Origin of the sequence: Tolypothrix tenuis PCC 7101 (assembly GCF_963874875.1) — a bacterium.
Classification (GTDB): domain Bacteria; phylum Cyanobacteriota; class Cyanobacteriia; order Cyanobacteriales; family Nostocaceae; genus Aulosira; species Aulosira tenue.
Window position 1 is genome coordinate 1013491 of sequence record NZ_CAWNJS010000001.1, and the last position, 230686, is coordinate 1244176.

At 41.5% G+C, this 230686-nt stretch carries 187 protein-coding genes and 2 pseudogenes (2 of these 189 running past the window's edge); 96 read left to right on the forward strand and 93 right to left on the reverse strand.

Translation table 11 applies throughout. The features are described 5' to 3' along the window. Together AACU25_RS04090 and AACU25_RS04095 are read left to right on the forward strand one after the other, a co-directional pair. Positions 1 to 831, forward strand: the end of a protein-coding gene (locus AACU25_RS04090) for a translocation/assembly module TamB domain-containing protein (protein WP_096574028.1). It extends 4410 nt beyond the left edge of the window; the window shows 831 of its 5241 coding nt (coding positions 4411-5241); its start codon lies beyond the left edge, outside the window; it ends in the stop codon at positions 829 to 831. Between the two features lie 64 nt (positions 832 to 895). Then, positions 896 to 1585: a Uma2 family endonuclease gene (locus AACU25_RS04095; protein WP_096574029.1), complete on the forward strand. Its 690-nt coding sequence runs from the start codon at positions 896 to 898 to the stop codon at positions 1583 to 1585. Between the two features lie 223 nt (positions 1586 to 1808). On the opposite strand, the gene AACU25_RS04100 is transcribed toward AACU25_RS04095, so the two are convergent. Next, the gene (locus AACU25_RS04100) at positions 1809 to 2927 is read right to left on the reverse strand and encodes a ferrochelatase (protein ID WP_096574030.1); all 1119 of its coding nucleotides are present in this window, start codon (positions 2925 to 2927) and stop codon (positions 1809 to 1811) included. A 549-nt stretch (positions 2928 to 3476) separates the two neighbouring features. Here AACU25_RS04100 and AACU25_RS04105 point away from each other — a divergent pair. The 7 genes from AACU25_RS04105 to AACU25_RS04135 all read left to right on the forward strand — a co-directional run bounded on the left by AACU25_RS04105 (position 3477) and on the right by AACU25_RS04135 (position 12872). Beyond that, positions 3477 to 4148: an HNH endonuclease gene (locus AACU25_RS04105; protein ID WP_096574031.1), complete on the forward strand. Its 672-nt coding sequence runs from the start codon at positions 3477 to 3479 to the stop codon at positions 4146 to 4148. Between the two features lie 236 nt (positions 4149 to 4384). Then, entirely contained in the window at positions 4385 to 4987 is a 603-nt protein-coding gene (locus AACU25_RS04110) for a hypothetical protein (protein WP_096574032.1), read from the forward strand. 203 nt (positions 4988 to 5190) lie between these two features. Next, positions 5191 to 6453: an MFS transporter gene (locus tag AACU25_RS04115; protein ID WP_096574033.1), complete on the forward strand. Its 1263-nt coding sequence runs from the start codon at positions 5191 to 5193 to the stop codon at positions 6451 to 6453. Positions 6454 to 6793: 340 nt separating this feature from the next. Beyond that, entirely contained in the window at positions 6794 to 8689 is a 1896-nt protein-coding gene (ilvB, locus tag AACU25_RS04120) for a biosynthetic-type acetolactate synthase large subunit (RefSeq protein ID WP_190445735.1), read from the forward strand. A 245-nt stretch (positions 8690 to 8934) separates the two neighbouring features. Beyond that, on the forward strand, positions 8935 to 9402 hold the full coding sequence (locus tag AACU25_RS04125) for a tellurite resistance TerB family protein (protein WP_096574035.1): 468 nt from the start codon (positions 8935 to 8937) through the stop codon (positions 9400 to 9402). 607 nt (positions 9403 to 10009) lie between these two features. Next, a complete protein-coding gene (gene dacB / locus AACU25_RS04130) occupies positions 10010 to 11473 on the forward strand; it encodes a D-alanyl-D-alanine carboxypeptidase/D-alanyl-D-alanine endopeptidase (protein ID WP_096574036.1) in 1464 nt (487 codons plus the stop codon). Between the two features lie 250 nt (positions 11474 to 11723). Then, positions 11724 to 12872 carry a cysteine desulfurase family protein gene (locus tag AACU25_RS04135; protein ID WP_096574037.1) on the forward strand — a complete coding sequence of 383 codons (1149 nt, stop codon included), beginning with the start codon at positions 11724 to 11726 and terminating at the stop codon, positions 12870 to 12872. A 428-nt stretch (positions 12873 to 13300) separates the two neighbouring features. On the opposite strand, the gene AACU25_RS04140 is transcribed toward AACU25_RS04135, so the two are convergent. From AACU25_RS04140 to AACU25_RS04165, 6 genes are all read right to left on the reverse strand, one after another. Then, positions 13301 to 14026, reverse strand: coding sequence for a phycobilisome rod-core linker polypeptide (locus tag AACU25_RS04140; RefSeq protein ID WP_096574038.1), 726 nt, complete (start codon positions 14024 to 14026; stop codon positions 13301 to 13303). 309 nt (positions 14027 to 14335) lie between these two features. Next, positions 14336 to 14947, reverse strand: a complete 612-nt coding sequence (locus AACU25_RS04145; protein ID WP_096574039.1) for a hypothetical protein — start codon at positions 14945 to 14947, stop codon at positions 14336 to 14338. Continuing rightward, positions 14904 to 15536 carry a phycobiliprotein lyase gene (locus AACU25_RS04150; RefSeq protein WP_096574040.1) on the reverse strand — a complete coding sequence of 211 codons (633 nt, stop codon included), beginning with the start codon at positions 15534 to 15536 and terminating at the stop codon, positions 14904 to 14906. Before AACU25_RS04150 ends, AACU25_RS04145 begins: the two co-directional genes overlap by 44 nt. 685 nt (positions 15537 to 16221) lie before the next feature. Then, on the reverse strand, positions 16222 to 16644 hold the full coding sequence (locus AACU25_RS04155; protein WP_096574041.1) for a thermonuclease family protein: 423 nt from the start codon (positions 16642 to 16644) through the stop codon (positions 16222 to 16224). A 290-nt stretch (positions 16645 to 16934) separates the two neighbouring features. After that, complete coding sequence (locus tag AACU25_RS04160; protein WP_096574042.1) at positions 16935 to 18146, reverse strand: chromate transporter; 1212 nt, start codon at positions 18144 to 18146, stop codon at positions 16935 to 16937. After that, positions 18139 to 18624 (reverse strand): TolB family protein, encoded by a 486-nt coding sequence (locus tag AACU25_RS04165; protein WP_096574043.1) that lies wholly within the window; start codon positions 18622 to 18624, stop codon positions 18139 to 18141. Before AACU25_RS04165 ends, AACU25_RS04160 begins: the two co-directional genes overlap by 8 nt. Positions 18625 to 19604: 980 nt before the next feature. Here AACU25_RS04165 and nifJ point away from each other — a divergent pair. Next, positions 19605 to 23204, forward strand: a complete 3600-nt coding sequence (nifJ, locus tag AACU25_RS04170) for a pyruvate:ferredoxin (flavodoxin) oxidoreductase (protein ID WP_096574044.1) — start codon at positions 19605 to 19607, stop codon at positions 23202 to 23204. A 315-nt stretch (positions 23205 to 23519) separates the two neighbouring features. Here the strand turns inward: nifJ and AACU25_RS04175 are convergent, their stop codons facing one another. From AACU25_RS04175 to AACU25_RS04185, 3 genes are all read right to left on the reverse strand, one after another. Then, positions 23520 to 24650: a CO2 hydration protein gene (locus AACU25_RS04175; protein ID WP_096574045.1), complete on the reverse strand. Its 1131-nt coding sequence runs from the start codon at positions 24648 to 24650 to the stop codon at positions 23520 to 23522. Positions 24651 to 24938: 288 nt separating this feature from the next. Then, entirely contained in the window at positions 24939 to 26438 is a 1500-nt protein-coding gene (locus tag AACU25_RS04180) for an NADH-quinone oxidoreductase subunit M (RefSeq protein WP_096574046.1), read from the reverse strand. Positions 26439 to 26526: 88 nt separating this feature from the next. Further along, on the reverse strand, positions 26527 to 28383 hold the full coding sequence (locus tag AACU25_RS04185) for an NAD(P)H-quinone oxidoreductase subunit F (RefSeq protein ID WP_096574047.1): 1857 nt from the start codon (positions 28381 to 28383) through the stop codon (positions 26527 to 26529). Between the two features lie 591 nt (positions 28384 to 28974). Between AACU25_RS04185 and AACU25_RS04190 the strand changes: the two genes are divergently transcribed. The 9 genes from AACU25_RS04190 (at position 28975) to AACU25_RS04230 (ending at position 37646) form a co-directional block, all read left to right on the forward strand. Next, entirely contained in the window at positions 28975 to 29283 is a 309-nt protein-coding gene (locus AACU25_RS04190; protein WP_009457333.1) for a carbon dioxide-concentrating mechanism protein CcmK, read from the forward strand. A gap of 89 nt (positions 29284 to 29372) precedes the next feature. Further along, positions 29373 to 29717 carry a carbon dioxide-concentrating mechanism protein CcmK gene (locus AACU25_RS04195; RefSeq protein WP_010995041.1) on the forward strand — a complete coding sequence of 115 codons (345 nt, stop codon included), beginning with the start codon at positions 29373 to 29375 and terminating at the stop codon, positions 29715 to 29717. Between the two features lie 6 nt (positions 29718 to 29723). Beyond that, positions 29724 to 30026: a beta-carboxysome shell vertex protein CcmL gene (locus tag AACU25_RS04200; RefSeq protein WP_045871876.1), complete on the forward strand. Its 303-nt coding sequence runs from the start codon at positions 29724 to 29726 to the stop codon at positions 30024 to 30026. A 333-nt stretch (positions 30027 to 30359) separates the two neighbouring features. Further along, positions 30360 to 32009 (forward strand): beta-carboxysome scaffolding protein CcmM, encoded by a 1650-nt coding sequence (locus AACU25_RS04205; RefSeq protein WP_096574048.1) that lies wholly within the window; start codon positions 30360 to 30362, stop codon positions 32007 to 32009. A 123-nt stretch (positions 32010 to 32132) separates the two neighbouring features. Then, positions 32133 to 32936: a beta-carboxysome scaffolding protein CcmN gene (locus AACU25_RS04210; RefSeq protein ID WP_096574049.1), complete on the forward strand. Its 804-nt coding sequence runs from the start codon at positions 32133 to 32135 to the stop codon at positions 32934 to 32936. 130 nt (positions 32937 to 33066) lie between these two features. Further along, positions 33067 to 33849 (forward strand): beta-carboxysome assembly protein CcmO, encoded by a 783-nt coding sequence (locus AACU25_RS04215; protein WP_096574050.1) that lies wholly within the window; start codon positions 33067 to 33069, stop codon positions 33847 to 33849. Between the two features lie 284 nt (positions 33850 to 34133). Continuing rightward, positions 34134 to 35093, forward strand: a complete 960-nt coding sequence (locus tag AACU25_RS04220; RefSeq protein ID WP_096574051.1) for a LysR family transcriptional regulator — start codon at positions 34134 to 34136, stop codon at positions 35091 to 35093. A gap of 177 nt (positions 35094 to 35270) precedes the next feature. Then, a complete protein-coding gene (locus AACU25_RS04225) occupies positions 35271 to 36899 on the forward strand; it encodes a mucoidy inhibitor MuiA family protein (protein ID WP_096574052.1) in 1629 nt (542 codons plus the stop codon). A 54-nt stretch (positions 36900 to 36953) separates the two neighbouring features. Continuing rightward, the gene (locus tag AACU25_RS04230; protein ID WP_096574053.1) at positions 36954 to 37646 is read left to right on the forward strand and encodes a Uma2 family endonuclease; all 693 of its coding nucleotides are present in this window, start codon (positions 36954 to 36956) and stop codon (positions 37644 to 37646) included. A gap of 14 nt (positions 37647 to 37660) precedes the next feature. Here the strand turns inward: AACU25_RS04230 and AACU25_RS04235 are convergent, their stop codons facing one another. Then, positions 37661 to 38641: an endonuclease/exonuclease/phosphatase family protein gene (locus tag AACU25_RS04235; RefSeq protein ID WP_096583471.1), complete on the reverse strand. Its 981-nt coding sequence runs from the start codon at positions 38639 to 38641 to the stop codon at positions 37661 to 37663. 310 nt (positions 38642 to 38951) lie between these two features. After that, positions 38952 to 39152 carry a hypothetical protein gene (locus AACU25_RS04240; RefSeq protein ID WP_045871869.1) on the reverse strand — a complete coding sequence of 67 codons (201 nt, stop codon included), beginning with the start codon at positions 39150 to 39152 and terminating at the stop codon, positions 38952 to 38954. A 385-nt stretch (positions 39153 to 39537) separates the two neighbouring features. Here AACU25_RS04240 and mnmE point away from each other — a divergent pair, with 385 nt between their 5' ends. Then, positions 39538 to 40932, forward strand: a complete 1395-nt coding sequence (gene mnmE / locus AACU25_RS04245) for a tRNA uridine-5-carboxymethylaminomethyl(34) synthesis GTPase MnmE (RefSeq protein WP_096574054.1) — start codon at positions 39538 to 39540, stop codon at positions 40930 to 40932. A 21-nt stretch (positions 40933 to 40953) separates the two neighbouring features. Continuing rightward, a complete protein-coding gene (locus AACU25_RS04250; protein ID WP_096574055.1) occupies positions 40954 to 41724 on the forward strand; it encodes an SDR family NAD(P)-dependent oxidoreductase in 771 nt (256 codons plus the stop codon). Between the two features lie 204 nt (positions 41725 to 41928). On the opposite strand, the gene AACU25_RS04255 is transcribed toward AACU25_RS04250, so the two are convergent. Together AACU25_RS04255 and AACU25_RS04260 are read right to left on the reverse strand one after the other, a co-directional pair. Beyond that, positions 41929 to 45225, reverse strand: coding sequence for an ATP-binding protein (locus AACU25_RS04255; RefSeq protein WP_096574056.1), 3297 nt, complete (start codon positions 45223 to 45225; stop codon positions 41929 to 41931). A 387-nt stretch (positions 45226 to 45612) separates the two neighbouring features. Continuing rightward, complete coding sequence (locus tag AACU25_RS04260; RefSeq protein ID WP_096574058.1) at positions 45613 to 46455, reverse strand: alpha/beta hydrolase; 843 nt, start codon at positions 46453 to 46455, stop codon at positions 45613 to 45615. Between the two features lie 200 nt (positions 46456 to 46655). Between AACU25_RS04260 and AACU25_RS04265 the strand changes: the two genes are divergently transcribed. Then, positions 46656 to 47645, forward strand: a complete 990-nt coding sequence (locus tag AACU25_RS04265) for a lysophospholipid acyltransferase family protein (RefSeq protein WP_422641096.1) — start codon at positions 46656 to 46658, stop codon at positions 47643 to 47645. Between the two features lie 301 nt (positions 47646 to 47946). On the opposite strand, the gene AACU25_RS04270 is transcribed toward AACU25_RS04265, so the two are convergent. Next, entirely contained in the window at positions 47947 to 48354 is a 408-nt protein-coding gene (locus AACU25_RS04270) for a DUF6335 family protein (protein WP_422641097.1), read from the reverse strand. Positions 48355 to 48698: 344 nt separating this feature from the next. Here AACU25_RS04270 and AACU25_RS04275 point away from each other — a divergent pair, with 344 nt between their 5' ends. The 7 genes from AACU25_RS04275 (at position 48699) to AACU25_RS04305 (ending at position 54936) form a co-directional block, all read left to right on the forward strand. Next, on the forward strand, positions 48699 to 49100 hold the full coding sequence (locus AACU25_RS04275; protein ID WP_096574059.1) for a DUF2267 domain-containing protein: 402 nt from the start codon (positions 48699 to 48701) through the stop codon (positions 49098 to 49100). Positions 49101 to 49187: 87 nt separating this feature from the next. Then, the gene (locus AACU25_RS04280; protein WP_096574060.1) at positions 49188 to 50285 is read left to right on the forward strand and encodes a DJ-1/PfpI/YhbO family deglycase/protease; all 1098 of its coding nucleotides are present in this window, start codon (positions 49188 to 49190) and stop codon (positions 50283 to 50285) included. A 221-nt stretch (positions 50286 to 50506) separates the two neighbouring features. Next, positions 50507 to 51208, forward strand: a complete 702-nt coding sequence (locus tag AACU25_RS04285) for an SRPBCC family protein (protein WP_096574061.1) — start codon at positions 50507 to 50509, stop codon at positions 51206 to 51208. A gap of 195 nt (positions 51209 to 51403) precedes the next feature. Beyond that, entirely contained in the window at positions 51404 to 52600 is a 1197-nt protein-coding gene (locus AACU25_RS04290; RefSeq protein ID WP_096574062.1) for a zinc-dependent alcohol dehydrogenase, read from the forward strand. Between the two features lie 53 nt (positions 52601 to 52653). Beyond that, on the forward strand, positions 52654 to 53211 hold the full coding sequence (locus AACU25_RS04295) for a hypothetical protein (protein WP_096574063.1): 558 nt from the start codon (positions 52654 to 52656) through the stop codon (positions 53209 to 53211). Between the two features lie 201 nt (positions 53212 to 53412). After that, positions 53413 to 54588, forward strand: coding sequence for a zinc-dependent alcohol dehydrogenase (locus AACU25_RS04300; protein ID WP_096574064.1), 1176 nt, complete (start codon positions 53413 to 53415; stop codon positions 54586 to 54588). Between the two features lie 6 nt (positions 54589 to 54594). Further along, complete coding sequence (locus tag AACU25_RS04305; protein WP_096574065.1) at positions 54595 to 54936, forward strand: cupin domain-containing protein; 342 nt, start codon at positions 54595 to 54597, stop codon at positions 54934 to 54936. A gap of 863 nt (positions 54937 to 55799) precedes the next feature. Here the strand turns inward: AACU25_RS04305 and AACU25_RS04310 are convergent. Both AACU25_RS04310 and AACU25_RS04315 read right to left on the reverse strand, forming a co-directional pair. Next, complete coding sequence (locus AACU25_RS04310; protein ID WP_096574066.1) at positions 55800 to 56057, reverse strand: hypothetical protein; 258 nt, start codon at positions 56055 to 56057, stop codon at positions 55800 to 55802. An 83-nt stretch (positions 56058 to 56140) separates the two neighbouring features. Beyond that, positions 56141 to 56290: a hypothetical protein gene (locus AACU25_RS04315; RefSeq protein WP_190445736.1), complete on the reverse strand. Its 150-nt coding sequence runs from the start codon at positions 56288 to 56290 to the stop codon at positions 56141 to 56143. A gap of 1219 nt (positions 56291 to 57509) precedes the next feature. Here AACU25_RS04315 and AACU25_RS04320 point away from each other — a divergent pair. The 3 genes from AACU25_RS04320 to AACU25_RS04330 all read left to right on the forward strand — a co-directional run bounded on the left by AACU25_RS04320 (position 57510) and on the right by AACU25_RS04330 (position 61221). Next, positions 57510 to 58928, forward strand: coding sequence for an HlyD family efflux transporter periplasmic adaptor subunit (locus AACU25_RS04320; RefSeq protein WP_096574067.1), 1419 nt, complete (start codon positions 57510 to 57512; stop codon positions 58926 to 58928). Positions 58929 to 59166: 238 nt separating this feature from the next. Continuing rightward, on the forward strand, positions 59167 to 60321 hold the full coding sequence (gene devC / locus AACU25_RS04325; protein ID WP_096583475.1) for an ABC transporter permease DevC: 1155 nt from the start codon (positions 59167 to 59169) through the stop codon (positions 60319 to 60321). 165 nt (positions 60322 to 60486) lie between these two features. Further along, on the forward strand, positions 60487 to 61221 hold the full coding sequence (locus AACU25_RS04330) for an ATP-binding cassette domain-containing protein (protein ID WP_096583477.1): 735 nt from the start codon (positions 60487 to 60489) through the stop codon (positions 61219 to 61221). Positions 61222 to 61248: 27 nt separating this feature from the next. Here AACU25_RS04330 and AACU25_RS04335 read toward each other — a convergent pair whose 3' ends face one another. Further along, entirely contained in the window at positions 61249 to 62082 is an 834-nt protein-coding gene (locus AACU25_RS04335) for a hypothetical protein (RefSeq protein WP_190445737.1), read from the reverse strand. Between the two features lie 104 nt (positions 62083 to 62186). On the opposite strand from AACU25_RS04335, the gene AACU25_RS04340 reads away from it, so the two are divergent. The 5 genes from AACU25_RS04340 to AACU25_RS04360 all read left to right on the forward strand — a co-directional run bounded on the left by AACU25_RS04340 (position 62187) and on the right by AACU25_RS04360 (position 65550). Next, positions 62187 to 63020 carry an HAD-IIB family hydrolase gene (locus tag AACU25_RS04340; protein ID WP_096574068.1) on the forward strand — a complete coding sequence of 278 codons (834 nt, stop codon included), beginning with the start codon at positions 62187 to 62189 and terminating at the stop codon, positions 63018 to 63020. Positions 63021 to 63173: 153 nt separating this feature from the next. Continuing rightward, positions 63174 to 64802 (forward strand): HEAT repeat domain-containing protein, encoded by a 1629-nt coding sequence (locus tag AACU25_RS04345; protein WP_096574069.1) that lies wholly within the window; start codon positions 63174 to 63176, stop codon positions 64800 to 64802. Next, positions 64802 to 65050: a hypothetical protein gene (locus tag AACU25_RS04350; RefSeq protein WP_096574070.1), complete on the forward strand. Its 249-nt coding sequence runs from the start codon at positions 64802 to 64804 to the stop codon at positions 65048 to 65050. The genes AACU25_RS04345 and AACU25_RS04350 overlap by 1 nt, the downstream gene beginning before the upstream one ends. Before the next feature lie 3 nt (positions 65051 to 65053). Next, on the forward strand, positions 65054 to 65383 hold the full coding sequence (locus AACU25_RS04355; RefSeq protein ID WP_096574071.1) for a hypothetical protein: 330 nt from the start codon (positions 65054 to 65056) through the stop codon (positions 65381 to 65383). Positions 65384 to 65409: 26 nt separating this feature from the next. Further along, positions 65410 to 65550 (forward strand): hypothetical protein, encoded by a 141-nt coding sequence (locus AACU25_RS04360; RefSeq protein WP_190445738.1) that lies wholly within the window; start codon positions 65410 to 65412, stop codon positions 65548 to 65550. Between the two features lie 173 nt (positions 65551 to 65723). On the opposite strand, the gene AACU25_RS04365 is transcribed toward AACU25_RS04360, so the two are convergent. After that, positions 65724 to 66527 carry a type 1 glutamine amidotransferase gene (locus tag AACU25_RS04365; RefSeq protein WP_096574072.1) on the reverse strand — a complete coding sequence of 268 codons (804 nt, stop codon included), beginning with the start codon at positions 66525 to 66527 and terminating at the stop codon, positions 65724 to 65726. Positions 66528 to 66624: 97 nt separating this feature from the next. Next, positions 66625 to 67965 carry a Mur ligase family protein gene (locus tag AACU25_RS04370; protein ID WP_096574073.1) on the reverse strand — a complete coding sequence of 447 codons (1341 nt, stop codon included), beginning with the start codon at positions 67963 to 67965 and terminating at the stop codon, positions 66625 to 66627. 307 nt (positions 67966 to 68272) lie between these two features. On the opposite strand from AACU25_RS04370, the gene AACU25_RS04375 reads away from it, so the two are divergent. The 3 genes from AACU25_RS04375 to AACU25_RS04385 all read left to right on the forward strand — a co-directional run bounded on the left by AACU25_RS04375 (position 68273) and on the right by AACU25_RS04385 (position 69949). Continuing rightward, a complete protein-coding gene (locus AACU25_RS04375; protein ID WP_096574074.1) occupies positions 68273 to 68857 on the forward strand; it encodes a thylakoid membrane photosystem I accumulation factor in 585 nt (194 codons plus the stop codon). A 249-nt stretch (positions 68858 to 69106) separates the two neighbouring features. After that, positions 69107 to 69715 (forward strand): hypothetical protein, encoded by a 609-nt coding sequence (locus tag AACU25_RS04380; RefSeq protein ID WP_096574075.1) that lies wholly within the window; start codon positions 69107 to 69109, stop codon positions 69713 to 69715. A 12-nt stretch (positions 69716 to 69727) separates the two neighbouring features. Then, the gene (locus AACU25_RS04385) at positions 69728 to 69949 is read left to right on the forward strand and encodes a type II toxin-antitoxin system HicB family antitoxin (RefSeq protein WP_096574076.1); all 222 of its coding nucleotides are present in this window, start codon (positions 69728 to 69730) and stop codon (positions 69947 to 69949) included. 87 nt (positions 69950 to 70036) lie between these two features. On the opposite strand, the gene AACU25_RS04390 is transcribed toward AACU25_RS04385, so the two are convergent. From AACU25_RS04390 to AACU25_RS04405, 4 genes are all read right to left on the reverse strand, one after another. Next, entirely contained in the window at positions 70037 to 71488 is a 1452-nt protein-coding gene (locus tag AACU25_RS04390; RefSeq protein WP_096574077.1) for a DUF3370 domain-containing protein, read from the reverse strand. Between the two features lie 206 nt (positions 71489 to 71694). Next, on the reverse strand, positions 71695 to 72816 hold the full coding sequence (locus AACU25_RS04395) for a geranylgeranyl reductase family protein (RefSeq protein ID WP_096574078.1): 1122 nt from the start codon (positions 72814 to 72816) through the stop codon (positions 71695 to 71697). Positions 72817 to 73272: 456 nt separating this feature from the next. Beyond that, complete coding sequence (locus AACU25_RS04400) at positions 73273 to 73494, reverse strand: hypothetical protein (protein WP_339382002.1); 222 nt, start codon at positions 73492 to 73494, stop codon at positions 73273 to 73275. A gap of 518 nt (positions 73495 to 74012) precedes the next feature. Further along, complete coding sequence (locus AACU25_RS04405; RefSeq protein WP_096574080.1) at positions 74013 to 75296, reverse strand: aspartate aminotransferase family protein; 1284 nt, start codon at positions 75294 to 75296, stop codon at positions 74013 to 74015. 295 nt (positions 75297 to 75591) lie between these two features. On the opposite strand from AACU25_RS04405, the gene AACU25_RS04410 reads away from it, so the two are divergent. Together AACU25_RS04410 and AACU25_RS04415 are read left to right on the forward strand one after the other, a co-directional pair. Beyond that, positions 75592 to 76656: a potassium channel family protein gene (locus AACU25_RS04410; protein ID WP_321206676.1), complete on the forward strand. Its 1065-nt coding sequence runs from the start codon at positions 75592 to 75594 to the stop codon at positions 76654 to 76656. 327 nt (positions 76657 to 76983) lie between these two features. Further along, positions 76984 to 77130: a hypothetical protein gene (locus AACU25_RS04415; RefSeq protein ID WP_190445739.1), complete on the forward strand. Its 147-nt coding sequence runs from the start codon at positions 76984 to 76986 to the stop codon at positions 77128 to 77130. Between the two features lie 171 nt (positions 77131 to 77301). Here AACU25_RS04415 and AACU25_RS04420 read toward each other — a convergent pair whose 3' ends face one another. Next, a complete protein-coding gene (locus tag AACU25_RS04420) occupies positions 77302 to 78249 on the reverse strand; it encodes an XDD3 family exosortase-dependent surface protein (RefSeq protein ID WP_096574081.1) in 948 nt (315 codons plus the stop codon). 587 nt (positions 78250 to 78836) lie between these two features. On the opposite strand from AACU25_RS04420, the gene AACU25_RS04425 reads away from it, so the two are divergent. Next, positions 78837 to 85430 carry a HAMP domain-containing protein gene (locus AACU25_RS04425; RefSeq protein WP_096574082.1) on the forward strand — a complete coding sequence of 2198 codons (6594 nt, stop codon included), beginning with the start codon at positions 78837 to 78839 and terminating at the stop codon, positions 85428 to 85430. Between the two features lie 215 nt (positions 85431 to 85645). Further along, the gene (locus AACU25_RS04430) at positions 85646 to 87742 is read left to right on the forward strand and encodes a hybrid sensor histidine kinase/response regulator (RefSeq protein ID WP_096574083.1); all 2097 of its coding nucleotides are present in this window, start codon (positions 85646 to 85648) and stop codon (positions 87740 to 87742) included. 189 nt (positions 87743 to 87931) lie between these two features. Here the strand turns inward: AACU25_RS04430 and AACU25_RS04435 are convergent, their stop codons facing one another. Then, positions 87932 to 89341 carry an O-antigen ligase family protein gene (locus AACU25_RS04435; RefSeq protein ID WP_096574084.1) on the reverse strand — a complete coding sequence of 470 codons (1410 nt, stop codon included), beginning with the start codon at positions 89339 to 89341 and terminating at the stop codon, positions 87932 to 87934. After that, positions 89323 to 90165, reverse strand: coding sequence for a YaaW family protein (locus AACU25_RS04440; protein WP_096574085.1), 843 nt, complete (start codon positions 90163 to 90165; stop codon positions 89323 to 89325). The genes AACU25_RS04435 and AACU25_RS04440 overlap by 19 nt, the downstream gene beginning before the upstream one ends. Before the next feature lie 133 nt (positions 90166 to 90298). On the opposite strand from AACU25_RS04440, the gene AACU25_RS04445 reads away from it, so the two are divergent. From AACU25_RS04445 to AACU25_RS04455, 3 genes are all read left to right on the forward strand, one after another. After that, on the forward strand, positions 90299 to 91357 hold the full coding sequence (locus AACU25_RS04445; RefSeq protein WP_096574086.1) for an NAD(P)/FAD-dependent oxidoreductase: 1059 nt from the start codon (positions 90299 to 90301) through the stop codon (positions 91355 to 91357). 554 nt (positions 91358 to 91911) lie between these two features. Next, positions 91912 to 92289 (forward strand): hypothetical protein, encoded by a 378-nt coding sequence (locus AACU25_RS04450; protein ID WP_096574087.1) that lies wholly within the window; start codon positions 91912 to 91914, stop codon positions 92287 to 92289. A 236-nt stretch (positions 92290 to 92525) separates the two neighbouring features. Continuing rightward, the gene (locus AACU25_RS04455) at positions 92526 to 92933 is read left to right on the forward strand and encodes an STAS/SEC14 domain-containing protein (RefSeq protein ID WP_190445740.1); all 408 of its coding nucleotides are present in this window, start codon (positions 92526 to 92528) and stop codon (positions 92931 to 92933) included. Positions 92934 to 93089: 156 nt separating this feature from the next. Here AACU25_RS04455 and AACU25_RS04460 read toward each other — a convergent pair whose 3' ends face one another. The 3 genes from AACU25_RS04460 to AACU25_RS04470 all read right to left on the reverse strand — a co-directional run bounded on the left by AACU25_RS04460 (position 93090) and on the right by AACU25_RS04470 (position 95453). Then, complete coding sequence (locus AACU25_RS04460) at positions 93090 to 93755, reverse strand: glutathione S-transferase family protein (protein WP_096574088.1); 666 nt, start codon at positions 93753 to 93755, stop codon at positions 93090 to 93092. A gap of 165 nt (positions 93756 to 93920) precedes the next feature. Then, positions 93921 to 94454 (reverse strand): peroxiredoxin family protein, encoded by a 534-nt coding sequence (locus AACU25_RS04465; protein WP_096574089.1) that lies wholly within the window; start codon positions 94452 to 94454, stop codon positions 93921 to 93923. Between the two features lie 387 nt (positions 94455 to 94841). After that, entirely contained in the window at positions 94842 to 95453 is a 612-nt protein-coding gene (locus tag AACU25_RS04470; protein WP_096574090.1) for a peroxiredoxin, read from the reverse strand. A gap of 138 nt (positions 95454 to 95591) precedes the next feature. Between AACU25_RS04470 and AACU25_RS04475 the strand changes: the two genes are divergently transcribed. Next, on the forward strand, positions 95592 to 97793 hold the full coding sequence (locus AACU25_RS04475) for an amylo-alpha-1,6-glucosidase (protein WP_096574091.1): 2202 nt from the start codon (positions 95592 to 95594) through the stop codon (positions 97791 to 97793). A 144-nt stretch (positions 97794 to 97937) separates the two neighbouring features. Here the strand turns inward: AACU25_RS04475 and map are convergent, their stop codons facing one another. The 5 genes from map to AACU25_RS04500 all read right to left on the reverse strand — a co-directional run bounded on the left by map (position 97938) and on the right by AACU25_RS04500 (position 103723). After that, entirely contained in the window at positions 97938 to 98762 is an 825-nt protein-coding gene (gene map / locus AACU25_RS04480) for a type I methionyl aminopeptidase (RefSeq protein ID WP_096574092.1), read from the reverse strand. Between the two features lie 333 nt (positions 98763 to 99095). Further along, the gene (locus AACU25_RS04485; protein WP_096574093.1) at positions 99096 to 99554 is read right to left on the reverse strand and encodes a cupredoxin domain-containing protein; all 459 of its coding nucleotides are present in this window, start codon (positions 99552 to 99554) and stop codon (positions 99096 to 99098) included. A gap of 126 nt (positions 99555 to 99680) precedes the next feature. Continuing rightward, entirely contained in the window at positions 99681 to 102503 is a 2823-nt protein-coding gene (locus AACU25_RS04490) for an insulinase family protein (protein WP_096574094.1), read from the reverse strand. 142 nt (positions 102504 to 102645) lie between these two features. Further along, positions 102646 to 103089, reverse strand: a complete 444-nt coding sequence (locus AACU25_RS04495; protein WP_096583485.1) for a VOC family protein — start codon at positions 103087 to 103089, stop codon at positions 102646 to 102648. Positions 103090 to 103213: 124 nt separating this feature from the next. Next, the gene (locus AACU25_RS04500; RefSeq protein ID WP_479688188.1) at positions 103214 to 103723 is read right to left on the reverse strand and encodes a TIGR02652 family protein; all 510 of its coding nucleotides are present in this window, start codon (positions 103721 to 103723) and stop codon (positions 103214 to 103216) included. Between the two features lie 243 nt (positions 103724 to 103966). Between AACU25_RS04500 and AACU25_RS04505 the strand changes: the two genes are divergently transcribed. The 3 genes from AACU25_RS04505 (at position 103967) to AACU25_RS04515 (ending at position 106304) form a co-directional block, all read left to right on the forward strand. Further along, positions 103967 to 104497 carry a gamma carbonic anhydrase family protein gene (locus AACU25_RS04505; protein ID WP_096574096.1) on the forward strand — a complete coding sequence of 177 codons (531 nt, stop codon included), beginning with the start codon at positions 103967 to 103969 and terminating at the stop codon, positions 104495 to 104497. A gap of 235 nt (positions 104498 to 104732) precedes the next feature. Then, entirely contained in the window at positions 104733 to 104858 is a 126-nt protein-coding gene (locus AACU25_RS04510) for a photosystem II protein Y (protein WP_096574097.1), read from the forward strand. 198 nt (positions 104859 to 105056) lie between these two features. After that, positions 105057 to 106304, forward strand: coding sequence for a bifunctional folylpolyglutamate synthase/dihydrofolate synthase (locus tag AACU25_RS04515; protein WP_096574098.1), 1248 nt, complete (start codon positions 105057 to 105059; stop codon positions 106302 to 106304). 193 nt (positions 106305 to 106497) lie between these two features. Here AACU25_RS04515 and AACU25_RS04520 read toward each other — a convergent pair whose 3' ends face one another. The 3 genes from AACU25_RS04520 to AACU25_RS04530 all read right to left on the reverse strand — a co-directional run bounded on the left by AACU25_RS04520 (position 106498) and on the right by AACU25_RS04530 (position 108637). Then, positions 106498 to 106893, reverse strand: coding sequence for a DUF309 domain-containing protein (locus AACU25_RS04520; protein WP_096574099.1), 396 nt, complete (start codon positions 106891 to 106893; stop codon positions 106498 to 106500). Continuing rightward, positions 106890 to 107255, reverse strand: a complete 366-nt coding sequence (locus tag AACU25_RS04525; protein WP_045870081.1) for a ferredoxin thioredoxin reductase catalytic beta subunit — start codon at positions 107253 to 107255, stop codon at positions 106890 to 106892. The genes AACU25_RS04520 and AACU25_RS04525 overlap by 4 nt, the downstream gene beginning before the upstream one ends. 221 nt (positions 107256 to 107476) lie before the next feature. After that, positions 107477 to 108637 carry a DUF58 domain-containing protein gene (locus AACU25_RS04530; protein WP_096583487.1) on the reverse strand — a complete coding sequence of 387 codons (1161 nt, stop codon included), beginning with the start codon at positions 108635 to 108637 and terminating at the stop codon, positions 107477 to 107479. 246 nt (positions 108638 to 108883) lie between these two features. Between AACU25_RS04530 and AACU25_RS04535 the strand changes: the two genes are divergently transcribed. Both AACU25_RS04535 and eno read left to right on the forward strand, forming a co-directional pair. Then, positions 108884 to 110098 (forward strand): type IV pilus twitching motility protein PilT, encoded by a 1215-nt coding sequence (locus AACU25_RS04535; RefSeq protein ID WP_096574100.1) that lies wholly within the window; start codon positions 108884 to 108886, stop codon positions 110096 to 110098. A 540-nt stretch (positions 110099 to 110638) separates the two neighbouring features. Continuing rightward, positions 110639 to 111928, forward strand: a complete 1290-nt coding sequence (eno, locus tag AACU25_RS04540; protein WP_096574101.1) for a phosphopyruvate hydratase — start codon at positions 110639 to 110641, stop codon at positions 111926 to 111928. A gap of 119 nt (positions 111929 to 112047) precedes the next feature. Here eno and argC read toward each other — a convergent pair whose 3' ends face one another. After that, entirely contained in the window at positions 112048 to 113106 is a 1059-nt protein-coding gene (gene argC, locus AACU25_RS04545; RefSeq protein WP_096574102.1) for an N-acetyl-gamma-glutamyl-phosphate reductase, read from the reverse strand. Positions 113107 to 113688: 582 nt separating this feature from the next. Here argC and ribBA point away from each other — a divergent pair. Further along, entirely contained in the window at positions 113689 to 115476 is a 1788-nt protein-coding gene (gene ribBA / locus AACU25_RS04550) for a bifunctional 3,4-dihydroxy-2-butanone-4-phosphate synthase/GTP cyclohydrolase II (protein ID WP_096583489.1), read from the forward strand. 432 nt (positions 115477 to 115908) lie between these two features. On the opposite strand, the gene AACU25_RS04555 is transcribed toward ribBA, so the two are convergent. From AACU25_RS04555 to AACU25_RS04565, 3 genes are all read right to left on the reverse strand, one after another. Next, a complete protein-coding gene (locus AACU25_RS04555; protein WP_422641098.1) occupies positions 115909 to 116730 on the reverse strand; it encodes an N-acetylmuramoyl-L-alanine amidase in 822 nt (273 codons plus the stop codon). Between the two features lie 256 nt (positions 116731 to 116986). Further along, a complete protein-coding gene (locus AACU25_RS04560) occupies positions 116987 to 117493 on the reverse strand; it encodes a hypothetical protein (protein ID WP_321206677.1) in 507 nt (168 codons plus the stop codon). Positions 117494 to 117995: 502 nt separating this feature from the next. Beyond that, positions 117996 to 118700: a phosphatidate cytidylyltransferase gene (locus AACU25_RS04565; protein ID WP_190445742.1), complete on the reverse strand. Its 705-nt coding sequence runs from the start codon at positions 118698 to 118700 to the stop codon at positions 117996 to 117998. Between the two features lie 57 nt (positions 118701 to 118757). On the opposite strand from AACU25_RS04565, the gene yidD reads away from it, so the two are divergent. The 3 genes from yidD (at position 118758) to AACU25_RS04580 (ending at position 120378) form a co-directional block, all read left to right on the forward strand. Next, the gene (yidD, locus tag AACU25_RS04570) at positions 118758 to 118994 is read left to right on the forward strand and encodes a membrane protein insertion efficiency factor YidD (protein WP_096574106.1); all 237 of its coding nucleotides are present in this window, start codon (positions 118758 to 118760) and stop codon (positions 118992 to 118994) included. A 43-nt stretch (positions 118995 to 119037) separates the two neighbouring features. Further along, positions 119038 to 119751: a M15 family metallopeptidase gene (locus AACU25_RS04575; RefSeq protein WP_096574107.1), complete on the forward strand. Its 714-nt coding sequence runs from the start codon at positions 119038 to 119040 to the stop codon at positions 119749 to 119751. Positions 119752 to 119928: 177 nt separating this feature from the next. Next, positions 119929 to 120378, forward strand: a complete 450-nt coding sequence (locus AACU25_RS04580; RefSeq protein WP_096574108.1) for a DUF2127 domain-containing protein — start codon at positions 119929 to 119931, stop codon at positions 120376 to 120378. 124 nt (positions 120379 to 120502) lie between these two features. Here the strand turns inward: AACU25_RS04580 and AACU25_RS04585 are convergent, their stop codons facing one another. Further along, complete coding sequence (locus AACU25_RS04585; protein ID WP_096574109.1) at positions 120503 to 120976, reverse strand: TspO/MBR family protein; 474 nt, start codon at positions 120974 to 120976, stop codon at positions 120503 to 120505. A gap of 226 nt (positions 120977 to 121202) precedes the next feature. Further along, positions 121203 to 121676: a TspO/MBR family protein gene (locus tag AACU25_RS04590; protein WP_045870064.1), complete on the reverse strand. Its 474-nt coding sequence runs from the start codon at positions 121674 to 121676 to the stop codon at positions 121203 to 121205. Positions 121677 to 122914: 1238 nt separating this feature from the next. On the opposite strand from AACU25_RS04590, the gene kdpA reads away from it, so the two are divergent. The 4 genes from kdpA to kdpC all read left to right on the forward strand — a co-directional run bounded on the left by kdpA (position 122915) and on the right by kdpC (position 127973). Further along, positions 122915 to 124615 carry a potassium-transporting ATPase subunit KdpA gene (gene kdpA, locus AACU25_RS04595; RefSeq protein ID WP_096574110.1) on the forward strand — a complete coding sequence of 567 codons (1701 nt, stop codon included), beginning with the start codon at positions 122915 to 122917 and terminating at the stop codon, positions 124613 to 124615. Between the two features lie 92 nt (positions 124616 to 124707). Continuing rightward, positions 124708 to 126813: a potassium-transporting ATPase subunit KdpB gene (gene kdpB / locus AACU25_RS04600; RefSeq protein WP_096574111.1), complete on the forward strand. Its 2106-nt coding sequence runs from the start codon at positions 124708 to 124710 to the stop codon at positions 126811 to 126813. 236 nt (positions 126814 to 127049) lie between these two features. Further along, positions 127050 to 127304 carry a potassium-transporting ATPase subunit F gene (locus AACU25_RS04605; RefSeq protein WP_096574112.1) on the forward strand — a complete coding sequence of 85 codons (255 nt, stop codon included), beginning with the start codon at positions 127050 to 127052 and terminating at the stop codon, positions 127302 to 127304. A gap of 57 nt (positions 127305 to 127361) precedes the next feature. After that, positions 127362 to 127973: a K(+)-transporting ATPase subunit C gene (gene kdpC, locus AACU25_RS04610; protein ID WP_096574113.1), complete on the forward strand. Its 612-nt coding sequence runs from the start codon at positions 127362 to 127364 to the stop codon at positions 127971 to 127973. A 195-nt stretch (positions 127974 to 128168) separates the two neighbouring features. Here kdpC and AACU25_RS04615 read toward each other — a convergent pair whose 3' ends face one another. After that, positions 128169 to 129941 carry a pentapeptide repeat-containing protein gene (locus AACU25_RS04615; RefSeq protein ID WP_096574114.1) on the reverse strand — a complete coding sequence of 591 codons (1773 nt, stop codon included), beginning with the start codon at positions 129939 to 129941 and terminating at the stop codon, positions 128169 to 128171. A 501-nt stretch (positions 129942 to 130442) separates the two neighbouring features. Here AACU25_RS04615 and AACU25_RS04620 point away from each other — a divergent pair. Further along, on the forward strand, positions 130443 to 133487 hold the full coding sequence (locus tag AACU25_RS04620; protein WP_096574115.1) for a zinc-dependent metalloprotease: 3045 nt from the start codon (positions 130443 to 130445) through the stop codon (positions 133485 to 133487). 183 nt (positions 133488 to 133670) lie between these two features. Here the strand turns inward: AACU25_RS04620 and AACU25_RS04625 are convergent, their stop codons facing one another. From AACU25_RS04625 to fabI, 6 genes are all read right to left on the reverse strand, one after another. Then, positions 133671 to 134402 carry a DUF1995 family protein gene (locus AACU25_RS04625; RefSeq protein WP_096574117.1) on the reverse strand — a complete coding sequence of 244 codons (732 nt, stop codon included), beginning with the start codon at positions 134400 to 134402 and terminating at the stop codon, positions 133671 to 133673. A 68-nt stretch (positions 134403 to 134470) separates the two neighbouring features. Next, positions 134471 to 136129, reverse strand: coding sequence for an alpha/beta hydrolase (locus AACU25_RS04630; protein ID WP_096583491.1), 1659 nt, complete (start codon positions 136127 to 136129; stop codon positions 134471 to 134473). 127 nt (positions 136130 to 136256) lie between these two features. Continuing rightward, the gene (locus tag AACU25_RS04635) at positions 136257 to 137762 is read right to left on the reverse strand and encodes an SLBB domain-containing protein (protein WP_096574118.1); all 1506 of its coding nucleotides are present in this window, start codon (positions 137760 to 137762) and stop codon (positions 136257 to 136259) included. A gap of 386 nt (positions 137763 to 138148) precedes the next feature. Then, positions 138149 to 139135 carry an ABC transporter ATP-binding protein gene (locus tag AACU25_RS04640; RefSeq protein ID WP_096574119.1) on the reverse strand — a complete coding sequence of 329 codons (987 nt, stop codon included), beginning with the start codon at positions 139133 to 139135 and terminating at the stop codon, positions 138149 to 138151. A 377-nt stretch (positions 139136 to 139512) separates the two neighbouring features. Further along, positions 139513 to 140154, reverse strand: coding sequence for an imidazoleglycerol-phosphate dehydratase HisB (gene hisB / locus AACU25_RS04645; protein WP_096574120.1), 642 nt, complete (start codon positions 140152 to 140154; stop codon positions 139513 to 139515). 184 nt (positions 140155 to 140338) lie between these two features. Then, positions 140339 to 141115, reverse strand: a complete 777-nt coding sequence (gene fabI, locus AACU25_RS04650; RefSeq protein ID WP_096574122.1) for an enoyl-ACP reductase FabI — start codon at positions 141113 to 141115, stop codon at positions 140339 to 140341. Positions 141116 to 141495: 380 nt separating this feature from the next. Between fabI and ntcA the strand changes: the two genes are divergently transcribed. From ntcA to AACU25_RS04665, 3 genes are all read left to right on the forward strand, one after another. Then, complete coding sequence (ntcA, locus tag AACU25_RS04655; RefSeq protein ID WP_010998529.1) at positions 141496 to 142167, forward strand: global nitrogen regulator NtcA; 672 nt, start codon at positions 141496 to 141498, stop codon at positions 142165 to 142167. Between the two features lie 167 nt (positions 142168 to 142334). Further along, positions 142335 to 143828: a DUF3084 domain-containing protein gene (locus AACU25_RS04660; protein ID WP_096574123.1), complete on the forward strand. Its 1494-nt coding sequence runs from the start codon at positions 142335 to 142337 to the stop codon at positions 143826 to 143828. 136 nt (positions 143829 to 143964) lie between these two features. Beyond that, positions 143965 to 144411, forward strand: coding sequence for a pre-16S rRNA-processing nuclease YqgF (locus tag AACU25_RS04665; protein ID WP_096583493.1), 447 nt, complete (start codon positions 143965 to 143967; stop codon positions 144409 to 144411). A gap of 155 nt (positions 144412 to 144566) precedes the next feature. On the opposite strand, the gene AACU25_RS04670 is transcribed toward AACU25_RS04665, so the two are convergent. From AACU25_RS04670 to AACU25_RS04680, 3 genes are all read right to left on the reverse strand, one after another. Next, a complete protein-coding gene (locus tag AACU25_RS04670) occupies positions 144567 to 144830 on the reverse strand; it encodes a DUF3146 family protein (protein ID WP_045872646.1) in 264 nt (87 codons plus the stop codon). A gap of 631 nt (positions 144831 to 145461) precedes the next feature. Continuing rightward, a complete protein-coding gene (locus AACU25_RS04675; RefSeq protein WP_096574124.1) occupies positions 145462 to 147618 on the reverse strand; it encodes a polyribonucleotide nucleotidyltransferase in 2157 nt (718 codons plus the stop codon). Between the two features lie 102 nt (positions 147619 to 147720). After that, positions 147721 to 148266: a GNAT family N-acetyltransferase gene (locus AACU25_RS04680; RefSeq protein ID WP_096574125.1), complete on the reverse strand. Its 546-nt coding sequence runs from the start codon at positions 148264 to 148266 to the stop codon at positions 147721 to 147723. Positions 148267 to 148641: 375 nt separating this feature from the next. Between AACU25_RS04680 and AACU25_RS04685 the strand changes: the two genes are divergently transcribed. The 3 genes from AACU25_RS04685 (at position 148642) to AACU25_RS04695 (ending at position 153577) form a co-directional block, all read left to right on the forward strand. Continuing rightward, a complete protein-coding gene (locus tag AACU25_RS04685) occupies positions 148642 to 151866 on the forward strand; it encodes a DEAD/DEAH box helicase (protein WP_096574126.1) in 3225 nt (1074 codons plus the stop codon). Positions 151867 to 151969: 103 nt separating this feature from the next. Further along, positions 151970 to 152806 (forward strand): SWIM zinc finger family protein, encoded by an 837-nt coding sequence (locus tag AACU25_RS04690; protein ID WP_096574127.1) that lies wholly within the window; start codon positions 151970 to 151972, stop codon positions 152804 to 152806. 402 nt (positions 152807 to 153208) lie between these two features. Continuing rightward, positions 153209 to 153577: a CU044_2847 family protein gene (locus AACU25_RS04695; RefSeq protein ID WP_321206678.1), complete on the forward strand. Its 369-nt coding sequence runs from the start codon at positions 153209 to 153211 to the stop codon at positions 153575 to 153577. Between the two features lie 96 nt (positions 153578 to 153673). Here the strand turns inward: AACU25_RS04695 and AACU25_RS04700 are convergent, their stop codons facing one another. Both AACU25_RS04700 and AACU25_RS04705 read right to left on the reverse strand, forming a co-directional pair. Next, entirely contained in the window at positions 153674 to 153859 is a 186-nt protein-coding gene (locus tag AACU25_RS04700; RefSeq protein WP_096574128.1) for a PCP reductase family protein, read from the reverse strand. 425 nt (positions 153860 to 154284) lie between these two features. Beyond that, positions 154285 to 154965 (reverse strand): tetratricopeptide repeat protein, encoded by a 681-nt coding sequence (locus AACU25_RS04705; protein ID WP_096574129.1) that lies wholly within the window; start codon positions 154963 to 154965, stop codon positions 154285 to 154287. Positions 154966 to 155676: 711 nt separating this feature from the next. Here AACU25_RS04705 and AACU25_RS04710 point away from each other — a divergent pair. The 5 genes from AACU25_RS04710 to AACU25_RS04730 all read left to right on the forward strand — a co-directional run bounded on the left by AACU25_RS04710 (position 155677) and on the right by AACU25_RS04730 (position 161055). Next, entirely contained in the window at positions 155677 to 156003 is a 327-nt protein-coding gene (locus AACU25_RS04710; RefSeq protein ID WP_045872638.1) for a YbjQ family protein, read from the forward strand. Between the two features lie 456 nt (positions 156004 to 156459). Then, positions 156460 to 157104, forward strand: a complete 645-nt coding sequence (locus tag AACU25_RS04715; protein ID WP_096574130.1) for a hypothetical protein — start codon at positions 156460 to 156462, stop codon at positions 157102 to 157104. A 243-nt stretch (positions 157105 to 157347) separates the two neighbouring features. Beyond that, complete coding sequence (gene bchI, locus AACU25_RS04720; RefSeq protein ID WP_096574131.1) at positions 157348 to 158472, forward strand: magnesium chelatase ATPase subunit I; 1125 nt, start codon at positions 157348 to 157350, stop codon at positions 158470 to 158472. 289 nt (positions 158473 to 158761) lie between these two features. Next, positions 158762 to 159061 (forward strand): hypothetical protein, encoded by a 300-nt coding sequence (locus AACU25_RS04725; RefSeq protein WP_045872635.1) that lies wholly within the window; start codon positions 158762 to 158764, stop codon positions 159059 to 159061. Positions 159062 to 159324: 263 nt separating this feature from the next. Continuing rightward, positions 159325 to 161055 (forward strand): serine/threonine-protein kinase, encoded by a 1731-nt coding sequence (locus AACU25_RS04730; RefSeq protein ID WP_096574132.1) that lies wholly within the window; start codon positions 159325 to 159327, stop codon positions 161053 to 161055. 395 nt (positions 161056 to 161450) lie between these two features. Here the strand turns inward: AACU25_RS04730 and clpB are convergent, their stop codons facing one another. The 10 genes and pseudogenes from clpB to typA all read right to left on the reverse strand — a co-directional run bounded on the left by clpB (position 161451) and on the right by typA (position 171173). Continuing rightward, positions 161451 to 164120, reverse strand: a complete 2670-nt coding sequence (gene clpB, locus AACU25_RS04735) for an ATP-dependent chaperone ClpB (RefSeq protein WP_096574133.1) — start codon at positions 164118 to 164120, stop codon at positions 161451 to 161453. Positions 164121 to 164812: 692 nt separating this feature from the next. After that, positions 164813 to 165244 (reverse strand): lactoylglutathione lyase, encoded by a 432-nt coding sequence (gene gloA / locus AACU25_RS04740; protein ID WP_096574134.1) that lies wholly within the window; start codon positions 165242 to 165244, stop codon positions 164813 to 164815. A gap of 331 nt (positions 165245 to 165575) precedes the next feature. Further along, positions 165576 to 166166, reverse strand: a complete 591-nt coding sequence (locus tag AACU25_RS04745; protein WP_096574135.1) for a Uma2 family endonuclease — start codon at positions 166164 to 166166, stop codon at positions 165576 to 165578. A gap of 97 nt (positions 166167 to 166263) precedes the next feature. Beyond that, the gene (locus tag AACU25_RS04750) at positions 166264 to 166905 is read right to left on the reverse strand and encodes a Uma2 family endonuclease (RefSeq protein ID WP_096574136.1); all 642 of its coding nucleotides are present in this window, start codon (positions 166903 to 166905) and stop codon (positions 166264 to 166266) included. Positions 166906 to 167155: 250 nt separating this feature from the next. Then, positions 167156 to 167440, reverse strand: a complete 285-nt coding sequence (locus AACU25_RS04755; RefSeq protein WP_096574137.1) for a hypothetical protein — start codon at positions 167438 to 167440, stop codon at positions 167156 to 167158. Positions 167441 to 167542: 102 nt separating this feature from the next. Then, positions 167543 to 167722, reverse strand: a pseudogene (locus AACU25_RS04760) (BrnT family toxin); the annotation flags it as partial. A gap of 97 nt (positions 167723 to 167819) precedes the next feature. After that, the gene (locus AACU25_RS04765; protein ID WP_199347130.1) at positions 167820 to 168092 is read right to left on the reverse strand and encodes a YgiT-type zinc finger protein; all 273 of its coding nucleotides are present in this window, start codon (positions 168090 to 168092) and stop codon (positions 167820 to 167822) included. After that, positions 168067 to 168399, reverse strand: a complete 333-nt coding sequence (locus tag AACU25_RS04770; RefSeq protein WP_339382003.1) for a DUF4258 domain-containing protein — start codon at positions 168397 to 168399, stop codon at positions 168067 to 168069. Before AACU25_RS04770 ends, AACU25_RS04765 begins: the two co-directional genes overlap by 26 nt. A gap of 66 nt (positions 168400 to 168465) precedes the next feature. Then, entirely contained in the window at positions 168466 to 169227 is a 762-nt protein-coding gene (locus tag AACU25_RS04775) for a DUF6585 family protein (protein ID WP_096574139.1), read from the reverse strand. Positions 169228 to 169382: 155 nt separating this feature from the next. Then, complete coding sequence (gene typA, locus AACU25_RS04780; protein ID WP_096583495.1) at positions 169383 to 171173, reverse strand: translational GTPase TypA; 1791 nt, start codon at positions 171171 to 171173, stop codon at positions 169383 to 169385. 501 nt (positions 171174 to 171674) lie between these two features. On the opposite strand from typA, the gene AACU25_RS04785 reads away from it, so the two are divergent. Together AACU25_RS04785 and AACU25_RS04790 are read left to right on the forward strand one after the other, a co-directional pair. Next, a complete protein-coding gene (locus AACU25_RS04785; RefSeq protein ID WP_321206553.1) occupies positions 171675 to 172298 on the forward strand; it encodes a serine/threonine protein kinase in 624 nt (207 codons plus the stop codon). A 105-nt stretch (positions 172299 to 172403) separates the two neighbouring features. Then, entirely contained in the window at positions 172404 to 172967 is a 564-nt protein-coding gene (locus AACU25_RS04790) for an HD domain-containing protein (RefSeq protein WP_096574140.1), read from the forward strand. Between the two features lie 98 nt (positions 172968 to 173065). Here AACU25_RS04790 and AACU25_RS04795 read toward each other — a convergent pair whose 3' ends face one another. Continuing rightward, a complete protein-coding gene (locus tag AACU25_RS04795) occupies positions 173066 to 174085 on the reverse strand; it encodes a ribose-phosphate pyrophosphokinase (protein WP_096574141.1) in 1020 nt (339 codons plus the stop codon). Positions 174086 to 174901: 816 nt separating this feature from the next. On the opposite strand from AACU25_RS04795, the gene AACU25_RS04800 reads away from it, so the two are divergent. The 3 genes from AACU25_RS04800 (at position 174902) to AACU25_RS04810 (ending at position 178951) form a co-directional block, all read left to right on the forward strand. Continuing rightward, the gene (locus AACU25_RS04800; RefSeq protein WP_096574142.1) at positions 174902 to 176626 is read left to right on the forward strand and encodes a serine/threonine-protein kinase; all 1725 of its coding nucleotides are present in this window, start codon (positions 174902 to 174904) and stop codon (positions 176624 to 176626) included. Positions 176627 to 176772: 146 nt separating this feature from the next. Continuing rightward, positions 176773 to 177450 (forward strand): dethiobiotin synthase, encoded by a 678-nt coding sequence (gene bioD / locus AACU25_RS04805; RefSeq protein ID WP_096583499.1) that lies wholly within the window; start codon positions 176773 to 176775, stop codon positions 177448 to 177450. Between the two features lie 283 nt (positions 177451 to 177733). Next, a complete protein-coding gene (locus tag AACU25_RS04810; RefSeq protein ID WP_096574143.1) occupies positions 177734 to 178951 on the forward strand; it encodes a M20 family metallopeptidase in 1218 nt (405 codons plus the stop codon). A 401-nt stretch (positions 178952 to 179352) separates the two neighbouring features. On the opposite strand, the gene AACU25_RS04815 is transcribed toward AACU25_RS04810, so the two are convergent. The 3 genes from AACU25_RS04815 to AACU25_RS04825 form a co-directional block, all read right to left on the reverse strand. Next, complete coding sequence (locus AACU25_RS04815; protein WP_321206554.1) at positions 179353 to 179883, reverse strand: Uma2 family endonuclease; 531 nt, start codon at positions 179881 to 179883, stop codon at positions 179353 to 179355. 176 nt (positions 179884 to 180059) lie between these two features. After that, the gene (locus AACU25_RS04820; protein ID WP_096574145.1) at positions 180060 to 180854 is read right to left on the reverse strand and encodes a Tab2/Atab2 family RNA-binding protein; all 795 of its coding nucleotides are present in this window, start codon (positions 180852 to 180854) and stop codon (positions 180060 to 180062) included. 194 nt (positions 180855 to 181048) lie between these two features. After that, a complete protein-coding gene (locus tag AACU25_RS04825; protein WP_096574146.1) occupies positions 181049 to 181846 on the reverse strand; it encodes a CBS domain-containing protein in 798 nt (265 codons plus the stop codon). Positions 181847 to 182255: 409 nt separating this feature from the next. On the opposite strand from AACU25_RS04825, the gene AACU25_RS04830 reads away from it, so the two are divergent. Together AACU25_RS04830 and AACU25_RS04835 are read left to right on the forward strand one after the other, a co-directional pair. Next, complete coding sequence (locus AACU25_RS04830; RefSeq protein WP_096574147.1) at positions 182256 to 182996, forward strand: phytochelatin synthase family protein; 741 nt, start codon at positions 182256 to 182258, stop codon at positions 182994 to 182996. An 892-nt stretch (positions 182997 to 183888) separates the two neighbouring features. Further along, positions 183889 to 185256, forward strand: coding sequence for a PrsW family glutamic-type intramembrane protease (locus AACU25_RS04835; RefSeq protein WP_096574149.1), 1368 nt, complete (start codon positions 183889 to 183891; stop codon positions 185254 to 185256). Positions 185257 to 185565: 309 nt separating this feature from the next. Here AACU25_RS04835 and AACU25_RS04840 read toward each other — a convergent pair whose 3' ends face one another. The 4 genes from AACU25_RS04840 to ndhM form a co-directional block, all read right to left on the reverse strand. Beyond that, entirely contained in the window at positions 185566 to 186204 is a 639-nt protein-coding gene (locus tag AACU25_RS04840; protein WP_096574150.1) for a hypothetical protein, read from the reverse strand. A gap of 258 nt (positions 186205 to 186462) precedes the next feature. Further along, entirely contained in the window at positions 186463 to 188043 is a 1581-nt protein-coding gene (locus AACU25_RS04845; RefSeq protein WP_096583501.1) for a CHAT domain-containing protein, read from the reverse strand. Positions 188044 to 188251: 208 nt separating this feature from the next. After that, a complete protein-coding gene (locus AACU25_RS04850) occupies positions 188252 to 190501 on the reverse strand; it encodes a PP2C family protein-serine/threonine phosphatase (RefSeq protein WP_096574151.1) in 2250 nt (749 codons plus the stop codon). 1018 nt (positions 190502 to 191519) lie between these two features. Further along, positions 191520 to 191879: an NAD(P)H-quinone oxidoreductase subunit M gene (gene ndhM / locus AACU25_RS04855; RefSeq protein WP_045872733.1), complete on the reverse strand. Its 360-nt coding sequence runs from the start codon at positions 191877 to 191879 to the stop codon at positions 191520 to 191522. Between the two features lie 1051 nt (positions 191880 to 192930). Between ndhM and AACU25_RS04860 the strand changes: the two genes are divergently transcribed. Then, a complete protein-coding gene (locus tag AACU25_RS04860; RefSeq protein ID WP_045872609.1) occupies positions 192931 to 193212 on the forward strand; it encodes an Npun_R1517 family heterocyst differentiation transcriptional regulator in 282 nt (93 codons plus the stop codon). Positions 193213 to 194005: 793 nt separating this feature from the next. Here AACU25_RS04860 and AACU25_RS04865 read toward each other — a convergent pair. The 3 genes from AACU25_RS04865 to ctpB all read right to left on the reverse strand — a co-directional run bounded on the left by AACU25_RS04865 (position 194006) and on the right by ctpB (position 197302). Beyond that, on the reverse strand, positions 194006 to 194701 hold the full coding sequence (locus AACU25_RS04865) for a response regulator transcription factor (RefSeq protein WP_096574152.1): 696 nt from the start codon (positions 194699 to 194701) through the stop codon (positions 194006 to 194008). 198 nt (positions 194702 to 194899) lie between these two features. After that, a complete protein-coding gene (locus AACU25_RS04870; protein ID WP_096574153.1) occupies positions 194900 to 195868 on the reverse strand; it encodes a glycosyltransferase family 2 protein in 969 nt (322 codons plus the stop codon). Positions 195869 to 195964: 96 nt separating this feature from the next. Continuing rightward, entirely contained in the window at positions 195965 to 197302 is a 1338-nt protein-coding gene (ctpB, locus tag AACU25_RS04875) for a carboxyl-terminal processing protease CtpB (RefSeq protein WP_096574154.1), read from the reverse strand. A gap of 312 nt (positions 197303 to 197614) precedes the next feature. Here ctpB and AACU25_RS04880 point away from each other — a divergent pair, with 312 nt between their 5' ends. From AACU25_RS04880 to AACU25_RS04900, 5 genes and pseudogenes are all read left to right on the forward strand, one after another. Beyond that, entirely contained in the window at positions 197615 to 198322 is a 708-nt protein-coding gene (locus AACU25_RS04880) for a YdcF family protein (protein WP_190445564.1), read from the forward strand. Between the two features lie 76 nt (positions 198323 to 198398). After that, positions 198399 to 198821, forward strand: a complete 423-nt coding sequence (locus AACU25_RS04885; RefSeq protein WP_321206555.1) for a hypothetical protein — start codon at positions 198399 to 198401, stop codon at positions 198819 to 198821. Between the two features lie 216 nt (positions 198822 to 199037). Next, positions 199038 to 200033: pseudogene (locus AACU25_RS04890) on the forward strand (CHAT domain-containing protein); the annotation flags it as partial. A 30-nt stretch (positions 200034 to 200063) separates the two neighbouring features. Further along, a complete protein-coding gene (locus AACU25_RS04895; RefSeq protein WP_479688189.1) occupies positions 200064 to 201869 on the forward strand; it encodes a tetratricopeptide repeat protein in 1806 nt (601 codons plus the stop codon). A gap of 833 nt (positions 201870 to 202702) precedes the next feature. After that, entirely contained in the window at positions 202703 to 203329 is a 627-nt protein-coding gene (locus tag AACU25_RS04900; RefSeq protein ID WP_096574158.1) for a transposase, read from the forward strand. Positions 203330 to 203383: 54 nt separating this feature from the next. Here AACU25_RS04900 and AACU25_RS04905 read toward each other — a convergent pair whose 3' ends face one another. The 4 genes from AACU25_RS04905 to AACU25_RS04920 form a co-directional block, all read right to left on the reverse strand. Then, positions 203384 to 205771: an adenylate/guanylate cyclase domain-containing protein gene (locus AACU25_RS04905; protein WP_096574159.1), complete on the reverse strand. Its 2388-nt coding sequence runs from the start codon at positions 205769 to 205771 to the stop codon at positions 203384 to 203386. A gap of 480 nt (positions 205772 to 206251) precedes the next feature. Beyond that, entirely contained in the window at positions 206252 to 208588 is a 2337-nt protein-coding gene (gene recJ, locus AACU25_RS04910; RefSeq protein ID WP_096574160.1) for a single-stranded-DNA-specific exonuclease RecJ, read from the reverse strand. Between the two features lie 138 nt (positions 208589 to 208726). Then, complete coding sequence (locus tag AACU25_RS04915; protein WP_096574161.1) at positions 208727 to 209371, reverse strand: GNAT family N-acetyltransferase; 645 nt, start codon at positions 209369 to 209371, stop codon at positions 208727 to 208729. A 141-nt stretch (positions 209372 to 209512) separates the two neighbouring features. Next, positions 209513 to 210316, reverse strand: coding sequence for a PD-(D/E)XK nuclease family protein (locus AACU25_RS04920; RefSeq protein WP_096574162.1), 804 nt, complete (start codon positions 210314 to 210316; stop codon positions 209513 to 209515). Between the two features lie 637 nt (positions 210317 to 210953). Between AACU25_RS04920 and AACU25_RS04925 the strand changes: the two genes are divergently transcribed. Beyond that, positions 210954 to 212744 (forward strand): putative bifunctional diguanylate cyclase/phosphodiesterase, encoded by a 1791-nt coding sequence (locus AACU25_RS04925; protein ID WP_096574163.1) that lies wholly within the window; start codon positions 210954 to 210956, stop codon positions 212742 to 212744. 115 nt (positions 212745 to 212859) lie between these two features. Here AACU25_RS04925 and AACU25_RS04930 read toward each other — a convergent pair whose 3' ends face one another. Both AACU25_RS04930 and def read right to left on the reverse strand, forming a co-directional pair. After that, positions 212860 to 213063 carry a hypothetical protein gene (locus tag AACU25_RS04930; RefSeq protein ID WP_045872596.1) on the reverse strand — a complete coding sequence of 68 codons (204 nt, stop codon included), beginning with the start codon at positions 213061 to 213063 and terminating at the stop codon, positions 212860 to 212862. Positions 213064 to 213075: 12 nt separating this feature from the next. Next, the gene (gene def, locus AACU25_RS04935; RefSeq protein ID WP_096574164.1) at positions 213076 to 213639 is read right to left on the reverse strand and encodes a peptide deformylase; all 564 of its coding nucleotides are present in this window, start codon (positions 213637 to 213639) and stop codon (positions 213076 to 213078) included. Positions 213640 to 213839: 200 nt separating this feature from the next. Here def and AACU25_RS04940 point away from each other — a divergent pair, with 200 nt between their 5' ends. Further along, on the forward strand, positions 213840 to 214742 hold the full coding sequence (locus AACU25_RS04940) for a permease-like cell division protein FtsX (protein WP_096574165.1): 903 nt from the start codon (positions 213840 to 213842) through the stop codon (positions 214740 to 214742). A gap of 176 nt (positions 214743 to 214918) precedes the next feature. Continuing rightward, positions 214919 to 215728 (forward strand): DUF3598 family protein, encoded by an 810-nt coding sequence (locus AACU25_RS04945; protein ID WP_096574166.1) that lies wholly within the window; start codon positions 214919 to 214921, stop codon positions 215726 to 215728. Positions 215729 to 215757: 29 nt separating this feature from the next. On the opposite strand, the gene AACU25_RS04950 is transcribed toward AACU25_RS04945, so the two are convergent. Further along, positions 215758 to 216300, reverse strand: a complete 543-nt coding sequence (locus AACU25_RS04950; RefSeq protein WP_096574167.1) for a GNAT family N-acetyltransferase — start codon at positions 216298 to 216300, stop codon at positions 215758 to 215760. 104 nt (positions 216301 to 216404) lie between these two features. After that, positions 216405 to 216980: a leucyl/phenylalanyl-tRNA--protein transferase gene (gene aat, locus AACU25_RS04955; protein WP_096574168.1), complete on the reverse strand. Its 576-nt coding sequence runs from the start codon at positions 216978 to 216980 to the stop codon at positions 216405 to 216407. 103 nt (positions 216981 to 217083) lie between these two features. Here aat and AACU25_RS04960 point away from each other — a divergent pair, with 103 nt between their 5' ends. After that, the gene (locus AACU25_RS04960; protein WP_045872727.1) at positions 217084 to 217413 is read left to right on the forward strand and encodes a hypothetical protein; all 330 of its coding nucleotides are present in this window, start codon (positions 217084 to 217086) and stop codon (positions 217411 to 217413) included. Between the two features lie 94 nt (positions 217414 to 217507). On the opposite strand, the gene rpsN is transcribed toward AACU25_RS04960, so the two are convergent. From rpsN to AACU25_RS04985, 5 genes are all read right to left on the reverse strand, one after another. Beyond that, positions 217508 to 217810 carry a 30S ribosomal protein S14 gene (gene rpsN / locus AACU25_RS04965; protein WP_096574169.1) on the reverse strand — a complete coding sequence of 101 codons (303 nt, stop codon included), beginning with the start codon at positions 217808 to 217810 and terminating at the stop codon, positions 217508 to 217510. A 90-nt stretch (positions 217811 to 217900) separates the two neighbouring features. Next, on the reverse strand, positions 217901 to 218590 hold the full coding sequence (gene nth, locus AACU25_RS04970; protein ID WP_096574170.1) for an endonuclease III: 690 nt from the start codon (positions 218588 to 218590) through the stop codon (positions 217901 to 217903). Continuing rightward, positions 218566 to 219663 (reverse strand): RIP metalloprotease RseP, encoded by a 1098-nt coding sequence (gene rseP / locus AACU25_RS04975; RefSeq protein WP_096574171.1) that lies wholly within the window; start codon positions 219661 to 219663, stop codon positions 218566 to 218568. Before rseP ends, nth begins: the two co-directional genes overlap by 25 nt. A gap of 303 nt (positions 219664 to 219966) precedes the next feature. Then, the gene (serS, locus tag AACU25_RS04980) at positions 219967 to 221247 is read right to left on the reverse strand and encodes a serine--tRNA ligase (protein ID WP_096583507.1); all 1281 of its coding nucleotides are present in this window, start codon (positions 221245 to 221247) and stop codon (positions 219967 to 219969) included. Positions 221248 to 221469: 222 nt separating this feature from the next. Next, positions 221470 to 222045, reverse strand: a complete 576-nt coding sequence (locus tag AACU25_RS04985) for a DUF3611 family protein (RefSeq protein WP_096574172.1) — start codon at positions 222043 to 222045, stop codon at positions 221470 to 221472. Between the two features lie 564 nt (positions 222046 to 222609). Between AACU25_RS04985 and AACU25_RS04990 the strand changes: the two genes are divergently transcribed. Then, the gene (locus AACU25_RS04990) at positions 222610 to 222957 is read left to right on the forward strand and encodes a PadR family transcriptional regulator (protein ID WP_096574173.1); all 348 of its coding nucleotides are present in this window, start codon (positions 222610 to 222612) and stop codon (positions 222955 to 222957) included. 65 nt (positions 222958 to 223022) lie between these two features. Continuing rightward, positions 223023 to 223553, forward strand: a complete 531-nt coding sequence (locus AACU25_RS04995) for a cofactor assembly of complex C subunit B (RefSeq protein ID WP_045872585.1) — start codon at positions 223023 to 223025, stop codon at positions 223551 to 223553. Positions 223554 to 223971: 418 nt separating this feature from the next. Here the strand turns inward: AACU25_RS04995 and AACU25_RS05000 are convergent, their stop codons facing one another. Next, positions 223972 to 224289 (reverse strand): DUF3155 domain-containing protein, encoded by a 318-nt coding sequence (locus AACU25_RS05000; RefSeq protein WP_045872584.1) that lies wholly within the window; start codon positions 224287 to 224289, stop codon positions 223972 to 223974. A 281-nt stretch (positions 224290 to 224570) separates the two neighbouring features. Here AACU25_RS05000 and AACU25_RS05005 point away from each other — a divergent pair, with 281 nt between their 5' ends. Beyond that, on the forward strand, positions 224571 to 225902 hold the full coding sequence (locus AACU25_RS05005; protein ID WP_096574174.1) for a GAF domain-containing sensor histidine kinase: 1332 nt from the start codon (positions 224571 to 224573) through the stop codon (positions 225900 to 225902). 80 nt (positions 225903 to 225982) lie between these two features. On the opposite strand, the gene AACU25_RS05010 is transcribed toward AACU25_RS05005, so the two are convergent. Next, the gene (locus tag AACU25_RS05010; RefSeq protein WP_096574175.1) at positions 225983 to 227224 is read right to left on the reverse strand and encodes an S-layer homology domain-containing protein; all 1242 of its coding nucleotides are present in this window, start codon (positions 227222 to 227224) and stop codon (positions 225983 to 225985) included. Positions 227225 to 227589: 365 nt separating this feature from the next. Then, positions 227590 to 228285 carry a conjugal transfer protein TrbI gene (locus AACU25_RS05015; RefSeq protein ID WP_096574176.1) on the reverse strand — a complete coding sequence of 232 codons (696 nt, stop codon included), beginning with the start codon at positions 228283 to 228285 and terminating at the stop codon, positions 227590 to 227592. A gap of 514 nt (positions 228286 to 228799) precedes the next feature. Between AACU25_RS05015 and AACU25_RS05020 the strand changes: the two genes are divergently transcribed. From AACU25_RS05020 to sbcC, 3 genes are all read left to right on the forward strand, one after another. Beyond that, positions 228800 to 229108: a hypothetical protein gene (locus AACU25_RS05020; RefSeq protein ID WP_096574177.1), complete on the forward strand. Its 309-nt coding sequence runs from the start codon at positions 228800 to 228802 to the stop codon at positions 229106 to 229108. A gap of 12 nt (positions 229109 to 229120) precedes the next feature. After that, positions 229121 to 229507 (forward strand): hypothetical protein, encoded by a 387-nt coding sequence (locus AACU25_RS05025; RefSeq protein ID WP_096574178.1) that lies wholly within the window; start codon positions 229121 to 229123, stop codon positions 229505 to 229507. A gap of 1050 nt (positions 229508 to 230557) precedes the next feature. Continuing rightward, positions 230558 to 230686, forward strand: partial view of an exonuclease subunit SbcC gene (sbcC, locus tag AACU25_RS05030; protein WP_096574179.1) — the 5' end (the start) only. Its footprint extends 2898 nt past the window's final position; 129 of the gene's 3027 nt are visible here — the first part of the coding sequence; it begins with the start codon at positions 230558 to 230560; its stop codon lies beyond the right edge, outside the window.

Genomic DNA, 230686 nt, shown 5'->3' on the forward strand with positions numbered 1-230686 from the left:
TTTGCCAACTTACAGCTAGTTTTAGCCGACGATGTGCGCGTCACCCGTCAACCCCTATTTAGCTTTGTGGCGCAGGGTGATATCACGCTCAACGGAACCCTTACTAAACCCCGTCCCCAAGGAGAAGTTCGCTTGCGGGGAGGACAGATAAATTTATTTACTACCCAATTTACCTTAGAGCGTGGTTACGAACAAACCGCACTATTTACACCCAGTCGTGGTTTCGATCCCACATTAGATGTGCGCTTACTCGCCATTGTCCCAGAAGCCACTCGCAGCTTAGGGCGAACCTCACCCATATCTAGCGAAATTCAAGATATTTCTGCCATCAACTTTGGCACATTAAACACAGTTCGTATTAGTGCGATCGCTAAAGGCCCAGCTAGCGAATTATCTGATAATTTGGTATTAACTAGCGAACCTCGCCGTAGTCGCTCTGAAATCGTGGCTTTACTGGGAGGTTCCATTCTCAACAATTTACAGCAAGGTGATGCAACCTTGGGACTAATTAATATCGCTGGTTCAGCAGTTTTCTCTAATTTGCAAGGTACTCTTAGCCAAATTGGACAAACTATCGGCTTAAGTGAATTGCGACTATTTCCTACCTTGGTAACTAATACTAATACCAATGTTTCTGTATTAGGTTTAGCCGCCGAAGGTGTATTTGATGTATCGAATGATTTTTCTGTGTCGTTATCGCGAGTTTTTGCTAGCAATGAACCCTTACGTTACAACGTAATTTATCGCCTCAATGATGAACTTCGCGTGCGCGCTTCTACTAATTTAGGTGATGAAGGTCGTGCTGTCGTTGAGTATGAAACGCGATTTTAATTTATACAGACACAAAGATGCAATTTTAACTAGAATAAACAAATAAATTCTTCAATGTGGCTATATGACCACCGCTATCTCTACATCAGAAATTATTTATCCCAGCAGCGATGGAGAACCCATAGCAGAAACTTACGACCATGTATATGCTATTTTCGCTACACTACAAATTCTCAAACAATATCTTCAAGGTCGTCGCGCCACAGTTTTAGCCAATCAATTTTTGTATTATGTACAAGGTTTCCCTAAATTAAGAGTTGCACCTGATGTCATGGTTATTTATGACGTTGAACCAGGAGGACGTGATAACTACAAAATTTGGGAAGAAAAACAGGTACCAAAGGTAATTTTTGAATTTACCTCTAAAGGAACTCAAGAAGAAGACAAAACCACTAAGAACAATCTTTATGAAGGCTTAGAAGTAGAAGAATATTGGTTATTTGATCCCAAAGGCGAATGGATTACACAACAGTTGCAAGGGTATCGCTTAAGAGGAGATATTTATGAGCCAATTACCGATAGTTGCAGCCAAGCATTACAACTACGTCTAGCTGTAGAAGGAAAATTGATTGGCTTTTATCGCCTAGATAATGGTGAAAAATTATTGGTAAATGATGAATTGATTGCAGCACTGAAACAAGAAACTAATAAACGTATAGAAGCAGAAACACAAGCTGAACAAGAACGCCAACGCGCCGCAGAACTCGAAGCGCTGCTTTCTCGTTATCGAGAACAGTTTGGCGATTTACCCTAAATTCTTACTGGTCAGCTTCTAGATATAAAAAAGAAGAACGCAAATAAACTGTACTCTTAATACTTGTCGGTTAAGGGGAAAAAGGGGAATGGGAAAAGGGAAAGAAAAAACCTTTAACTCTTAACCTTTAACTCTTAACCTTTAACCTTTTCCCCAAAACCAATAGTAGTATTTACTGTACTCTGCGTTCTTCTATCTGCCTTTAAAAACTTTCTCTGCTAATTTAATGATGGTGATGGTGGTGATGATGTCCATCTAGGTGAGGATTTACTGTAATTCCTTCCCCATTCCTCAACTCACTAATGTGATCGTCAGCCCATTGTGCAGCCATCGCCAAAAACTCTGGATGGTCATTTACACAAGCCATTTGCACATAATCCACACCGTGATGCTTTTTCTCTAAAGCATGGATAATGTGATGGACATCCAATAAAGTTTCGTGATTTTCCGTCGCAAAACCAATTGGCATAAATATTACAACTTTGGCACCCAATTGAATCAAGTTACTAGCTGCTTGCTCGGCATTAGGTAGCGTCCATTCAATTAGCGGTGTGTCATGGTTTAGCCAACCCACAGAAATTAAAGGATACTTATTAATCAGTTTGTCCCGTACCAAGTCATACAGCGCTTGGCTTTCGACAATCCCAGAGGTAAAGCCTTTCGCTTTGTGGGGACAGCCGTGATTCATCAGCACAATCCCAATTTGAGAAGGTAGATAGTTAGCTGCTAAATCAGCATTAATTTTTTCTTCTACCAAATGTGCCATCAAATCAATATAAGCTGGCTCGTTGTAGAAAGAAGGAATGTAACGCAGTCCTTTTACCCAATGTTCTTCACCCTCCGCCATCTCAGCTAAGGCGTTATTCACCTGCTCGATCGCAATCCCACTAGTAAAGATAGAATCAACCACTAGTAGGGGATAAATCAGAATTTTGTCGAAGCCCTGGTTTTTAATCTCTGCTAAAACTTGTTTAGGCAAAAAAGGCGCACAGAAGTTAAAAGCTTTGAAAACTTGAACGCCTTCACCCCACTTTTCTTGTAACCGCTTCTCAATTCCAGCCCGTTGCTGTTCAAAAATAGCGTTATGTGGGGAAATAAAATCGTGGTGCGTATGTCCCCACTCGTGACGGTCAAATAACGCCAAAAGCTTTGCTAAGGGTGGGTAAATCCAAGTAGGGACTGGTGCAAATTTTGCTGTCAGTAAATTTAAAGCCTGTTCGTTATAGTTAGCGAAATCTTCGTAGCTTTCGACTTCGCCGTAGCCCATGAGCAATACGGCTACTCTATCTTGACGTGATGATTGCTCGTGGGTATGTTGTACTTTTTCCGGCGTGGCTACCACAGTGAGTTCCTCAATATAACCAGAATGGAGAGAAGTATCAAAGAAATAATTGATTATTTCCCGACTGAGTAAAATAAAATCCCATCCGGGGGGATAGGATAGTTACGAATATCATAACGGAGCAACGCTTCTTATACCTCTACCGTTAGGATATAGACAAAAAAATTTACTTAACAATAAGAACGGATACTCAGCTTAGTGTAATTAATATCACAAAGCTTGTTTGAGTTCGATGCGTTGGCTGAGAGAACGATCTATAAGGTATAAAACTAGCCAATATATAGGAATCGTACTTGAATTTTGCTAAGTATTTTGAGAAAAAAACCTGTGTATAACACGCTTATAGCGAATTAGTTTTTTCAGAAATTAAATATGTGTCCTAATATTACTCCATAATACATTTTCATATATATGAAAATGTAGATTTATCAGTAGAAATCACATAGGCGATAACTATATTAATTATGTATAAAAAATAATAAATGTTTAGATTTTATAAAATTTACTGTCTGGAATATCACTAATTTAGTAGTGAAGGATTGTTTGCAAATGAGTAATCAATATTTTAATTATGATCAGATTATAGAAAAATGCCAGCAATCAAATAGTATTCCTACATATGAAGATTTACTTTTGGCTTTAGAATGGAGAAATAAAAGAGATGAGATTCTAAGAAGAGATAATCATTCTTGCGTATTATGCCAACAAAAAGAGTTTTTACATATACACCATACCTATTATCTAAAATTAACATTACCTTGGAACTACCCTAACGAATCGCTTATTACATTGTGTGAAAAATGTCATGATAAAATACATAAACAAATAAAAGTGCCAGTCTTTGAAATAGTTAAAGGCTATTACGTAGATACAAATTCTCAGCCATGTCACAGATGCAATGGAACAGGCAGATTCCCAGAATTTAAACATAGAGATAATGGTATTTGTTATCGCTGCCGTGGTGCAAGATATGAAGAACTAATAGGCGTAAGTACAGGAAAGAAAAATAATGAGATTCATCAGATCGCTGAAAATCTTTATCCAGAAGATAAAGATAACTATGATGAAGATGAGTATGATGAAAATGGATATTATAAATCTTTAACAAAAATTGAATATTATGGTTATGAAATTGAATATGAAAATCTTTGGGATAAAGCCGATAGACTTTATGGAGTGCCAGATCCTAGACTTTTAAGTGAGGATGACAAGTTTAGATAGAAGCTTGTATCTTAATTATAAATTAAGCAAAATATGTTTTAGAGAGTATCAATATTTTGTCACTATAAAATCTCTTCTCATTTCTAAGAAGAATTAAGCGATATTAGTCATTGCAAGAGCTTGGGTGTTCTTATTAATACGTTAAGTTTAATCATTCAGTCGAATAATAAAAACTAAGATGCATTAAATATTATATTTGTAACCAGTATGTGCTCTGAACCAGAGACTTAAGATAGATGGATATCATCATTTGCCCTGGAATCCATGAGCCGGAATTGACGGAAAGTTTTATTTCAGGGTGCTTCAATTTAAATTGCGATCGCGCAGCGCTGCACCCAAGGGGCGATCGCAAACTTGCTCAAAATCCAGCTCACAATATTCTGATTTTTCCGGAACAGGGTGTACTGACCGTATCGCCATTTAAAATTTTACAATTTTTACACAATTGCTTAAAGGATAGGTTACAATCGCCCGTGTTCTTCATTAGCTTTAGCGCTGGTGTAGTTGGAGCAATTATCGCAGCGCGGTTGTGGCAACTTTTAGGGGGTACAGTCACAGCTTTTATTGCTGTAGATGGATGGGGCGTGCCACTATGGGGTGATTTTCCCATTCACAGAATGAGCCATGATTATTTCACCCATTGGAGTTCGTCTTTATTGGGTAGTGGGCACAATAACTTCTACGCAGAACCAGCTGTAGACCATTTATCCCTTTGGCGATCGCCCCAAACTGTACAAGGGGTGTTAACAGACCAGTCCCTAGGATTGTACCAAAATAGCGATCGCTTGAGTGCCTCTGATTTTGTGCATCTGCTATTAAAGCGCTATGAAGAAAAATAGTCCGGAAAATAAACTGGGCAAAGGGGAGTGAGAAATAGGGAAAATTTTCCAAAGGAGCGATAAAAATAAGGAAGATAAGGGAAAAGGAAGACAATGAGAGCAAAGCTCATACACTATTCTCCCTGCTCCCTGCCCCCTTGCCCCTTGCCCTTGCTCCCCCTCCCCTAATCCCATCTACCCTAGTCCCCATTACTTAGTATCAAATGTTTCCAACGGAACCTGCTGCTGTTAATAACGGGTTTGGCGCACTGCTGAAAAACCGTGGTTTTATGCTCCTGTGGATTGGGCAACTGGTTTCCCAGTTGGCAGATAAGGTATTCTTCGTCTTGATGATTGCCCTACTGGAAAACTACCCACCGCCACCAGGATTGGCAGAAAATTCAATGTACTCAACATTGATGGTGTCCTTTACAGTACCAGCCATTTTGTTTGGTTCTGCAGGTGGCATTTTTGTTGACCGCTTTCCCAAAAAGCTAATCATGGTTGGCTCGGATGTGGTACGTGGGTTATTAACGTTGCTGATTCCGTTTTTACCACGAGAGTTTCTGATTCTTTTGATACTAACTTTTGCCATATCAACGGTGACGCAGTTTTTTGCCCCAGCGGAACAAGCTGCTATTCCCCTGTTGGTAAAGCGGGAGAATTTAATGGCAGCTAATGCCCTGTTTAGCAGCACAATGATGGGAGCCTTAATAGTTGGCTTTGCTATTGGCGAGCCGATGTTAAGTTGGGCGAAAGATATTCTGGGAGAGGAATACGGTCAAGAATTAATAGTGAGTGGGCTTTATTTGTTATCGGGTGCAATTATGCAACCGATTAATTTTAAAGAACATAAACCGACTCATGAGCATCAAGCTAAAACTCATCTGTGGTCAGAGTTTACAGAGAGTTTGCGTTATCTGAAGAAAAACCGCCTGGTGTTAAATGCCATGCTGCAACTTGTCACCTTATATTGCGTGTTTGCCGCTTTAACAGTGCTGACAATTAGATTAGCAGCCGACTTTGGCTTAAAAGAAAAGCAGTTTGGTTTTTTCTTAGCAGCAGCCGGGGTGGGTATGGTTTTAGGTGCAGGAATTTTGGGACACTGGGGTGTAAAATTGCACGGCAAGCCATTACCCTTAATCGGCTTTTTACTGATGGCGCTAGTCTTAGGTGTGTTTACTTTTACCCACAATCTTTTATTAGCGTTGATACTTTGTGCCTTATTAGGTGTAGGTGCTTCCTTAATAGGCGTACCGATGCAAACTTTAATCCAACAACAAGCGCCACCTACGATGCATGGTAAAGTATTCGGCTTCCAAAATCATGCAGTGAATATTGCCCTTTCTTTACCACTAGCAATTACTGGGCCGTTAACTGATATGCTTGGTTTGCGCGTTGTCTTAGTAGCCATGAGCGTGATAGTAGCGGCTGTAGGTGTATGGGCTTGGAAAAATACTCGCCGCGTATTGCAAGACGTGATTTAGTTGGGATTGGGGTTGGGGACTAGGGATTGGGGATTGGGGATTGGGAACTAGGATTTAGTACTTTCATTGAGCAATATTTTTAAGACAGTTAATTTTAAGAAAATACTATTATTTAGTGTTGAAAATCGTTTTTTACCATTTCCTATTTCTGATTACCCAGTCCCCAGTCACCAATACCTAATTCCCACTCCCTTTTGTCAACAATTCCAGACAAATTATCTTCCTATGTCCTAAGCTGATGGGAAAATTAGATATGAATATAAGGATTTTATTAAACTTTTCTATTAAAATGAAATCTTAATTACAGAATCCAAGCATTAACTTAGCTATTCTCAGAGGTTTGACAGTGCGATCGCCTTCCCGAATCAGTCCCCCCCAAACCGAGAATCACACCCAGCCTAATACAATCAAGACTGTGGTAACGCCGCAACGGGCATCCGGTGGGTTCGCCCTCTTGGACAGCCTCCAGCGTCACGGTGTTGAGTATATTTTTGGTTATCCCGGTGGCGCAATTTTGCCAATTTACGATGACCTTTACAAGGTGGAAGCAACAAGTGGCATTAAGCATATTCTTGTGCGCCACGAACAAGGTGCTTCCCATGCGGCTGATGGCTACGCCCGTGCTACAGGTAAGGTAGGAGTGTGTTTTGGTACTTCTGGCCCAGGGGCGACTAACTTGGTCACAGGTATCGCTACCGCCTACATGGACTCAATCCCCATGATTGTGGTTACAGGACAAGTACCACGGGCTTCAATTGGTACAGATGCATTTCAAGAAACTGATATTTATGGTATTACCTTACCAATTGTCAAACACTCTTATGTAGTGCGTGACCCGAAAGATATGGCTCGCATTGTGGCAGAAGCATTCCACATCGCTAGCACAGGACGACCGGGGCCAGTTTTAATTGATGTACCTAAAGATGTAGCCTTAGAAGAATTTGACTATGTACCAGTAGAACCTGGTTCTGTAAAATTACGCGGCTATCGTCCCACAGTTAAAGGCAATCCCCGTCAAATCAATGCTGCAATTCAGTTAATTAGTGAAAGCCGCCGACCGTTATTGTATGTCGGTGGTGGTGCGATCGCAGCTGGGGCACATGAAGAAGTTAAGGAACTAGCTGAGTTATTCAATATCCCCGTAACCACCACTTTGATGGGAATCGGGATTTTTGACGAACATCATCCCCTAGCTTTGGGAATGTTGGGGATGCATGGCACAGCTTACGCTAACTTTGCTGTGACTGATTGCGACTTGTTGATTTGCGTCGGTGCAAGATTTGATGACCGAGTAACTGGGAAGTTAGATGAATTTGCTTCCAAGGCGAAAGTCATTCACATCGACATCGACCCCGCCGAAGTTGGTAAAAACCGCGTTCCAGATGTGCCCATTGTTGGTGATGTGCGGAATGTCTTAAGTGACTTGCTGCGTCGCTGCAAACACACAGGTACAAAAGGTACACCCAACCAAAACCAAGAATGGTTGAACCTGGTTAACCGTTGGCGAGAAGATTATCCCCTCGTTGTACCGCATAATCCCGATAGCATCTCTCCCCAAGAGGTAATTGTGGAAGTCGGTCGCCAAGCACCCGATGCTTTCTACACCACAGATGTTGGTCAACATCAAATGTGGGCAGCACAATTCCTCAAGAATGGCCCCCGTCGCTGGATTTCTAGCGCTGGGTTGGGAACAATGGGCTTTGGTGTACCTGCAGCAATGGGAGCAAAAGCCGCATTCCCTGATGAAGAAGTTATCTGTATCAGTGGTGATGCGAGTTTCCAAATGTGTTTGCAAGAACTGGGTACACTTGCACAATATGGTTTAAATGTCAAGACTATCATTCTCAACAACGGTTGGCAGGGAATGGTACGCCAATGGCAGCAAGCCTTCTACGGTGAGCGTTATTCCTGCTCTAACATGGAAGTAGGGATGCCAGATGTTGAGTATTTAGCCAAAGCCTATGGTATTAAAGGCATGGTGATTCGCAAACGGGAAGAACTCCAAGATGCGATCGCCGAAATGCTGGCGTATGATGGCCCAGTGGTTGTAGATGTGCGCGTTACTAGAGATGAAAACTGCTATCCAATGGTAGCCCCAGGTAAAAACAACGCCCAAATGATTGGCTTACCAAAGCAATCACCAAAAACATCTACAGAACCTGTTTACTGTAGCAACTGCGGTTCTAAAAATCTACCCACACACAACTTCTGTTCTGAGTGTGGGACGAAACTGTAACAATTCGTAATTCGTAATTCGTAATTACCAAGCAGGGGATGATATCCTCTGCTTTTTTTTGTGAAAAAATTTTTAAACAAATTACTAAATTTGTTATTTTTGCGATTTTCGTGGGAACCATAGCTTTCAAGCAGCTGTGTGTAGCATTTCTGGTGTGAAATACAAAATTTTTGGTTTCCCAATATGCGCCATCAGCAATATAAAGATAAACTGCCCAGCAATCAGGGAATTTTGAAAGGTTAATTATGATTAAACCCAAATTGAGCAACCGCCGTACTAATAGTTCAGTAGTTTTAGAACCAGAAGTTGCGATCGCAGTCATTGGACTTTTGTCTGCAGCGTCAGATGGTGAGGGGATAACTATAGAAGAAGAGTATGCTTTAAGTGAAATGCTAAGTGGGATTTCCCAATTTGAAAATTACTCTGATGAAGACTACCGCAACTTAACAGACAAAGTTTATAGTTTACTAGAGTCAACAGAACCACAGGATTTATTAGCACAAGCGATTGATTCCTTACCCGATCAGGATTATTGCGAAGCTGCTTATATTACAGCGCTTTTGGTAGTGGGGATTGATGAAGAAGTACCCGATTCTGAGCAAGATTATATTTCTAGCCTGCAAGAAGATTTAAATATTTCTGATAAACGCGCAAAACAGATTATCGACGAAATTTTTGGCGAAGATGATGAAACTGAATATGACGATGAATAATAATTCTTTGGCTTTTTGATTATTCAGGATTTACCTAACTAATCAGTTAGTTCATTTGTTCAATTGCATATTACTCAAGTGTGTAGCTCATGATAGCGTTTAAATTGCTAATCATGAGCTTTTTATTTAAATGATGACGGTTGACTGTTAATATCAATTCCCGAAAATTATGCCCATATCCCAATACTGCTCGGTTAAGGATTTTCAACTCTTAATTTGGTTTGGGGAAAAGGCGAAAGGGTAAGGGTTAAAGGTTTTTTCTTGCCCCTTTTTCCCTTCCCCTTTAACCCTTAACCGACAAGTATTGGCCCATATCCTCATACGCTTGGGTTCAGCTTATTAGTGATTGATTTGTCACTGATTAAAAAAGCCAGATCAATTGGGGGATTCTCCCCCAAACCCCCGATTGGGTGACGGTTGCGTCCCCCAAACCCCCTCCAAAATTATTGTTCTGTTTTTTTGTTGAGTAACTAGTTTTTTGGTTTTGTTATCAATTAATTTTCTTAACCCAATCGTATTGGCCCATATCCTCACTAAGGAATACTTAAAAACTCGGATTTTTGAATTTTGAATTGTATTATTATCTAATAGTTTTTAGTACTATATGATGACTCAAAAAATTACTGTTGGTTTAATGTTACTGTTTCTAGGTACTCATATTAGTATTACTCAGCAAGCAGCTACAGCCCAAACCCCAACACCACCAGCATCTACCACTAAAGCCATTTGTCCCGCCCAGTTAGGAACATCTATAGATGCTGTAATTAATCGCCCTTCATTTAATCGAGTACGCTGGGGAATATTAGTACAATCAATATCATCTGGGCAAACACTTTACAGCCGGGATGCTCAAAAATATTTTACTCCTGCTTCTAATACAAAATTGCTAACAACCGCAGCGGCTTTGCAGCAATTAGGTGCAAATTTCCGAATTCGTACCTCTATTTATCAAAATGCTAATGGAGTTTTGCGTGTTGTTGGTAGAGGAGATCCAAGCTTAAGCGATACTCAATTGCAAACTTTAGCCCAACAGTTACAAAAAAAAGGTATTACTCAAATTAAGCAATTAATTGCCGATGATAGTTATATCCAAGGAGATATAGTTAACTCAACTTGGGAATTGGAAGATGTCCAGTCAGATTATGGTGCACCTATTGGCAGCTTTATATTGAATGAAAATATTTTTAGTATTAAACTTATTCCACAAACTATAGGTAAACCTTTACAAATTGCCTGGAATGATACTAATGAAGCAACAAGGTGGCGGATAGTTAATCAATCAACTACAGTCAACAAAAATCAAGAAAGTAATATTAATATTACCCGCGATTTAACCGGAACAGTATTACGCATACAAGGTCAATTATCACAAGATTCTCAACCTTATTTAGTGACATTACCTGTAGTTGACCCTAATTATTACTTTTTACGCAGTTTTCGGACTGTATTAGCAAAGCAGAACATTACTTTAGGACAAACATTAGTACTAAATGGTGGAAGTAATCAACAGGAAATCGCTGCAATAGATTCGCCACCTTTATCTGAATTAATCAAGGTAACTCTTGAGGATAGTAATAATCTTTATGCTGAGTCTTTACTAAGAGCATTAGCTATCAAACAGCCCAGAGTTCAAAATAAAAGTACTGCTGATATTGGCTTAGATGTTATTAAAACGAGTTTAACGCAATTAGGAGTTGACCCCACCACTTATTTTTTAGTAGATGGTTCTGGATTATCACGTCGCAACTTAATATCGCCGGAAGCTTTAGTACAAACTTTGCGTTTAATAGCTAAAACACCAAACTCAGCTATTTATCGTGCCGCATTACCAGTAGCGGGAAAAAGCGGTACTTTAAAAAATCGCTTTCGCAACACGCCTGCAGAAGGAATTGTACAAGCAAAAACAGGAACATTAACTGGTGCAGTTTCCCTCTCGGGATATGTCAATGGGGCTAAATATGAGCCTTTAGTTTTTAGTATTATGGTAAATCAAAGCGAACAACCAGTCAGGAATTTGCGACCAGCCATTGATGACATCGTGGTGTTGTTAACACAGTTGCAACGTTGTTAGGAAAAAAATAGTTGATACAAAGGAAATATTGCCCAAAGAATTTTAAACTTTATGGGGGTTGTGCAAATTCAGGGATACTAACTAGAGTGACAATATAGGTAGTCATGATTATGAACTGGGGAAAGTAGATGAATCATTTTTGTCATTAGTTATTGGTCAAGAGTTAAGAGTTATAAATTATTTTTCTCCTATCTTCTTTGTTCCAATTACCAATTACCCATTACCAATTACCCAGTCCCATTCCCTTAATATGCAAATATATCTAGATTACAGTGCCACAACTCCCACCCGCCCTGAAGCGATCGCAGTTATGCAAAAAGTTCTCGCTCAACAATGGGGTAATCCTTCCAGCTTACATGAGTGGGGAAATCGGGCGGCGACAATTTTGGAACAAGCTAGATTCCAAGTGGCGGGATTAATTAACGCCTCTGTTCCCGAATCAATTATCTTTACCTCTGGTGGCACTGAGGCGGATAATTTAGCAATTATGGGTGTGGCTCGATTGTATGCTGTGCCGCAACACATGATCATTTCTAGTGTGGAACATTCGGCAATTTCCGAAACAGCGCGGTTGCTGGAAATGTGGGGTTGGGAAGTTACTCGTTTACCTGTAGATGCAAAAGGTAGAGTCAACCCCCAAGATTTAACAGCCGCATTGCGTTCTAATACTGTTTTGGTATCGATAATTTATGGGCAAAGTGAAGTTGGTACAGTCCAAGCGATCGCAGAATTGGGAACTGTTACCCGTAATCATGGGGTATTATTCCATACGGATGCAGTACAGGTTGTAGGACGTTTACCAATTGATGTGGAAACCTTACCTGTAGATTTACTGAGTTTATCTAGTCATAAAATATATGGTCCACAAGGTGCGGGCGCTTTGTATGTGCGTCCAGGTGTAGAGTTAATACCCTTATTTGGTGGTGGTGGACAAGAGAGGGGACTACGTTCTGGAACACAAGCTGTACCCATAATTGCTGGTTTTGGTGTAGCGGCTGAACTCGCAACCCAAGAAATGCCACAAGAAACACCGCGATTAATTCAATTACGCGATCGCTTATTTACTCAATTAGCTGATATACCTGGTTTAATTCCCACAGGCGATAGTGAGCATCGTTTACCCCATCATCTAAGTTTTTGTTTAGAATCTGCCGATGGCGAAAAACTGAGCGGTAAAACTATAGTCAGGCAATTAAATTTAGCAGGAATTGGTATTAGTGCTGGTGCGGCTTGTCATAGTGGGAAACTTAGTCCTAGCCCAATACTTTTAGCAATGGGTTATTCAGAAAAAGCAGCTTTGGGCGGAATTCGTTTGACATTAGGACGAGAAACCACCGCCGCAGATGTAGATTGGGCTGCGATCGCTTTAAAGCAGGTTTTACAGAGATTGACAAAATAGGCAGGGGAGCAGGGTGCAGGGGGAAAGGGAGAAAGAGTTTAAAATTCCCTATCTCAATCCACACAGCGTAACTTTTTGGGTAAGCAAGCTACGCATTACATGGCGCAGCGAAGGGATATTTTTTCCGAAACTTTGAGTAAAATTGGATAATTTACTCAGATAATATTTTGCTTTTCTCCCCCTGCTCCCCAGGGCTGTTTCATTCCCTAAAAGCCTTGAAAAATCAAGGGTTCAGGAGATGAAAAATCAGCAAGGTATTCAATTGGCATTCAATCTTAGGCATCAATATGGTCAATAATTCATGACTTTTGCCCGAATATTTATCGCCAATCATATTGACAAAATACATACCTTATCGAATGAATCAGCCCTGCCCTGCTCCCTGCTCCCTGCCCCCTTGCCAAGAAATTTGTGTCAGTTACAAATCCCTAGTACGGGCCAATTTGTGGGAACAAGCCAAAATAAGTAAGTAAAGATAAGGTTGCTATTACAGCCAGTCCAGAACCGATGGTCAATAACACCAAATCTCTGTTACGACTACGTAGGAAAGTTTGTAAATTCATGGGTATATAACCTCTGCGTGGTAGTTGATCGCGGTAATCAGTGTCGTAGCGCGCCATACGTTCAAAGGGTAACTCGCCTCTAGAACGCTGGGGTAAAATCCGCCGCCGTTGGAAAGGAACTGTATGATCACCAAAGTTATCGAGATATTCCTCACTGTTGAGCAGCTCTGTAATGAAACCTGCTATACCTTTAGTAGCAAGAACAATTGACCAAGCAAATTTTTCGCGATCGCTATAAATTCTCCGCCCTAAAACCCTTTGTACACAGATTTCTACAAAGCGGTAATTGTTGTTAACATCGTAATTCAGCCTTCTAAAGGAATCGGATAGAACCAATCCGCGAATAAATTCCCTCACGGTGATCATTCCTGTTCTCAGTTGAGATTCTAGAATGATTTGGCGATTACTAGACAGCATTTGCTGTTCATGAAAAATTTGCCGATAAGCTGCCAAAATCAAAGCATCCATTTCAGTCGCTGATGGCAGGTTGTCGGTTGTGTAAATTCTGGGTTTTTCATCACCAGGAATTTCAAAGCTAACAACACGCTGATTTTGAGATGAAGGAGTGTACTCCAACAAAGGAATCGACATGATAAACACCTTTACACTATTCGCGGACATGAAAAAGCACAGCATTGGTCGATCGATTTGACTCACACTCGATAACCGCAGCTTTTAATTCGCAGCCAATTGGCTGCTATCCAAATTCGGAATTTCAAAATTCAGAATAATCTTGTTTGGTAAATTCACCCTGTGATTTGCGAGAGAAAGCAGTAATTCGTAACACTTTATGAGTAATTTTGCTTATCTCTATCCAAACCATAAATTATCCCAATCTCTGGACTGAGCAAGATTGTTCTTCCCCCTGCTCGCTGCCCCTGATTCAATAGTCATGGGATATTAGTCTTCGTTAGCAGTCCCTGATTCTCCTCGCCAAAATGCTAATGGGTTCTGAGTGGGACGGCAATCAGGATAAAATCGCAGGTAAGATTCCATACCAGGTTGTAAAGGAGGAGGCGCAATACCCAATCCCAGGCAGAGGTGAGAGAGCGATCGCGCAAATTGTTGGTGATGACCGGGAGAGCCTACATGAGCATGGGCATATTCATGGACTACTAATCGCAGCCAGTCTGCCGGCACAACTCGTCCCACATCTATCAGAATGGTAATAGGATTTGTCTGAAGATTGCACAAAGCATCAATCCCAAAGGATTGAGCAATGGGAGCAGCAAAAATTTGAATCGTCGGTTGCTCCCAAGGGTGAAAACAATCATGGCAAGCCTGAAGACACTCTTCCAGTTCTTGGTTCACCGCATCAATATGTTCACAGATCCAGACACACAGAGATTTACGATTTTCTAAATCATACACCACATCGATCATCTCTGCATCAAGGGCTAGACTTCTCACTCCATAGAGATAGTCTAACCCTCGTGTAAAGGGATCTGTGCTGGTGGTGAAGATTAATTTACCAACCGAAGAAGGAGAAGTGTTTTGTGGGTTCAGCCGCATTGTTTATCTGATCGGGAGTCTGATTTGAGAGGTTAGCTTCATCCTGGTTAGAAGGAACCTCTGAAGCATCTGCAACCCGGAATTCGGTACAGAATGTGGCGGTGCTAAAACCACCAAATCTTTTAACAGTACTGCTTCTCATCCGGATGCTAGGACTCACAAACCAGAATCTCTCAATCGAACTCATGGTTTCATATTCGGTGATCAAGACTAATGCGTCTTCATCATCCATCTGATAGCGTCCTGCAACTGGGACAATTTCCGCATAGCCTCGTTCTCGCAGCAGCGATCCTTGACGGGGATTATCAACATCAGGAATCAGAGAAAACACTGTAGAACCTTCATGGTTTTCATCTTCTTTATCCCATCCCATTGCACCCTGCCAAGATACAAAGGCACCACCAATAGCCAACTTGGGGTCAACCTCATGGAGTTGGCAAATCTCGATCACTTTTGGATCGTCGGCAGCAAGGGCTTGAACAATAATATTAGATTCTCCCGCTTCAGATCTCTTGAAGGCTAGGTGGTGTGTAGTGCGTTGCGATCGCCATTTACCAGTACTTAGTTCAAAAAACTCCATTGCATCCATAAGCTACAGCTAACTCCAAACAAAAAGTTGAGTATCCCAATTCCTTATTAATTATAAAACTGCAAGCGCAATCCTAATTTCAATTACGCCTAAAGCTGCGTGTCATATTCTTTTAGCAAAGATTGTCAAAAGTCAAGAGCCAAGGAGAAGTACTGCGTCTCTTGGCACTCAAGGTTAATATCTATTGCTGCTGTGTCAGCAGAGGCGGAAGACTACGATTATTGCCTTCGTTCTGAAAAATTGAAGAATTTAATTTCTGCAAGTCCCCTAGCTTCTGGCTATAGAAGGGAATCGCTGTAGTTTATAAAATGTAAAGATAAACTACAAAAAATTTACTTTACTGCGATCGCTGTGAATCTCCAAACTGACAAAGACAAGCAACAAACCAACACCAGTACAAATATCGTGATAGAAACAGAGAAAATTCTTTGTTCTCATTGCCAGCGCACAGCTACAAATGGCATCAAATGTAAGGGAATCTGTGTGGCTGACAGTGACTATTAATACCCTGAATTATGGAAAGCAAGAGGGAGCAAGGCCCCTTTCTTTTATCCTCCGCGCCTTCTATGTGCTCTGTGGGTGAAAGGGATAGTCGCTCCGTCGCCTGGGGCATTGATAACATCTTTCCCATGCCCCATCCCCGATTCCCCATGCCCAAAAACTCCTGGATGGAGTTTTTCATTTTTTACCTTCCCTGATGAAATTGCTGCCATAATCCCAGACGCTTATTTTTGGCATTGGCTTCTGCAATTAAAAATTGAGTTTTGGTTTCGTTGCAAAACTCTAAAGATTCCTGATCGACAACAGCATTACCCTCTTCCACCAAACGCAGATTTACTGAGCGATTATCTACATATACTTCACCCAATGTACGCTCACCGTTCTCTAGATTTAAGCTTCTGATGACGACTCGGCTACCAGATGGTAGTAATTGTTTAAGTTTTTTAGTGGTAGCGGTAACATACTGCTGTTGAGTTTCTTTGGGCGTATTAATACAAGCTAATTTAACTGTTTTGGTTTGCCCAGTTTCATCTTTAAACCGAATTGTATTGCTATCTGCTATGCCAATTACTGTAGCCAGCACTAACATTAACTCTATTAAAGGCATCAAGTGTTTAGTATTGTTTTATGCATGAATATTAATTTTATAACCGTAATATCTCATAGATTGTGATTTAACTCACTCTTAAGCGTATTGCTACAGATGGGAAAAGGTAAAAGGTTAAAGGGACTTCCAACTAAAAAAATATACTATCGCTTTCTTGGCAGGGGGCAGGGGCAGGGAGCAGGGGTGAGAATAAAAATATTCTCGGACTATATTTGGATAATTTGTTTTCTAGAAGTCCCAAAGGTTTTCCTTACCTTTTTCCCATTCCCCATTTTCCCCTTCCCCAGTATTCACCCCCATAATAAGCGTGAAGCCAATCCGATCGCGCCTCCTGCTAGAACTAACCAAGCAGAATTGATTTTGAAGCGGAAAACAGCGATCGCACTCAATATTGCCAAGATAATCGTTAACCAATCTACCAGTGCGGCTCGTCCTAATGTATAAGTTACTCCTGCCATTAACCCTAGAGAAGCAGCATTCACTCCATCGAGAAAGCCGCTAGCCCAAGGTGATTGGCGTAATTTAGCCACCCAGGGATTAACTAACCATACCAACACAAAAGCTGGTAAAAATATACCAATCGTAGCTGCGATCGCCCCAGTGTTTCCTGCTAGCAAATAGCCGATAAATGTGGCGGTGGTAAAAACCGGCCCCGGTGTAAACTGTCCGATGGCTACTGCATCTAAAAGCTGCTGTGATGTTAACCAGTGGTTGCGCTCGACTAAATCCCGTTGCAGAAATGCCAGCAACACATAACCGCTACCATAAAGAACGCAGCCAATTTTCAGAAAGAAGAAAAAGACGTTAACCCAACCGACTGATGTGATTGCTGCTGTACTACCAACCTGGGAGAACAAGCTAGAAAAAGGTAACAGCCATACTCCGGTTGTTTTTCCTCTGGTTTGCCAATTTTTTACTAGCATAACGGCAATACCCAGCAAAATCAGCACCAGAATTTCATTCAAGCCAGCAAAGTAGGCTGCGATCGCAATTACTCCAGCAATGCTTGTCGGTACATCTTTAGCTGCTTTTTTACCCAAATTCCACACAGCCAAAAGTACAATCGCAATAATTACAGGTTTAATTCCATATAACAGCCATTCCACTTGGGGAACTGTTTGATAACGAGCATAAATTGCAGCTAATACCCAAACTATTACCATCGCAGGCAAAATAAAGCAGCTACCTGCAACCAGCAAACCACGCCAGCCGCCTTGCTCATAGCCTATGTGAATTGCTAATTCCGTCGAGTTAGGGCCAGGAATCAAATTCGTAATTCCTAGTAAATCCAGCAGTTTCTCTCGACTCATCCATTGACGGCGATTAACTATTTCATTGTCCATCATGGCGATATGAGCAGCCGGGCCACCAAAGGCGATCGTTCCCAATCGCAAAAACACCATTGCTATTTCCCTTAATCGCTGCTGCTGTTGTTTGCGAGTCAGAGTATGAAAGGAAACCGCCGCTTGCTCTGACTGAATATTCTCAGTTTCCTCAGTCACTATAGTTTGCCTGATGATTTGATGATGTTGACAGCATCAATATATCGAAATTCGATAACGAAAATCTATAATATTTTTCAGTCATGAGTTCTGAGTGAGTTTCCTGCTTGCGATCGCGTCCAGATAAAAAGGCAATGTTCTTACCATCCAGTGACCATAATGGAGAACTATCCTTGATTTTATTTTTGGTGAGATTTTTTAATTTTGAACCATCAGCATTCATTACATAAATTTCTTCATTACCAGGATTATCCAAACTCATAAAAGCAATCTGCTTACCATCTGGTGACCATTGTGGTTCTTCTGCTAGTTGAATTTTTGGAGTTAAATCGATGACTTGGCACTGAACATTAGCAGATTTTTGGGTAGAAATTTCCGCTTTAGCTGCTGTAAAATTCTTGCTATTACAGCTAGTCAGGCTAATTAGCGTTCCTAATAATAAAGTACAAAGCAGAGGACGACTATAAAAATTCAACATGATTATTCGCTTTAAAATTACAGCAATGTATTTTGATGATAAGTTTATTGATTAACTCAATTATCTTGACTAGTTAGGATGAAATTTTGTTCGCGTTTTTTACAAAATTACTAATAGATATATGAATCCAATTTTATTTCTTAATAAATCTTAGGTGATGCGTTACGCTATCGCTAACGCATCCTACGTGAACTTAAAAAATCATCAGTATGGAAAGCTGACAATGCGTAAAACTTTACCTTGAATATTACAACTACAAACTGTGAGCCAGCGATTCCGCATTTTTATCAATAGTAATTTTTATTCTTGAAATCTATGTAGGATGCGTTAGCGCAGCGTAACGCATTTGACACTGTAAGTCAGAAACTTTCCCCAAAGGTGTTGATGTATTAAGCATAAGCTATAACACATCTTAGATAATCTGGATTTCTGTATTTATGGATTTAATCCTAAATTTGATGATTGAAGTTATGATTACAAAATCATAATTTATAATTGCTATAAAATCTACAAACGAATCCAATAAATTAGGTAATCTGCTTAAAATTATTGAATAATTAATTCCCGCACCTCTACCCCCAAAACATTAATGTTTCGCCTGAAATCCATAGTCTAGAGGTTGAGTTTATATTGAGTACAAAATTAATATATTTATATATATATAGAAACCTTGTGAGATAATCATAAGGAATTAGAGATAAATATAGAGCTAAAATCTGCCCATAAATTGTAATTTTAACTTGAGCAGAAGACAGTTCTTTAAAAAAGAATATTGAGAAATACTATTGCCTGGGATTGGCTAACTCTAATTCATCTATTCATACATTCCCTAATTTTTAGTAGCAGGCAGTTATAAATAAAACCTAGTTGGCAATGACTGGAAAAAAGAGTCCAAATTATGGACTCTTGATGTTTATTTATGCCCTTCTACTGAGCAATGTGGCTATTTTCGCATCTGGCTGACAAGGCAGGAGTAAATGATGAACAAAACCTTTGCTACTATTGACGGGAATGAGGCTGTTTCCCGGATTGCTTACAAATTAAATGAAGTAATTGCCATTTATCCCATCACCCCCTCCTCAACAATGGGTGAATGGGCGGATGCTTGGGCGGCGGAAAATCGCCCTAACCTCTGGGGTACGGTTCCCAGCGTGGTGCAAATGCAAAGTGAAGGTGGCGCGGCTGGTGCGGTACATGGGGCGTTGCAAACAGGTTCCCTGAGTACCACTTTCACTGCATCTCAGGGATTATTGTTAATGATTCCCAATCTCTACAAAATTGCTGGGGAATTAACAAGTACAACAATTCATGTTGCTGCACGTTCTTTGGCTACTCACGCTTTATCTATTTTCGGCGATCATAGTGATGTGATGGCAGCCCGGGCTACAGGCTTTGCGCTGCTATGTTCGGCTTCGGTGCAGGAGAATCTGGATTTTGCCCTCATCGCCTATGCTGCAACTTTAGAGGCGCGAGTACCGTTTATGCACTTCTTCGATGGTTTCCGCACCTCCCATGAAGTGCAGAAAGTAAAACTACTTGCTGATGATGATTTGCGATCGCTCATCAAAGACAACCTCATATTAGCTCACCGCGATCGCGCCCTCACCCCCGACCGTCCAGTATTGCGGGGTACAGCCCAAAACCCCGATATCTACTTCCAAGCACGTGAAGGTGCTAACCCTTACTACAGCGCTACTCCCGCCATTGTGCAGCGCTTGATGGATGAATTTGGCGATCGCACTGGCAGGTATTATCAAATCTATGAATATCATGGCGCACCGGATGCCGAACGGGTAATTTTAATTATGGGTTCCGGCTGTGAAACAGTCCATGAAACCGTAGATTACCTCAACAACCAAGGCGAAAAAGTCGGTGTCGTCAAAGTTAGACTATTCCGCCCCTTTGATGTCGAAAGATTTATCGCAGCCTTACCTAATACTGTACAAGCGATCGCAGTTCTCGACCGCACCAAAGAACCCGGTAGCGCCGGCGAACCACTTTATTTAGATGTAGTAACCGCCATCCATGAAGCCAATCCAAAATCTAAAATCCGAAATCTCAAATCGATAGTTGGTGGTCGCTACGGTTTATCCTCAAAAGAATTTACCCCGGCGATGGTGAAGGGTGTTTTTGATAACCTAGCTTTACCTACGCCTAAAAATCACTTTACTATTGGGATTAATGACGATGTTAGCCATACATCCCTAAGCTTTGACCCGAACTTCTCCACGGAACCCGATAATGTTGTCCGGGCAATGTTTTACGGCTTAGGCTCCGATGGTACAGTGGGGGCAAACAAAAACTCAATTAAAATTATTGGGGAAGAAACCGACAATTACGCCCAAGGCTACTTTGTCTACGACTCCAAAAAATCTGGTTCGATGACGGTTTCTCACCTGCGCTTTGGCCCCCAGCCGATTCGGTCAACTTACCTCATCGACAAAGCCAACTTTATTGGTTGTCACCACTGGGGATTTTTAGAAAATATTGACATTCTCAAAGCAGCTATTCCTGGGGCGACTATTTTAGTAAATAGTCCATATAATGCCGATACTGTTTGGCAACATTTACCTGTAAAGGTGCAGCAGCAAATTATCGACAAGCACCTGAAGCTATATGTAATAAATGCGAACCAAGTAGCCCGTAATAGCGGCATGGGTGGGAGAATTAACACCATTATGCAGGTGTGCTTCTTTGCCTTAGCCAATGTTTTACCACAAGAAGAAGCGATCGCTAAAATTAAGCAAGCAATTGAGAAAACCTACGGTAAAAAAGGTGCAGAAGTTGTGCGGATGAATCTGCAAGCCGTAGATAATACCCTAGCTAACTTGCATAAGGTAGACATCCCCCAAACAATTCACCATCCCCAATCCCCAAGCGAAAATTCCCCATTACTCGACCAAGCCCCAGAATTTGTACGGGAAGTTCTGGGTAAAATCATGGTTTGGGAAGGTGATGATTTACCTGTCAGCACCCTACCAGCTGATGGTACCTTCCCCACAGGTACAACTAAGTGGGAAAAGCGCAACGTTGCTCAAGAAATTCCGGTATGGGATGAGGATGTCTGCGTTCAATGTAGTAAATGTGTGATGGTTTGTCCTCACAGCGCCATCCGTGCTAAAGCTTATCAACCCAGTGAATTACTTAACGCACCCCCCAGCTTTAAGTCAGTTGATGCCAAAGATAGAGACTTTGCCAATCAAAAATTTACCATTCAGGTAGCCCCAGAAGATTGTACAGGCTGCGCTATTTGTGTGAATGTCTGTCCAGCCAAAAATAAAACTGAACCATTGAAAAAAGCCATTAATATGGCAAAGCAGCTACCTTTGCGGGAACAAGAACGCAAAAACTGGGATTTCTTCTTAAGTTTGCCCAACCCCGACCGCAGACAACTCAAACTCAACCAAATTCGCCAACAACAACTGCAAGAACCATTATTTGAATTTTCTGGTGCTTGTGCTGGTTGTGGTGAGACACCCTATTTAAAATTATTAACCCAACTGTTTGGCGATCGCTCCGTCATTGCCAATGCAACTGGTTGTTCTTCCATTTACGGTGGAAATTTACCCACAACTCCCTGGACAACCAACGCTGAAGGTAGAGGCCCAGCTTGGTCGAATAGCTTATTTGAAGATAACGCCGAGTTTGGTTATGGCTTCCGCCTTTCTTTAGATAAGCAAGCAGAATTCGCAGCCGAACTACTGCAACAATTGGGGCATGGGGAATTGAGAATTCCTAGTGATTTGGTAGACTCGATTCTCAATGCTAAACAAGATACTGAAGCTGACATTTGGGAACAACGGGAACGAGTAGAAATCCTCAAACAAAAGCTAGATGAATTGTTGCAAAAGCCGAATTTCTCAATGCCCAATGCCCAATGCCCAATGCCCAATGCCCAAATCCAAAATCTGAAAGCGATCGCAGATTACCTAGTCAGAAAAAGTGTTTGGATTGTTGGCGGTGATGGCTGGGCCTATGATATTGACTTTGGCGGTATCGACCATGTTTTAGCTAGTGGTCGCAATGTGAATATCCTGGTGATGGATACAGAAGTATATTCCAACACAGGCGGGCAATCATCAAAAGCCACCCCAAAAGCAGCCGTAGCGAAATTCGCCGCTAGTGGTAAGCCTGCACCGAAAAAAGATTTAGGCTTAATCGCCATGACCTACGGTAATGTCTACGTAGCGAGTGTAGCTTTAGGCGCTAGAGATGAACATACCCTAAGAGCATTTTTAGAAGCCGAAGCCTTTAACGGCCCATCGTTGATTATTGCTTACAGCCATTGCATCGCTCATGGCATCAACATGACCACAGGCATGAATCACCAAAAATCTTTGATAGAATCTGGAAGGTGGTTGCTGTATCGGTATAATCCTGAGTTGCAGAAACAAGGTAAGAATCCCTTGCAATTAGATATGAAAGCACCGAAGCAATCGGTAGAGCAATCAATGTATCAAGAAAATCGCTTCAAAATGCTCACCAAGAGTAAGCCGGAAGTTGCCAAACAATTGCTAGAACAAGCGCAAGCGGAAGTAGATGCGCGTTGGCTAATGTATCAATATTTGGCTAATAAGTAATAGGTAATTGGTAATGGGTAATGGGTAATGGGTAATTGGAATCTTATTACCATACCTCAATTATTGAAAGCGAGGAGAAACTTTATTTCCTTGTGGATGACGGTTCGGGTGATAATTTTTCGTCGTGATTTTGGAGTTTTAGAGACGCGATGAATCGCGTCTCTACAGGATTTAAAGGTCAATCGATTTGTCTTATCCGAACCGTATTCGATGAACAGGGATACTCACACCATCGCTTCGGGTTTGTGGCGGGACACAGTAACTTTTTCCTATGTCCTATGCCCAAAAACTCCACCCACAAGAGGGTGGAGTTTTTCATTTATTAACTTCTAACAAGCGAGAAGTTTGGAAACGTTCCATCCACTTTTCTAAATAGACTTGATTAGCTTGTTGTTCTGATGGATCTTCGCTATCTAATGAATAAGGCATTAATCCCAAAATCGTAGCTGTAGTTACACAGAACATTGACTTTTGGAAAGTAATACAAATTTGCACTAACAAATCATCTTCACCCCGACGACTGCGGCGATATACTTCATGCAAATACTCTGGCAAATAATGCCGCATATCCTGCATTAATAAAGTGGGAGGAATGCCCGCGCTACCAATAGGTAAAGGATCTGCATATAATGCACCATATTGAAAGCGCGATTGATCGGGGGGAATTTGATATGCTTGGGCATTATATGTAACTGTGCCAGAGAAAGGCGTTCCCCGGAAGAAAACAGCTTCTACATAAGGTATTGCTGTATCTGCTAAAAAGGTTAAACCAAGTTTCTTCGGCAGGAGTTCATAAACTTTGTTATCAATTTTGACTGCGTAAGTAATTGGCTTGCTGGCATCAGCAACTAAACCTGCTTTAATATGTTCTACAACTTGGGGAATGGTTGTGATTTTTCCTTGGTCATATAGGTCTGATAAAGTCAGGAAGATATCAGCCATTACCCGCCAAAATTGCCCCAAACCACTGTAATATGCAGAAACACGCAACTGTTCAATTAAGAAATCGGGAAACAGTTGGTGCATTGCCATAACTAAAGGATTGTTTTTAAATTTAGCCGCAATTACAGCTTGGGCGGCTGCTTGAAATTCTTTTGTATCTAAATATGCGTCCAGTCCACCGCCACCGTGCCACATCATGGACTTCATACAATATTCGGCATATTCAAAATTAATTCTGTCATGCCACCAATGACGAAATAATTTTTGCCAACTAAATTCACCATTAAAGTATTTAAAAAATGGGAAAAATACTAAAAATTGATGTTCAGCAATGTAGATGAGATTATTGGAGTAAGCATCTAAAACTACGCCATAGCTTTTCAGAATGCCAACTACTTCTAAAACGTTCTGTGGGCTATCGGTAAGTAGTGCTTCTCCTGTTTGCAAACGCTTGATAAACTCACCCAAAGGGTTGTTATATGGTTTCTTTTTGATAGTGACCATTGGCAGTTTCTCCTAGTAATTTAAAATATGATTTTTTCAAGCTTGATTTTTTATTAAAATGGGGAAATTAAGTAATTTTTATCTGCTTTTATCAATTGTTAATAATTCATCACCTATAAAATAAATAAGTCGGTATAAATCAACATCAATAGGCTGTAAAAACTTACTAATTACAAAAGACAAAGAACAAATGATAGCCCTGACTAGTTATCTTTAAATGCAACGCCCTACTTACATGATTGAGTTTGCAGTCAAGATGATGCAAGACTACAAACCCAATTTGGTATTTTAATTTTTGCTTTGATGATCCAAAGCCACAGTGACTACGGTGTTTTGTGTATTCACCATTGCTGTGATTGTTGGTTCAGTCCAGCGCGCTAACCAAGAGGGTTGGATACCAAAAATTACAATCACTACAGCTAATACTATCGATGGTAGGCGATCGCTCCAATATACCCTTGGTAGATTGACAACTTGCTCGGATAAGCGTCCAAAAAAGGCTTTATTCACCAGGATTAAGAAGTACACGGCAGTCAAACCTGTACCAATCATACATAACAAGGTCTGCACGGGAAAAGCTGGGAAACTACCCCGGAAGATGACAAATTCGGAAATAAATCCGATCATTCCTGGGATTCCCGCACTAGCCATCACTCCTAAAACCATTAAGCTACCAATTACAGGCATACCTCGTTCTGGATTGAGTAGCCCCCGGATGACATCTAAGTTACGGCTACCAGCTTTTTTATAGACAATCCCTACCAGTAAAAACAGCAGTGCTGAAATCAAGCCGTGGCTGATCATCTGCATAACGGTGCCTAAAATGCTTAACTGTGTAGCTGCTGCCGCCCCTAAAAGGATATAGCCCATGTGTCCAATGGAACTATATGCCACCATTTTTTTCATATCTTTTTGGGCGATCGCGCAAGATGCACCATAAAGTACACTGACTACAGCCCAACTCGCTAACCAGGGAGCTAAATAAGTCCAAGCTTCTGGCAATAAGTTCATGCCAAACCGCAGTAAGCCATAAGTTCCTAATTTCAACAATACCCCAGCCAATAGCACAGAAATGGGTGTGGAAGCTTCCACGTGAGCATCTGGCAACCATGTATGGAAGGGAACTAGAGGAATCTTAATGCCAAAACCAATTAAAATTCCGGCTAGTAACAAAAGTTGGGTAGCTAATGGTATTGTCGTGGCATTCAAAGAACCGAGAGCAAAGTTAGGCGCACCACTCAGCCAAACTAGACCTAAGAAGCTGGCTAAAATCAAAATTCCTGAAAGTGCAGTATAAATCAGGAATTTTGTAGCTGCATAACCCCGTTTTTCACCACCCCAAATTGCAATCAACAGATATAGGGGTATGAGTTCAACTTCGTAAAATAGGAAAAATAGCAGTAAATCCTGGGCGATAAAAGCGCCAGTTACCCCAGCACTTAGCAGCAGTATTAAAGAGTAATATAATCTCGGACGTTGCAGAGATTCATCACTGCTGTAGATGGCAATGCAAGTTAACAAGCCGTTTAAAACCAGCAAAGGCAGAGATAAGCCATCCACCCCTAAATTATAATTTAAACCTAAGGCATCTACCCAAGGTAAGAATTCTACAAACTGTTGACTAACTTCTCCAGGATTAAATTGAATTGCTAAAATTATCGACCAGACAAAGGCGATACTGGCAATTACAAAGGCTATCCCACGGGAGTTTTTACCATTTACCCCCGGGGGCCATAAGCTAATTACAACAGCACCAATTAATGGCACTAAAATCAACGCACTCAGCATACACAGAACTATTTAAGGATATGAGGAAGGAGGGCAGAGAGGAAGAGCAAGCAGCGGCGATAAATGATTATTGCCTATTGACAAATGACTAAAAAGGCAACTTATCCAGTAGTCCTAATGACCAGCTAATGAAAAAGCCCAAGACACTGACCACGAAGAGTATAGTCAGCATATAACCTTGGGATTGTCCAGAAATGCTGTATTTTAAACCTTGCCCGCTGAGGATGGCAGCAAATCCCACCAAGTTGACTAAGCCATCGATCAAATAGCGATCGCTCCATGCGGAAATTTTCGATAGGATGGCTACGGCACTAACTACAGTGACTTTATACACTTGGTCAATGTAGAAGTCGTAACCCAACAAGTCTTGGATAAATCTCCATGCTAGGATTCTTGACCTTGACCATGCTTTGTCTAGATACATTACCGAGCCGATTGCTACCCCGACTAAGGTTGAGGAAAGTAATATCGCTACTACATACCAGTTAATGCTTTCCCAACTAGGAAGTAAGTACCATTGCTGTAGCATTACGGGTAATAACAGAGTAAAGATGGTCAGTGTGACCATTGGGAATGCCATTTGCCAACCTATTTCAGGCGCACGGCGGGTTTTTTGTTGGGGTGTACCCCAGAAAATATACCTAAATACTCTAGTTAAATTGAGTGCTGTTAAGCCATTAACTATCACCAATACACCAATTACCCAAGGGCTAATATTCACAAAGCCATCAGCCCAAGCCAGCATTGCCCAAAAGCTACCTAGTGGTAGTAGTGTCACCATCCCTGCTGAACCGACAACAAAGGCAGTGGTTGTAGCTGGCATCCTTGACCATAAACCACCCATCTCTGTAAGGTTTTGGGTGTGGGTAGTAGAGATAATCGAACCCGAACTCATGAATAATAGAGCTTTAGCGATCGCATGAGTTAACAGCAACATCAAGGCTACACCTCCTTGCTGTAAACCCATTGCCAAAAATACCAAGCCCATGTATGCACTAGTGGAATGAGATAGTGCCCGCTTGATATCAATTTGTGCTAAGGACACTAATGTTGCACCAATTGCTGTCACCGTACCCATAATTACCAAGGCATTCAACGCCACCGGAGACAGTGCCAACAAAGGCTGCATTTTATATAGCACATAAGCACCACCTGCTACCACCAATGAGTTCCGCAGTATAGAAGCAGGGTTAGGCCCTTCCATCGCTTCATCTAACCACAGATGCAGAGGGAATTGAGCACATTTACCAGCAGGCCCAGCAATTAAAGCTAATCCTAATAATGCAGAAGTGACTGGATCTAAGCTGGCTGTTTGTGCCCATTCAGATAAATCAGAAAAGTTCAAACTACCAGCTAGGCAAGAAAGGGTCACTACCCCCATCAGCAGTAACAAGTCTCCGACCCTTTTTGTCCAAAATGCGTCCCGCGCTGCAGTCACTACTAAGGGTTGTGCATACCAAAATCCCACCAGCAAATATGTGGAAAGCGTGAGCACTTCCAACAGGGCATAGCTGAGAAATAGAGAATCACTAATGGCTAAACCACTCAGCGCCGCCTCGAAAAATCCGATCAGCCCAAAAAACCGCGCCAACGCCCAGTCTTTTTCCATATAGCCTAGGGCATAAGTTTGTGCTAAGAAACTTAACCCTGTAATCAGCACCGTTGCCCCAACACTCACGGGGGAAATGTCTAAGGCAAAGGATAAATCTAAATCTGCGACTTTGAACCAGTTAATTATCACTGTTTCTGGCTCTTTATCCCAGATATTTTGAAATATCAACAGGCTATGGATAAATGCGGCAATGGTCGTCAACAAGTTGAAGTATGCTGCTGGTCTTGGCCCTGTTCGCCGAATAATTCCCATGGCCCAGGGCAAGGTCAAAATAGCACCTATTAAACCATAAAAAGGCACAAACCAACTTGTAATGTAGAGAAAATGATCCATTTAAATTTCCTTTGACGACTCAGTATGGAATGCCTTGTTTTAAAACCAGTTTTATTAAATATATTTTCTCTAATTAGCTTGCCATTAGATCGCTAGCAAAAGTGAATATAACAGAATAAAAATATTTAATTCCTAAACTACAGTTGACTTGTAGGATGGGAATTCTTACTTTTACATTTTCAATTTATATGTATTATTAGTAAAACTTATCAGCCTTTTAGCCTCTAGCTTGGAGACAATAGATAAATCCACCAAAAGCATTACTGGCAAAGGTTATAGGCTCTTTTCAAATCTCTTGAGAAGAAATTACAAACTTTATTAATAGAAGTTTGACAAATGTAATTAAAAAATTATAAAGCTTAATTGACCGCTCTAGCAATCCGTAAAATTTCATCAACTAAATGACAGCATTAATTTTTGTTAAGTTTTCTTAAACAATTTTATTATAAACTATTATAGTGATTTATATTGCCAGGAACGCCAAGCTTTCCTATGCTTATTTTGGAAGTGTTTTCTTAGCTCAAGATGAGCTTCCCCGTCAAAAATTTCAAAGCTCAGTACTGATTGGATTAATTTTGTAGGAGTTCTGCGATGCCAATTGCAGTTGGAATGATTGAAACCAAGGGCTTCCCCGCAGTAGTAGAAGCTGCTGATGCGATGGTGAAGGCCGCCCGTGTAACATTAGTAGGATATGAAAAAATTGGTAGCGCACGAGTCACAGTAATTGTGCGGGGCGACGTATCGGAAGTGCAAGCCTCAGTTGCCGCTGGGGTAGAAGCAGCCAGAAGAGTAAATGGTGGGGAAGTAGTATCAACTCACATCATTGCCCGTCCCCATGAAAACCTCGAATATGTATTACCGATTCGGTATACAGAAGCCGTAGAACAGTTCCGCACTTAAAAACCCATTAATAAAATAGATTAACGGGGTTGCCTTCTTGAGTGCTTTTGTTGTCCAGAGTGAAAAACTGTCATTAAGGATTAAAACTAATGTCGATTGCAGTAGGAATGGTAGAAACGCTGGGCTTTCCCGCAGTAGTAGAAGCCGCAGATGCGATGGTGAAAGCAGCTCGCGTTACCTTAGTAGGCTACGAAAAAATTGGTAGCGGTCGCGTCACAGTTATCGTTCGGGGAGATGTTTCCGAAGTTCAAGCCTCAGTTGCCGCAGGCGTAGAATCTGTAAAGCGAGTTAACGGCGGACAAGTACTGTCTACCCATATCATTGCTCGTCCTCACGAAAACTTAGAGTATGTCCTGCCAATTCGTTATACAGAGGATGTAGAGCAGTTCCGGGAAAATGTCAACGCCATTCGTCCTTTCGGCAGAAGACCATAATTTGTAATGCAAATTGCTAAAGTCCGTGGCACAGTAGTTAGCACGCAAAAAGAACCAAGTCTTCGAGGTGTGAAACTACTGTTGTTGCAATTAGTAGATGAAGAAGGAAACCTCCTGCAAAAATACGAAGTAGCAGCAGATATTGTAGGTGCAGGAGTAGACGAATGGGTACTGTTCAGTCGTGGTAGCGCAGCTCGTCAAGTTCCTGGAAACGAAAATCGTCCGTTAGATGCAGCAGTGGTGGCGATAATTGATACTATTCATGTTGAAGATCGTCTCATTTACAGCAAAAAAGACCAATACCGTTAGTCATTAGTCATTGGTCATTAGTCATTGGTCATTGTTCATTAGTTACAGTTCATTAGTCCCAAAAATATGACAAAGGACAAAGCGCAAAGTCGAGCCAGTCGTGTGGCGGTGAGTGCAGCCACACGTGCGGCTGTGCCGCCGAGTGGACTACCGCTCGCGTAGCGTATCCGAAGGATTCACCCGAAGGGGTCTCCCGACTTGAACGAACTGGCGTTGAGCGGAGGTTTCCTCCGACCAGAACTTTGTAAGAGATGACAACTGACAAAGGACAACTGACAACTGACAAAGGACAACTGACAAAGGACAACTGACAATTTTAGGAGGAATCTCGCAATGGCAGTCAGCAGCACGGTGGCACCCCCAACCCCGTGGTCGAGGAACTTAGCTGAGCCAACAATCCATGAAAGCACATTTGTACATTCTTTTTCCAAGGTAATTGGAGACGTGCGAATAGGTGCCAACGTAATCGTTGCTCCGGGGACTTCGATTAGAGCGGATGAAGGTACACCTTTTTTCATTGGTGAAAATACTAATATTCAAGATGGTGTCGTAATTCATGGGTTGGAGCAAGGCCGAGTAATTGGTGATGACCAAGAAGAATACTCGGTATGGATTGGTAAAAATGCTTCTATTACCCATATGGCCCTGATTCACGGGCCTGCTTATGTTGGTGATAATTCTTTTATAGGCTTTCGCTCTACGGTATTTAATGCCAGGGTGGGTGCAGGTTGCATCGTGATGATGCACGCTTTAATTCAAGACGTAGAAATTCCCCCTGGTAAGTATGTACCTTCGGGAGCAATCATTACTACTCAGCAACAAGCTGACCGTTTACCAGATGTCCAATCGCAGGATCAGGAATTTACCCATCATGTAGTGGGAATTAATCAGGCACTGCGAGCTGGATATTTGTGCGTTGCAGATAGTAAATGTATTACACCCATTCGGGATCAAATAAAAAAATCTTCTACAGGTAATGGCATTACTGTTTTAGAGCTAGAAAGGAGTAGTGAAGTGGCAAGCGGTAGTTTGAGTGCAGAAACAATAGAGCAAGTACGCTATTTGTTACAACAAGGATACAAAATCGGTACAGAACACGTGGATCAAAGACGTTTCCGTACTGGTTCTTGGACTAGCTGTCAGCCAATCAATGCTAGATCAATTGGTGAAGCCATCTCAGCATTAGAAACTTGTTTGGCAGATCATGCTGGTGAGTATGTGAGATTATTTGGCATCGATAATGGCAGAAGACGTGTCCTCGAAACCATTATCCAACGCCCAGATGGCGCTGTTTCAGCACCTTCTACCTTTAAGGCTCCTAATAATTCCTCTAATGGTAGCTACAAAGCCAATAGTAACGGTAACGGTTCTGGTGGCGGACTAAACACAGAAACAGTAGAACAAATCCGTCAGCTGTTAGCAGGTGGTTACAAAATTGGTACAGAACATGTAGATGAGCGCCGCTTCCGCACCGGTTCTTGGCAAAGCTGTAGTCCCATTAACTCTACCTCCACCAATGAAGTGATTGCGGCTTTAGAAGATTGTATCAGCAGCCATCAAGGTGAGTATGTCCGGTTAATTGGTATTGACCCCAAAGCTAAACGTCGGGTATTGGAAAGCATTATCCAACGTCCCAACGGTCAGGTTAGTCCATCTAGCAGCACAAAATCTTTTACTAGCAGTGCGCCTACAGCCACAGCTACAGCCACCGCAACTAGCACCCGTTTGAGTGGAGAAGTCATCGATCAACTACGGCAATTACTAGGTGCTGGGTATAAAATTAGCGTTGAACATGTAGATCAAAGACGCTTCCGCACTGGTTCCTGGACAAGCACAGGCCCCATTCAAGCCAATTCTGAAAGAGATGCGATCGCAGCTATAGAAGCAGCCCTCGCTGAATACGCCGGAGAATATGTGCGCCTCATTGGTATTGACCCCAAAGCCAAGCGCCGGGTATTGGAGACAATTATCCAACGCCCATAGCTAGGAAGGATGAAGTCTAAAGGATGAAGTAGCTTGTGGTTAGCCACTTTTGAGGAGACTACATCCTTTAAACTCATATCTTCTTTATTTCCTAATTTTCCGGCTTCCGAGGTTAGAATTTCCATGTCTGTGCCGCCACTGCGCCTCAGCAACAACTTTGACTCTTACATTAGTGGCGAGGTGACTATTCATCCAAGTGCAGTACTTGCACCTGGGGTGATACTCCAAGCGGCTGCAAACGGCAAAATCATCATAGGCCCAGGAGTCTGTATTGGCATGGGGTCGATTCTGCAAATTGATGAAGGAACCCTAGAAGTAGAAGCAGGAGCAAACTTGGGAGCCGGTTTTCTCATGGTTGGTCAAGGTAAAATCGGAACAAATGCTTGTATTGGTTCAGCAACCACAGTATTTCACTGTTCAGTTGCACCAGGACAAGTAATTCCGCCTGGTTCAATTTTGGGAGATAGTAGTCGGCATATTGGTGGTATTACACCGGAACCATCAGCAAGTAATGTTTCTACAAATACGCAGGGGTTGAGAGAACAAAAAACTCTGATTGGGAGGCGAAGGAACAAGGAACAAGGTAGCAATGGGGAAACAACTACCTCCTCTACTACTCTCTCTGGTGGATTTTACCTGGAGTTACAACACCAATCTAGTTCTGAAACTCAACCTGCTAGTAATTTGTCAAATGAGTCTCCGGCTTTAGAAGAAAACCCATCATTGGGGAGTTCTGAGCTAGAAGCAGCCGCAGAAGCCTCACCAGAAAGCAGCCAAGAGTCACAATCAACTCAACCTGCTACCGAATCACCCAACACTTTTGGGACTCAGATTTATGGTACGGGAAGTATTCAAAGGCTGTTAGTTACACTCTTTCCCCACCGACAATCTCTAAATGAACCCATCTCTGACGAGCAGTCTGAATAAGTGTTAATTGTAAGATGTCATCTGAAGTATGAAGGATGAAATTCCTGCTAATTCAGGAGTTTAATGATTATATATTTTCATCCTTTAGCCTTTAGCCTTTATCCTGTCTGTGAGTATCCGGAGACTTCACATGGAAACATCTAATCAAAAAGCTCTTAGCACTATTAAGGACACCCGCCGTCGAGATAGCCTCAAGGATACTGCTTTGGGTATGGTATCTACGCTGAGTTTTCCCGCGATCGTGGGAACAGCCGATATGATGCTGAAATCAGCAGGGGTTCATTTAGTTGGCTATGAAAAAATTGGTGGCGGTCATTGTACGGCAATTGTCCGAGGTGGGATTGCCGATGTCCGATTGGCTGTAGAAGCTGGTGTCCAAACTGCGGAACAGTTTGGTCAATTGGTCTCCAGCTTAGTTATTCCCCGTCCTTACCCCAATTTAGATATAGTGTTGCCTATTACCTCCAAGCTCAGTAAAATTATGGAGGATGGTAATTACAGCCGTTTGAGTAACCAAGCCGTGGGTTTGGTGGAAACGCGAGGATTTCCTGCGATGGTAGGAGCTTGCGATGCCATGCTGAAATCAGCTGATGTACATTTGGCAGCTTATGAAAAAATTGGTGCAGGTTTGTGTACAGCTATTATTCGTGGTTCTGTAGCCAATGTTGCAGTAGCAGTAGAAGCAGGAATGTACGAAGCAGAACGCATTGGGGAGTTGAATGCCGTGATGGTAATTCCTCGTCCGTTAGATGAATTAGAGCAGACATTACCATTAGCAAGTTGCTGGATAGAGGAACGTCAACCAATCAACTTACCCATTAATATTAAAGAGCAAGTTGCCGAAATTGAACGCCTGCAGTTGCCAGATTTGGCTCAGTTACCCGTCAAAGTTTTAGAAGAATTAGAAGAATGATGAATGGTGAATGATGAATTAGGAATTATGGATTGTAGGCGATCCACATTCAGGATTCAGTATTCAGCATTCATCTTGAGCTGGAAGGCATCTTACGCTTTGCTTTGTTGTTTTGATAATAACTGTTCCACTCTAATAGGAAAAGATCTATCTCGTAATAGAATTCATAGAGTAGTATCTATACTTATGAATCATAATTTTTGTATGACCAATGCTATCGCTAATGCAAGTGTTCAGTGATACTAGATTAATATCTATGTATCGCTATTAGAGGAGAATTACCCTTGAACCAAGCGACGCTACACCAGTTGAAGGTGTTCGAGGCGGCAGCACGACACGGTAGTTTTACTCGTGCAGCTGAGGAATTGTTCCTCACCCAGCCTACCGTTTCCATGCAAATCAAGCAATTAACAAAATCGGTCGGATTGCCTTTATTTGAGCAGGTTGGGAAGCGCCTATATTTAACCGAAGCAGGACGAGAATTGTTTGCTACTTGTCGGCAGATTTTTGAAACCATAGCCCAATTTGAAATGAAAGTAGCAGACTTAAAAGGGCTAAAACAGGGTCAATTAAAATTAGCAGTAATTACAACTGCAAAATATTTTGTACCGCGTTTGTTGGGGCCTTTTTGTCAACTTTATCCGGGCATAGATATCTCGCTGCAAGTAACAAACCACGAGCGGATTTTGGAGCGCATGATTAATAATCTGGATGACTTGTATATTATGAGCCAAGTCCCAGAAAATATTGATGTGAATTGCCAACCATTTTTGGATAATCCCTTGGTGGTTTTTGCTCCTGTTAATCATCCACTAGCAAAAGAGAAAAATATTCCCATCGAACGCCTAGCCCAAGAAGCTTTTATTATGCGAGAACCTGGTTCAGGAACTCGTCGTGCTATCCAAAGCCTGTTTGATAAGCATGAATTAACAGTGAAAGTTAAATTAGAATTGGGCAGCAATGAGGCAATTAAACAAGCGATCGCAGGTGGCTTGGGAATTTCTGTATTATCTCGTCATACCTTAACTTCTGACTCTTCAGAGTTCAGCATTTTGGATGTAGAGCACTTTCCCATTAAGCGTACTTGGTACATAGTTTACCCTTCTGGGAAGCAGCTATCGATTGTGGCTCGTACCTATTATGATTACCTAATCAACGCTGCTAAGAATTTTATCGAGCAAAATACCTCTTTTTCTTGGGGTACCTTTGAGCAACTCCAGGAGGAGGAAGAGGTGAAGAATTAGGTAATGGGACTGGGGATTGGGGACTGGGGACTGGGAAATGGGTAATTGGTAATTGGTAATTGGGACAAACGCCGAACACCGAACACCAAACACCAAATTTGTTAATGACTTGACGGTAGAACCTTGAACCATTAACAATTAAGCAGCAGAATCATTCAAAATGGGGGAAAACTGGCAGTGGTTAACCCAGAAATGCCTTCTTTACGCAAGATAGTAGCAAGCCAGATTGTAGCTGTGACAGTTTACAGCGATCAAGCCCTAGTTACAAGACGGGGTATGGTTTCTCTCACAGGAGAAGAACAAGAATTAGTCGTTACCTCACTGCCGGTAACGCTAGAAACTGATTCTGTGAGGGTTGGTGGTAAAGGGACGGTAGGGGTGCGCTTGTTAGGGGTGAGTTGCGATCGCATCTACACTACAGAACCGATTACCGAACGGGTGGCGCAATTAACCAGACAGATTGAGCAGTTGGAGGCAGAAAAACGTCACTTGCAGGCTCAAATCGATGCTTTAGCATTGCAATCTAGTTTTATTGTTGGCTTACGGGAAAAGACAGAAGAACCCTTTTCGCAGAGTTTGTCACGGAAAAACCTCAGCCTCAGCGAAACTCTAGATTTTCTCAACTTTATTGGCAGCCAGTATAGCGAATATGCGATCGCCTCTGGAGAGTGCAAAACCCAACAGGAAGAACTCGACAAGCAGTTACAAGTACTGCACGCTTCATTACAAAAAATCCAAACGCCACACCCCAAAGAAAGCTTGAGCATAATTGTGCCAGTGGAAGTAGCTGGTGCGGGCGACTTTGAGTTAGAGCTATCTTACGTAGTTCATCGCGCTAGTTGGACTCCGCTTTACGACTTGCGCTTTAGCAGTACCAGCAATGTTGTTCATCTCACTTACTTAGCTGAAGTTACCCAAAGTACAGGGGAAGAGTGGCTTGATGTGGGTCTAACCCTTTCTACAGCTAAACCAGGCTTAGGTACTATTCCCCCAAAACTGCAACCTTGGTATATAAGTACTCCCAGCTATACAACAGACTTTATGCGGCGCAAAGTCACCCAAATGCCAATGATGGCGGCTCAATCAGAGTTAGCTGGTATGGCGCGGGAAATGGATGAAGAAGCGGACGAGGTTGCACAAGAAAAATCTATAGAAGCTGAAACTGTTGAGGCGGAAGTCTCGAAAACAGGAAGTGTAGTCACCTTTAAACTGACTGGTGGTGGTAATATTCCTAATGATGGCTCACCCCATAAAACTACAATTTTTCACGATGATTATTTGAGTAGTTGCCATTATGTTGCCATGCCGAGGTTAGTTAGCTTTGCTTATCTCCAAGCCATAGTCAAAAATAGTGCTAACAACGCAACTTTATTACCAGGCAAAGCTAATATTTTCCGCGACAATATGTTTGTGGGTACAACCAAATTAGATAATATTGCGCCAGGACAAGAATTCAAAATTAATTTAGGAATTGATGAAGGCTTAAAAATTGAGCGTGACTTATTTGAGCGGATAGTTGACAAAAAATTGATGAGTAACCAGCGCCGGATTACTTATGGTTATCGGCTGATAGTTACTAACTTGCTGGAAGAAGAAACCCATCTAATACTTACTGAACAAATACCAGTTAGCCGCAACGAAAAAATTAAAGTCCGCCTCACCCACAGTCATCCCCAAATTCAACTGGGAGAGATGGGGACTTTAGAATGGGATTTAACTCTGCTACCTCAAGAAAGACGAGAGGTAACTTATCAATTTACCGTTGAGTATCCACCAGAATTAACAGTTGTTGGTTTAGATATTTAAAATTTGATATTTGCCCTGCTACGCTAAACTTATAGGACTGAGACAGTGATTGCCATGTCTGTTGCCCAAGATTTAGCTACCCCAGATAATGTAATATTTCCTCCAGGAGATTTATACAGTAACGAACCACCTTTGGAAACTGATTTACATCGTCTACAAATGACATTGCTGATCCAATGTCTGGAGTTATTGTGGCGCGATCGCAATGACTTCTATGTATCAGGCAATATTACAATTTACTACAGTCCACGTCAGCGCAAGTCAGAAGATTTTCGCGGCCCAGATTTTTTTGTGGTGCGAGAAACTGAACGCAAACCCCGTAAAAGTTGGGTGCTTTGGCAAGAAGATGGCAAGTATCCCAATGTAATTATCGAACTGTTATCAGATTCTACAGCTTTAACAGATAAAGGCTTGAAGAAACAGATTTATCAAGATACTTTTCGCACACCCGAATATTTCTGGTTTGATCCGCAGAATTTAGAATTTGCTGGGTTTGTATTAGTAGCTGGTAAATATCAAGCAATCGAAGCTAATGCTCAAGGTTGGTTGTGGAGTCAGCAGCTAGAATTATATTTAGGAGTTGAGCAAGAAAAGTTACGCTTTTTTACTGCTGATGGACAACTAGTTCCAACACCAGAAGAACTTGCAGAACAAGAACAGCAAAGAGCTGAACGAGAAAAACAAAGAAGCGATCGCTTGGCAGCAAAACTGCGAGAATTAGGTATTGATCCAGATAATATTGAGTAATATTCAATTGTTTGTTAGCGTAAAACTAAGTCAGTAATTAATGGTGCGTGGTCAGAATTTGCATTCGCTCCTGTGTTAATTTCGGTTACACTAAAATGCTGACTCACTAAGCAGTGGTCAATAGGAATATTCAGCAGTGGGATAATCCAATTTGGTAAATGGACGTGAGTTGCTGGTCTTGGCCAGCTGGGTAAAATGCCAAAACCTAAGCGGGTATTATGCAAGTTAGTTTTATTAATAAATCTGCGATAATAAGGAGACCAAGGTGTTAGGTTAAAATCTCCCATGATAATTAATGGTTGATTAATTTGTTGAATATAATCAGCCAGTGCTGCTAGTTGAAGATTACGTCTATGAAAAGTATTAGGTTTGATGGGTACTAAGGGATGAGTGCCAATTAAAGTAATTGGCTTTTTATCTACTACTAAATTTGCAATAATATTATGACCGCCTTTACCATTGAAATTATCTGCCTTAATATCTTGAATTGGTAAGCGGCTAAAAAAACCCAAACCACCACCGGGACTTCTAAAAGAATAAGGCAAAGTAGTTTTGAAGCCTTGCTGTAAAGTTTCAAATCCATTGCGGTCAATTTCAATCAATAAGGCGGCATCAGGTTGATTATCCTGAACTAAATTAATAACTTCGTTATAATTCTGATTATCAACATTCAGATTAAAGGATATTAGCCGAATTGGTTTATCGGCATTACTAGCTAACTTTTTTGCATGAGGTAAATACCAAGGAAGCACCTCAATGACATTCAAACCTACTAGTAATAATGCGGCGAAAATTATAACTTTACTTTTGAGATGGCGTGTTGTCCCAAGAACGCCTAAAATAATAGCAAATATTAATGATAAAATTAAATAATGAACCCGAAAATGGGAAAATAATTCTAGCGGCCACAACCAAGCAAAATAACTGCCTAAAGATAATAATCCTAAAATCAATAAGGCAGATGTGGCGAAAATTAACAATAATCGATGATTCATGAGTTGATAGGTTGCTGCAGAGCTAGTATTATCTATTAACATCAAACTCTATTAACTGATTTTCGGATAATTCTGGTAAATAGAAAGCCAGTTGATGAGGATGAAAGAAATTTACCAGCAACCTAAAATATATTTCAAAAGTAGCAGCAGAGCATAGATTAATTATCTCTCACCGCAAGTTTTGAAATGCTGCGCCTTGACCTGCAGAATTATTAAATGTTCAGTGTTACTGAAGTTGCTCGCTTAGTAGCAAAGATGTGAAAAGTTAAGAATCTCCCCCCTGTCATTCTTTTATCTGCTCACAAAAATGCTATTCTTCGTCTGGAAGCACCCATTTTGGCGGTTCCATGAATTTTCGCCGCAGTCGTTCTTCCGCAAGCGCCAGCATTTGATCTAAAGAAGTCTCTTCAATAAATTGTGCCGCAGCTTCTCTAAATTCAATATTGGGGCATTTATCCCCTAAAACACAACCATTAACGCAGGCTTCCGCGCAATTAATTTTTTGCTCCACAGTGAATCCCTCTCTAGTCAGAGCTTTTTTCTACTCTTCAGATAAATCTTACCTTGCTTATTGCTCCCTAATTGGTTTAAATACTTACCATTATTTAGTATATAATTCCTCGATCCCGTAACTTCTGCCCGTAGTAAGAGACGAGATCTACCTGAAAGGGACTTCCAACTAAAAAATATACTATCGCTTTTTTGGCAAGGGGGCAGGGAGCAGGGAGCAGGGGTAAAAATAAAATGTTCCTCTCGGAAATTGGATAATTTATTTTCTGGACGCTTGAAAACAAGGCGTAAATTCTACCCTTTCACCTTTTCCCCTTTCACCTTTCCCCATCTTATGCAAATCTACCTGCTAGTCTCATAATATATATCTGCTAAAAAGGGCGCTGATGTCGGAAGTATTTGCCACTACTGGAACCATTGCCGCGATCGCAACTGCTGTTGTTCCGCAGCAGGGTAGCGTTGGCATTGTGCGGGTGTCTGGTTCCCAAGCGATCGCGATCGCCCAAATTCTTTTTCATGCTCCTGGTCGTCAAGTTTGGGAAAGTCACCGCATTCTTTATGGTTATATTCGCCATCCCCAGAGCAAAAAACTGGTGGATGAAGCTTTGTTGTTGGTTATGCAAGCACCCCGTTCTTACACCCGGGAAGATGTGGTGGAATTTCATTGCCACGGTGGAATTATGGCGGTGCAGCAAGTATTGCAACTGTGTTTGGAAAATGGCGCAAGGCTAGCACAGCCGGGAGAATTTACCCTACGCGCCTTTTTAAATGGGCGCTTGGATTTAACGCAAGCTGAAGGTATTGCCGATTTAGTGGGAGCGCGATCGCCCCAAGCTGCCCAAACTGCTTTAGCTGGTTTGCAAGGTAAATTAGCTCATCCCATCCGCCAGTTACGCGCTAACTGTTTGGATATTTTGGCAGAAATTGAAGCGCGGATTGATTTTGAGGAAGACTTACCTCCGCTGGATGATAAATTGATCATATCAGCAATTGATGGCATCGCCGCAGAAATTTCTCAATTATTGGCAACCAAAGATAAAGGCGAACTACTCCGCACAGGTTTAAAAGTAGCAATTGTGGGGCGGCCGAATGTGGGTAAATCCAGCTTGCTCAATGCTTGGAGCCGGAGCGATCGCGCTATTGTCACTGACTTACCTGGAACTACCCGCGATGTTGTGGAATCTCAATTAGTTGTGGGTGGAATTCCTGTGCAAGTGCTTGATACAGCAGGCATTCGGGAAACAGAAGACCAAGTTGAAAAAATTGGTGTAGAGCGATCGCGCCGTGCTGCTAGTGCTGCTGATTTAGTTCTATTAACCATCGATGCATCTGCAGGTTGGACAGCAGGCGATCAAGAAATTTACGAACAGGTGCAACATCGTCCCTTAATTCTGGTGATTAACAAAATCGATTTAGTAGCGGCAGATGTAAAAAATAATTTCCAATCCCAAATCCCAAATATAAAATCTCAAATTTTCACAGCAGCAGCAAAAAATCAAGGCATTGAAGATTTAGAAACGGCTATTTTAGAAATAGTCAAAGCTGGAAAAGTCCAAGCTGCTGATATGGATTTAGCTATTAACCAAAGACAAGCAGCAGCGTTAACAAAAGCCAAAATTTCTCTAGAGCAAGTGCAAGTGACAATTGCTCAACAACTACCCCTTGACTTTTGGACAATTGACTTACGCGATGCTATTCATGCATTAGGAGAAATTACTGGCGAGGAAGTTACAGAATCAGTTCTCGATAGGATTTTTAGTAAGTTTTGTATTGGTAAATAAGTATATATTAAAATTTGAATTATGTCTTTTATCGATGAAATTAATCAGGTAAATGCTTTGATTGTGGGGGCTAATCAAGGCATTGGTTTTGGTTTTGTGAAAAAACTATTGCCAGATACAAGAATTAGCAAAATTTATGCAACATATCGTCAATTAGAGTCATCCTCAGAGTTAATTAATCTAGCAGCCGAACATTCCGAGCGATTAATTTGTTTAGCTGTAGATATTACTGAAGAATCGCAAATTGCAGAAGCAGCGCAAACAATCCGTAACCAAGTTAATAAGCTACACTTGGTAGTTAATTGTGTAGGATTACTTCATGATGATACTTTGCAACCAGAGAAAAGTTTAAGACAAATCAATCCAGACAAATTACTGCGCTACTTTCAAATTAACAGTATTGGCTCTGTATTATTAGCCAAACATTTATTGCCTTTATTTAAACATAAAGAACGCAGCGTATTTGCTAGTATTTCTGCCAAAGTTGGTAGTATTGGCGATAATCAACTGGGTGGATGGTATGGTTATCGCGCCTCTAAAGCTGCACTTAATATGTTTATGCGTACAGTTGCAATTGAGTATGGCAGAAGTAGTCCCCAAACTTTAGTAGTGACGTTACATCCAGGGACAACAGATACACGCCTTTCACGTCCTTTTCAAGGTAATGTACCACCAGAAAAGTTATTTTCAGTAGAACGTACTGTTAGTCAATTAATGAATGTTATTGAACAACTTCAGCAAGACGATAGTGGGCAATTTTTCTCTTGGGATGGTAGCAGATTGCCTTGGTAAGAGCAATTATATAAGGGCACAGGATTTCTGTGCCCTTACGAATTTTTTATACCAATTATGCAAAATTCAGTAACAGATACAAATTCGGTAATTATTGTTTGATTGAGTTTATTAATTTTGAATTTATATTACATTCTTTTGTCAAATTGGTATTAAATGCTTTGTATTTTCAGACTTTGCTATTAATCTAAAATCCAAAATACATTATCGTTGCACAATTTGCGCGATCGCCTGAATTAACTCGTCTGGATCGACGGGTTTGGAGAGATAGAACTGAAAACCAGCTTGCAGAGCTTGCTTTTTGTTCATATCCCCAGCGTAGGCTGTTAAAGCGATCGCAGGGATTTTTCCCCCTTGTTCTCTAATCTCGCGGATTAATGTATAGCCATCGATTTTTGGCATTCCAATATCCGCTAGCAAAATGTCAGGTTGAGTTTGCTGGAGTAGCTGTAATGCTTCTGTGGCAGAAGATACGGAGATAACGTTAGCGCCTGCTTCTTCTAAAATAAAATTAACTAAGTCTAAATTATCTACTTCGTCATCTACAGCTAACACCTGAATTCCCTGCAAACTCAAGCTATCTGTTATTGATTCTTCCACTGCTGTTTTTAATGTTGGTGTCGGTAATAAAGGTAAATTAACGGTGAAGGTAGAACCCTGTTCTATGCCTGGACTTTCGGCTTTGACAGTTCCGCCATGCAGTTCAACAATTTGCCGGACAATCGCCAATCCTAATCCTAAACCCCCAAAAGTTCTGGTGATACTACTATCAGCTTGCCGGAAATAATCAAAGACGTAGGGTAGGAATTCGGGGTTGATACCTCTACCTGTATCTATAACTTGAATCTGCGCCTGTGAACCATTTTTCTCTAAACGAATTTCTACCCTACCCCCTGTAGGTGTGAACTTCACCGCATTCGAGAGCAAATTCCAGATAACTTGTTGCAATCGCGTTGCATCGCCTAATACTTGCCCAACATCGGCTGCAAAATCAGTGTGGATGGGAATTGCTTTAGCTGCAGCTGCTAAATGTAAAGTTTCTATAGCCGCGCTAATAGTCGCTTTCAGGTCAACAGCATCAGAATTTAAACTGAACTTACCCTGTAAAATTCGCGAAATATCTAGGATATCGTCAATGAGCTGGACTTGTAACTTAGCATTGCGCTCGATTGTTTCTAGTGCCACGGCTGTTTTTTTGGCATTAAGATTGCCACTACGAAGTAATTTAGTCCAACCAAGAATCGGACTCAATGGTGTTCGCAGTTCATGAGAGAGGATAGCGAGAAATTCGTCTTTTGTGCGGTTGGCTGCTTCTGCTGCGGCTCTAGCGCGTTTTTCGGCTTCGTAAAGTTGGGCACGAGCGATCGCACCAGCAGCTTGTTGTGATAAAGCTAAGATAAATGCTCGCTCATCTTGATTGAGTGCGGAAAATTCTTGAAAACCAAGGGAAATTCCTCCCACTGCTCGACCTTCCAGCATTAGGGGTAAGGAAATCCAAGCAGCATAATCATAATTAGCGTAGATATCTGCCAGATGCGGATAGTGCGTGACTCGCTGCTCTATCGACTGTTCCCAAATCGGTTTGCCAGTACGCACTGCATCCGATAGAGGAGATGATACGTTAATGGCAACTCTCTGCCAACTTTTGACTACCTCTAGTTGAAAACCGATAGAATGAATGATGTCTAATTCCTTACCATTCTCACAGACAACTGCTACTAAAGCCGCCGCCGCACCTAAAACAGCAAAGCTTTGTTCTACAATTACTTCTGCAACTTCAGTTGGTGTCAGCGATTCCGAAAGGGCAGAGGTAACTAACTGTAAACTAGCGTTACGGTTAGCAGTTTGCTTGACTTGTTGATAAAGTCGAGCATTCGCGATCGCCATCGCTGCTCGGTCTGCGATATCTTGAAATAATCTGCGGTCTTCGTTGCTATAAGGTTCTCCAGGCCTTTCCCGCGAAATGCTCAGGGTACCAATAATTTGTTCTTGCACCTTCAACGGTATCATTAACAAACTATAAACACCGTAGCGCTCGACATAAGGTAAATATTCTCGCTTAATAGATTTACGAATTTCTTCTGGTGAAGCAACTGGCAAAAAAATCGTTTCCCCTGTTTGGGCGACGAGTCCAGTCATGCCATCATCAATAGAACGCCGTTGAGTGAGTAGTTCACCGATAAATTCCCGAACTTCGGGATTGACATGGTAATAAGAAACCGTATCTAGCCAAAGTTGATCCTGAGATAACAAACTCAAGACACAGGAATCACCAGTTAAATTACCAATCAGTTGGGTGATGGTATCCAACAAAGTTTGTAAATCTAACCTAGCGGCGGCAAAAGTTTGTGATGCTTGTGCTAGAAACTTTTCTCGTTGTTCTATGCGTTTGCGATCGCTAATATCCTGAAATACCATCACACAAGTTGCTGGGCGATCATACATTGCAGGTAAAGTATCAGCATGAACCAACAACGGGTAAACACCAGTAGGAGTGTGCCAATTCAACTCTGCGCCTTGAATTGTTTCGCCCAGCGTGACGCGGAATGTTGGCAGTTGCTCAGATGGGATAAGTTTTCCTGTAGCATCGGTACAGTAAAAGTCCTGATCGTATACTCCCGAAGGGCGATCGCTATACATTTCACCTCCTGCCATTGCTTTTGCAGCTTTATTGGAGAAGGTAAAACAAGTGGTATTTGGGTCAATAAATACCAATGGAATCGGTAGCAAATTTAGTACCGCCTCCAGCCATTGGCTTTGATTAGCTTGAGCTTGTGCTTGCTGCTGAAATACTTGTTCTAATTGCTTGCGGTCATTAATATCAGTGGAAGTACCATACCAACGGGTAATTTTTCCTGTGCGATCGCGGTTAGGAATCGCCCTTGTCAAATGCCAGCGATAAGAACCGTCAGCAATTTTTAAGCGACATTCTATTTGGTAATCGTTACCTGTAGCCACTGTTGACATCCAGGCATGGATACATTGCTGTAAATCCTCTGGGTGAACTAATGGATACCAACCCTCAGCCAGGAGTTGTTGCAAATTTATACCAAAGGTATCCAGGGCTTGCTGGTTGAAGTATTCTAATTCCCCATTGGGTTTACAAGTCCAAACTATATGAGGAATAACATCAAGAACTTGCCGAAACCAATCTTCAGCTTGCTGCCCATTTTCCGTATATTTAGTGCAAATATCTGTATTATCAAGCTGGACTACATTCAGTATTGCATCGGCAGTGCGTAGGCATAGCCCGTCGTAGACATCGCTATTATGGAGATTTAGTAGTGCTGCAACTGTGTCATTACTTTTGGCAAAATTATTCGCAGCATCAAGTTCTAAACTCCGAGCAAAGCGTTCAACAAGTTCAGAACGAGAAATGCCGCGTTTATGTGCCTCCTGCTGTAATAGTTGCCAAGCCGTCTTCGTCAACGATAGGTTAACTGGCTGCTTCGCTTCTAATCCCCAACTTTGGATAAACTTACCCCTTTTATCACGCTTCACAGAGGCACTACCCGTATACCTATATGGCTAAACTTATTAAATCACACAGCCTCATTTAAAAAATCAGACTGGCAGTTAGCTCATAATCTGTCAATTGGAAGATGACAATTGATAAAGGGGGTTTGTCATTTGTCATTTGTCATTTGGTAATGGGTAATTCAATTTTGGATTTTGCGTTCGCGTAGCGTGTCGTTGGCGCAGCCTCTCGTAGAGAAGACAAAAGTTGCGTGTGGGGGTTCCCCCCGTTGAGCAAACTTTTCTTGGCGTAGCCTCTCCCTTTGGGAGAAGACGGATTTGCAATTTTGGATTGGCTTTAAATCTAAAATCCAAAATCTAAAATCTAAAATTCCTATTCCCCAGTCCCCAATCCCCAATCCCCTTGTCTCCCTAATCCCCATGACAGTCTAGCCAATTTTGCAAATCAGCCACTACTTCTTTGTAATTGATGTCATTATGTAACTCATGATACGCGCCGGGATATACAATCCGTAGCTTATCTTTGGCAGAAGCTAACTCGTAAAATCTCTCACCTCCTTGTGGTAAAGCTACCTTGTCAGCTTCGCCGTGGAGAATTAGTAGCGGTAATTGCCATTCAGTAGCATGAGTATAAATCCAATCTACGGTAGCTAAATACTCCGTAGCTAAACGCGCAGTTCCTAAAGTATGACGTAGAGGATCTTGGGCGTAAGCAGCTAAAATCTTTTGATCACGGGAAGCTGAAGACAAATCCAAGCCAGTGCTGAGGCTGAACTGCGGCCAAATGCGGGAGAGTAACTGACCTAAAAGTAGGCGAAATTTTGACACACCTACTCCTAAAGCAGGTGCTAAAGCGATCGCACCTTTTAATGTAGATGCTTCATTGGGATAGTGCAAAATATAGTCTAAGACAACGACTGCACCTAAACTTTGACCCATAATAAAAATTGGGCATCCTGGCTGCTGAATCTCAATTAACTTGATGAAAGCTCTCAAGTCTTCACGAAACTCAGCCCAACTATTAATATGGCCTCGCTGTCCTGGGGAACTTCCATTACCACGCATATCAAAAGCGTAGATAGCATATTGTTGAGGTATCAGTTGGTCAATAATATTTCCAAATCTGCTACTATGGGCTCCCAATCCATGCACAATTACCAAGATTCCCCGTAATTGACCTTCTGGAAACCAGCTTTGGTAATACAGCTCCAGCTCCCCCAAACCTTTGAAAGTATCTTCGCTATGGTAAACCATTTAAATTTTTAGATTTTAAATTATATAGCGTTTCACAGTACAGATTTATCTGCGTCCATCTGTGTTTATCTTCTTCTATCGGCGGTTAATTTTTTATTAATATTTTTATAACCAGAGATTAGTTAATAATTGCACAACAAGAACTAAGATTTATTTACAAATTCAATCAGGCTATTATTTACAATATTTGTAGTGAAGTTGTGACTCAAAACTACACAGAAGAGAACAATTCTCAGATATTTGCAAAAGAAAAATCTAATTCCCGAGAAAATCAAATACAGTCATCTACCTTACCACCCTTAACTACAGAAAGAGTCAACCGGGTACAAGAGGGTTTAGCTGCGGCTGTCGATTCTGCTGTGCGCCAGCAGATTGCAGAAACGCTGCAACAGTTAACAGACATGACTTCCCAGCATCCAGAACCGCGAGTTAACGCTGGAGTGCGTCGTTTGGTGTTGCGATCGCTAATTCATACTTTTTTTCAAGTCCAGGTAGAATACTTAGAAAGATTTCCTCAACAACCAGCAATTTTAGCCGTCAACCATCTCCACCATATTGACCCCTTTCTTTTACTCAGCGAAATTCCAACTGCACCTTACTACTATATTTTGGGTGATGCTCGCACCCTTTATAACAAGTGGTGGAAACGCTTCATTTTAGGCTTTGCTGGTGGTGTCATCCCTTTAGAAAGGATGTGGAAAGAAGAATTTGCAGTAATTGCAGAGGCGAAAGCTGGACGAAAAGAACTAGCAGAATTAGCGACAGAAATTGAACAGAATGTTCCTAAAGGCACAGATATTCAAACACTAAGACAAATTGATCGCATTGTGCTGAAAATTTTGGCTCGTGGTGATGGGATAGTTTTATTTCCTGAAGGACGACTCGGAGAAACTGAGGGAAATTTACACCTTCCTTTGAAGCGAGGAACGGTGATTTATGCTCTAAAATCTGGAGTGCCAATTGTACCAGTAGCGCTGATTGGTACCCATAATCTTTACTTAAGAAAAAAGTTAACTATTAGATTTGGTCAACCATTATACTTTGCTGAAAATCCCATACCCAAACGTCAAGAAGTTGAGCAAGTATTGTTGAAATTGCAATCTGAAATGCAAGCTCTTTTACCAACTGATTATCAAGAACCAACTGGGCCAAAGTTATTATGTAATTTCCTCAATCACTTATTTTGGTGAAGATTTCTTTAAGGACTTCCAGAAATTAAATTATTCAATCAGCAAGGGCGAAGATATTGAGCAAATTCTTTCTCTCCCTCTGCTACCCTAGCGATAGAATATTTTTCTAGTTGGAAGTCCCTAATAAGCTAAAACACATCTAATTTGAATATTAAATTTAATCAAACTCTTGTGGGGTGGGCATCTTGCCCGCCCCGATCATGTAACTTAAATGCCGATTAGCTTCCCTACAGCAAGCAGTTGCGCGTCTAAGGAGTAAACCTCGCAAAAGATTTGGGATTCTGGCGTACACAACAGCGAGCTATTTTCGTTGTTGATAATCTTCAGAGGACATCGGATCTAGTTCCCAACGGCGATCGTCGCGCTCTTCTAAGATATCGTTAGTGCGAAGAAAAGAGCGGTCGTCCATTTCTAGCCCAACTGCTGCTTCTAAATCTTCAGTGACATTTTGATCGGGAGTGGGAGCAGTACCACCAACTGCTTCATCCCCCACCGCATCCGCATCTTCCCAATAAGCATCAACATCACCACCAGTCAGTTCGGGACTGGTTTCTGTATACTCACGCCGTTCTGCTTGTATGGAACGCCCACCGATATTGTACCCTGGCAAGTCTTTCACCCCAGTACCGTAAGATTCGGTGATTGCCTGAGGCAAATCATCAGAGTTGATTTCTTGGTTATGATTTTCTTCTGCCATAATGCTAGCCATTTGGTGCATCTTCACCATAACCTTTTACTAACAGAAGCTGTGTCTAACTTGGGATGTATAACTTTAGAAATAAAAGAATCTATCCCCTCGGAACGAAGATAATTCCAGATTTGAACAATAACCTTGTAAATATGAATTCATGGTCAAACCCCGTGTAGTTGAAGTTATTAGTTATGAGTAATAAGTTAATAAAGGAAAAATTTGCTTAGTGGCTTATTACTTATAACTAATTTTTATTCAAAAAATTAACAATATATTCAATTAATCTTTTTTGAATTTTCTTGTTGCTCTCAACTACCTGAATGCTAATTAACAGCATGAATGGGGAAAAACGGAGGTAGAAAGTGCAATACGAAGAGTTTATTACCCACGTACAAAGCCTGGCTCTATCAGATTCTCGTGTAGAGGCAGAACGTGCTACCCGGGCAACATTAGAAACAATTCAGGAAAGAATTCCTGCAGAGGAAGTACAAGCATTAGCAGAACAGTTACCTGGAGAAATTAGGAACTATTTAGAAACAAGTCAAGGACAACCTGGACAAATTTTTAATCTGCAAGAATTTATTAACCGTACTAGTCAAAAAGAAAATATTGAACCTACAACTGCCGCTATTCATGTTAGAGCAGTTTTTGCTGTGCTACAGAATGCAGTTGTTCCAGAAAAATTTGCTAGTTTTCATGCCTATTTTTCTCACGATTACGAAGAACTCTTTACTAGCGCCTCAAGTAGTGAAGTTTCTACATAAAAAATATATCCCATAGAGGATAAAACAAATTAACAAAATGGTTGACTATTTTACTAGTTGAATTTACAGATACATAGGAAGAATTAGATGGCACACACTAACAATCATTCTGCTAAGAAAAAAGTGGCAATTCTCATAGAAAATGGGGTTGAGGATGCAGAATTTACTGTCCCTTACAATGGCTTAAAGCAAGCAGGGATGGAGGTAGTAGTCCTCGGCGGACGCATGAATGAGAAGTATAAGGGAAAACAAGGCAAAGTCAGTATCCAAGCAGATGCTACCACCACAGAAGCGATCGCATCGGAATTTGATGCCGTAGTTATTCCTGGTGGTATGGCTCCCGATAAAATGCGTCGCAATCCTAATACAGTACGCTTTGTGCAAGAAGCTGTACAGCAAGGAAAATGGGTGGCTGCGGTTTGTCACGGGCCACAACTTTTAATTGAAGGCGATTTACTCAAAGGTAAGCGCATCACGGGTTTTAGAGCAATTCGCAAAGACATTATCAATGCTGGCGCAGATTTTAAAGATGAGGCGCTAGTAGTAGATGGTAATTTAATTACTTCCCGTGAGCCTGGAGATTTGGCGATTTTCACCACAGCGATTCTCAGCCGTTTGGGTTACGGTGGAAAGGATGCTGCTTTACCTAGCGAGAAGGATACAACCGCAGAATGGTGGAAACTGGCTGATGCTTGGGGTGGCTCAACCAAAGGTGATATCGTTAAAAATTTAAATACTGCTTTGGCTGGTGAGCGCTATTCTCTAGAAGCATTAGAGAAATATCTCGAAAAAGAATCTAACACAGAAGCGCGATCGCTGTTTCAAGAACTCATCGGTACTAAACAGCGCCATATCCAAATCATCGAAACCTATCTCGACAGGCTAGGCGAAAAACCCTCCTTAGCTGTAAATGTCGCAGAACAATACGCCAAGGTAAAAACCGCCTTAACTGGAAGTGATGATATATATCAAATCCGTTCCGCTTTGGGCGACTTACAAACAGGTATTGGCGATATTGGCAATTTGTGGGCGAAGCTTACCGATCCAGTAGCCACCGCTATTTTCAAAGAAATTTACCAGAATTTGTTGCAATACGAACAACGATTAGTCGGGTTGTATCGTAACACTTTAGGTGCTGAAGTTAAGCCACCTAAGCCAACTACAGGCGCAGCTACCGCTATGTAAATTCTGCTTCAACCACAGGAGAGGACACTTTTCAGCAGGGATAACCCAAAGTGGAAAGTGTCCGTTACGCAAAGAACTAGAGAGAGAAGAGAGTCTTTGCGTCTTCAGTGGTCATTTTACAGTAATCAGGAGAAAAATGACCAATAGTTAGTTGATGGTACAAGCCTCCGGATTTATCTGTGGAATCAATTCAAAATCTAAAATCTAAAATCCAAAATTGTATGACTGCGACTCCAGGAGATCGGACAAATACCAATCAGGGTGAAGCCAGTGAAGCCGAACGTTGGGCTTCTTTAATTGGTGGCGGCGCTATGGTGTTAATGGGTTTAAAACAAGGCTCTTTGCGAGGTGCGCTAACGGCTTTGGCTGGTGGCGGTTTGATATATCAAGGTGTAACCAAACAAAGCACAATCCAGCAAGCACAGGAAATTGTGGGTATGAATAAACCGATCAAAGTTGAAAAGACAGTAACAATCAATAAACCAGCAGAGGAACTGTACCGTTATTGGCACGACTTTGAAAAGCTACCCACATTTATGAAGCACCTCAAATCTGTGAAGGTGTACAACGAAAAACGTTCTCATTGGATTGCCAATGCACCTTTAGGTAACAGTGTGGAATGGGATGCAGATATTTTAGAAGACCGGGAAAATCAGTTTATTTCTTGGGCTTCTGTAGAAGGTGCAGATGTCGATAATTCTGGTTTCGTGCGCTTTCAAAAAGCACCAGGCGATCGCGGTACGGAAGTCAAAGTAGTCCTAGAATATAACCCCCCTGGTGGAGCCTTAGCAGCTGTATTCGCCAAACTGTTCGGTGAAGAACCAGAACAACAAATAGGCGATGATTTACGCCGCTTCAAAATGCTGATGGAAGCTGGAGAAATCGCTACTACGGAAGGTCAACCCTCTGGACGTAGTCATTAGTGTTTGTCATTTGTCCTCTCTTACAAAGTTCTGTTCGGAGGAAACCTCCGCTCAACACCAGTTCGTTCAAGTCGGGAGACCCGCCCACACGACTGGCTCGACTTTGCGCTTTGTCATTTGCAATCTACATCAATGACTAATGACCACTGACTACTAACTAATGACCAATGACTAATGACTATGGACTAAATCAATATGAAAGCTGTCTGTTGGCAAAGTGCTAATGAAGTCCGGGTAGAGACAGTACCAGACCCCACAATTCTCAACCCACGTGACGCAATTATCAAAATTACATCCACAGCAATATGTGGCTCAGATTTACATATCTACGGTGGCTATATTCCCACAGTCCAAAAGGGTGACATCATTGGTCACGAATTTATGGGGGAAGTAGTAGAAGTAGGTAGTGGAGTCAATAATTTAAAAATAGGCGTAGACGCGAAGCGGCTTCTCCCTGGAGATCGCGTCGTTGTTCCCTCAACAATTGGCTGTGGTCACTGCAACTATTGTCAGCGTGATATGTGGTCGCTGTGCGATAATTCCAACACTAAAGGTTGGATGGAAGAAAAACTATATGGCAATATCACTTCAGCAATTTACGGTTACTCTCATCTTTTAGGTGGTTATGCAGGCGCACAAGCCGAATATATACGCGTACCTTTTGCTGATGTGGGTGTGGTGAAAGTTCCCCCCGACTTACCAGACGAGATGTTGTTATTCATCTCCGACGCAATTCCCACCGGCTATATGGGAGCAGAATTATGTGATATTCAACCCGGTGATACCGTAGCTGTCTGGGGTTGCGGTGCTGTCGGACAGTTTGCCATGATTAGCGCCTACATGATGGGTGCAGAGAGAGTGATTGCAATTGATCGCTTTCCTGAACGTCTAGAAATGGCGAGAAAGTTTGCCAAAGCAGAAACGATTAACTACGAAGACGTTGATGCTGGCGAAGCGTTGAAAGAGATGACTGGTGGCCGTGGCCCCGATGCTTGCATTGATGCAGTGGGTTTGGAAGCACATGGTGTAGGTCTAGAAGACTTCTACGATCAGACAAAACAAAAGCTGAGATTAGAAACAGACCGTCCCCATGTACTACGGCAAATGATGGTGGCTGCACGTAAAGGTGGCACTCTTTCCATTATGGGTGTTTACGGTGGATTCGTAGACAAAATGCCCTTTGGTGCAGCGATTAACAAAGGTCTAACCTTCCGAATGGGACAAATGCACGGTCAGAAATATATGCATCTGTTGCTGAATCTCATTTTGGATGGAAAACTCGATCCATCTTTTGTTGTTACCCATCAATTACCGCTAGAGCAAGCACCCTACGGTTACGAGATTTTTCAACAGAAAAAAGACAACTGTATCAAAGTTGTTCTTAAACCTTGAAATAGCTAAAAGCTATTAACAACCTACACATTGTAATACAACAGAGGATGTCTATGACACGTGTATTTGCTTGGGTACAAAATGTACTAGTCCGCCGGATTGCGATGGTTTTCTTATTAGGTTTGGCGTTTTTGGGAATGCAGTTTTTCGGCTACAGTAATGGAATGCAAGCACAAGCTGATACTGTCAAAACACCAGAGGGAATCTATTATAAAGGCACACCCGATAACATTGGTAGCGGTAGCAGTGGCGGTAACTTGATAGATAAAGCTGTAGATAGCCTCAAATCCAACTCTGGCGATAATATCAGACGGAACTTCAATGACGATCGCAGTTCTTATGATAGCCGCGGATACTATGGCAATACTTCTAGCAATAGTTCCAATCGAGGCAACATTGGTGAGACAGTAAAAACACCAGAAGGTACCTACTACAAAGGCACTCCTGACAATAACCTCATTGAAAATAGCCAAAATAAACTAGGTAAAGCTGCTAATAGTATCCGCGAAAAGCTCAACCTAGATGAAGATACTCCTCAAGCTACAAAAGACTTTGTTGGTTCCATCAAAAACAAAGTTGGAGAAGTAATCAATTCCGGTTCTAGAGACTAAATTATCTCTCTTAAATTTTAGGTATTGCCCACCATAACACTCAGCTACATAGGATTTAGATTGTATTGTTAGGTCGGGCAACATACCCACAAAACAAGAGATTGTCAGCAATTGTAGAGACGCGATTAATCGCGTCTCCAAGATTAATCATGTCTCCAATTCTGACAAAGCACAAAGTTTAAAAGCTAAGGATTAATAATTATGAAAGCAGTTTGCTGGCATGGAGCAAACGACGTGCGGGTGGATACAGTTCCCGACCCTACACTGATTAACCCCCGTGATGCCATTATCAAAATTACCTCCACGGCAATCTGTGGGTCGGATTTGCATCTTTACAACGGCTATATTCCCACAATGCAAAAGGGCGATATCCTTGGGCATGAATTTATGGGGGAAGTCGTTGAACTGGGGAGTCGTGTGACTCATGTGAAAGTAGGCGATCGCGTAATTGTTCCTTTCACTATTTCCTGTGGTTCTTGCTTCTTCTGTCAGCGCGATTTATGGTCTCTGTGCGATAACTCTAACCCTAATGCTTGGTTAGCAGAAAAGCAGATGGGCTATTCCCCATCAGGTCTATTTGGCTACTCTCATTTGTTAGGCGGTTACGCTGGTGGGCAAGCAGAGTATGCCAGAGTGCCGTTTGCGGATGTTGGCTTATTCAAAATTCCTGATGGTTTAACGGATGAGCAAGTACTATTTTTAACTGACATTTTCCCTACAGGTTACATGGCAGCAGAGAACTGCAACATCAAACCAGGTGATGTTGTTGCTGTGTGGGGTTGTGGCCCAGTTGGGCAATTCGCCATCAGAAGCGCATTCATGTTGGGTGCAGAAAGAGTCATCGCCATTGACCGCATCCCCGAACGCCTCCAAATGGCTAAAGACTATGGCAAAGCCGAGATTTTAAATTACGAAGAAATAGATGTAGGCGACGCACTCAAAGAAATGACTGGTGGTCGCGGGCCTGACGCTTGTATTGATGCTGTGGGTATGGAAGCACATGGTACAGACGCAATGGCGGTATATGACAAAGTTAAGCAAGCAGTACGTCTAGAAACAGACCGTCCCACAGCCTTAAGGCAAGCAATTGTCGCTTGTGGTAAAGGCGGACACCTATCTATACCCGGAGTCTACGGCGGGTTTTTAGACAAAATACCTATGGGTGCTGCCATGAACAAGGGTTTGACTTTCAAAATGGGACAAACTCACGTTCATAGATATGTGAAACCTTTGCTAGAACATATCCAAAAAGGTGATATCGATCCGTCGTTTATCATTACCCACCGCCTACCTCTAGAACAAGCACCCCACGCCTACGAAATTTTCAAACACAAAAAAGATAACTGCATCAAAGTTGTACTCAAACCAGGAAATTGATGGATTATGAGTGACACCAGCGTTAAGAAAGTAGACTCTACTAATTCCCCTAGAGGCAAACTCGGCCAAAAATATCTTGCATCTGGCAAGGCTGTGGCTATGCGGATTTGGGAAAACGAACAACCCAGCGAAGAAAAACCGCCAACTTCCCGCGAATATGAAACAGTTGGTTATGTAATTAACGGTCGTGCCGAGTTACATATTGAAGGGCAAACAATTCTATTAGAACCAGGGAATTCTTGGGTAGTTCCTAAAGGATCAAGCCATACTTACAAAATTTTAGAACCATTTACTGCAGTGGAAGCGACTAGTCCGCCTGCTCAAGTTCACGGACGGGATGAGAATTAGGGATTGGGGATTGGGGATTGGGGAAGAAGGAGAAATAATTATTACCCTTTGTACAGACGCGATTAATCGCGTCTCTCCAACTCTTGACTCAGCACTGTACTCTACTTACTTTCATAAAAATTTAACCTCAGATCAACACAGATGCTCACCGATGAATTCACTGATTTATCGGTGTTTCTTTGTAGTTGCTTTTACTTTTGCTTTGTTCAGTCATTGATAAATAGACCTCTAACTTGGCTTTGGAAGCAGAATAAAACCTTCAAAATGTCCCCCTATTTGTAGAGAGTTGGGGAACTAACTTTTTATGAGAATTAATATTGCGATCGCCTAAAATCTGCTGACAATATTCTGTTCAAATTACATACTTAAAACAACAACACCCAAGCTCTTACTAACTTAGTTATTTCCTCTCCTTTCTCAGAAATATTCAGGGTTGTACCGATTTAACTCACGCTCACCGTGATATTCTAAAAATCAGTTACATAGCCCTCTTTTAGACTAATTTGAGGAAATGTAAGCGTTCGATTTGGGTGTTGTTGTCCGTTGACGAGACAGATATTTGAACAGTGGTTTTACCTCTTTACTTTGTTTAACTGTTGGATCTGCCAGGGAAGCTTCTTTCGCTTCAATTAATAAGTTATCACTCTTAGCTTAAGGAAATTACTATTGCAACTAATGTTTACTTGTATAGAAGTTTTTACTTGCATTATGTAAAGTAATTTGAATTAGAAGCCAGCCTTTCTTGAGGGATTATATAACTCCAAAATTTTGGAAAAATTGAGCAATTTTAGTAAATTTGAATGAATTCAAATCTTAGAGAACAACTCACCGTAATAAATGCCTTGCCCAGGCTCAAGCCCTGACTACTTAGCGGTAAACTCGCTAATATGCAGCACCACTTCGCCATGATCTGGAATCCACGCTAACCACTCATGTTTAGAAACCGCACACAATAACAGTGCTTCGTCAAAGCTATATGGATTAGGAAGTTGTAACAGCTTCACCCAGCGAGATGCACAAACCTGTTGTGATTGCTCTGGTGTATAAGGTTTACTGATACAATTCAAATTCTGCCTTTTAAATGGCACTGCAAAACTCGGTCTATCAAAATCTAGTTTCATGGCTAATGGGTTAGTGGCAAATTAATTCTGTATCTAACAATACAAAATTGATATTACTTTTGAAAAGTAAACTTCTTATAACTTTACGTTGTACTAATGTAAGTTTGTGCTGCTGTTGCAAATGCTAGAGGAGTTTGAGACATCGATTTTACGTAAGCGATCGCATCTCCTCCCCTTCCATCACAAATGCAACTATCCCTACTTTTCCCAATGCCCAATGCCCAATTACTCATCTGTAGGTTCTGTTACGTTTTCCCCCAACTGATAAAGGTAGAATTCATTTAACCAAAGTTTGATGGAGTAAAAACAGCAGCAGAGAGAACAGCTAAGTTTTGGGAGTAGACATCAAAAGAAAGTTGTTTTTTTTGGTAAATATAGCAACAAAATCTGCTCAATAGTTAACTAGAAACATTAAGGAAAATGTGATGTTAGGAACACCCTATTTTGATATAGCAGTTATGATTCATAATTGAAATCTACTGCAAAGTTAATCAACTAGCTGGATAAGTTCAGATCACATAAATCTCAATTATTCATAAAAGGTAGGGTAATTTACTGGTTGAGTTCAATTAATAATATCGAGCAGCATCATGCCAGTAATTCTGTCTTAGCTTGAGTGAATTTCTACTTTATAACCATCACACTTCACCGCATCCACTTAAATTGCGGCAAGCAAGTCGCTCCTTCAAAATTCAAATTTCGACAACATTTTATTCCAGGCTTTTGCGCTCTTTAGTCAAGGCAAAGCTATCATTTATCAGTAAATAGAATAAATTACTGGAAGAAAAGCTGGCTGCCTACTAAAAACCCGCTTTAATTAGTTGTCTACCTCATTAATTATGTTGGTTGTTTTTTCAATTAAGGAATCGCTTCCTCAAGAAAAATTTTAACCAGCATAATTCATCTGACAAAATATCGTTCTTTATCGCCTTGTTTTTGATGATTTTGTATTCAGTACTGACCTAAGTACTATTTATCAAGTTATTCAATCATCAAAACTAACGTCATAAAGTACCAATTTAATGGCGCTTAATACCAATTCCCAAAAATTCGGCATCAAATACAGCAGATTGCAATTTGGTGAGGTACAGATAATTGTCAGGGCACAGCAGTGCCCATTGGTGTCAACTTAAGGTGAAACCCGCTTGGAGAAAAGGTTCTGCCCTCACCCCCAGCCCCTCTCCCACCAGGAGGGGAGCAAGAGATTTAATTCCCCTTCTCCAGGGGGAGAAGGGGCGAGGGGATGAGGGCGAGGGTTTTTGTACAACACGCGCCGTATATAGCTTTTAGCTTAAGTTGACACATATGAGCAGTGCCGTGCCCCGAAGCGCGAACCTCATTTACTTGAAATACGCTGTAAATAAAATTTGATGTTCTTAATTACGAATTACGAATTGGTATAACTCGCTTTTCACTTCTATCAGCAAAATTCAGATAAACGGGCAATATATCATGTCAAGGGTGACTGAGAAGCCAAAGTCAAGGGAACAGCCGCTCGATCAACCTAAGGTTTTATGGAGCATAGCTGTGGCCCTACCGATAGTAATCGCTGCTGGTGTACTAGGTACAGCTAAAGTTGAACAGTTGAGAAAGTTAGCTTCATCTGTACCCATTAGACCGATGGCGAATACTGTTACTGCTGTCGGTCATATTGAACCACGCGGAGATGTAATTAAGCTATCTGCGCCAATGGGGGGAATGCAGGCTTCGTCGCGAGTCCAAAAACTGCTCATTAAAGAAGGCGACAAAGTAAAACAAGGTCAAGTATTAGCAGTTTTGGATAATCACGATACCCAATTAGCTGCATTAGAAGAAGCAAAAGCAAAATTGCAAGAATCCCGTGCTAATTTAGCGCAAGTTAGAGCAGGTTCACCTAGAGATATTCAAGCCCAAAATTCTGTAATTGCTCGTTTAGAAGCTCAGTTACGTGGGGAAAGAGATGCACAGCAAGCAACGATCGCGCGCATTGCAGCTCAGTTAAGTGGCGAAAAAATCGCCCAACAAGCAATGGTTAACCGCCTAGAAGCTGAACTCAGCGGACAAAAAGATACTTTAAGAGCCACCCTCACACGTATTAAAGCTGAACAGCAGAATGCTCAAGTTGATGCTCAACGTTATGAGATGTTGTATAGAGAAGGTGCAATTTCCCAGCAAGAGCGAGATAGAAGACGCTTGAGCGCGGTTACTAGCAATCAGCAGGTGGTGGAAAGCCAAGCAAGTCTCAAACAAGCGATCGCCACAATCAAACAACAGATTGCAGAAGCGAGAGCGAATCAAGTCAAAACTTTATCGACTTTACAACAGCAGCTTGTAGAAGCGAAAGTTAACCGCGATAAAACTGTAGCTACTTTGCAAAGACAAATCGACGAAGAACGAGCCAAATTCAAGCGATTGCTAGAGGTGAGTCCTACTGATGTGCAAATGGCGCAGGCTCAAGTGAGTAATGCGATCGCAATGGTGAGAAAAGCTGAAGCAGAACTGAAATTGAGCTATGTGAGAGCGCCTATTGATGGTGAAATTTTAAAAGTTCACACCAAATCAGGAGAAGCCATCACCCAAATGGGAATTGCGGAAATTGGACAAACCGATCAAATGTTTGTCATTGCTGAAGTAGCAGAAGACAGTATTGGTAGAGTGCGTCTTGGACAAACTGCAACTATATCTAGTGATAATGGAGCCTTTGCTGGCGAACTTAAGGGAACTGTGACGGAAATTGGCAGAAAAATCGGTAAGAAAGATGTCTTGAATACAGATCCAGCCGCCGATGTAGATGCCAGAGTTATAGAAGTGAAAATTGCGATCGCGCCAGAAGATAGTACCAAAGTTGCAGGTTTAACCTACGCTAAGGTTGTTGTAGAAATTAATAATTAAATAGTTTTCATGGTCAAGGGTTGCTGTTAGTTATTAGCTGATTTAGCTAATCATAATGTGCTGGATTGCCCATATTTTTTGAGTTAAATCTTATCTCATCTGATTACTCTATGGTAGTTATTCAATACCATATCCTGAGTTTGCTGGAAAAGGCTTAGGTCTATTTCCTAATTGAAAAATTCATCTTATATGGCTAATGATTGCTGAAAAAATTGCTAACTTCTTATCTACCTATTTAATGAATAAAAAAATTCCTTTATCATGGCTACAATTGACGCGGGAAAAAACCCGTTTGGCTGTAGCTTTGGCAGGAATTGGATTTGCCGATATTTTAATGTTTATGCAACTTGGTTTCCGAGATGCTTTGTACTATAGTAACGTCCGTTTACATAGCAGCTTGGAAGGCGACATTGTTTTAATTAATAGTCAGTCTAATGCTATCTTGTCGATGAGGAGTTTTTCTCAACGACGTTTATATAAAGCTTTAGATTTACCAGCAGTTCAATCAGTACATCCTATCTATTTAGATTACACAGCCTGGAGAAATCCGGAGACAGGTCGCCCTCGGAGTATTTTGATATTTGGTTTTAACCCGGAAGTTAATATTTTTAACTTACCGGGAATGGTAGAAAATTTAGATAAACTTAAACTCCCTGATGTAGTTTTATATGACCGTTCTTCTCGGGTAGAGTATGGGCCAATTGCTGCTGATTTTGAGCAAGGTAAAAATGTCACAGCAGAAGTGAGAAGACGACGGATTAAAGTAGTAGGTCTATTTACTTTAGGCGCATCTTTCGGTGCTGATGGTAATTTAATTACTAGCGATGTTAACTTTTTGCGAATATTTAATAATCGCCAGCGCGGTTTAATTGATATTGGGGTAATCAAGCTCAAGCCTGGTGCAGATGCGAATGTAGTTACTCAAGAATTAAGAAACTATTTACCTCAAGATGTTAATGTTTTAACCAAGCAACAATTTATCGATTTTGAGCGTAATTACTGGGCAAGTAGTACTGCGATTGGTTTTATTTTTACTTTAGGGACAATTATGGGCTTTATTGTGGGCACTGTAATTGTTTACCAAATTCTATATACTGAAGTTGCCGATCACTTGGCGGAATATGCGACATTAAAGGCAATAGGTTATACCCAAAACTATTTATTAACAGTCATTCTGCAAGAAGCTTTTTTATTAGCAGTTATTGGCTTTATACCTGGATTTACCTTTGCATTATTTATGTATTCTACGGCTAGAAACGCTACATTACTACCAGTTTTCATGAGCCTTGAGCGTGCTATTTTAGTACTATTTTTAACAATAGTAATGTGCTTCTTTTCGGGTGCGATCGCAGTGCGTAAGTTACGTTCAGCCGACCCTGCTGATATCTTTTAATCAATTAAATATTGGCTGTATAAATTTAGAAGTTTTTCAATACTAAAATCATTATAAATGCTCAATACTTATCAAAAATACTATTTTATAATCGATGATTAATAACTTATTTTGTTACTTACAGTTACCTTCGTAAACTCTTAACATCCAGCTACCCACATTATGATGCGACAAGAACCTGTAATTGCTATTAAAAATCTCAATCATTACTATGGTAGAGGCGCACTGAAAAGACAGATTTTATTTGATATTAATCTAGAAATTTATGCTGGTGAAATTGTGATTATGACCGGGCCATCAGGTTCAGGTAAAACTACATTACTGAGTTTGATTGGTGGGCTACGTTCTGTACAAGAAGGTAGCTTAAAATTTCTCAGTGAAGAATTATTAGGTGCCAGTCAAAATCAGTTAGTCCAAGTCCGCCGGAAAATAGGTTATATTTTCCAAGCTCATAATTTGCTAGGATTTTTAACCGCTAGACAAAATGTACAAATGGCGGTAGAGCTAAATGACGCAGTTGCCCAAAGCGAAGCAATTGCTAAATCAGAAGCAATGCTGACAGCAGTTGGGTTACAAGAGAGAATTAATTACTATCCAGACAATCTTTCTGGTGGTCAAAAACAAAGAATTGCGATCGCTCGCGCCTTGGTGAATCATCCTCCCCTCGTACTAGCAGACGAACCAACAGCAGCTTTAGACAAACAATCCGGACGGGATGTTGTAGAAATCATGCAACGCCTTGCCAAAGACCAAGGAACGTCTATTTTGTTGGTTACACATGACAACCGCATTTTAGATATAGCCGATCGCATTGTCGAAATGGAAGATGGGCTTTTGGCGCGCGATTCTCAAAGTGTAGTCAGCCATTACGATTCTGGCGTGAGAAATCAGAATTCATAAAGTGGAAAGAGCTGCACCCTACAATACTTAATGATTGTTAGCGTGACCTGATTGTTTAGCTACAGGCTGCTGCGGCACATTCTTACCAGGAGTAGCTTGACGGCTAGTACGGAAAGAGACATTGACACCATCATTTGATTGCTCTAGTACTAACAAAGGAGTAGGTTTAGCCTTCTGATCCCAATGCATATTAGCAATCCGTCCTTGAATTGTCGGTTGCCAAGTATCTTCATCATCTGTGGGGCTAAGGTAAGTTTCGATACAATCAATAATCTGGCTAATAGTGGCAGAAGTCGCTTGTGTTGGTAACTTCATTAAGCGAATTTGCACGCGAAATAGTACTCGCTTCGCCATGTTTGGTGGAGTACCAGTTTCATATTCAACATCAAAAGTTTCATCAACTTGCCGTCCGGTACTAGTGGCAATCCCTACAGATCCTTGTTGGGATTGATTGGGACGTAGAGCTTGAGAAATTTTTTCTTTAACTTGGATTTTAATTTGATTAACGATCGCAAAATGAAATACCTCTTCTGCCATCCGCATCCGCAGATAATCTAAGTTGAAATCGCGGGAGTTAACCAAATCGGGATTTGTTTCCATTTTGCGAATGGTTTCTAGCGCCAGCTTAAACTTTTTCTCTAGTTCTCGGGTGCGGAATTGTTCAAACCTGAGTTTTTTATCTAGTTGAGTCTTCAGGAATTTGCCATAGGCAACTAAAGCAATCACTGCTAACAACAGTCCTCCAGAAGTAAACATGAATATAGGAGCAGGAGGGCTTTGTGGGGTTTTTGATGGTACTTCTTGGGTTGTCTTTTTAGCTTTTCCCGCTGAAGTTTGGGCTGCAAAAATCAAATTGTACATGATTGGCAAACTGCTAAACTTAATTCCTGATGCTAGAGTGCCCAAATTTTGTATGCTAATTTGCGGTATTATTACTATTTTTTATTACTTTGACTAAATCGTATATGTACACACACCTTAGCCCTGATGATAAAGGTTTCATAAATCTCTTACCTTTGTTTGAAGCCAACTCAAGTTGTTGGCAGAAGATTCAACTGGTTGCTACAGATATGGATGGCACCTTGACCAAAAAAGGCAAATTTACCAGTAACCTTTTGCAAGCTTTAGAAAATTTAGCAGCAGCAAATATTAAAGTGCTAATTGTTACTGGGCGCTCTGCCGGATGGGTGAGTGGACTCAGTAGCTTAATGCCTGTAGCGGGTGCGATCGCAGAAAACGGCGGTTTATTCTATTCTTCAGGGAGCGATCGCCCAATCAGCTTAACACCTATTCCTGACTTAGCCAGCCATCGTCAAAATTTAGCTGCGGCTTTTGAGCAATTACAAAATCAGTTTCCACAAATCCGAGAATCTACTGATAATCGCTTTCGCATTACCGATTGGACTTTTGATGTCGCATCCTTAAATACCACAGAATTACAAACCCTGAGTCATTTATGTGAAGAAATGGGATGGGGATTTACTTACAGTAATGTTCAGTGTCATATTAAACCGCAAACTCAAGATAAAGCTGTAGGTTTGTTGCAAGTATTACAGAAAAATTGGCCGCAATATTCTTCAGATCAAATTGTGACAGTGGGCGATAGTCCTAATGATGAAAGCTTATTTGATCGGCGTTATTTTCCCATCTCTGTAGGTGTAGCGAATGTATTAGAATATGCCAACCAATTAAAGTATCAGCCTGCTTATGTAACTAGCACTGCGGAAGGGGAAGGATTTTGTGAGTTATCAAATTATCTTTTGCGCGGTGTAATGAATACAACCCCAATAAATTTATAGTTCACTTCATTTGAGTACTTTTCAGTACGCTCTTGGCTGAGTATGCGTAACAATTTATAACATTGGCTACTTAGTATCTTGCTTTATTTATAGTACAATAGTACCAAGTAACGCAAAAACCTATAATTGATAACTGTAGGTTCACGGAAAGTTATGTCTCAAGCAGATACTAGCTCAGAAATTTTATACCAACAAATACAGAGGCTTGGCGATCGCGAATTACAAGTTGAGTATTTAAACCAATTGCAATGGACAGAACCCATTGCACAGATATTACCCCTAGTAGATGATGAAACTGCGTTACGAGTGGTGAAGTTAGCTCTAGAAGTAGACTTATGTTTAGGAGCTAAACTCGCAGGAGCAGTGAAACCAGAGCTACAAAGCACTACAGTAGATTGGGTAATATCTACTGAGGTTTCTCCAGGATTCTTATTTGACTTAGTGGGTATAACTGGATCTGATGCAGCAATTCCGTTTCTAGTCAAAGTTGCGAACGAAGAAGAGCAAAATACATATTCTGCAATTTATGCATTAGGTGAAATTGGTACAGAAGCAGCAGTAAAAGCAGCAATACTAGCACTTACAGAAATTTACCACGACGCACAAAGGAACTCTTATCGAGAAAATAAGATATTGTCTGTCATTTACGCCTTAGAAAAAATTGGTACAGAAGCAGCAGTGGAAGTACTTATAGAAATAATGAACAATGAACAATGGAATGACTTTGACATATCAGAAACCTGCGTTGAAGCAGCACAAGCATTAGCAACTATCAATTCTGAGTCTGGAAGACAAGCGCTAATGCGTTGGTGTCTGAAATATTTCGATTGGACAGATTTTAGCGGTACTGCTGCTGACCTTCTGATTCCAATTGCTACCCCGGAGATTGTGCCAGAACTCCAGAAGTTGCTAGAAGAAAATGAAGATGATAATTATTATGGGGGTGAAGATGCAGCTAGGGTATTGGATGCTATTAATGCCAGAGCTAGCATTAATAAAGATGAGCCGCAATTAACTCCAACTAGCTCTCAACCAAACTTGGTAAACTTGGAACAACTTCTACACCATCAAGACGAATCAGTTCGTCTTAGCGCCGTGAAAGATTTGGGTGGAGTTGCTGCTGAAGCCGTAGTACCGTTGTTACAACAAGCTTTGAACGATGAATATGTTGGGGTACGTCGCTGTGCGGCTGAACAATTAGGGAATTTTACTTCAGAGTCAGCAGTAGCGGGACTAATACAGGCTTTGCAGGATGAAAATTCTGCAGTACGTTGGTCTGCTGCAGAAGGGTTGGCTAAAATTGCCACAGAATCAGCAACAACAGTACTAATTTCTGCATTAAATGATGAAAGTGCAGGAGTGCGATCGCTTGTTGCTCAGGCATTAGGTAAAATCCATACAGAAGCTGCATTGTTAGGTTTACAGCCAGCCTTGAGTGATGCAGATATTTGGGTACGTCTAAATGCGGCTCAGAGTATAGGCTCCGAAGAATCTGTAAAAATATTACGCCAGGCACTAAGCGATCGCAATCCCAAAATTCGTAGTAAAGCTGCTTTGGCTTTAGGAGAAGTTGGTGCTGTATCTGCAGTTCCAGAACTGATTGTGGCATTAACAGATGAAGACTCAACAGTGCGTGAAAATACAATCTCAGCTTTAGGTAAAATTGTCGCTCCAGAATCATTATCTGCACTATTACATAATTACTCAAAATTCGTAGGAACAATTCATTCTCTACAAAAAGCTCTTGGTTATTATCATCCCCGTTATTGTCCAGATAGCTAATGTCTCATCAAAGAATTGCTAAATTAACTCCTGAACAAGCAGCGTTAATTCCTGCATATAAACAAAAGTGGATAAATATTGCATTGACCACAACACCAATTGACCGCCAAAAAGCCAAAGAATCAGTCACAGAAGCTTACCTACTTCAAAGCTTACCTGAACCTGAAATTATCTTTTTTGATAGCCCTTATACAGCTTGGAATGAGCGATTGATCCAAATTATCAATCTGCCAAAGAAAGAAAGATGACAGATGATTCAGGAAATTCAATTGCTCACTACTAACTTGGAAACAGCTTTAATATATGAACTCCGATATCAATTAACTCCCCAAATTCAAGATGAATTGTTATTTTATTTGCATAAAGAGCTAGATATTGAGCCACTTTTAAGTAATGAATTAAACTTAATGTGGACTATGTTTGATAGTAAATCTAAGAAGAAAGTTGAAACAGCAAAACTATCTTTAGCCACAAGCGGTTTTTGTAATTTGTGGGCAAAAGCTGGTGCCTATTTAGATTTTTGTATTAATGTTTTAAATTGCGCCATTGACGGAAAAGATGGAGCATCTATCAAAATTTGATTGCAAACATTGGCAAATTATTTCCAATGAAAGAGCAGGTCGTGATATGCGAACGTCCCTGTAAGCTTTTATTAGACGATGAAAATCGCTTTTGTGTTACATCTGAGCCAGCAGTACAATTTATCGATGGCTACCAGATACATATTCCCGTGCAATGGCTTTGGTAATACCATTTTGTGGGTAGAGGGTTTAGTAATGCTTTGTCCTCTATATTTGGCACTGATGCGTCACGCTATCGCTAACGCATCCTACGCGAACTGATGGACTTTAGCGAGATTTAGATCCCCGACTTGTTCAAAAAGTCGGGGATATGGACAGCAAAGTTTGCTTAAGTAAGTGCTTAAACCTTAGCCGCAGCTGGTGTTGGTAAACTTACTTTCAATCGCTTAAACATGGCTTCCCGTGCTTGCATTGCCAAGGTATCATCTAAAGGTTCTAGGGTAATTGGCTGTTGATACTTCAACCGCAAAGCTGTTTGAATTAACCAATCTGCAACAAAGGGATTTTTGGGTAACAAGGGGCCGTGAGAATAGGTTGCGATCGCATTCTGGTAAAATGCTCCTTCTGTACCATCTTCACCGTTATTGCCTAAGCCGTACAAAACTTTTCCTAAGGCTTCAACTTTCCCCAGCTTGGTACGTCCACCGTGATTTTCAAAGCCAACTAAATAAGGTGTGCTACCTGTCATGGCTTTTAAATCTTGCGCTAGGCGAGAAGCTGTAACTTCAATCACTAAATTACCGATGCAGCGTTTAGTATTTTCACCAGGATGGACAGAAACTAAATCTAATATTCCTAAACCTTCAATGCGTTGTCCTAGTCCGGGTTCGTAATAATGTCCTAACAACTGCGGCGAACCACAAGTAAATACTCCCGGTGTGCCATTTTCGATTTTTTCACGCATCGCATCGGCTTTTGCACCTTGCAAATCGCGCATAACAATTTCCTGCTGGCGGTCTTGTGCGCCACCACCGACAATTAAATCAACAGATTTAATATCCTCTGCTGTCGCATTTTGATCCAAAGGTACAACCTTAACGCTGAATCCCCGCCATTGAGCGCGGCGTTCTATAGTAATTACATTACCGCGATCGCCATAGGTACTCATCAGCGTCGGATATAACCAACCAATTGTAATTTGCATAGTATTGGGGAAGGGGGAATGGGGAATGGGGAAGGGGGAGATAAATAACTTTTACCTCTTGTACAGACGCGATTCATCGCGTCTCTCCGTGACCAATTTATAAAATCTTGCGTCCTGTTAATACTTCACGCACATTCAACATTGCTGTGTATGTGGGTAAAATATGCAGGGTTTCGTTGTTGGGTGTACGCTCTAAGGCGGTGTTAATAGCCTGACGTAAATCTTCTTCCACAATTAGTTTAAAATTTTGGGCAGGATTGGGGTCACTGTAGCGCAGACGTAAGGCCATATCATAAGCGCGATCGCCACTCACTACTAAAGTCCCGCCACGCTGAACTAGTTTCTCTGTATCTACATCCCAAATCCAAGAGACATCTTCGCCATCTTGTACTCGGTCGTTTAATACTAGCAAAGTAGTTTTATCAGTACTTTCTGTAACTACGCGAATAGTTTCATTTGTCCCGACAGGATTTTTTGATAATAAAATTCTTACCTTTTTACCGTTAATTTCTAACTCTTCCGCACGACCGAAAGCTGCTTGGAAATTGGGAATTGTCTCGCGGATAGTGGCTGCATCAACTCCTAATTCTTGGGCAGCAGTGGCAGCAGCTAAGGTATTGTATTTGTTATATAAACCCACCAAAATTTGCGGCCATTCGCTACTATTCAGGCTCGGTTGACTTCTACTAAAACCACAATTAGAACAGCTATATTCCCCCATGTGGGACAAGTAAACGCCTTTGTAGTCTAAAGCCTTGCCGCATCTGGGACAATAAATCGAATCTACAGCATGGGGAATTGCTTCTAAATAATGTTCCGGTTCACTCAAACCGAAAAACGCCACTCGCTGCTGAGTTAATTGTTGACCGAGATAGCAAATTGTTGGGTCGTCGGCATTTGCCACTACGATAGTATCGGGTGATAAAGTTGCGATCGCTTTTCCCCAGCGCTTACTAATAGTATCTACTTCCCCGTACCTATCGAGTTGGTCGCGGAATAAGTTTAAACACAGAATTAGCTTTGGCTGAATTGGCGCTAAAACCCTAGGTAAAATATTTTCATCAACTTCTAAAATGGCATAGTCAACATCCAAGCTACCCAGGATGTTAGTGTTATCCATCAGCGCAGTCATCAACCCATTTTCCAAATTTGCGCCTGTAGAGTTATGAGCAACACGGTAGCCTTGGCGTTCTAAAATCTCCCGTAACAGCAGCGATGTGGTAGTTTTCCCATTCGTACCCGCAATCAGAATTGCGCCTTTTTTCACCTGCTGACTCAATAACTGCAACAGCTTAGGTTCAATTCGCCGAGCAATTGAACCTGGTAATACACTAGCAGCACCCAAGCGGAGCGATCGCACCATAAAGGTCACACCCTTTGCGACTGACACCGCCAAACCCAGTTTGAGCCTATCTATAAGTTGTATTTTGTTCGCCACAGTAGTTAATAGCTTAAGTTTTAAATTAATCTTGAGAGTTTAGCGAATCCTCGCACAAAAAGCCAGCCAAACCCTGAAGGGAATTCAAAATTCAAAATTCAAAATTCAAAATTCAAAAATTATTTATTTCTCCCCCATCTCCCTCATCTCCCTCATCTCCCTCATCTCCCTCATCCCCAATCCCCACTACTCCCCCGTCCCCATAGGCGTTATCTTAAAAATTAGTGCGTAGACGTAATCATCTATCCAGCGCTGTTGGCTGAATTCAGCACAAACTGACAAATTGTAGCTTTCAAGGTTTGTTTTGATGAATGGGATAAAGTCTCTGTTTTTACAAAAAATAGCCAATTGGCAACGATTGGTTTACAAAGCTTTGGTATTGCTTGTTTGCCTGTTCATTATCAATATCCAGCCAGCATTTGCTGGTATTAAAGATGACAATTTTGATGGCAATATTTTCGTGGTTTATGCTGGTAATGGTTCACTGGTTCCACCAAGACAAACACTAGCACAGACTTTAGAAGAGCATAAACCCGCTTTTTTAGCTTTTTATGTTGATGACAGCAAAGATTGTAAGGAATATGCCATTACAATCTCACGGGTACAGGAATTCTATGGTAAAGCCGCAGAGATTATCCCCATTAGTGTAGATACCATCCCTGCTCAAAAAACTTATGCACCTACGGAAGTAGGATATTACTACTCTGGTGCTGTTCCTCAAGTTGTGGTGTTAGATCAATCAGGCAAAGTAGTTTTAAATAAGCAGGGTCAAGTTCCCTTTGAGGAAATCGACGATCGCTTTCGTGAGGTGTTTGATTTACTACCACGCACCGAATCAGTGCAGTTAAAACGACGTTCTTTCAATGAGTTCAGTAGTGAGTTAAGTAAATAACTTTCAGGGTAGACCAAATTGGTCTGCCCTTAGTTTTTATCATGTCAAACAATTAAGACTGCTATATCTGATACTGCATTTCCTATAAGCTTAAATCATAATATTCTAATAATCTACTTTAGCCATTAATAAACTTAACCCATAATAAATCAGCAATATTCCATAACAAATGACAAATAACAAATAACGAATGACAAATGACAATTGACCAATGACAAATGGCAATTAACTAATTTAGAGTGTGTTCTGATGTCAAAGGTTTACACTACCGAAGAACTTATAAAAATTTTGGCAGATGAGCGTCAAGCTTGCCTGAAGGGTGAACGCTTGAAGTTAGAAGTCACGGTCTCTGGTAATCCTTTAATTGACCAATTTATCAGAAGCGATGGGCTACAAAAATTCACTGCCTATCAAGATTTTAAAGCTGCGATTCACGATTATCAAAGAGAAAATCATGTCTCAGGAATTATCTGGCATGAAGTGAATGTTAAAGGCAAAACCTTAAAATATCCTAAAATAGATCATGAGTTAATAGCTATCATAAGTGACTTGGCAATACTACATACTGCCAAAAATTCTATTTTAGAATTTTGGTATGAAGTCACAGCAGAGATGGACTTATATTTGAGTTTTAATAATAGCAAGCAATACCAGCAAATTAATAAATTAGATGTTGAAAGAATTGCTCAAATCACAGAATGGGCAAGTTTATGGAAATGGGAGAATTCCAACTTCCTAGAAATTATTTTGCAGTTGGGATGGGGTAAACCCGAAGAAGCTCAATATAAACGTGGTAGACCACATTCTGGTAGTGAATATATTCACGCAGTCAATCCCGGAAATCGCCCAATTGGTTAAATAACAAGAATAATGCGTTATACAGTTGTGATTGAAAAGGGAGAAACTAGCTACGGCGCTTATGTCCCCGATTTACCTGGTTGTGTAGCTGTGGGTGAAACCTTAGAAGAAGTTAAGCAAATGATTGCAGAAGCCATTGAATTTCATATTGAGGGAATGCTAGAAAAGGGTTTACCTGTTCCCCATCCTGCAAGCATTGCTCATGAGGTGGAAGTTTTAGAACCTCAAAGATAATAGACTAATCGTGAATTTAAGACTAATTGCTCAATTAACCAAGCACAAGGCGATCGCATTTTTGCATTGTACTTGGCTTTGTCGTATTTATTTCGCCAGCGTTTTCACACTCAATACCTGCGGTGGTGTTGAATCTGGCGGATAAATTAAATCTACCTGTACCATTTTTTTACTTCCAGGTGGTAGCGTCACCTGTAGTAATGGTTCTAAAACCTGTGCTGTTCTATGCCATAAATGTACATAACGCGTTTGTTTTTGCCCTTGGTCATCGGTATAGCGTAGCCGCACCGTACCCCGGAAGAAAGGAAAATCTAAGGATGGTTTGCGGAAGCGAAGATTTCCTTTAGCTAATTTATCTTCCTTTAATGGTGTTTCTAAAGTGATAGCAACTTTCTGATTTTGGTTAGTTGTATTGCTCAAAGGTAAACTGAGGTTATATTCCACACCATAATTACCGTGCGCTTCATAGGCGGTATCTGGATAGCGGACTAACATTTTTGCAGTTTGGTTTTGTTCGCTACCTAAACGTCCACCTTTAAGAGTGGCAATAGGATAAGAAATTGCTTTACCTGGTTGCGGAATTGTGAGAGTTTGGGCTTTGGGGTTATCTGTAAGAGATGCTTGCCATTGCGAACCCTGGGATATGCCAGCTACACGCCCATAAATCAGCGCACCACCTGTAGCATTTGGGGGAGTGGGGGTTTTATCTCGTGGCCCAGCAAAGTTACCATTATTAAGTAAAGCTTGCCATTCTGTGAGAGTAGGAGCGCGATCGCTTCCATCCGCGTTTTTCTTCGCAAACATTGCTAAACTAGCTGTATAGACTTTGCCACTACTACGCAACCGCATAAAGCTAGAGCGACCATTTACAGGCTTTTCCAGATTTTTCACCGGAATGGGATGATTCAGCAGCATTCGGCTTTCTCCTGGCGGAATTACCAGCTTCGCTGGAAAATCAGCTTGGCGAACTCCCCGCAATACATCACCAGCCGCGCGATTACCTGGCCCAGAAAAAGCTTTACCATCGTTATTGTCAATGTAAGGCCCCAACGTTAGAAACGGCGCATCCTGCATTAAATAACTCGCCGCTTGCAATACATCTACTGTTACAGCTTGCTTACCAGGATTATTCACAATTACACCCAGGTATAGCGTCTGTAAATTCTTAGGAGTGTGGGTATAGTGGTGAGCAAATAAATCAAAGCGTCCGGAAAAGGGAAAATTTAAATGGGCCGCCGCAAGTTTTTTCCCTTGTGGAGGAAATGTAGACAGCAAAATGCCTTCATTTTTAACCCATTCTGGGCTATTGCTATTAAATACAGGTATATTATCCAGCTTGCCAGGTAAAGCCCGGACTTCACCCTCTTGTACAATTTCTTGAGGTGCTGGCTTGAGAGAAGATTGGGCGACGACTGCGGAATTACGACTGTCAGTTTTTGAGTTTAAAGTTGCGTATGTCAAAGTTTGAGACAACGCAGTTCCTAATAAAAATAAGCATATAGGTGCAGTCAGTTGATATTGAGGCTTATTAGCTGGCATATATATTGATTTTTCAAGAAACCTGTAGTTTTCACGATGACCTCATGTAACTACAAGTTCCTGAAACAATATTTCTGATCATGGGCATGGGGCATTGGGCATTGGGCATGGTAATTGGTAATTGGTAATTGGTAATCGTATTTATCTCCTTTTCCCCTTGTCCCCAATCCCCAATCCCCAATCCCCAGTCCCCAGTCCCCAGTCCCCTATCCCCCAAACCCCGGAATCAACCGCTTCAGCGCCCGACTTGCAACATCGGCATAGCGCAATTCGCCGCAGAGAATTCTACCCATAGTTTGGGCACCAGTGGGGCTTTTAACGCCGACTTTGTAACCAATTTTGGGGAAACGATAAAATGCATTAGCTAATTTTTGTGCCCATGCCATTTCTGTACCCCATTGTTCGTTAATAGCATTGGTATATGCTTCTAAAGCATTGATATCGCCTGCAAGTGCCTCATTAATAGCGTTGGCTGCTAGCAATCCGCTAAAAATTGAAGGACGAATACCCTCTGCTGTCATGGGGTCAACTACACAAGCTGCTTCCCCAGCCAAAATAGCATTTTGAGTATGTAGCTTTTGATTACCATTCCACAAGCAAATAGGATGACCATATTGCTTGCAGATTTTGACATCTACATTAAAAGATTGAGAGTAATCATCCAAAATTTTCTTAAAATCTTGGGGTGCGCCACCAATAAAAGTACCAACGCCTAGAGAATAGCCATCAGCCTTGGGAAAGTTCCAAATATAGCCATTTTTGACCATCCCAAACTCGAAATGAGCCATTGATGTATTCTCAACATCGGCGGGAACTTCTGCCTCTAAAGCGCCTGCTAAGTGACGTTTGCGGTCTTTAAAACCCAGCCATTTTGCCATTGGCCCTTTAGCACCATCAGCCGCGATTAAGTAACGACCTGTAACTGGGCCGTTGGCGGTGTTTACCTGCCAAGCATCACCTTGAAACTCAATACCAGTTACCTCAGTTTTATCTTTGAGTTCTGCCCCTTGTTTCTGTGCTTGCTGAACTAAAAAATGGTCAAAAATATCTCGCCGTACCATCCAAATCGGTTCTTTATTAGGTATTTTCGCTTCTACAGGGTCTTCTAAGTTCCAGGTAAAGCGCAAAGAGTCTACCTTCACCGAAATTGCTGGGCTAAAATCAAAGTCAAACCATTGAGCAATTATTGGGGATACCCCACCACCACAAGGTTTGTATCTTGGCAAGGATTCTTTTTCTAAAATTAATACTGAGTGACCCCGCTTGGCTAAATGATATGCGGCTGTTCCACCAGATGGCCCGGCTCCAACGATGATACAATCGTACATAAGGCTAAATTTTATCTCCTCACTTTGTTGGCAAAAAAGTATATTTCTCTAATCTAGAGATAGACAGTGTCATAAGAACTGTAACTAATTTTAGAGTTTGTTGTTGAATATTTCTCAGCATTTTCTGATTGCATGTTTGCAGAAATGATTTACCATTCAAGCTGCAGTTGTGGCTCAGAAATACTTTTAAAATCCCTAGATATCAGACAATATCAACCCTAGCTATATGAGTCATATTTGCTTTGGCAAATTCACGCTAGTAGAGTGTGTTACGCTGAAGCTAATGCACCTTTATTAAGTGATATAAAATCAAATAATATTTGCGACACATCAATAATATTCTAGAGCGCAGGGCATTGCCAGTGCCCCTACAATCTGTCGCATTCTTTTTTCACATTGGTATAATATTTTGCCTAAATCAAATTCTTATATTGATCAGTTGTATCAATCCTGAAATTATTTTTCTAAAAAGTTTGTTACTTTGAAATTTGATGTCCCTTCCCAACAGTGATTTAAACAGGCGTTTACCCTAGCATTGGGTGTATCGGCTGATTCGTTGGAGGCATTAAACTGTACTGCAGTCACAATATATTCAAAAATAATGACACATTGTTTAGTTGGTGACATTCTCTCAACCACAATGGTTTCACCAATTCTAGGAATTTGTGGCAAATCCACAACAAACGTCTCCATCTTTGGCTTGTCTAGTGGATTCTTGAAACTAAAGTACTTACAGTAAACAAGAACTTTCACAAATCAACCCACGCATAATAATAGACAGGGACAATTCACAATATCAAGAATGAATACTACTAATACCAATTCAAAATTAAAAGTTAATAGACTTCGATATCATCTAAATTTTGGTTGTTGAATATGTTGGCATATTTTTACTAATTGGTATAAGTAACCTGATACGGCAAAGAGGATATAAATATATCATCAAAAATTTTCCTAGGAAACCGGGAAACAAGAAATATTTATGACTAAATCTCCTGAACAGGAACATTAAGAGTTATCTGATTAATTAGTTTTGATGCCTGATGTATTTGCAATATGCTGTAGCGATCGCACTTTTGTAATGTCTGCCATTAGTTCCAAGTAAAAAGTAGGATGGGCATTGCCCAGATATTTGCCTCGCAGCTAGATTGCCAGTAGTGCCCACCCTAGATTAATTGTGTTTGTTATACCATAACCTACGCGTTGACAGTCGCCAGAGCTTTGTCAACGGCTTGTAAGGCTGTGTTGACTTCGGCTTCTGTGACAATCAATGGTGGTACAAAACGGACGACTTTTGGCCCGGCTGGTACTAGCAATACACCTTCTGCGATCGCAGTTTTGACAATATCAGCTGCTGTTAGCGTGATATCTGCTTGCAATTCGAGTCCGTTAATTAAACCCCAGCCGCGAACGTCAGCAATGTGATTGGGATATTTAGCTGCGATCGCTTTTAAGCCATTTCGCAGTTGTTCTCCTCTATCTTGCACGTTCTGTAAAATATTTTCTTTTTCGATGGTTTGACAGACAGTTAGCGCCACACCGCAAGCAAAAGGATTACCTCCAAATGTGCTGGCGTGTTCCCCTGGTTGAAAAACATCGCAGAATTTTTTACTCATCATTGCGCCGATAGGGATACCGCCGCCCAGTCCTTTTGCACTGGTGAAAACATCCGGTTCCACACCGAGATGTTCGTAACCCCATAACTTCCCACTGCGTCCCATTCCCACTTGCACTTCATCGAAAATCAACAAAATGCCAGTTTCATCGCAAATCTGCCGTAGCTTTTTAAAGTAGGCAATATCGCCAGGACGAACACCACCTTCACCTTGCAACGGTTCTAAAAGAATCGCAGCTACACGGTAGTCACCTTCATCAAGTTCGCTAATCGCCGTCTCTACAGCGCCAATATCGTTGTATGGCACATAGTGGAAACCAGGAACCAAGGGATCAAAGTATTTTTGATACTTGGGTTGTCCAGTTGCGGTAATTGTCGCTAAAGTCCGCCCGTGGAAACTAGCATTAGCAGTTAAAATGATTGGTCTTTCAATTTCCAATACAGTATGGGCGTATTTTCGTGCTAATTTAATTGCTGCTTCGTTAGCTTCCGCACCAGAGTTACAGAAAAATACGCGATCAGCACAGGAATGTTGAATAATCCATTTTGCCAATTCACCTTGTTCGGGAATGTAATACAAATTAGAAACGTGATGCAGCTTTTGAATTTGCCGTGTAACCGCTTCTACCATTGCTGGATGGGCGTGTCCCAAAGTACAAGTAGCAATTCCAGCCACAAAATCCAAATATTCCCGCCCCTCAGTATCCCACACCTTACATCCTGCGCCCCGTTCTAGAGCGAGAGGAAATCGCCCATAGGTGGACATAACTGCTTCATTAAAGCTGTTGGGGTCAAACGGACTAGATGGTAAAGTATTTGACTGTGGGGGGATGGTGGCTGCGTCAACCAGAGTTTCTATGCTCACTACCGCTCCTTGTGAAAATCTGCGATCGTATAGTTATCTACTAGTGTCCTAGAAACCTTCCAAAATATCGACTATTTTCTTGGGATTTTGTCATTTGTCATCTGGGGTTTGGTAATGGGTAATGGGTAATTGGTAATTGGTGTTTGTCATTAATTATTTCTCCCCCTGCTCCCAGCCCCCTGCCCCGTTGCTTTTCCCAGTCCCCAGTCCCCAATCCCTAGTCCCCAGTCCCCAGTCCCCAATCCCCAGTCCCCAGTCCCTTTATTCCCTAACCATTGGCAGAGGTGAAAGAATTGTGTACTCAATGCCTGAGCAAAAATATCAACGTATCCAAAAGGAGTTGATGGCAGGAGCGATCGCTCTTGGTTGTGTTTTCATGATTGGGACTGTGTGGTACAGCCTGGTGGAGGGGTGGTCATGGGAAGATGCTGCTTATATGACGGTAATTACCCTGGCGACTGTGGGATATGGCGAAACACACCCACTGGGTAATCGCGGCAGGTTATTTACCATCGCCTTAATTTTGATGGGTGTCATCAATATCGGTTACATTGTCAATAGATTTACAGAAGCTGTGATTGAAGGCTACTTTCAAGAAGGAATTCGACTACGGCAACAGAGGCGCATAATGGAATCGTTATCAGGACATTACATTATTTGTGGGTTTAGTCGCACAGGTCGCCAAATCGCCAAAGAATTTCGGGCTGAAGGTGTAAATTTTGTCGTCATTGATTCTGAGGTTGAATCTGTTCAAAGAGCGCAAACAGAAGGTTATGTAGTATTCCAAGGTGATGCTACATTAGATGACACACTTTTAAAAGTGGGCATAGAAAGAGCGATGTGTATTGTTGCTGCTCTACCTTCGGATGCAGAAAATTTATATACTGTATTATCAGCAAAAACACTTAACCCAGCAATTCGGGCGATCGCAAGAGCAAGTACAGAAGAAGCTTTGCAGAAGTTACAACGTGCTGGTGCAGATGCGGTGATTTCTCCCTATATCACTGGCGGTAAGAGAATGGCAGCTGCAGCCCTCAGACCCCAGATTTTAGACTTTGTTGATGGTATCCTCACAGGTACAGACCGCCAGCTGTATATGGAAGAATTTTTACTTGACCCAGCTTTTTGCCCTTTTGTGGGACAAAGTTTGCAAAAAGCAAAACTGCGATCGCAAACTGGGGCGTTAGTTTTAGCTATCCGCCGCCTTGATGGTAATTTAATTGGCGGCCCTACTGGTGATACTGTTTTAATGCCTGGAGACACCCTAATTTGCATGGGTACAGCAGAACAATTGCAAAGCCTCAACCAAGTTCTCGGGCCGATTGTTTCTAAAAAAGTGCGTAAACCGAAAAATAGTTAATTGGTGTTTGTTAATGGGTAATTGGTAATTGGTGTCTGTCATTAATTATTTCTCCCCCTGCTCCCTGCCCTCTGCCCCGTTGCTTTTCCCAGCCCCCTCATCTCCTAATAAAAAACCTCGGTTAACCACCGAGGCTATAGAGAAGTCAAAATGACGATTAGATACAGCGATTGAAAAGGAAAACTTTGAGTTAACAGTTGAAGCAAGCAAAACAACAGCTGCCACAAATAAAGGTATTGTGTCGTTGGTGTTATATATGCTGTGCTTGCTTTGGGTTTAACTTATGTAACTAAATTTAACAGTATTGTTACGAATAGTCAAGAAGGATTGACAAAAAATTTTGATAAGCGATCGCCAAACCTAAGATTAGAGGTTTTTTGTCCAGTTCACCTGGCTAATCTAGGGATGATTGAGAAAAAAATGCCTGATGTTGTTGTGATGACAACATCAGGTATGGATAGGAATCGTCTTTGATTTTTGTAAAGCTAGGTATATCTTTATTCCCTGTCCCCTGTTCCCCGTCCCTTGTCCCGTTTTTATGCAAGTAATTTCAAGAATCAAACTGGATTGCTATATCAGTTGAGAAAGTGAGATTGAATGGGAATTTCCAGATTTAAATCTGCTGCTTGATTTAGCAGATTAGAATTATGCTAGTTTTTGATTTGCACTAAATTTATGCTTTTTACGGATTTGGCTACCAGCAAAAGCTAATCCAAAAATTGTCAATCCAGCAACAGTAGAAGATTCAGGAACAGCTTGAGAGATAGCAGACTTGCTAAATTGGAAAGCAATAGTCTGCGTACCTTGGAATTTGCTGCTATCGTAGCCAGTACTCAGAAGTTCTTGTGTAATCGCTCCTTGGGATAGGAATGAGATGCCAGTGAGATATTTTCCAGAAGCTATTTCATTCAGGTTAAAACTGTTATTCTGTCCGTTATTAGTAAAGTAACCGCTAGTTAAATCACCGTAACCTACAGTACCACTACCTCTCTGAACTTGAGATTCATAGGAATTGTAACCACCTGCTAAACCTCCATAAGCTTGGGTATAGCCTTCTTTAATGTCAGTAACAGTTTTTGCTTGAACCCCGCTATAAACACCAAGTTGTTGTACACCAGAAGCATTCGCAGAAGCGAAGCGGATACCATATAAATCTCCGCTATTCATCGCATTTAGAAAGGTTTTGCCAGACATATTAAAGAATAAGTCGCCATAACCAATCTGACCACCAGCAGCGCCGGATTCGGCTTCTCCGGTTAACTTCATATTGCCGTTGATCGCAATAATTACGCTGTCAGCAGTTTCTTTGACAGCCATACCGGAAATATCATAGGGATTTACTTGTCCAGCTGCTGCACCAACCCAGTAGTTACCATTCATCCCATCTTTATTGGAATCAAATGCATACTGCCAACCATTAGCATCAGTAGGATTTTTTCCTAAGAGGAGACCAGTACTATCGTTTAAACATTCTAAGGATATGCTAAATGCTGATCCCGTTAAACTACCAGCATAAGCTCCTTGAGCTACAGAAAGAATCCCAACTGTGGTGATAGCAACTTTTAAAAAGCTGGATATTTTTTTAACTTTCATTTCTGAAGAGAAGTAATAGATTTCTGTCGAATCCCTATTAGGGATAATTCATTTTTATTAAAATACTTAAAAAATAAATAGAGTAATTATTCTGAATTTTTCATCTCCGTAAATCAGTTAAAGTTTATGAAATTAATAAATAAACATCTCAGTTTATAAAGAATTGAACAGCAACGTTACAAGTTGATCTGATGTAATTACATCCCTCTATCTAGGATGAAATTCAACTTATCCGTACTGATGGCATTTTTAGTGCATTTTTTGTTCTAAGTATTGCGATTCGCAAAGAGATATTAACCTGTCATCACTGAATAATATTCCTTTAGGAATATGTCTAAAGAAATAGGCAATCAAACTACTGATATATATCCCGTAAAAAATCTGCTTTTAGCAGCTACCTTAAGGATTATGAAAAAGTTATGATTGGCTAGATGGTGTTCCAAGAAGTGTTGGCAGCAGCCTTATTTAATGGGTTTCAGCATAGGGTTAAGTTTCCCCAAAGCAAAGAGTGCCAATGATGAACTTAACACTAGCCCCGCAAATAAAATCGGGGATCAAAGATATATAAATTACTCAAGGATAAGGCTATGTCCACTGAACAATTAACTAGAGAAAGCGACAGTTTAGATTTAAAACAACTATTAAGAACATTAAATGCCGTTAAAAAAGGTGATTTTTCCACAAGAATGCCGATTGACCAAACAGGAATTGCCGGAAAAATAGCCGATACACTCAACGATATTATTGACCAGAATGAGCGCATGGCGGCAGAGTTACAGCGCATCGGTAATGTTGTTGGTAAAGATGGCAAAGTCTCGGAACGTGCTTCTTTGGGAAATGTGCGTGGTTCATGGTTAAGTTGCGTTAATTCTGTGAACACGCTAATTACAGATTTAGTGCAGCCAACAGCAGAAACTACAAGGGTAATTAGGGCTGTAGCTAATGGCGATTTATCTCAAACCATCGCACCAGAAATTGAAGGTAGACCGCTGAAGGGAGAGTTTCTGCAAACTGCCAATATCGTCAACACAATGGTAGATAGGCTGGGTTCCTTTGCATCAGAAGTTACCAGGGTTGCTAGGGAAGTGGGAACTGAAGGTAAGTTGGGAGTGCAAGCAGAAGTTCGAGGTGTGGCGGGAACCTGGAAAGATTTGACCGATAACGTCAACTTGATGGCGGGGAATCTAACTGCTCAAGTACGTAATATTGCGGAAGTAGCAACTGCGATCGCCAATGGTGACTTATCAAAGAAAATTACTGTAAATGTTAAAGGCGAAATTTTAGAGTTGAAAAACACCGTCAACACGATGGTTGATCAACTCAATTCCTTTGCGTCTGAGGTAACCAGGGTAGCACGGGAAGTAGGAACGGAAGGGAAACTGGGCGTACAAGCCGAAGTTAGAGGTGTGGCGGGAACCTGGAAAGATTTGACCGATAACGTCAACTTGATGGCGGGTAATTTGACAGCCCAGGTGCGGAATATTGCAGAAGTGACCACGGCGGTGGCGAATGGCGATTTATCTAAGAAAATTACGGTAAATGTCAAAGGCGAAATTTTAGAGTTGAAAAACACCGTTAACATCATGGTGGATCAACTCAACTCCTTTGCATCGGAAGTAACAAGGGTAGCGCGGGAAGTAGGCGCGGAGGGAAAATTAGGCGGTCAAGCCGAAGTGCGCGGAGTGGCGGGTACGTGGAAAGACCTCACCGACAGCGTAAATTTCATGGCGGGGAGTTTGACAGCACAGGTGCGAAATATCGCAGAAGTGACGACGGCGGTGGCGAATGGCGACTTATCCAAGAAAATCACTGTGGATGTGAAGGGTGAAATTTTGGAGTTGAAAAACACCATTAATACAATGGTGGATCAGTTAAATTCCTTTGCGTCGGAAGTTACCAGGGTAGCGCGAGAGGTGGGAACGGAAGGGAAACTCGGCGTACAAGCGGAAGTTCGCGGCGTGGCGGGTACGTGGAAGGATTTAACTGATAACGTCAACTTAATGGCAGGAAATTTGACGGCTCAAGTACGTAATATTGCGGAAGTGACCACGGCGGTGGCGAATGGTGACCTTTCCAAGAAGATTACCGTAGATGTGAAAGGCGAAATTTTAGAGTTGAAAAACACCGTCAACATCATGGTGGATCAACTCAACTCCTTTGCATCGGAAGTAACGCGGGTGGCGCGAGAGGTAGGTGCGGAAGGAAAGCTAGGCGGTCAAGCAGAAGTGCGTGGTGTTGCGGGAACATGGAAAGACCTCACCGACAGCGTGAATTTCATGGCGGGAAGTTTGACCGCCCAGGTGCGGAATATTGCGGAAGTAACCACGGCGGTGGCGACAGGCGACTTATCCAAGAAAATTACTGTGGATGTAAAGGGCGAAATTTTGGAGTTGAAAAACACCATCAACACAATGGTGGATCAATTAAACTCCTTCGCATCTGAGGTAACCAGGGTAGCGCGAGAAGTGGGAAGTGAAGGGAAACTGGGTGTACAAGCTGATGTGCGAGGTGTGGCTGGGACGTGGAAAGACCTCACCGACAGCGTGAACTTTATGGCGGGAAGTTTGACAGCCCAGGTGCGGAATATTGCGGAAGTAACAACGGCGGTGGCGACTGGCGACTTATCTAAGAAAATCACTGTAGATGTGAAAGGGGAAATTTTGGAGTTGAAAAACACTATCAACACGATGGTGGATCAACTCAGTTCCTTTGCGTCTGAGGTAACTAGGGTAGCGCGAGAAGTGGGAACGGAAGGTAAATTAGGCGTACAAGCAGAAGTGCGGGGTGTGGCGGGAACCTGGAAAGACTTAACAGGTGCGGTGAACATGATGGCGGGGAACCTTACCGATCAAGTACGGAACATTGCAGAAGTTGCAACTGCGATCGCCAATGGTGACCTCTCCAAAAAAATTACTGTGCAAGTTAAAGGCGAAATTCTGGAGTTGAAAAACACCATCAATATCATGGTGGATCAGTTAAACTCCTTTGCATCTGAGGTAACCAGGGTAGCGCGAGAGGTGGGAAGTGAAGGGAAACTGGGCGTACAAGCCGATGTGCGTGGTGTCGCGGGAACCTGGAAAGACTTAACCGACAGCGTGAATTTCATGGCGGGAAGTTTGACAGCCCAAGTGCGGAACATCGCCGCAGTTACCACAGCGGTGGCGAATGGCGACCTCTCGAAGAAAATTTCTGTGGATGTCAAAGGGGAAATTTTAGAGTTGAAAAACACCGTCAACACGATGGTGGATCAATTAAATTCCTTTGCTTCGGAAGTAACGCGGGTAGCAAGGGAGGTGGGAACCGAAGGTAAATTGGGCGTACAAGCTGAGGTGAAAGGAGTTGCGGGAACGTGGAAAGACCTCACCGACAGCGTGAATTTCATGGCGGGAAGCTTGACAGCCCAAGTGCGGAACATCGCAGAAGTAACAACGGCGGTGGCGAATGGCGACTTATCCAAGAAAATCACTGTAGATGTCAAGGGTGAAATTTTGGAGTTGAAAAACACCATCAACACAATGGTTGATCAATTAAATTCCTTTGCATCGGAAGTAACGCGGGTAGCAAGGGAGGTGGGAACCGAAGGTAAATTGGGGGTACAAGCTTACGTCCGAGGGGTGGCGGGAACTTGGAAAGATTTGACCGACAATGTCAACTCAATGGCGGGGAACCTCACAGCCCAGGTGAGGAACATTGCAGAAGTTACCAAAGCGGTGGCGAATGGCGACCTATCCAAGAAAATTACCGTGGATGTGCGCGGGGAAATTTTGGAGTTGAAAGACACTATCAATACAATGGTGGATCAACTCAGTTCCTTCGCTTCGGAAGTAACGCGGGTAGCGCGAGAAGTGGGAACGGAAGGAAAATTAGGCGGTCAAGCGCAAGTTCAAGGTGTGGCGGGTACTTGGAAGGATTTGACCGATAATGTCAACTCGATGGCGGGTAACTTAACAGCCCAGGTGCGCGGTATCGCCCGAGTGGTAACGGCGGTGGCGAATGGGGACTTGAAACGCAAATTAATGCTGGATGCGAAGGGCGAAATTGAAACCCTAGCTGAAACCATCAACGAAATGATTGATACCCTAGCCACCTTCGCCAATCAGGTAACCACAGTAGCGCGAGAAGTGGGAATCGAAGGAAAACTAGGCGGTCAAGCCAGAGTCCCTGGGGCGGCGGGAACTTGGAAAGATTTGACAGATAATGTTAACGAACTGGCTGCAACTTTAACTACACAGCTAAGGGCGATCGCAGAAGTTGCAACAGCCGTAACTAAAGGCGATTTAACTCGGTCGATTGCGGTGGAAGCTTTAGGGGAAGTCGCTATCCTCAAAGACAACATCAACCAAATGATTGCGAACCTGCGGGAGACTACCCAGAAAAATACTGAGCAGGATTGGTTGAAAACTAACCTGGCGAAGTTTACGCGAATGCTGCAAGGTCAGCGTGATTTAGAAACAGTTTCTAAACTCATTCTCTCGGAACTAGCGCCATTAGTAGGCGCGCAACATGGCGTATTCTACATGATGGAAGCCGCAGATAATCAAGCATTCCTCAAATTACTGAGTAGCTATGCTTACCGTGAACGCCGACATTTAGCCAACCGCTTCTACATGGGTGAAGGTTTGGTAGGACAATGTGCTTTGGAAAAAGAACGGATTCTGTTAACAGAAGTACCTGGTGATTATGTCAAAATTAGTTCTGGTTTAGGGGAAGCTTCACCACTTAATGCTGTTGTGTTACCTGTATTATTTGAAGGACAAGTCACAGCCGTAATTGAATTAGCTTCCTTCCGCCGCTTCAGTGAGATACATTTAACATTCTTCGATCAACTCACCGAAAGTATTGCGATCGTCTTAAATACAATTGCAGCTTCCATGCGGACGGAAGAATTGCTCAAACAGTCCCAATCTTTAGCGGAAGAACTACAAACTCAGCAAAACGAACTCCGGGAAACCAACAAGCGGCTAGAACAGCAAGCTCAATCACTCAAAGCTTCGGAAGATTTGCTCAAAGGACAGCAAGAAGAACTGCAACAAACCAACGCCGAATTAGAAGAAAAAGCTGAGTTGTTAGCGCTGCAAAAGAAAGAAGTGGAACGGAAAAACTTGGAGATTGAGCAAGCAAGACGTTCCTTAGAAGAGAAAGCCGAACAGTTAGCCCTCTCATCCAAATATAAATCCGAATTTCTGGCGAATATGTCCCATGAATTGCGGACACCACTCAACAGCTTGCTGATTTTAGCGAAGCTGTTAACAGATAACGTTGAAGGTAATCTCACTACCAAGCAAGTGGAATATAGCCAGACAATTTACTCAGCTGGTACTGACTTGTTGACCTTAATTAATGACATTTTGGATTTAGCCAAAATCGAATCGGGAACCATGTCAATTGACATGAACCAAATGTTATTTTCGGAGTTGGGTGAACAACTTGAGCGGACATTCGGGCAAATCGCCCAAAATAAAGGACTCGCCTTTAACGTGGAATTTGCTCCCGAATTACCACAAACCATTTACACTGATGCCAAACGTTTACAACAAGTCCTGAAAAATCTCCTTTCTAATGCCTTTAAATTTACCGAAACAGGGGAAGTCCGTTTGCGGGTAGAAGTGGCGAAACAAGGCTGGAGTCAATCTCAAGAAACTTTAAATCGTGCCCAGAATGTGATTGCTTTCGCTGTTAGCGATACAGGAATTGGGATTGCACCAGAAAAACAAAAAGTAATTTTTGAAGCCTTTCAACAAGCTGATGGTAGCACCAGCCGCAAATATGGCGGTACAGGCTTAGGCTTATCCATTAGCCGCGAAATCGCGCGCCTATTTGGTGGCGAAATTAAACTTGTCAGCCATCCCAATCAAGGTAGCACCTTTACTTTCTACCTCCCCCAACTCTCTCCAGAGTCGAGAGTACTAAGTACTGAACCTTTATCAGTCAGGACACAAACCAGTCCCCAGTACCCAGTCCCCAATCCCCAATCCCTCATGGACGATCGCTCTATTCTCGCAGAAGACGATCGCGTACTGCTGATTGTGGAAGATGACATTAATTTTGCCCGTATCCTGCTAGATATGGCACGCCAGCAAGGATTTAAGGCGATTACCGCCCAAAACGGCAGAATAGGGCTAACCCTAGCACAGCAATATCTACCCTCAGCCATCTTGCTAGATATCCGCTTACCAGAAATCGATGGTTGGACAGTATTAGATCGCCTCAAACATAACCCCCGCACCCGTCACATTCCCGTACATATCATGACAGTGGAAGAAGGACGACAACGCGGTTTACAACTAGGCGCGATCGCATATCTGCAAAAGCCCTTAACCAGCGAAATTATCTCCGAAGCCTTAACCAAAATCAAAGGTTTTATCGAACGGCGGGTGAAAACCTTACTAGTAGTCGAAGATGACGAAAATCAACGCCATAGTATTGTGGAATTAATTGGTAACAGCGACGTAACTACCACTGCCGTAGGTACAGGTGCAGATGCCCTAGAAGCCATTCGCACCCAGCATTTTGATTGCCTCGTCCTCGACTTAGGGCTACCAGATATGACTGGGTTTGAACTAATTGAACAAATCAAGCAGCTACCTCATGGTGAAAATCTGCCTGTAATTGTTTATACAGGTCAAGAACTAAACCGAGTGCAAGAAACAGAACTGAGACGGATAGCAGACACGATTATTGTCAAAGACGTGCGATCGCCTGAACGTCTCTTAGATGAAACAGCTTTATTCTTGCACCGAGTCCAAGCCAATTTGCCTGCACCCAAGCGGGAAATTCTCGAACAACTCCATGCGAGAGACTACTTACTAACAAGTAAAAAAGTACTCATAGTAGACGACGATGTGCGTAACATATTCGCCCTCACCAGTATGCTAGAGCGTTATCAAATGCAGGTATTATATGCAGAAAACGGTAGAGAAGGTATTCACACCTTGGAAACCACCCCGGATATTGATGTTGTATTAATGGATGTCATGATGCCAGAAATGGATGGTTACGAAACCACTCGCCTGATTCGCCAAAACCATCAATTTAGAGCTTTACCAATCATTGCCCTCACCGCCAAAGCCATGCAAGGCGATCGCGAAAAATGTATTGAAGCAGGTGCATCCGACTACATCACCAAACCCGTAGATACAGAACAGTTGCTTTCTCTATTGCGGGTTTGGTTGTATAGGTAATGGGCATGGGGCATGGGGCATGGGGCATTGGGCAAAAGTCACATACAGTTCTTAATTTTGAATTTTGAATTTTGAATTTTGAATTGTTTATCCCTATTCCCTCAGTTCGCAAAATTTGTAACCTACGACAGTTGTAAAATACCTCTTCCAAGGTTGAAAGTCTATAAAATAGCGTAGAAATTTGTTTTTAGTCTACCTAGGAGTCTATACCTATAATGCCGTCCGAATTACCAGTAAATATTCTCCTGGTTGATGATCACTCAGAAAACTTGTTGGCCTTAGAAGCAATACTGCAAGGTTTAGGTCAAAATTTGGTCAGGGCGACATCAGGTGCCCAAGCTTTGAGATGTTTACTCAATCAAGATTTTGCAGTAATTTTGCTCGATGTACAAATGCCAGAAATGGATGGCTTTGAGACGGCTACACTAATTCGCCAACGAGAGCGATCGCGTCATACACCCATCATCTTTTTGACGGCATTTAGTACCAACGATTCAATGGTATTTAAAGGCTATTCCCTAGGCGCAGTAGACTATTTATTTAAGCCCATCGAACCGGAAATCCTCAAATCGAAAGTAGCGGCGTTTGTCGATTTATTTCAGAAAACGGCAAAGATAGAAAGACAAGCTAACCAACTAGCCGCCTTAAATGCCGATTTGAGAAAAAGCGAAGAACAGTTTCGCTCGTTATCTGCTTGCTCACCCGTAGGCATTTTTCTTACAGATATTGACGGCAATTGTACTTATACTAATCCCCGCTACCAAAGTATTTTAGGCATCTGTGATGAGGATTGTTTAGGCAAAGGTTGGTTGCGATCGCTGCGTCCTGAAGATAGAGATAGGATATTTGCTGATTGGTCGGCGGCGGCTCAACAGGGTCAAGAATACTATAGTGAATTTAGTATTGTTACCGCCACCGGAATTTTGCGCTGGTTAACTTTGCGTTCCTCACCCATGCTTTCTAATGAAGGCGAAGTCATCGGTTATGTGGGGACAGTAGAAGATATTAGCGATCGCAAGCAAGCTGAGGAAGAACGCGCTAAATTAATTCGCGAACAAGCAGCACTCAAGGAAGCGGAAGCTACAAACCGCATGAAAGATGAGTTCCTCGCTACCCTATCTCACGAACTGCGGACACCTCTGAACTCTATTCTCGGTTGGGCTAAACTGCTCCGCAATCGCAAACTTGATGAGAAAGCTACAGCCCGTGCTTTAGAAACCATTGAACGCAATGCACGTTTGCAGGAGCAGCTCATTGAAGATATTTTAGATGTCTCCAGAATTATTCGCGGCAAGTTGGTGTTAAATATTTGCCCTGTAAACCTAGTTTCGGTGATTGAAACCGCAGTAGAAACAGTGCGGTTACAAGCTGAGGCGAAAAATATTGCCTTTGAATTTGCGGTACCTGCCATTGCACCTACAGATAAAGCAAACATCCCCCCAACTAAAGAGGATAATGGCCATTTCTCTCTAGCAAAGCATCTAGCCTCACCTTTTATGGTTTCTGGCGATCCGGATCGCTTACAGCAAGTCGTCTGGAATTTACTTAGTAATGCCATCAAGTTCACACCCGAAAACGGACGTGTGGATATTACCCTTTCCACTGACAATAACTACGCTCAAATTCAAGTGAGTGATACTGGAATTGGTATCAAACCAGACTTTCTCAGATATGTTTTCGATCGCTTTCGTCAAGCCGACGGTAGTACAACCAGAAGTCATACAGGACTAGGATTAGGATTAGCGATCGCCCGCCACTTGGTAGAATTACACCACGGAAATATTTATGCAGATAGCGCTGGTGAAGGGCAAGGCGCAACTTTTACGGTGAAATTGCCGCTTTTAGCAGCAAAACAGTCACAAAATTTAAAAAAGGCGGAAATTGTAGAATCTGTATCTTCACCGCAATTACCTCTAAATAACGTGCAACTGCTAGTTGTAGACGACGATACTGATACACGCCTTTTTCTGTCAGCAGCACTACAGCAATCCGGGGCTACAGTTAGAGCCGTTAGCTCAGTTAACGAAGCAATTTTAGCAATTCAAGAATATCCACCAGAGATATTAATTAGTGATATTGGGATGCCTGAGGAAGATGGCTACACACTCATCCGTAAAGTCCGATTGCTGGAAGCAGAACGAGGCGGGCAAATTCCAGCCATTGCGTTAACAGCCTATGCTAGAGAAGAAGATTCTACAGAAGCCATAGCCGCCGGCTTTCATATGTATGCTTCTAAGCCAATTGAGCCAGCTAAATTAATTAATATGATAGTCAAACTATTAAAAGTAAATCTAAAATCTCCACTTAGTTAAACAAAATTTTAGGTACGTTAATCAGATGCTAATGTAGCTAATGGTGTTGCATACAGACAATATTTATTTGGCAGCTAATATCAAATGCAATTGCAGACAGGTATTTCATGCTGAAAACGAAAAAAGGAGATGAAATTTGCTCTGATCCATTGCATAATTTATTTTCTGGAAACCCTTTCCCCAAACCTATTAAATAGTTCCCTCATCTTGTTTCGCTTGAATTCTAGCGTCTTTTTGATAGCGATAAACTAATCCACAAACTGCAGATAATATTAACCAAAACAGCGTATTGAGACGGAAATCGTAGATAGTAACATCAACCATATTAAAGAGTACCCATCCCAACAAAACTAAGACATAACTAAAAAATATTAATCTGTCTTCTTTCTCTAAAAATTGTGGCTTTTGCAAAACCTTTATAGATGCAATCAAAACCCAAGCAATTAAACCACAAAATAATAGAGTGGCAGGTAATCCAGTTTCCGCAGATAACATCAAAAATAAGTTGTGCGGATGACCTAAACCAAGGTGCGTTTCGGCTTTATAAAGTTTTAAAAAATTGCGTAATCCCCAGCCAGTCCAAGGATGTTGTTGAGTTAAATTCCAAGCAAACTGCCATTGGGTTTTTCGCATTAAAGCCACTGGCCGATCGGGATACATATCATCATTTAAGCGCGCCCAAAAGAAAGCTGGAACAAAGTTGCGAAAGAACTGGGCAATTGGAGAAGGTGCAAATGCAGCTAGCAGTACAGTAGTCACGATAGCAGCTACACCACCCACTAAAATCCGCCAACCTTGGTATAGTGCATAAGCTAAACACACAAAAATTGCGATCGCCCATCCATTGCGGGAGTTAGTAAAAATTAGGGCGATGAAGTTAAGAATTCCCGTGATAGTGAGAAAGATGAGGGGGGTGAGGGATTGGGGATTGGGTACTGGGGAACTCGGGGCCCCCTCTGGGGATAAGGGGTAATGGGTACTGGGGATTGAGGAATTTTGAGTTTTCTTTTTGATTAATTGCCACTGTTCTAATGCTAAAGCTAAACCAAGAGTGAACATGATTACCAGGTAAGCAGCTAAGGTGTTAGCGTGCATTAAGATGGAAGCCATGCGCCCTGGGGGAGTTCCTCCTGGTGCGATCGTCCACTCTAAAACAATCCACAAAAACTTTAAATCTAAATTCCAGCCTAAAAATAACTGCCCAAAGCCCAAAATTGTAATTGGCGCGGAAGCGATTACTAAAATCCAAGCTATTTGTCGCAATTGGGCGGTTTTTTGAAACAGGGCACTCAATCCCGCAAAAACAATAAAGTAGGGAATGAAATTAAATAAACCAACGTAAGCTGTGGTTTTGTCATAGGCAAAACCAGCCGTAATTATTAACAATAAACTTAGCAGTGCAAATCCCCAATTAAGAGGGCGACGGATAATTTTGCTCCATTGGCGTGCCACAGTAATTAAGGATGCCAAGACTATCAACACAGCCCCCAGGAAGGGACTCAATGGGAAAAAAATCAGTCCCAATTGAGTTAAATTCCAAGGTAATTGCAAAGCCGGATTGGGATGATAAACAGCTTGCTTCAAGCTAACTCCCAACATTCAGTACGGGTGAGACGAATTTGCGCTAAGGCAAAGATGGTGGGAATGATTCTACCGTAATTAGTAGCGATCGCTCTCCATCCTAAATCTGCAAAAAACCAAGCCCACATCACTGGCCCAACAAAAGAGAAGATACTACGTACTGCTCCATAACGAGCCGCATTCACAGTCATACCTCGCTTTGCCATTTGCAAAGCTACATAGTTTTGAAACTGCGCTGTCGCCACTGTTGAACCTTGCAGTGCTGCTTCTTTAGCTACTTGATAGGTAGCAAAATGTGTAGCAAATTGGCGAGCAATTTGTTTCAATAACAAGGGTTGAATTACAGAAGTGACGGCTAAAGCACTACCACCTTTAAAAATTAATCCTAAAGGGTCTTTTTGTAATAAAAGTGGTAGGGGTTGTTTCAGTTCCGATTTCATCAACTGACGCTGTACCCGGACAGTTAATTTTTGCTTTTCCTGTTCGGGCAATTTTTTCCAGACTTGCCCTAATAGATGCAAAAATACTTCTGCTTCTAAATCAACAGTTGCTAGCTGGCTAGAATAAGGAATTTTTAAATACTTACATACTTGAATTAGCGCTTGTCGGTAAGTTACCTGGCTGGTGCGTCCCCGTAATACTGTCATCCCATCTGCAGCCAAAAAGCGAAAACGATTTTCTAATGTATCTAACCACGCTTTTCTATCTTGGCTTTGAACTTCAATCGGTTCAGGTGTGTGAACGTAGTCTAAAGGATTGAACTTACGACTAAACAGAATTGCCGTTAAGTCTTGCAATTCATCTTCAGTTGCTAGCTCTAAAGCCGCCCTCAGTTCATCCAACTTCCCTTCCTCCCTTCCGTGCTGCTTTCTGTACCTTATTCTACTACCAGCTTTCAGCAGACAATTAGTAGTCTTTGTAGCTTTGTCATCTGATAATAACCAATGACCGCTTCTCACCAAGGACGATTAATTGATGATTGATGTTGCAGTAATTGGTGCAGGGATGGCAGGTTTAGTCTGCGCCCAGCAGTTAAGAAAAGCCGGATATTCGGTAATAGTTGTCGAAAAATCTCGTGGTTTAGGCGGAAGGCTCGCAACACGTCGCTTACAAAGAACTTCAGCAGATCATGGCGCTTGTTACCTCAAACCCAAAGGTGAATTGCTACAAGGTTTTGTCGATTTATTATGCAATGCCAATGTGTTGCAAATTTGGACAGATACAGTTTACGAATTTAAAACTGATATTGGCATTATTCCACCCCAAAGCCTTAGCCCTCGTTATGTTGCTCCTCAGGGAATGAGCGCTATTGCCAAGTTTATTGCTCAAGGGTTGGATATTGTGCTGAATCAGCGTGTAATTGCCCTAAATGCAACTGAGAATAGCTGGCGGCTCACTTTGGAATCGAGTAACGAGGAAATTACAGCTAATGCCTTAGTTGTAGCAATTCCTGCACCCCAAGCATTGGCTCTTTTCGCACCTTTGGGCGGTAGTTTCTTAGATGCTACCTTTATTGAACATCTCAGTTCTGTAGAATTTCAACCATGTATTAGTGCGATCGCAGGTTATCCCTCTACATCTCAACCTCTTCCTGAATGGAAAGCTTTAACTTTTGTTGACGATCCTGATATTGCCTGGATTGGGTTAGACAGTAGCAAGCGTCCCAATCCTCAACAGCCACACTTTGTAGTGCAAAGTAGTGCAGCTTTTGCCCAACAGCATCTAGAATCTGCAGATTTAAATGCAGTTGGAGAGTATATGTTGCAACATACAGCCCAAACCTTAACAATTCCTTGGTTAGCAACTCCTGAATGGATGCAAGTACATCGCTGGCGCTATGCCTTTGTTAGTCGCCCCTGGCCGGAAACGGTTTTATCTGCTAACACTCCTCTACCTTTAATCTGTTGTGGCGATTGGTGTGGTGGCAATCTTGTAGAAGGTGCAATGCTGTCTGGAATAACTGCTGCTATGAAAATTAATCAACAGCTAAGGTCTTTACCTGATGTTAATTTTTTCAACTTTTCTCCCGAATAATTTTATCTATGAATACACTGGTTACTTAAGTATCTTATGTTACTTTTTCAGCTAATAGAGGCAATTTATGTAATAAATACAAGGAATTTTCTCAATCATCTATTTCAACTATCGCAATAATTCAGCTAGAACTGTAGCAAAGATTTATAAGTAATGTAAACACCATCATGCATTTACACGGATTAATCTTTAGCAACAATTAATTCTATTACGTTACTAAAATAATTGATCCCCAAAAACTTTTACTGCGTTTTGTGTAGTTTACCGATACAGACTAAAAAATTTTGGATAATTAACATTAGAGAGATAAAACACGGTACTTATCCATTTTATTGAATGCTGTTTCTACGATTTATACCAGCATTGAGTATAAGTTTTAACTAAAAATAGACAGGATAGAGCTTTGATAATTGTACCGAGATAAAATTTGCTATTCAGGGTTAGAGCATCTCTTAATGTCAATCAGTTCTAGCTGGTTATTTTGTCAATTTTGCCACCTAGAAACTTTATTTCTGACAAGTTATTGACTGGATAAAAAAAGGAGATGAATAGTTATGCAAACAGTTGTTAAATTAACACAGCAATCAGTACAAGGCGAGATTGAAAGTGTGTTGGATACCTATCCATACAACCCTTACCAACAAGCTTTTGCCATTCCTGATTTACGCCAAGAATTAATTAACTTTGTCCTTAACCGTATTCCTTGCCTTTATTACTCAAATCTTGAGGGACATATTCCATTTTCTGAAAATGACAAAGAATTATTAATTAAATCTAAGTTGCCGCGTAGTCCTTTAGAACAACAACTATATGTACAAAATTTGATTCATCAAGGTATTTATACCATTTTTAAAGATAAGTCAGATTGGATTAGTCATCATCTTTGCGAAAAAATCCAACCTGGTTTTGAACCATCTCACTGGTTTGGTTAAGATTGATACTAGGTCTTGTTGTTGTTGATTGCAGTAGTGAAATGACCTTGATTTATCTGGCTCATCATCAGGTTAAATGTAAAGTACTTAACTACCAAGCGATCGCTATTATTTGCTCACACTCCAGCTGAGATTTGCATGAAAGGTTGGAGTTGTGCTTTTTCATAGTTTGTTAACACCCTATTTCATAGATCGCTTGGTAGAATACCTAGAAATTAGGTGGCAAAATACATCAAATGTCAACAGTGAAAGTTGAAATCCAACTATCATTACAACAATTGCTCAAAGCTATTGAGCAATTAAACCAGCAAGATTTAGATAACTTTGTATCTCAAGTTCTAGCACTGCAAAGACAACGCCAAATTAAAAAGCAGCTAGAATACGAGGCTGAATTATTAGCAGAGATTAGTGAACCCATCCCTTTAGATATTCAAACATCTCATGAGAGATTAACAACTAAAAAAGATGCTGCTACGCTGACAAGCTATGAATATGGAGAGTTATTAGGCTTGACTGAACAGATAGAAACACTCCAAGCCGAGTATCTCAATAATTTAATAGAATTAGCAAGTCTGCGTGGAATTTTGCTCAACACCTTGATAGAGGCTTTAAATATTCAGACGCGAATATATACTGGACTTTAGACTAAAAGCACAAAAAGACTCAGGGAAGCTGAGTGGAAAAAAGCAAAATAAAAAATACGCCTGATGTGAATTAGAAACGCTTCTTATCCCATTAGGGTTTCAAGGCTTAATTCACATGAAACGTAATTTTGAATTTTGACTTACTCATTAGCAGTGCTAGCTTGTAGCTTTCTGTGACATTCTTGCCTCTACAATAGCGCGAAAATCTTGGATCATCTCTGGAGTGATTTGAGTAGCTTGCCACGATGGACGTGCTGTTAAGCGATCGCTCCAAGCGCTCAACTTGGGATAATCATTTAAAGATATGCCCACGCTAGGCAATAAAATTACTACAGTTCCAGCTACAACCTCTGCTAAGGTCAGGTTGTTACTACCAAAGTAAGGGCGATCGTCTAATAAACTCTCAAAGTACTTCAGTACTACAGAAATTTTTTCCTCTGACTGCCGGATTTTTTCTGGATCTCCTGGTGGTAAGCCTAGAAACTGAGGAAAAAATGTACTAGTTGGCGGCAAAAGTTCATTGACAGTTACTAGTTGTACCATTCGTGCGATCGCTAAATCTTTTGGATCTTCAGGTAGCATCATCGGATTGGGATATTTTGCTTCTAAATAATCCAGAATCGCTAATGATTCGATTACTTTAAAGTCGCCATCTACTAAAGCTGGAATATGGTGAAAAGGGCTAATTTCTAAAAAATCTGGTTTAAATTGCTCTCCATTGAGTTTGATTTCTACTAGTTCAAACTCTAGCCCTTTTTCTATCAATGTAATCCAAACTCTGCGCGAGTTAGGAGAAAGCGGTGCATGATAAAGTGTCAACATCGGCAAACCTCATGACTTTTGTTAAATTAATCAATGCCAATTTTCTACATTACAGCAATTTGTAATTCGTAATTCGTAGTTCGTAATTCGTAATTAAAGTAATTACAGTTTAGCTAGACTATTTGCTGGTAATTATTTGGCAAATATTCTAAAACTACTACAAAGCTAAAATTTAGCTAATAGTGTGTCTACACTGGCATTATGATCCAGAAAAGAAAATAAATGATAATAACGGAGTTTTCCATCCTTATCTAATACAAACTGCGCTGGTAAAGGCGCTCCTAGAGCTTGCCCTACTCGATATCTCCGAAATACTTTACAACCAGGGTCACTCAATAACGGCATTTTTAAGCCTAAATCTCTGACAACGATTTGACTTTGTCTTTCATCAGTACTCGTAATCATCAAAACTTCTATCCCACGCTTTTGAAATTCTTCATAGTTTTCATTCAAAGATTTGATGTGAGGATAGCAAAAAGGGCAATATTGCTTTTCTGTAAATATTCTGGTAAACGCCAGCACAACTGGTTGTTTGCCTCTGTAATTTGAAAGTTTCAGCAAAGTGCCATTTGTAATATCTGGCAGTTGAAAATCTGGTGTTCCTACATCTAATCTTAGTTCATAGATAGCAGGAATTGGTAGAAAATTGTGGAAGAAGCGCTCATTGAATAAGCCGCTAAAATCTGTTGAAGTTAGCATATTTTATCTTTGATAATTTAAAGTCAAGGGTCAAGAGTCAAGAGTCAAAAGTCAAGGGTCAAAAGGGATGAGAGATTTAAATATAAAAATATTCCATGCCCTATGCCCAATCCCCCATGCCCCACACTCTAATTCCATCCTAAAACATGAAAAAACCACAGATTGGCACTGAAGTTGACACGGATTAATGTTTATCTGTGTTCATCTGTGGTTATCTGTGGTGATAATTGATACTGCTCTTAAATCCAGTATACTGCTTTGCAGTTTTCTGGCAAGAGAAATTTAGTCAGATGGCAAGCCCAATTGCTGAGTTTGGGTGAGTAAAAGGGGGTAAAAATTTTTTCCTTTTTTCCCCTTACCCTTTCTCCCAGCTTCCTTGGCAAACTACTAGACAGCGGAGAAGTAAACTTTAGATTTCACGGGATCGGGATTCATGGTCTTGTCACCAGGTTGCCAACCAGCAGGGCAAACTTCATCGGGGTGAGATTGGACATACTGAATCGCTTGCAATGTCCGTAAGGTTTCATCAACGCTACGACCAAAAGCTAGGTTGTTAATGGTGGCGTGCTGGATCACACCATCTTTATCAATGATGAATAAACCGCGTAAAGCAATACCTGCTGCTGGGTCGAGTACGTTATAAGCAGCGCTTACCTCTTTTTTGATGTCAGCAACTAAAGGATAATTTAAGTCGCCTACACCACCAGATTTGCGGTCAGTCTGAATCCAAGCCAAGTGAGAGAATTCGCTATCAACGGAAACACCCAAAATTTCGGTGTTAAGTTTCTTGAATTCTTCGTAGCGATCGCTAAATGCTGTGATTTCAGTGGGGCAAACAAAGGTAAAGTCTAAGGGATAAAAGAATAAAACTACATACTTACCGCGATAGTCGGAAAGCTTGATTGTCTTAAATTCTTGATCCACTACAGCTGTTGCTGTAAATTCTGGAGCCTGTTGACCAACGCGGAGGCATCCTTCTGTTCCGTAAGTGAGGGACATGAACCTAATTCTCCTTCAACTTATATTTATTTACTAGCGTTGGAGTTCGGGTCAGGTAAAACTTACCCGTCCACGCTCTCACAGTTTAATTACGATCTGTTACGACTATATCATAGTCATAACGATTTTGAGTAGCAAATGGCTAATTTAGATACAAGAGAATGGTTGCTGACTAACGGGTTAGGTAGTTTTGCCAGTGGAACGGTTTCGGATATCCGTACACGTACCTATCATGGTTGGTTTTTTGCCGCGACAAATCCCCCTTCCGGTCGTACCCTGCTACTTTCACACCTCGAAGCAAGTTTGGAAGTTGAAGGGAAAGTTGTACCCTTAGGGACAAATTACTGGGACAGTAGCCGAATTGAACCAACTGGCTACCAACTGCTGCGTTCCTTTGAGCTTAACCCAGTATCAAAATGGGTTTGGGGTCAAAATCATTGGCAACTCAGTAGACAATTAATTATGCCCTATGGGTTAGAACAGGGGAGCATAGAAGCAGGGGGGCAGGGTAGAGACGCGATGAATCGCGTCTCTACAAGCAAGGGGGAAAATTCTCTTCAATCCTCCTCATCCCCAACCTTATGCCATCGCCTGTTAATCCAATATCGCTACGAAGGCCGGGAAGTAGGTATTTTAAGGCTGCGGCTGCTGATTGGCGATCGCGACTTTCACTACCAGCAAACTGCTTCTCCAGAATTACACTTCTCACAAATTTTGTTACCCCAACAAGTTTGTTTGCAAGCGATTGTGGCTGGAAAATTTGGTACACCTTGGCATTTGCGTTGGACACAAGGAGAGTATCAAGCTGACGCGGTGTGGTATTGGAATTACCGATTGTTAGAAGAAACCAAGCGCGGATTAGGCGATCGCGAAGACCTTTATAGCCCTGGTTACTTAACAGTGACTCTCCAACCCGGAGATTGTGTCACCTTAGAAGTAAGATTAGGCTTCCCCGATTTAAAATTAGCCCCTCTCTCTGACGACACTTTTATAGAAGCAATTGAAGCAGAACAAGAAAGACTTTCCCAGATTTTTGGTTGGGATCGGGAGGGGATTGGGGATCGGGGACTGGGTACTGGGGATTGGGAGGTTGAAGGGGATGAGGAAGTACCAATTACCCATTACCCATTACCCATTACCAATTCCCAATGCCCCATGCCCAATGCCCCATGCCCCATTTTGCAACAACTATTAAAAGCTAGCGATCAGTTTATTGTCTATCGCGCTTCCATAGCTGGCCCTACGGTTATTGCTGGTTATCACTGGTTCAATGATTGGGGGCGGGATACTTTGCTGGCTTTACCAGGATTGGCGCTAGTTCCCAAACGCTTTGAACTAGCAAAGGGGCTATTACGGACTTTTGGATATTACTGTCGGCAAGGTTTAATTCCTAATGCCTTTCCTGATGTTGGTGGTGAGCCTTTTTATAACAGTATTGATGCAGCGCTGTTATGGATTGAAACTCTAGGTTTATATTTAGAAGCTACTGAAGATTGGGAGTTTCTGGCAGAACAATTTCCTGTAGTGCAGCAAATTCATAAAGCTTTTGTGGGTGGCACTCGCTACAATATCCATGTTGATGCTACTGATGGGCTAGTGGGTTGGGAAGCACTTGGTGTCGCCTTGACTTGGATGGATGCGGTAGTTGGCGGCGAACCTGTGACTCCCCGGCTGGGTAAGCCTGTGGAAATTAATGCTTTGTGGTACTCTGCCTTATGTTGGTTGAGTCAGTGGGCAGAACGCTTGAGCAAAATTCCAAATGGAAATTCTTCCGAACGTTTGGCAAAGCAAGCGCAACGTTACGCCCAGCAAGCGCAACAGGTAAAAAATTCTCTGCAAAAGTTTTGGAATCCCAAACTCAGCTATTTTTACGACACTATAGAATTAGACGATGGACGGAATTCTCAAATTAGACCAAACGCCGTTTTAGCACTGTCTTTACATCATTGTGGGTTTTCACAACAACAAGGGCGTGAGGTATTGGCGCTAGCAGCTTCCAGTTTGCTCACTCCCTATGGACTACGGAGTCTCGCTCCCAGCGATCCGCAATATATTGGCAAATATCAAGGAACTCCAGAACAACGCGATCGCGCTTACCATCAAGGTACTGTTTGGAGTTGGCTGATTGGCCCATTTATCCGTGCTTGGCAACGCTTTTACCCAGAAGCCGCACCACCTTTTGATTGGCAACCTTTACTGAAACACTTCTCATCTGATGCTTGTCTAGGCTCAATTTCCGAGATTTTTGATGGCGATGAACCCCACATACCCAAAGGGGCGATCGCACAAGCTTGGTCAGTTGCAGAAGTGATTCGCTATTTGCCTAAGTCGCAGGGTTGAGGTTGGGGATTGGGGATTGGGGACTGGGGACTGGGGATTGGGGAAAGGGGAAAGGGGAAAGGAAAATTACAAACACCAATTACCAATTACCAATTACCAATTACCAATTACCAATTCACAATTACCAGTTACCAAACCCCAAACTTAAACATTTGTGCGATCGGTCAAAATTTCATAGCCTGTTTCTGTGACTAATACTGTATGCTCAAACTGGGCTGACAGGGCATTATCTACAGTTACGGCTGTCCAGCGATCGGCTAAAGTACGTGTATGTTTAGAACCTGCATTTAAAATTGGTTCAATTGCCAATGTCATACCAGCGCGTAGTTTGACATTTGGCATTTCGCGGGTGCGGTAGTTGAACACTGATGGTTCTTCATGTAGGTTACGTCCTACACCGTGCCCAGTGAATTCTTCAACTACAGTAAAGCCGTTCATTTTCACATGATCTTCAATTGCACCAGCAATATCCATCAAGTAAACACCAGCTTTCACTTGTTCAATCCCTTTATACAGAGCTTCCTCAGCTACAAGAATTAATTTCGCTGCTTCTGGGGTCACTTCACCAACGGCAATTGTAATGCAAGAGTCACCATGAAAGCCTTGGTAATAAGCGCCCGTATCTACCTTTAAGACATCGCCTGTACGGATGACTTTTTTAGGGCTAGGAATTCCATGTACAACTTCATTATTGATACTCGAGCAAATAGAAGCAGGGAAACCGTGATATCCTTTAAAGCTTGGTGTAGCACCCATTTCACGGATGCGTTTTTCCGCATGAGCATCCAAATCAGCCGTAGTCATTCCTGGCTCTACTAGCTCAGAAATTTCTTTAAGTACAGTTGCCACTATTTTTGCTGATTGCCGCATAATATCTATTTCACGCGGCGATTTAATTTCAATACCTCGGCGTTGTTTGGGAGGGTTCGGCTGTACTGTTTGTGAAAGTAAGTTACTGAGAATGTTCATGTGGGATTAAATAATGTTTGATGCTCTGTAGCTGAAGGTGAATTTTGTTCTAGCTTAGTTGAGAAATAATATCTATATTTAAATTAACTTATTTTTTTCTTTAGAATTTGCTACCTAAAAAAAGTGAGCTTGCTACTAGGAAATCAGGAAAAGAAATATGATCATCCCTTAGTTATGGATGCGATCGCTCGTGATGAGGCAAATAAAAATTGCCAGATCCCCGAATTTTTCAAAAATTCGGGGATCTAAGCCCCACTAAAGTCACTGATATGCAATCCCATAAACTACTAGCAGTAGCTACAGATACGATCAAATATATTAGGTGAAAAAGTATCAATTGCTAACAGTAATCTCACCAGTCATGCCCGCTTCTGCGTGTCCTGGAACAGTGCATCGCAGGCTATATTTCCCTGGTTTGAGAGGCACAAATACCCATTCTGCTGTTGCACCAGGTTTGAGTTCTACTTCGTGGATAGCGCCTTTAATTTCTACTTTGCCTGCTTCAACTTTTTGCGTCCAGATGCCATCGGCAAAGTCTTTAGCAGTAAAATAGTGCTTTAGTTGGCTAGGATTTGTCAGCCGAAGATTGTAGCGTTTCCCCGCCGTAAATTCTAAGGTATTTGGCTCAAATTTTAGTTCGTTCGCTGCATTTCCTAAACTCACAGGAGTTTCTATAGCAGCTTGTTTGAGGACATCGCCAGAGACATTTGCTGCTAAGATTGGAGTTGTATTTACAACAGCAAAGCTTAGTATTAATACTAATATGAAGTAAATGTGCTTGATTACTTGCATCTCAGGCAAATTGTTGATATTAATTCTGCATCTTAATCACAATCTACTGAAAATTTTGAATAATTTTTGTAAATTCCTAAATATTGCCTTTACCTCTTCCCCCTTCCCCCTTTCCCCTTCCCTCATTTACTGAATAGTATGATCTGCCAACACAGCAGGGCCAGCTGTTACCACAACAATTTTATCGGGGTGGAGTAATTCACGAGCAGCCTGATTAACTTCAGATAGGGTAACTTGATGAATTTTATTACTAAAAGAGCGCAGTTCCACTTCATTGAGCCCATAGACTTGATTCATGAGAATTCTTTTTGCTAATTCCTCTGGGTTTGCCAGTGAAACATTGTAGTTGCTGATGAGATTTTGCTTTGCTGCTTCCAGTTCAGATGCACTCACACCATACTGATGGATTTGCTTTAATTGCTCATGAGTACTAGCGATCGCTTTACTAGTATCTTCTGGGCTAGTTTGCATTTCAATCCAAAATGTCCCAGCATTCTTGCCTACCTTGAAATAGCTATAAATTCCATAGGTTAAACCTTGGCGATCGCGCACTTCTGCTCCGAGTCTACTAGATAAGGTGTCGCCGCCCAAAATCTGATTCAATACTGAGGCTGCATAGAATCTAGGATCTTGACGGTTAATACCTGTGTAACCCATATAAGTGATAGCCTGAACTTTACCGGGGAGGACTGAGTTGACACGCACTATTTTTTCCGGCATTGGTACTGGCGGATATTTTAATTTTGGTGGTTCACCGCTAACTTTCCAACCACCAAACTCAGCTTCAATGAGCGATCGCACTTTTGTGGGATCAAAATCTCCTACCAGTGCTAACACCGTAGTATCGGGACGATAATATTTTGTCTTAAACGCAATTACATCCTGACGCTTAATCCGCTGTAGGCTTTTTTCTGTAGGGTAAGTATGCAACGGATGGTTTTTCGGATAAATAGACTGAGCAAAAGTTCTAATTGCGACTTCATCGGGGTCATCTAAATCTAGTTTGAGATTAGTCAAAGCTTGCTGACGGTCTAATTCTAACTCTGTTGCCGGAAATGTACTATTTCTCACAACATCTGCTAAAGTTTTCACAAGTACAGGCAAGTCGCCAGCTAAACTTTCACCCTCAATTCGCACACCTTCGCGATAGGCTTCAAAATCTAAACCTACACCTCGTTCTTCTAAAGCTTTGGCAATTGCTAAGAAGTTCTGGGTTTTCGTACCATTCATCAAGTTATCTGCTACCAGTGATGCTAATCCAGCTTTATCTTCTGGATCAAATTCCATCCCTGCATTAATGTAGCCACTGAGGGTAACTGTGGGGGTACTTTTATCTGGTAGTAGTAATAACCGCAAACCATTAGCCAAGGTAAATTGTTGTGGTAGTTCGCGAGTGCTAAGATATGTGACTTCATCCACAGGCGGTAAGTATTTGATTACCTCTTGTGGTGCTACAGGAGAACCAGGGGAAAATTTTTCTGTAGTTTGCGCGTACTGAATTTTAGTAGTCAGTGCTTTTGTCTGCTTTTGGCTGGGTTCAAACCACCCTACTATACGTAATTCTGGTTTGAGATATTTATTAACTACAGCGATAACATCAGCTGGTTTGACTTCGCGGACACCAGCCAAGTACCTTTCTGTGTAGCGATAATCGCCCGTAGTTGTCTCATCATTACCTAATTGTATTGCTAGGTTTGTGAGATCGCGGTTACTTAAAATTGCAGATGCTTCGACTTGGTTTTTAGCGCGGTTGACTTCCTCTGCTGTCACTCCAGTTTTTACCAGATTTGCGATCGTTTTATTTAATACCGAGTCAATTTTTGCCAAATTTTGCCTAGGAGCAGCGGTAACTGACAGTTCATACCAGCCAGACTCCCGTAAGCTAGAAACATAAGCAGTAATGTCGTTAGCTAGGCCTGATTCTACCAATGCTTGATAAAGGCGAGAATTACGTCCTTCGGTCAAAATATAATCCATCACTTCCAGCGCTGGTACATCTGGGTGATTCACATCGGGTAGCGGATAAACCACTTGCAAGAGTTTTCCTGCACCCGGTTCTCGCAGCACAATGGGACTGTTGACTGTTGACTGTTGTACAGACGCGATTAATCGCGTCTCCCCAACTCTTGACTCTTGACTCTTAGGTAATTTACCAAAGATTTCTTTTACTGTTTCTAGAGTTGACTCTGTTTGAAAATCTCCTACAATCACCAAAATGGCATTGTCGGGGGTGTAAAATTCGCGGTAATACTGCTGTACCTGCTCGACTGTAAATTTTTCTACATCAGCTTTTGTACCGCCTACAGGTAACCCATATGCATGATTGGGAAAAGCAGCTCCCATGACGGCGCGATTGAGACGGTATTCAGGACTATTTTCGTAACCTTGTAACTCAGAAATGACTACGCGCTTTTCACTTGCTAGTTGTTCGGTATCAATGACAGCATTTTGCATCCGATCCGCTTCTAGAACTAAGAGCGATTTCAGCTTATTTCGTTCTGCAGTGCCGTAATACGCTGTTTGATCGTAGCTAGTAAAGGCGTTGGAGTCACTACCTAAAGCACTAAACAATCGCCCAAATTGAATAGGACGATTTTTAGTACCTTTAAACATCATGTGTTCCAACTGGTGAGCAATACCATTTACACCAGGTTCTTCATTGCGCGAACCCACCCTGTACCACACCTGCACAGTTACTACGGGTGCTGTATGTACTTCTTTTGTCAGCACCGTCAAGCCATTTTCTAGCAAAGTTTTGCGGACGTTGTCTGTCACTTTTATAGGTGTGGGTTTTTGTTCATTTACCATTGATTGATAATGTGTCTGTTGGGACGCAAGCACGTGTTGACTTTCAGCAGGTTTACCACTAAATGACAACACTGCAATCATCGCAAAGCACAACAGGAATAAAGTAAGACGATATCTATACAAGGTGGAAAACACAGACATTGATTTTGTAGATACCCTGTAAACTGAGCTACATTTTTGGTATTGATGACTATAGTCTAATCTTTGCGCTCCATTGGACACCTACGCAAAACTACAGAGATGTGATATTTTATCAGCAAAAATAATCGATATAAAAGCGAAATTAGTTGAGTTTTACTAAAATCCGAATGAATTCCAAGGGTAGTCCGTCATAATCCGCAATAAAAGCGACCTCATAAATGCGATCGCCTATCTGCTGCTGTGTTGGTTCTAAAAGTATTTTGAGAGGTTGAAATTGTTCTGGCTGGCTTTGAGCCGCTATTTTTAATTGTTCTTGTAAATTATTCAGCCAACTAGGTAAGTCGGGAGTAATTTCTGTTAAATCAAATGAAAGATGATAATAGCCCACATAATGCTCATCTGCAAAAGCATCTGGGGCTGGTTTTGGTTCGGGAATTTGGATAAGTTCAATTCTGCCACCCAATCCTTCCATCCAACAAGCTAGGGTATAGCCTGTAGTGAAGCGTTCACAAACTGTAAACCCCAGTTGTTCATAAAAGGCGATCGCTCGATGAATATTCGCAGTCCGAATAGAAGCGTGATGCATAATTTTGTCATTAGTCATTTGTCTTTGGTCATTAGTCATTTGTCCTTGGGCGTTTGTTTTTTTGTCATTTACTTCTCAGCAATGATCAATAACTCTTGACTAATAACTAATGACTAATGACAATTTACTCAAATAATCGGAAATAAGGGTAGCGCACAGGGACACCAGGCTCTTTTTCCAAATCAAAATTAATTACTTCCCAGCAGGGATCTTCTGTGGATTCGGGGCTAAAGTCCACAGGTAAACCGTACAGCCTTGCTGAGGAATTTTCGGGCTGTCCAGAACGCCAAGGAGTGCTGCGTTCTAAATAACCACTCATCAATTCCTGATAACGACGAGCGATAATGACTCGCGTGGCTCGGAAACCTTGGGTATAGAGTTTATCTAGTGCTTCGTGAATTTCAAACCGAATACCATCGGGATGGGTATGTTGTCGATACCATTCACTATTCCACTTTCGCCAATGTCGCCCCGACTGTAAATGAATTAATTCTCCCGTTTTGGGATTAGCCTCGAACGCCCCATGACGCGGACACAAATAAGTATCTGTCAGTGTCAGCGCCGGAATTGTTTGACGACAGTGGGGACACTGTATTTCAGGGCCAAATATTGGGTACTGCAAGCCTGGATTCATCATGAAGTGCGTAGAAACATAATTTAGTCTTCACCAGCGCCAGTGGGTTGGATATTACACTTCGGCTCCACCACTTTGGTTTACCCGCTCACTGCTAAAAAGTCACTGACTGATGCAGGAACAGCATTCACTAGTGTCTTAATTCAGCATAGAAGCTTGACCCTGTGATATTCTGGTTTTTGCAACCAGCCCGAAATGTTGGAGTTGTTCCAGTGTTCCTGGGTACCATATCCATATTCTATCGTGTCTATCGCTTCTTACTGGCCATCTCCTGATTTTTCTCAAGCTGCCTTTGTTGCAGCCAATGCGAGCGTGATCGGTTCCGTAAACATAAGGGCAGGTGTGAGCATTTGGTATGGGGCAGTAGTCAGAGGCGATGTAGAACGCATTGATATTGGCGAATGCACGAATATACAAGATGGAGCTATTCTACATGGCGATCCTGGTTTTCCTACCATATTAGAAGATCATGTGACCGTAGGACATCGTGCTGTGATACATTCTGCCTACATTGAGCGCGGCAGTTTAATTGGGATCGGTGCGATCGTGCTTAATGGTGTACGCGTCGGCGCTGGTAGCATTATTGGTGCTGGCTCAGTAGTCACAAAGGATATACCACCCTTGTCATTAGTAGTTGGTATTCCTGGAAAAGTAGTGCGCCAATTATCAGACACCGAAGCTGCAGAATTACTCGAACACGCCCAACGCTACCAAAAGTTAGCTTTAGTTCATGCTGGAAAGGGAACGGATATCGGATTTACTCAAAAGTCGTGAGATTAGGGATTAGGGACTGGGGACTGGGTAATGGGTAATCGGTAATTGGTAATGGGAATCTCTATCCCTTTCTATTGGACATTGGACTCGTGACCAACACCAAACAACAAACCCCAAAACCCAAAATTGTAAACATTCTTTACACGTGGGGCTGGAAAAATTGCCCACTTCAGCTAACAATAAAAAATGAGAGCAGTTGACAAAAGTTTAATTTATTTAACAGAGGGGTTCCAATATGGACATTGATTTTCGTGTAGCCATTGTTCTAGCACCAATAGCCATTGCTGCTGGTTGGGCTGTATTTAATATTGGTGCAGCTGCTTTACGACAAGTGCAAAACTTTTTAAACAGAGAAGCTTAAATTTTCAGAATAATTAACATTCTTTAGCCGACTGTTTCCCTTCAAAGGGGCAGTCGGTTCATTTGTATTTAGGTGTTTGGTGTTTGCCAAAAGTCAAGAGAGACGCGATTAATCGCGTCTGTACAAGAAAGTCAAGGGTAATAATTTCACTCATTACCCATTAGCCATTAGCCATTACCCATTACCCATTCCCTAATCTTGGATATCGATTCTCTATTACAATCCTTTCAACACTTCGGTATCAATCTGGGACTGTCACGCATTGTCAAACTTTTGGACAATCTTGGTAATCCCCATGAAAAAGTGCCTGTGATTCATGTTGCTGGTACTAATGGTAAAGGTTCTGTCTGTGCCTATCTATCATCAGTTCTGACTCAAGCTGGTTATCGGACAGGACTTTACACCTCTCCACATTTAGTTGATTGGACAGAACGTATTTTTGTTAATCAACAGCCAATTGCTTCAGAAGATTTGTATAAATTATTGCAAAAGGTTAAGGATGCAATCGCACCTGATGAAGAATCACCCACTCAATTTGAAGTGATTACAGCCGCTGCTTGGTTATATTTTGCCCAGCAGCAGGTAGATATAGCAGTGGTAGAAGTAGGATTGGGCGGACGCTTGGATGCTACTAACGTTTGCTCACAGCCTTTAGTGACAGTCATTACTTCCATCAGTCGCGAACATTGGCAGCAGCTAGGGCCGACTGTTGCCCATATTGCTGGTGAAAAAGCCGGAATTCTCAAACCTGGATGTGCGGCTGTGGTGGGGCCATTGCCAAAAGAAGCAGAGGCAGTTGTGCGATCGCGTATTCAAGAATTAGAATGCCCGATATTTACACCCCAGCCTGCGCGTTCTGTATCTTCTGGATGGGCGGAATATCAAACTCTGGATGGCAGATTAATTCAATATCCGCTAGCTTTACAGGGGCAAATTCAGTTAACAAATTCTGCCTTAGCTTTAGCTGCGATCGAAATTCTGCAAAAACAAGGCTGGCACATTTCTCAAACAGCCATAATTAATGGCATGGCCAACACTAAATGGCCTGGGCGTATTCAATGGGTAACTTGGAAAAAGCACAAATTATTGCTAGATGGTGCCCATAATCCAGCTGGTGCTGAAGTTTTACGTGATTATGTTGATACATTAACTAACCCTAAAATAACTTGGGTGATGGGAATGATGGCAAATAAAGACCATGCCGACATTTTCCAGGCTTTATTACGAGAGGGAGATAAGTTATGTCTCGTACCTATACCAGATACTTCTTCAGCAATTCCTGATGACTTAGCCAAACTAGCTGCGGAAATTTGTCCGGAATTGAGTTTTTGCCAATCTTACCGCGATTTAACTTCCGCCTTAGAAGCAGCTTTTGCTTCTCCCGAAGACTTAGTTGTTTTATGCGGTTCTCTTTATTTAATCGGACATTTTTTCAGCATTAAATAATTTTAAGATTAACTAGTAGATGACGGCGGAAGTATAACTACGATTCTCAATGTGCAGAAAGTTTATATGGGAATCCGATTTGATTTCTAGACAAAATATCAGTTTTGTTGCTGATGCGTTACGCTATCGCTAACGCATCCTACTTGAACGGCAAAAATCAAATATGAGTCCTCTAGCATATAGCTTTCAGACTTCAGCCTTCTTGTACTAGCTCTATCCTAGGCAAAGGCAAAGTGTCAGATTCACCCAGATCATCAGCAGCAATTTGATCTGGGCTAGTTTTTTGTAATACTTGCAACAATGCCACACTCTGGATTAATAAAGCTTCTAAATCAATGCCACCGTAACTGGAAGGGTAACGTCGCAAACGATTACTGCCTTCTCCTAGCAGAATTGCTGCACCCCGCCAGTTGTGATTACTCAAATGATAAAGTGCTACGGCAATTTGGAGAATGCCTTGATAAAAGGTTTTTTCAGGCTCGCTGGCTTCAATCCACAAAGCTTCTAAAGTGTCATGACAGGCATAGAACTGCCCAGTATTAAACTGTTCTACGCCTTGCCAAAACTCTTGGGGCATGGTTTCACTCATGCCATGCTGTCTCGCACTTCTTTGATGGTTTCAAGGGTGATTTCTTGCTGTTCTCCCGCAAACTCGTTGTCTGTGGTCAGAAACAGCATACAATGGCACTCCTTACGTTCCCGCATCGGCACACAGGGACAGTTCCAGTATGTGGCGTGTACTTCGGCTTCTTTATCTTCGTAGTGGCGGCAAGGGCACAAAGGCGCACCAAGTTCGTCTTTATGTTTAGCTAGCCCTTCAATCACGACTGCGGTAACCGAAGGTTCAGAACAGAAGTAGGTTCCAGTACGCTTGGCGTATTGTTCGGAAAAATGCCGCATTGCCTCTAGGCTTTTATCGCTGGATTTTGTATTCACTTCTGATGAGATCATTAGATCAGCCGCTCATAATTTAAACATTTCTTTGCATTGTACCTCAGCCTGAATGCGGTAATCTTGGGGAGATTTCCCCAACCTTTGTTACTAAATTGAAATAGCCTTTGGGCAAAGGCTGATATATCTCGGTTACCGGGACAGAAAAATATTTAAGTCATCAGAAAAACTTGACTTAGAAACAGACATTGAATTTTTCAATACATGGAATTGTCAGTAATTTATGAGTGTAAGGATTTTTGTAGTTGTGGTTGTAATCCTTGCTCAGTTTGTATAACAATACCAGGGTAATCTCGGTTAGCTATTACTGGTTCTGTGGCAGCAGGATGATTTTCCCATAAAATCCAGCGACTACCTAAAGGTAAGGAAGTAAGGGTTTGAGGATTGGAAGTTAGCCAAATTAAGGGATAGCCTTCTGGAATAGGTGCATTAGCATCTTCCTGCGGCTTAGTAGCTGCTAAGGCTTCTTGAACTATGCGATCGCCTTTAATTAATCCTGTGAATGCTGTCCACAGTTGGACTTGGATATTTTGACGCTGGGCATAAAAATATAGAGATGCGGCAGCGATGACGGCTTGTTCAAAATTCTCTTCTGCCCAATTCACTGTACTGTCAAGCGCAATAATAATTTCTTGACCGCTAGTAACTATTTCTAATTCCCGTACCCGTAATTCCCCGTAGCGCGCGCTGGTGCGCCAGTGAATCAGACGAGTAGGATCGCCTAGACGATAAGGACGAAGCGATCGCACTAGTCCAGTTGTCTCTGTTTGTAACGTTTTGCCAAGAAAGTTACTCATGTCGCTTTCGTCTTGCCCCATTTCATCTACTAGTGGGCAGTAAGTTAGCGGTAATACACTCGGATAAACAATCGCTGTGGCTGCACATTCACGCTGACGGCGACACCAGAACAAGCCTAAAGGCGCACCGCTAACGAGTTCGACTGTATGCCAGCGATAAACACCCCGGCGGGGCGTTGGTTGGTAATATACCCAACGGTAATGCTCATGGGGGGGAATGGTTTCTATGGACTTGGTTACTGGTTTCCCCAACACAAAAGGCAACATATCTTCAACTTGTAGCAAGTTTACAGCTTGCTTTGTTTGATTGTGAATTTCGATTTCTACCGTTAATTCATCTCCGGCGGTGACAGGCCTAATGGCACGGCGTTTCACGGTTAAACCCACAAGCGATCGCGGGGGCAAAATAGCCGCTATGGCTAACAGAGCAAAACTCACTCCACTGATGGCATAAAGCCAACCAGCCATTGTATTCACAGCAGCGCCAAAAAAGCAGATAGCAATTCCTGCTAAAACCCAACCGCTGTATGCAGGGACACAAGCGCGGGTTTCTAACCAGTTGATGGTACGTTTAATGATTTTCATAATTTCCTTTCTAGCCCAACCATGAATGAAATTCATAGAAATTCATGGTTTCACTAAAGAATTGGTAAAGACTATCGTAAAAACGAAAATCTTACCTAAGTATGTTGTAGATTGAAAATCTAAGTAACTCCACGGTTGACCTCAAAAGAATTGATTAATCTACAAGTTCTATTAACTGCTGACTTTGGGAATAAAAGTTAAGTTTTAACTTTTGTTTTAATCAAATATTTACTATAGGAAAGGCTAATGAACGGCGAATCTACCTCACAATATTTAATTCCCAAAATTCCTACTCTTCCAGCACCGCCACCACCACCATTTGCAATTCAGAAAAAGCTAGTTTCTATTCAACAGATGGTACATGATGCGTACAATCTGCAAGCTACTGATATACATATTCGTGTCGGAGAATTACCACGCTTTCGCATTCGCGGACAAATGGAAGTTTACGAATTAGTAGGTGTAGTCACACCAAAAATCTTTGACGATTATTTAGACGAGATTCTCTCCCCATCTGCCAAGCATCGGTTTGTAGAAACCAAAGAATTAGATACAGCAATTGTTTATCCTGGGCTTGTCCGCTGTCGCATCAACTGTTTTGAAACCTTAACTGGTGGCGCAATGGTGCTGCGGTTAATTACACTGCACGTTCCCAGTATTGATAGTTTGGGATTACCACCCATCCTCAAAAATGTTGTTAATAAAAAACAAGGATTAATTTTAGTTGCTGGGTCAACTGGCTCGGGTAAATCTACTACCATAGCCGCAATGATCCGCTATTTAAATGAAACTCAACAGAAACATATCATCACCATTGAAGACCCAATTGAATATGTTCATACTTCCCAAAATAGCTTAATTAGTCAAAGGGAAGTAGGTTTACACACTCACGAATTCCATGATGCTTTACGGTCAGCATTGCGGGAAGACCCAGATGTGATTGTAGTAGGAGAAATGCGCGATCGCATCACTGTTGATACTGCCATTAAAGCTGCACAAACTGGTCACTTAGTATTAGGTACTCTGCACTCTAAAGATGCAATTGGCGCAATTAATCGCCTTCTCAATCTTTATAATCCTGATGAGCAGGCAATTATGCGGGTACAAATTGTTGATTCCTTAGTTGCTGTTGTTGCTCAACGTTTACTCAGCACAACAGATGGTGGTCGCACAGCACCTATGGAAATCTTAATTAACACACCCACTATGCAAGATTATCTATTAAAGGGTGAAGACACAGAAGCATATCAACTGATGGAAGCTAGCCACAAAGAAGGTATGCAGGTAATGAATGATGCCCTTTGCGAATTGATGCTAACTGGTCAAATCAGTATTGAAGATGCCTTCAACAATACACCAGATATCGGTGATTTACGTCGTCGTTCTCGCAACGAAGGATTAGACCCATCTCATTCAACTGGACGTAGTTTTTTCAAAGCTTATAACTATAGTTCCAACTGAACTGAAGTAGTTGTTTAACCAATTTCTAATACAATACAGTTCAGATAAGCTCATTAGTGATTGATTTGTCACTTGTGGAAACAGCTAGCACAATTGGGGGATTCTCCCCCAAACCCCCTCCAAAATTATTGTTTTGTTGTCAATTTATTTTCTTAACTGAACTGTATTGATTTCTAATAGACTAAGAGAACTCCCGTTACAGAGGTAAGTCTGAACGGGAGATTTTTTAACGCAGAGTAACGCCATGTGTTTCCTCAGCTTCACTATTAGACTTCTTGCATAAATATTTTTGTCTAGGTCATCATGTTTTACTTTAGTTTGTAACTTACAATACATTAAAACTCTACGAAATAGACTCATGTGCAGCGTCAAATCCACAATTGCAAATTAGTTGACGCAATGATTGGAAATCTTGTTTAATCTCAGCCTATAAAGTCCTTTAAAAGCCTATGCTAGCGATGGGGTGAAGTCAGTCATTAGGCGATCGCTTGCAAACCGGAAAAAGGTACTCTTACAAAGGAAACAAAGGATAAAGCGCACATGAGTACAACTGTAGATACTGCCATTGAGGCGATTGTTGCCCGTGAAATTCTTGACTCACGGGGTAGACCAACTATTGAAGCAGAAGTACATTTGCTTAACGGTGCAGTGGGATTGGCACAGGTTCCCAGTGGTGCCTCTACTGGCACTTTTGAAGCACACGAACTGCGAGATAAGGATAAAAGCCGTTATGGGGGTAAAGGCGTACTGAAGGCGGTACAAAACGTTCACGATGCACTTGCGCCGAAGTTATTAAACTTGGATGCCCTCAATCAAGAATTGATCGACCGGACGATGATCGCTGCCGATGGTTCTGCCAACAAATCCAATTTAGGTGCAAATGCAATTTTGGCAGTTTCTTTGGCTGCGGCTAAAGCTGGTGCTGAGTCGCTAGGTATCCCCCTATATCGCTACTTAGGCGGGCCTTTAGCGAATTTGCTGCCAGTACCGTTGATGAACGTGATTAATGGCGGTGCCCACGCAGCTAACAATGTGGATTTTCAAGAGTTTATGATTGTCCCCATTGGCGCGTCTTCCTTCCGGGAAGCTTTGCGCTGGGGGGCAGAGGTGTTTGCTACCCTGAGCGAAGTATTAGCTGACAAGGGTTTATTAACTGGTGTGGGCGATGAAGGTGGTTTTGCCCCTAACTTAGAGTCCAATCAGGTAGCTTTGGAATTGCTAGTTGCTGCCATTCAGAAAGCTGGTTATAAACCTGGGGAACAAGTCGCGTTAGCTTTAGATGTGGCAGCTAGTGAATTTTACAAAAATGGACAATATGTCTACGACGGTAAACCCCACGCGCCCACAGAATTTATTGATTATCTCGCCCAATTAGTTGACCAATACCCAATTGTCTCCATTGAAGATGGCTTGCATGAAGAAGATTGGCAGAGTTGGCAATTGCTCACCCAGAAGTTGGGTTCAAAAGTACAGTTAGTAGGCGATGACTTATTTGTAACTAACGCCACCCGCTTACAAAAAGGCATTGAACAAAAAGCTGGCAACGCCATTTTGATTAAACTCAATCAAATTGGTTCTTTGACCGAAACTTTAGAAACCATTGACCTTGGAACCCGCAACGGTTTCCGGTCAGTCATTAGCCATCGTTCTGGTGAAACCGAAGACACCACGATCGCGGATTTAGCTGTAGCCACCCGTGCAGGTCAAATCAAAACCGGTTCTCTCTGCCGTAGCGAACGAGTTGCCAAATACAACCGCCTGCTTCGCATCGAAGATGAACTAGGCGATCGCGCCATTTATGCAGGTGCAGTGGGTTTAGGGCCGAAGTAGGGATTGGGGAACTCGGGGCCCCCTCTGGGGATAAGGGGTAATGGGGATTGGGGAAAATTCCAATTACCTATTACCCATTACCCATTACCAATGCCCCATGCCCCATGCCCAATGCCCTTTTACGGATAAAACCCAAGTTTGGGCAATCCCAAAGTTTCATCCCAACCCATCATGATGTTTAAACATTGAATAGCTTGACCCGCTTGTCCTTTAATCAGGTTATCGATTGCGGACATCACAATCACGCGTCCGGTGCGCGGGTCAACTTCTATACCTATGTAGCAAAGATTGCTGCCACTAGCCCATTTTGTTTGCGGGTAAACTCCACTATCGCAAACTCTTACCCAAGGGCAATTACGGTAAAAAGCATTGTAAATTGTTACCATATCATCCCTGACTAAACCGGGATCGCGCAGTGTGGCATAAACTGTCGCTAAAATCCCCCGCACCATCGGGATTAAATGTGGTGTGAATTGAACTTTAACTTCGTGTCCTGCAAGTTCGCTGCAAATTTGCTCAATTTCTGGTGTGTGACGATGGCGACCAACTCCGTAGGGCGAGAGAGAGTTGTCTGCTTCAGCCAAGAGCATATTAATTTTGGCTTGTCTGCCGCCGCCAGATGTGCCAGATTTAGCGTCAATAATGGCGGTTTCGGGGACAATTAAGCCCTGCTTCAACAGAGGAGAGAGTGCCAGCAGACTGGCGGTAGGGTAGCAGCCAGGACAGCCGACAAGCTGGGCTTCACTGATGCGATCGCGATAAAGTTCTGGTAATCCATATACTGCTGTAGCCGCAGTTGATTGATCGCTGCGCTCAGTTCCGTACCAAGTGGTATAGGTTGCCAAATCACTAAATCGATAATCGGCACTCAGATCTAGTACCTTACAGCCTTTTTCGAGCAGTATTGGTGTAATTTGGCAAGCCAGACCATTTGGCAAAGAGAGAAACACTGCTTCACAGCGTTGGGCAATGACTTCTGCATCTACCGCCTCAATGGGCAAGTTTACTGCATGAGCCAGATGAGGGTAGAGATCCGCAAAGGGTTTTCCGGCACTACTCTCACCGCCTAAATAAACTAATTCGACTTCTGGATGATCCATCAGTAGCCGAACTAACTGCACTCCGCCATAGCCTGACGCGCCAACAATCCCAACTTGTACGCGTCCATTTTTGCCCATGATGATGAAATCCTTATCAGCTTTTGTTTAATTGAGTTATTAGCTATCAACATATCAGCGACTAGTAGTCTACAAACCCAAAATTATTAGGTGAGGGTTGGGAAAAAGGTTAAAGGTTACATCTTTTCCCTGTCCCCCTTGCCCTTTACCCCGCCAAGTTTCCTTGGCGAACTACTAGAGGCGCAACGCACAATCAGCCACCGACTGAAGCCGGGGTATTAGTGGCTCTGCACTTAGTAGCGGCGAGATTTTATGCTCTCACCAAAAGTCAATTTTTTAGCTGTTTCCTCCCAAGGGGGCAGAAACAGCTGTTTACATTCTTTAGTGAAGAGGGAATTAGACATTGGGAAAATACCATATTCACGCAATTCCTGAGCTTTTTGGTCAGGAAAGAGCCAGAAATAATACTCTCGCTTTGAGCGTCTTACTGCCACACATGAGTATTAAACCTCAATTTTAGGGCAGAAATTTTTTGTCATGTTATCAAATCATTGCTAGTGTACTTCTCTGCCTTATAAAGGAGTTACAATCTAAAAGAAGAAATTGTTAAAAAAATTTACTTTTGGTAGCTGGAATTCCTCTGTGTCAAAGCCTAAGACTAAACGGCAGTCGCCAGCCACTCCCCTCAACTCTAGTGAACAGAGTACTGGGGTGGCTCCGCAAGTAGAGCAAGCCTTTCAGCAGTCGCCTGAGTCGGCTGATGGTGCTAGTGCTGCAATTTCATCCTTCAAGTTTGATTCCATTGACGCAGCTTTGGCAGATTTAAAAGCTGGGCGTGTCATCGTCGTGGTAGATGACGAAAATCGCGAAAATGAGGGTGACTTGATTTGTGCTGCCCAATTTGCCACACCCGACATGATTAATTTTATGGCGGTGGAAGCAAGAGGACTGATTTGTCTGGCGATGAGTGGCGATCGCCTCGATGAACTAGACTTACCGTTAATGGTGAGCAATATTACCGACACCAACCAAACTGCTTTTACAGTCAGCATTGATGCGGGGCCGCATTTGGGTGTCAGTACAGGGATCTCCGCCGAAGACCGCGCGCGGACAATCCAGGTGACTCTCAACCCAGCCACACAACCCTCAGATTTACGCCGTCCTGGGCATATTTTCCCCCTACGCGCTAAAGCTGGTGGCGTACTCAAACGGGCGGGACATACAGAAGCGGCTGTAGACTTATCTCGATTAGCAGGGTTGTACCCAGCTGGAGTAATTTGTGAAATTCAAAACTCCGATGGTTCGATGGCAAGGTTGCCCCAGCTAATTGAGTATGCTCATAGTCATCATCTCAAAATTATTAGTATTGCGGATTTAATTAGTTATCGTCTGCAACACGATCGCTTAGTTATTCGCGAAAGTATTGCCGATTTACCCACTCAGTTTGGTCATTTCAAAATCTACGCTTACCGCCATACTTTAGATAATTGCGAACACGTAGCCATTGTTAAGGGCGATCCCGCTACCTTTAAAGATGAGCCAGTCATGGTGCGGATGCACTCGGAATGTCTGACTGGTGACGCTTTGGGTTCTTTGCGCTGCGACTGCCGGATGCAATTGCAAGCTGCACTCAAAATGATTGAAGCGGCTGGACAAGGTGTCGTAGTTTACCTGCGTCAAGAAGGGCGGGGAATTGGCTTAATTAATAAACTCAAAGCCTATTCCCTACAGGATATGGGGCTGGATACAGTAGAAGCCAACGAGCGCTTAGGGTTCGCCGCCGATTTGCGAGACTATGGTATGGGCGCACAAATGCTCATGGATTTAGGAGTCAAGCAGATTCGTTTGATTACTAATAATCCCCGTAAAATTGCGGGGGTGAAAGGCTATGGCTTAGAAGTAGTTGATCGCGTACCGTTATTGATTGAAGCCAACGATTACAATTCCTATTACTTAGCAACCAAAGCTAAGAAGTTAGGACATATGCTGCTGCAAACTTATTTAGTCACAGTAGCTATTCACTGGCAAGATGATCCCCAATCGGTCACACAACGCTATGAACGCTTAGAAAAAATTCGGCATTTAGCGAAAAATCATCACCTATTACTGCAAGAAGAAGCGCGACCACTAGCGATCGCCCTCTTCGACAAGCCATCATTAACAGTACACTTGGGTTTTGACCAACCAAAAGTTGCAGATGGCGATTGGTATCAGCAAAAAGGTCATCCTTACCTGCAAGCCATCTGTCAAATTCTCGATCATCTCGCAACTTTGCCTTATATCGAAAAACTAGAATTTTTGATTTCATCTGGTAGCGATCCGCTGACGAATTTACAAGTCCAGGTAGATCGTCAGACCTTTGAAGCGGGTACACTACCCTCGACAATTTGCGATCGCTTAGAAACTCAGAAAATCTATAGCTTTAGTTAAATCCAATAAAACCCACGTCTCACCTGTTCAATGAGCGTGGGTTTTAACTGTAATTTCGTAATTCGTAATTAAAAACATAGCGTGTTTTATGCAGGAGGATAACGCACCTTTTATTATGGAAAATATTTCGGTGCGTTGCGCTGCGCGACAACACACCCTACTGGACTGACACGCCGAAAATGTGGCAATATAATTTTCTTGTGGGGTAGACATCTTGTCCGCCTAGGACGGGCAAGATGCCCATCCCACAAGAGTTTGAGCAATGCACTATTTTAGCCTTGCCACGCTACTACATTAAATTAATATTTAGATAAATAGTAGTGAATAGTTATATGACAGGAGCAGCTGCTCTAGTAAAGCAATATATCGAACAACGAGAGCAAGGGATCGCAGGAACAGGTATTTCTCCTGATTCAATAATCAAAAATGGTTTTAACTCAGGCGTTGGCGATAGCTATGAAGCAAATTAAAGAACTTGTCAAAATCAAAGTTTATTGGGTCAATTTTTTGGCGTGAACGGTCTACAGCTTTATGGGTAGTAATCCGCTCATCGGGAACTTGACTTTGAGCGATTAACCAAGCTAAAGATTGATATTGAGCTTCTGTATAGCCACTGTGATATTCTGCTTTGTCATTTCCCCAAGCTTCTGGCGGTGTTTCTAAAGAAACGTGATAGGCAAAGTTATTAACAGAAGGTGGTAAATTGGGATTTGTTTTCACCGTTTCCTCACCATTAGGGCCATCAAACACCGAATTACCTGCACCAAAGGCGCGTTTATCTGGAGGAATGAGATAAACCACTGTCCCATCTTGGGTAATTAAGGTGTGATAACTTGCTTGAATATTTTCATTATCATGGGGTGTTTGAAAAAAATTAACCGCGCTAGAAGCCGAATTACCAGTTTCATGTATGACTATAATTGGCTGGTTGTGGAGAGTCACACCATTAATATCTTTGGCGTAACGTTCTCCATAGTTGGTTGGGTTTACATTGGTGATGAGATATCGAGGTTTATAGCTAGCAAATGCTTGAGTAGTGCGATACAATCCTGCAACCGTTTTCTTTTTGGCTGGTGGTTTGATTGCAATCTGAGGTTTAGCCTCGAGATTTTTCTCTGATTGTAATTGCGCCTGGGGATACTCACTCCAAGCTATAACATCTTGATTAGATATTGCATTATTGTTCTCAATTTTTGCTGATTTACCAGCAAAAACCGCCAAAATTAGAGTGGCGAACAATAAGAAAATAAGCATTACTTTAGTCGCCCATTCTCTAAATCTCATTTTTTTATACTAATAAAATACTTACTACTAATTTTAATATCTAGATATTACAGAAAAATAGACTATTAGTATACTTGTCTGGGCTAAGTATTTCTGTTAGGCTATAAATCTTTTCATATGGAAATATAGGTTAGGCTTTTAAGATTAATGTTGGGTTGTGCTGCACTTAACCCACCGACATCTGCTATATCTGCTGCTTGTAAGAAATGCAGGTTTAGCTATTACTCTATAAACCATCCCACTGAAATTCAGCTAGCATTAATAAACAAAAAGCCATAAAAGCGCCAGTAATGAGAAACTGCCAAGGAGCAATATAAGGTAATAAAAAGATTAACAATAGGTGCAGTATACCTGTGAAGATCAGGGCACGCGATCGCACTCCTAAAGCAGTACAAATGTATCCGATGCTGCTTAACCCTAACCACAATCCACAGAGATTTGATAGTATCTCAACCCAACCGCAATAAATACTCAAATCTGTTAAAACAACACCCAATAGCATTAATATTACCCAGGAATATAGCACCCATTTCACTTTTCTTTCGCTTACCCAGTAATTAGCCCAACTTATCATTGCTACTGTGCCGATACAACTGAGGATAGTCCATAAAGTAGCTTGCAAACTCCAACTAATAGGAAGAAACTGAGCATTTATAAATATTGTTAGTAATAGCAAACTCCAAAATATGCACGCTTGATCGACGCAGGTATAAAAAGTGGAATGAAGTTTCACACTGCCGATTTGCCAGTTAATATACCTGATTCCAAACTGTTTTTGAACTTCTAGAGTTAATAGTTTACGCACTAAAAGAGGTTGTGAATAATTAAAAAAACTCATTATGGAAAGTTTTTACCAAGTTTATATAATCTTTTTTGTTATATATAAAATTATTTGAGTTTTAATCTAATCTCTCTTGGGTGATAAATTTAGCTTTGTTATATTCTGTATTTAGTTATAATTTTGTAATTGTTTTTACAGAAACCTAGATGGATAAATAAACCTAAAGCCAGAAAATTTATCCGATGGCTGAATTATTATCATTTCATGACAAAAATTCCGACTGTATAGAGGTCGGAATTAAATTTTTTTTAATAGTAATTGGGTCAATAAATCACAGCTAATCTTTCAGATGATAAGACTTATTTTTGATTTTTGAAATTCATGTGGGATGCGTTACGCTGAAGCTAACGCATCCTACTTGGTAATGAGATTTTTCAGAATTTAAATCAGATTTCTAGATGGGGAAAAGCTGCATTAACATAAATGCTAAAGCCGCGCTACCTAAAGGAACTGTGAGATTATCAATTCCAAGAAACGAAAAAGCTTCTAAAGCTGTAGCGACAACAGCCACTAGCAAAGATACTACCCAAGTTTGCCAGATATTACCTTGGCTAACCAGCAAAACTAAACTACTGACTATGTAACTAGCAAAGGTCATTGTTAACGAGCCTTCCCAGCTTTTTTGTGACCCGAAAACTTTATACTTATGTTTACCAAAGCGCTGACCAATTAAAGCTGCGAATCCATCACCCCATGTCATTACCAAAATTCCTAAAGCTGCGTATTGGGGTTGTTGCAAATACCAGAAGCAAGCAATTAAAATGCCGAAACTCACAGAGTAAAAAAATGTCCCTAAACTTTGACGACCGACACTATTAATACCGGGGAGAATTGGCAAACGATAAGACAATAAGGTAACTGCACTGGCTACAATTGAAGCTGTAATACCAATACTTGCGGGAATATTTAACCACCACGCCAGTAAAATCACATTACCAGTGCCAATGTGAACTATCTTGCGGATGATTTCTGGTTCTTTATGGGCAAAGCGATTTACACCCCAAGCGATCGCTAAAATAAATAACACCCAAACTGCTGCGATCGCAATTTGTAGCCATAAAGGGGGAATTGACTCTAAACCAGGAATTGTAATCACCAAAATGCTAGTAGAAAACTTGGCTCTTATTTACTACTTTATTAGATTTAGGTTATTGCGATGAAACTATTATTGATTTGGCTGATTCGGGGCTACCGAATGTTTATTTCGCCGCTGTTTCCCCCAACTTGTCGGTTTCAGCCTACTTGTTCAATGTATACTATCGAAGCAATTGAAAAATTCGGTGCATGGCGGGGTACTTGGATGGGTATTCGCCGGATTTTACGCTGTCATCCCTTCCATCCTGGTGGTTACGATCCAGTACCGGAAGTTGTAGAAAAAGTAACCGAAGATTAACAATTTTTACCGTATATATTTTGAGCCTCTAGCTGCTGCAACAATGAGACCATATCACCAAATCCCGATTTTAGAATGTGGTGAACCTTTAATACCGATTCCCTTAGAACTATTTGCTGTAGAATCTCCCCATCCTTATGAAAAACTGGGTGCGCCTTATGGAGAACATTCTCCATATTATTTGCGGCAAAGCGTCGTTGAATGTTTAATCCAAGCGCAGAATTATCTGCGATCGCTATATCCTAATTGGTACATCCAAATCTTTGATGCTTATCGCCCCGTTGCGGTGCAGCAGTTTATGGTAGATTACAGCTTTGCCGAAGCATTAAAGCAAAGAGAAATGATTGAGGCAGAATTATCGCCTAATCAACACCAAGAAATTTGGGAAGCTGTTTATCAAATTTGGGCTGCACCTAGCTTAGATGAAAAAACGCCACCGCCTCATAGTACAGGTGCAGCAGTAGATGTGACATTGGTAGATGATACCGGGAAAATTGTGGATATGGGTTCACCGATTGATGAATTGTCAGAGCGATCGCTTCCCGATTACTATGCCAATAATGAGTCGCCACAGGCAAAACAGTATCATACTCACCGTGAGTTATTGCGAGATGTGATGTTAAAAGCTGGATTTTGCCGCAATCCTAGAGAATGGTGGCATTTTTCTTATGGTGATCAAATGTGGGCTTGGTTAAGTAATCAATCTCATCCCCATAATTCTTTTACAGCCCGCTATGGGCGTTTTCACATAAATTAATTTATTGTAATTAGTCTCAATTAATCTTCAATAAATCTAGTATTTCCCAGCAGTTAGATACTGATTAAATCTGTCCATCCTAGGCAGATATTAAATATTTTGAGGTTGATTAAGGGAAAAATTATTATAAATAATGTAGGAAACTCAATATCATATCTATCCTACTCAGGAGGTTGCTTGGCAAAGCGTTCTGCTGGATTGGTAACAATTGTTTGTTACAAAGCATTTGTAGCTTCACTTTTAATGGTTACTTCTATAGCTTTATTATTGGCCTTAAAAAATCATCAATATCTAGAAGAATTTTCCGATAATTACGTATTAGAAGGTAAATCAAGCATTATTAATTGGCTTGTGGAAAAAATTCTAAATTATAATCGTAAAACCCTTGTATTTAGCGGTACTGCTTCAGGAATCTATGCTATTGTGACTGCCATTGAAGCTATTGGGTTATGGTATGAAAAACGTTGGGCACATATTTTAGTGCTGATACTAGTCGGTATTAGTATACCGCCAGAAATATATGAATTAATTCGGGGATTATCTCCGATAAAATTAATTGTTTTAATAGTAAACTTAGGGGTATTTTGGTATTTATTAAAGAATTTCCCCAAGCATAAACATTCGTAGGATGCGTTAGCGATCGCGTAACGCATCAGCAACAAAGCTAAATCATTAGCAAAAAATTAAATTCCCAACTTCTCAAAGAAGTCGGGAATCTGGACATCATGCATTTTCACAAATTATCCCTAGCCTACGCATCTTCAGGATTTAGATGTTTTAACTCATCAGTAGTGTATGTGCCGATAGGACTCCAAACTAGATAAGGAATGAGTAAAAGCGCTGCCATCCACGAAATTGGTAAAACGCAAATTGTCAGAATCACACTTAAAATCAGACCACTTAGCCCCAAACTTTCCCCGATGTTGAGGCTATGAAATCTCAACATTACAGGAATATAGGCAACGGTAATAATTTCTAGTAATAGGTACAAACCCATGATTATCCAGGTAATTAAACTACCAGGATTTTTTTGCCAAACAATATTTGCGGAAGCTGCACCACAAATAAAAATCGTTGTCCAAATAAATGGAATAAGTGGTTCAAAAACTAGCCAGCGAGGGCGACTTAACAGCGCGAACCATTTAACATCACGGGGTGTGATGAAGAAACTACCGAGTGCAATCAAGAATGTGACAGCACCAATCACCATCCAAGATTCAATCATGGTGTTCACCTTTGCCTGTACATTTTGTTAAGCCATACAATGCAAGTGTGGCAATTACAGGCATGAGTTAAATCAGTCGCGGGTGGGATCTGGATATTGATTTAGGGTCTTCCTGAAAATAAATTATCCAATTTACTCAGATAATATTTTTCTTTCTCCCCCTGCTCCCTGCTCCCTGCTCCCCTGCCTACTCAGCGACGGTATATTTTTTTAGCTTGGAAGTCTCTTATGCTTCTTGAGGATTGAGGTGAAGCATCTGCCAAGTGGTATATGTCCCGATGGGACTCCAAAGCAAATAAGGAACTAATAAAAGTGCAGCCCAATTAGAAGTAGTTAAAACTGCAAGTGCTAATAGTAAACCAATAATAAAGCCTGTACCGCCTAAAATCGTACCAACTTTAAGGCTACGCAGGCGGAACATTACAGGTGTGTAAGCAATAGTTACAATCTCTAAAAGTAGATATATACCCATCAATAACCAAGTATTGTTAGTTCCTGGGTTTCTTTCCCACACAATGTAAGCAGACCAAGCACCACAAATAAAAATTACAGTCCAAATAATTGGAATTGCTGCCTCAAAAGTTAGCCATCGAGGTCTTTGCAATCGCTGGAACCACTTGCGATCGCTTGGCGTAATGAAGTTAGCGCCTAAAGCGACTACAAAAGCTACAGCCCCTATCACCATCCAAGATTTAATCATGCCGCCCTATCCTTTGCGATCGCTAGCAACTACTGAAATATCACTTATTCAAGTGCAATCATGGCAATTTAGCCCAGATTTCTCATCATCCCTGGGTTTGATTAAGTAGGTAGGTGCGATTAATCCGAATTATATAAAGTTTTGTAATGTTTATTGATGTAAATAATACCAATTAAAAATATAGCTGTGCGTCCCACTCATGTATCAATACGGTTCAGATTATTAGTGATTGATTTGTCAGTTGTGGAAACAGGTAGCAAAATTGGGGGATTCTCCCCCAAACCCCCGATTGGGTGACGGTTGCGTCCCCCAAACCCCCTCCAAAATTATTTGTTTTGTTGTCAATTTATTTTCTTAACTGAACTTTATTGACTCATGTATTTGCTCTATTCTATTCAGGACTTACGCAACTGGTACACAAATCTTCTGATTTAAGAGTCAAGAGTCAAGGGTCAAATATTCAGGTCTTTTTGACTCTTGACTTTTGACTTTTGACAGCCTAAACGAAAAAAATGTGACACTCGCGTAAGTCCTACTATTTTTAAACTGGTGTAACATTAAGCGCATCTATTTGATTTTAGCAATGAGATTGGTTGCTAAATTATTCCGGATATTGAATCATCCATCCCCAATCTCTAATACCAAATTGCAAAAAGAATGCGACAGATTGTAGGGGCACGGCATTGCCGTGCCCTCTAGAATATATTGCTGTATCGCCAACATTATTTGAATTGGTTTATTTAAAATTTCACAATTTGTTTTTACTAATAAGCAGATATAACAGCAGATTCACTTTCCTGGATTGATGACCAGGAATTAGTTTTACTACCAGATTTTTGTAATTATTGTCGCCAAATTTTAGGAATATGCAATATAATTTTTTGCTAACTTCAGTTAGGCTGAGAGCCTTCTCCCTGAACTGTGTCGGCTGATACGATATCAGCTAAAGTATGTGTAATAAAAATATCATCCTCCCTGATACGGAAGGATATATGTAAGTAGCAACATCAGAAAATGTATTGTATAAACAAATAGTACACAGGAGACAGATTAATGAATAAAACTAAAATTTAAGTATTCTTGGCAGAAACTTCAAGAAGTATCTGGAAAATAGAAAGTTATCCAAATACGTAATCCAGATTAATGAATCGAGTTTATATGAGATATTGTCAGGCAGTTGATGTATTAGTTGGCATGAGTAACTGTCTATAACTTAAATTTAATTGAGTACAAAATACATGGGACAAGGTTTTTTACAAATTGGGTTAACACTATGTATTGTGATAGCAATTACATCAGTGTTCGGAAGATACATAGCACGTGTCTTCATGGGAGAAAGAACCCTGCTTGATTCCTTCATGAATCCCATAGAACGAAGCATCTTCGTCCTAACGGGTGTAAAACCGAAAGATAGTATGACAGGTGGGCAATATGCCAGGGCTGTAGTATACAGTAACCTCGTCATGGGCATTGTAGTGTATTTATTAATATTTTTTCAGAGATTTTTACCCTGGAATCCCAATGGCTTTGGTGCGCCGACTTGGGATACACTACTGCACACTACAGTTTCTTTTGTCACGAATACCGACCAGCAACACTACGCAGGTGAGACGACCTTAAGCTATTTTAGTCAGGTAGCAGCTTTGGGGTTTTTGATGTTCACCTCCGCGGCTACCGGGTTGGCGGTAGGAATTGCCTTTATTCGCGGACTCACAGGTAGGAAATTAGGGAATTTTTATATTGACCTTACCCGTGCCATTACCCGCATCTTACTACCAATATCAATAGTGGGTGCGATCGCACTCCTCATCTCAGGTGTACCGCAAACATTAGGCGCACCTGTAGTAGTGAGAACCTTGGAAGGAGGTACACAGTATATTGCTAGAGGCCCAGTTGCATCTTTCGAGATGATTAAAATGCTGGGTGAAAACGGTGGTGGCTTTTTTGGTGTGAACTCTGCCCATCCCTTTGAAAATCCTAATGGCGCTTCTAATTTAATAGAACTCGTGGCCATGATTTCTATCCCAGCTGCTTTAATTTACACCTATGGGGTGTTTGCCAATAACCTCAAACAAGCTTGGCTGCTGTTTTGGATGGTGTTTGTAATTTTCGTTGTCTTAGTAGGAATCACATCCACCGCCGAACTACAGGGAAATCCCTTGATTAATGGCACTCTGGGATTAGAATTTCCCAATTTAGAAGGTAAAGAACAACGGTTTGGTTGGGCACAAACAGCGCTATGGGCAGTCATGACTACCGCCACCATGTCTGGTGCTGTCAACGGAATGCATGATTCCTTAATGCCCCAAGGAATATTTTCAACTTTATTTAACTTATTTCTTCAAATTATTTGGGGTGGTCAAGGTACTGGAATAGCTTATCTATTAATTTACGTAATTCTTACCGTCTTTCTCACTGGCTTAATGGTAGGGCGTACCCCAGAATTTTTAGGACGCAAAATCGAAAAACGGGAAATTGTGCTCGCCAGTATAGTATTACTGATACATCCGATTGCCGTATTAATCCCCAGTGCGATCGCCTTAGCCTACCCCATTTCCTTCGCTGGAATTACCAACCCTGGCTTTCACGGCATTTCCCAAGTAGTTTATGAATATGCCTCAGCCGCAGCTAACAATGGTTCCGGGTTGGCAGGGTTAGCTACTACTCAACCTGCACCTACAGCTTTGTGGTGGAATTTGAGTTGCTTATTTCCGCTTTTAGCAGGACGCTACATACCAATTATTGCCATATTGTTACTAGCTGATAGTATGTCTCGTAAGAAACCAGTACCAGAAACCCCTGGTACTCTCAGAACCGATTCTCTGCTATTTACTTGTGTCACAGCTGGCGTAAGTATCATTCTAGGCGTACTTACCTTTTTCCCCGTTTTAGCCTTAGGCCCCATAGCCGAAGGTATTAAATTATCTTCTGGCAGTTAGATATACAAGGAAAACAATATAAAAAATCTCCCTCATCCCCCTCATCTTCCTCATCTCCCCCTACCTCCCATCACCCTCACTCACTAAAATCTATGAATCAAGCTGCAGCTACCTCCAAAGCTAGACCCCCACGTTCTCGTTCAGGCGATCGCCGTCAACCACGCAAAAAGACTAAAATCAGTGCTACAGGCATCTACTTGCGAGCCATTAAAGATGCTTTTGTCAAGCTCAATCCGCAACACGCCATCAAAAACCCAGTAATGTTTTTGGTGTGGGTTGGGACGCTCATTACTTTAGCGGTGACAATTGAGCCCAGCCTGTTTGGCCCAGTTCAGCAGAATAATCCGCAACTCTTCAACGGCATCTTAACTGGGATTTTGTTTTTCACAGTCTGGTTTGCCAATTTTGCGGAAGCTGTAGCCGAAGGAAGAGGTAAAGCCCAAGCCGATGCTTTGCGATCGACAAAATTAGAAACAACTGCCAAAAAACTCGCCACCGATGGCACTATTACTGAAGTCCCATCCAGCAGCCTCAAACAGGGTGATACCGTCTACGTAGTAGCAGGTGATTTCATTCCCGCCGATGGGGAAGTGATTATGGGTGTGGCTTCTGTAGATGAATCGGCAATTACTGGAGAATCTGCACCAGTACTGAAAGAATCTGGCTCGGATGTTGCTAGTTCGGTGACTGGTGGTACGCGGATTATCTCTGATGAATTAATCATCCGTATTACAGCCGAATCAGGCAAAGGATTCATCGACCGGATGATTGCCTTGGTGGAAGGGGCAGAACGCAGCAAAACACCCAATGAAATTGCCTTGACTGTATTATTGGCAGTTCTCAGTTTAGTGTTTTTATTTGTAGTCGTCACTCTGCCTGCATTTGCTTACACCGTTAAAAATCCAGTCAGCATCCCAGTTTTAATTGCCTTATTAGTTGCACTGATCCCCACCACTATTGGCGGATTGCTAAGTGCCATTGGCATCGCCGGTATGGATCGAGTCGCCCAATTTAACGTTATTGCCACATCAGGTAAAGCTGTCGAAGCCTGCGGAGATGTTAATACCTTAGTTCTCGATAAAACAGGGACAATTACCCTTGGTAACCGCTTGGCAGAAGAATTTATCCCGATTAACGGTCATACACTTGAAGACATCGCCAATGTTGCTTGGGTAGCTAGCGTATTTGATGATACGCCTGAAGGGAAATCAATTGTGCGACTAGCAGAAAAATTAGGCGCAAGGGTAGATTTTGACTACAATCAGGCACAAGCAGTAGAATTTTCTGCCAAAACCCGCATGAGTGGCACCAACTTACCTGGTGGGAGAGAGGTACGTAAGGGAGCAGTGGGAGCAATTAAAGGGTTTGTACGTTCCCGTAATGGCCGCGAAACCCCAGAACTTGATGCGGCTTACGAGCGAGTTTCTCAGCAGGGCGGCACACCTTTAGCTGTGTGCTTAGACCATGAAATCTACGGCGTGATTTATCTTAAAGATATTGTCAAACCTGGCATTCGCGAACGCTTTGACCAGTTACGCCGTATGGGAGTACGTACCATTATGCTGACTGGAGACAACCATATGACTGCGGCGGTGATTGCCAAAGAAGCTGGCGTTGATGATTTCATTGCCGAAGCCACTCCCGAAGATAAAATTACTGTCATTAAACAGGAACAGGCGAAAGGCAAACTAGTCGCCATGACCGGAGATGGTACCAATGATGCCCCAGCCCTAGCACAAGCTAATGTGGGATTAGCCATGAATACGGGGACTCAGGCGGCAAAAGAAGCAGCAAACATGGTGGATTTAGACTCAGACCCCACAAAATTGATTGATATCGTCAGTGTTGGTAAACAATTGCTCATTACCCGTGGAGCGTTGACAACATTTTCCTTAGCTAATGATATTGCTAAATACTTTGCAATTATTCCCATAATCTTTGCCTCTGCTAATTTGCAAAGCCTAAATATTATGAAGTTGACTAGTACTAATTCAGCAGTATTATCGGCATTAATTTATAACGCTTTAATTATTCCTGCCTTAATTCCTTTAGCGTTAAAGGGCGTAAATTTCCGACCCTTAACAGCTAATCAACTACTGCAACGCAATATTTTGATTTATGGTTTAGGTGGAATAATTACACCATTTATCGCCATTAAATTAATCGATATTCTAATTACACTAGCAGGGTTAACTTAGTACACAGTATTTCATTAACTCATAACCAAGTTTTGAGGAAATACTCTGCGTTACTTTGCGGGAATCTCCGCGTTACTCTGCGTTTAATTAAATTATTTACTATTTAAAAGTAAATACTAAGACAACTTTGCAGAAATAATCCGACAGATGGATTGACATAACTCTTATATAAAGAGTAATTCCTAATCCAAAATCTAAAATCCAAAATGGTATAAGGGTGCAAAAAATCAAGCAAAATGAAAAAAAATTTTCAGGATAGAAGTTCAATACAGACAAAAAATATTGTCTGGTCAAAATTGCGTAAACAACAGTTACTCCTGTCAACCTTGATGGCACTAGGATTCACCTTAGCAATTGCCCCTGTAGTTTATGCTGCCTCAGATGTCAATTTAGAAAGTCGCACCACATGGGCAATTGGCATTTTGGGACTTGTCACGATATCCCTTGTTATATACTTATTTGTTGTCGTCTTTCAGCCAGAAAGCTTCTAACAGTTCAAAATTATTATTCAAGATTAAATTCAAAAGAGCGATCGCACAGATTATTGTATGTCTATTATTCGAGAAATCATCAAGTCAATTCGTATAACTTTAGTACTTTGGTTACTAACAGCACTTATATATCCCCTGTTAATTTTAGTAGTCGGTCAAGTTTTTTTACCTTTGCAAGCTAATGGCAGCATCATGCAAAATATAGATGCTCAACCAGATGCCCCACCAATTGGTTCTGCTTTAATTGGTCAGGTATTTACATCAGAGAAATATTTTCATGGCCGTCCCAGTACAGTGAGATATAGCCAAGGTAAAAAAGCCAAAGCAACTGGCATCTCTGGTGCGAGTAATCTTGCTCCTAGTAATCCAGAATTACTCAATCGTATTGTTGAGCAAGCTAATCAATTTCGAGACGAAAATGTTCAACCAACTGCAGATTTAATTTACACCTCTGCATCTGGCTTAGATCCGCATATTTCTGTGAAATCTGCTAGGCAGCAATTGGAGAGAGTCGCTAGTGCCCGTAACGTCAAAGCAGAAGAAATATTACCTCTAATTAATAAATATACTGATGATAGATTTTTATGGGTTTTTGGTGAGCCAGGAGTAAATGTTTTGCGATTAAATTACGCTCTTGATTTGCAAGAAATTAATCGTAAGGCAAATTAATAAGTTTAATTGGGCATGGGGCATTGGTAATGGGTAATGGGTAATTGGTGTTGGGTGTTTGGGATTTGTCATTAATTATTCTCCCCTGCTCCCCTTCGGGTTCGCCAGTCCCCCATCGTGACGGAGACCGCCAAGACGGGGGCTGGTCTCACCTGCCCCCTGCCCCTCTGCTTGACTCAGTCTCCCTCATCTCCGTCATCCCCCTAACCCAAGCTGCTGCTTCAATCCTGCTGGCACATTGAGCGCGGTTTCTAATCCGCGCACAGTTTCCCATTGCTGCTTTTCTCCCCAGGTCATTTCTTCTAGGTTGGCTTCGCTGACATCAGCATTGCTGAGTATGGCATAGCTCAGGTTGCTGTGGCTGAGATCCGCGCCATTGAGTAAAGCACCGCTAAGGTTACTACCGCTAAGGTTGGCTTGGTTGAGGTTGGCATAGCTGAGGTCGGTACCAAAAAGCATGGCATCACTGAGGTCAGCACCACTAAGGTCAGCATCATTAAGCATTACGCCGCTGAGATCAGCATCGTTGAGAATTACGTCGCTCAAATCTACACCGCTGAGATCTGCACCTAAAAACATTGCACCGTTGAGCTTCGCGCCTTGGAGTTTTGCACCGTTGAGTTTGGCGTAGCTGAGATCAGCAGCTACAAGAATGGCATCATTAAGCTTGGTACTGAAAAGAATTGTGTCGCTGAGGTTGGCACCGTTGAGAATAGCACGACAGAGGTCTGCACCACTGAGGTCGGCACGGCAGAGGTCTGCATGACTGAGATTGATGCTAGTTAGTTTAGCTTCGCTGAGGTTGGCACCAAAAAGTATCGCATGGCTGAGGTCACCACCACTGAGGTTAGCATCTTTGAGATTGGTGCTACTCAAGTCAGCACTAGTAAGATTGGCATTTTTGAGATTGGTACTGCTGAGGTCGGCGTGGCTGAGGTTAGCGCGGCTGAGATCAGCATGATTGAGATTGGCACCGCTCAAGTTGGCACTGCTGAGGTCGATGCGGCTGAGGTTGGCATTGCTGAGGTTAGCACCACTGAGGTTGGCATCACCAAAGTTAGCACCTGTCAAGTTGGCATTGCTAAAGTTGGCACCTGTTAAGTTGGCATCTCCTAGGTATGCACCTGTGAGGTTAGCACCGCTAAAGTTAGCACCTGCCAAGTTAGCATTTCCTAAATAAGCGCCACGAAAGTTGCCGCCTCTTAAGAATTCCCCAACGATACTAGTAAAATTACCAATTTCTATGGCATCGCTATAGTTAATAATACGTAGGAGTTGCGATGTGAAAAAACTTTCTGTATCCGGTTGGCTGGAAGGATAAAACATAATATGCTGCTGAAGTTCAGCTCGCCCTTGGGCGTAGCGGTGTAGCTCTAAAAGTAATATGAGTACATTAAGTCCTGTATATATATCTACTTGCCTCAGTCCTATTTCGCGATTTTTCGCGAGCATCTGTAGCATTTTTTTCTGTGGCAAGTTATCATTCGGTGCTGCATCGATAAATTCCCCGTGACACCAGCGACGATAAAATTCTTCTAGGCGTTGGCATAAGACCACTGGACGAAATTTTTTCCCTGCAATTAACAAGTTCATGACTTGTTCAACTATGTCTGGGGTCAACGCGCTCTGACCTAGTAAATCGTAAATTTGTGCATATAATTGGCGATATCTAGCGTTGAATCTCTGCACGTCTATACGGAGTGTAGCGGATGACATCTCGCTTGTGAAATCTGGTAACCCACTGCTGGGGTTTGACCATTCTTCCAATCTTTTTTGTAATTGTTGAGGTAGTAAAGAGTCTGGTAAAGTATCTTGAGCAAATTTCCAGCTTGGTTCAAAATCTGGAGTTGTTTTTTCCCTAGAAGACACTGCTTCAGCTTCCAGAGATTCTTTCTGCGAGAACTCTGGTAACTTTGTACCTCTGGCGTAATTGCTTAAACGCTTCCAAATTTGCAATAAATAGGACATTTGGTATCTTTGATTACTATCTGATTACTGTTTAGTTAGAGATGATTTAACGATTGAGATTGGCTCAGAAGCTGATCGGGCAAAAAAAATTTGTATAATTTATAACTTGTAACTATTAGAGATGTTTTGGTGGTAGCTAACCAATCACAGCCTGACAATTTTTCTTTGTGTAAATCGAAATCACAGCTTAAGAAGTTGTGCCTTTTCCAGTAATGTCATCGATTTAGCATAAATTGTTATACTTTCTTCCCAGCAAGTTTACTAGTCTGGTGTCAAAATAATACGTACTGTATGCTACAGACACAATTGTTAGCAAAAATACTACAGTAAAACTGTCCAATCAGATTCAAAAAAATAATGATAACTTAACGAAAAAGTTCACTGCTGTATATTAGCCAGCTAATAATATTTTTAGAATAAGCTTCAGTTAGATCAGCGCCAAGCGGCTTAACTTTACAACAATGAGAAATTAGCTATTGATTGTTATCGGGGATTGATTAAATGAATAGATTAACTTTTTATGTAATTTTGTTGCATGGTTTGTTTTTAGGATTAACAACCGCTAGTGCTAAGTCTCTACCTAATAACAGAGTAAATACTGAGTTACACAGTGTCCAACAGGTAGATCAAGTTAGTGTAAAACCAGTTACAGCTAAGGTTACAGAAAAATCTGAGATTAGCCTACAAAACCTGAAAGCTTTAAAAAAGCTAGACAATAATGCTCTCAAACGAGCCTTAGAAGCATCACAGTTACCCCATTCTTTAGGGAAAAAGACGGATCAAGTATGGGTGCTTAATCAAAATCAACAAGTACAGCAGCAACCTTTTAACTGGATAGTTCAAAGTCCGAAACAAGCTGGTAAACAACCTTTTTTACAAGCTGTCAAAACCCCAGACAAGCCCAGCGAAAAACCTAACTCATCGAGTAAACCACCAAAAAAGGATGACTTAGAGCCTTTTGATGAAGTCACCAAAGACACTGAAAAGTCAGCGGGGGTGTTCACGCTTTATCGCCAAAAAGAAAAGAATAAAATTTATTTAGAAATTCAGCCAGAGCAACTAAATAAAAATTATCTAGCTACCTCTACCTTGGAATCAGGTATTGGCGAACAGGGTATTTATAGCGGTATGCCTTTACAGGACTTTTTATTTTACTTTAAACGAGTGGATAATAACCTGCAATTTGCTGTCCGTAATGTTAATTTTCGTACTCGTGAAGGAGATCCGCAAGCGCGATCGCTCGCCCGGTCTTTTAGTGATTCTGTACTGTACACTATTCCCATTAAAAGCATTCATCCAGAACGCAAAACTCTGCTAATTGACTTGGGTGATTTGTTACTGACAGATTTAGCCGGCTTATCTCTAAGTTTAGGAATACCAGGTGGCACAGATCAATCCTATTTTGGCGAGGCCAAAGTCTTTCCAGAAAACCTAGAAGTGGAAACAGTTTTAAATTTTTCTGGTAGCGGCGGTAGCAGTAGCGACAGTGAAATGCTCAACTTTGAGTCTTTACCTGACAGCCGTGGCTTTACTCTGCGTCTGCACTATAGTATCTCCCAATTGCCAAACAATAAATATCAACCACGTTTGGCTGACGAGCGTGTGGGCTATTTTATCACTGCCTATCAAGACTTATCTAAAGACGATCGCGGCGACCCGTTTGTACGTTATATCAATCGTTGGAACCTAGAAAAAGCCGACCCACAAGCAACAATATCTCGTCCGAAAAAACCGATTGTCTTTTGGATTGATAATGCTGTACCTTTTGAGTATCGCGATGCCATTAAAGAAGGGATATTAATGTGGAATAAAGCCTTTCTTAAGGCAGGCTTTAAAGACGCAATTGAAGTGCGGCAAATGCCAGATAATCCCACATGGGACCCCGCAGATATTCGCTACAATACTATTCGCTGGATTAACACTATTGATGGTTTTTTTGCTAGGGGGCCATCCCGTGTTAATCCCTTAACTGGAGAGATTTTAGATGCAGATATTTTAGTAGATGGCAGCTTTGTCCGTGTACTGAAGAATGAATATCGTCAAATAGTACAGCCTAACTTAGCATCTCCACGTAGTTCCTTATCGGCGTTGATGCAAAATAATATGCTTTGCGTCAATGGCTTAGGTGGCAAATCTAAAGATAATCCCCAGCAGCCAGCAAAGCAAAAGCCTTGGTTAGGTCGTTTAGCGAAAATCGCTGGTGAGTCAGACTTATGCTATGGCATGGAAGCCTCGCAGCAATTTGCTTTGGGTTCCTTGGCAATGACACTCTTAGAAGACAACACCACTAGCCAAGAACAATTAAAAGACTATATCAATCAATACTTACGCTTAATTATTGCCCACGAAGTTGGTCACACCTTAGGGTTACGTCACAACTTCCGGGGTAGCAATCTACTCCCGCCAGAGGAACTCAACGATCAGCAGATTACGCATCATAAAGGTTTGACAGCTTCGGTGATGGATTATATTCCGCCGAATATTGCCCCCCAAGGTACCAAACAGGGTGATTATTTCCCCAGTATGGTTGGCCCTTATGATGATTGGGCAATTCAGTACGGCTATACACCCACTCAAGCATCAACCCCCATAGCCGAGAAATCATTTTTAGAAGAAATTGCTAGCCAATCCGATCGCCCAGAGTTGAGTTACTCTACAGATGAAGATAGATATGACCTCGACCCTACTGCTAATGCTTGGGACAATAGCGGCAATGTACTGCGCTATTCCCAATGGCAGCTAGATAATTCTCGTGTGATGTGGGATCGTCTCACCAAACGTTATCCCATTGCCGGAGAAAGTTTTAGCGACTTGAGCGATCGCTTCGGTACTGTATTAGGTAACTACTTCCAAAATATTTTTTACACCACAAAATATATTGGCGGACAGTCCTTTTATCGCATTCGTGCTAGCGCCTCATCTACCAAACTAGGCGGACAAAAGCGATTACCATTCCAAGCCGTACCAGTAGAAGAACAACGCCAAGCATTAGCGACATTAAATAAATATGTCTTTGCCGACGATGCTTTTAACTTCTCACCAGAATTGCTGAATAAATTAGCACCTTCTCGCTGGTACCATTGGGGTAGCTATCCCATGATTGGGCGTTTAGATTACCCAATTCATGACTTGGTGTTAATCTTGCAGAGTGCGGTATTGACGGATTTACTTTCAGGCGATCGCCTTACCCGCCTCAAGGATATTGAACTCAAAAATCCTACCGAAAAAACACTTAGTATTCCAGAACTATTTGATACTCTGCAAACTGATATTTGGACAGAAGTGATCAAACCTCAAAACAAACCCCTGAAGATTTCCAGCCTACGGCGAGGCTTGCAACGGGAATATGTGAATATTTTGAGCGATATGGTGTTACGCAAAGAATACGTCCCCGAAGATGCACGTACATTAGCCTGGTATAAAATCAAGCAACTCAACGAAAAACTAGCAGGAGCCAATTCTGACGATGAGTATACAAAAGCGCACATTTTAGAAACACGCGATCGCATTGAAAAAGTCTTGAATGCGCCGATCAGGAGTAATTAATTGGTATGGGGCATGGGGCATTGGTAATAGGTAATTGGTAATGGGTAATGGGTAATTGGGGTTTGGTGTGTGTTCTCCCACCTGACGGGAGCTGCAAAGCGTCTACATCCCCCTCATATCCCCAGTCCCCAGTCCCCAGTCCCCAGTCCCCAGTCCCCAGTCCCCAGTCCCCAGTCCCCAACCTTAACTACTCAAAGCTTTGAGGAATCTTTGCAAACTCTTAAACACACTTGGCTTTTTAGCAGGTGTAGAGTCTGTTCCTGTTTGGGATTGTTTCATCAGGATGAGATCTAACTCATCACCTGAAGGTCTGTTGGGTAATTCTGTAATTTTTTGATAGTCGCCGTCTTTTTCTACCCAAACTTCCCATAAACTAGGGTAGCAGCGGAAAACGGCAGTTTCGTCGTCTACAGGGCGGAGGTAGTAGGAAGATTCTATGGTGCTAATGAAACGTTGACGGGTTTGTCTTCCTGCGTAACCAATACCTACAGTTCCAGCATCTTCGAGGCGGGGATTTAAGAGAACTATGGGGCGATCGCCTATTTCTTGACAAAGTTTTTCCATCTGCGGTACTTCTACAGCCGTTGGCGTAATAAATAGAAAAATTTCATCCTCTGGCTGAACTTTTGACCCGACAGGAGTTGCTCTACCTGTACCGATATCCTCAATTTTATATGGCGTATCTGCCCATTCACGACGAGCAAGGGCAGCAGCACCAGCATCAGCAAAGAAAATCTTCAAACGAGAACCGTAGTCGGCAAACATCGGTAGAAAATCTGCCGCCACCAGCATCATTTTAAGTTCGGGAAACAAATACTCAACTTGTAAGCGAGTACAGCCATCTGCTAAAGCAGCTTGGGTAGCTATGCGAGATTGGGCGATCGCTTCTTCAAGACTCTTGGGAAGTTCACTCATTGTCGGCATTTTACTTGTGTGTATACTTCCATTGTTTCAGTATTGGCTGTCCAAACTGTATGGAAATATTATTTGGTCAGCTGATCAACTACAAAACCTAACCAGGGTTTGATATTTCTAGGTAAATCAGAATTCAGACGCAGGGGTAATTCTGGTTTAGAGAGAGATTGAGCGTAAGCAGGTGTCAAAAATGGTTGATAAATTTTCGCTTCTGGGGTTGACTGTTTGACAAACGCTAAGGTAACACCACGAACTAACTGACGCAGAGAATTGGTTTCGGAACCGCGCTTTTCTGGAAAAATGGTAGTGGCTGTACTAGCGCTATAGCTAGGATCGCTAATACTTAAGTGAGTTCCACCAATAGCAGTTAACAAATATTTGCTGCTTTGTAGTTGATTAAAAGGTGCTATCTGGTGTTTCAAGGATGGGGTTAAAGAATCTTCTGTACTAGTTAAAATTAATACTGGATTATTAATTTTATTTAGCCCTGTTTTACCAAACAGATTACCAACTACAGGGTTAAAAGCGATTGCACTTGTGACTCTTGGGTCTTTTAATTGTAGTTTCTTTTCTTTTAAAGGCGCAGCCGCACACTGCAACCAATCCCCAGGAGATTCGTTGATAGAAAGAGAATTTTGACAGAATTGTCTGACTGCTTCTAAGTCTACTTCTGGGCCTAACAAGGCTAAAGCTGTATAACCACCCAAGGAATGACCGATGACAGTGACTTTATCAGTGTTAAATTTTCCTTGTAGCGTTCCTGATTGATTGTTGAGTTTGGCTAGTTCGTCGAGTAAAAAACTGATATCTTTGGGGCGATCAATAAATTCTGTAGGTGCTAGGATTTGGGCTAAATTTGTTGGTGTTGAAGCTTGATAAATAGAACCGTTAATATTGCTATCTGGATGTTCCATCGCCGCTACAGTGAACCCGTAAGAAGCTAAATGACCTGCTAAGTAGCTCAAGAATTTACGGTTTGCACCCAAACCAGGAGAAATCACAACTAATGGTGCTTGAGTGTGACCTTGACTCCAATAAATATCTACAGGAATGCTTCTTTTACGTTGTTTATCTTGTAAAGTTAGGGTTTGTTGTTGTACTGCTTCTTTACCAATAGCTGCAGGATCAAAGCTAGGTTGAAAATTTGTAGTATTTTTGACTAACAAATCTCTTTCTAGCAAAGTCCCTAAAGCTTGGCTTTGCAGGTAATTGCTGTTGAATTCTACGGCAATTTGAATGGCTTTAGTTGCATCTAATGTCACATTTTCTTCTGGGTAGGCGCGTAAAAACCCCAGAACACTCAAACCGTTAACTTGACGTAGAGAGAGGTTGAGTGCGCCTTGGAGACCTTCTACTGTACTACCTGGAATCGCAACTCCCAATGATGAAATTAACTGTTGACCTTGTGGCGATCGCACCAGATCATCAAAAAACTTGTCAGCCAAAGCTGGATCTACTTGTACCCGCCGATTCAGTAATTCTTGAAATTGTGGAGTTAAGAAAGGGCGAAAAAGTTGTAGGTTTTCTGGAAGTTTCCCAGTTTTGGCAAATGCTTCAATATCGGCGATCGCGATCGCTTGCTGAAATGGCCCTAAGCGGATAGTAATTTTTTGGGCTGCTAAAGTTGAGGTCATCCCAGCACCCCAACTGAGTGCAATGGTGATGCTACATAGTAACCCTTGCACCCAGGATATTGTACGCTGCTGTTTGCTACGCCAAAAATGCATATTAGCCATTAATTATTATATTAGTTACAAAAAATTCATAACGCATAATTGTGACTGGCCAATATACACTTTTGTTGCAGTCTGGGGACATAAATCCTTAACCAGTGTCCCCAGTAACTAGACAAATTTAAAATCCAGAGAAGATAGTTCTAAGAATCCCGAAGACTGCGCCTACAGGACTAAAGATAGCACCAAGGGTATCTCCAGTGCGAGCTACACCATTACGGCTGACTACGACCACATCGTTATTGCGGAGGATGGGATTAGTTTGCTCATTGATTCCTTTGGAGAAATCTACTTGTACTACACGTTTGGTCACAGTTCCATTGGGATTTAAGCGAATCAAATCCACAGCACCACTTTTCGCTCTAGCATCGTTAAATCCACCAGCAGCTAGCAATGCTTGGTTTAATGAACTGTTTGGCTTCAGGTCTACAGAACCAGGTCTTTTAACTTCGCCTACCACACCAACTTGAATAACTGTGGGAGATAAAGTAGTAGTTGCTAATTGAGTCGCTTCTGCGGGGTTAATCTCGGTTGCTGTAGGGATAACAATTGTATCTCCATCTTGGACGATCACATCTTGGTTAACATCGCCACTCTGCAATAGTTGCCAAAGATTGATATCTATGGTTTGTTCTGTCCCAGTTCTGGTGGGGCGGCGGATTTTCAGATTGCGAATATCGGCTTGTGGTGTAATTCCCCCAGCTAGTTGAATTGACCTTGTGAGAGTTGGGTAACCAGTACCAGTCGCTCCACCATTTTGTCCTTCTGTACTACCTTGAGTCACAAGATAAGAGCCAGGACGGTTAACTTCGCCAATTACTGCTACCGTGCGTGGTTTTGTAGGATCGGCAGCAAAGTTAGCTGCAAACAAATTGCGTGCTTCTGCTACGTTAAAAGTAGTGGCAGTGGGTACAACGATGGTGTCACCATCCCTTAAGGTAATATCCTGCCCAATTGTACCTGTTTGAATAAATTGTTTTAAATTCAGTGTTACTGTTTGCTCGCCAGTCCTTCCCAACTTGCGACGTAATTGCACTTTAGTAACATCGGCTGCGAGTGTTACGCCTTCGGCTGTGGTCAGGGCTGCTAATACAGTTGGGTATTGTACGCCAGGATTGTTTCCTGCGCCTCCCTGTAAGTTGAGAGTGTAAGCTCCTGGGCGTGTAACTTCTCCTGCTACAAAAATATTGATGGGGCGTGGTGATAGCAGGTTAACGGAAATTAGAGGACGTTTCAGATAGCGTTTGTATTGTTCGCTAATTAAATCAGCGGCCTGTTCGGTAGTTAGCCCAAGAACTGAGATACTACCAATTAAGGGTAAGTTAATCGAGCCACCTGGGGGAACTTGGTATTCACCAGTATATTCTGGCACTTCAAATACGTTGACCCGTATCAGGTCGCCGCCGCCTAATAAATAATTAGTATCTATAACAGATGATACAGATGGCGCTGCCGGTGCTGTAGTAGGTGTTGTGAACTGAGCATTAGGTAATACTGGTCTTCTATTCGGTGATACCGGTTGTCCCTGAGCTTGACTAGCAGATGGCGCAGCAACATTAACAGCCGTTAACACAACCACACCCATAATTGACTGAGTGAGGATTTTCAGCAAACCTGTATTAAGCATATTTACCTAAGACTCTGAAACTACAATTGCTAAAATACTGTCTAAACATTTTAATCTTGACTATACGGAATTACTCAAGTTCCGCCACATTCTTATTTTCTTATAAAAACTTGACCTTCCGGAGAAGTATTTGTTGCCGGAAATTGAACTTTCAGTAAAGCTAATTTAAAGTTTGGGCAATTTAAATCTTAATTTATAGTAAATCAGGCAGTGATGTTACTGAAATATTTTGATAAATTTGCAAGTTAATATCAACTAAGTCTTGTTATCTACTTAATTCTGCTGTGTTATTTATAATTGCCCAGAAGTTTAACTTAGCTATTGCTTAATTTAATTTTCAGTATACTTAGCAGAAATTACCAATAGTAATCCTACAGTTAATTGTATTAGTGAGACAAATGATGTTTGTGTCGAATCTGTTGCATAAAAAACTCTTCAAGAGAGAGGCGCGACAAATTCATCGCCATAATTTGTCCTCCCATAAGCCGGAGGCTGGCTAGAAAATCATAGTAATTTTCTTGTTGTAGTGTACCTTGCCAAGAAGCATCAGCTTTAAATACAACATTAGGTAACCATTTCTCCAAAATCTCTCTGTTACCCCCTATACCTTTGACTTCATAGATGCTGGAGTCACCTAATAGTTCATGAAAGGAACCAGTACAGATTAATTCCCCTTGAGCGAGAATAGCAACGCGATCGCATAATATTTCGACTTCACTCAGGATATGGCTGTTGAAGAAAATTGTCTTACCTGCGGCTTTCAGTTTTAAAATAATTTCCCGCATTTGGTAGCGGCCTACAGGATCGAGACCAGACATCGGCTCATCTAGAAATACCACATTGGGGTCGTTGATTAGTGCCTGAGCCATACCAACGCGCTGTAACATACCCTTGGAATAACGACGCATCTGTTTTTTGCGCGCATCAGCCTGAGATAAACCGACTAATTCTAATAGTTCAGGAATGCGTTGGCGTTGAATATTTTGGGGAATTTGAAATATTCCCGCCGCTAACTGTAAAAATTCCCAGCCAGTGAGATAGTCATACAAATAGGGATTTTCTGGCAGGTAGCCAATATATTGCTTAACACTGCGATCGCCTAATGGTTTACCTAGCAACAATCCCCTTCCAGAGGTAGGGCGGATAATTCCTAGTAAAAGTTTTAACAAGGTGGTTTTCCCCGCACCATTGGGCCCTAGTAACCCAAAAGTTTCTCCTTGGTGAACAGTTAAAGAACAATTTTTGAGGGATGTAACTTTTTGATGCATCCAAAACCCAGTACGGTAGACTTTCCGCAACTCAGAAGTGAAGACTACGGGTGGTGCATCGGGAGTATTTAGCTGAAAGTTAGGAGCGTCTACAACAGACTTCATCGCAGTTCCATAAACAATTACCAAATTTGCCAAAGTTACGCTTTAGGGCTATAGCTTTGTTCACTATAGAGGGTACCCATTGGTTAGCAATAACTAACATGATTGTGAAAATTGTTGCCAATGAAGTACTTAACAGAGAGTTGACGGCAAAGCCTCATACCTTCTGAGGGCGTGATGAAAACCTGGCAAATTGATGCATGGTAAGCTAAAACATATCTAATTTGCATATTAAATTTCATCAAACTCTTGTGGGGTGGGCATCTTACCCGCCCCGATCATGTAACTTAAATGCCGATTAGCTTAATTTCCCCATACAAGCAAAATCCCACCCCCTGAAAAGGAAGTGGGATGAACTTCAGCATATTATGGTTATTGCTTCACAAAACCCCTTTAGAACTGGGAATCATTCCAGCACGACGGGGGTCGATTTCCACTGCAATCCGCATTGCTCTAGCAAATGCTTTAAAAGTTGCTTCAATGATGTGGTGGGAATTAATGCCATCTAACTGACGAATGTGCAATGTTAATTGACTATGGTTAACCAGCGCCACGAAAAATTCCCTTACTAGTTGGGTGTCATAGGTTCCTACCCGTTGTGTAGGGATTTCTAAACCATAGCTGAGGTGGGGACGACCAGAAAAGTCTAATGCTACTTGCACCAATGCTTCATCAAGTGGCGCGAGGAAATTACCAAAGCGGACAATACCTTTCCTGTCACCTAGCGCTTTACTGAAAGCCTGTCCTAAGGTAATACCCACATCTTCGTTAGTGTGGTGGTCATCAATTTCCCAGTCTCCTTTAGCTTGGACATCCAAGTCAATTAACCCGTGGGAGGCAATTTGATGCAGCATATGATCCAAAAAGGGAATTCCTGTAGCTGCCTTACAAATACCTGTACCATCAAGGTTGATAGTAACTTGAACATCAGTTTCACCAGTTGTGCGATGAACCGAAGCAATCCGAGGACTGGGATGAGGTGATTCGAGAGAGAGATTTATTTCGCGATCGCTGATTTGCATAGTTAGTGGGAATTGGGAATAGGGGACTGGGGACTGGGGATTGGGGATTGGGGATTGGGGAGATGAGGGGGATGAGGGAGATAAGGGAGATAAGGGAGATGAGGGAGAAATATCATTACCAATTACCCATTACCAATTACCCATTACCAATGCCCAATACCCAATGCCCCATGCCCAAAATCTACTACATCCCCATAATTTCATATCCTGCATCCACATATATGACTTGTCCTGTAATCCCAGTGGACAAATCACTACACAAGAAAGCAGCTGTATTACCTACTTCTAGCTGGGTGACTGTGCGTCGCAGAGGAGCAACTTCTTCTACATGGTGAATCATATCTAAAATGCCGCCGACAGCGCTAGATGCCAAGGTGCGAATCGGCCCGGCGGAGATGGCATTCACCCGGATATTTTGCGGCCCCATTTCTGCTGCTAGGTAACGTACACTAGCTTCCAACCCTGCCTTAGCAACTCCCATAATGTTATAGTTAGGAATCGCCCTAATGCTACCTAAATAAGTGAGGGTGACAATACTTCCACCTTCGGTCATTAAAGGTTTGGCTGCACCGCTCAACTGCACGAGGGAATAAGTACTAATTTGTAGTGCTGTGTTGAAGCCAGCGCGTGTTGTTTGGCTAAAATCTCCACTCAAATCGTCTTTATTAGCAAAAGCCAAGCAATGAACTAGGATGTCTAGCTTTCCCCATTTATCTCGAATGGTGTCAAAGGTAGAATGAATCTGTTCATCGTTTTGGACATCGCAAGGAAGAAATAAGCTGGGGTTAAGAGGTTCTACCAATTCCGCAACTTTTTTCTCCATTTTGCCTTTTTCATCAGGTAAGTAAGTAATACCTAAGTTAGCTCCAGCTTGGTGTAGTTGTTGGGCAATTCCCCAGGCAATGGAGCGGTTATTTGCAATACCTGTAACAAGGGCATTTTTTCCTGTCAGATTCAGCATGAGAAATGGTAAGTGTAAACAATCATTAGGAGCATACTAGAATCTGAGGCTAGTTTGTCTTTGTTTTACAGAGGATTTGTAAAAATATTATTGGTAAGGGTTTTTACAAGAATAAAATTACAGTTTATTCCTTAATAAATTCTCAAGAACTCTTGATTTTGTCTTTAAAAAAACATTGCTAATACAGCTGAAGTAACTAGCTATTCAAGAAGTACTAGCTAAAAATATCAAAAATTATGTATCATAATAAACAAATAATTAGGAAACAATAATTTTGAGTATAGGAAAGTACAGAAAGGTTGACGGTGCTTTATTGATTTTTCAGGTGTATTCTTAGGTAATCAGTTTTTGTTTTTCCGGCATTGGGTAGGGGAAGGGAGATGATCGTGACACAAGATAAAGCCCTAGCAAATGTTTTTCGTCAGATGGCAACTGGAGCGTTTCCTCCAGTTGTAGAAACGTTTGAACGCAATAAAACGATCTTTTTTCCAGGCGATCCTGCTGAACGAGTTTATTTTCTTTTGAAAGGCGCTGTTAAGCTTTCCAGGGTGTATGAGGCAGGAGAAGAAATCACAGTAGCGCTGCTACGGGAAAATAGCGTTTTTGGTGTGTTGTCATTGCTGACGGGAAACAAATCGGATAGGTTTTACCATGCCGTTGCATTTACCCCTGTAGAATTATTGTCAGCTCCTATTGAACAAGTAGAGCAGGCACTCAAGGAAAATCCAGAATTATCAATGTTAATGCTGCGAGGTCTTTCTTCGCGAATTTTACAAACAGAGATGATGATTGAAACCCTCGCACACCGAGATATGGGTTCAAGGTTAGTGAGTTTTTTATTAATTCTCTGTCGCGATTTTGGTGTTCCTTGTGCAGATGGGATCACAATAGATCTGAAGCTATCTCATCAAGCGATCGCAGAAGCGATCGGTTCTACTCGTGTTACCGTCACCAGGTTACTCGGCGATTTACGTGAGAAAAAGATGATTTCTATTCACAAAAAGAAGATTACTGTGCATAAACCTGTTACTTTAAGTCGGCAATTTACTTAAAAGCAATTGGGGAAAGCAGAGGAGGCGAATGTTGTGTTTTTAGAAATCACACCACTATGGAGGTAAATCTAAAAATTGATTAAGTTCAGCAATTGCCAATCTCTGATTTCCCGCAGAAGATGTTTGAAAGTAGTAGGCTGTATCTGGAAGCATTTCGGTAGCTGAAGATGACCACTGGGTACATCCTCATTGCAGCAATTTTAATTCTAGGGGGCGTACTTGCCACCGTGGGCGATCGCATCGGCACACGAGTTGGCAAGGCGCGCCTTTCTTTGTTTAAATTACGTCCAAAAAATACGGCAGTCATAGTAACTATTTTTACTGGTACTTTAATTTCAGCGTCTACTCTGGCAATTTTATTTGCTGCTGATGAAGGATTACGCAAAGGGGTGTTTGAGTTAGAGGATATTCAAAAAGACCTCAGACAAAAGCGCGAACAACTCAAAACTGCGGAAACCCAGAAAAGTCAAGTAGAAGGTGAACTAAATCAAGCCAGGAAAGAACAGTCCCAAGCCCAGCAAGACTTACAGGTAATTAATCAGTCCTTGCAGGCGGCGAATGCCAAACAACAGGTAACGCAAGCTCAACTTAACCGCACTCTTAAGCAACAAGCACAAACCCAAAATCAGTTGCAACGCACTCAAAGCCAATTAGGCCAAGTCGTAGCACAATATCAAAAAGCAATCACAGAACTGCAAAGCGTTGAAGATGAGAAAAAGAATCTGCTGGCGGAAATTGAGCAACGCAAAATAGAACGCCAAAGACTGTATGCTGAAGCCAAGAAAGCGATTGATGAAGCTAAAACAGCAATTGCCAAACGCGATCGCGAATTAGCTAATAGACAAGAAGCCATTGAACAACGGGATCAAAAAATTGCCCGGTTGGATAAACTCATTCAACAACGCAATCAAGAAGTTGCAGCCCGCGAGGAAGTGATTGCTAAACGGGAATCTCTCCTAAAAGACTTAGAAAAGCAACAGAACTATCTAGAACAAGAAGTAGCCAGGCTGGAAAAATATTATCAGTCATATCGTGACCTGCGTTTAGGGAAATTGGCTTTAGTACGGGGTCAAGTTTTGGCGGCGGCTGTAGTTCAAGTCACTCAGCCGACAGCAGCACGTCAAGCAATCATTCAACTGCTCCAGGAAGCCAATCAGAATGCTATCCTCGAATTAGCTGAACCTGGGACAAATACCTTAAATAATGTAGAAATCCTGCACGTTACCCCGGATCGCATTGAGCAATTGATCAAGCAGATAAATGATGGTCGAGAATATGTCATTCGGATTTTCTCTGCTGGTAATTATGTCAGGGGAGAAAAGCAGATAGAATTCTTTGCCGATTCAGCGAGAAACCAACTGGTCTTTTCTGGGGGACAAATACTAGCCAGCACTACTGCTGATCCCAAGACGATGACATCCTATCAACTCAGGCAAAGGTTGGATCTGCTGATTTCTGCTTCGCAATTTCGCGCCCGAAATGCTGGCATTATTGAAAATGTCCAAATCGATGGTACTTTTCTGCGCTTTGTTTCCCAACTTAGGCAATCCGATCAAGCATTAGAGATTAAAGCGATCGCAGCTGAAGACACTTTCACAGCTGGGCCGCTGAGAGTCAAACTAGTGGCAGTAATCGGCGGCCAGGTTATTTTTAGTACGTAAAAAATTAACCAACTAGATATTAATCCGATTTAAGCTGATTTAAGCGGCTGATATATCTTGAACTTGTAGTTCAAAAATAGCCAGCAGTCTAAATGAGAGTGTGGTTACAGTTGAACTTTTAAATTTTAATTTGCTTATGAATCTCCGTGAATTCTCACCGACACAACCAGTCATTTTAGGCTTTGATCCCGGTCGAGATAAATGTGGATTAGCAGTGATCGGGCTAGATCGGCAACTACATTATCACCAAGTTGTACCAGCAAATGCCGCGATCGCTACCATTGAAACCCTGCGTCAAAAATACCCAATTTCAATGATGGTAATGGGCGACCAAACTACAGCCAAGCAATGGAAACAACGGTTGCAAAAAGAATTAGTAGAACCGTTGAATATTATTTTGGTAGATGAACGCTATACCACGTTAGAAGCACGCGATCGCTATTGGCAAATGTATCCGCCTAAAGGACTGACAAAGCTGTTACCGCAAGGTATGCGACAACCACCACGCCCAATAGATGACATTGTTGCCATCCTTTTAATTGAAAGATATCTCAATCGCCTAGCAGAATCAGTTAACAGTTAAAAATTGTCAGTCAATTTTGGATGCGTGGATTGATTCCACGAATTAATTCGGGGGCTTGGAAGCCGTTTAGATTCTTTAAATCTTGAATCTTCTCCTAGCAAAGAGGCTACGCCAACAATCCAAAATTTAAAATCTAAAATTCGGTCAGGGAACCCTTACAGTTCAGCGCGAATAGTAAAAGCATAGTCTCCTCCAGGCTCTAACTGATAATCTTGTTTCTCCAAGAAGCGACCTAAAGGTTCTTTAATTAAGGCGCGACCTTGAGAAGGCTTTACAGACAGTTCTCCTCGGCGAAAATGCCATTGGAACTGCCATTCATACTCACCCGCACTTACTTCGCCCTCAAGGAAGCCGTGTTGCCAAGATTGGCGGGTTATTTTGACATGGGCGATGGTTTCTGGCAGACGTTTAGCACTCACAATGCTGTATATCAAGTTAAGAGTTACAGTTAACCACTTAGGCTAATTCTTTTAATACCAAACATAGCGTAAATTCAGAAACTGACAAAGTGAGTATTGTAAATTGGGACTAAAGACTGATACCCATTTGGGATTTTAGATTGAAAACCTTAAATACAAAGCTGTTCCTAGATTCTCAAACCATACTAGTATTTCAGTTTAGTATGAATTAGTAGCTACATAAACTAACTACAGCCCAACCCATAAAGGGTAAGCAATTTAATTATTAGTCGGTTCCTTAGAAACCATTTTTTCAACTCAAACTTCTTGCTGTTATATGACTGTTATTTTATTTTGGAAATACATTTATATGAACTCCAAAAAATAAATCAACAACACATAGGGGCATGGCATCCCAAGATTTTTATAAATTCAAATATCTTATCTACGCCGTGCCCCTAAGATTTGGGTATTTTTTTAATTTTTGTCAGTCCCGAATTACATTGAGTCTCTGTAGACAGGCTGAATTTTTTTAGCCGCGACTTCAGTCTTGCGGCTCGAATAATTTTAAAAGTTGAATAAGAGAAGCATACAGCGATGCCTTGCCCTAAGGCATCGCGGATTTTAGATTCAATCTAAAATCCTAAATCGATTACCGATTTACTGCTGCTGCTTCCCGCGCTGCAGCTGCTTGGTCAGGATGGATACCTAAACGTGTCAGGTTGATCCGACCTTTGTTGTCAATTTCGCGCACTTTGACAATCACTTCATCGCCTACGGCCACTTCATCTTCAACTTTGCCAACGCGGTAGTCAGCTAGTTGGGAAATGTGGATCATGCCTTCTTTACCAGGCAGAAATTCCACAAAAGCACCAATAGGTATAATGCGGGTGACTCGTCCCACATAGACATCACCTTCGTGCAATTTACGGGTCATGCCTTGGATGATGTTTCTGGCTCTCTTCGCCTTGCTTTCATCCACAGCGGAAATCGTGACGGTGCCATCATCTTCGATGTCAATTTTCGCGCCTGTTTCTTCAGTAATGCCTTTAATGGTCTTACCTCCAGGCCCAATCACCAGACCAATCATGTCAGGATCAATCTTGATGGTCAATAAGCGTGGCGCATAGGGTGAGGTTTCTGTGCGTGGTGTGTCGATGGTTTGCAGCATTTTTTCTAAAATGTGCAAGCGGGCTGACTTAGCTTGATGGACTGCTTGAGCAATAATGTCCAATGACAGACCGGAAATTTTCATGTCCATTTGTAAGGCAGTAATTCCCGTATCCGTACCAGCGACTTTAAAGTCCATGTCGCCTAAAAAGTCTTCAATGCCCTGGATATCTGTGAGAACACGGACTTCTTCACCTTCTTTAATCAAACCCATCGCCGCACCACTGACGGGCTTGAGAATTGGTACACCAGCATCCATTAACGCTAGGGTAGAACCACAGACTGAACCCATCGAGGTAGAACCGTTGGAAGATAGTACTTCCGATACCACACGAATCACGTAGGGGAATTGTTCTTTAGGAGGTAGCACTGGTAACAGCGCTCTTTCTGCGAGTGCCCCGTGACCGATTTCCCGCCGTCCTGGGGCGCGCATCGGCTTTGTTTCTCCAACAGAGAAGGGTGGGAAGTTGTAATGGTGTAAGTAACGTTTAGATTGGTCTGTTTGCAAGTCATCGTTGAGGTTTTGGGCATCTCCGGGTGTACCTAGGGTACAAGCGGATAATACTTGAGTGAGTCCGCGATTAAACAAGCCGCTACCGTGAACGCGCTTAGGTAACACATCAACTAAACAAGAAACGGGACGCACTTCATCGAGTTTGCGACCATCAACGCGGACGTTGTCTTCGATAATTTGACGGCGCATGAAGTGTTTGGTAATTTCCTTGAAGGTGTTACCAAGGGCTTTGCTATTGGCGGCTGTAGCAACGCGAACTGGGTCTTCTTCAGGGAGTTCTGCGATCGCATTGGCAATATTTTCTTTAACTACATCCAAAGCTGCATCGCGCTCTGGCTTAGTAAGTTCAAATTGCGCGAGAATTTTCTTAATCTCTTCACTGGCGCGATCGCTAATAAACTTGTCTAAAGTTTGGTCTACTTCTGGGGCTGTTGCTTGCACAATTTCTAGACCTAGTTCTGCAACCAAATCTTGTTGTGCTTTGATTAAATCCCGTACCGCTTCGTAGCCAAAATCAATCGCCTCGATGATATCGCGTTCTGGTAACTGGTTGGCTCCCGCCTCGACCATGATCACCCCATCTGGTGAACCCGCAACTATCAAATCTAGGTCTCCAGCTTCAATTTCTGCGTAGGTTGGGTTAATGACAAAGTCATCACCTACTAAACCTACCCTCACTGCTGCCATTGGGCCATTAAAAGGAATTTGGGCAATCAGGGTAGCAATTGAAGCACCTGTCACAGCTAACACATCGGGTGGTACTTGCTCATCCATTGACAATGTCAAAGCGACGATTTGCAAGTCATCGCGCAACCATGAAGGGAACAGCGGACGCAGGGGACGGTCTATCAGACGGCTAGTAAGAATTGTTTTTTCTGGAGGACGACCTTCACGCCGCATGATCCCGCCGGGAATCCTACCCGCAGCATACAGTCTTTCTTCGTAATCTACTGTGAGGGGAAGAAAATCAATGCCTTCTCTGGCTTGCGATCGCGTAGCTGTTACCAAAACAGCTGTATCCCCTGATTGTATCAAAACCGACCCACCAGCCTGGGGAGCTAGTAGGCCAACCTTCAGTCGAATATCCCGTCCGTCAAAGGATATTGACTTATCAACTTCTGTCATTCAGTTTTTTTTCCTTCTATGCACGCTATTCTCTCTCTGTGGCAATCCTAACATTTCTGCCCTCTGGCTGGCTTCAGGTACATACAAAGATAAACAACTTTGTCAACATAAAGCACGATACATCATCAGTGCGTCTACCGTTTGCCCATCAGCTAACTTAGCAGCTTGGGGAATGCGTCCAATAATCTCAAATCCCAATGTCTGCCACAGGGTAATTGACGGTATATTAGTTTCAAAGACCAAATTAAACATTACTGCCTCGTAGCCCAGACTAGTTGCGATCACTAGCATCGCCTCTCCCATAAACCGCCCTATCCCCTGACCCCGCAATTGTGGTTGTACAATAAAACCAGCGTTGCAAATATGGCTACATCGGCCGGGAAAATTTGGTTTTAGATAAAAAGCCCCTAATATATCTTTGGCTTTGTGTGTAGCACCCTGCTCAACAGACCTAACAACAAAGGCATCCTGACTCAACCAATAAGCCGCAAATTCTGCCAAAGAAAGGGGTTGCTTTTGAGGATAGGTTTTACCTTCAGTAATTACTAGATTTAATAATGCTCTCACTTCTTCCTGTTCTTGCGGATGCATATAATCTAGTTCTACAGTTATGCCATTTTTTATAACTTGATGATGGGGCAATTGCATTATTATAAATTTGTATTTATCCTTACTTTTTCCATGTTAATTATATTAAATCAAGGATAAATTAAATATTAAAAATGGCAAATTTAAAAATTAAATATAGTAAAGATGCCAGCCAAATTAATATTTATTTGTAACCTATTATATAAGTGAAAAATTTTTATTTGTTATTTGTATGGTGATACCCTACATAGATAAATCAAGCAAGTGCTGCTACATATGAAGATAGGAAGATTAGGAGTTTGATTAAATAAATTCAAAAACTTAGAGATGCAGAAATCATATATCGATATCTTAAAGTAATTAACCTCACGGATGATTGACGAATTTATTCTTGATTTAAGTAAAGCATATAAGTAGTTGAACGGTAGTTAGGAAATGGCAATTTTACACGGTATTTGGTTAAATAAACAGCAAAACAGTAGTTTATTTATTTGGGGAGAAACTTGGCGTTCTGCACAGGATAATGCTGATGGTAATGTTGGTTTTGATATTTCATTAAATCCCTTGGCAATGGCACCACAAGAGTTAAGCGAGTGGTTGCGTTCGCGAAATCTGATAATTCCTAATTTAATTCCAGAACCCCAGGTAGCTGTTAGCACTGGCAGAAAACGTCAAAGTGCAACTGTTACGGAAGTAAAATTGCCCAGCGAATCCCAAATTATTGCTTTACCAACTCAAATATCAGCAGGCGGTATTTTTCCGGTACATTCTGCGGTTGTGGAAACGCTAATATCTTCTCAAGCACCAGAATCACAGCAATATCTGCACCCTTGGCGAGTGGAGGGTTTTTGCTTAAACCCCAACGCCGCTATGAAATTTTTGGCTTCTCTCCCCTTAAGTAGTATTAGCGGCAATGATGCCTTTTTAAGCGGAGATTTAAGCTTTTGGTCGCAAATAGCTAGATGGAGTTTAGATTTAATTTCTAGATGTAAATTTCTGCCTAATATTTCTAAAGAAACTGATAGTTTTGTTGCTAGTTGGCAAGTACTTTTAGATAGTGGTGTAGATAGCACAAGGTTAGAGAAATTTTCTCAGTTGATGCCTTTAGCTTGTCGGACATATCAAATAGAGACTGGAGAAATAAATCAATCTCAAATATATATAGATTTGCCTTTGCAGCCGCAAGAATTACTATTAGGGTTTCTCAACAGTACAATTGATGCCCAAGTGCGAGAAATGATTGGTTCTCAACCCTTAGTGGAAAATAGGGTAATGGCATCTTTACCCGCTGGAGTGCGACAGTGGTTGCAAAGCTTAACGAGTGAATCGGCAAAAGTTAGTGCAGATGCAATTGGTGTGGATAGGTTACAAGCAGCAATGAATGCTTGGACGATGCCGCTACAATACCAATTAACTTATAAAAGTTTGTTTCGCACTTGCTTTGAATTGCGATCGCCTGAAGCTGGGGAATCGGAATGGAAATTGATATATTACTTACAAGCTGCCGACGATCCAGAATTTTTAGTAGATGCAGCAACGATTTGGCAGCATCCAGTTGAGCAATTAGTCTATCAAAATCGCACCATTGAACAACCCCAAGAAACATTCCTGCGTGGTTTGGGATTAGCTTCGCGATTATATCCCGCGATCGCACCTAGTTTAGAAAGTGAATATCCGGATTCATTTAGCCTTAACCCCATCCAGGCTTATGAATTTATTAAGTCTGTTGCTTGGAGATTGGAAGATAGTGGCTTAGGGGTAGTTTTACCGCCCAGCCTGGCAAATCGTGAAGGATGGGCGAATCGTTTGGGTTTAAAAATAACCGCCGAAACACCCAATCAAAAGCAAGGACGCTTAGGATTACAGAGTTTACTTAATTTTCAATGGAAATTGGCAATTGGCGGACAAACGATTTCTAAAGCCCAATTTGATCGGTTGGTAGCATTAAATAGCCCGCTAGTAGAAATTAACGGCGAGTGGGTAGAGTTACGTCCCCAAGATATTAAAACAGCTCAAGCATTTTTTGCTTCTCGAAAAGAAAAAATGTCTCTCTCCTTAGAAGATGCTTTGCGCTTGGGTACAGGAGATACCCAAGCTATTGAGAAATTACCAGTCGTGAGTTTTGAAGCATCTGGCGCATTACAAGAATTAATTGGGGCCTTAACCAATAATCAGGCGATCGCACCTTTACCTACACCAGCTAACTTTAAAGGACAGTTGCGACCTTATCAACAACGCGGTGCTGCTTGGCTAGCCTTCCTCGAACGCTGGGGTTTGGGTGCTTGTCTCGCAGACGACATGGGTTTAGGAAAAACCGTGCAGTTTATCGCTTTTCTATTACACCTCAAAGAACAAGATGCATTAGAAAAACCCACTCTCTTAGTTTGTCCGACTTCTGTATTAGGCAACTGGGAACGAGAAGTTAAAAGATTTGCGCCCACACTCAAAATTTTACAATATCACGGTGATAAACGCCCCAAAGGTAAGGCGTTTACAGATGCGGTGAAAAAGTACAATTTAGTCGTTACTAGTTACTCACTAATTCACCGAGATTTAAAATCACTGCAGAGTGTTGAGTGGCAAGCCCTAGTATTAGATGAAGCGCAGAATGTGAAAAATTCTGATGCCAAGCAATCTCAAGCAGTTCGGCAATTAGAAGCTACATTTCGTATTGCGTTGACTGGTACGCCAGTAGAAAACAGATTGCAAGAACTTTGGTCTATTTTAGACTTTCTCAATCCTGGTTATTTGGGAAACAAGCAGTTCTTTCAACGCAGGTTTGCCATGCCAATTGAAAAGTATGGCGATTCTGCTTCATTGAATCAGTTGCGTTCATTAGTGCAACCATTTATTCTGCGGCGACTGAAAACAGATCGTGATATTATTCAAGACTTGCCCGAAAAGCAAGAAATGACGGTATTTTGTGGGCTAACTCCCGAACAAGCGACGCTTTATCAAAAAGTGGTGGAAGAATCTTTAGCAGATATTGATACCGCCACAGGATTGCAACGCCGAGGAATGATTTTAGCTTTATTAATTAAGCTCAAACAAGTCTGCAATCATCCAGCCCAATATTTAAAAGCAGCCAGTTTAGACAAATATCATTCCGGCAAACTTCAGCGATTGGATGAAATGTTAGAAGAAGCTTTAGCAGAAGGCGATCGCGCTTTAATTTTCACCCAATTTGCCGAGTGGGGTAAATTACTCAAACCCCATTTAGAAAAACAGCTAGGACGCGAAATATTTTTCTTATACGGTAGCACTAGTAAAAAACAACGTGAGGAAATGATTGACCGTTTCCAACACGATCCCCAAGGGCCACCAATTATGATTCTCTCCTTAAAAGCTGGGGGTGTAGGGTTAAATTTAACCAGGGCAAATCATGTCTTCCACTTTGATAGATGGTGGAACCCCGCAGTTGAAAATCAAGCTACAGATAGAGTATTTCGAATTGGTCAAACTCGCAATGTCCAAGTACATAAATTTGTTTGTACAGGCACATTAGAAGAGAAAATTCATGACATGATCGAAAGTAAAAAACAACTTGCAGAACAGGTTGTAGGCGCTGGAGAAGATTGGCTAACTGAACTAGATACAGACCAACTACGCAATTTACTTTTACTAGATCGCAGTTCTGTAATTGAAGAAGATGCAGAATAATTCGTAATTCGTAATTCGTAATTCGTAATTCGTAATTACAACCTTTTCCCTTTCCCCCTTCACCCTTCCCCAAAAAATAAAATTATCAACTTGAATATTAATCATGACTAATTACACCCTACAAGCCAGCCGTGAATGGTGGTCACAAAGATGGCTCGATTTATTAGATTCCTATCGCTTTAAAAAACGTTTAGAACGTGCGAGAAACTATTCTCGTCAGGGCAATGTCCTCAGCATTGAATTTAAAGGTGCAAAGGTATTAGCCAGGGTACAAGGTAGCGAACCAGAACCTTATAAGGTATCACTTTCCTTAGACCCTTTTAGTGATGAAGAATGGAGTTATGTAATTGAAAGTATGTCCAAAAAGGCAATTTTTGCCGCTAAGTTATTAGCAGGAGAAATGCCCCAAAATATTGAAGAAGTATTCACTGCTAATGGACTTTCCTTATTTCCTTTTACCTTGTCAGATGTCCGCAGTAAATGCTCTTGCCCTGATAAAGCGAATCCTTGTAAACACGTAGGTGCTGTGTATTATCAATTAGGCGATCGCTTCAGCGAAGACCCCTTTGTCTTATTTAAATTGCGCGGACGTACCAAAGAACAAATTATCAGCGATTTACGCCAATTACGTAGCGCTAAAATTGAGGTTTCATCAACAGAAACATCTGATATTCAACAGTCAGTTACTAATAATCAAAATACAATTAAACTTGAATCATTCTGGCACTATAATGAACCACTTGATTCTTCTCTAGTCGTCATTGCGCCCAGTGGTAGCGAAACTGTATTAGATGTATTAGGCCCCATTCCCCTAGCTAAAGAAGAAGAGAACATCGGCAATTTAACCGCTAGTGATGTCGTCATGAAATATTTGCAGACAGTTTACCAAGATGTTAGACAAAAAGCGGTTTTAGCCGCAATGAATGTGGGAGGGGCTTAATACAGCCTAAATTGCATGAGGTACAAATTGACTACCTTATAACGTGAAAATGGGCATAGGGCATGGGAAACACCCACGCCCAAACATGAAAATTTGTCTTTCCCATGACAGCAGTAGCCTCTCCTGTCGGAGACGCTACACTTAGCTTGCTTCCCCGCACAGGAAACCCAAGCTGCCCAAAGCAATGTCTCCCCAATCCCCCATGCCCTATGCCCAATACCTCACTACTGATAAAATGCTGATAATGCGTTATACTTCGTTAACGCCCCTATAATAACCACAGGGGTGATTTTGGTTGGTAAATTTTCACCTCAAAAACCGAAAAATAATTTTACATTCGGGGTTGTATTTATTACAGGTGGTTGAATGCTATAAATTGCAGAGTAATCTGGTCAAACCCACATGGAAGCCCAAACTAAAGTTATTTCGGTACAATTATCTGATGGTACAAATGTAAGAGTCGAAGCTACCCTCATTGGGGAGCGTAAATTAACTATCCCCACTCGACCTTTTAAAGAAGTCACTATTGCCATTGAATCTCTGAGTAGGGATATTGCAGAAGTCATCCAGAAAGTGAACCCCGATAAGGCTAGCGTAAAATTTGGTATAGAAATTAGTCTGGAATCAGGTAAACTCTCACCTATATTAGTGAAAGGTACCTCCACGGCCAATCTGGAGATTACTTTAGAATGGGGGCAAACTCCTATAGAGGAACTAAAAATTCCCAATTCCATAGTTAAGCAGGAATCTCCTCTAAATATGGGCGCTTAGACTAGGGGCTAAAAGTTTTATTTAATACTTAACACTCAGCATTATTTATCTCCCTCTATAATTAAGGATTTCTACAGGTTAGTTAGTTTGATTGTTTTATTGTCCAAACTCTAATCGTGCTTTTTCAACCAAATCTGCTGTGATGACATCTTGCTTTGCTTGACGAGCTAGCTGCTCAATTCGCGCTTTTGCTTGCGTGCGTACAAAAAAGGGAATATTTTTTAGTTTTTCTTTTGCTTCTGCTGTCCATCCCAATGAATCTGAAAATTTTGGTTCACTCATAATTTAGTATCCTTTTTTCAGTAATACCAAGATATCAATACCAAGTATTGAAATAAACTTTGTATACCTTTCCTAATGACCTAAATTATGTCATGTGGCGGCAACAGCAAATAAAAATAAAATATAAAATACTCAGTAAATAACGAGTATCTGGGAATTACCAAAGATTGAAAAGGTAGGTAGCAATACAGTTCAGTGAAAGATAATTTTAGGTTGTGTTGAGCGATAGCGAAACCCAACAAAGCCTCTCTGATGTTGGGTTACTCTACGGAAAAAGTAAAATTTTACTGGGCACGTAAATTTTCAGGAAAATTACTCAATATCTTTCCATGTCTGCTTTAGAGGAATGCTTGTTCCAAAATCTATTTAGAGACAGAGTATTACTATTTAATTTGTTTGTCTTGAAGGAGTTGGTGAGAATCACCTCATCCTCCTAAATCGCGTAGCAATGCCTCTACCCTAGTTACACCATCAAAGTCATTCTTTCTTTGATATAAATCACGAGCTTTGTTGAGTAAAGTAGTAGCTTGTTTGCTTTGCCGTCTTTGCTTATACATTGAACCCATTAACTCATAGGTTTGGGCATTGTTGCGATCAATATTAATTGCTTGTTCGTATGCCCAGTTAGCTGCTTCGTAGTCTCCCAGACGAGCCTGAGTCACAGCTAATCCTAGATAAGCATTCAGATTGTTACGGTTTAATTGAATTGCACGGCGATAAGCTTCTTTTGCTCCAGGAGTGTCGCCCATATTACCTTTGATGTAACCCACGGCGTAATAAAAATCGCCGTTATTGGGGGTAATAGCTAGAGCGCGACGATAAGCTGTTAGTGCTGCCTGAAAATTTCCTTGTTGAGCATATAAATAGCCAATTCCTGAATGAATTTTGGCATTTTTAGGTTCAAGGCTGGCTGCTTGTTGATAAACAGAGATTGCTCCATTATAATCACCCGCATCTACTAGCCTCCGCCCTTCTTCTAGCAATTGCTTAACTTCTGGATTTCTGGCTTGAGATAACAAAACTTGTGCTTGAGCCGCAGGAGATATAGGAACGACAAAACTTCCTAATAGCAGCAGACTTACTATAAATGATATCCGTTTGTACACAGTAAATTTCCTGAATTTATAGGGAACTTTTTTCTTGTACATTAAAACAGAAATATTTCTTTTTGAAAACTGTATTTATGCCATTTTATAAAACATTAATAATTTCACATAAATACTCCGGGTATCAATAAGATGAAACCGAGATTTTACGTAAATTTTGAGGATGAAGTATTTAAAAACAGGTATTTCTACATATATATTTAGGCGAGTAAGAGAATGTTATGTTTAGAGATGAGGTTAAAATGATACGTTGGCGATAAATTTAGGTGTTTTAGATAGTCCTAGCTAAAAAAATATTTCATTGCTGTATAGATAGGGTGACAGTGAACAGGAGAATCAATTTTAGATTTTATATTGCCGATTTTAGATTGAATCCAAAATTAATTGACGCTTATAGCTAAGACTGTGATTAAAACCACATTTTGAGTTAAAAATCTTACCTCTTTTTGAGAAGACCGAGAATATATTTATACCCTAAGCAACAGGCAAGCTTGGTATAAAACTATCCTCCATGCATAGGTCGGTGTAACGAATTGTAGGCTTTAATTCATTATTCATAACTGATAATTTTCTGGGTGTTGATATTTCTCCCCATCGAACCATTGCTAGTTAAGATATATCTCACTTGCAAAATGTTCCTGCATTTCTCATTGGCTACTCAAGACCATGCTTGGTCAAACATCAACTGAGACTATTTTTGAGGCAAAATTTATGATTTTAACCACAACTGATGTGATTCAAGGAGCTGTGATTCAGTCGTATTTAGGCATTGTTACGGCAGAAGTTGTGTATGGTAGCAATTTCTTAAGAGATTTTTTAGCTAGCATTCGCGATATTGTTGGCGGACGCACTGGTAGCTATGAACGTCTTTTTGAACAAGGTCAACGTAAAGCATTAGAGGAATTACAGCAACGTGCAATGCGTTTAGGAGCAGATGCTGTGATTGGTATTGAAATTGATACTGGTACAATCAATGTCGATCAATCGGGTGTGCTGCTATTAATTACTGCCACAGGTACAGCTGTAAAGATACGTTAGTTTAAGTTTCATTTCGACCAATGTAAAAAAAAGATTCTCGAGGTTATAGATAAGTTCGGGAATCTCTACTTATTTATTTTTAGAAGCTAGATAAATATGATTTAGCACGGATGCCGTACTCTCGCTGCTAACACATCCTAGATAAACTTATTTATTTTTATAATCTAGATAAATATGATTTGGTAATTCTTTTAACTTTATAAAATTTTATAGTATCTTGTTGATATTAATTATTTCAAAGACTTATTAATTTATTTAAAATAAATAGAGCAAATAAAGAAAACATTTAGCTATATTTTTATGGAAAATACTATGATTTATTCCTACTAAAGATAGAGTACATAACTCTTTCTGTTGATAGATAGAAAAAATTATATTTAGCAATTTAATTTATAAACATCAAGTTTAAATATACCTGGAAAAGCTTTACTGAAGCATTAAGGGAGAAAATAGTCTATGTCATATGCAAATCGAGTAGGCGACCAAGTAATTCCACCTGAACAAGTGGTCACTGGTAGATCTGTTGAATATCACGATCTGGTGCGTTGGGGGCCAATTATCTCTGGTGTATTAGTTGCCTTAGTTACACAATTGATTTTAAGTGCATTGTTTGGTGCGATCGGTGCTGGAAACGTTGCAGGTTCAGGCGCACCAAGAACTATTGCGCCTAATGTTGCGAGTAATGTGGGTCTTTGGTCAACTATCGGTTTGTTGATTTCTTTATTTACTGGTGGTTGGGTGACAACTCGCGCTTGTGGCCCAATGAACCGTAATACAGCGTTGCTTAATGGTGCAATTCTTTGGGCAACTACTTTAGCACTTAGTTCTTGGTTGTTAGCAAGTGGGGTATCGGGTGCTTTTGGTGTTGCAGCTTCTAATGCAGCAGCAGTTCTCAACCAAACCCAACAATCGATTACCAATGTGCCACAAAATGTTCCTAACGTAACTGCAGAACAAGCTCGTGATATTGCTGCTGCTACTTCAAGGGGCTTGTGGTGGTTTGTTTTTGGTTCTTTGTTAGGTTTATTAGCTTCACTAATTGGCGCTGTTGCTGGTGCACGCAAACCTAGAGCTAACACTTACACCACTGAGGTTAGATAAGAAGGCTCGTAAATAATACTGAATTGATTGTTATAGCGCCTTTTTTAAGGTGCTTTTTGATGGTTAACTTTGATTTGCCATTTGTTGTTATCACGGTGAATGAAGCTTAACCATTAAATTTGTAGGGATTATTCTAAAGAATTTCCACACCAGATCGTCTTTAGCGATCGCTCTAACTTTCTATAGGCCTAGCTATGGCACAATAAAGAACGGTAATAAGAAAAATATTGATAAGGTAATTTAGTGAGTCCTACTGCTCAAACCACAGCGAGTACGCGACGTGTGGTATTTCCGTTTACAGCTATTGTTGGTCAGGAAGAAATGAAACTGGCCCTGCTGCTGAACGTGATTGACCCCAAAATTGGTGGTGTGATGATTATGGGCGATCGCGGTACTGGTAAATCCACAACTATCCGGGCCCTGGCCGATCTGCTACCAGAAATCTCTGTTGTTGCTAATGACCCCTTCAACAGTGACCCCGGCGACCCCGACTTGATGAGCGATGAAGTTCGCCAAATGCTCGAACAAGGGGCAGAAATCCCCACAGTTCCCAAAAAAGTGCAGATGGTAGATTTACCTTTAGGCGCTACAGAAGACCGGGTTTGCGGTACCATCGACATCGAAAAAGCTTTGTCTGAAGGTGTAAAAGCCTTTGAACCAGGACTTTTAGCCAAAGCTAACCGGGGTATTCTCTATGTGGATGAAGTAAACTTGCTAGATGATCACCTAGTAGATGTATTGCTGGACTCCGCTGCTAGTGGTTGGAACACTGTAGAACGGGAAGGTATTTCTATCCGCCACCCCGCCAGGTTTGTACTTGTCGGTTCTGGTAACCCTGAAGAAGGTGAACTGCGTCCTCAACTTCTCGATCGCTTTGGGATGCACGCAGAAATTCACACAGTTAAAGAACCAGCTTTGCGGGTGCAAATTGTCGAGCAAAGGTCAGAATTTGACCAAAATCCTCCAGGGTTTCTTGAGAAGTACCAATCCGAACAAGAAGCACTACAACAGAAAATTGTCAATGCTCAAAACTTGTTACCCCAAGTTACCAGCGACTATGATTTGCGGGTGAAAATTTCGGAAATTTGTTCGGAACTCGATGTAGACGGCTTGCGAGGCGATATTGTAACCAACCGCGCCGCCAAAGCTTTAACCGCATTAGAAGGACGTACCGAAGTTACAGTTGATGACATCCGTCGTGTAATTACCTTATGTCTGCGTCATAGACTACGGAAAGACCCTTTAGAATCCATTGATTCTGGCTACAAAGTAGAAAAAGCTTTTGCGAGAGTTTTTGGCGTGGAACTTCCAGAAAGTGATGCAGCACAAAAGAATGGTACTGGTCAAAAGTTAGGGGCGAGGAGTTAAGTCGTAGAGACGCGATTAATCGCGTCTGCACAAAATTCAAAAGTCAAAAGGTTTGTATATTAAGGCTTCTGGCTCGTTGAAATGGTTACTCTGTTGAAGCTGGATTGTACAAGAAGGGTATCGATAAATCAAAATAGACACGGATCAGCTTTCCGCAGAGTAGCCCACCTCTGCGGGCAATAAAGATTTAATCATATAAGTCTAAACTTACAGCCTGTAAGTATTTCTCACAAATTAGAACTCAGAACTCAGAACTCAGCACTTCATTAAAACTCTGCACTCAAAAGCTATGAGATTTTGGCATTTTTGGTTAAACAGCTTTATTGTATCCAGCCAATACAACCCACCCCGGTTTGTAGAGTTATTAATGTTAATGCTAGCGATCGCAATGCTAGGGATGGCGACTATTCTGCCAGAAAGTCCACCTTATTTAGTGCTGGGTTTGAGTTTGGTAGTTGGGGCATCGATTTCTATTTTAGTCAGAGAAGCGATCGCTCCCTCACCCCAAAGCAAAATTACCCAATTCACAGCATTACTCTTGCTCTTAATTAGCCTCTATGGTTTTGCTGACTTGTTGCAAACATTTTGATTAGGTTGGCGAAATTAAAAATAATTGGCTAAGGTTGTCATTTGGTGTTTGGTGTTTGGTGTTTGGGGTTGGGTATTCGGAATTAGACATTGCTTATTTTACTTTGTCTTTCTCTACTTCTGTGCTTCCCCTACTCTCCCTGCTAATACAGCAATAAGGAACATTGCTGGCTGAGTGCATAGTCTACTTACTGGAAACTAGCTTTAACTTCAAGAAAGCTAAAGAGACGCTAAAATCAATTCAGCCTTTGTATTGTAGCGGTTGTGTCCCACATCACGCAGAGTGCGGTTCACTGCATAAATCCTAATTGTCAACGCCCTTATCCCCAACCTTGGGGAAACAAATTTTGCAATAGCTGTGGCGCACCGCTACAGTTGTTAGATCGCTATGTGCCAATTCAGCCTTTAGGATCGGGAGGATTTGCCCAAATTTATACAGTTTGGGATGTTAAAACTCAGACAGAAAAGGTGCTGAAGGTGTTAGTGGAAAATTCCGCTAAGGCGCTGGATTTATTTAGACAAGAAGCCTCAGTTTTAATTAATTTACGGCATCCAGGAGTTCCAAGAGTAGATGCTGACGGATATTTCCTCATAAATTTAATTAATCCCGAACAACACCAACTACCTTGTTTGGTGATGGAAAAAATTAATGGGCAGACTTTAGAAGATATCCGCAAAGACTATCCTCAAGGCTGTCCAGAAGAGATGGTGTTGAGCTGGTTTACGCAAGCTGTGGAAATTTTGCAAGAATTGCATAAACGCCAGATTATTCACCGGGATATCAAACCTTCTAATTTGATGCTACGCAACTCTCTGTCAAATTCACCGATTAGGAATCACCTGGTGTTAATTGATTTTGGCGGAGCAAAGCAATTTAGAGATTCTCAGCCACGTTATCAATCAAGTTCAACTCGCTTATTTTCTTCGGGTTACAGTCCCCCAGAACAAGTGAGTGGTGGGAATGTGGGGCCGAGTGCTGATTTTTATGCCTTGGGTAGAACAATGATTGAGTTACTCACGGGCAAGTATCCGCCAGAATTAGAAGATGTGCAAACTGGGACGTTGCAATGGCGAAATCGGGTGAATATTAACCCCAAATTTGCAGATTTGTTGGATGAGATGGTGCAGGAGGATGTGCGATCGCGTCCTACAAGTGCAAATATCATTAAAAAAAGATTGACGCAGCTTTCTTCTGTCTCGCTACAACAGCAGTTATCTTCTTTACTGCAAAATACTAATCAGCAAGTATCTACTAGACTGGCTCTGCTTACTCAATCCCTAGAAAGTGCAGTAGGAAAATTTACTAAGGCTGTAAGTAAAACTACGCTTTTGATTATCAAGGCGATCGCGCAATTTTTGCTCGCCTGTATCATCACAATCTGGGCGATGATATTAACGGGAATGGGTGCAGCCGTAGGAGCGATCGCAGGTTTCTTTTTAGCCTACCGCACAATATTAGGCGATCGCGTGGCGCAATTTATCTTTCTGCAAGTACCTGGCTTATTTCCCGAAAATCAAACTGTCTTAGCATCAGAAGTGCTGATTTTTGCCGCCGCAGGTTTAGGTACTGCATGGGGACTGACTCTAGCTGGAGGTTTTGCCCAACGTAGGCGGTTTTTGGTGGTGTCGTTGATGGGTACAATCAGCTATGGTTTAGGCTGGTTAGCGTTGCAATTAACCATCCCTAGAAACAGCAATGAAGGCTTGGTAGTTTCAATTGTGTTTGCAATCTTCCTGCTCACATTGAGTTTAGGGCTTCGCAGTCATCGCATAGTCTACGCTGTCATTACATCTTTGGGAACTGCGCTAATTTTTGCAGCTTTAATTCGCTTAGAGTTACTACCAACTATCTTTCAATTTTCCACCCCACCCCGATGGCCAGAATTATTACCACCAATGATTTATTTTGCTTTTGAGGGTATTTTGCTCAGTTTTTGGCTAGGCGTGAGTTATTACCTCATCGTTCCTGGGTTGCGCTTGTTAGGTTGGCGTTAGGAATTTCCAACTAAAAAATATCTTATCGGTGTGTAAGCAGAGGAAGCAGGGGCGCAGAGGAAGAAAATTCTAATTTCTTTTTCGCTCTCAAAATTAGATATTTATTTTTTAAAATTCCCTGAATAGAGGATTATGTAGCAATACAGTTCAGTTAAGAAAATTAATTGACAATAAAACCCAAAAACTAGTTACTCAACAATAATTTTGGAGGGGGTTTGGGGGACGCAACCGTCACCCAATCGGGGGTTTGGGGGAGAATCCCCCAATTGAGCTAGCTTTTTACACAACTGACAAATCAATCACTAATGAACTTATCTGAACTGTATTGAATTATGTAGCACTATGAAATATCAGCAGATTTCATAGTGCTTAATCATAAAAATTTTGCCTTGATATTAAACGTCAGCGGTAGGTTCTAATAACTGAACCGTAGCTGATGGCGTTGCTACTTTAACTGACTGTTTTTTGCTGAAAGTTAGCCCCGCTTCACCTTTATCAATGAAAATCGTGTCTCCAGGAATAAAGGTATTTTCCAGTAGCTTGGTAGCAATGGGGTTTTCGACTTCACGCCTAATTGCCCGTTTTAAGGGACGTGCACCATAAACTGGGTCATAACCTGTTTCTACAAGGTAGTCACAAGCCTCTGCGGAGATGTCAAAAGAGATTTTTTGCTCTTTAAGGAGATTTTCGACGCGTTTGAGTTGAATGCGAATGATATGGCGCATTTCTGAGCGACTGAGGGTGTGGAAGATAATAATGTCATCCACACGGTTAATAAATTCGGGGCGGAAGTGCGATCGCAAAGCTTCGGTTACCCGATTTTGCATCATTTCATACTTGGAGTCGTCACCAGAGACATCAAGAATATGTTCGCTACCGATGTTACTGGTCATGACGATTACGGTGTTGCGGAAGTCCACTGTTCTGCCTTGGGAATCAGTAATTCTACCGTCATCCAAGACTTGCAACAAAATATTGAAGACATCGGGGTGGGCTTTTTCCACTTCATCTAATAGCACCACTGAGTAAGGATGGCGGCGCACGACTTCGGAAAGCTGACCACCTTCTTCATAGCCTACATACCCTGGAGGCGCACCCACTAGGCGCGATACCGAGTGTTTCTCCATATACTCGGACATATCCAGGCGTACCAAAGCATCATCAGAATCAAAGAGAAACTGCGCTAAAGCGCGGGCTAGTTCAGTTTTACCTACTCCTGTCGGCCCCATGAACAAAAATGAACCAATAGGACGACCGGGGTCTTTCATCCCCGCCCTAGCACTACGAATGGCGGCGGCGACGGCGGCGACAGCTTCTTGCTGACCGATAACGCGTTGATGTAAATGATGCTCTAATTGCAGTAATTTCTGTCTTTCCGATGCCATCAAGCGATTTACGGGTATTCCTGTCCATTTAGCGACGATTTCCGCAATATCTGCCTCTGTTACTTGTTCACGCAGTAGTGTGGAACCTGTGCTTTGAATTTTTAACAGTTGCGCTTCTTTAGCTTCGCGATCGCGCTGCACTCCCTCTAATTTGCCATACTTCAATTGAGCAGCTTTGTTGAGGTCATAGTCACGTTCTGCTTGCTCAATTTGCACTCGTAAAGCGTCTTCTTCTTTCTTTAAAGCACTAATCGCTTCTAATATCTGCTTTTCACCTTGCCATTGGTCGTTAAATTTTTGCTGCTTGGCTGTCAAAGTGGTAATTTCTTGCTCAATACGTTGTAAACGTTCTTTAGTTTGAGCAGTACCTTTATCTTCTCCAGCTAATGACAGCTTTTCCATTTCTAGCTGCATCAAGCGCCGATCAATTGTTTCCAGTTCTGCGGGTTTGGAGGTAATCTCCATTTTCAGCTGGGCTGCAGCTTCATCTACTAAGTCAATGGCTTTATCTGGTAAAAAGCGATCGGAAATATAACGCGCTGACAATGTAGCTGCGGCTACAAGTGCGGAATCGGAGATTTTGACGTTGTGATGAACTTCGTAACGTTCTTTTAGCCCTCGCAGAATGGAGATTGTATTTTCAACACTTGGCTGATCGACAAATACCTGCTGGAAGCGGCGTTCTAAAGCTGCGTCTTTCTCAATATGTTTGCGGAATTCATCTAAGGTTGTCGCCCCAATACAGCGTAATTCGCCCCGCGCCAGCATCGGTTTGAGCAAATTCCCTGCATCCATTGCCCCTTGCTGGCTAGAACCTGCACCGACAACGGTGTGTAGTTCGTCAATAAACAGTACTATTTGACCGTTTGATTCTGTAACTTCCCGCAAAACAGCTTTTAAACGGTCTTCAAACTCACCTCGGTATTTAGCTCCAGCAATTAAACTACCAATATCTAAAGAAATTAGCTGGCGGTTTTTCAACGATTCGGGAACGTCACCGTTTACCATGCGCTGTGCTAAAGCTTCTGCGATCGCAGTTTTACCTACCCCAGGTTCACCAATTAAAACGGGGTTATTCTTACTACGGCGCGATAATACCTGAATAACGCGGCGTATTTCATCATCTCGCCCAATTACTGGGTCTAGCTTCCCTGCTTTTGCCTGTTCTGTTAAATCTCGACCAAATTTTTGTAAGGCTTCATAGCGCGACTCAGGATTTTGATCGGTAACTTTTTGGCTACCGCGCACAGTTTTGATTGCCGCCTCTAGCTTACTACTATCAACATTAAAGCGTTGGAGGAGCTTGCGACCGATGCGATCGTCTTCAGCAAAAGCCAGCAGCATATGTTCTATGGAGATGAAGCCATCTTTCATCCGCACTCGACTTTCTTCGGCGCGATCGAGTAGAACATCTAAACTACGTCCTAGATAAAGTTGATCGCTTTTCCCCACCTTGGGTTGACGTTTAGTAAAAGCTTCCAGTTGTTCTTGCAAGGCTACTGGATCAACCTCAGCTCGAGCGAGAATACGTATTGCGATGCTAGTAGGTTCTTCTAACAGAGCAATCATTAAATGTTCAACATCTAGTTGCTGTTGTTGATAAGCACGGACTATATCCTGAGATTTAACGATCGCTTCCCAGGCTTTATCAGTAAATTTATTAGGATCTGTAGGTTGCATCTTTAATAATTTTCAGGTTGAGATTTCAGAATTTTGCCGCCAGTGTAAGAGTTTCCTTGCTTGTTAGGATGTGGCGCGATTTTAGTTTAGAAATTGCCGTTTGGGGAAGGATAAAGGCACAAAAAGCTCAAGATAGTTAGCTTAGTCGTGGTCATAGCCGAGAATTAAAACTGTGCTACTTCATAGTTCATACTTCCTGCTTTGCTCGTAGTTTCCCCCTCAGTAAATATCGAAACATCATTCTTATGTATCGGCTTGTATCTCTAGGTGCAATTTAAAGTTGCTAATTTATAAGCGATAGTGTGACTGACTTCTATACTGATGCTATCGCATACAGTGTAGGCTGTTCACCAACTTGATCTGCCAAGCTGAAAGATATTGGTGAGCTTGTAGCCGTCATGAAAATCGCATTTGTGAATTAATGCATTAGTATAATGCCATCTTAAGGTCAACTTGTTAGCAATTAAATATTTCAGTTCTGTTATCTAAAAATCTTTAAATAAAAAGCGCTGATTCTGAAATTTATTGTTATTCAGTGAATTAACTTAACTCGATAGTAATCAGGAATACAAATTCCAGTTCAATGATAATCAAGAAAGCGATCGCCATACCTGTTGATAGGAAATCCTTTTTTTGAAAATAGATTTTTAGCTTTCAGCATTGGCGATCGCTCAAATGTTTTACTTTGATAATTACTTAGTTACCAGTGTTTGTGATTCCTGTTTACCTTCAATTCCTAAAGTACCCAATTGAATCAGTTCCACCCGATAGCCGTCTGGGTCTTCCACAAAAGCAATTACTGTAGTACCGTGTTTCATTGGGCCTGGTTCTCTTACTACCTTACCGCCACGATTTCTAATTTCTTGGCAAGTAGCATTAATATCGCTCACACCAATGGCAATATGACCATAAGCATTACCTAATTCGTACTTTTCCACCCCCCAGTTGTAGGTTAGTTCTATGACTGTATTGTCACTTTCGTCACCATAGCCAACAAAAGCTAGAGTAAATTTTCCATCTGGATAATCTTTTCGCCGCAATAATTTCATTCCCAGGACATCAATGTAAAATTTCAAAGACTCTTCAAGATTACCCACCCGTAGCATTGTATGAAGTAAGCGCATAATTACCTTTGCTTTGTGTTGGATTCAGCTATTGTTGTCTGCCAACATTGTACATACAACACCGTTTGAGTTTCAGGTCATGGCAAAAACCCAGTTTCTCAGCTTGTACTCCTATGGGGAAGCAAACTAAATAAAGCCTCTACATTGGCAGGCTGGTATTGAGCAATCATTATCATCAGGAATAAGAACAAAAGCTTTGATAGTGAACAATGAAAAAAATTACTGATAAAATTTTATGTTTAACTGCTGGCGGCTTTATTCAGATTAACTTTACATTGTCAGCTTCTACATAAATGCGTAATACCGCAGAAATTTTATTTTCAGAATAATATTACTTTTTCCGATTTAACCAAGCAAACACATCATCAGCAGAGAGAGTTAAATTCAAATCTGCTAACACTGGTAATATATCTTTTCCTGATAACAAATCTGGCAAAGAATTCGGTTGATAAACTAAAATACAGCGTTCATTTGGGTCAATCAACCATCCTAGCTGACTGCCATTTCGTAAACAGTGTAAAATATTGCCAGTTACTTTAGTTTGACTTTGAGTAGGGGAAAGAATTTCTATTAACCAAGTGGGTGCAAAATCAATACCAGTGCTAATAATTTCTCCACTTTCATCAAGTGGTAGTTGATTGTTAGAGATAACAACTACATCAGGAACGACTGAACGATTACCGAAGGTACAGCGCAATTCAGGAAAGGCTTCATAGTCACTTTCCAACCCATCAATTACAGCAACTAAGCGTTTTTGCAATAAGCTGTGTTTACCTCCTCCCATAGGTTTCTGAATTGCTTCTCCGTTAATATATTCCCAAGCTGGTGACTCCTCAATGTATGGAAGTTTTAAAAACTCCTCTATAGTCTTGCTTTCTGTAACTGTGCGTTGGTCAGTGGTTTGGTCAAGTAGTGGGGGCATCGCGTTTACCTCTAGCAATCCCTTCCTGAATTGTGGCATACTCTTTACCTGCATGACTATCGTAGGCAAGGAAAAGTATTGATTTGTTTTTTATTTATTAGGATAAATGCTGTTTTACCCAACTCCGAAAAGCTTTCAGCGTTGCATTTCTACCTGCGGTTTTACTGTTTTCCAGATATTGGGGAATTACTGCAATCAAAGGTAAATGCGGAAAATTTAAACTTGACTGAGACTCTACATAATTTCCATCTTGTAAAAGATTAATTTTCAATATACCTTTTTCAAAACGCCACAGTTCCGGCACTTTTAAAGCTTGATATATATTTGGATGAGTACGAGAAGTAATATCAATTTCTAAGGCTAAATCAGGTGGTGGATCAACTGTTAAATCTAGTCGCTTTTTGCCACGAATTAAAGCTTCGTTTTTAATATAAAAACATTGATCGGGTTCTATGCCATGAGCCATCAATTCATTTTTGAATGTAGTAGAGCCAAGACATCTAAATTCAATATCTAATTCTTCTAATAATGCTTTGATTAAATCACTGATAATTTCTTTATCGTCTTCATGTTCTGACAATGGAGCCATAATTTCTAAGATTCCCTTGTCATAAGCAATTCGCGCTGCACGATGTTCGCCCAACTCTTCAATAATTGTTTCTAATTCTTGCCAAGTGACATCTTGCAGTAATACTCTTTGCCCTGGTGGAAGATGGATGCGCTTTAACTCCAATAACATCTTTCTAGCTCCTTGCAGTTTAAAGACTTCAACTCCAACTCATAAATTTTCTGACTACATAAACAGTGATAATCAGATTCTCTCAAATTTACTGGACAAAGTGCGATCGCAGATTAATTACGTCCCCGTGATACAGTATATTTGCGGGAAAAATAGAAGGCGATCGCTTTATGTAAGAATCCCTGCTGACTAGCGATAGATTAGTCATTGACTCAAGAATTTGAGTATGGCAACGGCGATCGCAATTGCACTATTTTTGAGTAACTTCAGTGAGGGCTTCATGGATAACCTCATCGCTAACACCGTGACGCTTCAAGCTAGCAATCAGTGCTGAGATAGTATCCCCCTCCAGTCGTTCGAGATCAACTCTTAGCCCTTGCCCAATATAAGCACGCACTAACGGCTGATAGCCAGAAAATCCCAGTAATGGCGCTATTCTTTTCAAATCTTCAATGACATCTTCGGGAATACGAATTGTGATTGTAGTCATTGGACGATTTTTATCGAGTCGCTTTTTCAGTGCTTCAGCTTTCATAATATTCTCGCTCCTTGCGTGTTGCTTTACGAGCTGAAATGATCTTATTTCGTTTTCACGTTCAATGTAGACGACATACAGAAGATTCCACCGTCTGTCTAAGCCAATAACAGCATCTCTTTCTTCATCATTGCGACTTGCATCAACAACAACTAAAAATGGATCGAAAAATGCCTCTGTGGCTTGCTGAAATGTCACGCCATCATGATTGTTAGGATTTATCCAAGCTTTTTCTTCGTTCCAAACGAAAGTGACACCATTAAGCACGAAATACACATCCATAGGTTACATAGTAGACATTGTGTATTTACGTTGTCAATACGTTTTATAAAACAGAGATATTTCCGTACATTGATTTGATCAAGTTACGCGGCGTTGATTATGCTGATTCTAAATGAGCAACCGGAATTTGTTCGGTTCTTTCAGGGGGTTTTGCTCCAGTAGCAACAGCATGAACCGCATGAAGAATATCCGCTGAGTAGTAGCGATTGCCACAGGTATCACAAACACCAATCGTCACATCTTCGAGGATGACAAATCCATCTCTATGTTTAAATGCCTCGCGCTTGACAGTTCGGGGTTGAACAGTTCCTTCGCAATACTCGCATCTATATCCATACATACGGCTAGCCTTGAGCTTCAGTGACTTCATAAACAGTGATAATCAGATAACGTCCGTTGCTTGCGAAACGTCCAACAATCCCAACAGGCGTTTGTTGATCCAATCCAGTTCCTACTACTATATATTTTGTTCCTCTTGGGTCATCTTTTTCAACTCGGATGACTTGACCTGTTAGAACAGCTTCTTCTACATCTAAAATTGTCAGCATATCCTCAGCCATTTCTTCCATTGCATGGGCTGACATATCGTATTGGCGGAGTCTAATCTTTTCTCTGATCCGGTCAATATCACTGCGAGGCACTTGTTTGTTCAGGTAATATTTTGCTAATGATACCAAGCCTTAACTCAAAAAAATATAGCCTGGTTAAGGGATAAAGCAAATCAAGTTTATCAGTAATAAAGATTAAGGTCTAGCACTATTAAGAATAGTATTAGTCATTTCTATAAAAATATATAAATTGTATATTGTCGATACGTCCGTAACATACCAATTCTTTTTCAGCCAACCACTATTTTTTGTCCTAATGTAAAGTTTGCCTGCTGAAATATCTATACGTTCAACTGCTAACCAAGGTAGTGTAGCATTTTTAGCTTTTATTCCATGTTTACTGATTGTTATTTCTCCAAAAATAACCTCTTGTCCTAGATTATAGTTAAACTTGAGGCTAGGCATAAGATGTTTAAAAAGTTCATAATTTAAATACTTACCTAATTCCTCATTAGCAATTATTTCATCAATAATGATTATTTGACCATCTTTAGTTTGAATAGTGTATTCATAAGTTGTTCTACCATTAGGAATTATAAAGTATAGATAATATCTAGCGCTGTATTGCCATAACGCCACAATATCACTAAAATTTATAATGTTTATTTTCCTCTTGCTAGAATTATAAACTAATCCCTTTTCATATAGAAATAAACGTTCTTTTAGGATATTTATAATACCGTATGCTAAAACACTAGCTATTATCAGACATACTAAGCTTATAATTAGGCTTACGCTTCCTTGCGGTAACCCCAATAAAAACTGAAAGATACTAAACAAAATAAGACCAACAGTAATACCAATAATCTTACCAAGCTCTCTGGAAATTTTTGGCTTAAATTCTTTAACAAATTTTCCTAATATAGGATGATTTAACTGCTGCTTACTTTGTCTCATGTGTAATATACATCAAATATTATTAGACTTGTATTTATTGTTATACCCATTCTAAAAATGATGTTTACGCACCTAGCAAATAAAAAAGCCTGCTGATGCAGGCTTTTTTTGTGATTTTATTAACTAAGCGAGTAGGGAAAAACGACCTCTACAAATTACCGTTTCGCCAATTTCTTCGCCATCTTCCGCAGACGAATCGATTTTGGTGTAACTTCCACCAATTCATCGGGGCCAATGTATTCCAAAGCACGTTCTAAACTCATGTCTATCGGTGCTTGCAACTGCACTAGTTCATCACCACCAGCAGCCCGGTGGTTGGTCAACTGCTTGGTTTTACAAACATTCAGTTCTAAGTCTTGGGGACGATTGTGTTCGCCCACAATCATGCCTCTGTAAACTTTAGTACCAGGTGTAATAAAGAATGCGCCTCTATCTTCCGCATTCTTCATGGCGTAGAAGGTAGAAACACCTTCTTCAAAGGAGATTAAAACGCCTTTGTTCCGGGCTTCAATATCGCCAGAAAGTTGACGGTAATCCAAGAAGCTGTGGTTCATGATGCCTTCACCACGAGTCATCCGCATGAATTCACCACGGAAACCAATCAAACCACGGGCGGGAATAATAAACTCTAGTTGAGTGCGATCGCCACTACCTGGTTGCATATCTTGCATTTCGCCTTTGCGTTGTCCCAGGCGTTCAATACAGCTACCCACCGCATCACCAGGAATATCTAACACTAACAGTTCGTAAGGTTCACATGGTTGACCACTGACTTCGCGGTAAATTACCTGTGGCTGAGATACTTGAAACTCGAAGCCTTCCCGGCGCATGGTTTCAATTAAGATACCCAGATGAAGTTCACCACGACCGGAAACGAGGAATTTATCGGGAGAATCGGTTTCTTCGACACGTAAAGCCACGTTGGTTTCCAGTTCGCGTAACAGGCGATCGCGCACTTGTCTTGATGTCACCAACTTTCCTTCTTGACCTGCAAAGGGCGAATCATTTACCCAGAAGGTCATTTGTAAGGTTGGTTCATCCACTTTAATCAGTGGTAAAGCTTGGGGTTCATTGGGATCGGTAATTGTTTCCCCAATATAAGCATCAGCGAAACCAGCTACCGCCACAATATAACCTGCGGTAGCTTCTTCCATTTCCACCCGTTTCAAGCCTTCAAAGCCCATCAACTTGGTGATTTTGGACTTGACAATTGCGCCACTTTCTGTAATTAGCGCCGCTTGTTGTCCAGCCCGGATAGTGCCGTTGTGAATTCTGCCAATTACAATCCGTCCCAGGTATTCAGAATAATCTAGGGTTGTGACTTGCAATTGCAGGGGCTTGTTAACGTCGCCTACTGGTGGTGGAACGTGTTGCAGAATTGCATTAAACAGGGGTTGCATATCTACCGCCTCTGCTTCCATGCTTTCTTTGGCATAACCACCCATACCGGAGGCAAACAGATAGGTAAAGTCACACTGGTCTTCATCTGCTCCTAATTCCAAGAACAGATCCAAAACTTTATCAACAGCAATGTGGGGGTCAGCGTTAGTACGGTCAATTTTGTTGATGACAACGATGGGGCGCAGACCTTTTTCTAACGCTTTTTTAAGTACAAAGCGTGTTTGGGGCATAGGCCCTTCATTGGCATCGACAATTAAAAGACATCCGTCAACCATGCCCAGTACGCGTTCAACTTCGCCACCGAAGTCAGCGTGTCCAGGTGTATCAACAATATTGATCAGCGTCTCTTTGTAGCGAACCGCTGTATTTTTAGAGAGGATTGTAATCCCCCGTTCTCGTTCCAAGGCATTGGAGTCCATGACGCAATCCGGAACGTCTTCCCCTTCGCGGAAAATGCCGGATTGTTTAAGGAGTGCATCAACCAGGGTGGTTTTGCCGTGGTCAACGTGGGCAATAATGGCGACGTTACGAATTGGGAGCGTCATAGAAGCTTTACTGTGAACTGTAGAGGGGGTTATTAGGTGTACATTTCGATGCGAGGATTCTAGTACCGCTGGGCGGAAATCAAAAGAAGCCACTGCTTGCAGCAATTGGCATTCAAAAGTCAAAAGGGGCCAGTGCGTTGCTTTGATTCCAAAGTTTGAGCAACTGGCGTTCAAAATTCAAAAAGCTTATAGCATAGGCTTTTCGCGGGTTTTGAATAGTTGCTTTAGTTGCGCCTTGCTGTACTAGGCTGTTTTAACAGAATTGAGGATGAAGTACAAATTCTGTAAAGAACCTTTAACAATTCTAGCGTAATCGTCACAATTGCGGCGACTTTTGCGATCGCTGCCTAGCCAGAAAATTAAGCAAGTTAGATTCTATATTTCGGCTTTTCAATATTTACTCACTCGTGAAGCTGCATTTTTCGCAAAATTCTGGAATTTAGTTACTTATACTCACTCTTAGCAGATGAAAATCTAGACAATCCCCACTGAAAGACATTGATGTGTCTGTATGCCACAATTGACACCAGCGTTGTTAACTTGAGCATCATGACTTGGGCATCAGGAAAGCAATTACAGGGCGGAAAGTACAGGATTGAACAAGAATTAGGTGCGGGAGGCTTTGGTATCACTTATTGTGCCAAAGATAATAATGGGCGCTACGTGGTAATTAAAACTTTGAATGAGCAAGTGCAACGCCGCCCTGACTTTAGCAAGTTTCAGCAAGATTTTCTCAATGAAGCGATAAAACTCGCTAAATGCACTCATTCCCATATTGCGCGAATTGATGAGGTAATTCATGAGGATGGCTTATGGTGCATTGTCATGGAATACATTGATGGCGAAAATTTAGCTTATAGAGTTGAAAATCAAGGTGTTTTGCCAGAGGCGGAAGCATTACGATACATTCAACAGATTGGTGAAGCGCTAACTCTGGTTCACAATCACGGCTTACTGCATCGGGATGTGAAACCGCAAAATATCATGTTGCGTGCTAATGAAACAGAAGCAGTGTTAATTAGCTATCAAGTCAAAGAATCACCCTTAGCATTTTTAAATAACAATGGTTATCATCCCCTAGCAAAGGAAATGATGGATAAAGCTTGTAAAAGCGCAAATTTATAGTAGTAACCTCATCAGCAGCTTGTCTGTGTTTGTCAGAGATGTTAGCGCAAGCGATCGCCTAATTTTTCAGCTACAGTGCGATTGATATAAACTGTTTAAAATACAATGCTTTCCGAACGCTTTACCGTCGCCCTTGTCTACGCCACTGAACTGCACGCCACACAAGTACGTAAAGGTTCTGGTGTTTCCTATATTGCCCATTTATTAGGCGTAGCCAGTATTGCTTTAGAATATGGCGCAAATGAAGATGAAGCCATAGCAGCACTTTTACATGATGCTGTAGAAGATCAAGGTGGTGCAGCTACCAGGGAAGAAATTCGCCGCCGTTTTGGAGATCATGTGACAGCAATTGTCGATGGCTGTACTGATGCAGATACTATTCCTAAACCGCCTTGGCGACAGCGCAAAGAAGCATATATTGCTCACTTACCGACAGCATCGCCATCAGTTTTGCTGGTGTCAGCTGCGGATAAAATCTACAACGCTCAGTCTATTGTCAAAGATTACCGCGTCTTAGGCGAATCTCTTTGGCAGCGTTTTCAAGGCGGTAAAGAAGGTACTCTCTGGTATTATCAGACCCTTGTGGATACTTTTAAGCATACTGGGCCTACGGCAATGGCTGAAGAATTAGCAAGAGTAGTGCTAGAGATGGTAAATTTGGCATCTTAAAAAAAATGAAGGATGAAGTGAAAAAAATTCAGGCTTCATTCTTCATTCTTAATAATTAATTAGCTAAAACTGTAACGTTGGTGACAGTCCTTTTTCGCCTAGCGGAACATACTACTTACTGAACTATCTTCGTGAATCCGCCAGATGGTTTCTCCGAGTACATTAGCCACTGAAAGCACTACCAGTTGTGGAAAGCGATCGCTTTCTGGGATGGGGATAGTATTGGTGACAATCACTTCCTCAAATATGCCACTAGACAACCGCTCAATCGCAGGTGGAGAGAACACCGCATGAGTTGCACAGGCATATACCTGACGCGCCCCTTCTTCTCGCAGCAACTTAGCCCCGGCTGCAATTGTGCCCCCAGTGTCAATCATATCGTCTACCAAGACTGCCGTTTTCCCTTTCACGTCACCGATGACGTTTAAAACTTCGGCAACATTATGAGCTTGGCGACGTTTATCAATAATCGCTAATGGAGCATCGTTCAGCTTTTTGGCAAATGCTCTTGCTCTTGCTACGCCACCAACATCAGGAGAAACTACTACTAAATCATGCAGTTGTTTGCTGGCCAGGTAATCTAATAACACTGGCGAACCGTAAACATGATCGAATGGTATGTCAAAATATCCCTGAATTTGGGCTGAGTGTAAATCCATTGCCAGAACACGGTTGGCACCTGCTTGTGTGATCAGGTTAGCAACCAATTTTGCAGTGATGGACTCTCTTCCTGCTGTTTTCCGGTCAGCGCGGGCATAGCCGTAGTAAGGGATTACTGCTGTTACCTGCCTTGCAGAAGCACGACGACAGGCATCAATCATAATCATTAATTCCATTAAATGATCGTTGACTGGCTGACAACATGGTTGGATGAGATAGACATCACAACCCCGAATAGATTCTTGGATTTGAATATAAAGTTCGCCGTCCGCAAATCTTTTACGGATCATTGGGCCTAGATCCATACCTAGGTAACGAGCGACTTCATTAGACAGTTGTAAATTGGCAGAGCCAGAAAAAAGCCGCAGGCGATGATTTTCATTCAGTCCTGTTGCAACTGGCTGCACTTTGGATAAAGTTGCAGAACTGAGCACAGCAGATCCTCGATGTGCATTCATGGCAATCTTAACATCAGCAATTTAGCAAATTTAACCGAAATAGTGTAAAAAAATATCTGCAAAGTTAAATCATTGCTCCTGAAAATTATGATTTGCTAATTTTTGACTAACTTTAGTTAACAAACCATTGATAGCTTAACTGAATACCCTATATATTAACTAGGCCCTTTGTTCGGATTTTTTGCTGTGTAGAATAAAAACACCAGCTTTCCGAGCATGGTTTGGTGGATCGCTGCTTATACGCAGCTATTTTGATGCCTATAATAAAGTTTTTACATTTCAGTGAAATGACAACGGGGTATTCTCTAGTAGAAAGCAGAGCAACTCTCTAAGGAGCAGCAAGATATTCTATAATCCTATCTGCAAATTTATCAACTGGTATACTTGACCATTTTTAAAATTTTAATTTTGCAAATATTTTCCACAAAGCAGATTCATCTATGGGTTGACAAAGCTGAGTTCTAGGTGCGGCTATATGCTTAACACTTAGATACTGAGAACAAAGTGTCAAAATCAAGTTGAGTCAGTCTGATTCAGGCTGACTTCGCACACAATAATAGGCAAGTTCTAACCTTACCAGAAAGCGCAGCTAACAACAATTACTGATTCTCTAATTATTTTCAAATGCTAATCAACTGGGAGAGCATTTTGCATCTGGGCAAGTTTTGACCAAAATGCACAAAGCACAGTCCGGTTGTTATAAGTACTTATAAGGTAGGGTAGAATATCGCCGCTAGTAATTGTTGTCACTGCTTAGACTTCATCTTTTAGTAGAGACTTTATTCTCAGTTGCCATAACATTTAAATTAATCTATTATGCAACCACCCATTACAGTTGGTACTGTCCTGCAAAACCGTTATCGGATTATCCAAATTCTCGGACAAGGGGGATTTGGCAGAACATATCTAGCGGAAGACCAGAGGCGTTTTAATGAACTTTGCGCTATTAAAGAATTGATTCCGACCACAACCGGAACTTCGGTTTGGGAGAAAACGCAAGAACTTTTCCACCGGGAAGCGGCAATTTTGTATCAAATTGAGCATCCACAGGTACCCAAATTCCGAGAGAGGTTTGAAGAAGACCAGCGTTTGTTTTTGGTGGAAGATTATGTTGCTGGCAAGACTTACCGGGCTATCCTTTCGGAACGTCAAGCTGTTAGTCAGACATTAACAGAAAAAGAAGTTCTACAGATGCTGCGCTCTTTGCTACCTGTATTAGCGCATATTCATAGTCGGGGAATTATTCACCGAGATATATCACCAGAAAATATTATTTTACGTGATAGTGATGGTCAGCCAGTGTTAATTGACTTTGGGGTAGTTAAAGAATTAGCAACGCGATTGCAATCCCCCAATAGCACCGCATCAGTTACCACTGTGGGTAAATTAGGCTATTCTCCCAGTGAGCAAATGCAAACAGGACAAGCTTACCCTAATAGTGATTTATATGCTCTTGCCGTCACTGCGATCGTTTTGTTGACTGGTAGAGAACCCTCAGAATTATTTGATGAAAATCAACTTACTTGGAATTGGCAACAATGGGCGAGAGTAAATCCCCAATTTGCTCAAGTTTTAAATCGGATGTTGAATTATCGGCCTAGTGATCGCTATCAAAATGCGGCTGATGTTATTCAAGCATTACAATCTGTGGATCAAGCAAGTGTGGCTATTCCTAATGTCACCAACACCAATGCTGTCTCTAATATGCAAACGATCGCAGTTGGTGGTCGTCCACCTCAGCCAGCACCACCCCCTTCTCCCAACAGACCTGCACCTGTCATTCCACCCAGCAATCATAGCTCTGTTTTAGATAATCCTTTAGCAATTGGGGCGATTGGCAGTGCCGTGGTAATTTTAGCAGGAGTCGGTTCTTGGGCTTTAGTTAGTTCAATTCGCAGTCGCTCGACTACACAACCAGAAGCACCAGTACAAACTTTCCCTTCACCAGTTGTTTCCGGTGGGACGACATTAACACCTACGCCTACGAATACTGAGCCATCTGTAATTAGCAAACGCCTCAATTTAGGAACAAATAATATAACTACAGTAGAAGATACTCTAGAGGAAAATCAAATAGTTCAGTATACTTTTTTTGGACGTAAAGGTGCAAAATTATCTACTTCTATTGCTCAAGGAACCGGTATTGTTTTATCAGTGTTAGATGCTAATAAACAACCAATTGATAATACTGCTAATCAAGTTCAATCTTATGATGGGATATTGCCTGTAAGCGGGAGATATACTATTCAATTAAATTTAGTTCCTGGTGTGGCTGAAAGTAATTATAGTCTCAATGCGGCATTAGAAAGGGTAGTCAGAGAAACACCCACACCCATAATAACTTCTACGCCAACGCCTACAGAAACTCCTACACAAACACCTATAATTACTCCTACACCAACGCCTACGGAAACTTCTACACAAACACCTATAATCACCCCTATACCAACGCCTACGGAAACTCCTACAGAAAGTCCTAATTCTCCGGCAGAACCAAATAACTTACCTAACGATAGAACTTCAAATCCAAGTAATCAATAGAAAATTGGTAATGGGTAATTGGTAATTGGTAATGGGTGATTGGTAATGGGTAATGGGTAATGGGTAATTAGGAGAAAAGAAGATTTTGCATCTAATTTATTTAGGTAAAATTTGGTGGAAATTAGAATAAAAGGGAAATGTCAAATATCAACGCACTACTAATTACTGGAACCGATACTGAGGCGGGTAAAACAGTTTTAACAACAGCATTAGCAGCTTATTTGCAAAAATATTTTCCCCAACGCAATTGGGGACTAATGAAGCCGATTCAATCGGGAGAAGGCGATCGCGAATGGTATCAAAAGCTGTTTTCCCTTAAGCAAACGGCGGAAGAAATTACACCGTTGTACTTTCAAGCACCTTTAGCGCCTCCCATCGCCGCCGCTAAGGAAAACCGCCAAGTTGATTTAGCCGTAGTTTGGCAAGCTTTCTCTAAAGAGCGATCGCGTCGGGATTTTGTGTTGGTAGAATCTTTAGGGGGTTTAGGCTCACCAATTACCGATGAATTGACAGTGGCAGATTTAGCTGGAGACTGGCATTTACCAACAGTTCTGGTAGTTCCAGTCAGGTTAGGTGCGATCGCGCAAGCAGTGGCTAATGTCGCATTAGCTAGACAAGCAAAAATCAACCTCAAAGGAATTGTGCTCAATTGTGTACAACCCCGTTCTGATGCTGAAATAGCAGACTTAACGCCACCAGAGATGATTCAATCACTCACCAATATCCCAGTTTTAGGCTGCTTACCTTATCTAGAGAACCTCACCGATTTAGATAAATTAGCTCAAGTAGCCTCAAATTTAAATTTAGAAACACTAAATCTTTGATAACGATACACTGGAAAAATACTCATCAGCTGTCGTAACTCTAACTTGCATTGTTGACCCTCCGAATTTTAGATTTTAAATTTTGCGGAAAGTTGCGTGCAGGGGTTCCCCCCGTTGAGCAAACTTTCCAAGACGGATTTTGGATTGTTTTTAGTTCAAGTACAGCCTTGGGCGGAACAAATCTCAAATCGTCAATCTAAAATTGGTTGACTGCTGACTGTTAACAGTCAGCAATCAACGAACCTCATGAGTGATTGTGTAATTTAAAAGCGTAATAGGTATCATGGTTTCTACCTTCCCCAATCCTGGTGCTGTTGACTTATCTCATGTTCGGCTTTCGATCCGTGCATTACAAACTCAACTAGTAGAATGGCGACGGTGGCTACATCAAAAGCCAGAGTTAGGTTTTCAAGAAAAACTCACATCCGAGTTTATCTCTCATAAGTTGCAAGAGTGGGGAATTGAGCATCAAACTAATATTGCCCAAACTGGTATTGTTGCCATCATCAAAGGTAACAAACTTAGCAGTGGTAAAGTTTTGGCAATTCGTGCTGATATGGATGCTTTGCCAATTCAAGAACTCAATCAAGTACCTTATTGTTCGCAACATGATGGCGTAATGCACGCTTGTGGACATGACGGACATACTGCGATCGCACTTGGTACAGCTTACTATCTTCAGCAGCATCGCGATGATTTTGCGGGTACTGTCAAAATTATCTTTCAGCCGGCAGAAGAAGGGCCAGGGGGTGCAAAACCAATGGTGGAAGCAGGGGTACTAAAAAACCCTGATGTCGATGCCATTATTGGATTACATCTGTGGAATAACTTACCCTTGGGGACAGTTGGTGTCCGGGCTGGGGCATTAATGGCGGCTGTAGAATTATTCCAATGTACAATTTTAGGCAAAGGTGGACATGGGGCGATACCGCATCAAACAGTAGATTCTATTGTCGTTGCTGCTCAAATTGTCAACGCCTTGCAAACTATTGTGGCGCGGAACGTCAATCCTATTGATTCCGCTGTGGTGACTGTAGGTGCGCTTCATGCTGGTACAGCGCATAATGTAATTGCTGACACAGCCAATATGAAAGGCACAGTTCGGTATTTTAACCCAGCTTTTCAAGGATATTTTCACCAGCGGATTGAGCAAATTATTGCAGGAGTCTGCCAAAGTCATGGTGCAAGTTATGACTTAGAATATATTTCCCTTTATCCCCCAGTCATTAATGATGCTGGGATGGCAGAATTAGTGCGATCTGTAGCAGCAGAAGTGATAGAAACTCCTGTGGGAATTGTGCCAGAATGCCAAACTATGGGTGGTGAAGATATGTCATTTTTCTTGCAAGAAGTTCCAGGTTGCTATTTCTTTCTAGGTTCTGCTAATCCTGATAAAGATTTAGCTTATCCTCATCATCATCCCCGTTTTGATTTTGATGAAACTGCCTTACCAATGGGTGTGGAAATATTTATTAGGTGCGTGGAGAAGTTTTTAAATTAGTTAGCTGGAATAGCATATTTAATAAAAGCGATCGCATTTCTGTTGTGAGTGAGTACGCCTTAGCGTAGCCCGCAGTATGCATCGCTTTTGTCATTTACAATCTAGTTAGCAATCAATACGCTTGGGTTAAGCTCATTAGCGATTGATTTATCACTTATTAAAAAAGCCAGATCAATTGGGGGAGAATCCCCCAAACCCCCGATTGGGTGACGGTTGCGTCCCCCAAACCCCCGATTGGGTGACGGTTGCGTCCCCCAAACCCCCTCCAAAATTATTGTTCTGTTTTTTTGTTGAGTAACTATTTTTTTGGTTTTGTTATCAATAAATAAGACTTTTGTGCGCTAATTTACTACATCTATAAAGCGTTAAATATTTAGTACAATAATAATCCAATTAATAACTTACCGTTTAATTTGCTTAGGAAAATCAGGAACTAATAAAGATTGTTCTAATTCACCTTGTTCATTATAAAATTTCATTTCTCCTTGTTCATTACATAACCATACTTCTATAGCTTTAGCTTCTAAATATAATTTCTGTTTAAACTCTATTTCTTCCAAACTGTTACCGCTAGATTTAACTTCTATACATATTTCGGGTGCAATTGATGCTGAGATTTCATCTTCAATTTGAGCAAATCTTTCCTCTGAACACCAAACCACATCAGCAACTTTTACTCCATCTGATGTGTTAATAGCGCATTCTGGCATGACTTCTCCCGTACTCAGTAAAGATTCTAATAAGCGTTGAATTCTTCCCTGGTAAAAAGAATGTTTAATCTTTACGGGACTCATGACAATTTGACCCCATTTATTTAATTCAATTTTGAAAGGTAAATTTTGTAAATTTTTATTTTCACAAACTTCTTCCCATCTCATAATTAATATTTTCCGAGAGCAAGAGAATGATTGATTTAATTTTAACTGATTCATTAACAGCGATGTCTACGACGGGCTACACCTACGCACGCTGCATAGTTACAAAGGCGATGTCAAATTTGCTGTTGTAGCAAATACTTAGGGATAAAAGTCAACGCTAAAACTTGGACTCTTGACTCTTGACAGCCTCAGCGCCAAATCTACAATTTCAAGAGTAATAACTAATTCAATCAATCTTCTGCTTGCAACAACCAAAAGCCACTGTAAGTCATCCCGGAATCATCTGGTTGCACTAACAAAAAGTGTAGTTTCTGACTTAGCTGTTGACGCTGTTGATAAACCTTCGCCGCCGCCGCTACTTCTGCATCTTCAAAGGTAGCGACAATCCACCTATCTGCTAAACCTGCTTCTAATACCAAGCCATCTGGCGCACCCGTAATATAATTCAAAGATACTGGACGTGCTTCATGTAACCACCTTGCTAAACGCATCGATTGTCTTCCTCCGTAAATCACTACACCGGGAACTGGTGCTGTGGAAGGTAAGCCGAGATTCAGGGGTTTGAGAAATTCTGGCAAATGGAGAATGGGAATTGGGCGATCGCTAAATGCAGTTTCTACATCACCAGCACTCAGCGTTGCAAAGCGCCATTGTTCTCCCCAAAGGTTTTCTGGTAAAGGTGCAGGTGGTGCTTTATCTATAGCTATGGAATATTGTTTTTCTTCTAACCATTGCTTTAATGCTAAAGTGCGGCGGGTAGGTTCAACATTAATACCCAAATTACGCCCAGCCGCTTCAATTAAACTTAAAGACTGAGGGCGAAATACTTGGATTGTATCTGGCAATTTTTCACCAGATACTAGCTCAAGTTGAGCAGTCAGCCAACTGGAATTTGCTTCTTTTTGGGGACAGCTAGCGACATACTCAAAGCTGCGATTCGCATCACAAATTAACAACTCCCAAAGCACTTGTCCTGTTGTATCTTGCTGTGGACTCCGGTAAAAATCAGCTTGCCAAATGTTCATATTAAAAACCTAACTGCTAAGTGCGTCAAGGAAGAAACCAGTATTTATTATCGGCTTTGATCTGCACTTCCAATTAACAAATCTTGTGGCGGAGACATCCTGCTTGCCTTAATAATGCAGCTTTAATACCAATTAGCCTATATGCATAAGCATTTAATTATAATTTTTAATTACGAATTACGAATTAGAAATTATTACTCGATTTCCTCACAGCGAATTAATAGTCTTTCCATCGCCTCAGCTAGGGAAATTAATTCTATCCAAGAGGAACCGCTAACTAAATTTTGCGCGTGCGCTAATCGGTTGCGTAGCTGTTCGGCGGATTTGAGAAAACGTTCTCCAGAACGCTTTGATTTTAGTTCAAGTTGCTGAAGCAGTTCTGGTTGATTTAAAACTAACTCTCGTTTATCACAAAATTGCAGATAATCTAGCAAATCTGTAGCTTCATTTCTCTCTTGGCTTTCTCGCCAGAGACGTTGTGCTACTTGTAAGCGTTCTGGTTTGAGAACTTTTTGCCAAGAATCTTGAGGATAGTAAAGCCGCACCAAACGCAACAAATTCATCTCTAGCAGCGTTACTAAGCCAAATAGCAGCATTCGTGCGGGTGCTTTTTGTAAATCGCCACAAGTCACAATCCCTGTGACTTGATTGCAGTCAAGCACAAATAGTCGGGGAGTTTGTTGGAGAATAGGTAGCAGTTTCATCAGTGGAGTAGAAATCGCGATCAGTTCTTTGGGATGAAAAACTCGCTGATAGTCACTGCAATTACCAGCTTTGGCTTTCATCAAGCTGCTGCGTTCTACATAACCACTGATAGTGTCTCCCGACTCCACACCCACAACATCAAAATCCTTTGCTTGCATCCAACGCAGAACTTCGATGACATCAGCTTCCGCCGAAACGGCTTTGAGGGGTTCTGCAACATATTCAATAGTGATGTTGTTCTCAAACAAACTCCGCAAATCTTGAGAACGCGATTTAAGATGTTTCATCTGCGTTTATTGATAAGTCATCCGCAGTATCAGTATTTCATGACAGCCTGCATCGTTTCAGTGCAAACTGTATCCTACTGCGGTTAGCATCCTGCTAGCTAATTAAAATATTAGGCGATCGCTTCGATAAATAAAAAGCTGAGTACTATGTAGCGTGCGTTAGGCGTAAGCCGTAAAGCACGAAAAGCTTAAGAAGATTTACATTACTCTGAAGCGATTGCATTAGCAAAAACCAATGTTTATCAAGGATTAATTGCTAATTTTCTTTAAAATCAAGATATTTCTTTTAAGGAAAGTATCATATTCTTGGCTAAGTTTGATTGTAAACTGTTTTATTAAGAGTTATAGCAACACATTGCTAAAGTACTTTGTTTTTGATTACTCTTAGTAATTTTCTTTAAGATAAATTATGAAATTTTTAGCCAATCCAAATTTACCAAAAATTCTCAATTTAATCTCACTTGGTTTGTGTTTAAGTGCAGGCAGCGTATTAGCTCAAACATTAGCTATCCCTAATAATTTAATTGATTTTAACTCTGATGATGGTAAAAAATTATTGATTGAAAGCCAATCACGAGAAGATTTTTTTCCTCTTAGCAGTCAGTTTGTTACCCAAAATAACCAAGCCTATTGTGGTGTTGCAAGTATTGTCATGGTGTTGAATGGTATGGGGATTCCAGCACCAGAAGCGCCACAATATAAACCCTTTCGCGTGTTTACTCAAGATAATTTCTTTAGTAATGAAAAGACTAAAGCTGTGATTGCGCCTGAAGCAGTCTCACGCCAAGGTATGACTTTAGATCAACTGGGAGGATTATTAGGAAGTTACGGTGTGAAAGTAGAAGTTTACCATGCGGCTGATAGCAGTTTAGAAAATTTTCGGAAGATGGCAGCAGAGAATTTAAAACAATCAGGAAATTTTGTGATAGTTAACTATTTACGCAAAGAAATTGGACAGGAAAAAGGCGGTCACATTTCTCCTTTAGCTGCATATAATCAACAAACAGATAGATTTTTAATTATGGATGTTTCTCGTTATAAATATCCGCCCGTTTGGGTGAAAACAGCAGATTTATGGAAAGCGATGAACACCGAAGATAGAGCCTCAGGTAAAACACGCGGTTTTGTATTTGTCAGTAAAGGTTCTTGATTTCACACCAGGATGAAAGCTGAGTTTTAGATTTTTGTGATTCAGAGTCCACATAGCAGGTTATAGCCTCTCCCTAGAAGCAACTTGGTAGTTATGCTGTGACAGTCATTTTCTGGGGATGTATTTTTTCATCGTCAGCCTTGGCGAAGCTTCTCATTGAGAAGGAGAATAACCTGTTGCAAGGTTTCCCCTGTTATGGGCTAATTCCTCAGTAAAGATTGACTAGTCGGAGATTTAAAACCCCAATTTTTGAAAAACTTGGGGTTCTGGGCAGTAAGTTTTGGTGGAGTCAGTGCTTTTCACGTTTCAGGCTTCTGGGCATGAACCAAAGTGATTTTTCATCTAAAATTGGCATGGTCTACCTGTATCAGCCATATAGTTAGCGCTTTAGCAGCTTACAAGCACTGTAGAGGCCAAGTGTTGAAGCAGCGAACCTTCTCTAAACTTCTGGCAGAAAAGGCAGTTGCTATTTTGGGCAAGGTACAGGCAGTTATAGAAGCTATATATGAACCTAATTTGATATTCTTAAAATTTAAATTAATGTGGTAAAGAATACTAAATATTTAATTAATCAACGTAAATTGAATGCATACGACTACAACGGCAGTAGCAATGAATATATTATTCACAGATTTCCAACGTCCGCTCAAATAATTTTAATTTTCACAAAGCCAATTATCAGATTTATGAGCAGTGAGTAAAGCTATAGTGTATTTAGCCATGCCGCAGTGACAGCAGTCCCAAAATAGTATATGAGACTTCTAAAAGTTAAAATCCTGATACAACAGACAATTTTTGTGCAAAATCCGAATGAGATTGCTGTAATGCGGTTAAGCTGAAATTCTCATGCCAAAGTATTTTAATAATTAGTTGAGACACGCACTCTAACTCGATGACAGGCAAATACGCAAGACATAATGCATTTCTGCGGCTAGTGTCTGGTAATGGAGCACCATTAAGGTCAGAATCCCGCTACTCGCTGCTCCCTAGTAAAGAGATGATAATTGGACGCGACCCTAGCTGCCAAATTGTCTTGGATGCCATGATGTACCGGATGGTATCTCGTCGTCATGCTGTGGTTCGTCCCCTCTCTTCATCTCCAGATAACAAGTTCAGCTGGCTAATTTGTGATTTGAATAGTGCTAATGGCACGTATTTAAACGGACAACGTTTACAAGGTTGTCAGGAATTACACTCAGGCGATCGCATTGCTTTGGGTACGGATGGCCCACAGTTTGTGTTTGAGCATGAGCATATCTCCCAAGCTACAATTATGACCAGGCCGGCGGCACCCCTACCTTCAGCTGGTGCCTTCTCTGGTCAATCAAAGTCAGATTCTGTCAGTTTTACACAACTGTTCCCCATTATTTCCACGGGTAAAGATTTAACTCGTAAAGCTTACCTAGTACCGGGAATTTTAACAGTTGTCTTTGTGGTACTCATGTTTGCTACGGTAGGTCAGCCGCAAGCAAACCAAGTTATTGTCGCAAGTTACATCGCATTTGCTGCCTATTACTTTGTTTACCAACTTTGCGGCAAACAAAAACCTTGGTGGGTACTTTTATCAGTGGCGTTGGGTACAGCGCTGATTTTGAAGAGTCCCTTTTTGGACTTATTTATTTTTATCTTCCGGGGAATTTTGCCTGGTAGTTTACCCTCAGCCCAAGATTCGATTACCTTCACCGAATTACTGGTGCGAATGTTCTTTGGTGCTGGTTTAATGGAAGAATTGCTGAAAGCAATACCTGTATTAGCAGCATTAATTATCGGTATTTTATTGCCCTCACCTTGGCGAGAACGCATCGGCATTTGGGAACCTTTAGATGGGATTCTCTTAGGTACTGCTTCGGCTGTGGGCTTTACTCTGTTAGAAACTTTAGGTCAATATGTGCCTGTGATTACTCAAAATGTGGCTCAACAGGCGGGAGTAGGAACTGGTCAACTAGTAGGGTTACAGCTACTAATTCCGCGCATTTTAGGGTCTGTCGCCGGACACATGGCTTATAGTGGCTATTTGGGATATTTTATTGGCTTGGCTGTTCTGAAGCCGCGTCTGATTTGGCAAATTCTGCCCATTGGTTATGTTAGCGCTGCGGCACTCCATGCTTTGTGGAACGCTACTGGTTCGATTAATGCTTTGCTATTGGTAATTGTTGGGGTGTTATCTTACGCCTTTTTGATGGCAGCAATTTTGAAAGCACGAGCGCTTTCACCAACGCGATCGCAAAATTTTGCTACCCGGTTTCTGGGGCCTAAGTGAAAAATCGGGAATAGAGGTGCAGGGGAATAGGGAAGCAGAGGAGCAGAGGGAGCAGAGGAGAAATGAAAAATCACTTTTGACTTTTGACTTTTGACTTTTGACTCTTGACCCTTGACTAATATTCTCTGTCTTTCGGTAGATAGCGCTGCTTTTGTAATCAGCCTATAGTTTTAATTATCTTGGGTAAAGTGTGCTGAAAAAATATAAGCAAATAATTATAAGACCCGCAATACAAATGTTGTCGAGTGCGGGCAAAGCTAAGAGTCGTCTGAACTGGCTCCCAATTATTGGGATATAAGACTACTGAATTTAGGATTCTGACTGAAAGCTATTTAATTCGTTCAGGGCATAGTAAGAAATCGCTAAACTAACCTTTGCTTGCTCGACTTCCGATAAACTTGTCCACTCACGATTGCCCAGCTTAGTAATCATGGCTTTTGGGCATTGAGGCTCGCCACTACGCATAGCATAAGCATAAGGACGGGCTAAAACTAAGAGATCATCAGCGCCCCAACTTGGTAACATATCTTGGACGCATTGTACTAGTTGTTCGCCAATTGACTGTTGGGAGGAAAAAATCTCAGCAGCATTTTGGGCAATGGTATTCAGCCACCCTTGGGGTACTACTGTAAAAGCTTCTTGCAGACTAGCCATCAAAATCTGTCTCAGATTATGGCTTTTGGAGGCTGTATCTACATTATGTGTAGACCAAAGGTTATCAAGTTGACTGGAAAAATCTTGCGATCGCTTGTTAAGCTCATCTTCTTGCCATAAATCATCGCTGAGAAACTGTTGTTCTAATTCGTTAAAATAAGCTTCTGATTCTTGGTCAGCAGGATTCCAGGGATAAGTTGCATCTGCTGGTTCTAGTAAAGCTGCTAGAAAATCTAATTCCACTTGAGATGGTGAAGAATTGAAAGTATTTGAATTGTTAGTGTTGTTAATCATGTGACGCTCCCGATTGTTTATTTAGCGGTATTGACAGCTACAACTGTCACGATCGCGTTTCCGCAAAAATAAATTGAAATTTGTCTAGAGTCAAAAAAATCTTTTCAGGATGTTGTTAGACTGTTACAGATTGCAATTGCAAATAGACCGATGCTAGTTGTCATTTGTTATCTGTAATTTGTCATTTTTATGAAGAAATTGCTAATTACTAATAAGGCTTTTGTTAAGCCACAGAGAATATCTCAGCACATTCACTGATTAAGACTCTTCAATGAGAAACTCCCATATTTCACCTCTAGAACTACCAAACTTTAACTGCATTCCCGATGTCAGGAGGACTTCCTCACGGAGGATTTGTTGCCAACCGTTAGCACTAAAAACCCAAGTAGTGCCGTAGGTGGATAAATCTTGCAAGTAATAACTTCTTAGTGGAGTACTACCAGCCAAACTATTACGGCAGATAATTTCAGCGTGGCGTTTAGAAACTGAAGGTTCTGCGATGATAATATCATTGTCTTTGATGCGACCAATGCGAGTGACTCCAGAACGTAATAACCAGGTTTTACCTCCTGGTGAAAGCGATCGCAAAAAGGCTGTAGGTACCGAGGCAATTATACTCGGAATCGTAGTATCTGGTAGCTCTGTAATTCCCTCATCAAAGCTTTTAATTAGTTCGCCACAAAAATCTGGATGCTGATAGAGAACTGGTAAAGTCCAGGCAGGTTGATTAAACTTATATACTGTTAATAATTCCTGTCTAGCTTCTGCTACAGCCTCATCAATTGGCTTGCGCGATCGCAATGCTTCGGTAAAAGCTTGAATAAAACTGTAGCTTTCTTGATCGGCAATTTCATCGCGCATTCCTAACACTGCTGGTACGCCATGACGAATCAATACTTCTGCCAAACTACTAGAAGGTATAGCTTGGTTATTTGCAGATGCAGGTTGTGCGCCCCAACAAGCATTAAAAACTGCTAACTTTACACCATTTCTGGTTAATACTTGGGCTAATTCTATGCCATTTAACCGCATCCCCGGTCGCAACAACAGTAACCCGCCATCTGGATCGGGGAAACCATGTCCGGCATAGAAAAAGACATTGTAAGCTTTTGTTTCCAACTCCTCAATCAACTCTTGGGGGGTGGGTTGCAGCAGGGTATGTACCATGCATGGCGCATAACCTTGAGAATTGCTGCCTAATGGCCCCGCTTTAGTGAGGGTTTGGGTTAAAATTTCTGCTTCTTTTTCCAAATCTAAATCCTGGTCTTCTCCTAAAACTAAGAGAATATTCAAAGCTTGATCTGTTCGCAAATAAGGCAGCGATTCCACTTCACTGGTTGTCCGGCTAAATACTATATCTTGAGAGAGAGACATTGCCGATTGACCAGGCTCGCGTTGCATAATCTCCCAAGGTAAGGCAATCAAATCTGGATCGCGAATTTCCAAGCGCAAGCGCAAGCGTGTATGCAATCCCATAGCCATACCTCGGCTGCGTTCTAAACTGCCAAGAATTGGCCCATCAAATAACCAGCGCCACAAACTAATCCCCAAATATTGCATCAGACGGCTACTGTAGCCAGCCGTTTGCCCGGAAGGGGATGAAATTAAATTTAATGGTAATGGAGCTGTCTGTGGCAGTGCTGAACGTGAGGAAATATCTAAGGGAGTATGACCGGCAAACATCTCCTGCCATTCTTGCCAAACTTGAGAGAGTTCAGGCGGCCAGATACAGTCATGCAAAACATAGCCACTAGGATAAGGAGCCTTTACAACCCAAATGGCAAAGTTATCAGTGCCGGTGTTAGTTAAACGCGCGATCGCCAGGTTCAGGCATGGCAATGAATTCATTAAACTAAAAGGTGAAAACGAATTATTAATAACAATTTCTCAAGGTAAAGATTGTAGGGTGTGAGGCATTGGGTATTTGTTATTTCTCCCTATTCTCCTTCTCCCCTTATATACCTAGTATCTATTCCCTAGCCCCTAGCCCCTAGTCCCTGCCCTTACCTGTATTATTTCAGTTTTTCTGAGTTTATGGGGTGTGGGGCTAAGTTGGATTCTCATCTTTTTGCGGCGTAGTTGCTGGCGGTTGGTTGACTGGCGCTGCTGGTGCTGTGTCCTCACATGGATTAGTTTCGCCTGGTTGCAAGACAATGCCGCTAGATTGGAGTTTGGAGAGTTCAATCCGTAAGGTTTTCTTTGGTGGCTGTGATGCAGCCGCGTCTTTTGGGGGAGTGGGTGTATCTGGATTAGGACATTCTTGAAGATTCACCAAAGAGTCTTTATTAGCAGAATTAGGGATGGGTTTTTGATCAATAACTTGAAAATAAGTCCCTTTAGGAAACTTTTGTTTACTATTGATGATTTCACGATTGGTTTCAATTACCCAACCTTGTGCCAGATTCTCAATTTTTCTTACTGCTGTTGGTTCTGGAGTTGGCTGTACAGTGGTATCAGGATTAGATGCAACTGGCTGAGTAGATAAGGGTAATCGCAATCGCATCAAGAAGTAGCCAAAGGTACCAGCAGCCACAACCAAGATTAACGGCACAATCCACTGTAGAGGGAGTTGAGCAATTTTGGCGCGGGGATTTTCTGGAATTACTTGCGTTTTGGCATTAGGATTGCTTAAGTCTTTTGTCTGTGCTGTCCTAGTAGGCTCAACAGCTTTTGTAGAGACATTTTCGGGAATGAAGGGAGTTAGGCTTGACTGTGGTTCTACATAGTTGACTTGATAATGTACCAAAGCAATAGTGACATTATCATGTCCATTTTTCGTATTCGCGATTTCTACTAATTTCTCTGCCACCTCTACGACATCGGTTTGCCCTGTCAGTATCGGCAATATTTCTGTTTCCCAGTAATCTTCGACGCGGTCAAAATCACTTAAGCCGTCTGATGTGAGGAGAAATACTGCATCTTCATCCAAAATAAATCGCTGGGAAGTGGGATGTAATGAAGTACTGGGACTCATCCCCAAAGCCTGTACCAAGGAACCAGAACCACTCTGTTCGATTGCTTCCCGATACACAGCGTAGCCTAATCGGACTTCGCGAGAGGCGACATCATCATCTAAAGTAACTTGATAACAGCCTTGGCGTGTAATCCAGTAGGCGCGACTATCACCGACGTGGGTAATGTACATTTCATGGGCTATGGGCAATGCCATTACCAAAGTGGTGCCCATGCGTTTCCGCCCTTGGCGATTCTCGCTATCGTTCCTCTGGCTAATTTTATCATTCACCACTGCTACAGCCGATTCTAGGTCTGTGAGCAGCATTGCTGGGTCTATATGGTCGGAAGGTACTTTAGTTAGTTGATTTACCTGCTGTTGAATCGTTTCAATCGCTAAATTTGATGCCACATTGCCACCTTCATGTCCCCCAATCCCATCGCAGACAATTGCTAAGGCTGTGGGCTGTGGCGGTTTACTCACTAAGGTGTCAGGCGGGGGATAACAAGCATCTTCATTACGTTGGCGGCTGGGGCCAGTATCAGTTTTGGTAAAAATTTTGATTGTTGGCTTTTGCGATCGCCCTAGTTGAGCCAATCCATTATCCAAGACTGCTATTAATTGTTCCGCCGATCTGATTTCTTCGTTAATTAAAGAACTACTAATTTTATGAATTAATTCCGCGATCGCAGGTTTTGCTTGCTTGTGTAACTGCTGCCAAAATTCGCCTAATTGAATTAAGCTAGGCGCTGTTGAGTCATCATTACGTAATTCCAACAAGCGGACTAAGGAGCCTTCTACCCTAATTAAATATGGGTCAAGTAAGCTAGATGCTACTCCTTCACTTAACAGAGGTTGCCACAAATTCGCAATTTGCCACAGCCAGTTGAGTTGGCGCATAGATGTGGCATCACCCCAGGCTGTAATTAAATTTGGGCACAGTTTGACTTCTTGAGTTGTGCCGTCAGTCAGTAGGGGTGGTTTTTCTAACAGTAAGATGCCGTTGGGGGAACGTTCATCTATTGGCGGTATGATGCCATATACCTGCGGTATGTTTAAGCGATAGGGAATTAACCTGAGATAGGGTCTGATATCTGACAAATTATCTAATTCAGGTGCTTGTGGCGATATTCCTGGTTGAGTATCAAACACCACAGATTTATCGATGACTAAATAGCGATCGGCTAAGATTTCTCCAGCGGCAAAACTGAGACCATCTCCCTGAACCCAGAGGTAGCGTTTGGGTAGGGGTGTAGAGCATCGCAAGCAAAACTTGTGGCTTATTGGGTTAGGAGCTTGACAAAGTTCATTAGGGCAGTAGAGTGTTGCCGCATCATTTTCCATAGTTTTACTCACCGATCAGCAATTGGCAATTCCTTCAACAGCATTGGCAGCGGTAATTACACCGCTCAAGTTTCTTGAACCTGACATATCCAACTTTGGATCAATGATTTTAGCTGGCGGATAGCAGCAGGTGCTAATACTTATTGATCTACTTATCCAAAGAACTCACTCCTGAGTCAACCCTACAGCCTCATCATAGCCTCTATTGCTCTAAAACTTTCCATGTATCAGCACAGCTTACTCTAACTTTTTCACCAAAACATAACCCCAGCATTACTATATTGTTTGTTAATGAATTATTACATCAAAATAGGCTGATAATGCTGGTATTTCTTTAGTTTATAAGTTACTACATCGCAGTTAACTGTAAATTAAAGAATGCCAGATAGCTAAAATACAGCAGATAACCCAAGTTTAAAATTTGTAAAATATTTAGCTGATTAATTACTAGTTAAATGCTGCCAATACTTGCAGTGGTTGGAGTTGTGGCTGAACAAGGACAAAATACTTATGCCTATTTTCAATAAAGGGTAATGAAATATTTACTCAGAGTACAAGAATATTCTCTTTCCAGAGTGTTATAAAAATTAATAAATTTTCTCAATTGCAGCTACTAATCCTACAGGGACTTGCAACGCCAAAAAAATATCTGAATCCTAGTTTAAGCAGTCCCAATGAAAAAAATTTCACCGCCAGACACAAAACTCTCAAGGATTTTTACTCAGCAGCCCCATTTGCTTTAAGCCAGGAAACTCGTAAGGGCGCAGTGGCTTCTCAGCACTCATCACTCTCAAGCTAGTCATTCACGCCCGATTTTGGCACAACCAAGCTAAAATCTATCTTTCCCATACCCCATGCCCCATGCCCCATGCCCCATGCGCTCATTCCCATCTCTGGTGTAGTTTGGCAAAAAGGTCGCGGGAAAAGGAAAAAGAGTGAATTCAAATTATGCACCCCTTTTCCTTTCTCCCTTAACCGCAAAATATCGAGTTAAATCACTAGAATTTAGCTGTTAATTCTACTTTTTCTCGTCAACTGCTACTTGGGGAAGACCCATACTGTAGTTATTGACGCGGCTTTGGAGATTGTAGCTGATGTCACCTTTTTGTAAGAGCGATCGCAGATAATGCTCCAAGTCTGAACCAACGCGGCGTAAGTTGTAGTCTGTTAAGTCTGCGCCACTAGATGCTTCTACTAATTCATCGAATTTTCGATAAATCTTTTGTAGGGCATCTTCATTCCAGTTGAATTCGTTGTCTGGGTCTACGTCTAACGTTAAGACTTGATTACTGGGAACTAGTTCCCCATCCCGGTCAATTTCTGCGGCAAAAATGCGAATATGCCGGGTTGTAGACTTGAGCAGCATCGGGTTGTCCATAAAAGGTGTAAGATTTGGGTTAATTACACTGAAATCATTGTAGACGTTATGCCCTAGCTTAAAATGCCGGAAATAAAAAGGAATTGCCTTAATTAGGTAAGCAGTCCCAATGAAATAAGTTTCACCACCAAGCATATAAGTAATTCTTACCTGTTCCCCGTTCCCTGTTCCCTATTACCTACTTACAAGCTAGAAGCAAAAAGCTTGTGCATTAATTTATGAAGCTGCTAACAAATAGGCAAGGGAGGTTTGTTCAACTAGGAACGGCAGACAAAATTTCCTCCAGAGAAAATGATGGGGTATGTAGTTCTCATTTCTCTACAAACTACAATTTTGTGGCGGCAATATGCAAACCATATTTCAGTAATAATGTCAAGCTATTAAGACTCATTAGGATTGACCGAGGTTGAAGTTAGGCTAGTACGGTTCGTAGGAATTCACCAACTAGATGCACACGGCTCAAAATCCGACTTAATCAGCCTTTTGGCTTCTACTTTGTAGTAAAAGGCGGTCATTACTGTGTTTTCCTGCCTATAATTTTGATTCAGAACAAAAATAAACTTTTAATGACTTTGCTACTCAACCTCTTCTAATTTTGAGCAGAAAAAAACCTGCTTCTAGTAAATTTACGTAGTTATGCTACAACAGTCTTGAGGTTTCATAAAAAATCAAAAATTTAGTGTTTTCACGTAAGTAAAATCACCAAAATTTCAGTAAAATCCCAAACTGTTGTTGACGTTGAGATAAAGTTGATGTAAAAACCTTTAAAAAGCTCGAACAACTTCTTACAGAAACTTTATTGTATAGAATCTTAAAAACTGAATAATAGTTATGGCTTACCTGAACCACCTCTGGTCTAGGAGGACTACAACCTACGTAGCCAAAGCCGGAATCGAAAAAGACACAGGAGTGTGAGATGGAAGACAAATGTGATGGATAAAGAATAATTCTTAATTCAAAACTATTTGGATTCAAAAGACAATATAAAGAATTTTGGTGGAGATCTAACTCCTAAACTTCATGACCACTAAGTAAAGGAATCCTCAAATCTATGAATTCTAAAGCCTTACCACGCCAAATAAATAATATTGAAGTAGGTGTTTATGAATGCGAAATACATCTCAAATTCCGATTAGTTGAAGAAAAAAGCCTGTTAAGCGATCGCGAACAATTATTGCAAGTGCTGCTAGATGCTTTAACTGAAGGCTCTGATGACTTTTTAGAGACCCTACACGCGTCTGTAAAAGCCCAAGAAGTTTCTGAGTTTAAAGCTTCACCACAAATGCGTCGTCAGCTGATGCGCTTACGTAATTTTGCAGATAATAGCCAATGATTATTTGTATTATTTAAGTAGTGAGAAGTTAGGAATTGAGCATCAAATGGTGAATTTGTTTTCAGTTGATCCATCTGCTGTCAAGATATATGGAGTTGGCTTGTGTAATCTAACCCCACGGCTAGGAGTTAAACAGACTCTCTAACAGCCTCAGAAAGTCTTACAGTAGCCCTCACCCTTTGCACTACGGAAAATACTTGGGTGCCTACTAATGCAGTTCTGCTTCAATAATCAGGGCGGGTTAAATTTGTTAAAAAATTCTCTGTTCTGGGAAATACGTTTAATCAGGGTGTCACTTCAAGTTGGCGAAGTATTAGCTAGCAATCTTTGGCTTTATATACTCTAAACATTTAAAAAATTGTTCAATTAATCACTTATGTTTTGAGCGATTGCAGTAGTTGAAAGTAGTATTTTGCCAGCTTGAAGTTACATTCCGCCCTTCAAACTGGTTTAGAAGGACAATTTTACTTAAATCATCAGGGATAAATTAAATTTGCGAGCAAATCTAGGGTTAAGAAATAGGCCTAGTACAGAGGGTGCATAAATCAACAGCTCATTCAAAATGGTGTCAAAGCCTGGAATACAATTCTTTTGACTTTTGTACAAACGTGATTAATCGCGTCTGTGTGACTTAGGAGGATAAGAAAAGCAACGAATTAGAGTAAACATGACAATAGGCGAGCAAATGCACCTATATGGGAATTAACAGGTGCACAGCCTAGATTAATTACTGACTATTGGCTGTTCAATCTTGCCCTTTTTGCTCTCAGCTAATATCTGCAATTCATGACATTTATTTAGCAAGCCCATGTTCTAAGGCAAACCGAACTAACTCTGTACGGCTGTTGGTACCAGTTTTACTAAATAAACGGCTAACATACTTTTCCACATTCCGCACACTAGTCTCTAAACGACGGGCGATTTCTTTATTCATCAGCCCTTCAGCCACCAAATTGAGAACACTTTGTTCTCTGGGAGTTAGATCGATTTTAAAAGGTGCTGGTGATTGAGAAATAGCGTTTCTTTGGGTTAATAACGCCTTAATTTGAGCAATCTGATGCGCTAGTTCCGCAATATCAGGAGTTTCCGTTTCTTCTCCTGTTGCTGGAGTCTTAGCAATGCGCCGGGCAAGCAAATTTTCTACAATGGCAATTAACTCATCTGGATCGAAAGGCTTGGGTAAGTAAGCATCAACACCAGCTTGGTAACCTTGGATGCGATCGCCTGTCATTCCCTTAGCAGTTAAAAATACTACAGGCAGTGCTTGAAAACGGGGATCTTCTCGCAGTTGTTTTAAAAACTGATACCCGTCCACCTGCGGCATCATGATATCCGAAATCACTAAGTCAGGTGTATTTTGTTGCATCAATTCCCATCCCTCACGGGCGTTACTGGCAACTTGAACGCTGAAACCGCTTTCTTGTAAATAATCTTTTACGGCTTCCCGCAATCCTGGTTCATCATCTACCAGTAACAATTGTGCTGACATTGAAAATTTCCTTGATTATACCTTTTTCCAATTTAGCGAAAGTTGGCAGAGATTGGATAGTGGGGAGGAAATTAGGGAATGGGGGCTGGGGACTAGGTAATGGGTAATGGGTAATGGGTAATGGGAGATGAGGGGACAAGGGGAAATAACAAACACCAATTACCCATTACCAAATGACAAATGACCAATGACAAACACCTATAACCATTCAATGATTTGGGCTTTTTCTGGTAATTTGGCTTCGCTTTGACCAGAGTAGCGGGCTTTGGCGGTAAATAAACCGATGGGGGTACTTAAAAAGTCTACAAGGGTGGCTTTGCCTGCGATCGCCTGCAAAATATTTTTGGGTATTTCTTTCAATAACCAGCGGATTAAGCGATAAATATAGTCTTTGGGTTTTAGCCCTGGCATTAACTTGACACCGTACAATTCATGTAAGTAGCGATTGGAGCGTCCGTAGCGTCGCCATTGGCTTTGTAGCTCTTTGAAGGTGCTGCGGTGGCGATGCTTCACTATCGCACCTGGAGCAAATTTTAAATCACCGATTTTGGCTAAGAGAATCCGCCAACAAATATCTGCATCGCCGCCTGTAGTGAGGTAAGGACGAAATAAACCGACTTTTTCTAAGACGATGCGACGAATGGCTAAATTAGCTGTTTGACCGTAAGCACAGAAGGGATGAGCAAGTGTGTGCTTTTGTGATAGAGTATCTTGCTGATCGGCGTGTTGTTCTAAAATATTTTTACTTGGCAATGCGGCAATTTCACCGACCACAATCACTATATTTTGGTCGCTAAAAGGTTGAATTAATAATTCTAGCCACTGTGGTTGCGGGCGACAATCGGCATCAGTAAAGGCGATAATTTCGCCTGTAGCGGCTCTAATTCCCGTATTACGAGCTGCATAGGAGCTTTGAATTTGATTTTCGCTTAAAGGGCGAATTGTGAGGGGAGAAAGCTCTGCGGCTGTATTTAAATAAGTGAGAGTGCGATCGCTACTATTATTATCTACCAACAAATACTCTACCCGGTCTTGAGGGTATGTTTGCGCTAATAAACAAGAGATTAAATCTGGTAAATCTGTCTCACCATTATAAATAGGAACAACCACCGACACCTGAGGCCAAAAGCTGTGGGCAGTGGTTGCATCAACTGATGAATTATTCATAAAAATAAAATTTTGGAGATGGGATTAATTAGATTCCTAAATTAGTATTCCCATTCCAAAATTCTAAAATCAGTAATAGTAGCTTGAGATTGAAAACTAAAATTTCAAGTCGTTAGCACGGCTGCTCATTGCACCAGAAGGTTGACTTGCAGGAGGTTGAGCAAAGTTAGTATTAGAGAGAGCCGCAATCGCCTTAGCATATTGTGGATCGCTTGGTGTACCGAGTAAATCGGGATTAGATGCTAATTGACGTTCCTGTGCTTCTGTCAAATCCAGCTTGATATCTGGTGCGATTCCTTTATGGTTAATATCTGTTCCCTTAGGAGTGTAATAGTGAGCAATAGTTACTGCCAAACCAGAACCATCGGTGAGTTCGTGAACTGACTGTACTAAAGCTTTACCAAAGGTTTGACTACCAACTACCACGGCTCGCTTATTATCTTTCAGTGCGCCTGTGAGGATCTCGCTAGCACTAGCTGAATTACCGTCTACCAATACAGCTAAGGGCAGATTTGTGATGGCAGTACGATTAGCTTTAGTATCCTCTGTGCCACCTACACGATCTACTGTGCGGACAATTCCACCGTTATCCAGCCACATCCGCGCAATTTCAATGCTGGCTTGCAATAAACCGCCAGGATTACCCCGCAAATCTAAAACATAAGCATTAACTTGCTTACTATTTAAATCGCGAATAGCGCGCCGCATTTGATCCGCAGCATGGGAACTAAATTCTCGTAAGCGAATATAACCAACGCGACGGTTACCTTCTTGTTTGACGGTATAACGTACTGTTGGTACTTCAATAGTCGCTCGGGTTAGCTTTAAATCAAAAGCACTTTGCCCTGTACGTCCTAACCGCAAAGTTAAAATAGTACCAGCTTTGCCACGAATTAGCTTGGACGCATCATCCACTTTCATTTGCTGAGTGGGTTTGCCATTAATAGCTAAAATTTCATCGCCGGCTTTAATACCTGCTTTCAGCGCTGGGGAATTTTCTATAGCTTCTACAACAGTCAGCCGCTTGGTTTTTTCGTTCAATTCCATGCGAATGCCAATCCCCGAGACTTCCCCAGAGGTTTGGCTGGTTAGCGCTTCATATTGTTTGGGATCCATAAAGCGAGTGTATGGATCTCCCAAGGTTTGCAAAGCTTCACGAATTGCAACGTATGCTTCTTCACGAGAAGAATAGTTTTTATTTAAAAGGCTCTGTCTAGTAGCTTGCCAATCTTGTTGATTAAATTTACCATCAACATACTCACGATTTACCAATTGCCATACTTGGTCTACTAAGGCTTTCGGGCTATCTTGGAGCGCAGCACGAACGCAGCGTGTCCAAGCAGGGCCAAATACGGATACAGTGGCAGTCGTGGCGATCGCTCCACCAATCAAGGCTACTTGGAGCGGCGAGTAACGTTTCGCAGATTGGTTCATGTATATTAGCTGGAATAATTGTGTTGTTGACAGTTTAGCAATCAGGATTTCCAGAATTTTTTAAGTTTTTATACTCAAAGTTCAGCTATCCTTTCTTCATCATTTCTTCTTAAAAGAATGATAAAAATATAGCTTAACTTTATTAATAATCATTTCTCCGTTGGCTAGCTTTCTCCGGAATATCATCTGGGAGTTATGACACTGTAATCTGCATCAACTTTACACCCTTGATTACTTTTATAAGATAGCACCTTGCTAACTTAGTTGCAGGTATTTTAAACATCCGCTAACCAAGCTTTTCGTAACTGCGTCATGAAACGTAATGGTTCCATCAAATCACAAATTTCCCACGAGAAAAAAGATAAGAAACTGTGGCGATTGATACGAAAAGTCGCTTGTGGTACGTGCTTTGTCCTGGGTACTTGGCTGATTTGTACCACTATAACCCTAGTTTCTGCATCTTCACAGTCTGTAGATGCCCTTTTTGTGCTTGGTGGCAGCATTCAGCGAGAAATATACGTAGCTCGAGAGGCAAAAAGGTACCCGAATATGCCAATTTTGATTTCTCATGGTTCCCTAGAGCCTTGTATATGGCTCTTATTCCAGAGAGAAGGTACGGAGTTGCAAAACGTTTGGTTAGAGGATTGTGCAAATTCTACCTGGGAAAATTTTTATTATGGGATTCCGATTCTGCAGCGATGGAAAGTACATAAGGTAAAGTTAATTACATCATCTACTCATTTACCGAGGGCGCAATGGATGGCGCAAATTCTCTTAGGAGCCAATGGTATTTGGGTAGAGCCAGATATTATTCAAGAGCAAGGTATCCCTGGTAATCGTGAGTCTTGGCAGAAAACTGCATTAGATGTCACCCGTAGTTTGTTATGGGCGGGTTTCAGCCAAATTATTCAACCCCAATGTTCAAAGGTGAAAAGATTGGCTGAGGTGGATATGCAAGCTTGGGAGAGTCGAGGGTTTAGATGTGAGCATCAGGGGATGTTGGGGAGATCAGGGAGGTGAAGGGCAAAAGGGGAAGGGAAAAAGGGGCAAGAAAAAACCTTTAACCCTTACCCTTTTACCCAAACGAAATTCAAAGTTGAAAATCCTTAACCGAGCAGTATTAGGAGATGAGGGTGTATTTCTCAAAGAGGCAGACATTAAAATAACGCTGGGAAGAATTGCAAGTAAGTTTATGGCAGATATTCAAGTAGCAATTGAGGGTGAGGATGCGATCGCAGCAACGGAGGAGTTGTTGGCAATTCCTGGTATATCTGGTGACTATACGGTAAATACAGAAGCACCGGAACGAGAAACAGTAGTTGCAACGGTGGCGACTATCGTGGGGATTGTTGGGGGTGCGATCCCAATTGCTGAACAAATCCGCAAGTGGTATCAGGAGTATCAAGGGAAACAATCTGGTAAAAGAATTGAAAAGGTGTTGATTGTGGGGCGCAATGGTAGGCGGTTGTTGTTGAAGAATCCGACTTTGGAGGAGATTCGGCAAATTTTGGAACCGTAAAGGTGGGATGAATCGTAAAGACGCGATGGGTTAAGACGCGATGAATCGCGTCTCTACAAATATGGGACGGGATTGGGGGTGATAGACTTGGGGATAATACTGGGTTGTTGGGATTGGGAATGTGCAAATTATCCACATTGAGCTAAAGTACATTGCGGGTGATTACGTAGAGTTACGGTATTTTGTTGATAATCCAAATTTGAAGCGGAGGAAGGGCGGATTTTAGCAGCGACGGCGCGACAACCTTTAGCTTTGACAGTGGAAGAAAGCGGCTGTTTGTCGGAGTTGGGTTATTTAGTTGATAGTTACGACCAAAATTATTTTGATGTTTTACACCTGACTGGTCATGCTACTTTACAAGCTGGGCAACCGCGCTTTGTTACAGAAACCCTCACAGGTGAAGCTTACTATGCCAGTGCAGCAGATATCGCCCAAGAATTACAATTTCGACTGCCTAAACTGATTTTCCTCTCTGGTTGTCGCACTGGGCAAGCTGGTAATGGCGGTGATGTACCTTCAATGGCGGAAGAATTGCTGCAAGCTGGTGCGAAGGCGGTTTTGGGTTGGGGACAAAAGGTTTTAGATCCAGAAGCGACGGCTGCGGCGGCTGCATTGTATCAGGAATTAGCGGCGGGGAAGCAAATTGTCGAGGCTGTTGCTAGTACTTACCAAGCATTAATTAAGAATCAAGCGCGGGATTGGCATTTGTTGCGGCTGTATGCAGCAGGTGATTTACCCGGTGCATTAGTCACACCCTTGCGGACTCGTGGACGAAAACCAGCACCAGCGCCTTCTGTGACTACCCAGTTTTTAGATCCGGCGGGTAAGGTGAAAGTCCCGACGCGAGAAAGTTTTGTTGGTCGTCGCCGTCAGTTGCAAAATTGTTTAAGGGTATTGACGCAATCAAGCAATGAAATTGGGGTGTTGATTCATGGGATGGGCGGTTTGGGTAAAAGTAGTTTAGCAGCTAGGCTATGCGACAGACTACCGACTTTTGAGCGTGTTGTTTGGGTGGAGAGAATTGATGAAGGTAATTTGGTGAGTCGGTTGGCGGAAAACTTGGATGATAACGAACAACGCAAAAGCTTACAAAATTACGAAGAAGAATTGAAATTTCGCTTGCGGCGAGTTTTGCAGCAATTGCATGAGGTTGGGAAGTCGTTTTTGTTGGTGCTGGATGACTTTGAGGTGAATTTAGCACCCCGCAATGAAGGTTATGTGTTGCAAGCGGAAGCAGCCGAGGTGTTGAAGGCTTTAGTTTGGGCGATTAGAGAAAATTACACGTCCCACCGCATCATTATTACTTGCCGTTACGATTTTGAATTTAGTCTGTTGCAGTATTTCTACAAGCAGCCGTTGGATGCACTGCAAGGCGCAGATTTGCGAAAAAAGTTTAATCGCCTCACTGCTTTTGGTGATAAATCTCAGGTTGATGAGGCGTTGAAGTTACAGGCGCAGAGGTTGGCGGATGGGAATCCGCGCTTGTTGGAATGGTTGGATAAGATTCTGCAAAATAAAACTGTTGATCAAGCAGCAATTTTGCAGAGGTTAGCAGCAGATCCGGTGGAGTTGCGAGAGCAAGTTTTGGCTGAGGCGCTGCTGCAACAGATGGATGAAACTATGCGGGAGATGTTGTCACGGGGTTTGGTATTTGAGTTACCAGTACCAAGAGAAGCATTAGCCGCAGTTTGTGAGAATATCCCTAGTTTGGAAGATTATATTAATCGGGCTGTGGCGTTGGGGTTGTTGGAAGTAAGCCATGATGAGGCGTTGCGAGTGCCGCGTATTTTGCCTGTGTTAGCGGGAGATGGGGAAGTTTTGTATAAGCAAGGGGCTGAGGTTTTGTATCGCCTGTGGTGGGAACAAGCGGAAACTTCAACTGAGGAACGAGCGTTAGAAATTCATCAGCTAGCATACAAAGGCAAAGCAGAGAAAATTGCTGTAGATGTTACAACTGCACTTGCAAGAACATGGATTAATCTCAGCCGATTTCGCCAAGCAGTTAACATTTGCCAGGTTACTTTAAAAATTACCGATAACTATCATATTTTTCATCAGCTAGCCCGTTCTGAAAAAGAACTTGGTGACATCGAATCAGCACTCAAAGACTATGAAAAGGCTCGAAGTCTTTGTCCTGTTGAAGATGAAAAAACTAAGGCAGCAATTATTCATAATCTGGCAGGAATACATGTTCTCCAAGGCCAATTTTCAAAAGCTATGAGTTTTTATCAGCAGTCCTTAGAAATAGCAATACGCATAGGTGACTATAAGGGGCAAGCTGCCATATTGCACGATATAGCCAGTATGTATGCCAGCCAGGGACAGTCTGACAAAGCCATCACCTATCTACAGCAGGTTAATGAAATAGACGAACGCCTTGATAATTTACCAGGCAAGGCAACAACCTTGAATACCATAGCTACTATCTATGTCAATCAAGGTAAACTTCAAGATGCAATAACATATCTTCAGGAATCATTCGGAATCTATAAAAATATCGGTAATGTTCAAGGTCAGGTAGTAACGTCCCTTAATATTGCAAATATCTATGATATGCAAGGTAAGTATAAAGACGCAATTATTATTCTAGATGAACTTTTGATAATTGAAGAAAATAATGGTTATATCTATGAACAAGCCGTAACATTAAATAGCATTGCATTTATCTACAGTAAACAAGGTCAATTTGACAAATCAATTGCATATTTTGAACGCTCTTTTGAAATAACAAAAAGCCTCAAAAATGTTAATGGTCAGGCAACAACACTTACTAACAGAGCATTTATTAATGCTAGACAGGGTAAAGTTAAAGAAGCAATTCTCTTATATGAGCAATTATTGGAACTTCAAGAAAGCATTGATGATATTCCAGGCAAAGCCGCGACACTGCGAATGTTAGGGCAACTGTTGGCAAAACAGGGAAACTTTGATATGGCACTTTATAATTTACAGCAATCCTTGGAGATATTGCAGCGTATCCAATCGCCTCATGCTGAAGAAGTTAGGCAAATGGTGGAGAGAATACAAGGTTTAATTGGTAATTCGTAGTTTGTCATTTGTCATTGCGAACGGAATGAAGTGCAGTGAAGCAATCGCGAGGGCTGGGATTGCTTCACTGCGTTCGCAATGACAGTTATCATCCAACTCAATTTTGCTGGGTGCGATCGCCGATTTTGCCTTAAGCTAACTTATCCACCAGCCTTTGATACTCATTAATGAGGCTCGGAAGCTCGTGAATGAGGCTCAGAAGTTCATTAATGAGGCTCGGAAGCTCGTGAATGAGGCTCAGAAGTTCGTGAATGAGGCTCAGAAGCTCATTAATGAGGCTCGGAAGTTCGTGAATGAGGCTCAGAAGTTCATTAATGAGGCTCAGAAGTTCATTAATGAGGCTCAGAAGCTCGTGAATGAGGCTCGGAAGTTCATTAATGAGGCTCAGAAGCTCGTGAATTAAGCTCAGAAGTTCATTAATGAGCCTTTGATATTTGTTTACCTGCTTTTTAGGGTAGTACTTGGGTTATCCTACCTTGCGATCGCCCCAATTCAGCCCAAAGCAAGCTCTAAACTAAAGTATCTGCCCTTCTCTAGCATCAATCAGCACATCTTATATTCATCGCGGCTGATAAATTTTGTCAATCAATCGCCAGCTTTGTTCATCTAATTATCATTATGTCTTGGGATTTTACCCAAATCCGTAATATGCGATCGCCTGTATTGAAACAGATATTTTAAACAGGATGGAAATGCGATCGTTTTTTGATTGTAAAGATGAATAGCTTTGGTTTTTGTAGGAATAATTCCGAGTTTTTTGGGTTGGCGATTACATAAATGCAAGGCAATAATTGCATGATTATAAATTCTTTGCATTAATCAAAGATGTAATCATGAATAATTCTCATCCTCAACCAAATAATAATCAACCTAAATACAACGGTAAATATCGAGTTGATTCTACACGTTTGCCAGCATGGAATTATGCAACTAATGGGGCATATTTTCTGACTATTTGCACGAAGGGTAAACAATGCTTTTTTGGTGAGGTTGTGCAGGGGGAAATGCAGTTATCACAAGTTGGAGAGGTTGCACGAAGGTTGTGGGGTGAGATTCCTAATCAGTTTTCTAATTGTGATATTGATGTGTTTTGCGTTATGCCTAATCATATTCACGGGATTCTTATACTTAATCAAACACAAATGGAATCGGTGAATTCGGAAGAAGGCGCGATGAATGCACAGGAAGACGCGATGAATCGCGTCTCTACAAGAGGGGGGGTGACGGGGTTGTTTAATCCGATGTTGTCGAAAAATTCGGTTTCTAAAATTGTGCGGTGGTATAAGGGACGATGTACGTTTGAAATTAATCGAATTTATCAAGGTTTTGGGTGGCAAGAACGGTTTTATGATGAAATAATTCGCAATCAATTTGCCTTGGATAAAATTCGACAATATATTATCGATAACCCAATCAATTGGGAACGCGATCGCGAACAACAACCCCATCCCCCCTTGTAGAGACGCGATTCATCGCGTCTTCCTCCAGATTCATCACGTCTTCTTCGTCGTAATTCATCGCGTCTTGCTTGCAAATGAGTCATCGAGTGGATTCTCATTACAATTGGGATATTGATTCTCCAAAGAAATCGCATTATAGAGTTGATCCAACATCGCCCGCACAGATGGCGGCATGGCTGTAAAGTGGATGTAGAAACTACCCTCAGTCGTCGGTTTTTCTAACACCTTGCCATAAAAATCTTCCCGTACTTCTTGAGGCAAATTCTCATTCAGCAAAATCAGCTTGAGATTTGTTAGCGGCGGTAATTTACCTTCATGGCTTTCACACTGAATCAACGCTTCCCGTTGGGAGAGTTTGATAATTTGCGCTTCATACCAGCGATCGCCTACGTGTTTGCTTTCTAAGGTGACGTACTGGAGTAAAATCGGTTCTGGTAGTTCGCGGAATTCTTCTTCTGATTTGGAGAGAAATAAATTATGTTCTCCCCTAATACCGCTAATTTCATACAAATTAATGGGGTCTTTCACTCCTTTCATCTGTACTTGTTGCGTGGACTCTACTTGCACCATATCTCGCACTTCTGATAAAACATCCTCGGAGACGATAATTTGTCCGCCAACGCTACAGGATTCTATGCGGTAGGCGAGGTTGATGTGATTTCCTACGACACCATATTTGGTACGCTTTTCTGAGCCGATGTTACCCACTACAACCTCGCCTGTATGGATACCAATCCCCATTTCGATTTCTGGGAAACCCCATGCTTGCATTTGTTGGTTGACGGGAATCATGGCTTGTTGCATGGCTACAGCACAGGCGATCGCTCTTTCTGTATCGTTAGTTCTTACGGTAGGCGCACCGAATAAAGTGAGAATCCCATCCCCCATGTATTCATCAATAGTACCTTCGTAGTGGGTAATCACATCCGCCATATATTCCAGATAAAAGTTGAGGATAGCAATTACTTGTTCTGGAGATATGCGTTCTGATGTTGCGGTAAAGCCTCGTAAATCGGAAACTAAGATGGTGATTTTCTGCCGCTTTCCGCCTAACTCTAACCCTTGGGGATTTTCTAAGAGATTGCTAACAATCTCATCACTGAGGTAGCGCCCAAAAACTTTCCGAATCAGCGCATTTTTGTTTTTCAGTTCGCCATTAATTTTGGCGATTGCTTGAGTGCGATCGCGTACTTTTTCTTCTAAAGTAGCAAACAATTCTTTTAGCTGTTTCGCCATGCTGGTGAAGGATTCAGCCAATTCGCTAATTTCATACGATCCATCAACTGCTAGTTTTTGCTCCCAGTTTCCATCTGCTAGTTCTTTAGCAGCAGTATTCAAACGCTGAATCGGCTTGACAATCCACAGGGATGTTTGCAGCCCCACCACCGTTGCAATGATTAGCGATAGCAGACACAAAACAACTGTAATTTTAGTGTTTTCGTGAATGCGCTTCATGAAATCTGCTTCTGGTACAACCACCGCAATTAAAACATCTAACCCCCTGCTATCCTTTAATGGCGTAACCTGGAGAAATTGCCGTTCTCCTTGGATTTCAAAGTCTAGTAGTTGACTGCTGTTAATTTTGCTAAAATCCCCAAATTTTCGTTCTAAATGTTTGGCACTTTGTTGGATGAGATAATTTTGGCTCTCAGAAGCTTTAATTCGTTGTGTCTGATTAGTCCGATTGCGATAGCTGGGATCGGGAGTAGATGTAGCTACTAGCAATCCCGAACGTTCCATAATAAATGTCTGTCCAGATGTACCAATCTTGAGGCTTTGCAGAAATGTGTTCACCTCGGAAAAAATAAAATCGCTACCCAGAACCCCCTTGAGTTTCCCTTGCTTGTCATAGATAGGTTGAGCTGCAGTAATTGCTAGTCCACCTGTACTAAAGTCGGGATAGATTGTACTCCAAATCGGTTTACCTGCGGCTACAGCTTGCTTGTACCAAGGGCGTTGTCTGGCATCAAAATTCGGGAGAGCTTGGATGCGCTTTGTGCGATCGCCCTGTGCATTGGTAGCAAAGTACTGATTGTATCCAGTAGTGCGATCGCGTTCGATTACCTGTAAGTCACCATTGGCTAAACGTCTGGCTCCTAAATATTCACCTGTAACATTTCCGTAAAAATTGTAGGTAATCACCGGAAAGGTACGGATTTGCTGCCAAAAATACTTCTGCTTATATTGGATATTTTGTTTATCTAACTCTCCTAACTCAATTGCATTAGCATTCAGCCGATTAATCAGATGCGGTGTTTCTACATACACTAGTAGTTGATCCTTCACCCTACCAGTCACCTCATCCCGGAGTTTAGTCGCGACTTCATTAACTGCCCTTTGCCCATTGCGAAAGGAGAAGTATCCAGTGAGTCCGACAGCAGTAATCACCTGGAGTAGTGTAGATACAACAAAAATGACACGTAACGGCATTTTTCTATACATAAAACCAATTCTTAATTCGTAATTTTTAATTATTAAAGTCAGATTTTATCTTGCTTGTTTTACTGAGTTCAAATCTGTTACTGAATTTTAAAGAATTGGTATAGCTTGACGCGTAATAGCAATTTAAAAAAAGAAGGCGACAGATGTGGTTGTTGGGTTAAACGCACTGAAAATCAAGATATATAAAGATTTTAGGCGTTTATGAAGATGTCAGTTGGGTTTCCTCGCTCAACCCAACCGACATCTTTAGCGATCATTCTTCAAATTCGTATAATTTTGCACCAGTATTTATCCTCCAGGTAAATGTTCCTGTCTTTCAGGATTCCCAGATTAGGAGGTGATATTGTGTTTACCGAAGACTTTCAGCAGGGAGATGAGGCAAGGGGGCGGGGAGCAGGGGAGAATTAATTAATGGCAAACCCCAACCACCCAATGCCCAATGCCCCATGCCCAATGCCCAATGCCCAATGCCCAATACCCTTACTGAGTATTCACCATTGCCACAATTGTAGATAAAGGCACTTCGGCAAAATACTCACGTTGAAATTGTTCTTCGCGGACTGCTGCTAAAAATTTTCCCGCAGCAGCATCGGCTTGAGTTTCGGAGATATTTTTGGGTTCTGGGATAATTCGCAAATAATTATCTTGGCGTTGTACTGTGAATCCCAAATATTTTAAGGCTCTGATGCCTAAGAGCAAGGCTTGGTTGCTAATGCCCAGTTTCTCTAAAAGTTGGACGCGGGTAACTGGTTGATGGGTGCGGCTGAGGTATTTGGCAATTCCGATGAGAGTCAGCCAAATTTGATTCGGGGATTGCTGGTTGGGTTTACTCCATGCGATCGCAAGTTGTTGATTATTGTACAAACATCGCTTCCACCAGGCGCGTAAATCATCCCAGCTTGTCGGACATTCTTCTAAGATGAGTGCTGAATGTTGAGTTCTCAGTTGTGAATGTTCTTGATTGCGCCAGTCTAATATCAGTTCTGAGTTGTGGGTGGTGAAGACTGAATTAGCGCTGGGGCGAACGGCGATTAATCTGATTTCGTAGCGTTTTTTAAAGGTGTTGTAATCTAGTTCTGCTATGCAATCACATCTACCTATGGGTAATTCATCTTTGTAGTGTCCCCACCAAATCCCAGGAAACGGATTTCTCGTGGAATCATCCCGAATATCAAAATCGGTTTTAATGTACTGTATTTTTTTCCCTTGGGAGTCCTGTTGATTGCGATGCCAAGCATTTTCAAACCAGCAGTTTTGAATCAACAGTTTTGGCACGGGATTACCCATTCCACAAGGTTCTAGGATTTTCAGTTCTAAAAATAAATCTTTCCCTAAGTCTGCAACTGTTACCACGATGTCTGCTTGGACTGTGGCTGTGAGGGTTTTACCACCCAAGGATTGCCGTAAACGTTGGTTAATCGCCTCTGAAAATAAGGGAATATTCTCCACCAACATACTCAACCCAGCTGCAAAGGGATGCCCGCCAAAGCGATGTAATAAATGTGCTTGGTCTTTGACTAATTGGTACAAATCGACAGAATTTATAGAACGAGCAGAACCTCTAGCTAGGGACTGGGGATTAGGGATTGGGGATTGGGAAGAGTCTTCCCCAGCCTCCAATTCTTCTGTACTCAAAAGGATAGTGGGGCGACCAGTTTCTTGTGCTACTTGTCCGGCTACTAAGCCTAATACGCCTACGGGCCATTGGGCATCGGCGAGGACGATCGCACTTGTGGTAGATAAATCTAATTGAGTTAGTTTTTGGGCGACTTGGGTTTGTACGTCTTTTTGCAAAGATTTCCGGCGGGCGTTGGCTAGTTCTGTGTCTTCTGCGAGTTCGCTGCAGCGTTTGATATCGCGGCTGGTGAGTAGTTCTACACAAAAGCTAGCATCACCTTGGATGCGGCTAACAGCATTGATGCGCGGCCCCAAACCAAAGGAAATATCTGTGGGGCGATCGCCACTTTTCTGACACAATTCTAATAATCGTCCTACTCCTGGTCGTCGTCTGGCTGCTGGTGGTTGTTTAAAGTCTTCCTGTAAGCGTTGAATCCCCAATTGCGCTAAATAGCGGCAATCTCCGCTTAACTGTACTAAGTCGGCAATTAACCCTACAGCCACTAAATCTAGTAAATCTGTTAAAGGATGTTTTGGTATATTGGGCAGAGTTTGATACAGTGCTTCTACTAATTTGTAAGCTACCGCCACCCCAGACAAATTATACAGGGGATGTTCATTCGGCAAATTGCGCGGATTGATAATTGCAATAACTGGTGGCCGTTCTGCTGGTAATGTGTGATGGTCTGTAACTATGACATCAATACCCAGCTTTTGAGCATAAATAATTTCATCAATATTTGTGCTGCCAGTATCGCAGGTAACAATTAATGTACAGTCTTGTTTTGCTAAATTATCGATACCTGCATAGTTCAGCCCGTGAGATTCTTTGAGACGGTTGGGTATGTAGTAGCTTAACTGCGAATTTTGAACGAAAAATTCCCCCAAACCATCCCACAACACAGATGTAGAAGTAATCCCATCCGCGTCAAAGTCGCCCCAAATCGCAACTTTCTCCCCAGCATTACGTGCTAGTTGCAATCTTGCCATAGCGCGATGCATTTCTTCCCCAAACTCAAAAGGGCTAGCTGGTTGATAAGTTTTATAGTTAACGAAACCTTCTAATTGCTTGGTGTCACGAATACCACGTTGCCATAATAATTGCGCTGCATAAACTCCACTTGATGCAGGCGTATACTTTTTCACAGCTTGGATAAACCACTCTGGAGGTTGTTCAGTTGCGGCTAGAGTCCATTGCATAGTGGGGGATTGGGGACTGGGGATTGGGGAGGCAGAGGGGCAGGGGGCAGGGAGCAGGGGGAAAATTCTTAATTCCAATTAGCAATTACCAATTACCAATTACCCATTACCCATTACCAAATGACAAATACTAAATGCCTACTCATCATTCAACTTTAAATCTATTTGCGGTTCTGTGACTAAGGGATTGAGGACGACTTCGTTAGCGAAACCATCAGGCTTACGGGCGCGAATTGCAGCTGGACGCGATCGCCTATAACCTGCTCTTTCAGCTTTTTGATGTTCATAATCAATTAGTCTGCCATAGTATGGATGTTTACTTAAATTCATTGATAAGAAAATATGCTGGCGGTTGTTACCAAATCCTTTGCGGTTGAAAAATTTCACGGCTGGGGTATTGGTAGGATCTGTATCTACTAGCATGAACCGCGCGCCATCTTCAATCATGCGGGCGACAGCTTTATCAACCAGCTTGTCTGCAACTCCCCGACGCTGAAAATTCGGGCTAACTCCTAACCAGAGAATATATCCGTAAGTCCATGAGGCTTTGGTAATGATGGTTCCTAAAATAAAGCCTGCTAAGTCGCCATCGATTTCTGCAACCAAACAGTATTCTGGATCTGTGTTGTAAAGTCCAATGACTTCCCACTCATCCCAAGTTCTATATAAATAAGGATATAAATCGCTGGTAAATAGTTCTTCTCCCAAATGGTAAATCGGCGCTATATCGTCAATTCCTAATTCACGGACGTAAACTGTGTCCATGTCATCAACGTTTGTCATAACTTTTAAGTATATATTCTGCTTTCATCTTAGCGAGAGTAATAAGAGTCAAGAGTCAAAAGTCAAAAGTCCAAAGAGGTAGGATGCGTTAGCCTTGGCGTAACGCATCACACATTTCTATTTTTTGTTGACCGTTAAATTTCACAGCGCTACTTCTTCTATACTGGCGATATCTGGTAAGGAATTACCTTCGCTTTCTTCTTCAATAGCCTGGATGCGATCGCAGCGAGTACCAAATTGACAATACCCGCAAGCTTTGTTTCCGTGTGGTAGTTGGGGAAATTGTTCTTTGTGTTGATAACGTTCTAACCAATAACTTAAATCGTTTAACAGTTCATTCAGTTCTTTTGCTGTTCGCTGGTGCTGGGCAGTACTGTAATTAAATTTAATATTTTGCGGTTTACCTTCAGATTGAACAAACCAATAAGTCATAGAGATATTTTCTGGCAAATATTCGCTAGTTTCTGCCAAAACATACAAATAAAGACGAGTTTGCCAGTTCTGCTCTAATTTACGTTTATGTAATGGTTTAGGATAGGTTTTCCAGTCGAGAATCTGCGCTTTTTCTTTATCGGCAATTAATAAATCATAAACAACAGTCAGCAAATAATTTTGTACTTGCAGAGTGCGGTAATGTTCACTTTCACGAAAAGTTTGACTACCAGCAGCAGGTGAGAGAATTTCTGGTGCAGTTTCCGCAAAAGCTGACATCCAATTTTGTAATTGACTATCGGCTTGCAAAATACTATTAATTGGCAAACCCATTTCTCGTTGCTGCATCAGCAGGTGAAATCGGCTACCTAAAGTTTGCCGTTCTTCATGTTCTGGATCTGAGGGAGAATTGAGATTGTCGAGATAAGTATGTTGAAACTGACGGGGACAACGTTCTAATAAATTCAGTTGTCCTTGGGAAATGCGTAATAGTTGAGTGGAAGTTGACAGCATTTTTCTATTTTAGAAGCGATCGCCGCTCTATCTTCAGACAGTATGTTGTAATAAAATACACATCTTTTTTAATAAATGTGCGGTTAAACATTATTTAATTTAGACATTTTTTACTTTTTTTAAAATTTGAGAGATGATTACTTTTACGTTTTTTGAATTATATAACATATACATTTATATATAGTAGTCCACTCATTGATAGATTTTTTACTACTCTGAAACAACCTACTATTATTTTAAATAATTAACTTTTTGATAGCCTTATATTATTTATAGAAATTTTATACATTAGCTAGTAATTACACTCATAATAATTCTGATTATTTATCCTAAACTTTTAAAAGATTCTGATTAAAGTTTACTGCGGTATACATTACTAAATGCTCAGTTCCGACAGCGTAATCTATAACTTTTTTCTTAGTGTTTTGTCTACAAAAGTATTTCTTTTTTCTGTTATTGCTTAACCTCTAAGAGCATTGAACCAGAGACTTAGATATTTTCCACCTTGACGCACATTTGCGACTTGGAACTATTTGCACAGCAATCACCCCGAATGTGTTGAGTAAAATTCAGCACATATACAAAGATTGTTCGCCATTGTTTTGCTCAGTAATTTGCTAACTCTCAATCAAGATTTATGAAACTCAACTACAAACTTTACCTGTACTTATCTTTATCTAATTTGAAATTGCTCAAGAGAAGTTATCCTGCCAAAATCATGTTTGTGGCCTTTGTAGGTACTCACATACCACTTTTGACATTACTTTTGAGTTTTCTCATTTCCAACTCTTATTCTTGGGAAATGGCGGTACGAGTTTTAATTATTGCTCTGTTGGCGACGTTAACAGGTACAGCAGCAACTCTCTATGCCATACATAATCTCCTCGCACCAGTCATGTTGACATCGACTGCATTGCAAGACTATCTAAATAATCGAAAATTACCTGAACTACCTACAGAATATGTTGATGAAGCTGGGACACTCATGGCAGATGTTTCACAGACTCTTAATAAATTAGATGAGTTGATTCATTACATTACTAATTATGACGAATTAACAGGACTACCTAATCAAAATTTATTTAGCGATCGCCTATCGGGTGCTGTGGCGAAAAAGTATTTTCTTCCAGATAACACAAAAGAAGTTGGGATACAACTTCATCTTGGCGATCGCTCTAATTTAACTTTCTCTCCATCTCCACAACAACAAAAGCTATTAGCTATATTTTTATTAGGTATTGATGATTTCCTGAATCTCAGTCATGCATTAACGCATAATACCCTAAATTTGTTACTGCGAGCAGTTGCCCAGCGCTTAAGCACTTGTGTTTCACAAACAGATATTATTGCCCATTTGAGTAAAGATGAATTTGCAATTGCCCGAGTAGAAATTCCTTCTTTTGAAAGCGTGATTAAGCTATCACAATTGCTGCTAAATACTCTGGCAAAGCCCTTTTTAATAGAGGGTAACTCAATTCATATTACTGCCAGCATTGGTATCACAATTAATGACTTAAATGAGAGTAATGGTGTAGAGGAACTCTTGCAACAGGCGCACATCGCACTCTCCCAGGCTCAAACACAAGGGCGTAGCCAATATTTATTTTATTCACCAGAAATTAATGCTCGCTTACAAGAGCGACTCACTTTAGAAAGCCAATTATATGGGGCACTGGAACGCAATGAAATGCAGGTTTATTACCAACCTTTAATTAATTTGCATACGCAAAAAGTAACAGCAGTTGAAGCGCTAGTTCGCTGGAAACATCCTACTTTGGGTTTAGTTTCCCCAGCAAAGTTTATTCCGATTGTAGAAGCTAATGGTTTAATCACCGCAATCGGCGAATGGGTTTTGCGAACAGCCTGTACTCAATGTCGTGCTTGGCAGCTGGCTGGGCTACCTGCGATTCGAGTATCAGTGAATCTGTCAGCTAGGCAATTTGAACAACCCAATTTAGTAGAGGTTGTTAGTCAAATCCTTCAGGAAACTGGACTACCGCCATCTTACCTAGAATTAGAAGTCACTGAAAGCTTTTTGATGGCTGATATTCAGCACTCGGTAAAAATCTTGAACCAATTACGAGAATTAGGTATTTGGCTAGCTTTGGATGATTTTGGTACTGGTTATTGCTCGTTGAATTACTTAACGCGCTTTCCCGTCAATATGCTGAAAATTGATCGCTCATTTGTACAAGATATAACGTCTAATCCTGATAGCGCTGCTGTTATCGATGCCATTATTGCTTTAGCCAATAGTCTGCAATTAAAGATTACAGCAGAGGGCGTGGAAACCGCAGAACAAATGCACTACTTAAAAAGACGGGGATGTGAGGAAGGGCAAGGATTCTACTTTAGTCGCCCTGTTCCTGCTGATATAGCTGTTGAGATGTTGGAAAACAGTTATCAGCTAAGTAAACAATTACGATGACACGCAGCAGTAATCCAAACGTCATGTGTACTTAGACAAAAGTAAAAGGTAAAAGGCAAAAGGATAAATTTTGTGATTGCTCCTTCTTCCTTTTACCTTTTCATGTACCTGATGCTTATTTAATGTTAGCCTTTGCGTCCCTCACTGCGGCAAAGAAAAATAATCCTGTGAGAGGAATACTCAATACCAAGATGATCGTTGTGGCTTGAACGCCTAAGTCTGGTTGTCCGTAACTCAGTTCAAAAATCGAACCAACAGCCGCGATCGCTGCTACACAAGAACCAGCTAGAAATAATCCGCTTTTTGGAGTTAAATACACTACTAAACCACCCTATGCTACTGGTTTCACCGCCTGATACGAGAAGCCATTTTTAGATAGTTCCTGGGCCAAAGTCAAGGAATTATCTACACGATCTACGAATACCACGCCATTGAGGTGATCCATTTCGTGCTGAATGCAGCGTGCGAGTAAGTCAGTTGCTTTTATTGTCTTAGGACGGCCATTTTCATCCTTATAAGCAATTTCTACCACTTCTGGACGCTTGACATCCATATACACGTTAGGAATGCTCAAACAGCCTTCTTGAGCAACGCAGATTTCTTTGCTTACCTGTTTAATGGTGGGGTTAATCAATACCAATGGCGGATTAGCAGGATTATCTGGTTCTAAATCGATGACAATTAGTTGTTTATGAATGCCAACTTGGGGTGCAGCCAAACCAATGCCATCTTTGCTGTACATAGTTTGCAGCATATCCCGGATTAGTTGGCGCAGTTCATCATCTACTTTGGCAATGCGCTTTGCTGGTTGACGAAGAGCGCGATCGCCTAAATAGTGAAGTTGCAAGGGCGGATTTTTTAACTTTTTTTTCTCGACAGCAATTTCGGAGGGCATGATTCCTTATGGCTTGATTGTGAAAATTCTTTCTAGTTTAATTCTATCAATCCCTTAATGGCTGAAATCTTGCTGACTCTGCTATCAATATCAGTAAACACACAAATTCTACACAGTCGAGTATAAATGTGATGTTATCGCGTACCATGACTTCAGTATTTTTGTCAGGGCGCTAAATTCAGTTACTAGGGTGATGATGTGTGTGGAAATTTTTAACTAAACTCGACTACCTCCTCAAAGAAACCTTCCTCGGCTGGCTGCGCGGAGGTTGGATGAATTGGGCAGCAGTCAGTACTGTAACAGTATTACTATTTTTATTTGGGATGAGTTTGCAAACCTCCTGGCAAGTAGAAAAATTACTTTACCAGTTTGGTAGTCAAATGGAGGTTGCAGTTTATCTAGATTCGGGGATATCAGCTGTCAATCTAGAACCACTAGTGAAACACATACCAGAAGTGGTAGGAACGCAAGTAATTACCAAAGAAGAAGCCTGGACTAAGTTAGTGAAAGAACTAGGAATTTCTGATATTGAAGGTGCAAACCAGCAGCTAGCAGAAAATCCCCTAGTTGATGAAATTAAAGTCAAAGCACGTAACTCGGAAGTTGTGCCGAATTTAGCAACTAAGTTGGCTAAATTACCGGGAGTGAGTACAGTGCAGTATGTTGATGAAGTCCTCAAGCGTATCGCCCAGTTACATCAAGGTTTAAACTGGATTACAGTAACAATTACCATCATCCTCACCTTAACTGCGATCGCTGTCACCAGCATCACAATTCGCCTCATTGTGATGGCGCGCCGACAGGAAATTGAAATCATGCAGTTAGTCGGTGCGACTACAGCTTGGATTTACCTACCGTTTATTTTACAGGGTATAGCCTTTGGCGTATTTGGAGGTGCGATCGCTTGGAGTTTGATTACTGTCATTCAACAATTTATCAGCAACTTGCTATCCAACCAGCCTGAATTTATTCAATTTATTAGCCACGGCTTGCAACTTACTCCAGTACAAATTTTATTATTACCCCTAATTCTTGTAAGTTTTGGTGCAGCTGTAGGATTAATAGGTAGTTTATTTGCTGTACGGCGTTTTGCCAGAGGTTAGTTATTTGGCATTTGTCATTTGTCATTTGTCATTAGGTAATGGGTAATTGGTAATTGGTAATAGTTATTTTCTCTTGTCGCCTCATCTTCCACCCTTCGGGAAGCTGCAAAGCGTCTACATCTCTCCAGTCCCCAATCCCCAGTCCCTAGTCCCCAATCCCCACTCCCCAAATTCTTATGACATCTAAATGGGAAAGATTACTATTAAATATTGGTGAATGGCATGGTTCATTTACCAGTTTCTCTGCCCAAGGTGAACTGCTGCAAGATATCAAAAGTGTCGTTTCTCTAGAAGGGTTAAATAATAACCAGACAATTCGCCAAATTGTGAGCCTTCAAGGACAAGAAGATTTAGTTCTTGAATATAGTTCTTTGTCTAAAAGTATTTTATTGTTTGAAAATGGGGCATTTTCCCAAGGTTCAATTCAATTTGGGCCTTTTAGTGAATTTGGTGCAGAATTGGGTTTGATTTATGAAAATCGTCGATTGCGGCTAGTTCAATTATTTGATAAGAATAGTCAACTAAATAAACTCACATTGATACCAGAACATTTAGCTGGTACTGAACCTATAGCAAGCCAGAATCTACAAATCGAGGACTTGTTAGGAGAATGGCGCGGTGAAGCAACAACAATATATACAGATTTTCGCCCTACTAATACTGTCTCCACAACCCTAAAATTACAACTTGATGATGCTGGGCAGTTTATCCAAACTCTTTCTTTTGGACAATATACAATTACTTCCAGCGCTACGATTAAAGGCTCGATTATCCACTTTGATCAAGATCCACAAAAGCAGATGCAAGTATTACTCCTACCTCACGGTGCTTCTGCAACTTCGCCACTCAAGATAAACTTACGTCAAAGTTTTATTTTAGAGGTGGGTTGGTTAATTAAGCCAAATCTCCGCCAACGTATGATTCGCAGCTACAGCGATAAAGGCGAATGGGTAAGCCTTACTTTAGTGACTGAAGAAAAAGTTTAAAAATTGGAAGATTTAAATTAAAATTTTGCTCAATTTTCCCAAGATTCTCTGGTCAACAGCCATTCAGTTTGACTCCAGCCGCGTTCACGCATCCAATCTGGGCTAGGAATTGTGCCAATTATTACAAATCCATATCGGAGTGCTAAACGCGCAATCCGCAAATTTGCACTGACAGTAATACCTCGAATCTGTTTTAAATCTAGATTCTGAAATCCAAAATCAATCATCGCTTTCGCCACTTCAATTGCGTATGCGTAACGCCCCCAGAATTTAGGTGCTAATTCTATCCCTAATTCCGCCTGTTCAGAACTGTAATTTTCTCGGCGCAGTCCACAACAACCGATCAATTCTTGAGATTTGAAACGTTCAACAATGGCAAGCTGATAATTGATACGCGGATGTTCATTTGCCCACTGACGAAACAGATAAAAAAGCTCACGTGTATAATTGGGTGCTACTTCTTCCGGCGAACAGAATTCAGCATACCTTGGATCGGTGTGATAGGCGAAAAATGCAGGCTCATCTTCTGTAATAAAGTCTCGCAGCAGAAATCTTTTAGTGACAATTTCCATAGCTAGTGACTCCAGCCTGATTATTCAAGTGCAAATAAAAGGCGATCGCACCTACAAATACAGAACTGTTCGCAGCCCTTCATCTAGTTCTATCAGGCTCTTTTTTATACTAAACTACAGGGACTTTGCAACGCTTTGTGTAGTAGGGCTTGATATTCTTCATCATTAATGCGATAAGCACCAAATCGTTCTAAATGCGGATTCATCATTTGTGCATCAAACAGCAAAAATTTATTCTGGCGCAATCTCTCTACTAATTTCACCATTGCTACCTTTGAGCCTTCGGGAATGCGATAAAACATGGATTCGCCAATAAAAGCACCTGCGATCGCAATTCCTAAAATTCCCCCAGCAAGTTCGTCACCTTGCCAAGTTTCAAAGCTAAAAGCGTAACCATTCTGATACAAAAGCCAATAAATCTTTTCTAATTCCGGCGAAATCCAAGTTGTCTCGCGGTTAGCACACCCAGCCACTACCGCTTTAAAATCACGGTTAATTGCCACTGTAAACCTTTCTTGATTCAAAACACGCCGCAAAGATTTAGGATAGCGAAATCTTTCATCTAAGGGAATTAATGTGCGATCGCGACTACCATACCAGCCCAATCCCTGACTATCATCAGCCATGAGAAAATAGCCTTGAGCATAACCCTGAATAATAGCAGCGATATCATATTCCATAGTGAAGATCACAATTCAAAAACTCATATTCCGAACGCTATTCGATGTTAACAGTCATCCTTTGCGTTCCTTTGCGTCCCTCTCCCTCTGCGTTTAAAAAAAAATGACAGAACCAATTCCACCTATCACCCTACCACCATCAGAAAATCCCCAGCTTGAAGGCGAATGGTTACAACAACGCCTGCTGCGGTGGCTGGATGCAGAATTTCTGCCAGAAATTGTCAATCAAAAGATTGCTCAACGCGCCGCCCAGATTTTTATGCGCCAACGCATGGAAGGAGAAAACGACCTTGGTTCTCTGGTAATTGCCATTGTCACAGAGATGCAAGCGTTTGATTTTTCTAAAAGCTTTTATGGAGAGTTTGCGATCGCTAACGCTGTCAGCGATCTACTCTTAGAAAGTTTGGGAATCGATCGGTGTTGTGGTCAATAAAGAAAGTCCACGGTCAAAAGTCCACAGTCAAAAGTTTTCTCTTGACTCTTGACTCTTGACTCTTGACTCTTGACTCTTGACTCTTGACTCTTGACTACCAGCTAGACTTAACCACGCCAGGTAAAAGTCCTTCGTGCGCCCATTCCCGCAGGACGTTCCGAGACAGACCAAAGTCACGATAAACGCCTCTGGGACGACCTGTGACCCAGCAACGATTGCGGCGACGGTTAGGTGCGCTGTTGCGGGGTAGTTGTTGAATTTTGCGGTGAATTTCTAGCTTTTCCAGTGGAGATTCAGCGCTTTCAAAGTCGCTCATCAACGCTTCACGCTTTTCAGCGTACTTTTCTACCAACTTAGCGCGTTTTTTCTCGCGCTCAATCATGCTCTTCTTTGCCATACTTTCTCGAATTTATTTAAAGACAGCATTTCCCATTCTACAGTTAGCACAGGCATTTGGCCTTTCTAGCAATAGGGCTGCTATTATAGCTTAACCTAAGGCCGCTGGCTTATTTGCGTCTGGGCATAAATCTGCTAATTCACAAGCGATACATATAGGGGAACGGGCTTTACAGATAGCGCGTCCGTGATAAATTAGCCGAATTGACCAATTTTCCCAATCTGGTTGAGGCAATAATTTCATTAAATCTTGCTCAATGCGGACTGGGTCTGTATGTTTTGTTAAACCCAGGTGATTGCTCAGTCGCTTAACGTGAGTATCGACCGTTACCCCGGCATTAATGCCATAAGCATGAGCCAAAACTACATTAGCCGTTTTCCGCGCTACACCAGGAAGCTTTAACAGCTGTTCCATTTGGTTAGGAACAACAGAGTTAAACTCAGAGACAATCATTCTACAGGCAGCTTGAATATTCTTAGCCTTATTGCGATAAAACCCTGTAGAACGTACCAAATCTTCTAACTCTGCTAATTCAGCATTGGCTAAACTCGCAGCATCGGGAAAGCGAGCAAACAAAGCTGGTGTGACTTTATTTACCCGCTCATCTGTACACTGTGCGGAGAGAATTGTTGCTACTAAAAGTTGTACAGGTGTTGAGTAGTTCAAAGAGCAAGTTGCATCTGGGTAAAGATGCTTCAGGCGATTTAAAATTTCAAGCGCCCGTTGCTTCTTAGATAAGGCTTTACGCGTAATGGTCACTGGAACAGTTTTTGTACCCACTCCAACTGGATTGTTAATTGGGTAGTTTCTTTAACGATGAGAAAGATACCTAGTCCTAACAGTAGCACCAAACCAGTTTGCATAACACTTTCTTGAATGCGGCTAGGTAATGGTTTACCGCGCACACCTTCAATCAACAGAAACGCCAACTGTCCACCATCTAAAGCAGGTAGAGGCAAAATGTTGATAATTGCTAAGTTAATACTGATCAGTGCCGCAAAGAAGAACAAACTACCGGTATCATTTTGGGCAATATTAGCGCCAATTTCCACAATTTTAATTGGCCCGGCTACCTGTCCAGCAGTTTCCCCAAAGTTAGTAATTAGTTGTCCAAAACCTTTGAATGTCATTACCACAATGCGTTGAAATTCAGTAGCACCAACACTCAACGCTTCGATGGGATTAGCAACACGGCGACGCTCAACTTTACCATTGGGAGAAAGTCCAATGCCAATTGTACCGCCGCTAGGTTTGGCATCTGGAGTGACATTGACAGTCACTTTTTCATCGCCTCGGGCAATTTCTAACTGAACTGATTTACCTGCACTAGTTTTAATTAATTCTCTAAAAGCGTCTATTTCTTGTAAAGAAGTACCAAATTGCCTTTGATTAGCCGCTACGATCACATCTCCTGGTTTAATTCCTGCCTTCGCGGCTACAGAACTAACTTCTGGGGCTAGCTGTTGAATTAATACACCGGGTTGGCTAGCTTGTCCCACACCAACAACACTCACCTGTCCCACTAAAAGTAAATAGGCGAATATTAAATTGGCAATGACACCTGCACTAATCACGATCGCCCGATCTAATATAGGACGATTACGCAGCAGATTTGGGTCATTGGGGGGAATATCGCTATCTGGATCGTCATCGGGAAAGCCGACAAAGCCACCTAAAGGAAAAGCGCGGATAGCATATTCGGTTTCTGAACCTTGGTATTTCCAAAGAACCGGGCCAAAACCTAACGAAAACCGATTAACATGAATGCCCTGAGAACGTGCTGCAATGAAATGTCCTAGTTCGTGTACCAAGATCAAAACAGCCAAAACTGCGATCGCTGCTAAAACTGACATAGATCAAACAAGATATTAAGCTATATACCTATCTCCATTCTAAAATGTGTCACTGGCTAGCACTGGCAGTAAATCGTCTGAATTGAACAATTTCCATCTTGCGATCGCCAAATATTAGCCAATGGTTATAAGCCAATAGGAATTACCCCCACAAAAATTATTCAACTCTTGTGGAGGCAATTAAATCCTGTAGGATGTGTTACGGCTCGATCAATATAGATTTCCTAACGAATAATTCAGTGTTTAGCCGTAACGCATCGCCCAAACTAGCTGTACAAATGACAAATGACAAATGACAAATAACTACAACACCTCACGCCCTAAATAAGGTTGCAACACTTCTGGTATGCGTACCGTCCCATCTGGTTGTTGGTAATTCTCCAAAATTGCTGCCATTGTTCTTCCTACAGCCAAGCCCGAACCATTTAAGGTATGCAAGTACTGAGTACCTTTCTTTCCTGCTTCTTTAAAGCGAATATCAGCCCTTCGTGCTTGGAAGTCAACAAAATTGGAACAACTAGAAATCTCCCGATATTTGCCAGAAGAAGGTAACCAAACCTCTAAATCGTAGGTTTTAGTAGAAGAAAATCCCAAATCCCCAGTACATAAATTAATCACACGGTAAGGTAATTTCAAAGCTTGTAAAATTGCTTCTGCATTTCCCACCAGTTTTTCTAGTTCATCAAACGAAGTGCTGGGATGAACAAATTTCACCAACTCCACTTTATTGAATTGATGCAGGCGAATTAGTCCCCGCATATCTCGCCCATAACTCCCAGCTTCCCGACGAAAACAGGGAGTATAAGCGCAATGGTAGATAGGCAATTCTTCCGCCGTGAGAATTTCTCCCCGGTAGAGGTTAGTAACTGGAACTTCTGCGGTGGGAATTAGCCACAAGTCATCATCGGCACATTTAAAGCTTTCTTCCGCAAACTTTGGTAACTGACCAGTAGCAGTCATAGATTCTGTATTTACCAAAATCGGTGGACTGACTTCTACATAACCAGCCTCAGTCTGACGCGCTAGCATAAATTGAATTAATGCCCTTTCCAGCGCTGCGCCAGCACCTATCAAGTTCACAAACCGACTTTGGGCAACTTTCACAGCCCGCGCCACATTCAGAATACCGAGCTTTTCGCCAATTTCCCAGTGAGGCAAAATATTCTCATTTTGCGGAATATACTCATCACCCCAACGCCGGACTTCTACATTCTCTTCTTCACTTTTGCCAATCGGTGTGGAATCGCTAGGCAAATTAGGGAGTGCAAGTACTAGTTGCTCAATTTCAGCTTTTAGGGCTTTTTCTTGCGGTTCAAGTTCGCTCAATTGAGTTTTAATAGCGTTCCCCTCATCCCGCAAAGATTGAATTTCTGGAGACTGAGGATTGGTTCCAGATTTAATCTTTTGCCCAACAATTTTACCAACTTCGTTGCTGCGGGCTTGGAGTTGATTACGTGTAACTTCCAGTTCCCGTTGTTTTTGATCTAACTGCAATATTGCTTGAATATCGTATTTACCACTACGACTATTCAAGCGTTCTTCAACTAGTTGGGGATTTTCCCTTATTTGCTTAATATCCAGCACAGATTTTTCTTTTATTTTTTGCCTAGTATCTTCTGCCAACACATCAGCATATCCTGATTTTGGTGCGACATAACAGGATTTGTAATACAAAATTTAATTAAATTGGGGAATGGGGACTTAGCAGGGCAAGGGGGCAGGGAGCAGGGAGCAGGGGGGAAATTCTTCATTTCCATTACCAATTACCGATTACCAATCCCCCATGCCCAATGCCCTATGCCCTATTTAAGGTTTATTAATCCTATTCAGCAGCCAAAGTGAGGCTACTAGTCCGCCAAAGTGAGCCATGACTGTGTTTGTGTTAGCTTGAACAACAAACATATCCAAGCCGCTGATAAATGGTTGGTTGCCTTGAGGAGAAAATAAAAATTGAGTTTGGGTAATTGCCCTGGCTGCTAACGTTCCGACAATAGCCTGTGCGCCTAACAGAGTTAATAATATTCCTACTAAACTCACCATTACTCCTAAGCGCAAAACTTGTATAGTTTCGCTTTTACGCGGTCGGTTATTGGGATTAGCCGATAGTAGTTGAGCGCCTAGTCTGGTATAACGAAAAGCTAAATAAATACCTACACCCAAGGAGACTAACCCACAAATAGCCAAAAAGATACCAAATCCTGCTCCGGCATTATTACCTGAGCTACCAGGCCTTTGGCTAGAAATTGCAAATAGTAACAGAATTACACCAGAAACTACACCTAGTACTAACTGTATCCAAAAACTAATCCAACCTGTCAGCCGGAACTTTTGGCCAATTGCCCGAATATTAGAAGACGATGTTGCGTCAGGATTTTGTGACATACTGGTAACGAATTATCTAGGCGCTGCATAAAAATTGGGCATGGGGCATTGGGCATTGGGTAATCGATAATTGGTAATTGGTAATCGGTAATGGAAATTAAGAATTTCCCCCCTGCTCCCTGCCCCCTTGCCCTGCTAAGTCCCCAGTCCCCAACCCCATATTCTAAGGTCTGCACTGGTAAATTTATTGTAAAAAAAGTGTTTATTAACTTTTTACAGACAAAACTGCATTTTACCTGTAAAATTTCTTCGATGGCATCTTATTGCTACAGCAGTTCTAACCAGCTCGGCATCACTTGACACAAAGATGTTGGCTTTGTCAATATCTTAAATTGCTCCTCACCACACCGTCTTGAGCTTGGATAGGAACGTAAAATCCTGCGTTCCTGAACTCACACACTCGTCCCACAACTGTCAAGAACGTGGGTTATCGTTTAATGTTTACGCTTTGAAAATTTCGCCTAAGTAGCTTTAGATACTGGTACAAGTGCCGGAGTATCAGTATATACTGACTACAAGCATTGTAGATCTCACCTTAAGGCATTTTTTAGCCATCCACTAACCATGAAACTTGAGGATATATATCATTTCTTTGAAAATCCTCCGCCAACTTACCTCTGTCAGGAACTAGCAGTTTGTTACATTCTGTACGTTTTACTACAAGGTGAATCATACGGAACCGAGTTGATCCAGCGCTTGGAGAATGAATATCCTACCTATCGGCTTTCGGATACCGTACTGTACAGTGCAATTAAATTTCTCGAAGACCAAAGGGCAATAACTGGGTATTGGAAGAAGCTTGAAGGGCGGGGCCGCCCAAGGCGGATGTATCAAGTTTCTCCAGAATGGCAGGTTCAATCACAAGAATTAGCCCAGCTTTGGCTAGAGTACATCAATCCGAGAACAAATTAACGAATAATTAGATATTGAGAATGAAATGAATAAGTCTCCTCCAATCAAATAGTACTTTTTTAGTTATGGATACTGCTATTCTGCCATCAACGTTCCTACTGACCTTATTGTTATCGGTTGGGCTGTTTTTCTTTATTCGTGCTTCCACTAAAGAACGCACGCAGACAGCGCAACTGATATCTGAACAAGATGAAGCTAGTTTGATGCCTCAATTACAAGAGTATTTTCGCTCTCGGTCTTATCGAGTGGCAGCGCTAGACCGAGAACAAAACCAAGTGACTTTTGAAGGGTTTGTGCAACCAAGCTGGTTTTTAGCAGTGTTTTTGACGCTGTTAGCAGCTATTGGTTTACTTTGTTTGTCACTGGTTTTGGCAATACTTTTTCCGAGTTTTGGGACTCTGTTTTTGGGGTTAATTCTGCTGTCCCCTTTGAGTGGTATTTTTTATTGGCAAAAAGCTGGAAGACTTGAGAAGGTGTCGCTCAAACTGGAAACTATCCCGAATCAGCAACACTCCTCAAGTACAATTACTGTGACTGGCCATCGTGACGAACTCACAGAGTTGCAGAAGGCTTTACAGTTAAAACCATTTAAATAAATTTTGATTTTTTTGGAATTTTTTGCACCTCTCACAATTATGAGATGCTGCATCATATCCAATCTTTTCCGGAAAAAGAGTTTTAACAGTTGAATATACAAGCTAGAAGTTATGAATATTCCCTACGAGGTAGAGTCGTAGGGAATATTCTATATCTTTTGAAAGAGCGTCCTGAGCAATCTACCGAATGAACGCACAATTTCGCTCCCGCTTGTAGATACTTTTTGCCCTATGCTGGCTTCTTTCTATATCATGCGATGATCAACCAACCTATGCAAACAAGTATGGTTTGAAAATCTCTCCTGGCAAATCAGCTACAAACTTAAAAGAAATTGGAATTTTTGCATAACCAGAGCAATTTTGCCAGTTAAATGATTGTCAGAAGTCGCATAAAATGCGTAAGATAACCACTGATAGTTTAGCGACCAGCTAAAGCCAATGCTTCCTGACCAGTAGGAGATTCTAAAGTCCTAAGGCTGGGAAACAAGAAATGGTTTTCTTCAACGTATTGAGCACCAAACAAACCTTTTTCTGCCCAGAAATAACGGTCTGTAGTGTGTTCATTACGTTTTACTAGTAGCAATGCAGGTGGCGCGATACCTTCAGCTTGAATAAATTTTCTTGCTGCTGTCACAGGCTTTTCTTCGCCACTCTCGATGCTATATTGAGGCACATGTTCTAGGATTCGCCGCCCTTCTTGGCGACGACGACTTTTCCGCTTCCGTCTCCTTGCCAACCTATTTTCCTCCTCTTTCAAGCTATAGATTGTAGTGATAGCTACAAAATCCGTCGTAATTATATAGGTTCTAGTTCAAAAAATCAACCGTTTTTAAGGCTTTGATACAACTCAATTAATGTGTGAAAAGCTAGACAAATCAAATTTAGGGAAATATATAATTCCCTGAACCAAACCATTAGTAAGAAGATTTAGTTAAGCTTTATTAAATGAGCGAGGAACAAATTCCCCTCTTCTTTAATTTACCCTTAAATTCTATAATCTTGAGCAAAATCTGAAAAATGTTAATGTCTGCCAGTTCTGATTTTGTTGCTCTATGCCGAGAGCAAATAGCATTGTTAACCCAAGGGCTAGGAGCATCGTTAAGTGTTGTCTACTTAACACAAGAATTGGTGGGGTCTCCTACAGGTGAGGCAAAACTGATTCCTGTAGTGGTATATCCAGAGACGGCTATATTAAAGCAGGGTGAGGAGACTGCTGAGGTGAAAACACCTAAGCACAAGCAAATCAGCAATGTTTTAGCTTTACCGCAATATCAGGGACAAACATTGCCGGATGATGGGGAATCATCAACTTCGCCACAGGATTCTGAAGCATCGGAGGAATACCTACTGAGTGAAAACCAAATTGTTTTACCCTTAAGTCATGAGGGTGTGATGATGGGGTTACTCGTGACGGGTAGAGAAGACAGGGCATGGAATGAACAAGAGCAAAGCCAGATTCAAAGCATAGCCCAAAGTCTAGCGATCGCTTGTATTTTAGATCAACGTCGGGCTTGGTTACAGCAGCAATTGCAACAACAACAGATTTTGCAAGAACAGCAGCGCGATTTGCTAGATAATCTCTTGCACCAGTTTCGTAACCCCTTAACAGCAATTAGAACCTTTGGCAAACTGCTAATGAAACGCTTGCGCGCTGGCGACCCGAACCGCGATGTAGCTGGTAACATCATCCGAGAAAGCGATCGCCTGCAAGAATTATTACTACAGTTTGATCAGGTCGTTGATTTGTCAGAAGCAGATTTAGCACCTCTCCCACTTCCAGAAACTCAAGTAGTAGAAGCTACTCTGCAAAAAGAACCAACGAAGCCACCCTTGTTATTACCAGGAACAGGAGAAAAAGAAGCTGATTGTGCTTTAGCAGAGTTATTAGCGCCGTTATTAGTGTCAGCTAAAGCAATTGCTCAAGAAAGAAATTTACAACTAATTACTAAAGTTCCTCGAAATTTACCCTTAGTCCGTGCCAACACTAAAGCATTACGAGAAGTATTAAATAACATCATCGATAATGCATTGAAATACACGCCAACAGGAGGCAAGATTTTCATTCAAGTAGGGCAAGAACAAGATAATTTACAAGGAATTGCTATTAGCGATACTGGCCCGGGAATTCCCCCAGAAGACTTAGCGCATATTGGCGAACGTCATTACCGAGGCGTACAGGCGCAAACAGATATCCCAGGTACAGGTTTGGGATTGGCGATCGCTAAACAGTTAATCGAGGAAATGCAGGGTAAAATCGAAGTTTTTAGCCCTGCAATTAATTCCATCATCGCCTCACCCAAAGCACCGGGAACGACGTTTATTATTTGGTTACCGGAAGTTGAAGGTTAGTCAACAGTCAAGGGTCAAGAGTCAAGAGTCAAAATTACTAAATAACCTTTGACCCTTGACTCTTGACCCTTGACCTTTCACTATTTGAGCGATAACAACAGGTTTTGATTGATGGTCATTTGTAGGTCGGTGTCGGGGTCGATAGCAATTAAATCAACACTGTTCTTGCCGAAGAATAAGCCAATTAAAGCACCGATACCAGCGCCACCGAGAACTTCTTCTGTTGCGATCGCGCGATCGCCTGTGACTGCAGATACAGCAGCGGCGGCTCCAGCGCCCAGGACGGTATCTTTAATGATGCTTCCTGTACTAGTCCCCTTGTTGACGGTTTCTGTCTTGGTAATGACCTCAGAGGTGGCGCTAACTTGATATTCTTGGCCATTGGTCAATACAAGTTTTTGGGCGACGAATTGAGAACCGCCTTGTGCTGGTTTGATTTGACCAACTACCTGACTACCAGCCGGAATTACTACAACACCGTCTTGAGTAATGACGTTTTGCGCTACGGTTAGGGTTAAAGGTGCAGTCTCAGTTTTGGTAACGAGAATTTTTTGCGCCTGATCGTACTTCACAGGGATAGCAGTTCCTTGAGGAATGGTGACTGCTACAGGTGTGGGTGTGGTAGATTGAGCCACCACAATATAAGGCGAGTTAACAGCAGAGGCTTGATTGGAACTAACCAACGCTTGATAAATAAACGCTGCTACCTGCGCTCTTGTGGCGGTGGTAGTAGGATTGAGGAACTTCACATTGGGATAGTTGACGACAATTTGTTTTTCCGTAGCAGCTGCGATCGGACTGCGGGCGTAGTCAGCGATATTAGAAGCATCGTTGAAATATTGCAGAGTGCTTTCAATATTGCTACTAGGACTATATTCCAAACCGTTGGCGAGGGAAACTAGAACCTGCTGGCGAGGAATTGCTTGGTTTGGTTCAAAGCGGTTACCGGGATATCCTGACAAGAAACCAATGGTATAAGCTTGCTGAATAGCACTAGATGCCCAATAGTTGCTGGGTACATCTGTAAAGTTAATTGCTTGCCGTTGTGGAGATTTTTGGAAAGCTTTGTTAACCATAGCAGCAAATTGAGCGCGGGTAACTGGTTCTTCTGGACGGAAACTACCATCAGGAAACCCAGCAATTACTCCTCTTTGTGATAATTGTTGAATAAATTGTGCTGCCCAATAATTAGAAGAAACATCAGAAAAAGTAGTTTGAGCAAAGGAAGGAGCAGCTGTAATTAAAGGTGCTACTGTAGCAGTTGTAATACTTAAAGCCATTAATGCAGCTGTTCCGGATTGCCAACGATTTAAAGCAAACATAGAGTTTTAGTCCAATATAATTTATTTGTTTTTCTGTTACTTACCTAGACAATTGATGGATGCTAATGTTCCTAAGTATTCTGCCTTTTTATAAAACCGTGACTTAAGTCACAGTTTGTTATTAAAGCATCTAGATAAAGTTAAAAACTGCAATACCAATAGTTTGATTTAAGGGTTAACCTAAGCAAACATTAAGGTAGAGTATTGAGTTTTGATTGTTTATATTCAAGGCGAAATAAAATCATCCGGATGAAATAGAATTAGCCGGATAAAAGACCTATTAAAAATTAAGCGATCGCACACATATAAAAAGTGGCGATCGCAGATTAGGGATGATTGAATTCACTACTGAAAGTTAGTTGAGTCTAGTAGCGAGATAGTAGCAATCTAGAGTTTAATGTGATACCTAAATCCTGTTCAGGACGCAAGACGAAAACATCAGCTTGGTTTTTCCGTAGCAGTACACTGGCTCCAGCACCAGCCGCCGCACCAATAATAGGTTCTAAAACTTCAATTTTGCGGTTACCTGTAACCAATGAAATTAAAGTTGCAGCACCAGCGCCAATAGCAGCATCTGTTAAAATACTGCCTGTATCAGCTCCTTTAGAGATTCTTTCAACTTGAGAATATGTGCGAGAACTAGCACTAATTTGCTGACGACGACCAGAAGAAAATACTAATTCTTGAGCGACAAATCTGACACCTTGTTTATTGTTATTATTATTTCTGTCACCAGAATAAACGCTACCAAGGTTTACAGGTTCTAGTCTGCCAACAACATCAGTTCCCCGAGGAATTAATACATTCCTGTTATTATCGATAATATCGCTCGCGATTTTGAGTGTTAGATCCATTCTTTCGCCAGGCTTAACAATTACTTTTTCTTTTTCGTAAGTAACAGGAAAAGTTACATTAGCAGGAATAGTAACTGTTCGGGATTGGTTAATATTATATTGAGCACTAGCAGGAGCAGAGGCAAATAAAGGCGCGATCGCACCTGTAGTAATTGCCATTGCCATGAGTGCAGCAGTTCCAGTTTTCCAACGATAAAGGCGTGTCATACTAGGGGTTTCCGTTTAAGTCTGAGAGATTTTTAATGACGCAGATTTACTGAAATTGTTTCAGCATATTTTTAAACCTGTCTATGGGGATATGCCGTAGGTAAAGTAGTTCTAAGACGCGTAGTATTTGCGATCGCTATTGGGCAGTTATATGCTGCTAATACGCGCCTATTAATTAGTTTGCTATACATATATATGATATCTGACGGCAAACGTGGTCAGATTGTTCCTGAAGGTTGATATTTGCTAAAAAACTGGCAATTACAAAAATAGTCAAATCGTAGGAAATATATAAATACAGTATTTGATCAAGACATTTAGCGATGTCTTCTTCTCATAATATCTCTTGGCTGGAATACTCTTATCAATCAGTTCTCTGTTATGAAAACTGAGATTTTTATAGATTTTCTTACTGGACTAAAAGGCTAAATGGTGAAAGATTAATATTGAGTATCTTAGTAATTGAGTACTTAAATACAATAAAATTTACTTTTAATATATCAGTATTAAGTTAATGGAAGCTTTACCCGATAACTGGGCAGATATCGAACCTGATATTATATATCTTTCCAACAGCAGCTTGTTAGTTTCATTTGCCTGCGAACAAATCAAGTTAGGATTAAAATATGATCAGAAGGGTAAACATTTAAAAGCTATTGACAAAGGACTAGTATCCCCTCGCGGTAGTGTTGGGCTGGTACAATCTCAAGAAGTAGGATACGATTTGAAATCTAAAGTATTGGGTAAAGGTGGCGACCACCGATTTCATGCAAAATTTATTGAGGTTATATTACACTTTCCTGGTTTAGTAACAGAACATTAAACACATAGTACTATGGCAAGACTCGAATTAAAAAATCATCAAGTCTGGCGAGATTTAACCGAAATATTAGAAAGTTTAGATGCTAATATTCTTGTTCAAGAACATCTTGAACAATGTGATTATAAAATCTGTGGATATTGGGATGAACAAGATGAACATTATGAAACAATTACCTTACCTCGTACCCTAGAAGCAGAATTATTTAGCAGTTATATCGGTGTTTCTCATAAAGAACGATTTTTAGAACTCAAGTTTTGCCTTATAGCTGATGTCATACCAGCAGGAAATAATAACAAACAAAAGATTGGTGAGTTAGTTCTTGTTTACAATGAAAATTTAGAATTTGTTGATGAAAATTGGCTTTTAGATATTGATTCTCCGATGCTGGAGATAAATTGAACCTCGACTCAATACGGTTCGGTTAGGAGTTTTTCGTCATGATGTTGGGGTTGTGGAGACGCGATAAATCGCGTCTCTACAAAATTTAAACGTCAATAGATTGGTTTTATGCGAACTGTATTGGAACCAAACTCACTACTTCTTTGAATATACAAGGGTGCGTTAGTAGCAACTTAACGCAACTGTGGCAACGCACTGGCTTTGCTACATGGTATTGAGATTTTTTCAAAAATCAAATCTGAATTCCTATATTCCAGTAATCAGTAATGTATTTTATACTGGTAATTGCATTTTGGGTAAAAGCATGAGGGCAAGAGTTAAAGGTTTACTCCCTTTTCCCTTTCACCTTTCCCCCTTCACCAACTACTATTAACCCCACATCTATATATAGTGACTTGTCTGGGTTGGGATTTTTTAAGATTAATTACAAAATCCCATGCTCCGACTATTGTTAGAAAACCTTGGCATAAAAAATTGTCTGATAGTTGCCTTTATTAGACTTGACAATGTGACAAAACTAGCTGCTAAATCTGGGAACTTACAATTTTTTTGTCATCAAGGGAAAATATTTTAGTCAACTCTCACCATACTGCTAAGGCTAACTCAATTTGCAGTTGCGACTCCTCTACTACCCATGCATAGCCGACGCAAGCAGAGGTTTATTTGATTTTCCTGGGTAAATGTGAAATGCTTTAGCCAGTTCTCCCTAGCTAAACTAGGCGATGAAAATTTGCCGTTACTTGGCGGTTTATTCGACTGTCAAACAAGTCAAAAATCAAAAACTTCTACTTTCCCAACTAGTAAATATGCTTACCTAGCTTTCTTCTTAGCCAACAGGGGTAAATATAGGCGCATCTTGCAAGGAGTTTAATTTTTCTTTGCGCTTTACAAAAATCCTTTAGCCAACAACAAAAAACTGCTGATTATGATGTTAAATTTTGTAAAATAGAGGTCTTCAAGGCTAGAATCAACATATATAGATAGTTAAACTAACAAGATAGTGCATCTTTACTGTTAATTATTAAAAGTAAATGTGGCCCAATAGCCTCAATGATCCCAATACAACTAATTCTCAAAAATTTTCTCAGTTACCGTGATGCAACTTTAGATTTTCGCGGTTTACATACAGCTTGTATTTGTGGTTCCAATGGTGCGGGTAAATCTTCCCTTCTGGAAGCA

Bases quoted from the DNA above. Each gene is read 5' to 3' on its own strand.
- AACU25_RS04490 (WP_096574094.1), bottom strand. From the start codon at position 102,503: ATGTCTGTGTTTTCCACCTTGTATAGATATCGTCTTACTTTATTCCTG.
- fabI (WP_096574122.1), bottom strand. From the start codon at position 141,115: ATGCTGAATCTGACAGGAAAAAATGCCCTTGTTACAGGTATTGCAAAT.
- AACU25_RS04825 (WP_096574146.1), bottom strand. From the start codon at position 181,846: ATGAAACATCTTAAATCGCGTTCTCAAGATTTGCGGAGTTTGTTTGAG.
- AACU25_RS04435 (WP_096574084.1), bottom strand. From the start codon at position 89,341: ATGTTGGGAGTTAGCTTGAAGCAAGCTGTTTATCATCCCAATCCGGCT.
- AACU25_RS04555 (WP_422641098.1), bottom strand. From the start codon at position 116,730: ATGCTTATTTTCTTATTGTTCGCCACTCTAATTTTGGCGGTTTTTGCT.
- AACU25_RS04185 (WP_096574047.1), bottom strand. From the start codon at position 28,383: ATGGATCATTTTCTCTACATTACAAGTTGGTTTGTGCCTTTTTATGGT.
- AACU25_RS04190 (WP_009457333.1), top strand. From the start codon at position 28,975: ATGCCAATTGCAGTTGGAATGATTGAAACCAAGGGCTTCCCCGCAGTA.
- AACU25_RS04175 (WP_096574045.1), bottom strand. From the start codon at position 24,650: ATGGTCACTATCAAAAAGAAACCATATAACAACCCTTTGGGTGAGTTT.
- AACU25_RS04835 (WP_096574149.1), top strand. From the start codon at position 183,889: ATGACAGGCAAATACGCAAGACATAATGCATTTCTGCGGCTAGTGTCT.
- AACU25_RS04270 (WP_422641097.1), bottom strand. From the start codon at position 48,354: ATGGCTAGCATTATGGCAGAAGAAAATCATAACCAAGAAATCAACTCT.
- argC (WP_096574102.1), bottom strand. From the start codon at position 113,106: ATGGGCAAAAATGGACGCGTACAAGTTGGGATTGTTGGCGCGTCAGGC.
- AACU25_RS04870 (WP_096574153.1), bottom strand. From the start codon at position 195,868: ATGAATAATTCATCAGTTGATGCAACCACTGCCCACAGCTTTTGGCCT.
- AACU25_RS04215 (WP_096574050.1), top strand. From the start codon at position 33,067: ATGGAAACATCTAATCAAAAAGCTCTTAGCACTATTAAGGACACCCGC.
- AACU25_RS04360 (WP_190445738.1), top strand. From the start codon at position 65,410: ATGAAAGAGCAGGTCGTGATATGCGAACGTCCCTGTAAGCTTTTATTA.
- AACU25_RS04690 (WP_096574127.1), top strand. From the start codon at position 151,970: ATGACTAATTACACCCTACAAGCCAGCCGTGAATGGTGGTCACAAAGA.
- AACU25_RS04920 (WP_096574162.1), bottom strand. From the start codon at position 210,316: ATGCTGTCAACTTCCACTCAACTATTACGCATTTCCCAAGGACAACTG.
- AACU25_RS04820 (WP_096574145.1), bottom strand. From the start codon at position 180,854: ATGAACATTTGGCAAGCTGATTTTTACCGGAGTCCACAGCAAGATACA.
- AACU25_RS04390 (WP_096574077.1), bottom strand. From the start codon at position 71,488: ATGCCAGCTAATAAGCCTCAATATCAACTGACTGCACCTATATGCTTA.
- AACU25_RS04725 (WP_045872635.1), top strand. From the start codon at position 158,762: ATGAGATTTTGGCATTTTTGGTTAAACAGCTTTATTGTATCCAGCCAA.
- AACU25_RS04775 (WP_096574139.1), bottom strand. From the start codon at position 169,227: ATGAGACAAAGTAAGCAGCAGTTAAATCATCCTATATTAGGAAAATTT.
- AACU25_RS04860 (WP_045872609.1), top strand. From the start codon at position 192,931: ATGAATTCTAAAGCCTTACCACGCCAAATAAATAATATTGAAGTAGGT.
- AACU25_RS04310 (WP_096574066.1), bottom strand. From the start codon at position 56,057: ATGAAACTAGATTTTGATAGACCGAGTTTTGCAGTGCCATTTAAAAGG.
- AACU25_RS04790 (WP_096574140.1), top strand. From the start codon at position 172,404: ATGCTTTCCGAACGCTTTACCGTCGCCCTTGTCTACGCCACTGAACTG.
- AACU25_RS04635 (WP_096574118.1), bottom strand. From the start codon at position 137,762: ATGCTTAATACAGGTTTGCTGAAAATCCTCACTCAGTCAATTATGGGT.
- recJ (WP_096574160.1), bottom strand. From the start codon at position 208,588: ATGCAATGGACTCTAGCCGCAACTGAACAACCTCCAGAGTGGTTTATC.
- AACU25_RS04330 (WP_096583477.1), top strand. From the start codon at position 60,487: ATGCGACAAGAACCTGTAATTGCTATTAAAAATCTCAATCATTACTAT.
- AACU25_RS04525 (WP_045870081.1), bottom strand. From the start codon at position 107,255: ATGATCTCATCAGAAGTGAATACAAAATCCAGCGATAAAAGCCTAGAG.
- AACU25_RS04715 (WP_096574130.1), top strand. From the start codon at position 156,460: ATGTCATATGCAAATCGAGTAGGCGACCAAGTAATTCCACCTGAACAA.
- AACU25_RS05020 (WP_096574177.1), top strand. From the start codon at position 228,800: ATGGAAGCTTTACCCGATAACTGGGCAGATATCGAACCTGATATTATA.
- AACU25_RS04765 (WP_199347130.1), bottom strand. From the start codon at position 168,092: ATGAAGTCACTGAAGCTCAAGGCTAGCCGTATGTATGGATATAGATGC.
- AACU25_RS04680 (WP_096574125.1), bottom strand. From the start codon at position 148,266: ATGCAATTGCCCCATCATCAAGTTATAAAAAATGGCATAACTGTAGAA.
- AACU25_RS04640 (WP_096574119.1), bottom strand. From the start codon at position 139,135: ATGAAGTCTGTTGTAGACGCTCCTAACTTTCAGCTAAATACTCCCGAT.
- AACU25_RS04210 (WP_096574049.1), top strand. From the start codon at position 32,133: ATGTCTGTGCCGCCACTGCGCCTCAGCAACAACTTTGACTCTTACATT.
- AACU25_RS04350 (WP_096574070.1), top strand. From the start codon at position 64,802: ATGTCTCATCAAAGAATTGCTAAATTAACTCCTGAACAAGCAGCGTTA.
- AACU25_RS04365 (WP_096574072.1), bottom strand. From the start codon at position 66,527: ATGCAAATTACAATTGGTTGGTTATATCCGACGCTGATGAGTACCTAT.
- AACU25_RS04355 (WP_096574071.1), top strand. From the start codon at position 65,054: ATGATTCAGGAAATTCAATTGCTCACTACTAACTTGGAAACAGCTTTA.
- AACU25_RS04830 (WP_096574147.1), top strand. From the start codon at position 182,256: ATGAAATTTTTAGCCAATCCAAATTTACCAAAAATTCTCAATTTAATC.
- AACU25_RS04500 (WP_479688188.1), bottom strand. From the start codon at position 103,723: ATGAATCCAGGCTTGCAGTACCCAATATTTGGCCCTGAAATACAGTGT.
- AACU25_RS04510 (WP_096574097.1), top strand. From the start codon at position 104,733: ATGGACATTGATTTTCGTGTAGCCATTGTTCTAGCACCAATAGCCATT.
- AACU25_RS04605 (WP_096574112.1), top strand. From the start codon at position 127,050: ATGAAAAAAAATTTTCAGGATAGAAGTTCAATACAGACAAAAAATATT.
- clpB (WP_096574133.1), bottom strand. From the start codon at position 164,120: ATGCAACCTACAGATCCTAATAAATTTACTGATAAAGCCTGGGAAGCG.
- AACU25_RS04750 (WP_096574136.1), bottom strand. From the start codon at position 166,905: ATGTTATTGGAGTTAAAGCGCATCCATCTTCCACCAGGGCAAAGAGTA.
- AACU25_RS04530 (WP_096583487.1), bottom strand. From the start codon at position 108,637: ATGAAAATCATTAAACGTACCATCAACTGGTTAGAAACCCGCGCTTGT.
- AACU25_RS04810 (WP_096574143.1), top strand. From the start codon at position 177,734: ATGGTTTCTACCTTCCCCAATCCTGGTGCTGTTGACTTATCTCATGTT.
- AACU25_RS04235 (WP_096583471.1), bottom strand. From the start codon at position 38,641: ATGAATCATCGATTATTGTTAATTTTCGCCACATCTGCCTTATTGATT.
- AACU25_RS04205 (WP_096574048.1), top strand. From the start codon at position 30,360: ATGGCAGTCAGCAGCACGGTGGCACCCCCAACCCCGTGGTCGAGGAAC.
- AACU25_RS04925 (WP_096574163.1), top strand. From the start codon at position 210,954: ATGAAACTCAACTACAAACTTTACCTGTACTTATCTTTATCTAATTTG.
- AACU25_RS04230 (WP_096574053.1), top strand. From the start codon at position 36,954: ATGTCTGTTGCCCAAGATTTAGCTACCCCAGATAATGTAATATTTCCT.
- AACU25_RS04485 (WP_096574093.1), bottom strand. From the start codon at position 99,554: ATGCAAGTAATCAAGCACATTTACTTCATATTAGTATTAATACTAAGC.
- AACU25_RS04110 (WP_096574032.1), top strand. From the start codon at position 4,385: ATGGATATCATCATTTGCCCTGGAATCCATGAGCCGGAATTGACGGAA.
- AACU25_RS04675 (WP_096574124.1), bottom strand. From the start codon at position 147,618: ATGACAGAAGTTGATAAGTCAATATCCTTTGACGGACGGGATATTCGA.
- AACU25_RS04200 (WP_045871876.1), top strand. From the start codon at position 29,724: ATGCAAATTGCTAAAGTCCGTGGCACAGTAGTTAGCACGCAAAAAGAA.
- rpsN (WP_096574169.1), bottom strand. From the start codon at position 217,810: ATGGCAAAGAAGAGCATGATTGAGCGCGAGAAAAAACGCGCTAAGTTG.
- AACU25_RS04950 (WP_096574167.1), bottom strand. From the start codon at position 216,300: ATGGAAATTGTCACTAAAAGATTTCTGCTGCGAGACTTTATTACAGAA.
- AACU25_RS04465 (WP_096574089.1), bottom strand. From the start codon at position 94,454: ATGCTAACTTCAACAGATTTTAGCGGCTTATTCAATGAGCGCTTCTTC.
- AACU25_RS04430 (WP_096574083.1), top strand. From the start codon at position 85,646: ATGCCGTCCGAATTACCAGTAAATATTCTCCTGGTTGATGATCACTCA.
- mnmE (WP_096574054.1), top strand. From the start codon at position 39,538: ATGTCGGAAGTATTTGCCACTACTGGAACCATTGCCGCGATCGCAACT.
- ntcA (WP_010998529.1), top strand. From the start codon at position 141,496: ATGATCGTGACACAAGATAAAGCCCTAGCAAATGTTTTTCGTCAGATG.
- AACU25_RS04575 (WP_096574107.1), top strand. From the start codon at position 119,038: ATGAGACCATATCACCAAATCCCGATTTTAGAATGTGGTGAACCTTTA.
- AACU25_RS04460 (WP_096574088.1), bottom strand. From the start codon at position 93,755: ATGTTGACACTTTATCATGCACCGCTTTCTCCTAACTCGCGCAGAGTT.
- typA (WP_096583495.1), bottom strand. From the start codon at position 171,173: ATGACGCTCCCAATTCGTAACGTCGCCATTATTGCCCACGTTGACCAC.
- AACU25_RS04865 (WP_096574152.1), bottom strand. From the start codon at position 194,701: ATGTCAGCACAATTGTTACTGGTAGATGATGAACCAGGATTGCGGGAA.
- AACU25_RS04315 (WP_190445736.1), bottom strand. From the start codon at position 56,290: ATGAGTAATTGGGCATTGGGCATTGGGAAAAGTAGGGATAGTTGCATT.
- AACU25_RS04695 (WP_321206678.1), top strand. From the start codon at position 153,209: ATGGAAGCCCAAACTAAAGTTATTTCGGTACAATTATCTGATGGTACA.
- AACU25_RS04990 (WP_096574173.1), top strand. From the start codon at position 222,610: ATGAAACTTGAGGATATATATCATTTCTTTGAAAATCCTCCGCCAACT.
- hisB (WP_096574120.1), bottom strand. From the start codon at position 140,154: ATGCAAATCAGCGATCGCGAAATAAATCTCTCTCTCGAATCACCTCAT.
- AACU25_RS04165 (WP_096574043.1), bottom strand. From the start codon at position 18,624: ATGTTGAATTTTTATAGTCGTCCTCTGCTTTGTACTTTATTATTAGGA.
- aat (WP_096574168.1), bottom strand. From the start codon at position 216,980: ATGGAATATGATATCGCTGCTATTATTCAGGGTTATGCTCAAGGCTAT.
- AACU25_RS04320 (WP_096574067.1), top strand. From the start codon at position 57,510: ATGTCAAGGGTGACTGAGAAGCCAAAGTCAAGGGAACAGCCGCTCGAT.
- AACU25_RS04840 (WP_096574150.1), bottom strand. From the start codon at position 186,204: ATGATTAACAACACTAACAATTCAAATACTTTCAATTCTTCACCATCT.
- AACU25_RS04195 (WP_010995041.1), top strand. From the start codon at position 29,373: ATGTCGATTGCAGTAGGAATGGTAGAAACGCTGGGCTTTCCCGCAGTA.
- AACU25_RS04385 (WP_096574076.1), top strand. From the start codon at position 69,728: ATGCGTTATACAGTTGTGATTGAAAAGGGAGAAACTAGCTACGGCGCT.
- AACU25_RS04250 (WP_096574055.1), top strand. From the start codon at position 40,954: ATGTCTTTTATCGATGAAATTAATCAGGTAAATGCTTTGATTGTGGGG.
- AACU25_RS04450 (WP_096574087.1), top strand. From the start codon at position 91,912: ATGCAAACAGTTGTTAAATTAACACAGCAATCAGTACAAGGCGAGATT.
- AACU25_RS04150 (WP_096574040.1), bottom strand. From the start codon at position 15,536: ATGGATGCAATGGAGTTTTTTGAACTAAGTACTGGTAAATGGCGATCG.
- dacB (WP_096574036.1), top strand. From the start codon at position 10,010: ATGACTCAAAAAATTACTGTTGGTTTAATGTTACTGTTTCTAGGTACT.
- kdpA (WP_096574110.1), top strand. From the start codon at position 122,915: ATGGGACAAGGTTTTTTACAAATTGGGTTAACACTATGTATTGTGATA.
- AACU25_RS04305 (WP_096574065.1), top strand. From the start codon at position 54,595: ATGAGTGACACCAGCGTTAAGAAAGTAGACTCTACTAATTCCCCTAGA.
- AACU25_RS04625 (WP_096574117.1), bottom strand. From the start codon at position 134,402: ATGAGTGAACTTCCCAAGAGTCTTGAAGAAGCGATCGCCCAATCTCGC.
- AACU25_RS04620 (WP_096574115.1), top strand. From the start codon at position 130,443: ATGAATAGATTAACTTTTTATGTAATTTTGTTGCATGGTTTGTTTTTA.
- AACU25_RS04115 (WP_096574033.1), top strand. From the start codon at position 5,191: ATGTTTCCAACGGAACCTGCTGCTGTTAATAACGGGTTTGGCGCACTG.
- AACU25_RS04335 (WP_190445737.1), bottom strand. From the start codon at position 62,082: ATGTACAATTTGATTTTTGCAGCCCAAACTTCAGCGGGAAAAGCTAAA.
- AACU25_RS04290 (WP_096574062.1), top strand. From the start codon at position 51,404: ATGAAAGCTGTCTGTTGGCAAAGTGCTAATGAAGTCCGGGTAGAGACA.
- AACU25_RS04945 (WP_096574166.1), top strand. From the start codon at position 214,919: ATGACATCTAAATGGGAAAGATTACTATTAAATATTGGTGAATGGCAT.
- AACU25_RS04380 (WP_096574075.1), top strand. From the start codon at position 69,107: ATGTCAAAGGTTTACACTACCGAAGAACTTATAAAAATTTTGGCAGAT.
- AACU25_RS04285 (WP_096574061.1), top strand. From the start codon at position 50,507: ATGACTGCGACTCCAGGAGATCGGACAAATACCAATCAGGGTGAAGCC.
- AACU25_RS04915 (WP_096574161.1), bottom strand. From the start codon at position 209,371: ATGACAAACGTTGATGACATGGACACAGTTTACGTCCGTGAATTAGGA.
- AACU25_RS04125 (WP_096574035.1), top strand. From the start codon at position 8,935: ATGATTAAACCCAAATTGAGCAACCGCCGTACTAATAGTTCAGTAGTT.
- AACU25_RS04180 (WP_096574046.1), bottom strand. From the start codon at position 26,438: ATGCTGAGTGCGTTGATTTTAGTGCCATTAATTGGTGCTGTTGTAATT.
- AACU25_RS04420 (WP_096574081.1), bottom strand. From the start codon at position 78,249: ATGAAAGTTAAAAAAATATCCAGCTTTTTAAAAGTTGCTATCACCACA.
- AACU25_RS04960 (WP_045872727.1), top strand. From the start codon at position 217,084: ATGACAGAACCAATTCCACCTATCACCCTACCACCATCAGAAAATCCC.
- AACU25_RS04475 (WP_096574091.1), top strand. From the start codon at position 95,592: ATGGCTAATTTAGATACAAGAGAATGGTTGCTGACTAACGGGTTAGGT.
- AACU25_RS04785 (WP_321206553.1), top strand. From the start codon at position 171,675: ATGTGTCTGTATGCCACAATTGACACCAGCGTTGTTAACTTGAGCATC.
- AACU25_RS04495 (WP_096583485.1), bottom strand. From the start codon at position 103,089: ATGCATCACGCTTCTATTCGGACTGCGAATATTCATCGAGCGATCGCC.
- AACU25_RS04630 (WP_096583491.1), bottom strand. From the start codon at position 136,129: ATGCATTTTTGGCGTAGCAAACAGCAGCGTACAATATCCTGGGTGCAA.
- AACU25_RS04745 (WP_096574135.1), bottom strand. From the start codon at position 166,166: ATGCCCCCACTACTTGACCAAACCACTGACCAACGCACAGTTACAGAA.
- kdpB (WP_096574111.1), top strand. From the start codon at position 124,708: ATGAATCAAGCTGCAGCTACCTCCAAAGCTAGACCCCCACGTTCTCGT.
- map (WP_096574092.1), bottom strand. From the start codon at position 98,762: ATGAACATTCTCAGTAACTTACTTTCACAAACAGTACAGCCGAACCCT.
- AACU25_RS04295 (WP_096574063.1), top strand. From the start codon at position 52,654: ATGACACGTGTATTTGCTTGGGTACAAAATGTACTAGTCCGCCGGATT.
- AACU25_RS04340 (WP_096574068.1), top strand. From the start codon at position 62,187: ATGTACACACACCTTAGCCCTGATGATAAAGGTTTCATAAATCTCTTA.
- AACU25_RS04615 (WP_096574114.1), bottom strand. From the start codon at position 129,941: ATGTCCTATTTATTGCAAATTTGGAAGCGTTTAAGCAATTACGCCAGA.
- AACU25_RS04700 (WP_096574128.1), bottom strand. From the start codon at position 153,859: ATGAGTGAACCAAAATTTTCAGATTCATTGGGATGGACAGCAGAAGCA.
- AACU25_RS04535 (WP_096574100.1), top strand. From the start codon at position 108,884: ATGAACGGCGAATCTACCTCACAATATTTAATTCCCAAAATTCCTACT.
- AACU25_RS04880 (WP_190445564.1), top strand. From the start codon at position 197,615: ATGAAACGTAATGGTTCCATCAAATCACAAATTTCCCACGAGAAAAAA.
- AACU25_RS04795 (WP_096574141.1), bottom strand. From the start codon at position 174,085: ATGAATGCACATCGAGGATCTGCTGTGCTCAGTTCTGCAACTTTATCC.
- AACU25_RS05010 (WP_096574175.1), bottom strand. From the start codon at position 227,224: ATGTTTGCTTTAAATCGTTGGCAATCCGGAACAGCTGCATTAATGGCT.
- AACU25_RS04985 (WP_096574172.1), bottom strand. From the start codon at position 222,045: ATGTCACAAAATCCTGACGCAACATCGTCTTCTAATATTCGGGCAATT.
- devC (WP_096583475.1), top strand. From the start codon at position 59,167: ATGAATAAAAAAATTCCTTTATCATGGCTACAATTGACGCGGGAAAAA.
- yidD (WP_096574106.1), top strand. From the start codon at position 118,758: ATGAAACTATTATTGATTTGGCTGATTCGGGGCTACCGAATGTTTATT.
- AACU25_RS04445 (WP_096574086.1), top strand. From the start codon at position 90,299: ATGATTGATGTTGCAGTAATTGGTGCAGGGATGGCAGGTTTAGTCTGC.
- AACU25_RS04260 (WP_096574058.1), bottom strand. From the start codon at position 46,455: ATGGTTTACCATAGCGAAGATACTTTCAAAGGTTTGGGGGAGCTGGAG.
- AACU25_RS04425 (WP_096574082.1), top strand. From the start codon at position 78,837: ATGTCCACTGAACAATTAACTAGAGAAAGCGACAGTTTAGATTTAAAA.
- AACU25_RS04905 (WP_096574159.1), bottom strand. From the start codon at position 205,771: ATGTATAGAAAAATGCCGTTACGTGTCATTTTTGTTGTATCTACACTA.
- kdpC (WP_096574113.1), top strand. From the start codon at position 127,362: ATGTCTATTATTCGAGAAATCATCAAGTCAATTCGTATAACTTTAGTA.
- AACU25_RS04685 (WP_096574126.1), top strand. From the start codon at position 148,642: ATGGCAATTTTACACGGTATTTGGTTAAATAAACAGCAAAACAGTAGT.
- AACU25_RS04395 (WP_096574078.1), bottom strand. From the start codon at position 72,816: ATGTACGATTGTATCATCGTTGGAGCCGGGCCATCTGGTGGAACAGCC.
- AACU25_RS04375 (WP_096574074.1), top strand. From the start codon at position 68,273: ATGAATGGGATAAAGTCTCTGTTTTTACAAAAAATAGCCAATTGGCAA.
- AACU25_RS05025 (WP_096574178.1), top strand. From the start codon at position 229,121: ATGGCAAGACTCGAATTAAAAAATCATCAAGTCTGGCGAGATTTAACC.
- AACU25_RS04345 (WP_096574069.1), top strand. From the start codon at position 63,174: ATGTCTCAAGCAGATACTAGCTCAGAAATTTTATACCAACAAATACAG.
- rseP (WP_096574171.1), bottom strand. From the start codon at position 219,663: ATGTCAGTTTTAGCAGCGATCGCAGTTTTGGCTGTTTTGATCTTGGTA.
- AACU25_RS04105 (WP_096574031.1), top strand. From the start codon at position 3,477: ATGAGTAATCAATATTTTAATTATGATCAGATTATAGAAAAATGCCAG.
- AACU25_RS04520 (WP_096574099.1), bottom strand. From the start codon at position 106,893: ATGAGTGAAACCATGCCCCAAGAGTTTTGGCAAGGCGTAGAACAGTTT.
- gloA (WP_096574134.1), bottom strand. From the start codon at position 165,244: ATGCGCTTACTTCATACAATGCTACGGGTGGGTAATCTTGAAGAGTCT.
- AACU25_RS04585 (WP_096574109.1), bottom strand. From the start codon at position 120,976: ATGATTGAATCTTGGATGGTGATTGGTGCTGTCACATTCTTGATTGCA.
- def (WP_096574164.1), bottom strand. From the start codon at position 213,639: ATGCCCTCCGAAATTGCTGTCGAGAAAAAAAAGTTAAAAAATCCGCCC.
- AACU25_RS04300 (WP_096574064.1), top strand. From the start codon at position 53,413: ATGAAAGCAGTTTGCTGGCATGGAGCAAACGACGTGCGGGTGGATACA.
- AACU25_RS04995 (WP_045872585.1), top strand. From the start codon at position 223,023: ATGGATACTGCTATTCTGCCATCAACGTTCCTACTGACCTTATTGTTA.
- AACU25_RS04135 (WP_096574037.1), top strand. From the start codon at position 11,724: ATGCAAATATATCTAGATTACAGTGCCACAACTCCCACCCGCCCTGAA.
- AACU25_RS04665 (WP_096583493.1), top strand. From the start codon at position 143,965: ATGAATCTCCGTGAATTCTCACCGACACAACCAGTCATTTTAGGCTTT.
- AACU25_RS04850 (WP_096574151.1), bottom strand. From the start codon at position 190,501: ATGGAAAATGATGCGGCAACACTCTACTGCCCTAATGAACTTTGTCAA.
- AACU25_RS05015 (WP_096574176.1), bottom strand. From the start codon at position 228,285: ATGACACGCCTTTATCGTTGGAAAACTGGAACTGCTGCACTCATGGCA.
- AACU25_RS04155 (WP_096574041.1), bottom strand. From the start codon at position 16,644: ATGCCTTTAATAGAGTTAATGTTAGTGCTGGCTACAGTAATTGGCATA.
- AACU25_RS04095 (WP_096574029.1), top strand. From the start codon at position 896: ATGACCACCGCTATCTCTACATCAGAAATTATTTATCCCAGCAGCGAT.
- AACU25_RS04455 (WP_190445740.1), top strand. From the start codon at position 92,526: ATGTCAACAGTGAAAGTTGAAATCCAACTATCATTACAACAATTGCTC.
- AACU25_RS04900 (WP_096574158.1), top strand. From the start codon at position 202,703: ATGAATAATTCTCATCCTCAACCAAATAATAATCAACCTAAATACAAC.
- ctpB (WP_096574154.1), bottom strand. From the start codon at position 197,302: ATGAACCAATCTGCGAAACGTTACTCGCCGCTCCAAGTAGCCTTGATT.
- ndhM (WP_045872733.1), bottom strand. From the start codon at position 191,879: ATGGACAACCCGATGCTGCTCAAGTCTACAACCCGGCATATTCGCATT.
- AACU25_RS04140 (WP_096574038.1), bottom strand. From the start codon at position 14,026: ATGTCGATTCCTTTGTTGGAGTACACTCCTTCATCTCAAAATCAGCGT.
- eno (WP_096574101.1), top strand. From the start codon at position 110,639: ATGAGTACAACTGTAGATACTGCCATTGAGGCGATTGTTGCCCGTGAA.
- AACU25_RS04800 (WP_096574142.1), top strand. From the start codon at position 174,902: ATGCAACCACCCATTACAGTTGGTACTGTCCTGCAAAACCGTTATCGG.
- AACU25_RS04815 (WP_321206554.1), bottom strand. From the start codon at position 179,883: ATGAATCAGTTAAAATTAAATCAATCATTCTCTTGCTCTCGGAAAATA.
- AACU25_RS04145 (WP_096574039.1), bottom strand. From the start codon at position 14,947: ATGCGGCTGAACCCACAAAACACTTCTCCTTCTTCGGTTGGTAAATTA.
- AACU25_RS04660 (WP_096574123.1), top strand. From the start codon at position 142,335: ATGACCACTGGGTACATCCTCATTGCAGCAATTTTAATTCTAGGGGGC.
- AACU25_RS05005 (WP_096574174.1), top strand. From the start codon at position 224,571: ATGTTAATGTCTGCCAGTTCTGATTTTGTTGCTCTATGCCGAGAGCAA.
- AACU25_RS04280 (WP_096574060.1), top strand. From the start codon at position 49,188: ATGGCACACACTAACAATCATTCTGCTAAGAAAAAAGTGGCAATTCTC.
- AACU25_RS04470 (WP_096574090.1), bottom strand. From the start codon at position 95,453: ATGTCCCTCACTTACGGAACAGAAGGATGCCTCCGCGTTGGTCAACAG.
- nifJ (WP_096574044.1), top strand. From the start codon at position 19,605: ATGAACAAAACCTTTGCTACTATTGACGGGAATGAGGCTGTTTCCCGG.
- AACU25_RS04590 (WP_045870064.1), bottom strand. From the start codon at position 121,676: ATGATTAAATCTTGGATGGTGATAGGGGCTGTAGCTTTTGTAGTCGCT.
- AACU25_RS04710 (WP_045872638.1), top strand. From the start codon at position 155,677: ATGATTTTAACCACAACTGATGTGATTCAAGGAGCTGTGATTCAGTCG.
- AACU25_RS04755 (WP_096574137.1), bottom strand. From the start codon at position 167,440: ATGAAAGCTGAAGCACTGAAAAAGCGACTCGATAAAAATCGTCCAATG.